Annotated in this window: 161 protein-coding genes (1 of these 161 only partly in view); 72 read left to right on the top strand and 89 right to left on the bottom strand. The window is 35.9% G+C overall.

Annotation, left to right across the window (positions count from 1 at the left end; genetic code table 11):
* The 5 genes from EYY60_RS16650 to rpsF form a co-directional block, all read right to left on the bottom strand.
* Window positions 1–6,352: immunoglobulin domain-containing protein (locus tag EYY60_RS16650; RefSeq protein WP_449404172.1), on the bottom strand; the 6,352-nt coding region annotated here is incomplete at its 3' end.
* A 1,343-nt stretch (window positions 6,353–7,695) separates the two neighbouring features.
* Complete coding sequence (locus tag EYY60_RS16645) at window positions 7,696–8,169, bottom strand: DUF6495 family protein (protein ID WP_132990433.1); 474 nt, start codon at window positions 8,167–8,169, stop codon at window positions 7,696–7,698.
* A 145-nt stretch (window positions 8,170–8,314) separates the two neighbouring features.
* Complete coding sequence (gene rplI / locus EYY60_RS16640; RefSeq protein WP_132990432.1) at window positions 8,315–8,755, bottom strand: 50S ribosomal protein L9; 441 nt, start codon at window positions 8,753–8,755, stop codon at window positions 8,315–8,317.
* A 66-nt stretch (window positions 8,756–8,821) separates the two neighbouring features.
* Window positions 8,822–9,118: a 30S ribosomal protein S18 gene (gene rpsR / locus EYY60_RS16635; RefSeq protein WP_002987043.1), complete on the bottom strand. Its 297-nt coding sequence runs from the start codon at window positions 9,116–9,118 to the stop codon at window positions 8,822–8,824.
* Window positions 9,119–9,123: 5 nt separating this feature from the next.
* Window positions 9,124–9,465 carry a 30S ribosomal protein S6 gene (rpsF, locus tag EYY60_RS16630; RefSeq protein WP_068842999.1) on the bottom strand — a complete coding sequence of 114 codons (342 nt, stop codon included), beginning with the start codon at window positions 9,463–9,465 and terminating at the stop codon, window positions 9,124–9,126.
* 177 nt (window positions 9,466–9,642) lie between these two features.
* Between rpsF and EYY60_RS16625 the strand changes: the two genes are divergently transcribed.
* Window positions 9,643–10,341, top strand: a complete 699-nt coding sequence (locus EYY60_RS16625; RefSeq protein WP_026729423.1) for a LytR/AlgR family response regulator transcription factor — start codon at window positions 9,643–9,645, stop codon at window positions 10,339–10,341.
* On the opposite strand, the gene priA is transcribed toward EYY60_RS16625, so the two are convergent.
* The 6 genes from priA to nadC all read right to left on the bottom strand — a co-directional run bounded on the left by priA (window position 10,338) and on the right by nadC (window position 16,292).
* Window positions 10,338–12,788, bottom strand: a complete 2,451-nt coding sequence (gene priA / locus EYY60_RS16620; RefSeq protein WP_132990431.1) for a replication restart helicase PriA — start codon at window positions 12,786–12,788, stop codon at window positions 10,338–10,340. The two genes, EYY60_RS16625 and priA, sit on opposite strands and share 4 nt — an antisense overlap.
* A 35-nt stretch (window positions 12,789–12,823) precedes the next feature.
* A complete protein-coding gene (locus EYY60_RS16615; protein ID WP_132990430.1) occupies window positions 12,824–13,213 on the bottom strand; it encodes a hypothetical protein in 390 nt (129 codons plus the stop codon).
* Between the two features lie 18 nt (window positions 13,214–13,231).
* The gene (gene bla-B1-FLAV, locus EYY60_RS16610; RefSeq protein WP_132990429.1) at window positions 13,232–13,978 is read right to left on the bottom strand and encodes a subclass B1 metallo-beta-lactamase; all 747 of its coding nucleotides are present in this window, start codon (window positions 13,976–13,978) and stop codon (window positions 13,232–13,234) included.
* Between the two features lie 14 nt (window positions 13,979–13,992).
* Window positions 13,993–14,418 (bottom strand): DUF2147 domain-containing protein, encoded by a 426-nt coding sequence (locus EYY60_RS16605; RefSeq protein WP_132990428.1) that lies wholly within the window; start codon window positions 14,416–14,418, stop codon window positions 13,993–13,995.
* Between the two features lies 1 nt (window position 14,419).
* Window positions 14,420–15,343, bottom strand: coding sequence for a YihY/virulence factor BrkB family protein (locus tag EYY60_RS16600; RefSeq protein WP_132990427.1), 924 nt, complete (start codon window positions 15,341–15,343; stop codon window positions 14,420–14,422).
* A 91-nt stretch (window positions 15,344–15,434) separates the two neighbouring features.
* Window positions 15,435–16,292, bottom strand: coding sequence for a carboxylating nicotinate-nucleotide diphosphorylase (gene nadC, locus EYY60_RS16595; protein WP_132990426.1), 858 nt, complete (start codon window positions 16,290–16,292; stop codon window positions 15,435–15,437).
* A gap of 205 nt (window positions 16,293–16,497) precedes the next feature.
* Between nadC and EYY60_RS16590 the strand changes: the two genes are divergently transcribed.
* From EYY60_RS16590 to rlmH, 7 genes are all read left to right on the top strand, one after another.
* Entirely contained in the window at window positions 16,498–17,598 is a 1,101-nt protein-coding gene (locus EYY60_RS16590) for a DNA alkylation repair protein (RefSeq protein WP_132990425.1), read from the top strand.
* A 315-nt stretch (window positions 17,599–17,913) separates the two neighbouring features.
* Entirely contained in the window at window positions 17,914–18,795 is an 882-nt protein-coding gene (locus EYY60_RS16585) for a pirin family protein (RefSeq protein ID WP_132990424.1), read from the top strand.
* 2 nt (window positions 18,796–18,797) lie between these two features.
* Entirely contained in the window at window positions 18,798–19,193 is a 396-nt protein-coding gene (locus EYY60_RS16580) for an OsmC family protein (protein ID WP_132990423.1), read from the top strand.
* A 5-nt stretch (window positions 19,194–19,198) separates the two neighbouring features.
* Window positions 19,199–19,483, top strand: coding sequence for a GNAT family N-acetyltransferase (locus EYY60_RS16575; RefSeq protein WP_132990422.1), 285 nt, complete (start codon window positions 19,199–19,201; stop codon window positions 19,481–19,483).
* Between the two features lie 190 nt (window positions 19,484–19,673).
* Window positions 19,674–21,089 carry an amidohydrolase family protein gene (locus EYY60_RS16570; protein ID WP_132990421.1) on the top strand — a complete coding sequence of 472 codons (1,416 nt, stop codon included), beginning with the start codon at window positions 19,674–19,676 and terminating at the stop codon, window positions 21,087–21,089.
* A gap of 115 nt (window positions 21,090–21,204) precedes the next feature.
* The gene (locus EYY60_RS16565; RefSeq protein WP_132990420.1) at window positions 21,205–21,507 is read left to right on the top strand and encodes an antibiotic biosynthesis monooxygenase family protein; all 303 of its coding nucleotides are present in this window, start codon (window positions 21,205–21,207) and stop codon (window positions 21,505–21,507) included.
* A 94-nt stretch (window positions 21,508–21,601) separates the two neighbouring features.
* Entirely contained in the window at window positions 21,602–22,075 is a 474-nt protein-coding gene (gene rlmH / locus EYY60_RS16560) for a 23S rRNA (pseudouridine(1915)-N(3))-methyltransferase RlmH (RefSeq protein WP_132990419.1), read from the top strand.
* Window positions 22,076–22,117: 42 nt separating this feature from the next.
* On the opposite strand, the gene EYY60_RS16555 is transcribed toward rlmH, so the two are convergent.
* Together EYY60_RS16555 and folP are read right to left on the bottom strand one after the other, a co-directional pair.
* Window positions 22,118–23,449: a hypothetical protein gene (locus tag EYY60_RS16555; RefSeq protein ID WP_162847901.1), complete on the bottom strand. Its 1,332-nt coding sequence runs from the start codon at window positions 23,447–23,449 to the stop codon at window positions 22,118–22,120.
* A gap of 126 nt (window positions 23,450–23,575) precedes the next feature.
* A complete protein-coding gene (folP, locus tag EYY60_RS16550) occupies window positions 23,576–24,400 on the bottom strand; it encodes a dihydropteroate synthase (RefSeq protein WP_132990417.1) in 825 nt (274 codons plus the stop codon).
* Between the two features lie 244 nt (window positions 24,401–24,644).
* Between folP and EYY60_RS16545 the strand changes: the two genes are divergently transcribed.
* The 16 genes from EYY60_RS16545 to EYY60_RS16470 all read left to right on the top strand — a co-directional run bounded on the left by EYY60_RS16545 (window position 24,645) and on the right by EYY60_RS16470 (window position 39,262).
* Entirely contained in the window at window positions 24,645–25,184 is a 540-nt protein-coding gene (locus EYY60_RS16545; RefSeq protein WP_132990416.1) for a DUF1599 domain-containing protein, read from the top strand.
* 89 nt (window positions 25,185–25,273) lie between these two features.
* Entirely contained in the window at window positions 25,274–26,395 is a 1,122-nt protein-coding gene (locus EYY60_RS16540) for a BT_3928 family protein (RefSeq protein WP_132990415.1), read from the top strand.
* Window positions 26,396–26,485: 90 nt separating this feature from the next.
* Window positions 26,486–27,508: a hypothetical protein gene (locus EYY60_RS16535; protein ID WP_132990414.1), complete on the top strand. Its 1,023-nt coding sequence runs from the start codon at window positions 26,486–26,488 to the stop codon at window positions 27,506–27,508.
* Window positions 27,509–27,679: 171 nt separating this feature from the next.
* Window positions 27,680–28,336: an alpha/beta hydrolase gene (locus tag EYY60_RS16530; protein ID WP_132990413.1), complete on the top strand. Its 657-nt coding sequence runs from the start codon at window positions 27,680–27,682 to the stop codon at window positions 28,334–28,336.
* A gap of 76 nt (window positions 28,337–28,412) precedes the next feature.
* A complete protein-coding gene (locus EYY60_RS16525) occupies window positions 28,413–28,868 on the top strand; it encodes a hypothetical protein (RefSeq protein WP_132990412.1) in 456 nt (151 codons plus the stop codon).
* Window positions 28,869–29,185: 317 nt separating this feature from the next.
* Entirely contained in the window at window positions 29,186–29,686 is a 501-nt protein-coding gene (locus tag EYY60_RS16520; RefSeq protein WP_132990411.1) for a TlpA family protein disulfide reductase, read from the top strand.
* A 48-nt stretch (window positions 29,687–29,734) separates the two neighbouring features.
* Complete coding sequence (tpiA, locus tag EYY60_RS16515) at window positions 29,735–30,487, top strand: triose-phosphate isomerase (protein ID WP_132990410.1); 753 nt, start codon at window positions 29,735–29,737, stop codon at window positions 30,485–30,487.
* 220 nt (window positions 30,488–30,707) lie between these two features.
* Window positions 30,708–31,541 (top strand): 50S ribosomal protein L11 methyltransferase, encoded by an 834-nt coding sequence (gene prmA / locus EYY60_RS16510; RefSeq protein ID WP_132990409.1) that lies wholly within the window; start codon window positions 30,708–30,710, stop codon window positions 31,539–31,541.
* A gap of 36 nt (window positions 31,542–31,577) precedes the next feature.
* Entirely contained in the window at window positions 31,578–31,853 is a 276-nt protein-coding gene (locus EYY60_RS16505) for an ATP-dependent Clp protease adaptor ClpS (RefSeq protein WP_095927736.1), read from the top strand.
* Between the two features lie 64 nt (window positions 31,854–31,917).
* On the top strand, window positions 31,918–33,201 hold the full coding sequence (locus tag EYY60_RS16500; RefSeq protein ID WP_132990408.1) for a sterol desaturase family protein: 1,284 nt from the start codon (window positions 31,918–31,920) through the stop codon (window positions 33,199–33,201).
* Complete coding sequence (locus EYY60_RS16495) at window positions 33,198–33,875, top strand: lysoplasmalogenase (protein ID WP_132990407.1); 678 nt, start codon at window positions 33,198–33,200, stop codon at window positions 33,873–33,875. The genes EYY60_RS16500 and EYY60_RS16495 overlap by 4 nt, the downstream gene beginning before the upstream one ends.
* Window positions 33,876–33,974: 99 nt before the next feature.
* A complete protein-coding gene (locus tag EYY60_RS16490; RefSeq protein ID WP_132990406.1) occupies window positions 33,975–34,427 on the top strand; it encodes a 2-dehydro-3-deoxyphosphooctonate aldolase in 453 nt (150 codons plus the stop codon).
* Window positions 34,428–34,451: 24 nt separating this feature from the next.
* The gene (locus EYY60_RS16485) at window positions 34,452–36,350 is read left to right on the top strand and encodes a hypothetical protein (protein ID WP_132990405.1); all 1,899 of its coding nucleotides are present in this window, start codon (window positions 34,452–34,454) and stop codon (window positions 36,348–36,350) included.
* Between the two features lie 367 nt (window positions 36,351–36,717).
* Window positions 36,718–37,536, top strand: a complete 819-nt coding sequence (gene kdsA, locus EYY60_RS16480) for a 3-deoxy-8-phosphooctulonate synthase (RefSeq protein ID WP_132990404.1) — start codon at window positions 36,718–36,720, stop codon at window positions 37,534–37,536.
* Window positions 37,537–37,556: 20 nt separating this feature from the next.
* Window positions 37,557–38,465 (top strand): hypothetical protein, encoded by a 909-nt coding sequence (locus EYY60_RS16475; RefSeq protein WP_132990403.1) that lies wholly within the window; start codon window positions 37,557–37,559, stop codon window positions 38,463–38,465.
* Between the two features lie 122 nt (window positions 38,466–38,587).
* Window positions 38,588–39,262 (top strand): YiiX family permuted papain-like enzyme, encoded by a 675-nt coding sequence (locus EYY60_RS16470; RefSeq protein ID WP_132990402.1) that lies wholly within the window; start codon window positions 38,588–38,590, stop codon window positions 39,260–39,262.
* Window positions 39,263–39,552: 290 nt separating this feature from the next.
* Here EYY60_RS16470 and EYY60_RS16465 read toward each other — a convergent pair whose 3' ends face one another.
* From EYY60_RS16465 to corA, 13 genes are all read right to left on the bottom strand, one after another.
* Window positions 39,553–40,944 (bottom strand): M20/M25/M40 family metallo-hydrolase, encoded by a 1,392-nt coding sequence (locus tag EYY60_RS16465; RefSeq protein ID WP_132990401.1) that lies wholly within the window; start codon window positions 40,942–40,944, stop codon window positions 39,553–39,555.
* Window positions 40,945–41,092: 148 nt separating this feature from the next.
* Complete coding sequence (locus tag EYY60_RS16460; RefSeq protein ID WP_132990400.1) at window positions 41,093–43,009, bottom strand: discoidin domain-containing protein; 1,917 nt, start codon at window positions 43,007–43,009, stop codon at window positions 41,093–41,095.
* A 33-nt stretch (window positions 43,010–43,042) separates the two neighbouring features.
* Complete coding sequence (locus tag EYY60_RS16455; RefSeq protein WP_235832346.1) at window positions 43,043–43,825, bottom strand: glycerophosphodiester phosphodiesterase family protein; 783 nt, start codon at window positions 43,823–43,825, stop codon at window positions 43,043–43,045.
* An 81-nt stretch (window positions 43,826–43,906) separates the two neighbouring features.
* Window positions 43,907–46,207 carry a beta-glucosidase BglX gene (bglX, locus tag EYY60_RS16450; RefSeq protein ID WP_132990399.1) on the bottom strand — a complete coding sequence of 767 codons (2,301 nt, stop codon included), beginning with the start codon at window positions 46,205–46,207 and terminating at the stop codon, window positions 43,907–43,909.
* Between the two features lie 10 nt (window positions 46,208–46,217).
* Window positions 46,218–46,931, bottom strand: a complete 714-nt coding sequence (locus EYY60_RS16445) for a carboxylesterase family protein (RefSeq protein WP_132990398.1) — start codon at window positions 46,929–46,931, stop codon at window positions 46,218–46,220.
* Between the two features lie 12 nt (window positions 46,932–46,943).
* Window positions 46,944–48,332, bottom strand: coding sequence for a glucoamylase family protein (locus EYY60_RS16440; RefSeq protein WP_132990397.1), 1,389 nt, complete (start codon window positions 48,330–48,332; stop codon window positions 46,944–46,946).
* Window positions 48,333–48,402: 70 nt separating this feature from the next.
* Window positions 48,403–49,302 carry a LamG domain-containing protein gene (locus EYY60_RS16435; RefSeq protein ID WP_132990396.1) on the bottom strand — a complete coding sequence of 300 codons (900 nt, stop codon included), beginning with the start codon at window positions 49,300–49,302 and terminating at the stop codon, window positions 48,403–48,405.
* Between the two features lie 19 nt (window positions 49,303–49,321).
* On the bottom strand, window positions 49,322–50,776 hold the full coding sequence (locus tag EYY60_RS16430; protein WP_132990395.1) for a RagB/SusD family nutrient uptake outer membrane protein: 1,455 nt from the start codon (window positions 50,774–50,776) through the stop codon (window positions 49,322–49,324).
* 4 nt (window positions 50,777–50,780) lie between these two features.
* On the bottom strand, window positions 50,781–53,819 hold the full coding sequence (locus EYY60_RS16425) for a SusC/RagA family TonB-linked outer membrane protein (RefSeq protein ID WP_132990394.1): 3,039 nt from the start codon (window positions 53,817–53,819) through the stop codon (window positions 50,781–50,783).
* Between the two features lie 244 nt (window positions 53,820–54,063).
* Window positions 54,064–56,826, bottom strand: a complete 2,763-nt coding sequence (locus tag EYY60_RS16420) for a helix-turn-helix and ligand-binding sensor domain-containing protein (protein WP_235832345.1) — start codon at window positions 56,824–56,826, stop codon at window positions 54,064–54,066.
* Window positions 56,827–56,897: 71 nt separating this feature from the next.
* Complete coding sequence (locus EYY60_RS16415; RefSeq protein WP_132990393.1) at window positions 56,898–58,082, bottom strand: acetate/propionate family kinase; 1,185 nt, start codon at window positions 58,080–58,082, stop codon at window positions 56,898–56,900.
* A 305-nt stretch (window positions 58,083–58,387) separates the two neighbouring features.
* Entirely contained in the window at window positions 58,388–60,481 is a 2,094-nt protein-coding gene (gene pta, locus EYY60_RS16410; protein WP_132990392.1) for a phosphate acetyltransferase, read from the bottom strand.
* 47 nt (window positions 60,482–60,528) lie between these two features.
* The gene (corA, locus tag EYY60_RS16405) at window positions 60,529–61,602 is read right to left on the bottom strand and encodes a magnesium/cobalt transporter CorA (protein WP_132990391.1); all 1,074 of its coding nucleotides are present in this window, start codon (window positions 61,600–61,602) and stop codon (window positions 60,529–60,531) included.
* A gap of 157 nt (window positions 61,603–61,759) precedes the next feature.
* Between corA and EYY60_RS16400 the strand changes: the two genes are divergently transcribed.
* Window positions 61,760–62,419, top strand: coding sequence for a carboxypeptidase-like regulatory domain-containing protein (locus tag EYY60_RS16400; RefSeq protein WP_132990390.1), 660 nt, complete (start codon window positions 61,760–61,762; stop codon window positions 62,417–62,419).
* 349 nt (window positions 62,420–62,768) lie between these two features.
* Here the strand turns inward: EYY60_RS16400 and EYY60_RS16395 are convergent, their stop codons facing one another.
* From EYY60_RS16395 to EYY60_RS16370, 6 genes are all read right to left on the bottom strand, one after another.
* Window positions 62,769–65,261 (bottom strand): S8 family peptidase, encoded by a 2,493-nt coding sequence (locus EYY60_RS16395; protein WP_132990389.1) that lies wholly within the window; start codon window positions 65,259–65,261, stop codon window positions 62,769–62,771.
* Between the two features lie 5 nt (window positions 65,262–65,266).
* The gene (locus EYY60_RS16390) at window positions 65,267–66,220 is read right to left on the bottom strand and encodes an AAA family ATPase (RefSeq protein WP_132990388.1); all 954 of its coding nucleotides are present in this window, start codon (window positions 66,218–66,220) and stop codon (window positions 65,267–65,269) included.
* A gap of 208 nt (window positions 66,221–66,428) precedes the next feature.
* Window positions 66,429–68,081, bottom strand: a complete 1,653-nt coding sequence (locus tag EYY60_RS16385; RefSeq protein ID WP_132990387.1) for a UvrD-helicase domain-containing protein — start codon at window positions 68,079–68,081, stop codon at window positions 66,429–66,431.
* Window positions 68,078–69,835 (bottom strand): ATP-dependent nuclease, encoded by a 1,758-nt coding sequence (locus tag EYY60_RS16380; RefSeq protein WP_132990386.1) that lies wholly within the window; start codon window positions 69,833–69,835, stop codon window positions 68,078–68,080. The genes EYY60_RS16385 and EYY60_RS16380 overlap by 4 nt, the downstream gene beginning before the upstream one ends.
* 41 nt (window positions 69,836–69,876) lie before the next feature.
* Entirely contained in the window at window positions 69,877–70,665 is a 789-nt protein-coding gene (locus EYY60_RS16375; protein ID WP_132990385.1) for a DUF5677 domain-containing protein, read from the bottom strand.
* Window positions 70,666–70,991: 326 nt separating this feature from the next.
* Window positions 70,992–73,376: an nSTAND3 domain-containing NTPase gene (locus EYY60_RS16370; RefSeq protein ID WP_132990384.1), complete on the bottom strand. Its 2,385-nt coding sequence runs from the start codon at window positions 73,374–73,376 to the stop codon at window positions 70,992–70,994.
* A 480-nt stretch (window positions 73,377–73,856) separates the two neighbouring features.
* Between EYY60_RS16370 and EYY60_RS16365 the strand changes: the two genes are divergently transcribed.
* Genes EYY60_RS16365 through EYY60_RS16355 form a run of 3 tightly spaced genes read left to right on the top strand, consistent with a single transcriptional unit; the run spans window position 73,857 to window position 79,825 of the window.
* The gene (locus tag EYY60_RS16365; RefSeq protein ID WP_132990383.1) at window positions 73,857–75,935 is read left to right on the top strand and encodes a hypothetical protein; all 2,079 of its coding nucleotides are present in this window, start codon (window positions 73,857–73,859) and stop codon (window positions 75,933–75,935) included.
* 51 nt (window positions 75,936–75,986) lie between these two features.
* Window positions 75,987–78,857, top strand: a complete 2,871-nt coding sequence (locus EYY60_RS16360; protein WP_132990382.1) for a tetratricopeptide repeat protein — start codon at window positions 75,987–75,989, stop codon at window positions 78,855–78,857.
* Between the two features lie 47 nt (window positions 78,858–78,904).
* Window positions 78,905–79,825, top strand: coding sequence for a hypothetical protein (locus tag EYY60_RS16355; RefSeq protein WP_132990381.1), 921 nt, complete (start codon window positions 78,905–78,907; stop codon window positions 79,823–79,825).
* Window positions 79,826–79,849: 24 nt separating this feature from the next.
* On the opposite strand, the gene EYY60_RS16350 is transcribed toward EYY60_RS16355, so the two are convergent.
* The 5 genes from EYY60_RS16350 to EYY60_RS16330 form a co-directional block, all read right to left on the bottom strand.
* Entirely contained in the window at window positions 79,850–80,320 is a 471-nt protein-coding gene (locus EYY60_RS16350; protein WP_132990380.1) for a JAB domain-containing protein, read from the bottom strand.
* A 223-nt stretch (window positions 80,321–80,543) separates the two neighbouring features.
* Window positions 80,544–81,860, bottom strand: a complete 1,317-nt coding sequence (locus EYY60_RS16345; RefSeq protein ID WP_132990379.1) for a PcfJ domain-containing protein — start codon at window positions 81,858–81,860, stop codon at window positions 80,544–80,546.
* Window positions 81,857–82,237: a PcfK-like family protein gene (locus EYY60_RS16340; RefSeq protein WP_132990378.1), complete on the bottom strand. Its 381-nt coding sequence runs from the start codon at window positions 82,235–82,237 to the stop codon at window positions 81,857–81,859. Before EYY60_RS16340 ends, EYY60_RS16345 begins: the two co-directional genes overlap by 4 nt.
* Before the next feature lie 29 nt (window positions 82,238–82,266).
* Window positions 82,267–82,626, bottom strand: a complete 360-nt coding sequence (locus EYY60_RS16335) for a DUF7222 domain-containing protein (RefSeq protein WP_132990377.1) — start codon at window positions 82,624–82,626, stop codon at window positions 82,267–82,269.
* Between the two features lie 35 nt (window positions 82,627–82,661).
* Entirely contained in the window at window positions 82,662–83,051 is a 390-nt protein-coding gene (locus EYY60_RS16330) for a single-stranded DNA-binding protein (protein ID WP_132990376.1), read from the bottom strand.
* A 321-nt stretch (window positions 83,052–83,372) separates the two neighbouring features.
* Between EYY60_RS16330 and EYY60_RS16325 the strand changes: the two genes are divergently transcribed.
* Window positions 83,373–87,641, top strand: a complete 4,269-nt coding sequence (locus EYY60_RS16325; protein ID WP_132990375.1) for an NACHT domain-containing protein — start codon at window positions 83,373–83,375, stop codon at window positions 87,639–87,641.
* A gap of 352 nt (window positions 87,642–87,993) precedes the next feature.
* Here EYY60_RS16325 and EYY60_RS16320 read toward each other — a convergent pair whose 3' ends face one another.
* From EYY60_RS16320 to EYY60_RS16305, 4 genes are all read right to left on the bottom strand, one after another.
* On the bottom strand, window positions 87,994–89,289 hold the full coding sequence (locus EYY60_RS16320) for a competence protein CoiA (protein WP_132990374.1): 1,296 nt from the start codon (window positions 89,287–89,289) through the stop codon (window positions 87,994–87,996).
* Between the two features lie 122 nt (window positions 89,290–89,411).
* The gene (gene mobC / locus EYY60_RS16315; RefSeq protein ID WP_132990373.1) at window positions 89,412–91,388 is read right to left on the bottom strand and encodes a conjugal transfer protein MobC; all 1,977 of its coding nucleotides are present in this window, start codon (window positions 91,386–91,388) and stop codon (window positions 89,412–89,414) included.
* 17 nt (window positions 91,389–91,405) lie between these two features.
* Complete coding sequence (locus EYY60_RS16310) at window positions 91,406–92,716, bottom strand: relaxase/mobilization nuclease domain-containing protein (RefSeq protein ID WP_132990372.1); 1,311 nt, start codon at window positions 92,714–92,716, stop codon at window positions 91,406–91,408.
* On the bottom strand, window positions 92,704–93,093 hold the full coding sequence (locus tag EYY60_RS16305; protein WP_317128870.1) for a plasmid mobilization protein: 390 nt from the start codon (window positions 93,091–93,093) through the stop codon (window positions 92,704–92,706). Before EYY60_RS16305 ends, EYY60_RS16310 begins: the two co-directional genes overlap by 13 nt.
* Before the next feature lie 308 nt (window positions 93,094–93,401).
* On the opposite strand from EYY60_RS16305, the gene EYY60_RS16300 reads away from it, so the two are divergent.
* From EYY60_RS16300 to EYY60_RS16290, 3 genes are all read left to right on the top strand, one after another.
* Window positions 93,402–93,692, top strand: coding sequence for a hypothetical protein (locus EYY60_RS16300; protein WP_132990370.1), 291 nt, complete (start codon window positions 93,402–93,404; stop codon window positions 93,690–93,692).
* Between the two features lie 185 nt (window positions 93,693–93,877).
* Complete coding sequence (locus tag EYY60_RS16295) at window positions 93,878–95,413, top strand: MauE/DoxX family redox-associated membrane protein (protein WP_132990369.1); 1,536 nt, start codon at window positions 93,878–93,880, stop codon at window positions 95,411–95,413.
* Between the two features lie 63 nt (window positions 95,414–95,476).
* Window positions 95,477–95,737, top strand: a complete 261-nt coding sequence (locus EYY60_RS16290; RefSeq protein WP_132990368.1) for a DUF6520 family protein — start codon at window positions 95,477–95,479, stop codon at window positions 95,735–95,737.
* Between the two features lie 61 nt (window positions 95,738–95,798).
* On the opposite strand, the gene EYY60_RS16285 is transcribed toward EYY60_RS16290, so the two are convergent.
* The 3 genes from EYY60_RS16285 to EYY60_RS16275 are packed head-to-tail and all read right to left on the bottom strand — an operon-like array spanning window position 95,799 to window position 102,844.
* Window positions 95,799–98,417 carry a S9 family peptidase gene (locus tag EYY60_RS16285; RefSeq protein WP_132990367.1) on the bottom strand — a complete coding sequence of 873 codons (2,619 nt, stop codon included), beginning with the start codon at window positions 98,415–98,417 and terminating at the stop codon, window positions 95,799–95,801.
* Window positions 98,404–99,795, bottom strand: a complete 1,392-nt coding sequence (locus EYY60_RS16280; RefSeq protein WP_132990366.1) for a RagB/SusD family nutrient uptake outer membrane protein — start codon at window positions 99,793–99,795, stop codon at window positions 98,404–98,406. The genes EYY60_RS16285 and EYY60_RS16280 overlap by 14 nt, the downstream gene beginning before the upstream one ends.
* A gap of 16 nt (window positions 99,796–99,811) precedes the next feature.
* The gene (locus EYY60_RS16275; RefSeq protein ID WP_132990365.1) at window positions 99,812–102,844 is read right to left on the bottom strand and encodes a SusC/RagA family TonB-linked outer membrane protein; all 3,033 of its coding nucleotides are present in this window, start codon (window positions 102,842–102,844) and stop codon (window positions 99,812–99,814) included.
* 515 nt (window positions 102,845–103,359) lie between these two features.
* Between EYY60_RS16275 and EYY60_RS16270 the strand changes: the two genes are divergently transcribed.
* Window positions 103,360–103,689, top strand: coding sequence for a hypothetical protein (locus tag EYY60_RS16270; RefSeq protein WP_132990364.1), 330 nt, complete (start codon window positions 103,360–103,362; stop codon window positions 103,687–103,689).
* Between the two features lie 21 nt (window positions 103,690–103,710).
* Here EYY60_RS16270 and EYY60_RS16265 read toward each other — a convergent pair whose 3' ends face one another.
* Complete coding sequence (locus EYY60_RS16265) at window positions 103,711–103,887, bottom strand: histone H1 (protein WP_131424719.1); 177 nt, start codon at window positions 103,885–103,887, stop codon at window positions 103,711–103,713.
* A 292-nt stretch (window positions 103,888–104,179) separates the two neighbouring features.
* Between EYY60_RS16265 and EYY60_RS16260 the strand changes: the two genes are divergently transcribed.
* The 3 genes from EYY60_RS16260 to EYY60_RS16250 are packed head-to-tail and all read left to right on the top strand — an operon-like array spanning window position 104,180 to window position 105,939.
* Entirely contained in the window at window positions 104,180–104,605 is a 426-nt protein-coding gene (locus EYY60_RS16260) for a hypothetical protein (protein ID WP_235832344.1), read from the top strand.
* Window positions 104,606–104,632: 27 nt separating this feature from the next.
* Window positions 104,633–105,655, top strand: coding sequence for a hypothetical protein (locus tag EYY60_RS16255; RefSeq protein WP_132990363.1), 1,023 nt, complete (start codon window positions 104,633–104,635; stop codon window positions 105,653–105,655).
* On the top strand, window positions 105,655–105,939 hold the full coding sequence (locus EYY60_RS16250) for a hypothetical protein (protein WP_132990362.1): 285 nt from the start codon (window positions 105,655–105,657) through the stop codon (window positions 105,937–105,939). Before EYY60_RS16255 ends, EYY60_RS16250 begins: the two co-directional genes overlap by 1 nt.
* Window positions 105,940–106,645: 706 nt before the next feature.
* Here the strand turns inward: EYY60_RS16250 and EYY60_RS16245 are convergent.
* From EYY60_RS16245 to EYY60_RS16205, 10 genes are all read right to left on the bottom strand, one after another.
* Window positions 106,646–107,545 (bottom strand): AraC family transcriptional regulator, encoded by a 900-nt coding sequence (locus EYY60_RS16245; RefSeq protein WP_132990361.1) that lies wholly within the window; start codon window positions 107,543–107,545, stop codon window positions 106,646–106,648.
* Window positions 107,546–107,600: 55 nt separating this feature from the next.
* Window positions 107,601–108,611: an NADP-dependent oxidoreductase gene (locus tag EYY60_RS16240; RefSeq protein WP_132990360.1), complete on the bottom strand. Its 1,011-nt coding sequence runs from the start codon at window positions 108,609–108,611 to the stop codon at window positions 107,601–107,603.
* A gap of 2 nt (window positions 108,612–108,613) precedes the next feature.
* Entirely contained in the window at window positions 108,614–109,381 is a 768-nt protein-coding gene (locus EYY60_RS16235; protein ID WP_132990359.1) for an SDR family oxidoreductase, read from the bottom strand.
* A gap of 63 nt (window positions 109,382–109,444) precedes the next feature.
* Entirely contained in the window at window positions 109,445–110,035 is a 591-nt protein-coding gene (locus EYY60_RS16230) for a TetR/AcrR family transcriptional regulator (RefSeq protein WP_132990358.1), read from the bottom strand.
* A 354-nt stretch (window positions 110,036–110,389) separates the two neighbouring features.
* Window positions 110,390–110,560 (bottom strand): hypothetical protein, encoded by a 171-nt coding sequence (locus EYY60_RS22325; RefSeq protein WP_162847900.1) that lies wholly within the window; start codon window positions 110,558–110,560, stop codon window positions 110,390–110,392.
* A 290-nt stretch (window positions 110,561–110,850) separates the two neighbouring features.
* The gene (locus EYY60_RS16225; RefSeq protein ID WP_132990357.1) at window positions 110,851–113,901 is read right to left on the bottom strand and encodes an efflux RND transporter permease subunit; all 3,051 of its coding nucleotides are present in this window, start codon (window positions 113,899–113,901) and stop codon (window positions 110,851–110,853) included.
* 8 nt (window positions 113,902–113,909) lie between these two features.
* Entirely contained in the window at window positions 113,910–114,995 is a 1,086-nt protein-coding gene (locus tag EYY60_RS16220) for an efflux RND transporter periplasmic adaptor subunit (protein WP_132990356.1), read from the bottom strand.
* Between the two features lie 11 nt (window positions 114,996–115,006).
* Window positions 115,007–116,338 carry a TolC family protein gene (locus EYY60_RS16215; RefSeq protein WP_132990355.1) on the bottom strand — a complete coding sequence of 444 codons (1,332 nt, stop codon included), beginning with the start codon at window positions 116,336–116,338 and terminating at the stop codon, window positions 115,007–115,009.
* A gap of 54 nt (window positions 116,339–116,392) precedes the next feature.
* Window positions 116,393–117,010: a TetR/AcrR family transcriptional regulator gene (locus tag EYY60_RS16210; protein WP_132990354.1), complete on the bottom strand. Its 618-nt coding sequence runs from the start codon at window positions 117,008–117,010 to the stop codon at window positions 116,393–116,395.
* A gap of 99 nt (window positions 117,011–117,109) precedes the next feature.
* On the bottom strand, window positions 117,110–117,877 hold the full coding sequence (locus EYY60_RS16205; protein ID WP_132990353.1) for an SDR family oxidoreductase: 768 nt from the start codon (window positions 117,875–117,877) through the stop codon (window positions 117,110–117,112).
* A 102-nt stretch (window positions 117,878–117,979) separates the two neighbouring features.
* On the opposite strand from EYY60_RS16205, the gene EYY60_RS16200 reads away from it, so the two are divergent.
* Window positions 117,980–118,393 carry a winged helix-turn-helix transcriptional regulator gene (locus EYY60_RS16200; protein WP_132990352.1) on the top strand — a complete coding sequence of 138 codons (414 nt, stop codon included), beginning with the start codon at window positions 117,980–117,982 and terminating at the stop codon, window positions 118,391–118,393.
* On the opposite strand, the gene EYY60_RS16195 is transcribed toward EYY60_RS16200, so the two are convergent.
* Together EYY60_RS16195 and EYY60_RS16190 are read right to left on the bottom strand one after the other, a co-directional pair.
* Window positions 118,368–118,802, bottom strand: a complete 435-nt coding sequence (locus EYY60_RS16195; RefSeq protein ID WP_132990351.1) for a hypothetical protein — start codon at window positions 118,800–118,802, stop codon at window positions 118,368–118,370. The two genes, EYY60_RS16200 and EYY60_RS16195, sit on opposite strands and share 26 nt — an antisense overlap.
* A 1,034-nt stretch (window positions 118,803–119,836) precedes the next feature.
* Window positions 119,837–120,085: an NAD-dependent epimerase/dehydratase family protein gene (locus EYY60_RS16190; protein ID WP_132990350.1), complete on the bottom strand. Its 249-nt coding sequence runs from the start codon at window positions 120,083–120,085 to the stop codon at window positions 119,837–119,839.
* A 574-nt stretch (window positions 120,086–120,659) separates the two neighbouring features.
* Here EYY60_RS16190 and EYY60_RS16185 point away from each other — a divergent pair.
* Complete coding sequence (locus EYY60_RS16185; protein ID WP_162847899.1) at window positions 120,660–121,178, top strand: NAD(P)-binding domain-containing protein; 519 nt, start codon at window positions 120,660–120,662, stop codon at window positions 121,176–121,178.
* A gap of 926 nt (window positions 121,179–122,104) precedes the next feature.
* Here EYY60_RS16185 and EYY60_RS16180 read toward each other — a convergent pair.
* The 5 genes from EYY60_RS16180 to EYY60_RS16165 form a co-directional block, all read right to left on the bottom strand.
* Window positions 122,105–122,440 (bottom strand): hypothetical protein, encoded by a 336-nt coding sequence (locus tag EYY60_RS16180; RefSeq protein WP_132990348.1) that lies wholly within the window; start codon window positions 122,438–122,440, stop codon window positions 122,105–122,107.
* 124 nt (window positions 122,441–122,564) lie between these two features.
* Entirely contained in the window at window positions 122,565–123,308 is a 744-nt protein-coding gene (locus tag EYY60_RS16175; protein WP_132990347.1) for an HD domain-containing protein, read from the bottom strand.
* 162 nt (window positions 123,309–123,470) lie between these two features.
* Complete coding sequence (locus EYY60_RS22515; RefSeq protein WP_262711218.1) at window positions 123,471–123,602, bottom strand: hypothetical protein; 132 nt, start codon at window positions 123,600–123,602, stop codon at window positions 123,471–123,473.
* A gap of 228 nt (window positions 123,603–123,830) precedes the next feature.
* Window positions 123,831–124,559 (bottom strand): YoaK family protein, encoded by a 729-nt coding sequence (locus tag EYY60_RS16170; protein ID WP_132990346.1) that lies wholly within the window; start codon window positions 124,557–124,559, stop codon window positions 123,831–123,833.
* A gap of 176 nt (window positions 124,560–124,735) precedes the next feature.
* The gene (locus EYY60_RS16165; protein WP_235832343.1) at window positions 124,736–125,431 is read right to left on the bottom strand and encodes a Crp/Fnr family transcriptional regulator; all 696 of its coding nucleotides are present in this window, start codon (window positions 125,429–125,431) and stop codon (window positions 124,736–124,738) included.
* 136 nt (window positions 125,432–125,567) lie between these two features.
* Here EYY60_RS16165 and pckA point away from each other — a divergent pair, with 136 nt between their 5' ends.
* From pckA to EYY60_RS16135, 6 genes are all read left to right on the top strand, one after another.
* Window positions 125,568–127,199 (top strand): phosphoenolpyruvate carboxykinase (ATP), encoded by a 1,632-nt coding sequence (pckA, locus tag EYY60_RS16160; RefSeq protein ID WP_132990345.1) that lies wholly within the window; start codon window positions 125,568–125,570, stop codon window positions 127,197–127,199.
* A 179-nt stretch (window positions 127,200–127,378) separates the two neighbouring features.
* The gene (gene gcvH, locus EYY60_RS16155; RefSeq protein ID WP_132990344.1) at window positions 127,379–127,759 is read left to right on the top strand and encodes a glycine cleavage system protein GcvH; all 381 of its coding nucleotides are present in this window, start codon (window positions 127,379–127,381) and stop codon (window positions 127,757–127,759) included.
* A 22-nt stretch (window positions 127,760–127,781) separates the two neighbouring features.
* Window positions 127,782–128,870, top strand: coding sequence for a glycine cleavage system aminomethyltransferase GcvT (gcvT, locus tag EYY60_RS16150; protein ID WP_162847903.1), 1,089 nt, complete (start codon window positions 127,782–127,784; stop codon window positions 128,868–128,870).
* Between the two features lie 11 nt (window positions 128,871–128,881).
* On the top strand, window positions 128,882–129,253 hold the full coding sequence (locus EYY60_RS16145; protein ID WP_132990342.1) for a glycine cleavage system protein H: 372 nt from the start codon (window positions 128,882–128,884) through the stop codon (window positions 129,251–129,253).
* Entirely contained in the window at window positions 129,250–129,903 is a 654-nt protein-coding gene (locus EYY60_RS16140) for a methyltransferase domain-containing protein (protein ID WP_235832342.1), read from the top strand. Before EYY60_RS16145 ends, EYY60_RS16140 begins: the two co-directional genes overlap by 4 nt.
* Before the next feature lie 81 nt (window positions 129,904–129,984).
* Window positions 129,985–131,235, top strand: coding sequence for an aminotransferase class I/II-fold pyridoxal phosphate-dependent enzyme (locus tag EYY60_RS16135; protein WP_132990341.1), 1,251 nt, complete (start codon window positions 129,985–129,987; stop codon window positions 131,233–131,235).
* A 495-nt stretch (window positions 131,236–131,730) separates the two neighbouring features.
* On the opposite strand, the gene EYY60_RS16130 is transcribed toward EYY60_RS16135, so the two are convergent.
* The 4 genes from EYY60_RS16130 to EYY60_RS16115 all read right to left on the bottom strand — a co-directional run bounded on the left by EYY60_RS16130 (window position 131,731) and on the right by EYY60_RS16115 (window position 134,187).
* Complete coding sequence (locus tag EYY60_RS16130) at window positions 131,731–132,117, bottom strand: DUF983 domain-containing protein (RefSeq protein WP_132990340.1); 387 nt, start codon at window positions 132,115–132,117, stop codon at window positions 131,731–131,733.
* 302 nt (window positions 132,118–132,419) lie between these two features.
* On the bottom strand, window positions 132,420–132,716 hold the full coding sequence (locus EYY60_RS16125; RefSeq protein ID WP_262711220.1) for a DUF983 domain-containing protein: 297 nt from the start codon (window positions 132,714–132,716) through the stop codon (window positions 132,420–132,422).
* Between the two features lie 173 nt (window positions 132,717–132,889).
* A complete protein-coding gene (locus tag EYY60_RS16120) occupies window positions 132,890–133,468 on the bottom strand; it encodes a PhnA domain-containing protein (protein ID WP_132990442.1) in 579 nt (192 codons plus the stop codon).
* 122 nt (window positions 133,469–133,590) lie between these two features.
* Window positions 133,591–134,187, bottom strand: a complete 597-nt coding sequence (locus EYY60_RS16115) for a class I SAM-dependent methyltransferase (RefSeq protein WP_132990338.1) — start codon at window positions 134,185–134,187, stop codon at window positions 133,591–133,593.
* Between the two features lie 357 nt (window positions 134,188–134,544).
* Here EYY60_RS16115 and EYY60_RS22320 point away from each other — a divergent pair, with 357 nt between their 5' ends.
* From EYY60_RS22320 to EYY60_RS16105, 3 genes are all read left to right on the top strand, one after another.
* Window positions 134,545–134,694 carry a hypothetical protein gene (locus EYY60_RS22320; RefSeq protein ID WP_162847898.1) on the top strand — a complete coding sequence of 50 codons (150 nt, stop codon included), beginning with the start codon at window positions 134,545–134,547 and terminating at the stop codon, window positions 134,692–134,694.
* Window positions 134,695–135,212: 518 nt separating this feature from the next.
* Window positions 135,213–135,596, top strand: a complete 384-nt coding sequence (locus EYY60_RS16110) for a glycine cleavage system protein H (RefSeq protein WP_132990337.1) — start codon at window positions 135,213–135,215, stop codon at window positions 135,594–135,596.
* Window positions 135,586–136,179 (top strand): methyltransferase domain-containing protein, encoded by a 594-nt coding sequence (locus EYY60_RS16105; protein ID WP_132990336.1) that lies wholly within the window; start codon window positions 135,586–135,588, stop codon window positions 136,177–136,179. Before EYY60_RS16110 ends, EYY60_RS16105 begins: the two co-directional genes overlap by 11 nt.
* Before the next feature lie 122 nt (window positions 136,180–136,301).
* On the opposite strand, the gene EYY60_RS16100 is transcribed toward EYY60_RS16105, so the two are convergent.
* Window positions 136,302–136,889 (bottom strand): DUF502 domain-containing protein, encoded by a 588-nt coding sequence (locus EYY60_RS16100; RefSeq protein ID WP_132990335.1) that lies wholly within the window; start codon window positions 136,887–136,889, stop codon window positions 136,302–136,304.
* Window positions 136,890–137,213: 324 nt separating this feature from the next.
* Window positions 137,214–137,399 carry a DUF6515 family protein gene (locus tag EYY60_RS16095; protein WP_132990334.1) on the bottom strand — a complete coding sequence of 62 codons (186 nt, stop codon included), beginning with the start codon at window positions 137,397–137,399 and terminating at the stop codon, window positions 137,214–137,216.
* Between the two features lie 121 nt (window positions 137,400–137,520).
* Between EYY60_RS16095 and EYY60_RS16090 the strand changes: the two genes are divergently transcribed.
* On the top strand, window positions 137,521–137,907 hold the full coding sequence (locus EYY60_RS16090) for a hypothetical protein (RefSeq protein WP_132990333.1): 387 nt from the start codon (window positions 137,521–137,523) through the stop codon (window positions 137,905–137,907).
* A gap of 201 nt (window positions 137,908–138,108) precedes the next feature.
* Here the strand turns inward: EYY60_RS16090 and EYY60_RS16085 are convergent, their stop codons facing one another.
* The 9 genes from EYY60_RS16085 to EYY60_RS16045 form a co-directional block, all read right to left on the bottom strand.
* Window positions 138,109–139,287, bottom strand: a complete 1,179-nt coding sequence (locus EYY60_RS16085) for a helix-turn-helix domain-containing protein (protein WP_132990332.1) — start codon at window positions 139,285–139,287, stop codon at window positions 138,109–138,111.
* A 207-nt stretch (window positions 139,288–139,494) separates the two neighbouring features.
* The gene (locus EYY60_RS16080) at window positions 139,495–140,178 is read right to left on the bottom strand and encodes a Crp/Fnr family transcriptional regulator (RefSeq protein ID WP_132990331.1); all 684 of its coding nucleotides are present in this window, start codon (window positions 140,176–140,178) and stop codon (window positions 139,495–139,497) included.
* 232 nt (window positions 140,179–140,410) lie between these two features.
* Window positions 140,411–141,217, bottom strand: a complete 807-nt coding sequence (locus tag EYY60_RS16075) for a DUF2490 domain-containing protein (RefSeq protein ID WP_132990330.1) — start codon at window positions 141,215–141,217, stop codon at window positions 140,411–140,413.
* A gap of 44 nt (window positions 141,218–141,261) precedes the next feature.
* Complete coding sequence (locus tag EYY60_RS16070; protein ID WP_132990329.1) at window positions 141,262–142,179, bottom strand: hypothetical protein; 918 nt, start codon at window positions 142,177–142,179, stop codon at window positions 141,262–141,264.
* Window positions 142,180–142,329: 150 nt separating this feature from the next.
* Window positions 142,330–142,668 carry a hypothetical protein gene (locus tag EYY60_RS16065; RefSeq protein ID WP_132990328.1) on the bottom strand — a complete coding sequence of 113 codons (339 nt, stop codon included), beginning with the start codon at window positions 142,666–142,668 and terminating at the stop codon, window positions 142,330–142,332.
* A 152-nt stretch (window positions 142,669–142,820) separates the two neighbouring features.
* Complete coding sequence (locus EYY60_RS16060) at window positions 142,821–143,624, bottom strand: hypothetical protein (protein WP_132990327.1); 804 nt, start codon at window positions 143,622–143,624, stop codon at window positions 142,821–142,823.
* Between the two features lie 89 nt (window positions 143,625–143,713).
* Window positions 143,714–144,547, bottom strand: a complete 834-nt coding sequence (locus EYY60_RS16055) for a hypothetical protein (protein ID WP_235832340.1) — start codon at window positions 144,545–144,547, stop codon at window positions 143,714–143,716.
* Window positions 144,548–144,606: 59 nt separating this feature from the next.
* Window positions 144,607–146,175: a DUF1254 domain-containing protein gene (locus tag EYY60_RS16050; protein WP_208749484.1), complete on the bottom strand. Its 1,569-nt coding sequence runs from the start codon at window positions 146,173–146,175 to the stop codon at window positions 144,607–144,609.
* A gap of 21 nt (window positions 146,176–146,196) precedes the next feature.
* A complete protein-coding gene (locus EYY60_RS16045) occupies window positions 146,197–147,669 on the bottom strand; it encodes a DUF1254 domain-containing protein (protein ID WP_132990326.1) in 1,473 nt (490 codons plus the stop codon).
* 881 nt (window positions 147,670–148,550) lie between these two features.
* Here EYY60_RS16045 and EYY60_RS16040 point away from each other — a divergent pair.
* A complete protein-coding gene (locus tag EYY60_RS16040; protein WP_132990325.1) occupies window positions 148,551–148,979 on the top strand; it encodes an isochorismatase family protein in 429 nt (142 codons plus the stop codon).
* An 82-nt stretch (window positions 148,980–149,061) separates the two neighbouring features.
* On the opposite strand, the gene EYY60_RS16035 is transcribed toward EYY60_RS16040, so the two are convergent.
* The 7 genes from EYY60_RS16035 to dnaK all read right to left on the bottom strand — a co-directional run bounded on the left by EYY60_RS16035 (window position 149,062) and on the right by dnaK (window position 159,078).
* Window positions 149,062–150,696, bottom strand: a complete 1,635-nt coding sequence (locus EYY60_RS16035) for a patatin-like phospholipase family protein (protein WP_132990324.1) — start codon at window positions 150,694–150,696, stop codon at window positions 149,062–149,064.
* An 874-nt stretch (window positions 150,697–151,570) separates the two neighbouring features.
* Window positions 151,571–153,106: a DUF1254 domain-containing protein gene (locus tag EYY60_RS16030; protein WP_132990323.1), complete on the bottom strand. Its 1,536-nt coding sequence runs from the start codon at window positions 153,104–153,106 to the stop codon at window positions 151,571–151,573.
* Window positions 153,107–153,917: 811 nt separating this feature from the next.
* The gene (locus EYY60_RS16025; RefSeq protein ID WP_235832339.1) at window positions 153,918–154,331 is read right to left on the bottom strand and encodes a helix-turn-helix domain-containing protein; all 414 of its coding nucleotides are present in this window, start codon (window positions 154,329–154,331) and stop codon (window positions 153,918–153,920) included.
* A gap of 107 nt (window positions 154,332–154,438) precedes the next feature.
* Entirely contained in the window at window positions 154,439–155,185 is a 747-nt protein-coding gene (locus EYY60_RS16020; RefSeq protein ID WP_132990322.1) for a hypothetical protein, read from the bottom strand.
* The gene (locus tag EYY60_RS16015; RefSeq protein ID WP_132990321.1) at window positions 155,185–156,441 is read right to left on the bottom strand and encodes a site-specific integrase; all 1,257 of its coding nucleotides are present in this window, start codon (window positions 156,439–156,441) and stop codon (window positions 155,185–155,187) included. Before EYY60_RS16015 ends, EYY60_RS16020 begins: the two co-directional genes overlap by 1 nt.
* On the bottom strand, window positions 156,438–156,992 hold the full coding sequence (locus EYY60_RS16010) for a helix-turn-helix domain-containing protein (protein ID WP_132990320.1): 555 nt from the start codon (window positions 156,990–156,992) through the stop codon (window positions 156,438–156,440). Before EYY60_RS16010 ends, EYY60_RS16015 begins: the two co-directional genes overlap by 4 nt.
* A 205-nt stretch (window positions 156,993–157,197) precedes the next feature.
* Window positions 157,198–159,078 carry a molecular chaperone DnaK gene (dnaK, locus tag EYY60_RS16005; RefSeq protein WP_132990319.1) on the bottom strand — a complete coding sequence of 627 codons (1,881 nt, stop codon included), beginning with the start codon at window positions 159,076–159,078 and terminating at the stop codon, window positions 157,198–157,200.
* 518 nt (window positions 159,079–159,596) lie between these two features.
* Here dnaK and EYY60_RS15995 point away from each other — a divergent pair.
* From EYY60_RS15995 to EYY60_RS15950, 10 genes are all read left to right on the top strand, one after another.
* Window positions 159,597–160,544, top strand: coding sequence for a hypothetical protein (locus EYY60_RS15995; RefSeq protein WP_132990318.1), 948 nt, complete (start codon window positions 159,597–159,599; stop codon window positions 160,542–160,544).
* Between the two features lie 187 nt (window positions 160,545–160,731).
* Window positions 160,732–161,337 (top strand): toxin-antitoxin system YwqK family antitoxin, encoded by a 606-nt coding sequence (locus EYY60_RS15990; protein ID WP_132990317.1) that lies wholly within the window; start codon window positions 160,732–160,734, stop codon window positions 161,335–161,337.
* Between the two features lie 216 nt (window positions 161,338–161,553).
* Window positions 161,554–161,979 carry a hypothetical protein gene (locus tag EYY60_RS15985; RefSeq protein WP_132990316.1) on the top strand — a complete coding sequence of 142 codons (426 nt, stop codon included), beginning with the start codon at window positions 161,554–161,556 and terminating at the stop codon, window positions 161,977–161,979.
* A gap of 194 nt (window positions 161,980–162,173) precedes the next feature.
* Complete coding sequence (locus tag EYY60_RS15980; RefSeq protein ID WP_132990315.1) at window positions 162,174–163,436, top strand: Na+/H+ antiporter; 1,263 nt, start codon at window positions 162,174–162,176, stop codon at window positions 163,434–163,436.
* A gap of 130 nt (window positions 163,437–163,566) precedes the next feature.
* A complete protein-coding gene (locus EYY60_RS15975) occupies window positions 163,567–164,034 on the top strand; it encodes a hypothetical protein (RefSeq protein ID WP_132990314.1) in 468 nt (155 codons plus the stop codon).
* A 31-nt stretch (window positions 164,035–164,065) separates the two neighbouring features.
* On the top strand, window positions 164,066–164,527 hold the full coding sequence (locus EYY60_RS15970; RefSeq protein ID WP_132990313.1) for an SRPBCC family protein: 462 nt from the start codon (window positions 164,066–164,068) through the stop codon (window positions 164,525–164,527).
* A 45-nt stretch (window positions 164,528–164,572) separates the two neighbouring features.
* Window positions 164,573–165,676, top strand: a complete 1,104-nt coding sequence (locus tag EYY60_RS15965; protein ID WP_132990312.1) for a nuclease-related domain-containing protein — start codon at window positions 164,573–164,575, stop codon at window positions 165,674–165,676.
* 91 nt (window positions 165,677–165,767) lie between these two features.
* Complete coding sequence (locus EYY60_RS15960) at window positions 165,768–166,538, top strand: peroxiredoxin family protein (protein ID WP_132990311.1); 771 nt, start codon at window positions 165,768–165,770, stop codon at window positions 166,536–166,538.
* Window positions 166,539–166,657: 119 nt separating this feature from the next.
* Window positions 166,658–167,095 carry an acyl-CoA thioesterase gene (locus EYY60_RS15955; protein ID WP_132990310.1) on the top strand — a complete coding sequence of 146 codons (438 nt, stop codon included), beginning with the start codon at window positions 166,658–166,660 and terminating at the stop codon, window positions 167,093–167,095.
* Window positions 167,096–167,187: 92 nt separating this feature from the next.
* Window positions 167,188–168,024, top strand: a complete 837-nt coding sequence (locus EYY60_RS15950) for a mechanosensitive ion channel family protein (protein WP_132990309.1) — start codon at window positions 167,188–167,190, stop codon at window positions 168,022–168,024.
* A 169-nt stretch (window positions 168,025–168,193) separates the two neighbouring features.
* Here the strand turns inward: EYY60_RS15950 and EYY60_RS15945 are convergent, their stop codons facing one another.
* Window positions 168,194–168,886, bottom strand: a complete 693-nt coding sequence (locus EYY60_RS15945) for a hypothetical protein (RefSeq protein WP_132990308.1) — start codon at window positions 168,884–168,886, stop codon at window positions 168,194–168,196.
* A 281-nt stretch (window positions 168,887–169,167) separates the two neighbouring features.
* Here EYY60_RS15945 and EYY60_RS15940 point away from each other — a divergent pair, with 281 nt between their 5' ends.
* The 5 genes from EYY60_RS15940 to EYY60_RS15920 are packed head-to-tail and all read left to right on the top strand — an operon-like array spanning window position 169,168 to window position 173,537.
* Window positions 169,168–170,160 (top strand): alpha/beta fold hydrolase, encoded by a 993-nt coding sequence (locus EYY60_RS15940; protein ID WP_132990307.1) that lies wholly within the window; start codon window positions 169,168–169,170, stop codon window positions 170,158–170,160.
* A gap of 19 nt (window positions 170,161–170,179) precedes the next feature.
* Window positions 170,180–170,569 (top strand): DUF1398 domain-containing protein, encoded by a 390-nt coding sequence (locus EYY60_RS15935; RefSeq protein ID WP_026729369.1) that lies wholly within the window; start codon window positions 170,180–170,182, stop codon window positions 170,567–170,569.
* Between the two features lie 12 nt (window positions 170,570–170,581).
* Entirely contained in the window at window positions 170,582–171,433 is an 852-nt protein-coding gene (locus EYY60_RS15930; RefSeq protein WP_132990306.1) for a ThuA domain-containing protein, read from the top strand.
* A gap of 11 nt (window positions 171,434–171,444) precedes the next feature.
* Entirely contained in the window at window positions 171,445–172,290 is an 846-nt protein-coding gene (locus EYY60_RS15925; protein WP_132990305.1) for a sulfurtransferase, read from the top strand.
* A 23-nt stretch (window positions 172,291–172,313) separates the two neighbouring features.
* The gene (locus tag EYY60_RS15920) at window positions 172,314–173,537 is read left to right on the top strand and encodes an ATP-binding cassette domain-containing protein (protein WP_132990304.1); all 1,224 of its coding nucleotides are present in this window, start codon (window positions 172,314–172,316) and stop codon (window positions 173,535–173,537) included.
* Window positions 173,538–173,794: 257 nt separating this feature from the next.
* On the opposite strand, the gene EYY60_RS15915 is transcribed toward EYY60_RS15920, so the two are convergent.
* Together EYY60_RS15915 and EYY60_RS15910 are read right to left on the bottom strand one after the other, a co-directional pair.
* Window positions 173,795–174,838 carry an RluA family pseudouridine synthase gene (locus EYY60_RS15915; RefSeq protein WP_132990303.1) on the bottom strand — a complete coding sequence of 348 codons (1,044 nt, stop codon included), beginning with the start codon at window positions 174,836–174,838 and terminating at the stop codon, window positions 173,795–173,797.
* Window positions 174,828–175,448: a PASTA domain-containing protein gene (locus tag EYY60_RS15910; protein WP_132990302.1), complete on the bottom strand. Its 621-nt coding sequence runs from the start codon at window positions 175,446–175,448 to the stop codon at window positions 174,828–174,830. Before EYY60_RS15910 ends, EYY60_RS15915 begins: the two co-directional genes overlap by 11 nt.
* Window positions 175,449–175,769: 321 nt before the next feature.
* Between EYY60_RS15910 and EYY60_RS15905 the strand changes: the two genes are divergently transcribed.
* The 4 genes from EYY60_RS15905 to EYY60_RS15890 all read left to right on the top strand — a co-directional run bounded on the left by EYY60_RS15905 (window position 175,770) and on the right by EYY60_RS15890 (window position 178,683).
* Window positions 175,770–176,741: a D-alanine--D-alanine ligase gene (locus EYY60_RS15905; protein WP_132990301.1), complete on the top strand. Its 972-nt coding sequence runs from the start codon at window positions 175,770–175,772 to the stop codon at window positions 176,739–176,741.
* A gap of 147 nt (window positions 176,742–176,888) precedes the next feature.
* Window positions 176,889–177,347 carry a pantetheine-phosphate adenylyltransferase gene (gene coaD / locus EYY60_RS15900; RefSeq protein ID WP_132990300.1) on the top strand — a complete coding sequence of 153 codons (459 nt, stop codon included), beginning with the start codon at window positions 176,889–176,891 and terminating at the stop codon, window positions 177,345–177,347.
* Between the two features lie 82 nt (window positions 177,348–177,429).
* A complete protein-coding gene (locus EYY60_RS15895; protein ID WP_132990299.1) occupies window positions 177,430–178,032 on the top strand; it encodes a zinc-ribbon domain-containing protein in 603 nt (200 codons plus the stop codon).
* 72 nt (window positions 178,033–178,104) lie between these two features.
* The gene (locus EYY60_RS15890; RefSeq protein ID WP_132990298.1) at window positions 178,105–178,683 is read left to right on the top strand and encodes a PhnA domain-containing protein; all 579 of its coding nucleotides are present in this window, start codon (window positions 178,105–178,107) and stop codon (window positions 178,681–178,683) included.
* A 215-nt stretch (window positions 178,684–178,898) separates the two neighbouring features.
* Here the strand turns inward: EYY60_RS15890 and EYY60_RS15885 are convergent, their stop codons facing one another.
* Window positions 178,899–179,345 carry a hypothetical protein gene (locus tag EYY60_RS15885; RefSeq protein WP_132990297.1) on the bottom strand — a complete coding sequence of 149 codons (447 nt, stop codon included), beginning with the start codon at window positions 179,343–179,345 and terminating at the stop codon, window positions 178,899–178,901.
* A gap of 177 nt (window positions 179,346–179,522) precedes the next feature.
* A complete protein-coding gene (locus tag EYY60_RS15880) occupies window positions 179,523–180,884 on the bottom strand; it encodes a DEAD/DEAH box helicase (RefSeq protein WP_132990296.1) in 1,362 nt (453 codons plus the stop codon).
* Window positions 180,885–181,097: 213 nt separating this feature from the next.
* Here EYY60_RS15880 and EYY60_RS15875 point away from each other — a divergent pair, with 213 nt between their 5' ends.
* The 4 genes from EYY60_RS15875 to EYY60_RS15850 form a co-directional block, all read left to right on the top strand.
* A complete protein-coding gene (locus EYY60_RS15875; RefSeq protein WP_132990295.1) occupies window positions 181,098–182,825 on the top strand; it encodes a M14 family metallopeptidase in 1,728 nt (575 codons plus the stop codon).
* Between the two features lie 107 nt (window positions 182,826–182,932).
* Entirely contained in the window at window positions 182,933–183,982 is a 1,050-nt protein-coding gene (locus tag EYY60_RS15870) for a RelA/SpoT domain-containing protein (RefSeq protein ID WP_132990294.1), read from the top strand.
* 581 nt (window positions 183,983–184,563) lie between these two features.
* Complete coding sequence (locus tag EYY60_RS15860; RefSeq protein WP_132990292.1) at window positions 184,564–185,037, top strand: hypothetical protein; 474 nt, start codon at window positions 184,564–184,566, stop codon at window positions 185,035–185,037.
* 504 nt (window positions 185,038–185,541) lie between these two features.
* Window positions 185,542–185,866, top strand: the 5' portion of a protein-coding gene (locus tag EYY60_RS15850) for a hypothetical protein (RefSeq protein ID WP_132990290.1). The gene runs 668 nt beyond the window's last position; 325 of the gene's 993 nt are visible here — the first part of the coding sequence; its start codon is at window positions 185,542–185,544; its stop codon lies off the right edge, out of view.

Here is a 185,866-nt window from a genome sequence, read left to right as displayed (position 1 = left end):
AGTTTTGAGTCCCTGCGTTTACCAATGTCGGAGTGCCAGGATCGTTTACGTTTATCGTTACACTCAGTCTTGTCGCGCTCTCGCATCCTGTTGCAGGATCGCTGATTGCAGCGTAATAAGTGCCATTTGCCAAAGCTTGAGTTGATGGAATCAAGTTTCCTCCTGTTATAGCATCGTACCAAACAATATTTGTTTCGTTGAACTGAACGCTTGCAAATGTCGGAGCATTTACCAAACAGAAGTTTTGTATGCCTGCATTTACCAATGTCGGCGTGCCAGGATCGTTTACATTGATTACAACTGCCAATCGAACACTACTTTCGCAATTTGTAATTGGATCTTTTGCTGTAGCATAATAAGTTCCATTCACCAAAGCATCAGTAGATAATAAAGGAGTTGTTGATGTATCGCTATTGTACCAAACTACATTAGATTCATTTACTTGAATATTAGCAACTGTTGGATTATTGATCAAACAGAAATTCTGAGTAGAATTTGTTGTCGTTGGTGTATTTGGATCACTAATAATAATTACAGCATCTTGCAACGTTCCTGTTAAGTTTTCACAAGTTCCATCGCTAGAAACCGCAACATAATAAGTTATTGGACTCACAGCGCGTGTTAAACCTGTAACAGTTAAAACTCCCGTAGTGCTTACTGAATAAGTTACTCCCGCAGGCGTATTGTTTACAAGAGGAGTTTTATTGTTGTCAGCGTACCAGGTGAAAACAGGATTTGTCAATGTTGGTGCAGTCGGCGTCAATGACGCTGCAACTCCATTACACACTGTTAAATCGTCTACTTGGATATCTGTTGCAACTGAAGGAGGCAAAATAGTAAATGTTATTTGTTTTCTATCTGCTTCGGCAGTTTCGCAATATTCATCTGAACTCACACCAACAAAATAAGTATAGGTTCCTGGAACTAGACTATTAACAGTTAATGATGGCCCTGTTGCTCCAGCAATTGGCTGGCTCATCGTTCCGTCAAATTTGTACCAATGATATACCGGATTTGTAAATGTTCCAACCAAATTTGTAGCCAAAGTTACAGTTCCTGAAGGTGCACAAATTGAAGTTGTTGATCCACCATTCAAAGTAATATCAGCTAAGATATTTTCTGGACTTGTCGCTCTAACCTCAACTGTAACTTCGCCTCTTGTCATTGCTTCACATCCGTAACGAACTGGCTGAATATAATATTTATATGTTCCCGCAGCTAATGTAGCTGGAACTGTATAGGTAATACCATTAGCAACGATTGCGCCACCTGTAGGCGAATCATACCAAACATAGGTCGAGCAGGCTTCTTGTGGTATTTGAAGCGTGACTGTATCTCCCGGACAAACCGTAACTTTATTAGTTGGATCTCCTCCTATAACCGAGGTATTTGCAACACGCTCAACTGTATGAACTCGTAAAAATTCCAAAACTCCTGCAACACCACCAAAACGGATTCTAACTCTGTCATATGATTCTGTAGGTGAAGAAACCAAAACCATAGCCATTGTATTTGCAGATAATAATTTCAAACTTAACAATGTACTATTGTTTTGAATTGGAGCTCCAACTGCAACATTTCCTAAATAACGCTGAATGCTAAAGCCTGTCAATAAATTAACATTCAAAATTGTACCTGGTTTTGAAATCACAATTCTTAATGTATCGCTTACTACAGATGGTGTTTTAAACTGAACTGTCATGTCTGCCGAAGCAAGAACTCCTGCTCCACTATACATGGTTGCAAAAGTTGTAATATCGTTATCTGCTACGTTCCAAGCATCGCTTACTCCAACCGTTGAAGTCAGTGCTCCAACAGGAAGTCCTAAATCAGTGGTTCCATAAAAGATATCTTGAATATCTCCAGGTGTACATGTAACTGCAGTAACCGATTTATTGTAATAAGCTTCATAAACTTTAGTATTTTGAGCAACACTCAAAACAGCTCCTGATACAATTCTGATTCCGTCATAATCTTGAGGACCAGCTGCATTTGAAGGAACAAAAGTAAATTCATAAGCATTATCTCCAGGAAGCACATTCAATAATGCTCCCGAAACAGATTGCATTACACCAATATCAACTCCACCTTTTCTTCCAATAACAGAAAGTCCTTGCGCAACGCCTAATGCACTATATTCAGAACCAAGCTTAACGGTTACTGGTGTTCCTTTAGCAATCGTTGAAGGCCAAGTTAAATCTTGCCAAGTTGTACCAATTCCTAACAGCCCAACTCCTGTCGTGATAGTTGAGAATGTCTGTGGATTTCCATCAACTGCATTAGCTTCGTTAGAAACACCACCTGTAACAATTGAACTCCAACTTTGTCCTGTTGCATATACTCTTTCAGTTAATGATTGGCAATTGTCTGGATCTTTAACATTGATCGATAGTGTTCCTGTTACTGAACATGATCCTAATGTTGCAACAACTGTATAGGTATAAATTCCTGGAACATTTAATGCTCCTGTGGTAAACGGAGGGCCTGCCAATGCATTTCCTTGTGGATCATACCATGCCAGTGTTCCATTCGAAGTTGCATTCAAAGTTACATTTGTACCTTGAGCAACTGATTGAGCGGGATCGACAATCAAGCTTGGCAGCGGATTAACTGTTACATTTACTGCTTGTTTTGCAGATGGACAATCAACTCCGCTTGCTTGAGCCTGAACCGAGTAAACACCACTAATTGTTATGTTCATTGCCGCTTCATCTGTCATAGCTACGTCTGAAGGGTCAAAGAAAGTATATGTTGTATTTCCACTTGTATCAAGTGCCGTAATAGCATTTTTCAAGTTAGCACTTCCACACGCAACTAATGGAGATGTTACTGTCAAAGTTGTAGTAGTTGCTGGAAAATTAACAACTACTGGTTGCAGTGTATTTACATCATTCTCACATGTTACAGTATTTCCAACAGAAACAAAATATGTATAAGATGTTCCAGAAGTAAAACCATTAATGGTAAGTGCTCCAGTAGATGGGTCTTTAGAAAAAGTAATTCCTGGTTGTGCCACTACTGTTGAACCAGTTATAATTTCTTGTGTTTTGGCTTGATCAGTATAATATTTAAATTGTGCTCCTGTTAAGTTGGAAGTTGGGGACAACACTGCAATTCCCGCACAAGATGAAACTACCGGACTAGCAATTGTAATATTTGATGCATCTGCTAATGGCAGAACGGTTACCGTTACAGGCTGACGAACACTGTTTATACATGTACCTCCACGAACCGCTTCTATATAATATGTTTTTGAACTTGTTAGAGGCCCTGTACTATACGGAGTAGTAGTTACATCTGTCGCCAAAGCTACTCCGCCACTTGCAACATCAAATAAATTAAGCGTATCTCCAGCTGTTGTCGAAGCACTTATCGTTGCAGAACCTCCTGCGCAAATTGGAGAAGATACTCCAGATACTGTGGCTTCTTTATATCTAAATGAAGCTCCATAGATATCTAAATTTGTTAACAATGTTGCTATTCCCCCTAAACGAACTTCAACTGCTGTAAAATCTCCGGACGTTACAAAACTTGCTTTAAAACGTTCACCTCCTAATAATTGAACGCTTACTAACGATCCAATATCAACTTGATCACCGTTTGGTGTTCCTCCATTATAACTTCTTAAGCTTATATAGGAAAGAGCACTTACATCGGCAATTCCTCCCGGAATTCCTAATTCAACATCTATAATATCACCAGCTTTACCTGAAGTAGAAAAAGTAAGCGTTTGCTGAATATAATCTCCAACTAAACCAAGCGGAACCGTAAGTCTTGTAGCTGTCGCATCATTTCCATCAATCGAATCAGGATCATTAGCAGATGAACATGTAAGACATACTGTTAATCCTCCTCGTGAAACTACTTGTGAATTTGCCTGTAGACATGACGTAATTGGTGTCGGTGGCGTAACTACAACATTAATAGCTGTTCTTGAAGCACTAACACAATTTGCAGCATTTCTTGCTTCTATATAATATGTTTTATTTGCTGTTAAAGCTGGACTTGGAGTATAACTAGGATTAGTCACTAAAGCAGTTCCCCCTGTAGGAACGTCATACCAATCATAAACTACTCCTCCCACAGGATTTGAAACCTGTAAAGTAACAACTTGTCCTGATGGAATTATTACTGTCGAAGAAGCAACAGTTGGGTCTGCTGGCAACGGATTAACAGTAATCGATGCTTGTGTACGCGTTGAACTTGTACAACTTCCAATTACTGATTCAACGTAATAATTTGTCGAAGATGCCAAAACTGGCGTTGTAAAAGTAGTTCCCGTGAATACTAAATTCCCAGCGGTTGCTGCATCATACCAATTATAAGTCGTTCCCGCTACTGGAGACTGAACGCTAATTGTAGCCGTTTGTCCTTGACAAATACTTGCAGAGCCTCCGGTTAGAGTTGCCACCACAGGATCATTAACCGTAATTGGAACTGCAAAGCGTACACTGTTTACACAACCATTTCTAGTTATTTCTGCCCAGTAAGTTGTATCAGCAGTCAAATTTGGTGTTGTAAAAACTGCAGTACTTGCCAATGAAGCACCGCCAGTGGCTGCAGAATACCAGTTAACGGTTTCTCCAACAGCAAGGCCTGCAGTTAATGTAGTACTTTGTCCACTACAAATAATTTTATTTCCAGTAACATTTGGATCTGCATATCTATAACTTGCTTGATAAATATCTAAACTTGTTAAAGCTGCTACCAAACCACCTAAACGAACTTCTACACGGTCAAAATTTGCACCGGCAGTAATGCTAGCTCTAAAGCGATTCCCTCCTAATAATTGAACGTTCAATAAATTATTTATCGAAACTCTATCATTATTAAAAGTTGTTCCATTATAGGTTGCCAAATTAATATAGTTTAATACACTTAAATCAAGAACACCACCAGGTAATTCTAATTCAACATCTATAATATCTCCCGCTTTACCAGGATTGTTAAATTGTAATGTTTGTTGAATCCATCCATTTACTAAACCAACAGGCACTGTTAAACGTGCTGCAGTATTAATATCTCCATCAACAGAATTGTCCGGACTTGTACTGCTACACAATAAACAAAGACCATTTAAACTCGTTTGCTGACTGTTTGCTAATAAACATCCACCTGCTGGAGTATTTACAACATTTACCGTAATAGCTGTTCTTGAAGCGCTAACACAACCGCCAGTTGCACTCTGAGTTTCTACATAATAAGTTTTTGTAGCAGTTAAAATCGGAGTGGTAAAAGTTGATGTATTAGTTGCAATTGCTGTTCCTCCTGTTGGAACATCATACCAATTTAAAGTTACTCCAGCTTCAGATGTTGTTGCACTCAATGTCGCATTTTGCCCTGATTGAATAGTTACACTTTGAGTCAATGCTGTTGCCGCAGCGGGAACTGGGTTAGATATTACGTCAACTTGAGCTCGAGTCGGACTTATACAACTTCCGATAACAGCTTCTACATAAAAACTAGTTGTTCCAAGAGGAACTGTTGGCGAATAAGAATTTCCTGTTGCTAATATTGTTCCTCCTGATGATACAGAATACCAATTATAAGTTGTTCCCGGAATTGGATTTATCAAAGACAATGTCGTTTGTTGTGTTGTACCACTTGAACAAACTGCTGTCCCCGAAGAACTAATTGCAGGTGCTACCGGGTTAGAGACATTAATAACAACTGGTACTCGATTATTTCCTTCACATCCACCTGCTCGAGCTACTCCAATATAATAAGTAGTGTTTGCAGTTAAATTTGGAGTTGTGTAAGTGCTTCCAGTTGCTAAAGCTGTTGTAGATGATAAAGAATCATACCATGCTAAAGTTGTTCCTGCCACAGGTGTAGCAGTCAAATTAGTCGATGTTCCAGAACAAATGGTCTGATTGAGACCTCCCGTAACCGAAGGTTTGGCAAAATCCAAACGAACATCATAAACTCTTAAATTAACCAGAAGACTTAAAAGTCCTCCAACTTGAATTTGCACTTGATTGGCATCACCCGGAACAGTGTATCTCACCTCTCCAATGGCATTGCCAGATAACAAACTTAGGTTCAAAACTGGGCTGTTAAGCGCCACTCTTGGACCTACATCTGTGCCGGAAAGTTTAGTTTGAATTGATACGTTAGACAGTAGTCCAACATCAAGCAAACCATTGCCCGTACCAAAATAAAGTACAATTTCATCGCCTGCTTTTACAGTCTGATTCAATGTCATGGTTTCCTCGACCGCACAAAGAAGTCCGACTGCATTTTGCAGTGTTGCAAATGTCGTTAGGCCTGGATCATTGTCATAGGCCAATGTGGGATTGCTTACATCCAAACCTACACATAGCAAACCTGCCTGACTGTTTGTTTGTGACACTGGTCTACAAACTGTCTGAGAAAAAGCATTACTACATAATAGGAATAAAAATAATAGCCCCACTAATCTCTTCTTAAAGATGAGATCGCAAAAAGTAAAATTTCTTTTCATAATTTGGAAGATTAGAAAATGGACAATAAATAACCTGCTGCGATAAACACGTATGCTTATGCAATTATAAAAAACACTAATAATCAACACTTTAAAATATACTTTAGAGTATTTGGGGTTTACCTAAAAGTTACATTTCAATTAAAAAAACATTTGGATTACACATAACTATGTATACCATAGAGCAATCTTATTCATCCTGAATAATAAGTTCCTCAAAACTTTTAGGAAATACTGATCTAGACCATTCTTCCTAATGAAGTGATTTGTTTGAAGCTTAATTTTCATAAAAGAAAAATTAAATTACTATGTGAGGGGGAATTTTTTTATTAATATTCTAGGTTCAATGTCATTAGAAGTTGATTATGCTTCCTTAAGATTTTCTGTTTAAGGAAAATCTTAAACATTGAAACTTTTAATGCAATAAATAGTAGTGATCGTAATTATTTAAAAAAAACAAACACGACACAACATTATTTATTAAGCAAGCCACCGACTGGGGCTTGAAAACAAATAAATAATCTTATGAATAGATTTTTGGAATAAATCCAAAGTTGAATACGATAAAACCTTGTGGGCAAATTTTAAAGCTAAAACTAAGCTTAATAAAGTAAAAATGATTTGAACACCTAATGCAAACTTGATAATGAGAGTAATTGTCAATTCCATACGCATATTAATTAAGTTACTTAAAAAATAATACTGATAAACACTTTTAGTTCAAAATTCAAAACATTAAACAAAACATTTCTAAAACAGTAACATTTTACAAAACCGCATTATTTTGTTTAACCTTTACATATCAAAAATAAAAAAAATAAAATCAAAAACCAATCTAATTTTTTTATTTTTTTTCAGAACCAGAATTGTAAAAAGCTCTAAAAAGCACGAATATATAAGAAAAAACACCGTTTTTACTAGGAAAAACAAACTTTACGAAGTGTATTAAAAACACGTTTAATTAACGTTAATTTTTAATTATAAAAGAAAAAACTTACAAAAACACAGTCTAAACGTTGTAAAATTAACAACAAACTTAATAACACATAAGGATTTTACATTTTTAATACCAAACTCTTAAAATATTGAGAAATCCGAAATAAACACGTAAAACTACCTGCTCAAAAAAAAATTAAAGATTAAACAAATGTTAAAAAAATAAAAAAGATCAAACAATCCAAATATGAACTGTTTAATCTTTTTATAATTTAAAAAACTTAAAAATCGTCTAATTAAGACTCAATAATTGAATTAATTTGTCTAAACAATTGCCCGTCACTTAGAAAAGCTCCTTGTTGAATCAATTCAAAAATTGAAGAATTTCGATCCTCAGTGAAGATTTTTTTTCCAACTTTCATTTCTATTGTTTCAGTAAACATATTATCACTCAACCACTGCAAGCCTTCCTGAGTTAAAAAATCAGTTTCAGGCACTAGCGATTTCAAAACAATAGACTGAACATAAGTATCAAAACATTGAAATAAGAAAATATGATTTTTAGAAAAATGTTCCAAAAATTCAGCCCTTCCTAACACTCCTTCCCAGATCAAATCTGAAAAAACATCCAATTCCTGCTCAGCCACTTCAGGCTTGTTTACCTTAAGGGAATCCCATTCTGCTTTATCAATTGCTTGAGTTGCTAAAAAGCTTGCAAACTCTGCGTGCAATTCGTCAAATTGTTCTTTTGTTAATCTTGCGTATTTCATTTCTTTTTGGCTTTATGCTTTACGCTGTAAGCTTCAAGCAATATACCGAAAGCCGTCAAACATAAATCTAATTATTAATAATCGATTATATATCTAAAAAAAAATCCCGATTTTCATCGGGATTTCTATATAGATTTTAAAACTATTACTTTTCAGCAACAATTTCGTAAGCTAATTCAACGATTACATCTCTGTGTAAACGAACTGTAGCATTGTATTTTCCTAAACGTTTTACAACACCGCTAGTGATGAATTTTCTATCGATAGCATTACCAGATTTCTCTAAAGCTTCAGCGATATCGATGTTAGTGATAGAACCAAAAAGTTTCTCTCCACCAGCTTTTGCACTAAGTTTAATTTCAAGAGCTTTCAAAGTTTCAGCTAATGCTTTAGCATCAGCAACAATTTTAGCTTCTTTGTGTGCTCTTTGTTTTAGATTTTCAGCTAAAACTTTTTTAGCAGAAGGAGTTGCTAAAGTAGCAAAACCTTGAGGAATTAAAAAGTTACGACCGTAACCAGGTTTTACAGATACTACATCATCTTTAAATCCTAAGTTTTGTACGTCTTGTTTTAAAATAAGTTCCATGTTGTTGTCCTTATATTTTAGAAGTTAGGTTCTGAGGTAACAGAAACCAGCGACTAGAGTTTTTAATTATTTTAATAAATCGGCCACGTATGGCATTAAAGCTAAGTGACGAGCTCTTTTTACAGCTACAGAAACTTTTCTTTGGTATTTTAATGAAGTACCTGTTAAACGACGAGGAAGAATTTTTCCTTGCTCATTAACGAATTTCAATAAGAAATCAGCATCTTTATAGTCGATGTATTTGATTCCTGATTTTTTGAAACGGCAATACTTTTTAGTTTTGTTAGTTTCAATGTTTAAAGGCGTTAAATATCTGATATCTCCGTCTTTTTTTCCTTTTGCAGATTGTTCGATTGTAGACATAATAATTACGCTTTAGTAGATTTTAATTTTGCTCTTCTTCTCTCAGCCCATGAAATAGCATGTTTATCTAAACTTACAGTTAAGAAACGCATAACTCTTTCATCACGTCTGAATTCAGTTTCAAAAGCTAAAAGAACTTCTCCAGCTACTTTGAATTCGAATAAATGGTAAAAACCACTTTTTTTGTTTTGGATTTCGTAAGCCATTTTTTTAAGACCCCAATCCTCTTTCGATACCATTTCAGCTCCTCTACTAGTAAGAAATTCTTCAAATTTCGTTACTGTTTCCTTCACCTGAACCTCAGATAAAACGGGATTTAAAATGAAAACAGTTTCATAATGATTCATAAATAAAATATTTATTTGTTAAAATTGGGTGCAAAAGTAAGCATTATTTTTATATATCCAACCTTTTTTTGCTTTTATTCGTCATACAGCAAAAAATACTCGCTCAGTTTAGTTTATTTTCCAAAAAAATAATACATTTACTACTGCTATCCTGAATTTATTCTAAATTTAAATGTTATGAAACTAAACTGTGTTGTTGTAGATGATAGTTCTATACAAAGGACGATTATTGCAAAATTAGTTAATAATCACCCAGGTTTGCACTTAATCGGGGACTTTTCTAATGCAATAGAAGCGAAAAGCTGTATCTCTTTAAATAATATCGATTTAATATTTCTTGATATCGAAATGCCTGTCATCAATGGTTTTGACTTCCTCGACGGACTTAAATCGAAGCCACAAATTATATTTATCACTTCTAAAGCCGAATACGCTTTAAAAGCTTTTGATTATGACGCTACTGATTATCTGCAAAAACCAATTGCAGTGGATCGATTCAACGCCTCTGTCAAAAGGGCAATCGATATGCACTTGCTTAAAAAAGAAGTCAAAGAGGAAGAAGGCGAACATATTTTCATCAAAAGTAATCTTAAAAAACTTAAAATCTTTACCGCTAAAATCAAATGGATTGAAGCTTTTGGAGATTATGTAAGAGTAGTTACGGAAGATGACAGCAATTTGGTGCTTTCTACAATGAAGTCTTTTGAAAATGATTTATCCAAAGATAAATTTATCCGAGTACATAAATCTTATATCATCAATATTGATAAGGTAGAGCGCTTCAACAGCAAGTTTGCCGAAATCGGAATTACAAAAATCCCATTAAGCCGAAACAAAAAAGAAGATCTAGTAAAAGCATTGTCAACGTCGTCTTAATAGAAATCGACATTAACAATAACTTTTATTGATCTATACTGCGCTACAGCTTCAAAACTATTCAACATTTTCTGAATAGTCTTTTTCGTGTTTCCTAAATGAAGGTTTTGCGGAATCTTAATTAATATCGTTCTGATATATTCATTTCTGATTCTGCTTATCGCCGGCTCCTCTGGCCCCAAAACCGGCATATTCAAATTTTGGCTCAAAACTTGGTACAACCACATTGACCCTTCTTTCAATCGATCAAAGTCGCGGTGTTTCAAAGTCAGTTTTATGATACGGAAATAAGGAGGATATCTATAAATTTGCCTATCATACAACTGCTCCTTATACATACCTATATAATTATGGTTTGTAACCTGCTGAATCGTATTATGATTTGGATTGTAAGTTTGTATAACCGCTTTTCCCTGTTTTTCTGATCTTCCTGCTCTTCCAGCGACCTGAGTCATCATTTGAAAACTACGTTCAAAAGCTCTGAAATCAGGATGATGAAGCATATTATCTGCATTCATGATTCCAACCAAACTTACATTCTCAAAATCCAGACCTTTGGCCAACATTTGGGTTCCTACTAAAATATCAACTTCACGGTTCTTGAAATTATCAATAATTTTTTCAAAACCAAATTTACCCCTTGTAGTATCCTGATCCATTCTGGCAGTCTTTGCTTTTGGAAAAAGAGATGCCAACTCCTGCTCTATTTGTTCTGTTCCAAAACCTTTTGTTGTTAAATCTATACTCGAACAATTGTGACAATTGGTAGGTTTTGCAATAGAATAACCACAATAATGACATCGCAGCTGATTCTTATTTTTATGATACGTCAAACTCACATCGCATTGTTGGCAATGTGGCACATGGCCGCAACGCAAACATTCCATAATAGGAGAATATCCTCTTCTGTTTTGAAACAGAATAACTTGTTCGCCTAAAGACATCGCTTCTGCAATTTCATCAATAAGAACATCGCTAAAGTGCCCTGTCATTCTTTTTCTAAAATGCTTGTCTTTTAAATCAACCAATACTACTTCTGGCAAACGAACATTTTTATAACGTTCGTTCAGAGTTACCAATCCGTACTTATCATTTTGTGTATTAAAATACGTTTCAATACTTGGTGTTGCAGAACCTAATATTACTTTTGCTTTATGAAAATTGGCCAAAACAATTGCCGCGTCTCTTGCGTGAAATCTTGGCGCAGGATCAGTCTGCTTAAAAGTTTGTTCATGTTCTTCGTCGACAATCAACAAGCCTAAATCATTAAAAGGCAAAAACAATGCTGATCTTGCTCCGATTACAATTTGAGCTTTTTCTGAATTCTCAAGTGTTTGCCTCCAAACCTCAACTCTTTCATTATTGTTATATTTCGAATGAAAAACAGCAACTTTATCTCCAAAATGAAAACGCAATCGAGAAACCAATTGTGTTGTCACAGCAATTTCAGGAAGCAAATACAATACTTGCCTTCCTGTTTGCAAGTACTCCTCGATTAACTTGATATAAATTTCTGTTTTTCCGCTTGAAGTAACACCGTGAAGCAAGCAAACTTCTTTCTCAACAAAACTTGCTTTTATTGCTCTAAAAGCATTCTCCTGCGCTTCACTTAACTGAAGTGCATTTTCCGATTTTTCTCCACTAAAAGTAATTCTGTCCTGTTGCAAAAAATATTCTTCGAAAATTTCTTTTTCAACCAAAGCTTTTACAACTGCAGAAGAGACATTAGAAAACTCGGTCAGTTTCTTTACAGTAATTGGCTTTTTCTCAGAAGCGCTAAGCTGGAAAAATGCCATAACAATTTCTTTTTGTTTATTGGCGCTTTTTAAAACTTCCAGCAATTCTGCCAAACCATTATCTGATTCATATTTAGAATGCAATTTCACATATCGAATCAATTTTGGCTTATAGCTTTCTTTTATTTCTTCTTCTAAAACAATAATATCTTTACTTATTAATTTTTGAAGAACAGGAAGTATGTTTTTCTTATTTAAAATCGAAGCAATTTCTTGAACCTTCAACGAACTTTGATGCTGCAAGGCTTCATAAACCAAAAATTCATCATCGGATAGTTCGCTGTCATTTACGATAACTTCAGGTTTATGAGAAACAATTGTTTCACTTTCCAATAATAATCCGCTTGGAAAGGCTCCGCGATACACATCGCCAATTCCGCACATATAATAGTTTGCAACCCAAAGCCAATGCTTAATCTGAATTTCTGTTGCGATTGGTTTTTCATCTAAAATTTGATGAATTTCTTTGGCTTCATATAATGTTGGGGCATTTTCATGAATATCTAAAACTAGCGCCGTGTATATTTTGTTTTTACCAAAAGGTACCGCAACTCGCATTCCTTTTTTAATGAAATGATATTCGGCCTCAGAAATTCGATAAGTAAACGTTTTTGCTAAGGAAAGCGGTAAAATAACTTCGATAAAAAACATTGATTTTTTGTATATTTTCGAATAACCACAAAGATCTAATTATTCTTTTCAATTTTAATTTTTCTATAATAAATAAAAGACCCTAATCCGACAAACAAATGCACCAATTCAACAGGGGCAATTCCTGAAAAAGATAAAACTCCATTTAAAAGTCCCCAAATATCAGCCGTAATTCCAAAAAAATGACCAACCATATTTGCAATTAAAACCTTTTTTAAAACTGCAGAATCGTGTTCGTTTTTTACTAAAAAATTCAAAACACCGGAACCTATAATTAACCCTGCCAGACCTTTATACAAACTTGAAGTTTCAGGGCTTGATTTCATTCCAAAAATAGCAGAAATAAATTCCGGAAATAAGTACATAACAATTCCAAAACCCAGAGATCCAACTCCGGCAATTGCAAAAAACAATGAACGCTTCATAGTATTGGAATTTACAAATTATTCTTTCACATTTGATTTTTGAGCCAAATACTCATCAACCAGCTTCAAAGTGTGATTTAAAGATTCAGTATTTTTCCAATCTTCATGGCCTGGAACAATATACTTTGGCCCCTTAAACTTTAACTTCACTTTTTCAATTGATTTCTTCCATTCTTTCACATCAGCATCACCTAAATAACCAAGATTCTCAGCATCGGCACTTTTTACAAAACAGCCTCCATAAAGTACTTTTTCTTTATCAAACCAAACCACAATATTGTCTGGTGCATGTCCTTTTCCTGGGTAATAAACCTCAAAAGTATGCTGGCCAACTTTAAAAGTTTTGTCATTCGGAATTATGAATTCAGCTCTAGGTTCATTTTTCTTTTTCAGAATATCGTCAGTCAGTTTAATTGAATAAGTTTTGATTCCTTTTTTTCTAAAAAAATCAAAACCTCCCGCACGATCATCATGCGAGTGTGTTGCAAAAAGCATTATCACATCTTTATTATGTCTCGCCTTTATTGTATCTAACAATGGCTGAAATTGTGTTTTATCCCAAGGAGCATCAAACAGAACAACACCTTTATCTGTCACAAGATACATGGCATTAGCAGAAATCATCGTTCCGTTATAATCATGAAACGTTTTATAAACATAAAAGTCACCCGTAAGATGACTTATTTGTAATGGCGAATTCTTAGATTGTCCAACGCTATTTGCTGTTAAAACTAAGAATAAAACTATCGAAGCTAATTTTCGCATTTATTTTGAATTAATTATTTCACACGTGTCCAATATTGCGTTCTTCCCATTAATGAAATTCCAACATAACCGCGAAGTTTTAATTTGTCAGCAGATTCTAATGTGATATAGCATTTGTATTTTTTACCGTTTGTTGGGTCTAAAATTGTTCCGTCGTTATATTCATTTCCGTCTTTTTTAAGACCATTAATAATCACCATTCCTAAAATCGGTTTGTTTTTTTCAGCTCCATCACATTTGTTGCAAACATCTTTTTTATGATTTTCACGAAGTATTTCTACTACTTTACCATAAATTTTACCTGATTTTTCGTAAACCTCTACGATTGATTTTGCTTCTCCAGTTTCATCATCAATTGTTTTCCATTTTCCAATAACACTTTGAGCCTGAACACTCATTGCAAAGAAAAAAACACCAATTGCTAACATCCAATTTTTCATACTATTTATTTTTTTTTTGTTTTAATTTTCTGATAGTAGCATTCAATTCGAATCCTAAAAGCAGAATCATACAGTTTATCCAAATGTAGAACATTAGAATCAATAATGTTCCAATTGAGCCATAAAGTTCGTTATATTTTGAGAATTTTATAACCCAAATCCCAAAAAAGAACGAAGATATAACAATTAAGATGGTCGTAAAAACAGATCCGATGCTAATAAAGGGCACTTTATTATACTGCTTTGTACCATAACGCAGTAATATTGAAGATGTTATCAAGATCATTAAAACAACAAACAAATATCGCCCTAAAATAATCAATGGAATGCGGTCACTAAGCACATCTTGAATGATTGTTTTTTGAATAAATACCTCAAAAACGACAATTGTTGCGACAGTAACAAACAAAATAACAGTCATCACAAGTGAAATAGCCAACGCAACTAAATATTGATGCAAAAATCCACGTTTGTCAAAAACATGTTTTGAAGATTCAAAACCGCTTAAAATACCATTAATACCATTTGCCATTAAAAATATTGACAGGAAAAAACCCGTTGATAATAAGCCTGAATGACTATTATTTAAAATATCGCTGATAATTTTACTTATAGCGTCGAATGTGTTAGGAGGAACGCTCTGTTGCACAAACTGAAGAAAATCATCCTGAAAATTATCAATTGGAATAAACGGAATCAAGTTCAAAATAAACAGCGCAAAAGGGAATAAAGCCATAAAAAAGCTAAAAGAAACCGCACTTGCATGATACGAAAATGCCCCATCGATAATACCGATGGTATACATTTCGAGCAAATCATACAAAGAAAATCCCTCTAACCAAGGGAATTTTATTCTTTTAAAAAGTCGTGCCAGATTGCGTATAACAGGTAGTTTCTCAATCCGAGCTTCTATCTCTTGCGACATATTTACTTTGATTTTAGATTTTAGTCCCGATAACTATCGGGAGAGTTTAGATTCAAAAAAATTAACTCAAAACTTACAACTCAAAACTTCTTTAAAAAGCTTTCAAGCTCAAATCCATATTGTAAACTGAATGCGTCAAAGCTCCAGACGATATATAATTCACACCGCAAAGACCATACTCACGGATTGTTTTTTCATTAATGTTTCCTGAAGATTCTGTTTGGCATTTTTTGCCAATTAATTCAACAGCGGTTTTGGTATCTTCATAATTAAAGTTATCAATCAGGATTCTGTGAACACCATCACTCAATAAAATCTCTCTAATTTCATCTAGATTACGAGCTTCAACAATAATTTTCAAGTCCAAATTATTCTCCTTTAAATATTCTTTTGTTTTAGAAATCGCGCGTGTAATGCCCCCAGCAAAATCAATATGATTGTCTTTTAGCATAATCATATCGTACAAAGCGTAACGGTGATTTTCACCTCCTCCAATTTTTACAGCCCATTTTTCAGCGACTCTAAAATTTGGAGTTGTTTTGCGGGTATCTAAAATCTTTGCGCCAGTTCCTTCCAAAAGTTGCATTAAATGACTGGTTTTTGTTGCAATTGCCGACATACGTTGCATCGTATTCAAGACCACTCTTTCAGCTTTTAAAATAGACTGCGAGCTTCCTGAAACTTCAAAAACAACTTCACCATACTCCACATGAGTTCCGTCTTCTATATAAGTTTTCACTTTTAGTTTTGGATCTACATGTTCAAATATCATTTTAGCCAATTCAACGCCAGCAATTATCCCTTGATCTTTTACCAATAACTTGGCCTGACCGTGTGCTGTATCAGGAATGCATGCCAACGAGCTATAATCACCAGGGCCAACATCTTCTCTAATGGCATTTGTAATCAAAAGTTGTAATTCTGCTTGAAATTGCGCTTCACTTATCATTTTTCTATTTTTAATAATATGCTAAATTAGGATATATTTTATGGATTTAAAAATTCCAATAACACGAAAAGTTATATAAAGTATTAAATATCTCTTTTTTAACTATTAAAATATTCAGAAAAATAAAGTTACAATTCTTAACAAAACTTACTCCCATAATAAGCGTTCAATTAAATACCTTTGAGGTTCAATCAAGCAAAAAATTATGGGATTAATTAAAGATATTTACTCTGTTTCTTTTTACGAAAAATTTGGTCAGGCTGTGGCCGAAGTGCATCCTTCATTCAATAAAAAGAAATTCATTGATGCGATTTACGAAGGTGATTTTGCAAATAAAGAATGGAAAGACAGAATGAAGCATACAACAGTTGTTTTGCATCAATTTATGCCTCAAAATTTCGTAGAAGCAACTTCTTTAATTGACAAAATCATCGAAAACTTAAAGAAAAACAGTTTTACTGATGGAAATCTAGCGTTTATTTTCTTTGCCGATTATATCGAAATATATGGCTTAGACAATTTTGAAACTTCGACGAAAGCCTTTGTTTCCATAACACAATTTATAAGCTGTGAATTTGCCGTTCGTCCTTTTATTTTAAAATATAAAGAAAAAATGATTGATGAAATGATCAAATGGTCGCTTCATGAAAATCACCACGTACGCCGTTTGGCGAGCGAAGGTTCGCGTCCGAGATTACCGTGGGCAATGGCGATTCCGTTCTTGAAAAAAGACCCTACTTCTATTCTTCCAATTTTGGAAAATCTAAAAAATGATCCTTCAGAATATGTCCGCAGAAGCGTTGCCAATAATTTAAATGATATTGCAAAAGATAATCCGCAGATTGTTCTTGAAATAGCCTCGAAATGGAAAGGCCATAGCAAAGAAACCGACGGAATCATAAAACACGGAAGCCGAACTTTACTAAAACAAGGTCATCCTGAAATCTTGAGTCATTATGGTTTAGAAAGCACCAATATTGAACTTTCGTCTTTTGAAATTAAAACCCCGAAAGTAAAAATTGGCGATTACCTGCAATTTCAATTTCATTTAAACAATAAAAATGAAGAACCAAAAACCATTCGTTTGGAATATGCTGTTCATTACAAAAAAGCAAAAGGACATTTGGCTAAAAAAGTCTTTAAAATAAGCGAGAAGATTTATCATCCAAATCAATTAACTAAGATTGAAAGAAATCAGTCTTTTAAGTTAATTACAACGAGAGTTTTTCATACTGGAATTCATCAATTGTCTATTATTATTAATGGAACTGAAAGTGAATCCCTAAGTTTCGACCTAATTGAATAATGTCCTATTTTAATGCTCCAGCGGAGCAGAATATTTATAGATAATATTATCGTATTCCACAAAAAAGCTCCAGCGGAGCGACATATTTATTTCACCCCGCTAGGGTTTTGTTGTTGTGGCAACCTTTTTTCTACAAATATTTCGTCCCTCTGGGACTTTTTGAAACTAAATTTAATCATCAACTAAAAACTTAACCAACGTTTTTCCTTATTTTTATAATTCAAAAAAAACAAAAACAATTTTTCTTAATCTAAATTAAGTTACAGCTTTCTATTACAACTGTAACTTTGTTTTCAAATCAAATCAAAATACCAAATGTCAAATATCAGTTTAATTATCGAAGAACGTGCTGCCAATATTGGCAATTTTATGGTAGGTCGTTTATTGCCTTTCCGTGAAAAAAGAGCTGTCGGACCATTTGTTTTTGTCGATCATATGGGACCTGCACATTTAAGTGATCATGAAAATATGGATGTTCCTCCGCATCCGCATATCGGACTTTCAACATTGACTTTTTTGTTTGAGGGAAGCATTATGCACCGCGATAGTTTGGGAACAGAATTAGAAATAAAACCTGGTGCTGTAAACTGGATGACGGCTGGAAAAGGAATCGTTCACTCTGAAAGAACGCCAGAATATTTAAGACATTCAGACAAAATGCTTCACGGATTGCAGATTTGGGTAGCGCTTCCGAAGGAATTGGAACAAATGGACCCGAATTTCACACACGTTGAAGCAGATGATATTCCGGCTTGGGAAGAAGACGGAGTTTCATACAAATTAATTGCCGGCGAAGCTTTTGGCAAAAAATCTCCAGTTCCGGTTTATAGTCCTTTATATTTTATCGAAATTAAAAGTAAAGAGGCTAAGAAAATCAATATTGGACATCATTTATTTGGCGAAAGCGGTTTATATATTTTAGACGGAAGCATCAAAAATGGCGAACATACTTACGATCCAAGACAAATTTTAATTACAACCGAAGCTTCTCTTTGTGAGTTTGAAATTTCTGAAAACTCAACTGTTTATATCTTCGGCGGACAGCCATTTCCTGAAGAACATTTTATCTTTTGGAACTTCGTTTCTTCCGATAAAGAATTAATCGAAAAAGCAAAAAAAGACTGGACAGAACAAACTTTCCCAAAAGTTCCAGGAGAAACCGAATTTGTACCATTACCTGAACCAAGAATCAAATAATTATGGATACAATTTCAGCTAAAATAGATACGCGTTTATATCGCACCGAAATTACTTCTGCAAGCGGAAATGTTTTAATTTCTGATGAACCGCAACAACTAGGAGGGAAAAATTTAGGTTTAAATCCAACCGAACTTTTGGCTTCTTCCCTAGCTTCTTGCACATTGATCACTTTACGAATGTACATTAATCGCAAACAATGGAATGTCGAGGAAATCAATATCAAGATTGATTTTGAAAGAGATTCAGAGCGAAATTGTACCTCATTTACGCGAAAAATTGAAGTGATTGGCGATGTTGACCAAGAACAAAGACAAAGATTAGAAACGATTGCAAACAGCTGTCCAATTCACAAAACACTGACACATTCAATCGAAATCAAAACGACATTAATATAATTACAATGGAAATTCAACAAATAAACGATACAAGAAGAGGCTATTTTGAAGCAATCGAAGACGGAAAAGAAGCGGGAAAAATGACTTATACTTGGGCTGGCGATTCAAAATTCATTATCGATCATACAGAAGTTAGTCCAGATTTTAACGGAAAAGGTGTTGGTAAAAAATTAGTTATGGCTTCTGTAGAATATGCAAGAGCTAATAATTTGAAAATCATCCCGCTTTGTCCTTTTGCAAAAAGTGTTTTTGATAAGGTTCCTGAAATACATGATGTGCTTTTTTCTTGAGTTACAAAGGTTCAAAGTGACAAAGGTTCAGAGGTTTTAGTATAGAGACGCACAACAGTGCGTCTTTTTTTATTTGATTATTTCTTTAAAAACTTTGTCCCTTTGAACCTTTGAGCCTTTGTCCCTTAAAAACAAAATTTTCAAAATTCTCCGAAAACTCGTATATTTGCGCGTAATTTAAACTTAGAGTATGACAAGGATAATTACGCTTTTCTGTATTTTTATAACGCAAATCGGCTTTTCTCAATCGGCTGAGAGTTATTTAGAAAAAATCAGAAATAACGAAGCTCTCTTAACAGCTTTCTTTCAACAAATGCCTAAAGGAGGCGATTTACACCACCATTTTTCAGGATCAGTTTATGCAGAACCACTTTTAGAAAGAGCTATTGCTGAAGACTTTTATTTGAATCTGGAAACTATGGCGGTTTCAAAAACAAAGCCTGAAAAAGGAAACTGGGAAAACTTCTCCTCTCTTGCAAATAAAGGAAAATTAGATTACTACGAACAGCAAATTATGCAGACTTGGTCGATCAAAGATTACAATGGATCTGTACCGTCTGACGATCAGTTTTTTGATTCGTTTATGAAATTCGAACCAACTATTCAAGGTCATTTTGCTGAAGGAATGCTCGAATTAAAAAAGCGTGCCATTGCCGAAAATGTAAGTTATATCGAAACACAATTATCTACAATTCCGTGTGATATGAATGTTTCAGATTTATCAGATTTTAATTCAAAATTGCGTCAGGCATCTTCTCAAAAAGATGAAAAAGCAGTTTTAAAACTTTTGGATGAATTGTATAAATCACTTCAGAAAAAAGATGCTAAAAAATATGCTGAGGATTTCAATACTAATTTCTTAACAAAACTTCACAAAGACTTAAAAATTGACGACGAAAAATTCACGATGCGTTATCAAAACTTTGTATTGCGTTTTATGGAACCGGTAGATTTATTCAAAAATCTGGTTATCGCATTTATTTCGTCAAGCGAAAGCAAATTGACTGCGGGTGTAAACATCGTTTCTCCTGAGCACGGACAAACTTCCATGAAGGATTATTGGCTTCATATGGTCATGTTTAAATACTGCCACGATAAATTTCCGAATGTAAAATACACGCTACACGCGGGCGAATTGACTTTAGGTTTGGTTCAGCCAGAAGAATTGACCTGGCATATTAACGATGCGATTTATGTTGCAGGAGCAAACAGAATAGGTCATGGCGTTGATATTGCTTACGAAGCAAATTCGTATGATTTATTGAAATATATGTCTAAAAACAATATCCCGATTGAGATCAATTTGGCTAGCAATGAATTTATTTTGAAAGTAAAAGAAAATAGACATCCGTTTACGCTTTACAAAGAATTCAATGTGCCAATTGTAATCAGTACAGACGATGCAGGAATTTTAAGAAGCAATATGACGGAGCAATATGTTTTATTGGCTAAAAGATATCAGGATGTTTCGTATGCTACTATAAAAAAATATGTTTACAACAGCATCAATTATAGTTTTATTCAGGACGAATCGATTAAAAAACAATTAATTAAAGATTTAGATAATCGTTTTAAAACTTTTGAAGCGAAATTTTCTAAAAACTAATCTTTGCGAAAATTGCACGCAGATTTAAACAGATTTAAGCTGATAAACACAGATTTTATTAATAAAATATCAAAATAACATCTGTTTAAATCTGTGTGAAAAAACATTTACAATTATGATTCTAGAAGCTGTTTATCTTTATATAAAACCAGAATTAGCATCAACATTTGAAGCTGATTTTGCTAAAGCAAGCCAATACATTTCATCAATTGATGGCTATTTAGGACATCGTTTAGAAAAATGTCTTGAAGTCGAAAACAAATATCTTTTATTGGTAGACTGGAATACACTTGAAGATCATACGGTAGGTTTCAGAACTTCTGAAGCGTATTTGGAATGGAAAAAGATTTTGCATCATTATTACGAACCGTTTCCTATCGTAGAGCATTTTGAAACGGTTTTTGAGAATAAAAAATAGAGATTAAATCGCCCACAGATTCCACGGATTAAACTGATTGACACTGATTAAATTTGTAAAAATTTGCGAAATTTGTGGTGAAAAAATATTTCAAATGAACATCAAACTTATCGCAATAGGAAAAACAGACAATAAATCGCTTCAAACTCTGATTGACGATTATACCAAACGTTTGTCGTTTTACATCAAATTTGATTTAGAGATTATTCCAGACATCAAAAACGTAAAAAACTTATCTGAAAGCCAGCAAAAAGAAAAAGAAGGCGAATTGATTCTTTCAAAACTTTCAGCAACAGATCAATTAATTTTATTGGATGAAAACGGGAAAAACTTCTCTAGTGTTGGTTTTTCTGAAGAATTGCAAAAGAAAATGAATTCTGGAGTAAAAACTTTGGTTTACGTAATTGGTGGTCCTTACGGATTTTCTGAAGCCGTTTATAAAAAAGCACAAGGAAAAGTTTCGCTTTCGCTAATGACGTTTTCGCACCAAATGGTTCGTTTGTTTTTTATCGAACAATTGTATCGTGGGTTTACAATTTTACGAAATGAACCTTATCATCATCAGTAAGGTTTAATCGTTGATTTGTTTAATTGTTTAATCGTAATTTGACTAGAATATAAATTCTTTATCTGTTAAGTTTATTTCTGGAAAAGGAAATTTTAAAGTACCGATGAAAATTTTATTTTCAATGTAACTTCCATAACCCAAATCCTTATCAAAAGAAAACATATACTTTAGAGGTTTATCATGAAACATGTGGTTTAAATAATTCTGCAACTCTTCTCTTTTAACTAAATTTCCCTCTACTAAAATCGAATTGTCTTTCTTAAAATAGACTTCTACTCCAAACTTTGGTTTCTCCATTTTATAATACACTTTTGTGAAAGGCAAAAAGGCTAAATTCTTTCCAATAGAATCAGCGTAGGAATAATAATTTTCGGCTTTTTCGTTTTTGTGGGCACTGTCACCACGTTTTTTTTCTTGCAATTTCATTACTTCCGGAATTACCAATTTCAAAGGCAAACGTTTGTCAATATTGAAAATCCAATTGGTTGAAATAATGCTGTTTTTTCTGTTTACATCGGCAATTGTATCTTTTCCTTCTACTTTAAAAAAGATGTAAATTGGTGAATGATCTTGAACGTCTTTTACAATTGTAACGTTTGATTTTGGAAGTAAAACGTCTTTTTTTTCTCCGCAGGAAAACAGAAGACAAGCAACCAAAACTAAACCCAGAAACTTTGGCTTAAATAATTTCAAAATAAAAACCGTTATAAAAAGAAGGGCGGTCCCAAACACAAGCATTCCTAAGAAAAAATCAATTAAATAACTGAAGACTTCTCCAAAAGTATAATATTTAAAAATCAAAGCTGGAATCTTCCAAAATGCTAAAATCGCAGGAAAAATCATTAAAGCAATAGTGAAACCATTTTTTATTTTTGACTCTGAAGCGTTTAATCTTAGATAATTCATAAAGTTATCAAATACAGCACAAAAAAGTAAAAAGCATGAAAATATAAAATAACTGAATAGCACAATATTATTTTCGCTCGCGTACTTTTTAGTTAGAATTTTAAAGGCTAATACATCTTTATGATTACCAAACATTGTCTTAAAAACCTCATTTAAGTATGTCAAAATATAATCTAAACTCCATAAAGCATTTTGAGATTTTAGCAACATAAATGAACACAAAACACCAACTGAAAAATACATAATTGTAGGAGTAAATACGATTATTATCTGTTGATATATTTTTTTTGTAAAAAAAGCGAAAGGCAAATCATGTTCTGGAATAGCGCGTCGTTCCTCAATATCTGGAGTTTTTCCAAATATTTCAAGAGAAGAGCCAATCGGAATCCATCCTAAAACAAAATCAGTATTTCCAATTTTTCTATCATAAAGAGAGAATCTCGGACTGAAAAACATTGAAAATTTCAAAACTCTGATTCCAAACAGAAACGAGAAAAATAGATATAATAAATTACAGAAAAACAAGAAAAAAGCAATCAAAAAACCCAGTATTACTAATTTGGTATTAAACATATTTATAAAGTATATCTTTTATTAGGAATTAAGTTTATTAAACAAAGTAATGCATTCCACAGCTTCTTTTACATCGTGCACACGAAGAATTTTTGCGCCTTTCATTAAAGCAATAGTATTCAGAAATGTTGTTCCATTAAGAGCTTCTTGAGGCGTAATATCAAGTGTTTTATAGATCATCGATTTTCTTGAAATACCTGCTAAAACTGGCAATTCCAATAAATTAAAAAGTTCCATTTTTTGCATGACTTCATAATTCTGATCAATTGTTTTGGCAAAACCAAAACCTGGATCTAAAATCAAATCGTTAATTCCTAAACTTCTTGCCTTTTTTACCTTTTCTGAAAAATAAAAAAGCATTTCTTTTACAATATCCTCATAATGCGTCAAACTTTGCATTGTCTGCGGATTACCGCGCATATGCATCATAATGTACGGAACATTATATTGCGCAATAACATCAAACATTTTTTCGTCTAATTCTCCCGCTGCAATATCGTTTATAATCACTGCGCCACTTTCAATACTTGCTTTTGCAACTTCGGCTCTAAAAGTGTCAATTGACAATAACGTTTTTGGGAAATGCTTTAAAATCAATTCAATTGCCGGAACAATTCTATCAATTTCTTCTTGTTCACTAACAAATTCGGCACTTGGTTTACTTGAGTAAGCGCCAATATCGATAAAAGTCGCGCCTTCTGAAAGCATTTTATCTACTTGTGAAATAATCTCTTCTTCGTTTTTATACTTCCCTCCGTCAAAGAAAGAATTTGGCGTAACATTCAAAATTCCCATTACTTTAGGAATCGATAAATCTATAAGGGTGCCTTTGCAGTTTATTGTCATTGTTTTATTTTGTTTGCTTCGCCAGTTCGACTTTCAGTCTCGAGTCAGGTTTCAAGTTTCAAGTTGACACAGATTACGCAAGTTTCAAAACGTGAAACTTGAAACTTGAAACATTTTCCAGCTTCAAGTTATCCCATTAACACTTTGTTTAGAAAAAACTTGAAACAAAGAAAACCTGAAACTTGAAACTCTAAAAAAATTATCCTTATTTTTGAAAAAATTTAAGCAAATATACAGCATATAAATGAAGAATACTTCCCAAGAGTTTGATAATGTAATTACGATCTGTCGTACTTTGTTTATCAATAAAATGAAAGATTACGGCAGTGCGTGGAGAATTTTAAGACTTCCGTCATTGACTGACCAAATTTTCATAAAAGCACAACGAATCAGAAGTTTACAAGAAAACGATGTTCGTAAAGTTGATGAAGATGAAAAAGGAGAATTCATCGGAATTATCAATTATTCGATTATGGCTTTGATTCAGTTAGAGCTTGGTGTTGTGGATCAGCCTGATCTTGACGTTGAAAAAGCAACCGAATTATATGATGCTAAAGTAAAGCTTACCAAAGACTTAATGGAAGCAAAAAATCACGATTACGGTGAGGCTTGGCGTGATATGCGCGTAAGCTCTTTGACCGATTTGATTTTGCAGAAACTTCTTCGCGTTAAGCAAATTGAAGACAATAAAGGAAAAACAATCGTTTCTGAAGGAATTGATGCCAATTATCAGGATATGATTAATTATTCTGTTTTTGCACTGATTTTAAATCCTATAAAATAAATAGTTCGCCACGGACTGCACGAATTTTCACAAATTAATTCGTGGAAATTCGTGCAATTCGTGGCGAAAAAAATCCCAAATATATTCCCATGAAAAACATCATTACCCAATTTTCCCGATTATTTGTCGGTGTATTATTTATCATTTCTGGATTAATCAAATTGAATGATCCTGTTGGTTTCTCTTATAAATTAGCTGAATACTTTAGCGAACCCGTTTTTAATATGCCATTTTTAGAACCTTTGGCATTAGGTTTGGCAATCTTTTTAGTGATTTTAGAAGTAGTCTTGGGTGTAATGCTTTTGGTTGGATATAAATCTAAATTGACTATTTGGGCTTTATTATTATTGATCGTTTTCTTTACATTCCTTACTTTCTACTCGGCTTATTTTGACGTAGTAAAAGATTGTGGTTGTTTTGGAGATGCTTTACATTTAACGCCTTGGCAATCATTTACAAAAGATGTTGTTTTACTTTTCTTCATTCTGATTTTATTCATTAATAAAAAATTGGTAAAACCATTGTTTCCAAAAATGGTTACCAATATCATCGTATTAATCAGCATCATTCTTTGTGTATTTATGGCCGTTTGGGTTTTAAACCACAATCCGATAAAAGATTTCCGTCCATATAAAGTGGGAACTAATATTGAAAAAGGAATGGAAATTCCGGAAGGCGCACCAAAATCTGTGGTTGAAATGATTTTCATCTACAAAGTAAACGGAGTTGATAAAGAATTTACAGAAAAAGATTTAATGAACATTCCGCAAGGCGCCACTTTTGTTGATCGTAAAGACAAAGTAATTACAGAAGGATATATTCCGCCAATTCACGATTTCACGATGACAAAAGACGATTCTGACTACAAAGCAGAATTACTGCAAGAGCCTAAATTAGTAATTTTTGTAACTTATGATTTGGCTTTATCAAATCCTGAAGGAATGAAAAAATTAGAAAAAGTAAATCAGGATGCAAAAGCAAAAGGTTATAAAGTAATTGGAATGACGGCTTCTGGACCAGAAGAAATTGCAAAAGCAAAAAAACAATATGGATTAAATGTTGATTTTTATTTCTGTGATGCAACAGCTTTAAAAACCGTTGAAAGAGCAAACCCGAGTATTGTTGTTTTACATAAAGGAACTATTGTTCAAAAAGTACACTACAATGATGTTGATGATTTGAAATTATCTGATGTTGCTTACGGTATTTAAGAACCTAAATAAATAATTTTACTAAACGCCAATATTCTTTTTTAGATTTATTGGCGTTTTTTTTGAATAAACAATTAACCAATAAGAAATATGATTTTAAGGCCAAAAAATGAATCAACTACCGAGTTTTCTAAAATTCTTTACTTTTTTTTATTTATACTCTTTGTGATTCTTTATGTCATTTGTGATTCTAATTTTTACGAAACTGATGGTGTGCATTTGATTCCTCTTCACATCCTGGCACTAATCTCAGGTATTATTTTCGAAAGCAAAAGAATCACAAAAGCATGGACAACAGCTGCTGTAATAGCTATTATTTCTTTTATTTCTACTTTTGGCTTAGGTCTTTATTTATATCACATCTCACCTAATTCAAAATTTGATTTGACACAAATTTTAAATCTAAGTATTTTAGCTTGGCCTATTGTTTTCTTTATTTTATATGTTGTTTTTTCACTACTATTTAATAAGAGAAGAATTGCTCCTCAATTGACAGAAGGCATAACCTTAATACTTTCGATATCCATGATTTATTGGGTTATAGATAATGGTTTGGTAAGATTTGATAATATCATTTTACGAACATTTATGATTATTGTAATTTCACTTTCCTTATTTTCTTTATATAATGCTTTTAGTAAAGCTTATTTATCTGATACTAAAAAACTAATCTTAAGTATCTGGAGCTCCATAATTATGTTTTTTTTCGCTATCGATAATTTACATGGATTTTTTTATTATGGAAGCGTTGTAAGCACTAATGAATTAATACAAGGAACTTACATTGCAATTCAATATTTTCTTTTAGGTGTTTCAAGTATTTACATGATTCAGAATTTTATGATGCTTATTGGTTTTCTGCTAAGTTGGAAAATATTCTTCTATACAAAATATTCTGATGCGATAAGTGGACTCAAAAATGAACATATCGATAGATATTCAGATATACAAGTAAGCAAATCAGACTCTAAGTTTTGTCTTCTTTTTGTTAGTACTATTTTCTTTTTAAATTATTATTTTGAAATCGTTCCCAGACAATTTATAATCTGGTTAACTTTTGTGACATTCCCATTTCTCTTAATGGCATATAATTATTTTTTTAAAGATAATTAACAACCTTATTTTCTTTTTTTTGCAATGCAAGAGCTTGAACAAACAATTTTACTAAACGCCAATATTCCTTAAAAAGAATATTGGCGTTTTTATTTCGTAAGAAAAATAATAAAACCACTAATTGTTTGTTTATATTTGGTATATAAACCATTCCAAAAACCAATGTAAATTATGACCCGATTCTTAAGAGTTGCTATTCTTCTATTTATTACTTTTTTTAACATTCAAATTTCTGCTCAAACCAACAAAGACCAGCGTTACATCTTCTTTTTGCACAATGCTTATATAGAGCAAAATCCGTTAAATGTTCCACATCCTGAATATGGAAAAGCTGAATACAATGAAATTTTGGCTTCCTTCAGAAAAGATAATTTTATTGTTTACAGCGAAATCAGAAAGAAAAATACTGATGCGAAAAAATATGCCGAAAAGATTGTTAAACAAATTAAAACTCTACTTAAAAAAGGCATTTCACCAGATAAAATAACTGTAATCGGGACTTCAAAAGGTGGTTATATCGCACAATTTGTTTCTACTTATTTAGCCAATCCGAATGTAAATTTTGTTTTTATTGGCTGTTTCAGAGATGTAGATATTCAAGAATTTCCAGAAATTAATTTCTGCGGAAATATATTAACCATTTATGAGAAATCAGATGTTTATGGAGTTTCGGCAATCAAACGAAAAGAAACTTCTAAATGCAAAATAGAGCATTTTAAAGAAATTGAACTTAATACTGGCCTAAAACATGGATTTTTATACAAAGCTGCCGACAATTGGATTGCTCCAAGCAAAAAATGGGCAAATGGGGATTATGAATTGAATTAAAATTCATAATCAAAACTTAATATACAAATCGGAATATTATTCTTACATTTGAGAATACCTTAACCAACCGTTTGCTATGAAAACCATATCGAAGTTTATTTTTATTTTCTTGCTTGTTCTTAATTATGGATGCAGCAATGATAGTATTGCTTGCTTTACACCTCCAGAAGACTTCTCTTTTGAACTTATAGATAAAACAACTGGAGAGAACTTATTCACTTATGGCACATACAAAAGCAGTGACATTACTATAAAAGACTTAAACGATTCTAGTAAAAACATCGAATACAATTTTATATCCGAGAACAATTACAATGTAATTAGAATTGGAAGTATTGGCTGGAAAACCGAAACCATAAATTATTCAGTAAATATTGCTAGAAAAAGTATTTTTGAATTTCATGTACAAGCAAATAGAATCAGTGGCAAGTGTTCATATACAGAATTTAAAGACTTTCAAATTAAAAATGCAACCTTTCAATTAGATCAAACTCGAGGAGTTTATAAAATTTTAGTTGATACAAAGATTTAAATATTATCAAAAAGGAACTTAATTATAAGTTCCTTTTTTGTTTCGAAAAAAAGCAAAATCTCGACGTTTTTTCTCCACAAAAACGACTTCAAAAAATAAAAATTCAGTCCTTTTTTCATCTTCTCTAAAAAAGATCGAAATAATCTCTGCTTTTTTTCGTCAACTATTACGATTTCATTTTGCTTTTTGTAACCTAAATTTCACATTTTGTTACAAAATAAACGTTTCTTCAAATTTTGTTAATGAACAATTGGCATTCAATTTGTTTGTTTAACTTTGTGAATTCAGTACTTAATAAAAAATAATTAAAATATAATATGAAACAATTAGCCCTAGTCGTTATTGCGTTTATTACTTTTTCATGCACTCAGGCTCAGAAAAAAGAATTTTCAAAAGAAGCCTTGTCTGAAAAATTATTAGCTTCAAATGAAAAACAAGTTGCCTTCGAAAAGATTTTAAAAAAATACAAAGGAAAAACTTTAGTTATCGAAGTTTGGGCTTCATGGTGTGGTGACTGCGTAAAAGCAATGCCGAAAGTAAAAGAATTACAAGCCAATAATCCAGATGTATCTTATTTATTCATTTCAGCTGATAAAACAGCCGATAAATGGAAAGCTGGAATCGAAAAGCACGAGTTAAAAGGCGATCATTACATGATGAACGATGGTATGAAAGGCTTATTCGGAAAAGCGATCGACTTAGATTGGATTCCACGTTACATCATTGTTGACAAAACAGGAAAAATTGTGCTTTATCGCGCTATCGAAACTGATTTTGACAAAATCAACGAAGCTTTAAAAAGTTTAAAACAGGCTTAAGAATTACTTTAAAAACAAAAAATTAAAAGAATAATAAAAACTACCAAAATGAGAAAATCGATTGTTGCAGGAAACTGGAAAATGCATAAAAATGCTGCACAGACTGAAGAATTATTGAACGAATTAATTGCTAAAATTCCAGCAAAAACCAATGCACAAGTAATTGTAGCTCCAACTTTTGTTAACTTACAAGCGGCAGCGACAAAATTAAAAAATACAACTATCGGAGTTTCTGCTCAAAACGTTCACCAAGCTGAAGGCGGAGCTTTTACAGGAGAAATTTCTGCAGATATGTTGACAAGCATTGGCGTTAATACAGTAATTTTAGGTCACTCTGAGCGCAGAGCTATTTTCCACGAAACCGATGCATTAATCGCAAACAAAGTTGATACAGCTTTGAAACATGATATGACAGTAATTTTCTGTTTTGGAGAAGAATTAAAAGACCGTCAGTCTGGAAATCACTTCAACATCGTTGAAAACCAATTGCGTGACGGAGTTTTCCATATTGCAAAAGAATCTTGGTCAAAAATTGTTTTGGCTTATGAGCCAGTTTGGGCTATTGGAACTGGAGAAACTGCTTCGCCAGAGCAAGCACAAGAAATGCACGAATTCATTAGAGAAGTTATCCGCAAAGCTTTTGGAGCTGAAATCGCTGATGAAGTTTCTATTTTATATGGTGGTTCTGTTAAACCAGAAAATGCTAAAGAAATTTTCTCTAAACCAGACGTTGACGGCGGTTTAATTGGAGGTGCTGCTTTAAAAGCTGACGATTTCTTAGCAATTGTTACTGCAATCTAAAATATTTTTTTGCCACAGATTAAAAAGATTAATTGGATTTTTTAAACTAGTTTGAAGAAAAATCTGTGCGAATCCTTTTAATCTGTGGCTAAAAAACAGGAAGCGATGCTTAATGCATCGCTTTTTTTATGCTTTAAATTATTCTTAAATTTTAAATCTTCTCATAGATAAATAGGCAACTTCTGCTTTCTATTCTTACCTTTGCAAAAATTTTTTATTTATGTCGAATATATATTTAGGATATCATTTTACGATTGAGCCAAAAGAATTGGGTTCTGAAATTTTAGTGGCTGAATTGGGCGAAAAAGCGTTTGAAAGTTTTACAGAAACAGAAAACGGAATTTCAGCTTTTGTGAAGAAGGATTTATGGGATGAGAATATTCTGGATGATATTTATATTCTGCAATCTGAAGAATTTAAAATTGAATATACGATTGAAGAAATCGACCAAGTAAACTGGAACGAAGAATGGGAAAAAAACTTCGAACCTATTGATGTTGACGGGAAATGCCATGTTCGCGCACCATTTCACGAAAAAACTGATGCTCAGTTTGACATTGTTATTGAACCTAAAATGAGTTTTGGAACTGGTCATCACGAGACAACTCACATGATGATTCAGCATTTATTAGAAATGGATGTTAAAGGTTTGAAAACTCTCGATATGGGTTGCGGTACTGCAATTTTAGCAATTTTAGCAGAAATGAAAGGTGCTGAACCAATTGACGCTATTGATATCGACAACTGGTGTTATTTAAATTCGATTGAAAATGCTGAACGCAATAATTGCAAACACATCAGCGTTTATGAAGGCGACGCAGCTTTATTGGCTGGTAAAAAATACGATTTGATTATTGCCAATATCAATAGAAATATTTTATTGAACGATATGCAAGCTTATGTTGATGCTTTGAATCCAAAAGGGATTATTCTTTTTAGCGGTTTTTATGAAGAAGACATTCCGTTTATTGATGCTTCATGTGTTGAAAAAGGATTGACTTATGTTAAAAAGCTTCAGCGAAACAATTGGGTATCTTTAAAATACGTAAATTAGATTACTGATAATCAATTCAGTACAAAACATAAAACTATGAGTACTAAAGAAAAAGTAAGAGAAAGAGTTCGCGAAAAGGAAGCCATTGCTTTCAACAACGAGATCATTGTTTACAATGATGATGTAAATACTTTTGATCACGTAATTGATACTCTTATGCGTGTTTGCGACCACACTGCTGAACAAGCAGAGCAATGTTCTTTGATTGTACATTACAACGGAAAATGTACTGTAAAAACAGGTCCGATTGAAAAACTTAAACCTCAATGCACACAACTTTTGGAAGCTGGCCTTAGCGCCGAAATTGTTTAGTTGCAAATTTTTTAGAAAGCATTCTATTTTATTCTATATTTGAATAAAATAGAATGCTTTTTTTATGGAAGAATACGGAAAAATATTAATCATTGCGATGCCCGTTTTTTTGGCCTTAATCATTTTTGAAAAAATCTACGGCATTTACAAAAAAAACGACACTGCACCTTTAATTGACAGTGTATCGAGCATCAGTTCCGGAATTACAAATTCTATTAAAGATGTTTTAGGACTTAGCGTTACTTTTCTTTCGTATGAATGGCTGGTTTCTAAAATTGCATTACAGCATTTAGAACCAAGCGTACTCTCCTATTTTATAGCTTTTTTTGTTATTGATTTTTACGGTTATTGGAGCCATAGATTGGCGCATCAAATCAATTTTCTTTGGAACAAACATGCCATTCATCACAGCAGCGAAGAGTTTAATCTGGCCTGTGTCTTGCGTCAGCCTATTGCAAGTTTGGTAAATCTGTTTACTTTTTTGCTTATTCCTGCAGCACTTTTAGGAGTTCCGGCTTCTGTAATTGCCATTACGCTTCCGCTTCATTTGTTTTTACAATTTTGGTACCATACCAAACATATCAACAAAATGGGATTTTTGGAACATATTACCGTGACACCTTCGCATCATCGAGTGCATCATGCCATAAATCCTGAATATTTAGACAAAAACCACTCGCAGATTTTTATTTTTTGGGACAAATTGTTCGGTACTTTTCAAGCCGAATTAGATGATGTTCCGCCCGTTTTTGGAATCACAAGACCTGCAAATACTTGGAATCCAATAAAAATCAACTTTCAGCATTTAACCCTTCTTATCAAAGATGCATGGCGTGCCGAAAACTGGAAAGACAAATTCACTATCTGGTTTAAGCCAACCGGCTGGAGACCAGAAAATTTTGAAGAAAAATATCCCGTAAACAAAATTGAGAACGTATTTAACTTTGAAAAATATGGCACACAAAACTCTCAGAAACTGATTTATTGGTCGGTAACTCAAGTTTTAATAACATTATTGTTCGTTAGTTATTTGTTTGATAATATTGCTAAAATTGGTCTGCCAAATATTTTTGTCTACGGATTTTTTATTTTTATCACAATCTATAGCTACAGCGAGTTAATGGACAAGAGCAAATATGCCATTTTTTGGGAAGGATTCCGTTTTAGCATTGCAATCGGAATTATCGTTTTCAACGGTGATTGGTTTGGACTTAATACCATTTTTTCTTTTGCCAATTCTATTATTTTAATCTATTTAGCTTTATCTTTTTTAGCTACAATTTATTTTGTGACTGTCGATTTCAAAAACAACCAACCCCAAACTATAAACCCCATGAATGCCTTATGAGAAATGCCACATATTTTAAAATCTACCTCGCTTTCTGCCTAATTTATCTAATTGTTTTACTGCTAGGATATGAAAACCTTGATTTATATTTAAAGCCAATTTTAATTCCGCTGTTAAGTTTTAGCGTCTATTTTTGTCGATCATTTCCAACAAAAAATATTTTATTGCTTGCTTTGCTCTTTTCATGGATTGGCGATGTGATTCTGCTTTTTGCAGATTTAGGCGAAATTTATTTCATTCTCGGATTAGTTTCTTTTCTTATTTCCCATATCATTTATTGCGTTTTGTTCAACAGACAAATCAAACAGAAAATCTCCAGAAATTTAATTGTTTTTGGAATTGGAAGCGTAACAATTGCTTTGTACTTAATTGGAATGCTCGCAGTATTATTGCCTACTTTAGGCGATTTGCAAATTCCGGTAATCGTGTATGCAAGCGTGATTTCGATTATGCTATTATTTGCTTTTAATGGTTATTTGATGTGGCAAAAGCCAGGAAATATTTATGTTTTTTTAGGCGCAATTGCTTTTGTTCTTTCTGACAGTATTTTGGCTATTAATAAATTTTATGCGCCATTTGAGAAAAGTGCATTTTTTATTATGCTTACTTATCTTGTGGCACAATATCTGATTGCAGTTGGTATATTGAAAGTAAATCCAAAAAAGGCTGATTAAGGCAAAACTTGGATTTGATTTAAAACCAAAAAAGATTTTCAAAATCATTTTTTGTGAATGAAAAGCCGATACATTTGTATGACCAAAACTCTTAAAACCATGAAAAGAATATTCTTTTTTTTAATTTTATTATTTTCTGCAGTTTCTTGCATGAGCACAAAATCGACTTTAAAGAATGTTGATGACAATGCTCCCGATTTAATTTTGAAAAAAGACAATACTTTTGCCATAACGCTTTTTGCAAAAGACAAAAAATACGGTTACGACCCTGATTATCCAGTGAATATTTTCTACCGAAATACCAAAGATGAAACATTAAACGAAACGCGTTTTTTAAATGCTCTTGCGGGACCAAAAGGAGAAAAAATCACCTATAAACGCATGGAGACTTGTTGTCCTTTTCCAACAAAAAGAAGCGATATGGGAGCTGGATTTTTGAATGTTTATGAATTGACTTGGGAAGGTCAAAAAAAGCCAATTATCCTTTATTTAAATGTTTATGAAAAAGGAATTTTAATGGTTCCGATGGGATTGAGTTTAAAGCAGAACTAATACTTAATTGGATTTATAGCACTTATGGATAATATTGATATTCGAATTGATTTTTGGATTGATTTATGGGAAGATTTAATTTCTAATTTTCTTAAAAAATCCTATGGTCTCTCATTATATAATCCGCATATATTAATTGAAGATATTATTACAGAAATTGAGGAAAATTCTTTTCAAAATTCAGATAATAAAAAATACTTTTTTAACAAAATCTCATTTTATTTAAATAATGACACAGTAATTAAAGAAAAATTTAGCTCGCAGTTTAAAATATTGCTATCAATATTTAATAGCGGTAGAAACAATTATATTCTGGAAATTTCGAAAAATCTAAAAAAAGAATTTCTTGATGGAGTTTATTTTAATTCATGTGTCGAATTATTAAATCACGAATTACAAAAGCCTGAAGAAATAACAATAAGTTTTGTGAACTCCATAACATACTTAAGTCAAAATATAATTGTTGAATATATAAAAAAAGGATATGTTTTAGATGATATTAAAAAATTTGCTTTAAATATTTTTTCTAGTTATAAAATAACCCAAAATGTGATTTCAACAAAATATCCGCATAGTTTAGATACTAAAAATTATATATTTAAAAATGGTCGTTTTAATCATAAAAAATATAATCTTGAAGTATCTAACTTAATAGATAATTTGACGATTGCAGATCGAATAAATTCATTACTTTTTTATTACTATAAAGAAAAAAAGACAGTTAATTATATATTTATTGTAACAGGATTAAAAGGATCTATAGATATACAAATAGGAGAAACTACTTTATACACATTAGACAAGAAAAGATTTATCACAAATCCTGACTATTTTAAATATGAAGATTTACATAATAAAGAGCAAGATGAAAAGTTTATTCAAGCTTCTGTACAAATTGACAACTATTTGTTACCCAAATCATCCCTAATAAATGCCTTAACAAAACTTGAAAACACACTCGATTTAGTAAGTTGTTATTTTAAAAAAAATACTGAAATAGAAATTATTGCCACAGATTATTTAATCGTTGAAAAAGGAGAATATATTTATTCATCATGGGGGTTAAATAAAAAAGATAACCATATTAAGTATAGAGACTCATTAGATCTAAATGATTTTGAAAATGATATAAAAAGTCTAAATGATTTTTCATTCTTATGGGACAATGAAAATTTTAATGAAAAAGGAAAATCAAAGCTTCTAAATGCGATTCATTGGTATAGTAAAGCTGAACAATCAGTAAAACAGGAAGATAAAATGCTAAATTACTGGATAGCAATTGAAAATTTATTTAACCTAGAATATAATATCAAAAAAGATATTTTAAACGATGAGAAAAAAGGAAAAATTCATTTAATACAAGAAATTATTTCATCTGCTCAAATTTTTAAATATGCATATGATTATGGCTGGGAAGTATATCGTCATTATGAATCACAAGTTAAATCTTTTAATAAAAAAATTCATTTTCCTCAAGAACTGATAATAAAAGCAAACTTGAACCAAAATTTTGGTGAAAATATTTATTTAGAAAAATTCATTATTTGTTTACCTGAAATAAAAACTTATGAGAAAGACTTATTTATGCTGCAAAAAATAGAAAACACAATTAGTTTTTATAGTGATTCAAAATTAACAAAAAAGAATATTGAGGAAAACATCAAGCTCATTAAAGAAGATGTTTTAATGATTTATAGATTCAGGAATTTAATTGTTCATAATGCTCATTTTGATAATGCATTACTTCCATATTTCGTTTGGAAAGTTAGAGATTATTCCGGAAACTTGATACGTCAATTAATTAAAGTCTTAAGTGAAAATGATATTGAATTAGCAAATACTATGATTAATTTCTTTCTACGTAAAGAGTGTTTTTTACATGATTTAGATACTGGAAAACTTAATTTATTTGATAACATTTAAATAGATAATTCTATTAATCAGTTTTATATAAAAAACAACAGAGTATCATAAAACATGATAAATATCATTTACCAATTTCTTTTGATATCCTAATATTGTTGCCAAATAAGCTACAATGATTTTAGATCAATTTTCGTAATTCCACTAAACTCTAGCCCTGATAGCAGTGGAAATCATTTCACTCTTAAACTTATTTTTTCCTGACTGGGCAGAGCGACCGGAGGAAGCTCCTGAACAGACTTTGGAAAAAAAAGTTTAAGAGTGAAATATTGAAACGAATAGCAGGATTAGCTTCTTAAAATAATCTTAAATCTTCATCTCAAACTCATAAATCATAACTACCTTTGCAGTGCAAAAAAATAATTTTATGAACTTACAACATATTCCACAAATTAAGCATACTGACAGCGGGAATTTCTTTTTATTGGCGGGGCCTTGTGCTATCGAAGGAGAAGAAATGGCGCTAAGAATTGCTGAAAAATTAGTTGGTATTACCGACAATCTTCAGATCCCTTATGTGTTTAAAGGATCTTTTAAAAAAGCAAACCGTTCTAGAATCGACAGTTTCTCTGGAATTGGCGACGAAAAAGCTTTAAAAATCTTAAGAAAAGTATCCGAAACTTTTCATGTTCCAACTGTAACAGATATTCATACGAATGAAGATGCTGATATGGCAGCACAATACGTTGATGTTTTGCAAATCCCAGCATTTTTGGTTCGTCAAACTGATTTAGTTGTTGCGGCTGCAAATACTGGAAAAACAGTAAACTTGAAAAAAGGACAATTTATGAGTCCAGAAAGCATGAAACACGCCGTTCAAAAAGTTTTAGACTGTAATAACGAGAATGTTATGGTTACAGATCGCGGTACTATGTTTGGCTACCAAGACATGATTGTTGATTTTAGAGGAATTCCTACTATGCAACAATATGCATCGACAGTTCTTGATGTTACACACTCTTTACAACAGCCAAATCAGACTGCAGGTGTGACTGGCGGAAGACCTGACATGATCGAAACGGTTGCAAAAGCGGGTATTGCCGTTGGTGTTGATGGTATTTTTATCGAAACGCATTTTGATCCTGCAAATGCAAAAAGTGACGGCGCAAATATGCTTCATTTAGACTATTTTGAAGGTTTAATGAACAAATTAGTTGCCATCAGAAAGACAGTTAACTCATTCTAATTTTATAATACTTAAGTTCTTTGAAAACAAAAATTTTATTTTTCTTTCTGGCTTGTGTTTCACTAAACACTTTTGCTCAGAACGAAATTTCGGTTCAAGAAAAATATACTGCTCATAATAAAGGGAAATTCTTTGTAATGTGGGGAGGAAATAGAGAAAGTTACACTAAATCTGATGTAAATTTTAGAGGAAAAGATTACAACTTTACAGTTGCAGACATGTCTGCGCATGATAAACCAAAAGGATATCATGTTGATTATATAAATCCTGCAAACATGACAATTCCTCAGACAAACTTGAGATTGGGTTATTTTTTTAGTGATCACTACAGTGTAACAATTGGGGTTGACCATATGAAATATGTGATGACACAAAATCAGATTGCAAATGTTACTGGAAACATCAATTTACCTGCTGATCAGCCTGGGTCTTATTACAACGGAGTATATAATAATACTCCTGTAGATATGTCTCAAAATGGTGCTATTGAAGGTGGATACCCTAAAGGTGAAGCACAAGGATTTCCTCCTGCTTTTTTAATGTACGAACACACAGATGGTTTGAACTACATTAATACTGAGGTTTCTAGATTTGATGATATTTCAAAGTGGTTTGGTTTGCCAAATATTGATAAAGTTCAGATTAACTTGACTGAAGGTTTAGGAGCTGGGGTTTTATATCCAAAAACAAATACAAGTTTGTTGGGAATGGAACGCCATGACGATTTTCATGTTTCTGGATTTGGTGTATCTGCAAAAGCAGGTTTAAACTTCACTTTCTTTAAACATTTTTACCTTCAAGGTGAGTTAAAAGGAGGTTACATTGACATGAAAGATATCAGAACAACAATGAGCAATGACGATAAAGCTACCCAACATTTTATGTTTTTTCAGCGAATTGTTGCCGTAGGAGGAATTTTTAGAATCTAAAAAATTCATTCACAATATTAAAAGCAGAATTTCATTCATTTGAAATTCTGCTTTTTTGCATCTGTTAATTAAGAATGAAAACTGAAGAATAAATTATACTTTTAATTTTTTAAAATTTAAATATGAAAAGACCAAAATCCCTTTTTCTTATTATTACTTTTTTGCTCAGTTTTGGGTGTGCGCTGTTTGTTGCAATGAAAGTTTTTCCGAATAATCCATTTTCAGGAAAAAAAGCACAAAATACTGCTTTCGATAAAATTCAGGATGGTGATATTATTTTTCAGACTTCGCAATCTCCTCAATGTGAAGCGGTACGAATTGCCACAAATTCCAAATTTTCACATTGTGGTATCATTTATAAAATGAATGGCGATTTATTTGTTTTTGAAGCCGTTCAACCTGTAAAACTAACTCCTTTAGAAGATTGGATCCAACATGGAAAAGACAATAAATATGTAATCAAAAGATTAAAAAACAACAATGTTTTGAAACCTGAAATTCTTCAAAAAATGAAAGATTACAGTCATCAATTTAACGGTAAAGAATATGATGCTTATTTTGAATGGACAGACAATCGAATATATTGCTCTGAATTGGTTTGGAAAATATACAAAAACGCGGCCGCCATCGAATTATCAAAACTAAGAAAACTGAAAGATTTTAATTTAACTGACGAAAGAGTCGAAAAAATTCTGAAAGAGAGATATGGCAATGATATTCCGTTAGACGAAAATGTTGTCGCGCCCTCTGACCTCGCCGATTCTAATTTATTGAAAACAGTGATTGATACGTATTAACCTGAACTTGATTATTATCAATATGAAAAGTCCCAGAAGGGACGATATATTTATAGCATTTATTATTTAGCAACCAGTTAAAACCTCGTAGAGGTGTCATAATAATTTGATGATCTTGAAAAAAAAATCGCTCCGATGGAGCTTTCTTAAATCAATGCTACCAAATTTAACTATAAATATTACGCTCCGCCGGAGCTTGTAACAATCGAGCTCAGGTTTTAGAAACATTATAAAAGCAAAAAAGCTATGAGCAAAACTCATAGCTTTTTTGTTTTATGATTTATCAAAAATTAATTTGAAGCAGGAAGAACAATTCCGTTTTGATCAACTAAATAGATTAAAGATGTCATTGTAGCTGCGCCAAGTTCTAATTCCCTTTTATTGATTGCGTCAAATTTATCGTTTGCTGCATGGTGATAATCAAAATAACGTTGTGAATCTGGCTGTAAACCTGCTTTTACAATCGTTTTTGAAGTTAAATGCTCAATATCTGATCCTGCGTGTCCTTTTGTGAAATTATGAATCAAATAAGGCTCAAAAAGGTTTTTATATTCTTGCAGTTTTTTGAAGTTAGCATCATCAGCTTCAATTGAAAATCCTCTTGGCGTAAATCCACCTGAATCACTTTCTAAAGCAAAAATATGATTCTCGTTCTTTTGTTTTGCAACTTCTTCATATTTTGCACCACCTTTTCCTCCGTTTTCTTCATTCATAAACAATACCACACGAATTGTATTTTTAGGTTTGTAGTTTAAGTTTTTCAAAATACGAACCACTTCCATACTTTGCACTACTCCTGCTCCATCATCGTGTGAACCGTCAGCTAAATCCCAAGAATCAAGATGTCCACCAACAACCATAACATTTTCTGGTGTTACTGTTCCAGTCAATTCTCCAATAACATTATAAGACAAAGCATCTGGCAACGTCTCGCAAGATTGTTTGAAATAGAATTTTAAAGTTGGATTTGCTTTCAATGTTTTGCTCAATAATTCAGCTCCATTAGTACTAATTGCCGCAGCCGGAATATATTGCTCTTTTGGCAAATCGCCATAACTTTGTGCTCCTGCATGAGGAAAATCGTCTAAACGTAAGTTTAACGAACGTACAATTGCACCAACTGCACCAAGTTTAGCTGCTTCTTTTGCACCGCTTCTTCTTTGGTCTCCTGCTCCTGAATAAGAATCAAAAGTTCCTATGTTTTCAGGATTCATTGGTCTGTTAAAAAATACAATTTTTCCTTTTACTTTGTCACCAAGGCTTTTTAATTCGTCAAGGCTTTGCACTTCGATCACTTCTGCTGTAATTCCTGTTTTTGGAGTTGCAACAGAACCTCCTAAAGCACAAATTGGCACTGTAGTTTTTACCTTTCCATCTAGAATGAAAGCTGTTTCTTTCTCACCGCGAACCCAGTGAGGAACCATAACTTCTTGTAAATAAACCTTGTCAAGACCAAGGCTTTCTAATTGTCTTTTCGTATATTCTACAGCTTCTGCAGCGCCTTTAGATCCAGATAAACGGCTTCCGATATCATTTGAAAGATATTCTAACCAAGAATAACATTTAGCTTCGGTCAAGGCTTTTTTATAAAATAATTTAATGTTTTTTTCATCATTTGACTGAGCAAAAGATGCGGTCAATCCATTTAAAACTAAAGCAGTTAAAAGAATCGTTTTTTTCATTGTTTTATAGCATTTTTGGGTTGTTTCGCAAAGGAACAAAATTCTTTAGACCTGTCAGAATTTTTTTCGTAGTCTTTTCTCAAAAAAAAGCTCTGATTGTAATTTTTTAACTTTACAATCAGAGCTTTTAAATTTTATCACATCAAAACTACTTCACTTCAATAAGTTTATTTCTTGTACCAATTCCGTTTTCATTAAAAGGTTCAATGGTGAAATAATATTTTGTGCCTTTATCTAAACCTCTAAAATCGTATGAATTGTCGCCGTAAACCATAATACTGTTGTATAATTTATCAGGAGTAATTCCGTAATAAATATTGTAGCCAACGGCATCATTTTGTTTTTTCCAAGATATCATAGCATTTCGTGAATCTGCTTTATTTCTATCTACTTTGAAAGAAGAAACTGCTTTTGGTTTTTCTGCCAAACCATTTCCAAAAACCCTGAAATCAGAAATAGCAAACAAACCTGATGCGTTATGAATGTTTTCCATTTTGATATAACGCGCTTTGATTGATTTTGTAAGCTCTACATAATCATGTGGCACATCTTTATCATTTTTAGATTTATCTACAACCAAAGTCCAATTTTTAGCATCATCAGACATGAATATTTTATATTGATAATAAATATCCATTGCTTTATTGTATTGCGTTGCTTTATGATCAGCATAATTAATCTGAAGCGCTTTAATTTCCATTTGTCTGCCTAAATCCATTTGAAGCCATTCGCCAGGATTACTAGTTTTTGCCGACCAATACGTTTGGATATTTTCATCTGTTAAATTTTCTGCTCCGTAGCAAAATTTCTCATAGACTTTTTTTCCTCCATTATCCATTCTGTGAGTTTCAACCTCCATACATTCTTCAGAAGATGAAACCGTTACCGGCTTTTTGTACGAAAGCAACATCCAGCCCGATGAAGCGCCTTTTGTTTGATCGCGCTCGCCAGTTGGAAGCACAATCGGGAAATCTCCATAAGCTGTAATAGAATACATTACGTCATCTTTATCAAATCCTGCTGGAAACATATCAATGCGACGCTCGAAACGATCTTTTATAGAAATTTTACAGGTTCCTGTGTTCCAATAATTCCCGTAAATATCTGCAAAAGTATTTCCGTGTCCAGCTCCAATTACAAATCCGCCCGGTTTATATGACATTGGATTGTGTTTTTGATACGTAAAAGGTCCTAACGGATTATCGCCAACATGAACGCCATTTGCATAGCCTTTAAATTCAGTTGCCGGCGCGCCATATTGCATATAGTATTTTCCGTTGTGTTTAGTCATCCAAGCACCTTCAATGAAATTCCCCCAAGGTGCGGGTTCCATATCATTATTTGGTCCAAAACGTTCCCAACCATGCGCTGAAGGATCTAAAATCGCAACTTCTTTGATTTGTCCATACGGGCGCTGAATATCTTCTACTTCGGTTGCTTTATACAATTGCGCATAATCTGCTTGATTCCCTTTTGGAAGCCAAGTATTATAATCAACTTCAGTACCAACAAGAGGCAATTTTCCGCTTGAACCGTAGTACATATATACTTTTTTGTCATCATCTTGAAAAATTGCAGGATCCCAAGTTGGTAACATTGCTTTATCAACGTGACGCGTCCATCTTCCTGATTTTGGATCAGCAGTTTTCCAAATTGGATGGTCTCTTTTCCAAGTTGATCCAACATAGAATAATGTATCGTTTACAACCCAAGCTGCAGGTGCGCATTGATCATCATCGCCAGGTTGTCTTTGAAAACTTCCGTAAACAAATTTCCAATCAGACATGTCTTTACTCCAGAAGAAACCTGCTTGATTCGTCGCAAATAAATAATATTCTCCTTTGTAGGTAATAATTACAGGATCGGCGCTTGAGCGTCTAGATTCAGGAATCCCGTTGTGATTATGTGTCGTAAAATTGTAGCCAATATTTATTGGATTACAATATGTTGTTGCCGGTTTTGCAGGATCAAACCATTCTGTTTTACCAGAATTTTGTGCCAAAAGACTGCTTCCGAAAAGCATCGAAAACAAAATTGGCATAAATTGCTTATATATCTTTTTCATGATTAAATTTCTTTAGTAAAGCTTTCAAAAAGATTAATTTTTAATCTCTTTTCTTTCCTTTAAAAGTTCGGGTTCATTTGTTGTGATGTAATTGAATTTCTGAGCTATAATCCAATCCATGTCTTTTGCATCATTAACAGTCCAAGCGTTTAGAATAATTTTATTATCCTTAGCTTCCTGTATCCATTCTGGGTGTTTTTGAAAAACGGAATAATGGTAATCAACTCCGTTAATTTTATCAGCTTTAACTTCAATCGGAGATTTATTGCCTTCCAAATATTGAAGAGAAGTTTTTGAATCGATAGCTCTAATTTGTTTCAGAATATCGTAGTCAAAACTTATATAACATGTTTTTTTGTCGGCTTTCAATTTTTTGATGACTTCAACCGCCATTACTGCTGTTTTTTGTCCACGTTCTTTGCTTATTTCCGAAGGTTTGATTTCGCAAACTAAAAGTGTGTGTTTATTGTTTTTTATTCCTTCTGAAATATATTCGTAAAGCGTTGGAAGCTTTTCACCATTTGATAATTTAAACTTGATCAAATCGGCATAATTTGTTTGTTCAATCAATAGTTTATTAAAATGAGCATCGTGATTAATTACCAATGAATCATCGGCAGTGCGCCAAACGTCAAATTCTGAACCTGGCAATTTTAAATCAATTGCATGTCTTAAAGAAGCAATTGAATTTTCAGGTAAATTATTCTTTTTCCAAGCACCGCGATGGGCTACAATTGCATTTTTTTGCGCATTGCAAGAAGCAAAAATTACAAAGAACATTATTGTAAAGGTGCGAGATATTTTAAATGTATTCATAGGTAAAAAATTAAAAAGAGAATCTTTATTTTAGAAAAAAAGCCCTCCATATGAAGGGCTCTTAACTAACCAATAAACCAACTATTTAGTTAACTCGAAACTAACTTTCTTGTCGGCAGTTGAATTTCCTCCAACGAAAACATCAAACTGTCCAGGTTCTGCTGCGAATTGCAAATCAGAATTATAAAATTTTAAATCTTCAACAGTAATGTCAAAACTTACTGTTTGTTTTTCACCTTTTTTAAGTGCTATTTTTTGGAAACCTTTCAATTCTCTAACTGGTCTTGTTACTGAACCAACTAAATCTCTAATGTATAATTGAACTGTTTCTTTTCCGTCAAAATTTCCTGTATTCGTTACGTCAACTGTTACTTTTAATTTTCCGCTGAAATTCATTTTATCAGAAGAAATTTTCAAGTTTGAATAATCAAAAGTCGTGTAGCTTAAACCGTATCCGAAAGGGAATAATGGCTCATTTCTTTCGTCAATATAGTTTGATCTGAATTTCTCAAATTTACCTTCTGTGTTAGAAAGCGGTCTTCCTGTATTTTTATGTGCATAATAAATTGGTAATTGACCAACGCTTCTTGGGAAAGTTGCTGTTAATTTTCCAGAAGGATTTACATCTCCAAATAAAACATCAGCAATAGCATAACCCGCTTCAGTACCCGCGAACCAAGCATTTAAAATTGCTGGAACTGTTTTTTCTTCGTCAGTAATTACTAACGGACGTCCGTCAAATAAAACTACCACTACTGGTTTTCCTGTTTTTAGTAAAGCGTTTAATAAATCTTTTTGCGCTTGTGGAATTTGCAAATTGGTACGGCTGCTTGATTCACCGCTCATTTCAGCTGATTCTCCAAGTGCAGCAACAATTACATCAGATTGTTCAGCTACTTTTAAAGCTTCAGCTAATAATTCTTCTTTTGAACGGCCATCACGGTGTAATGTTTTTCCAAACATTGTAGCATTAGTCTCAAAAGTTTCATCATAATCTAAATTGCTTCCTTTTGCATATAAAACTTTAGTTCCTGCTCCGGCAACTTCTTTGATTCCAGCTAATAATGAAACTGCGTTTTCCATTTTAGTAGCCACACTCCAAGTTCCTGGCATATTTTCTTTAGCATCAGCCAATGGTCCGATCAAACCAATAGTTCCAGATTTTTTAAGAGGCAATAATTGGTTTTGGTTTTTCAGTAAAACCAATGATTGAGCAGCAATTTGACGCGCTTCTTTTCTGCTATCCATTGTGAAGATTTCAGTTTTAGCTCTTTTTTCATCACAGTATTTATATGGATCTTGGAACAATCCTAAATCGTATTTTGCTTCTAAAATAAGTTTTACAGCATTGTCGATTGTTTCCATTGAAACTCTTTTTTCATCCAAAGATTTTTTCAAAGTTCCTAGGAAACCTTCTCCAACCATATCCATTTCAACACCAGCATTTAAAGCTAAAGCCGAAACATCTTGAAGATTCCCCATTCCGTGTTCGATCATTTCAGGAATTCCCGTAAAATCGGTTACTACGAAACCTTTGAAACCCCATTGTTTTCTTAAAACATCTGTCATTAACCATTTGTTTCCAGTTGCTGGAATTCCATCAATTTCATTGAAAGATGCCATAACTGAACCTACACCAGCATCAACTGCTGCTTTGTAAGGTGGAAAATAATCATTAAACATTCTGATATGACTCATATCAACTGTATTATAATCACGTCCAGCTTCTGGAGCGCCATATAATGCGAAGTGTTTAACACAAGCTAAAATGGAATTGTTTTTTGAAAGGTCGTGTTGCTGATATCCGTTAACCATTGCTTTTGCAATTTGGCTTCCCAAATATGGATCTTCTCCAGAACCTTCAGAAACTCTTCCCCAACGTGGATCACGAGAAATATCAACCATTGGAGAGAATGTCCAGTTGATTCCGTCAGCACTTGCTTCTTTTGCGGCAATTTGAGCACTTCTTTCAATTAAAGCCATGTCCCAAGTACAAGACAATCCTAACGGAATTGGAAATGTTGTTTCATAACCGTGAATCACGTCCATACCAAAAAGCAACGGAATTTTTAAACGGCTTTTTTCAACAGCAATTTTTTGTACTTCTTTAATTTTTTGTACTGATTTAATATTGAACAAACCGCCAACTTTACCTTCAGCAATATTTTTTGCAACATTTGAACTATTTGCCTGACCAGTTGTAATATCACCAGATGTTGGTAAATTCAACTGCCCTAATTTTTCTTCTAATGTCATTTTTGACATTAACTCTGCCACAAACTCTGACTTAGGTTTAATTTTCACTGTACTTTTTGTGCTCTTTTTTTGAGCGTAACCCAAAACAGCACATCCTAAAAAAAGTAAGACTAATTTGTTTTTCATTATGTATTATTTATTTGTTTGTATTCGTTTTTTTCTGTTGCAACATCCAGTCATAAATCGCCGCGTTATCATAAACTCTTGTCCAGCTGTTGTGTCCTGCGTCATCAAAAATGGTCAGCTGAACATCTTTAGCATTACATTTTTTTAATTCCTTGTAAATCGTAATCGCATAATCAACATTTACAACATCATCTAACAAGCCGTGGAAAATTCTGGTTGGAATGTTAGCAATTTTGCAAGCGCCTTCTAACGGAATCAAATCCACAAAACCAGCAATAGGCACAACCGCAGCAAACATGTCTGGATAAGAAAGTGCTAAATTCCAAGTTGCCCATCCGCCAGAACTTAAGCCAGTAACGTATATTCTATCTGAGTCAATTTTGTTCTCCTTCTGAATTTTTAAAATCAATTCATAAATTGATTCAATACTCCAATTTTCATCTTCCTTGCATTGCGGAGCCAAAACATAAGCATCTAACTGATGTGTTTTTAAATAATTTAAAGGACCGTGAATTTTCACTTTTGAAATATCAGTTCCTTTTTCTCCATCTCCTGAAATAAAAACTATTAAAGGCTTCTTTTCTTTAGTATTTGCTGGCTTGTACAAGGCATAACCGAGCTCGTACTTCTCCATTATTACGGTATTAATTTTACCTGTAGTTTCGGTTTGAGAAAAACCAAATGCCGAAAATAATACGATTAGAAGCGTTACTTTAAATTTCATTTAGATGTATAATTAAATTCCGTATTTACCTGATGTAAATCCAAGTTTTTTTAGACCTTGTTTTGTATCTGATGCATTCATGAACAATTTCCACAATAAACCACTTCTGTAGTTTTCAACCATAGGAGCAATAGTTCCTTGATCGATTGCCAAATAACGAGCGGTTACCCAATTGTACTGAGGAGAAAAAGCATCGTAAGGCCCAGCAATCCCAACAAGTTTTGCTTTATTATCGTCATATAAATAATGTAAAAACTTCATAGACTCTACTGGTGTATATGGAAACGATGATAAAGCTGCTGTTGGCGAAATAACTCCATTGTCATTGTTTGGCTGATGTGCTGTATATCCAGTTGTTCCGTCAGGATTACGTGTATAACTTGCTGTTAATCCCCAACATTTATCAGAGTAATCTTTAAAACCTTTTGGATTAGCAACACTATACTGAACCATGATTTTTGCATGATTTTGTGTCAGCGCCCAATAATCCGCATATTTATCTTTTAACATATTTGGATCTAAACCTAAATATGAATAATGTGACCAAAACATTGGCCCAACATTTCCAACAGCTCCGTTATAACTTAAAACAACTGGAATACCATATTGAGAACCTCCATTTACTATAGCGCCATTTCTTGCCCAAGCTTGGTGGTAAGCTTCCGCCGAGATTGGGTGCGTTGGAGAAGAAGCGGCCATAACATAAGTAATCAAACATTCGTTGTAACCTTCAAGCTTAAAGTTCATTTCCCAACCATAATTTGGTGACCAGTGCCAATATAAAGCGTTTTCACCTTTTGTGTACCAATCCCATTCAACACCTTTCCAAAGTTCATCTGCTTTTGCTGCTAATGCTTTTTCAGAAGTGCTTCCATTTTTAAAATATTCGCGAATCGTAATTAAAGCTTGACAAACAAAAGAAGTTTCAACCAAATCTCCACCATTATCTTTTGTTCCAAATGGTATAACTTTACCAGTTTTGTTGTCCATCCAGTGCGACCATGCACCGTGAAAACGGTCTGCGTTTTCAAGAAAGGTTAATGCTGTTGTAAGTCTAGAAACAGCTTCGGCTCTTGGCAAAAAACCTCTTTCTACACCTACAATAATGCTCATTAATCCAAATGCAGAACCTCCTGTTGTTATAATATTAGACTCAAAACTCGGATCTTCTGTCAAGTATCTTTCTCTTGCCAATTTTGAATTTGAATCAGCATAATCCCAAAAATATTTTATTGCATCTTTTTGAACTTGATCCATTGCCTCAGCATCTGTCAAAGGTTTTGCTGGCGTAGTTGGATTTGTTGGTAATGGAGTTCCGCCACTATTACCAGCTTCTGGTGTAGACGAAGAACAAGAACTCACAGCGCTCAAAAACATTATAATATATAAACCTAACTTCATTTTATCAATTTCTTATTATTAATTACTAAAAAATACACCTGGATTTTCTCCAGGTGCATTTCTGAAAAATTTATCGTTTATCTTTTTCTAATTTATAAAGAGCTGAAACCTCATTATCTGTAAGTGCAACATCATAAATTCTAAACTCGTCCATTAAACCAGTGTAGTTCAACATCCATCCATCAGGAGCACTCCAAGGCGCACCTAAATGTTGCTGATAACCTCCAATAATAAATTTTGAAACCTCTGAACTAGCTAATTCTCCAAAAGGACCGCCGCCAGTTGCAGGATCGCTTGCATATCTTTTTGAAATAGATGCAGGTATGTCTAATTTTTGTCCATCAACATAAATACTGTATGTAGAACTTGTACCATTGTAACTCCATACAACATGTTTCCATGCTCCAAACATATTTTTCAAAACATTATCACCACCATGCTCTATAAATTGTCCAGCCCAAGGAATACTTGGCGTAACATCTCTTTGAATATGATTTTTCATCAACATTGTTGTTGCTGGTCCAGTTCCTTCGATAAGCGTAAAAATATTACCCCAGAAATCTGTCTTTTTAGGCAACATGAATAATGACTGAGCTCCTCCCGTATGCGGATCAGTTTTAATCCACATTGAAATACTTATACTTTTTAGATTTACAATTGAATTTGAAACAGTATTATAAGCTATAAAAGAACTTGGAGAACCTTGATATGCTTCCCCTTTTATACCTGTACCGTAATTTACATTAGTTCCTGTCCCACCTGTAATTCCACTTTTTGAATCTGCGATATTACCATCAAAACTAAGTTTAGATACTAAGTGCGCTGCAGCAACATCATCAGAATTTTCATAACCTCCAATCGATTCGTAAGGGATTGGGCTGTTTACTTTATCAATACTATCCTCACAGCCAGCAAATAATGCTGAACCTAAAGCAAAAGAAAGTAATAAAATAGATTTATTTTTTTTCATTTTAATTAATATTTAAGGATTAGTAACCAGGATTTTGAGATGACAAACCTTTTGCTTGATTAAGGAATGATGCCGGAATTGGGAATAATTCATTTTTACCTTCTGTAAAAGTTTTTCCATCGATTGCAAAAGCTGCTTTTGCTTGACCAGTACGCACTAAATCAAAAAATCTGTCGTGCTCAAAAGCCATTTCTACTCTTCTTTCTTTCCAGATTGCTGTTCTAACATCAGCTTGAGAACTTGCTGCAGTATTTCCTAATCCAGCTCTGTTTCTGATTTGATTCAATAACGGAATTGCTGCAGAAGTCTGGCCTAATTCATTTGATGCTTCTGCTTTCATTAATAAAACTTCAGCATATCTTAAATATTTAATATCAACATCTGTTTCCCATGCATCTGTGTAAGCAGAAGAATATGCTTTGTAGTTGTATCTTTCGTTTTCAACTGTGTTTGGCACTACTCTACCATCATATAAAGTTTGTCCTCTAAAAATGATAGTTGCCGCTTTTCTAACATCTCCTGGTTCATATGCGTTTACTAAACTTTGAGATGGCGTATTGAAGCCCCAGCCCCATCCACCGGTACCACGAGCACCTTGTGTGTTAGAGTATCCTTCGATTCCTTTTGCTGGTACTGCACCTTGAGCATAAATTTCAAAAATAGATTCTGAGTCAAATTTCCCAGTTGCTTTGTACATTGATGCATAATCACTTACAAGAGAATAACCCGTAACTTTATTACAGTTATCAATTACTTGTTGCCATTTCTTTTGGTACAAACTTACTTTAGCTAATAAAGCATAAGCAGCACCTTTTGAAACTCTTGATCTTTCATTAGCAGAATAAGCTGTTTTTTCAGGTAATGTTGCAATCGCATCATTCAAATCTTTCTCAATAAAAGCATAAACATCAGCAGCTGTTTTACGAGTTAATTGCATTACTCTGTCTGATTCTGAACTAGGAGATGGTATATGGTCTACAATTGGTACTCCACCATAACATTTTACCAAAGTAAAATACATAAAAGCTCTTAAAAACTTTGCCTCACCAGCAAGTCTGCCTCTAAGATTTGCATCTGCTTTGTCCAATTTTGGAAGAATAGCCAAAGCCTGATTACATCTGTTGATTCCATCATAATTAGCAATAAAAGTACTTTCTGCTGAAGGATTAGAAGCATTGTATGTCAAAGCATCCAATACATCTTTATCTGTTCCAGTATCTCCAGGCGAAGATCCTTTATCAGCATCATCTGATGTAATACTTGATAATCCGATCCAGCCAAAAGAAGTCATATCCCAATTTAAGAACTTGTTGTAAATTGCAGTTACAAACTGTGATGCTCCTGCGTCATTATTATATAGTTCAGTATCATTTGTCGAAATAGTTTCTGTTTGCTGAACATCTAAATAATCGTCTGCACATCCTGTAAAAAAGAATGCCGAAAGCACAAACGTTGTAATATATATCTTTTTCATCTTGTTAAAATTTTAAATTAGCACCAATTACAAATGATCTCAATGTTGGATAAGCGTCAAGCTCAACTCCTTGAGTACCGTATGGATTTCCGTCTCCATTTAATTCTGGAGAGAATCCTGAGAATTTTTGTGTAATAAACGGATTAATAGCATTTACATAAATTCTGCAAGCGCTTATAAAATTATTTTCTTGTAGCGGCAATTTGTAGCCTACTGTAATGTTGTTGATTCTGAAGAAATCACCTGACTCTAAATAGTATGTAGAAGCAACTGGTACCTGATTAAAAGGTGCAGGATTTGAAGCTGTTAAATTATTTGGTGTCCAGAAATCAGTAGCAATTGAATCTTCGATATTTTCTCCTGCAAAACGCTGTGCTTTTTTACCATTATACACTTTAGCTCCACCTGTTCCGTATCCGTCAACAGAAAAATCAAAGTTTTTATAGTTGAATCCTAAAGTAACACCATAGTTAGTTTTTGGCAAACTTGATCCAACATATTTTCTATCTGTATTAGCATTTAAAGCATCTTGAGTAACTTTATCTCCTGCTGCGTTATAGTACAACATTTTTCCGTTTGTAGCATCAAAACCAGCATAATCGTAAATATAGAAACTTCCTAAAGGCTGTCCAATTGTAGTATTGTCTAACAATTTAGTAGTTTGTCCGTTCCCTAAACTTCCTCCAACAACTGGAGATAAAATAGCATCTTTTAAACCAGTAAGTTCATTTTTATTATTTGAGAAGTTACCTCCAATCCAATAGCTGAAATTGTCACCAATTTTATCATCCCAACGTAATGAAATTTCATAACCTTTGTTTGAAACTTCTCCCACGTGCGATGGCGACTGATCTGTAAGACCAGATGTCATATAAGGTTTTGTATATAAAATTACATTTGAAGTATTTTTATCGTACAAATCAAAAGTACCTTTTAATCTGTTATTCAAGATTTCGAAATCTAAACCTACAGAAGATTCTTCTGTAATTTCCCAAGATAAAGTAGGATCAATTTGAGAACTTATTGTTGTCCCTTCGTTTAAAATAGAGCCTCCTAAATAAGCATTTTTTCCAGAAGCGTAAGATTGATTGTTAAGAGGTACATTTTGATTACCTAATTTACCCCAACCTCCTCTTAATTTCAACAAGTTGATTGCTGTAACATCAGACATAAAACTTTCTTTTGTTATCACCCATCCTAAACCGAAAGCAGGAAAAGTTCCCCAACGGTAATCTTTACCAAAATTTGACGATCCATCACGTCTTAGAGTTCCAGTAACTAAATATCTGTCCATTAATTTATATTGGAAACGCCCAAAATAAGAAGCCAATTTAGTTTGATTAAATACAATATTATATAAGCTAGTTACAGACGCTGCATATTCAACTCCATGTCCAGCATTAGGATCATTCAATGCCCAATAATTAGAATCTGGGTTAACATTTTTTCTCGCAATAGTAAGCGTTTCTCTTGGTCCTTTTACAGAAGTTTCAATACCAGCCGTTACCTCTACATCATGAATATTTGCAAACAACTTATTATATGTCAAATAATTAGACAAATTCCAATTAAAATAATCTTCTCTTCCTTTTGTTAATAAATTGATATTTGCATTAGGAAATTCTTTAGCATAATCACTATCCACTTTATTAGGATTTGCTGCTAACCAAATATTCTTTGTATCGTTAAAATTATATTGTTTCCAAGTATAATACTCACCATTAAATTGTGAAGTAAATTTTAATCCTTTTAGAATTTCATAATCTAATTTCAAACCACCTTGAAGTGTAACACTTTTTTGCTGCTCGTCATAAAAATTTAATTGAGCTACAGGATTTCCAACGTTGTTGAATGAAGAACCTGTTTCACTTGCAAAACCATTATCACCTACACGAGATACGCCGTATTTACCATCAGGAAAATAAACAGGCACTATAGGAGACTGTTTGTAAGCATTTGTAAATGCACTTAATGGTTTTGGAGAAGAATTAGCTGATGTAAAGCTAAAAGTTTGATTTAAAGTCAGTTTTTTAGAAATTTTGTATTCATTATTATTTCTAAATGTAGTTCTTCCATAATCAAGTCCATTTAAAACAGCTTTCTCTTCATAGTTTCCTAAACTGAAAAAGTACTTGATATGCTCTGACGAACCTGAAATCGATACGTTATTTTGGGTGTAACTTCCAGTTCTTGTAATTTCATCAAACCAATCTGTATTTACAGGTTGATCCTGAGAGAATGTTGTAGACTGCAAAGCTGCATTTGAGTAATAAGAGTATTTATTACTTCCTGCCATCTTAACTTTTTTAAGTGGTTGTCTTACACCTCCAAAGCTTTCAATCTCTACAGTAACTTTATCTCCTGTACCTTTTTTAGTTGTAATAATAATAACTCCGTTTGCAGCACGAGTTCCATAAATTGCTAATGCAGAAGCATCTTTTAAGATTTCATAAGAAGTGATATCATTTGCATTAATATTGTTGATATTCTCTGTCTGCATACCATCGACAATATATAGAGGGTTTCTTCCTCCTAATGCAGTTCCTAAACCTCTAATAACAACAGAAGGAGTACTTCCTGGCAAATCAGATGAAATTACCTGAACACCAGCCGCTTTACCTTGAATAGCTTGTGAGGCATTTATTACTTTCGTTTTAGTAATTTCCTCCGCTTTTATAGATGAAATCGCGGTAGTGTTGTCTACTTTCTTTCTTGTTCCATAACCAATAACCACAACTTCTTTTAAAGCAGTATCACCTGCTTCTTTTAGAGTAATTGACATTGCTCCTGCAGTTGCTGGTACAGAAACAGAATCAAAACCAAGCATAGAGATTTTTAGAGTTTCTCCAACTTTAGCATTAATGGTAAAATTACCATCGAAGTCAGCATCAGCAGATGTTCTGGATTCTGGTGCACTAATTATAGCACCAGGAACTCCCATTCCATTACTGTCTACTACTTTCCCTTTAATTGCTTGAGCCTGCCCCATCATATATGTAGGCAGCAACAAGAGCGCTAAAAAGCTAAAAATAAAATTTTTCATACAGTACGTAATCGTTTAAGTTAGTAGAGCCAAATTAAGCAATTACAACGTTGTAGTACATCAATTCACACTACTACATAGCTACATCATTATGTTAAAACCCTTTCATATACTACTAAAAATCAACACTATAAATGTTAATTTATTTTCTTTAACATAACCTTATGATGTAGTAATGATGTATTGGAATTCTATAAAAAAAGAACTGAAAAAATAGAATATTTTTAAAATTTAAATGCTAATCTTACAGAGTTAATAAAAACTTTGACAGGTTTTCTTCCTGATTTAGATTAAGTTTCTTTCTTAAGCGATATCTGTGCAATTCTACACCTCTAAAAGAGATGTTCATCATAGGCGCAATTTCCTTAGAAGAAAGGTTCATTTTAAGATAAACACACAACTTTATATCTTTTGGAGTAAGGTTTGGAAACTTTTTAGAAAGATTTATAATAAACTCATTATGGATCTGATTCAGATTTGTTTCAAAAATTTCCCATTCGTGTTTATTCACTTCATTAATTTTAATCGCTTTTTTGATTTCGCTTTTCAGCTTATTAAAGTCTTTCTCCGAATCTAAAATATTCTGAATCTTATCAATCATTTCACTTTGCTTTGCAATAGATAACGATTTTCCGGCAACTTCAGAGGATTTAGTTTGCAATTCTAATTCAAGAATGTGTTTTTCATATTCCTGAATATTCAATTCATTTTCTTTTTTCAATTCCATTTCCAGGATTTCGCGCTGATGCTTCAGCTCCTCTGCCTGAAGTTTTAATTTTTGCGTATAACGTAGCTTATTCCATTTGTAGTAAAAGAATAATACAGCGCCAACAATAAGCAAATAAAGAAGAATCATCCAGAAAGAAAAATACCAAGGCTGCGCAACTTTAAACTCGAAAGTCGAAACTTCATCGTAATTGGCGCCATCATGCTTAAAAACAACTATTGAATGAAAGCCACTATTCAAATTATTTAAAACGATTGTCCCATTTGAAATCGGAAAATAGTTTTTCCCTCCATTTATTTTATAAAACAAATTGGGCTTGCTGGCACCATAAATTCCCGAAATTACATTTATTCGGAGTTCTGTGTTGTGTTTAATTTTGCCTTCATTTTCTAATAAAACATTATCATTGTAAGCTTCAACTTTTACGGCTTCATTTTGCTTGTTTTCATATGAAAGTTGAAGTGATATAAATCCGTCGTCAAGATTCATTAAATAATGATTTTTGCTTTTGAAGATGCGCAAATTCTCATTGATCAATTTTCCTTTATAATATTTCTCCTGAATCATATTCCAGACAAATTTGTTGCCTGTTGCATAAATATGATATAAAATACCATCTTGAAGTACTATAAAATGATGCTCGTCTATTGCGACGACATCTGAAACATTCTTGAAATTGGCATTAAACAAGTCGTTTTTCTCTAATTTATTTGAAATCGAATTGAAAGTGTACCAAACATTATTAATTAAAAAGAGTATTTCTTCACGAAACTCAAAAATCTTTACACCAAAGTCATTTTCTATTTTGCTCTGTTGCGTAATATTTTCAACTTTTTTTGTTTTAAAATTATCATCAAAAAGTACTCTATATAGTCCTCGATAATTGTCTGCAGCCCAAATTTCATTTTTTTTGTTTTGAGCGACATATTTTATTGGTTTCGTAAAATCATTAATTACTTTGCTTTGTTTTAAGTTTGAAACATCATTATAAACCAAAATTCCGCTGTAAGTAGATTGAAAATACGTTTCATTGATGATGCTTTTTGATAAATTCCATCCACCACTGACATTATTGACTTTAGCCAATGCCCCATTTTCATAGCAAAATGTTCCATCGTTGTGGCCAATTACATATTTATTTCCAATTTTAGTAATATTCCAGCCTTGGCCTTGTGTATTCGGAAGCATTTTAAAATTTCCCGAATCAAATTCAAAAATACCGTGATTTGAAGCAATCAAATAGCCTTTGTCAATTGTAGCAACTGAGTAAACCGATCCTAAAATACCTGAGTTATCATAAAAAAATGAAATCGGAGAATTAACTTCAACATGTGCAATTCCGTTATCCAAGCCAAGCCACAAATCTTGTTCTTTATCAAAGCCAATGCACAAAACCGAATTATTCATCAAAACATTGTTTCGATCAATGTTTTTATAGGTTTGCGAAGCAAGATCATAAATAAAAACCCCTTTATTTCCAGTTCCAATTACAAGTTTATCGTTTTTAATAAATTTGGCAACATTGATTCCCGTTCCTTTTAAAGTTTCATTTAATGGACTTTTCCATACACTCAAGCCATTTTTATCAACAACAAAAACTCCTTTTTTGTGTGTAAAAATATAGGTCTTTCCACGAAATTTTTCGACCGCATGAACAACAGTGCTTTTCAAAATATTCCACCCTTTTGGGCTTGCAATTTTAGAACCTTGCATTCTAAAAATACCTTTATCAACAGAAGCCACATAAAGATTTTGATCGACAACAAAACAATAAGAAATTAAGAATGGAAATTTGATTTTTTTAATTTGTTTTCCATTGTAAATAAAAACATCATTAAACGACTGAAAGTATAGTGAACCATTAAATCTGAAAATTTTCCAGATTTCTTCATTGTCTTTTTCATCAAACAAACGCAGATTTTTTGTAATCGAAACATAATGCATTTTACCATCTTTCCTTTGCCAATAACCAAATTCTTTATAAGATCCCGAATAAATTCGGTCTCCTTCAATTAATATTGAACGAATAATTGTTTTATTCGGCAAAGAATATTTTTCCCAAACAACGCCATCATATCGCAACAAATAATGGTTGTTGGCAAAATACATGGCTTTGTCATTTCCTTGGGAGATGTTCCATATTTGATTATCGCCCTGATAATCTGATTTATTATAATTTTCGACGAAAGGAAGTAATTCTTGTGCTTGAATTTGAAAAGCAATGAAAAAGAAGAAAAGTGATTTTAAAAGTATCGATTTCAAGATATTCAGTTTTATCATCAAAGATACAATTTTAAGAAGTAAAAAAGCTTCTCAAAGGAGAAGCTTTAGAAGTTTAGAATGGTTCAATTTTAGTTTTTTAACAACTGAAAAACCTGATTTGCAATTTCATATTCCTCATCTGTTGGAACTACCAAGACTTTTACAATTGAATTTTCCTTGTTAATTTCTCTGATTTCCTTTGAGCGAACTTGATTCTTTGACACATCAATTTCAATTCCAAAATAATCCATATCTGTACAAACCAAATTTCGCATATACGATGAATTTTCGCCAATTCCTGCTGTAAACACAATTGCGTTTAAGCCATTTAAAGCTGCCACATAAGCCCCAATCGTTTTCTTGATTCTATAGGCATTCATTAATAAAGCTAATTGGCATTCTCTATTTCCTTTTTCGGCTTCAGCTTCAATATCTCTTAAATCACTATAGCCCGTAAGGCCAAGCATGCCGCTTTGTTTCAGCAAAACTGCATTTACCTCGTCTGGAGTATAGCCTAAATTTTTGATCATATAAAAAATAACAGACTGGTCAATATCGCCTGCACGCGTTCCCATAATCAAACCGTTTGATGGCGAAAAACCCATTGTGGTATCAATACATTTTCCGTCTTTAATTGCTGCCATACTACAACCATTTCCTAAATGAATGGTAATTATTTTCGAATGATTTTCTAGAAATTTAATTGCTTTTTCAGAAACATATTTGTGACTTGTTCCGTGAAAACCATAAACACGCACTTTGTTTTCTGTCAATAGATAATTCGGAATTGCATATTTATAGGCTACTTCAGGCATTGTTTGGTGAAAAGCCGTATCAAAAACGGCAATTTGCTCTGCAGAGCTGAAAATCTCTTCAGCAACATTAATTCCCTCTAAATTTGCAGGATTATGTAGTGGCGCAAGCTCAAAAAGTTGCTTGATTTTTGCTTTTACTTTTTCGTCGATTTTTACCGTATCGCTAAAATCGCTTCCGCCATGCACGACGCGATGCCCAACTGCTGCAATTTCTGAAGTCGATTTAATTACACCTTTTTCGGCATCCAAAAGCATATTGGCTACTTTTTGCAAACCAACTTTATGATTTGGAATAGGAAGTGATTCCTCAATTACGTTTGAAGATGTTTTAAAAGTTACATTTGAAGCCTCCAAACCAATTCTGTCAATCATACCGGAACAAATTACTTCATTTTCTGGCATGACCATTAATTGATATTTGATTGAAGAACTTCCTGAGTTTATAATTAGTATTTTCATTTTTTAAGTTGCTAAGGTACTGAGTCTCTAAGATGCTAAGTTTTCTTAAAAAGACATAAATCTTTATTTTTCTCTGTTTAAATTAGTACGCGAATGATGCAAATTTACTTCGTAAAGACGTGAATTAAAACGTTTTTTTATTCAATCAAAAATAAAATCCGTACAAATCTGCGTTTCGCGATGGCAAATCAGTCTCAACTGCGTTCTATTTTTTTAATTTTTAATTCTCAATTTTTAATTGAAATAAAAGCAATTTTTAAGGCAATGTCATAATTCACAATTTACCATTAACAATTCACAATTATCTACATTCCTTGCGCCTGAATCGCTGTAATGACAACAGTATTAATAATATCATCAACTGTACAGCCTCGGCTTAAATCGTTTACAGGCTTGTTTAAACCTTGAAGCATTGGCCCAATAGCCAAAGCTCCAGTTTCTCTTTGAACGGCTTTATATGTATTGTTTCCGGTATTTAAATCAGGAAAAATTAAGACGCTTGCTTGCCCTGCTACTTCAGAATCTGGCATTTTGCTTTTCCCTACTGCTCGGTCAACAGCTGCGTCATATTGAATTGGTCCTTCTATTTTTAAATCAGGGCGTTTTTGTTTTACAATTTCTGTTGCAGTCCTAACTTTATCCACTTCATCACCTTTTCCAGAAGCTCCAGAAGAATACGAAAGCATGGCGATTTTTGGCTCAATTCCGAAAGCTGCGCTAGATTCGGCAGATGAAATCGCAATTTCTGCCAATTGTTCAGCAGTTGGATTTGGATTAATCGCACAATCTCCAAAAACAGAAACTCGATCTTCTAGACACATAAAAAATACGGAAGAAACTACAGATGAATTTGGTTTTGTTTTAATGAATTGTAAAGCAGGCAAAATGGTGTGTTGTGTAGTATGCGCCGCTCCAGAAACCATTCCGTCAGCATGACCTTTATAGACCATCATGGTTCCAAAATACGAAACATCTTCCATTAAATCTCTTGCCATTGTGATGCTTATATTTTTAGCTTTTCTAAGCTCATAATAGGTATTGGCATAATCCTCAAAAAGTTCCGATTCTTTTGGATTGATGATATTTACTTTTGAGAAATCCAAAGTAACACCAAGTTCTGCAACTTTACTTTCGATTTGTTTTTTTTCTCCAATGATTGAAATATCAACCACGTCCATATCCATCAATCTTGAAGCAGCCAAAATTATTCTGTCATCATTTCCTTCTGGCAATACGATATGTTTTCGATGTTGTTTCGCCCTTTTCACCATGTTGTATTGAAACATTTTTGGCGTCATACCTTCTGGAACAAATGTAATTACTCTTTCAGACAGTGCTTCAATTTCAACATATTTCTCAAATGTATTGATTGAGGTTTCTATCTTATGTGTGTTATTGGCATAAATTTCAGATTTGATTGATCCAATTTTATTGGTAATATGATAGGTTCCGCCATCGACTGCTATAATTGGCACTACTGCCGAAAGTCCTTCGATCAGTTTTAAAATACTATCTTCAGGCACGATATTTCCGGTTAGAATAATTCCTGAAATAGTAGGGTAATTTGCTGATTCATTGGCCTGCAAAGCTCCTAAAATAATATCTGAACGATCGCCTGGTGTAATAACTAATGCATTATTATTCAGGTGAACCAAATAATTATGCAATTGCATTGCTCCTACACTGTAATGCCCGATTTCATTGTTCAGATAATTTTCTCCAAACAAAACTTTGGCATTAAGCGCATTTACAATTTCTTGCATTGTCGGATTGTTCAAACTAGAAATAAGCGGAATTGTATTGACCAAAACACTTGAAGGCAAACTTTTTTGAAGGCTTTTGGTTACCAATTTAATGTTCTCAGGTTGTACTTTATTTGCAAAAACTGACAAAACCTCAACCTCTTTGACTTTGAATGAATCGTAAACTAAATATAAGCTGTCAACTAATTCTTCTAATGTCTTTCCAACTCCTGAGCCAATAATTATAGTTGGGATTCCGAGATTTTTAGCAATTAAAACATTCAAATCTAATTCAATCGAAGTTCCTTCGCCGGTAAAGCTTGTTCCTTCGACTAAGACAAAATCAAAACGGTCTTCAAGTTTTTTATATTTTTCAATGATTAAATCTAAAACCTCTCCTATTTTGCCTTTATTTTTTTTCTTGATCAGTTTGCTTTTCGTAATTGCATAAGCATCTTCAAACTTTATATCAAGGTTAAAATAAGACAAAACGGTTTCAATATGATTGTCCTTCTCTCCATCTACAAAATCTTCAATTATGGGTCTAAAATATCCCACTTTAGCCGTTTTGCCAATCAAAATACTCATCACTCCCAGCGTAATAATCGATTTTCCGCTATTGTGATCACTTGTGGCTATATATATCGCTTTACTCATAATTTATGTTTTGAAACTATTCTTATCCCTTTTAAAATTAGAAAACGCTAAAACCAGCGTCTTTTTTTGAAATATATTATCAGAGCGATCACCAGTAAAAACATTACGCCCATAACTATAAAATAGCCGTTTTCAGTTTTGAGTTCAGGCATATTTTCAAAGTTCATTCCATACACTCCTACAATAAAAGTCAACGGAATAAATATTGCTGAAATAATGGTCAAAGTCTTCATAATTTCATTCATTTTTCGGCTTTGTTCCGAGAAATAAAAGTTCGATGCGCTTTCCAATGCGCTCATATCTGATTCGATCTGCTCTAAAAGCTCTAAACTCTTTTGATGAAGTCTAATAAAGAAATTAAACGTTTCTTTCTGAATCAGTCCGTTTTCATCTTCATCATCTTTGATGGTTTTTAAATAATACAGAGAATCCCTTAATGGTACAATGGAACGTTTTAAGAAGTTTAAATTATCGCGGTGATTTTCAATTTTTTCAAGAATAATTGGTTTTGCGTCTTTTTTGGTCAAATTGATCAATTCTTCCACTTTATCTTCTTCATCTTCTAGCGTTATATAGAAATTTTCCATTACGGCATCCAATAATAAATACAGAAGATAATCGACCTTTTTAGTTCTAACAATTCCTGCATGGGTACGAAGACGTTCACGGATGTGTGTGAAGAAATCACTTCTTTTTTCTTGAAACGAAATCAGTATCCCGTCTTTCAAAATAAAACTAAGTTGCTCAACACTAATATTATCTGAATATTCAGAAGGCAAAAGGGATTTTATATTGAAAAATAAAACATCTGGTTGTTCTTCTAATTTGGTTCTTTTGGTTGTATTTAAAATATCGGCAAGTAAAAAATCATCCAATTTAAAATGCGCTCCAATTATTTTAAGCAGACTTATATCATTTAAGCCATGAACATTTAGCCAGTTGTTTTTAGTATAATCAAAACAAGAATTTAAAGCTAGGACTGTAAATTCATCATATTCAATAACATCTGCATCATTATAAACAAAAAGCTGCATTTCAGTTTCATTTTCTTTATGCGTGCCTGTATACTCTAATGTAATATGCTGCAGCTTGCGCCCTTTCTTGTATTTAATCTTTCTCATTCATGAAAATTTACAATAGTAATATTACGAAAAAGAATCGGAATAGGAAATGACAATTGTCATTTTCATTAGATGATATTGCCTGATGATTCAAAATAATAATTACATTTATAAACAGCAATTTGTTTTAAAACACATTTAAACGGAACAAAATTAAATGACAAACAAAATTAAAATCTCAATCCCAGAATCTTGTCATGAAAATTGGTTAGAAATGTCAAAGACAGAAAAGGGAAAATTCTGCAGTGCATGTCAAAAAAATGTAATTGATTTTACAAAATCGTCAGATCGAGAAATTATTTTAGCTTACAAAAAAGAAGAAAAACTCTGCGGCCGATTTAGAATATCGCAATTGGACCGTGAAATGGTTATTCCAAAAGAAAAAAAATCGATCTGGATTATTGCAGCGGCTTCACTAATTGCATTTTTAGGATTAGGAAACCAAACAGCAAAGGCACAAGGCAAAATAAGAATAGAGCAAACGGATAAGAAACAACTTAGTGATTTAGTAAAGGTTAGAACTAATGGCAAAAACAAATATTCAGGAGTTATTTTGGATGAAAAGAATAATCCGTTACCAGGTGCAACGGTACTAATTAAAAATACATTAAATGGTGTTCAAACAGATGTTGATGGAAAATTTTCACTAGAAGCCAAAAAAGGTGACATATTAAAAGTTCTATTTATAGGCTATAAAGAAATCGAATTTAAATTGAAGAAAGATTTAGAACTAACAATCAAAATGAAATTTGAGGAAATAGAATTACAAGGTTTCACCATTATAAGAAATCCAGAAGATGAATATATTGAGTTTTAGTTAAAACATATAAAAAAAACCGAGCCATTTCTGACTCGGTTTTCTATCTTAATACTTTGTACTAATTACTTAGTACTAAAGAATTATTTTACTTCTTCAAAAGTAACACTCCTTATAAATCAATACTTTACAATGTAATGATACAAATATGGTACAAATAAAATGAGTAAAAATGATCAAAAAAAAGTAGAAACAATAAAGTTCAAAAAACAAAAACCGCTGAAAAACTACGTTTTCAGCGGTTTAGCACTTATTAGTAACTAATATTAATCAGTACTTAATGACTATTGCAAAACGATACTATCATATTCTCCGAAATGCAACTTTAGGTTTCAGCATCGCGTATACACTAACTAAGATCTAATATAATTTGAACTTCGTTCTGAACGGCCACTTGTGCAGCTACAGTTGTATATATGTCAGCCACGTTCTCCGGTGTTTCAATAGATACAATTAAAGAATAACGCAGTTCTGAATTGTATTTTTCCTGTTTTTTAAGTTCTTTCCACCATCCAGAGGCCATCGGAAATACAGCCAATTTGTTACAAGAAGCAATTTCGGCCGCAGAACCTTTCCAATAATTGCTGTGTACAGATCCCTTAAAAACAGTATCTGCCCCAAGAGCCCATCTGCTGGAACCTGTAGCTTTTTCAATCAACCCATCTTCTAATCTATCAACTCCCAGATTTTCTTTTAAAATATCTTGATTGACTTTGTTAGTCCTTAATTTAAAATTATCAAAATCTTCTCCAGGATTTATTAGCCCAAACTTCAATGCGGTTGATTGATACGCATACTTTGTAGTATAACCTCTATCCCCCGGATTGGGTTCAACAAAATAAGACAACGTTACTTTTAAAGTTACATCTGTGGCGCCTAAATTCTCTAAAATCTCTTTAGGCCAGGGAAACTCGTAATAGTGTATCTGATTAGTTTTTACTTTTCCGTCTTCGAGCTTATATGGCGTTATTTTTTCTTCAGATATGAAGGTGAGATAATTACTCTGGCACTCTATTGCTTTTTGAAGATTAGGAACACCGTATCCTACAGTTCTAAGAAGTCTTAAAACGTCACTTACTTTATTAACATCAATATTAAATTGATCAATCATTTCCTGAGTCCATGAAGAAGAATGTATCATTAATGCTCTAAGGGTTTCTTCCCAAGCTTCAGGATATACGTCCCTTATTTTAGCCAAAAAGTTTGCTGCCAAAGCGGTAGCCGCGCTTGTGGCGTTCATTGTCGTAAAATAATTTCTGACATCGCTTCTTGTAACAGTCAAGATATCTAGATCGTCATGACCTTCAACATCTCCATTATCAAGCAGTATCAAGTTACCTGCTTCGAAAACAACTTCAGGCTTAATTGGCCAGTTTGCATCCCAGGAACAGGATGTTCTGCTGTATGGGGAAAGTTCAAATTTTTTGGCAACTGTAACATTATCCGGCAGGGTCTTCTCCGTATAACCTCCAACGCTAATTGCATTCCATGCCTGAGCCGGGCTTTCGACCGAAAGATTTAGATTGCTTTCAGGGTAATTTCTCCAGTTAAATTCTTCTCTTACATTACCTGCACTAACCAGAAATATTTTTTTATCATTCGAATCTTCACCAAAAATTATTCTGTCCAAAACAGAGGAATATGCTGAAGGCTTGCCGAATTCAACCTGAAAGTCCGTTGTAACGGCCATGCAGAATATTCGTTTATTCTCAGGATTATTTACTATCGCACGATTTACCGCGTCAAGAGTGATCAGTGGAAATTTATTGCGCTCATTCGGATAGTCCGGATCCAAAATTTTTATTGATTCCAGCTGATGATGGATGGATAATGCGCTATTATTCTCAAGAATTGCATTTAGATTTCCGTAAAGAGCGACTCCGGCCATATTTGTGCCATGCCCTAAACTGTCATTGACTCCCCAGTTTGGATCAACGGTCAATCTGTTTGCATCATTCAGCGCAGGCGCAATTAAATGAGGACCATTGTTTACGCCTGAGTCCATTATCGAAATAAAATTATTGGTTCTTGTAAAATTAGTCAAACGCAACGCTTCTTGTATCCATGCATTATTTTCAGTCATATTCTGGTTAAGCCAGAAACTATTCAACTCTTCGGTTTTACGAATCTCAGCAATTAGGCCAAATGACGCAACCAGTTCATATAACTGTGCATAATCGGCTTTTACAATTACAATGCATCGCTGGGGAAAACTTAAAATTTCATCAAGGATCTCTATTCCAAAGAACTCGCATATCTGTTTTAATTCGGGAACGGACGTCTCTATATCTACACTCTCAACAGCTAGCCATAACTCACACCATACCGGTGCTTCGCGCGGCAGAGTTTCAATAGGGCTGCTCCATAGATTTTCAATTGAAGATCTGGTAACCACCTCTATTTTATCTACTAATGGCTGATTAACGGGTTTACCGTTTTTTTCTAACGCAATATAATCCTCAACTTTTTTGGTAAGCTTCCCTTTTTGGTTTTCTGGAATATAGAGAGTTGCAGTCTGCTGATTCGTTTCTTTTTCTATAGATACGTTTAATAATACAGCTCCGCTGGAGTCCAAAGATTCGATTTTTAAGCTGTCATTAGCAGCACTCTTAAAAGTAAGGTACTCTCCATCTTTGACAGGTATTCCCTGGTCTGTTCTGATTCTTACATCTTCTGCATGTGAGTGCCAGATATCGCTTAAAGAATGTAATAATGAATTGCCATGCGCATTTCTTTGTCTTGGGGGAAGTTCATCTCCACTTCCTCCGCTCGGAGGCGTTGTATAAGTTTGAGCTGTATGCACATCACTCACAAAAAGATGCGGTTTAGAAACTTCACTCATTATTATTATAAATTATAATTGACTTTTCTGTCTTTCATCATTTGAACTAATAATTTTTGAGTAACCAGATTTTTATCCATTAAAATTATCTCTTTCAGAGCATCATTGCAAGCATTAGTAATCTCTGCGTGAGATAACCCTTCTGCCGCCGCAACTGTAGATTTTAAGCTAAAATCTCCAAGAAACTTATGGAGTTTTAGTTTAATCAGCTCCTCAATCTCATTTTTATTTGGTAAGGTGTAGCTGATAATATCATCAAAACGTCTAAACAGCGCCGAATCTAATATCTTTATATTATTTGTAGCACCAAAAATGATGCTCTCTGATGAATCCTGTTCGATGAACTGCAAAAATGAATTCAAAACTCTCCGCATTTCCCCAACTTCATTATCCCTTGCCCTTTCTGCTCCAATTGCATCAAATTCATCAAAAAGATAGACGCCCCTGTTGGAAACCATCATATCGAAAATCTGTCGCAACTTCGAGGCAGTTTCACCCATGTATTTGGTCATTAATTTATCCATCATAACAACATACAATGGAAGCTTTAATTCGCCAGAAATAGCAGAAGCAGTTGCTGTTTTACCTGTTCCTGGAAGACCTGAAAGCAATACTTTCCTGCGGTTATGCAGACCGTGTTTTAGAATTTTATCGCGCTGTTTATACTCCCTGATAATCCTTGCTAGCTTATTGGAAACATCACTGGAAAGTATCAATTCATTTAATCTGTTCTCAGGATAATACACCAGAACTAAATCGCTTAAATCTGGATTGATGCGGATCACTTTAAAACCATCGGTCTTTGATCGGTCAACTAAATCTTGTATTTCCTTTGCAATAGACATATGTCCTTGTCTTGCTTCATGTGCAGCCACCTGAAGTGCAATAGAAGTGAATCTCTCATTATCATTCTTATAATGGGACTGTAATAAAGATTTTAATTGTTCTGCTGTTGCCATATCGCAAAAGTAATGAAAAAAGTCTTCAAATAAATTTAATTATTTGTAGGTAATTTTACAACTTATAGATCCTTATTATAAGGTAATTACATAAACCTAATATTCCCAGTGAATCCTAAATTTTGTAATAGCGTTCCTCGTTCCATATGTCTGCAAATATATCCTGGGCAATATCCAGCTTCTTATCCTTACCCCGAAAAAAGGAAATTCAATTTTTACATCTTAAATCCTTTATATCATTGAGCCAGATAAAAACGGAATCCTCTGCCTCTTTAACTTCTCCCTTATCATTGGTTCTCTGGGTGCTTGAAACCAGCACACAGGCTTTTCTTGCCCTTGTGACTCCCACATAATGGAGATTAAGATCCTGCTGATAGCTAAGATACTCAGGGTTTTTCCAGTCTTTACCGTCTTTAGGCCCCATAGCCGGAAAAACCCATTTGTGTAGATCCAGATGAATGACAACATCATATTCAAGCCCTTTCGATTTGTGAAGGGTTAGAATATTAATCTCATCGTCAGCTGCCGGTTCATATGACTTTAAATATGCAGAACTGTCCAGCACTTCCCTTAGCAGGATAATTGATTCGCCACTGTATAAATCAGGAGCGATAACCCGTGCAATTTCTATGAATATTTTTTCTAATACCGGAGCGCTCAGTCTTTTTTTATCGGCAACGGCAGTTTTCAGGTCTTTCTTTAATACGCTTAATTTTTTCAGATCCGAATCTTTAAGACGGTCATAACCTGTAAAAATTTCCACCACTTCCACAAATGTGTGGGAAGGATCAAAAATAAAATACAGAAGACCAGTAAAAATGGAAGACCAGATATTAAGATTGGTATCCAGATCAGTGCTAACTGACAGCTTATGGGGTGCCTTTAAGGCAGCAGACACCAAACTACCGGTCCTGTTTCCTCTCGTGAGCACTGCTATCTTACTGGGAGTTTCCACTTTAAATTCTTTCATCAAGACGGGCAACACACTATTAATCCATGCGGCAATCTCTGACTCTTTGCCTTTTACTCTTGTAAAAAAAACAAAATTCTTTCCGTCATTAACCTCCAGCAGATCTGTACCGGGATCGAGAAGATAATTGCTGTAATTGATAATGGATGGATCACAGCGGTGATTTTTGTTGAGCTTAAAATTCTTAAACGCTTTACTCTGGGTAAGTTCATTGAGAAATTTTGAGTCCTTGCCTGAAAAGCCGTATATTGACTGGTTCAAATCTCCCACTGCGATTGCTTTTATACCCAAAGAGCCAATTTTCAAAAAAATTTCGTGCTGCTGCAGACCCGAGTCCTGATACTCGTCAATATAGATATATTTATATTTAGCGGTGATATATTTGCGGCACGCCAGACTTTTGGTAAAAATGTAATTCGCAAAAACCCCTATGGTCTCAATGAATATTATCCCCTGCACGAAATAAGATGCCAGCTGCTTCACCGCTTCCCTGTCTAGGTCGTCCAAACTCGTATGGCGATCAAACCAGTCCAGAGGATTGCCCTTAGGGGTGTCAATAAAGCTTTTTTTTCGAACGGCTATGGGAGCGGAAGGAAGGCCGAATAGCTGTTTTCCAAAAGGAACAATAATTTCCGAAAGATTGAACTTATCTATAGTTCCAAAAAAAGAGCTTTTAGGATTTTCACCGTTTGAAAGGCTTCTTCTTTTGAGTTCATTGCTGGCTTTATTGGTATAGGAAATTGCAATTACTCCCTGATGCTCTAGAAGCCCCTTGAAGTTGTTTTTTATTTTCTGGGAAATCACAAATGTTTTCCCACTGCCCGGAGCGGCGATCACTACGCATGAATCATCATAACCTATAATTGCTTCCTGCTGTCTGGTAGGCTTCATTTATGAATTTCCTGTGCTAATTTAACTGATACGTGAAGTGGTGCCGCAAGCGGGCTGTCCTTTAATTTCGGTAGCGCCGCTTTGTTTTTCTTGATGAACCTGTACATAAAAATCGCCTTGTTTTTTGTCATTGCTTTGAGAATTTCTTCCTTATCGTCCAAATCGAAAAAGGTTTCAAGCTCTTTTTTAAGCTTTGAATTATAGATATCGTTTTCCAGATCCACTTCTGATAAAAAGATATTAAATGGTTCGAGCGCTTTTCTAATTTCGGCCGCTGATTTGATATTGACTGGATCTGGCATGCTCTTTGGGAATTCCCTTATATTAACTTCATGCGCTTTTAGTATCTTTTCCATTTGCGGGTCAGCCTGATAGTAATTACGGTAAGCGTTAATTCCTCTTCTGATTCCGGCAAAAGTGTAAAGATCTTTTTTCGGCAGCTTAAAAATATCATTATCAGTGCGCATCACCCATTCTATTTTAAGCGCTTCTAAAATTTTTGCAAAAACGTTAAACCCGATTCCGTCGACCATCAGGATGCTGATATTATAATGATCCAAGTCTATACCGAGCTGAGTGGCCAATGTTTTATAAAAGAGCTGTTCCGAAGGCCCTTCCACTAGAAATACCACATCGGCAAAAAATGCCTCAGCGGGAATGATGCTCATGCGGTATCCAAAATCTTCAAATGCTTCTCCAATAACAGCCGAGCATCCGTCAGAGGCCGCTTTTGCCGCACCATCGGTTTTATGCAATCTTACAATTGAATTCGGACTAAACTCGGAAGCTATCTGCGGGGAATGGGATGAAATCAGCACCTGCCCTGCAATGGACACATTGAGATAATCTGCAAGTTTTCGCTGCTGATGTGGATGCAGATGCGCCTCAGGCTCTTCAATGCAGAATATGGTCACTTCTCTTAAGTTATCCTCTGTCAGCTGGTTTCTGGATGCCCACAGCGCCAGATAAATCTGATTAAGTCTTCCGTCTCCCCCGATCAATATGCTTTTGCCGTCGGTATGCGATGATATGGAAACATTATTGATAAAGGCATCAACATTTGAAGTGGACGCATCAAAATTAATTTCCTGTTTTCCATGATGCAGGGAGAGTTTTTTCAGCTCTTCATTAATAGTGGATGTTGCCGACGATATAAAATGAAGATCGGGAATTTTTTTGTCTATCTGCTGCAATTCTCCTCTTATGTCTTCATACAGCAGATCGTCCTGCGTAATCTGTTCAGGGTTCCTGTTTGCTTTAGCAGTTTCCAGCAGATGATTTTTTTCGCGGCTGATGTACGCGTGAAAATCCCTTCTGCTACTTATATACTTTACATTTAAAACCTTCCTGTAGAACCTGTCCTCTATTTCTTCGAGTTTCGCAAGCGATGGCCCTGCCCACAATTTGTAATGTTTGGCTTTCGTATCAGGATCCCTGAAGGCCTGATAACGGAGCATAAATTTATCATTGTCGCTTATTCTGCCTTTAAGCTTTGCAACAACACAATCCTCGGTAACATTTTCAAAATAGAGCGATATCGTGTACTCATTCACCTCCTCGTAGACATAAAAATCGGAATCCTTCGGCTCGAGGTCATAATCAGAGAAACCTCTGTCCAGAAGAATCCTCAAGGCATGAAAAAAATTGGTTTTGCCAATGTCATTTGATCCTATGATTAGTGACTTCTGATTGAGTCTTATTGTCGCATCCTTAAAATTGCGAAAACCTCTTATCTTAACTTTGGTAAGTTCCATACAAATTTCATATTAATTGACAGCTTATACTGTTCCAGTTTTTAATGCCCGGCACCTTTGTAGTATTCGGCCAGGTTATCGTCATCGGCTGCCGCAAGACCATATTTACTCTGAAAATGCTTCATGCAGTCGATAATTATGCAATAGGAATAATAAATAATTTCTGCGAATTCAGTATATGTATGGTCCTTTTCGGGGTCAATTATCAGAACTTCTTCATGGGAAAAACTAGAATAATGCACGTGGTCTGATAATTTGCGCCAGATAAAATAGGCCCTTCTCAGAGAATGCGAATAGCCGCTGTCCTGAAGATCCCTTATCAGATTTCCGGTCGACTTGAAGGTTTTGAACCTGAAGTTATCCTTATCAATAAAATACTCCTGTCTCTTTGGCGCCTGTTTTATTTTTTCTTTTAAGTCTTCCATAGAAGCGTATGTGGGATATTCGGGATAATTCCCTCCTAGTTTTTCTTCATTGAGTGTGGCCAGTTCGGCAAGCTTGCTAAAATTCTTGTTTATCGCGTCCGCATTAAACCTGATTACCTCATCCTCCACATTCTGCTGACTTACCAGAAACCTGATGTGGATAAAATCATCGGCAATGCATCGGAATAAAATCATTTCCGAAGTCAGATACCCCCCTTTTTTGAATTCAAAGAGTATTTTGATATCACTCAGAATGGCATACTGGCGTACAATCATACCTGAAAAAAAATTATCGAGCTCGTCATCGGTGTCTATTCCTGCCTCTGTAATCCCTTTGAGATTCCGTTCTGAAAAACTGATTATCCTTTGGAGAAGCGTAATTATGTGTTCTTTCTTAAAATGCATACTGCGTCTGGATTTAGGTTTATGTTTTGGTTCTTTGGCGCAGTTATAAAAAACACCAAACAACTGCTAAAAAAAACTGCAATACAAATCTATCTTAATCTGATAATTTACGCATCAGTAAAAACACCTAATTATTGATGCGGCCTACAAATTAAATCATTCCCATTTTCTAGCGGCATGCATTCCAATTTTTGGAAACCGCCGTAACCATGCTCCCTTAAAGTGTCTCTGCACCGAAATTTCAGCGCATAAAAAAAACAAAAATTAAATTTCGGCTTTGGCAGTTTTTTATTGTTCATATTCACCTTATACAACTTTCATTGTATTTAAAAAGGAAGATCATCAGGTTCAATTTCCCATTCCTGAATCTCAATCGCCGTTTGCCGAACAGAAACTCTCTCCTTTTCAAAATCATAATCGTATTGATCTTCATCTTCGTAATAGCCCACATACGGATAGTTGCCATCGAAATCCTCTTCTATTTCAATTACTCTGCCGATGGCGAGCTGATCAAGATAATTTTGTTCTGCCACTACATTCCAGTCTTGAATATACAAATGATCATAAACCACCTCAATATCCTCACTTATAAGATCTCTAACAAATTTAAAATAATCATTTAGTTGCTCTAATAAGTCTACATGCCCATCCTGATTGATATTTTTATATAGCTTTTGGTATTTATCTTCCACTTCATGCTCTAGTAGTCTAGCGCACAGCATACGTACTTCAATTACCAATTCCTTATGTTTTCCATAATAATTTGAATTTCGATCAAATTTTTGAATAAAAATCAAATCAAAATGGTTTTTGAATAAATGAACAAGCTCGTATATCTCTTCTAAGCCACCGCAGCCAAGCAAAAGATTTAAAAAAAACTCTTTATTAAGTTTTGTGACAGTGTATAGCATTACTTTGTTTTTAATGCACTCTTTTAAAAACGGAATGGAATAAGCACTTAGAAAACCATCTTGACCAATTAATTCCCAGTTTTTAATCTTTTTCAAAACTCTGCTGATCTGCAGGTAGTTTTTTTTCTGAAGAGAGATTAGAAAAATAGCACTTTTAAATAAATCAATATCACTACAGTCTTCTTTAGTATGCAGAAGATTAAACTGCTCAAGCAAATTGTTCTCTATTATATTGTTCTCAAATGGTTTAAAAAAAACAAACCATTGAGATATGTAAACTGACGAAAGCAAAATACGTTCACGCTCATCTTTATTATTTTCAACAAAATACTTAAGAAAGTCTTCCAATGAAGGATTAATAAACGAAAATCCTGTAGCACCCCCAAAATTAAAACTAACTATAAACCCATCGTTAAGAGTTCTAATACTATTGTTGAACGGATCAATAGGCTTGAAATAATTATTTGTTTTTACTTCGTAATTTAATCTGACTGAAAAAGCACGCTGCAGCATTTCTTGAGAAGCATCAGAACCAAGAGAGTAGAGCGTATTCAACAAAAACCTTTCCATATCCGTTATTTGATTGAGATAGGCATGTTCCCATATTTTTTTCGGATTTGATAAATTATCAATCACAAATGTTTTAAAATTAGGAGCACTAAATTCACCTACAAGCCTTTTATCAGTGTAAAACTCTAAATGACGGGGAGAGAAGTTTCGATGATCACAGATAAAAAAAGAAAGGCTTCTCAGCACTTCAATATGCTCAATACTTAATTCTGATTCTGCAATATGATTATCAAGCATGCGTCTCTTTGCTCCGTAGGAATAAGAAACCAATTCTATTTTATTTTCACTTCGTAAAGGGTTAAAATTTCTAAATCGCTCAGACTCATCCAAAAAAGTATTTAATATAAATTTTCTGGTATTTAAAATAAGATATTTATTTTCAGACTTTTCAAATCTTGATAGTATTTTTAACAATGATGTCTCCGCTGCTTTTGATTTTAATATCTCAGCTTGGGTATGCCCTAAAAAATCATCAAAATAAAAAATCTGCTTACTGTCATCATCCCTTAGAATTCCTTCTATCTCTTTTATGTCATCATAAATAACTGACAGTTGATAATCTAAAGAAAGATATTTATAAATAATAATTTCCGAGAGTGTTGTTTTTCCAACTCCGGGTTCTCCGGTAATGACCAAGAAGCTATTTTGGTGAAGCAGTCCAACTGCTCGTCTTAACTCCTTCGTGCTCACGAAAAGCCTGAGCTTTCTTTTCATTCCATCTTCTGAAAATTCATTGTTTCGTCCGGCAAACTTGTATTGGTTTAATTTTTCAATAGCTAATGAACTTGAAAACCATAATTTGAAGTGTTTTTCTTCAACTTGTTTTTTTATTCTAAGAATATCATTAAGATCATCCCTACCCAAAACATCCTCTAGACTCACTACATAAGGAGCAAATATATCTTTGATTTCCTGTTTGTTATGCAAACTCAAATCCAGAGAAGTAACTAAAATATACTTTTTGGGCTCTAGTTTCTCTACTTTTATAATTTCTGCTTTTAATTCTCTTTTTAACGATGCAAATGAACTTTTACGAAAATGCTTAATTTGAACTACCGCTTCAAAATCATTCTCCGGAGTTGACAGCAGCAGATCTACACCCGCATCTTTTCCCTCTTTAAAGCTTCTGAACATGGAGCCTGATTTAGATTTAACACTGGCATTGAGCAGATCACAAACTAATTTTTCAAAATCAATCGGGTTTAAAGTAGAGAAATCGTAATTTGACATTTTACTATGTTTTTCGCTGTATGTTTTTTAAAGATCTTGAAATAAAAGCAATCACAGTATTTTAAAAATAAAAATTCAGCATCTACTTTTCTCAATTAAATTGAAGACTTTCAAAGATATTCAATTTAGTAAATCCTTTTGAAATTATTACTCTGAAAAAAAAAAACATTCAATAAAAGAATAAGATAAATCCAAGGCTATATCTTTTTAAAATCTATGCATTTTATCTTTCCATTTCATTAAAGCTGTCGGTAATGACCAACTGAAAAAGGTTCACAAAAAAACAGGTATATTCACCTGTTTTTTTGCTTCATCGTTTCAAGAGGTATTTTTATGCTCTCTTTTAAGTAATTTAGATTTATATTTCAATCAATCTTTGAACACTTTAAAGTTCTTTTTAAAAGGGATAATTTAACAATTAATTCCATAAATATTTAAAATAAACTTATCTAAATAGAGAGTAGTTATAAATTAAAAAATATGCATAAATCACTTTTAGTACTAAATAGTGACCAGTTAAATAAGCATGGTAGTTGTTTTGCTATTACAGCTATGGAAGATATTGTATGGAACAAATCCACGGAAGGTATCCCAATGCATGTTGGCCACGATATGCATAGACCCGTTGGCTGCATAGTTCCCTTTGCATTATACTTTGAGCCAAAATTAGTCCGTAATCTAGGGATATCCCTACTGCCGGAAAATGAAATTGAAACTCAAGAAATTTTAGATTTTAAAACAGCATCAAATAATTCGCACATTAAAGCAGACCTTCAAGAAAATGATGGAAGGCTATTAGAACTGGTGAAGGATCATTTGACTTCAGACTTCAAATATTTAGGTCCTTCTACCCTCGCAATATTAGACATAAATATAGTAGGGAAAATATTTCCAGAACTTGTACAATTTAAAGTAAAAAATGATCTCATTCCAATAAAAGATTTATTAAAAAATTTTGATTACAAATTTCAAGGAATTTTTGTTCATAAAACGATTCCGCTATGTATATATGCAGATAGCTTTTTTCGAAGATCATTGTCAAGACATAATAATTTTCATTATCAATTTTTGGATGATTTTATGGCTTTTAAGGATAATGAAAATGTAGTTTTAAAAATATCCATAGATTGGGACTTAATTGGTTATGCCCCAACTTTACATCCGACAATGGAACTTGACTATTGGTTTGGGCCTAAATATAACGATGAAATTGAAAAAATTACTCCAGGTTTAACCAAACATGTTGCCAATAAATTTGAAATAGATTACTATCAATTATCCTCGACTGAATTTCACTGGAAAATAAACAAATCATTAAGGGAGTTCGAACTTGAGGAATTAAAAGAAAGTACGGCACCAACATTAGATGACTTTTATGGATGCAGGTATGTACACTCCATTTACGATACAGATGAAAAAACATTTGTGCACTTTGACGGTGCGGTGCGAGGATACAGCTCAGAGCTTTATTTTGAAAGAATTGACCAAAAAATGACAGAATTTGGTAGACGTAGCGAGTATAAAAAATTATTTAGAATTGATGGCAAAATAGATTTGAAAGACTGGAAAAATCTAATCACAAGATATATGCAGAGCAATCCGTTGATATATGAATATTTTGATGTCGAAAAGCCAAAATCCCAGTTTGAAAAAGAAATAGAATCTAAAACGTTACTGCAGGAATTAGTGCCACACTCCATTGAATCAGGCGATGGAATTAAATTAATGCTGTCTTACCATAATAAAAACAAGAACTTCAAGGAATACTCTCACGCAGTTTCAATTTATGATGTTGTCAGTTTGGGAAGTAAGGATGTCAACGCTGTTGAGGAGGATATTATCGAAGTGAAAAAAGCATTATCAAGATTAGGCGTAGATTTATTTATTAAAAACGATGTTTTATACGGAAACTTCAAAGATGAGTACTGGAATATCCCATGTATTTTTCACAGCGCCGAAAAGCCAGAAGACGATATAAAAACTACCATTGAAGCATTAAGAAATATCTTTAAAAAATTAATTTCTAGAAAATTAAATTCTGTAATTTCATTTACCCTTTCGTGGAATGTGGATGAGAAAGAAGCAAGGCTAGGCTGTTTTGGCCATGTAAATGACCTCATGAAATGGATGAGTTCATTTGAATTTATTCCAACCAATAGATTGGATTTTAAGTCATGGCTTGAAAGACAGCGTTCTTTTCTAAATTCAAATTACGACTATAGTTTCAGACCGTCAATTGTAGATATATGCCAGTACGACGGCGTCATTTATTTAAAAAGAAAGGTTGTCGACGATAAATTTCAATTAAGACCATATACTGATGAACAAGGTTTAAAATGCGAATTCAAGCTTCCTGAAGACAATAGAGATTACTCCGATATTATTAATAATAAGATTGTTCCGGTAATGACATATTTCATCGTAAAAGCTACCTGCAGCAAAACAGGCCACAGTTATTATGAAAGTCCATATTCAAAGTTTTTGGATGATGACACTCATGTAATTATTGAAGAACTGGAAGGGCTTACTTTTTATTGGTCTGACAAGCCTGTTCGTTAGATAAACAAAACGATCAGTTTAATTTTTAAAACTTTATGTAAACACTTTATAATGCTTGAACATATACTAAAAAATTTCGATGTAAATACCGACGCTATTTCAACAAATAAGGGCTTTTATTATCAATATCTTACCATTTTAAAAAAATGGCTGGCTAACTTTATAGCAAAAAATGATGTCACAACTTTTACAGAAGTGGATCAGGATATTAAGGAAGTTGGAGAACATATATTGTTTACGCAAGTTAAATGCTATACATCAAACTTCAGCTTAAATTCTGAAGCAATAAAAAATACAATTTTTGATTTCTTCCTGCTTTATCTTAAAAATAAAGATCTGGTTGAAAATCCGAAGTTTTGTTTTGCCACAAATACAGCGATAGCTGCGAGAGAAAAACTTTTAGTAAAATGGATAAATGACGAACATTTGCAAGACGCGCACTTACTACTATCGTGTAAAAGCAAGATAAATGAAATTTTGATAAAAGAAATTAAGTCAAAGAAAAACAAAAAACTTAATCATAACATTTCTGATGAAAAGCGTCAATCAATAAAAACAGCAGTTAATGATTTTATTAAAATAGTCGATCAGGAATGTGAGAATTTCACAAAATCCGTACGGTGGCAATTTGAAAATCTATCCCCAGATGAAGCAATAACAGAAATAAAAAATGATATAGATATTCTGCTACAGGATAAGGCTTTTGGCAATAAGCCCACTACTCTTCTGTTTGGAGTATTAATGTCTGAAATTTACAAACGTTCTCAAAGCAAAATTGAAAAGGAAAGAAGCTTGACAAAACAAGTCATCATCGACCTGTTGGCCCATTCCGATACCGAGCTTGAAAAATACCTGAACATTAAATTTTTCAAACTACTAAACATTGAATTTGAAATATTAAAAGGCAGCATTCAAAAAATCCAGGCAGAAATTGACAATCATGAGCAAAAGATTAATCTGCTTGAAAAAAAATCAAATTCTATATCTGCATACACAATCCCAAAAGAAATAAATCTCCTCCCTGACTATAAATTTTCTTCGGTCTACGATTGGGATGCCTTTCTGAATACTGTCAATCTGGAATTGCAGAAGAAGAACGTATTATCCATTTATAGTGAAGGAGGAATGGGCAAAACCTCTTTTGCAAAAAAATATTTAAAAGCCTTTCCTAGCTATGATCACCTAATCTGGATAACCGTTGACAAAACAATTTCATATTCATTGGTGATTGATGATTTACTAATCAAAAACCTAAATATTGAATTCTCCCCAAATGATGAGATTGACCATCGCTTCAAAATAATTTTAAACCGATTAAATACTATTGAGGGAACTAATCTAATAATAATTGACATTCAGGAACTGGAAAAAGATCTTACATCCTTAAAACAATTGACAAGCCTTAGCAATTGGCAAAAATTAATCCTGACCAGAAACAATATTAGGACAGTACCTTCTATTAAGCTCCCAAAAATAAATATCGAAAGCGCGAAAAGCATTTTTAATTCCCATTATACAAAAGAGCCAGTTGACAATGTAATTCTTAGCCAGTTTATTGAATTTATTGATTTTAACATTTTGGTCATAGAACTAGTTGCTAAAACAATAGAATACAGCTTCGATTTGACACTGGAAAAGCTCTTAGAATCTTTAAAGGAACAGAATTTAGATGATGACGAATTTAAAGTAGATATCGATGTAATGGAAAATAACAGCACAATAAACATTTTCAATTACCTTTTAAAAAAATTCAGTCTAACCGATTTAGAATCATGGGATAGCAGTTATTTGCAGTTCCTTTCGCTTCTTCCAAGCAGAGATATAATAATCGAGGACGTAATTCTATTAAATGGGGCTGCCTACTACGAAGAAAATAAGACACATATAACAAATACCTTAATCTCTCTTGAGCGTAAAGGCCTAGTTGAATTTACCCGTGACAGAAAAAGGATTAATATTCACAAAATAATAAAGGAAGTAATATTGTACAATGGCAGGGAAACGCTCAATCCATTTGTAGATAATGTCATTTTTATCACATGGCTTACTGCCAGAATTAAGGAAGGGCAAAACAATCCGTCTATAGCATTCAGATATTTAAAATATGCTCAATCCATACTTGATAACATAAAAGAACAATACAGAAGAAGCGTTTATCAGCCTTTAATAATATTAGAAAGCGAACTTTTATATCTAAGCCGATACTATGTTAATTCTGAGAATGACTTGGATCGATTGATTGATTTAGCGGCTAGAGCTGAAAAATATCCAATGCTTGACGGTTTGAATCTTGGTGTAATTTACAATAATTTGGGTCTGGCTTATGCATATACAGATTATGAAAAAGCAGTAGAGCAATTTGAAAAAGCTGTTGCACTGTTTGAGCAAAATGAAATAAAGTTCAGACATGAAATCATTACCACGCGAAATAATATTTCTAATCTTTACCTTAAATCTAAAGACGTAGTAAAAGCTTTGGAAAATTTCAAAAAAATTCAGAATTTTAGAATGAAGCATAACATTTATAATGATCAGCAAGTTGTTGTGGAATATAGGATAATTGCAGAAAGTTATAAAATTTGCGGTGATTTGAAGACTGCAATTAAATCCATGAGTGATGGAATAAAATACCACAACACTTTAGATGCTGAAAAAAGAAATGATTTTTTAGTGGCTGCTTGCTATAATTATTTGTCACAATTATATTTATCTGATGGCAATCTTGATCTGGCCATCCTGCATCAAGAGAATGCCATTAAAATTATCGAGGATATGAAATTGAAAAATAGTGAATATTTACTTCTTATGTATCAAATACTAAAGCCACTATATCATCATAAAGGCCTCGCAGAAAAAGAAAATGAAATTACTACAAAAATTTCATTATTTATACCTGTTGAACATTTAGGCAAAAAGTCGTAAACAATTCCAGAATTGCACCGATATTAAATTAATTTACAAACTATATTATGAAAAAATTTCTACTAATTATTTCAGTTTTTATTGTTATTGGACCGTCTTGGGGACAAGAATCCTTCAAAAAAAAATATTTTGCTCCCAAACAGATTCAGATGAAAGGGGGACAAACCATTATTCTCAAAAAAGACACCTTAACCAAATACAAGGATTTGAGCCAAATTGAGCAGCAGGCTCTTAAAGATAAATACACAGGCGTAAAAAACATTTCGATAACCAAAGAAGAAATAGTTGATGGCAAAAAGGTGACTGTTACGCAAAATGTTGATGTCAATGACGATTTTTACAAAAGCCTGACTAAAAACAAGACAGAAAATGCTGCTGTTGATTTTGATAAGGCGTTCGTGAAATTTACCGAAGATAAGGTTATTGTCAACCCTTACTTAAAAATGGACGAAAATGGAAATTACAAGCGAGAAGGCATTTATTATTATCAGCTTGCAAACAGACAAGCAATCAGACTTAATTTTACGGAATGGACCGTTTCTGCTGTTACTATTCCCATAAAATACAGATTCAAAGGCAAAGGAGGACTGCAGGAAGAATTCTCAACGGCTTTTAACGGAAATATTATTATTGGACATTCTTGGGGCTCGACGAGCTTTTTGTATCAGGATAAAGTCGACAATAAAAGCAACACATGGAAGTTTACACTTAGCGCCCTTTTTGGAGCATCTACAGTGACATTGAACAGCAGCAACACTTCAAAAGCACTTATTCCCATAGAAGAAGATAAGGAAATCATTAAAGGTTTAGGGACTCTTGGCGCTGGAGGTGCGTTCATTTATAATAAAATAAATATAGGTGTTTTTTATGGTTATGATTATGCAATCGGATCTGATGCCAGCAAATGGAATTACAACAAGAAACCATGGCTAGGACTAGCAATCGGGTATTCTCTATTAAATTTTTAAGCGACAGGCAATTATAAAACGGAGCTATAAAGCTCCGTCGTCAATAAAAGAATAATAAGTTTCAGGAGTGATAATCAGATGATCCAGCAATGTGATATCCATAATCCTGCCTGCCTCTTTTACTTTGTTGGTTATCTGTTTATCCGCATCGGAAGGCTTAACCTGACCTGACGGATGATTGTGGATCATAATCAGCGATACAGCATTGGCCTTGATTGCTGCAGCAAAAATCAACCTGAGGTCTACTGAAGTACCGGCGATTCCTCCAGAGGACACTTCATACATACCTAATACTTTATTGGACTGGTTCAAAAGCAGAATTTTGAACTGCTCGAAAAATTCAATCGTATCGGGATTCCAGAACTGGAGTGCCAGCTGGTAAACTGTTTTGGAGGAACTGATATAAGGTCTGTCTGATGCTTTCACTTTTGTTTTGTAGATCAACTGTATTTCTGCTACCTGATTCCAATTCTGAAGTGTTTTTGAAGTTTCCATGATTTCAAAGTTTTAAGATTAATAATGGAACCTCAGCCGGGAATGAGAAAGCGAGCGAAAAAAGCAACGCAATAAAGCAGGTTTTTCCGCCTGCATTTATGGGGGAATTTTTTTCGGCGAACCGCCTTTCCTTCCCGAACTTTGTTTCGGAATTAAGCCTGAACCCTGAAACAATTTTCCCTTCAAGTGTCTGCGCCGCCGAATTCCACAAAAAAGCCGAAAACTAATTTTCGGCTCTCTCTTCTTTTTTGTTTTTAAGACACTTTTTGATCTGATAGAGGTTCTGATGCAGAAGCTTTAAAATCTGCTTATGATGTGGGGAAACCTTGTTTTTGTCTCCCCTGCACTGCAGGACTTCAAGCGAGGGAAGTGCCACCTCTATGGTCTCCACAGGCTTGTTCTCAAATTTGGCCGAAAGGATAAGGGAGTTTCTCTTTTTGTAGTATTCATTGGCAAATACGCAGTGGCGTAGCATATCGCCCTGTTCGAGAAAATCATGCACGCTTTCCATAACGCAGATGGAAAGATTCTCACGAGTGAACTCCAATCCAAAAAACTGTTTTTTCTGCTCTTCATAGCCAATCTGCGCCTGCTGTATTTGGGCTCTTAGTTCCTTTATATGCAGACGTCTTTGGATTATGCGTTTTTTCTCTACTAGCCTGTCGTGCACCTCTTCCAAATTCTCAGGGCATACCAAATCGGCATTATTCAAATCCTTTTTGAACCATCTGAGCAGGCTGATGTAATCTTCCCAAAGTGAAAAGTCCTTTAGCTTATAATTATTTTTAATGCAGGTTTTGACTGCCTGCCAGTTCTCCCTGATGTGCTGTGAGTGCGAGGTCAGATAATGACAAAGAAAATCGGTCTGCCCTGTCTTGAGAAGCGTCTCTGCATAGGAATCTTTCAAAAGAGCCGTAAAAAGCACCTGCGGAGCAATGCCATGGAAACTGCCTTTGAAACCGTTTCTTTTCAGGATGGAAATCGCCTTTAAAGACGAATGAACCTTATAAGGATTGATGCGGAATTTGGGAGAACTCTCAAAACTTTTCGGGCGGATTTCAAGGGAAGTATAATATTTCCATGCATCATAGGCTTGCGAGAAAACATTGGTGCCGAGAGAAAGCGTGCGCACCTCCCCTTTTACATGAATCCAATGCTGCATCACTTCCTTATGGAAGTATGCCGGCATGCAGTTCTTTTTCATGTCCTTGTGCGAACAGATGATACGCACCACCTGAAATCCCCCGCACACATCCAAAACAGCGAAATATTCAATTTCTTTGAAATGCACCTGATTATATTGTTGCATTTTCAGCTTGCCCCTGCATGAAGTGCAGTTGATGTACTTTTGGCAGGATGCTTTCTGGGCATCAGGCTTCCAGGAGTGGGCGCAGTCAAGGCAGTGGAATTTTCCTCGTGAAAGCACGCCCCATTTGATGAAAATATTTTTTTCTGCCCAAATCTGCATCTTCTGCGATACAGGCGAAAGTGTCTCACTAAGGGACACAATCTGCTTTTCGATAATGGTTTTCGGTATCATAGGTCAAAGAGTGTCAAAGTTTTTGATTCGGGTTTGGCAGTAAGGACTTCCGTTTTTACAACAACAGTACTCTGCGGAACTTCTACAACTGAAGTAAACAAATCAGCCACTGCAGGCTCTTTCACTACAACTTTGCAATTAACGGGCTGAGGCTGTCCGATGCTGTCATCGGTGTAGTATCTGACCGCCATGTCAAATATTTCCTGATTGTCAAAGGCGCACAGTCCTGTTTTTTTCACCTCGCCGAAAATGTAATTGCAGCAGCTTTCTAAGTTTTTGGATTCCTTGGCGAACTCCTGCGCAAAAACGACATCGGCAAGAGCGGTCTGATTAAGATAGTTTTCTATGGCGGTCTTGAAATTTTCTGAAGCTTTCATAAGGGAAGATTTAAGATGTAACAAAAAGATTATTCAAAAGAGGTTCTGTAGATGTCTGAGCAGTACTCTTCAAAACAGAGCCAGCACATAAAGGTGCAGTGAGGCAGACCATAGCTGTCTTTTACCGCTTCCCCAAGGGAATCTTCCATTTCTTTTCTGATGTCTTCCAAATCGTCAAGATGCTCGATGTAGAATTTCTTACAGTCGGCGTGATAGATAAACTGGGATATCATACCGCTGATGCATCCGCTTCTCTGCATATCCTCAAGGAATGCTTTAAGCTGCTGTTTTTTTGTTCCGTCATAAGACTGCATTTCCAAAAGGATTATCTTTTGGAATGCGTCGTTCACGTCATACTCGGCATATACTGATTTTTTCAAGGCTTTCATAACTCATTTCTTTAGGCTTATACATTTGAATAGGATTAGAAAGGCAGGTCGTCAGGCTGTTCTTTCCCGTTCTTTTTTGCAGGAGCTGACTGCCCCTGCAAGGCTTGCCCATCGGAGACAAACACCAGTATCTTGATATTGCTTGTGTGAAAAGTGAGGCTTGCCACGGCTTTGCCCTCCGAATTGAGATAGGCATTCACTCCCACACGTCCGAAAAGTTCCACCATGGCACCTTTTTTCAGCCACTGCGCAACACCAGAGCTGAGCCAATAGGAACAGTCAATGTAGGTTACTATCTTTACCGCTTCGGTGCTTCCTTTGGCTTTGTAGCTGTCGTTTACTGCAATTGAAAAATTTACCACCTCTTTGTTGTTGGCTGTTTTGGCAACAACCGCATCCCTTGTCAAGCGTCCTGTGATTTCCATGATTTCTAAATTTTAAGTGATTACTGTTTTAAAATCCTTTTCCCCTGCCTTTCCCAAAAAAATGTTTTCAAAAGAAAAAACGGAAAAAAAGAAAGCGGCAAAAAAGCGGGCATCAAGGATACGGAGGGCTATAAGTCCCGAAGGGCGGCAGGGCCGTTATGCGCCTGCAGGATCCGGCGCACGCTAACTTGGCTGCCTTTTTATCCGTTTCGAATGAAAACCACTAAGACTATCCTATCTCCTGCAGCCAGGATTCAAAATGCACAGCGAAGATTGGCTGGATATAATCTATATTTGTGATACATTTAAAATTTGTTTTCCATGTCAAAAAAAGGAGGAGATTTAGAAATCCTTGCACTGGAGTTCCTTGACAAGATCTTCAAGGAACTAAAATTTACGGTTGTCCGCAAAAGGATCCAATTATCAGGCACGCAGAACGGCTACGACAATGCAGTTGAAATCGTGAATGAGAAATATATAAGCAGATTGATATACAGCGAATGCAAGGACTATACAACGGAACTGAATTACACCGACGCAATGATCAAACTGCCCCAGCTTGCATCAGCTCATGAAAAGATCGATCTGGCGCTTTTCATCTCGCCGAGAAAAGATTTTACCAATATTTTTGAGGAAACCAAAAACAATCCTTTTTTGGAAAACCTTGCCAACAGGCATTTCCGTGTCGCATTTTTAACTCCGGAAACAGATGTGGAGAAATATTTTTCCCTTTATCCTGAAATCTACAGCAAGGCATATGACGAAGAGCCGCCAGTTCTCTCGGAAGCCGTAAGAGAAGAAATCCTAAATCAATTTGACAAATACATCTTCTCAAGCAGAAATCTGCAGAAGATCGTACTAGATGAATCCGACAAACAGCAGTATATTCAGGGCATTGAGACAGCCCCTTTTCATATCGAAAGAACCTTAAGGAAAAACCAGCAGAAGCAATACGACTATTACGGCGCTTCTTCCAACAGCAAAACGCTGCTTTCCGAGGTCCAGGAAAATAAAAAAGGAATAATTCTGCTGGGCAATCCCGGCTACGGAAAAACGTCGGAACTCCGTCAGCTGGCAGCCCGTCTTTGGAGTACGCGGGAGGACACGGGTATAATTCCGGTATTCAGATCATTAAAGAATTTTACGACGCTGTGCAGGATTGAAGATTTTCTGCCGTCGGATTTCAGGCGCATCCCAAAGCTGGCAGTCATTTTCGATGGCGTTGATGAAATCGAAAGTATCATTGACTTCAGCAGCAAGCTTAGGGAATTTATTGTCCAGAACGATGAATCATCTGAAAATGGAAGCATCCAATTCATCATAAGCTGCAGAACCAATATCTACAGGAAATACATCAAGGACATCAAAGGCCTTGACATCTACTTTCTAAACGAAGTAGGCATTTCCAGCGCCCTTGGTTTCCTTGCAGCAAAATACGGGCTGGATCTTCGGGAGCACAATACATTCGACATCTACAAAAACAGGGAAATCCTCGAAAATCCTTTTTATCTGGATCTGATCGGCATCTATTACAAGACCCATAAAAAGATCCTTACCAGCAAAGCGATGCTGATAAGGGAATTTGTCAATTCACGGCTGGATCAAGACAAGGCTGATAAATTTCAAAACGACATCAGCTTTGACCGTGAACGCATCATAAGCTGCACCCAGAAAAGCGCTTTTGCGCTGGAAGCGATGCAGAAGCCATTCCTAACCGCTGCAGAAATTAAACGGGTAGCGAAGATTGATGAGATAGGGCTTGCCAAAAACTCCTTTTTAGAAGAAAACATGACAGGAAGCTGGAGTTTTGTGCTTAAAAACATCCAGGAATATTTTGTAGCCAGCATTCTCTCGGAACTCGGCTTTGAAGAAATCATACAAATAATAAAAATTGACGCGGCTACTGACAAGGTTCATCCTACCTGGCACAACGTGGTAACGTTCCTATTGAACCTTATAACGGATGAAAGCCTTTACGATGCGCTGATCGGATGGCTGCTTGATAATGATTTCGAACTTCTTTTCAATGCCGATTCAGACCGCATTGCCGATAAAACAAAAAGCAGGGCGCTCGAAGACTATTTCGTCAAGAACTGCGTTGAGGACAACCTCTGGATTGCGGATCTTAAAAGCACAGCATTATTCAGCCAATGCGATGCCAACATAGAATATCTAATGCGCCAGGCGGCAGACACAGCCATCCACAGAAGAGCCAGAATGTCCGCCTTAAAGCTTTTGTCAAACATGAGCATTTCCTCCTCTTATCTTGAACCGATAAAAGCACTGGTCACAGCAATCATAAAAGAGAACGATTCCGCGGAAGACGATTATGTCTATCTGGTGCAGGATGCCATAATGCTTACCAAAAGCCTGAAAATTAATGAGGATCCCGTTTTTTTCAGCCAGATCATAACAATGCTTAAAAACAGGGATGAAAAGGAAATCGTATATTCGATAATCTCCAGTGCTCCTGCCGCATCTGCGGTTGAGAACATCGACTATTTTCTGGAAATACTTGACAAGGCCATCGGCACCAAACCATGGAATTCAAAAGCTAAATATCGATCCCTTGTTTCAACCAAGGACACTATCCTGAGCCTGTTCGCCAGAATAGACAACGGTCCGGTACTGGTTAAAATCTATGCCTTCTCAATTGAGAAACTCAACAGCCACCAGTTCAAGGACAGTCTGGAAAAAGAGTTTTGGCCATATGCCAATTCCTTTTTCAAATCCAACAAGCAGTTCAACTCAGATCTGATCAAGATCATTTCAAATGCGGTAATACACAACCCGTCAAATCGTTATGATGATGATCTGCTTCTTGAAACAGCTGAATCGTGCGGCATCCAGACCCCATTATTTGATCTGGTGCTCGACTCTGTGGATGGAAACTCCGGCGACAGGCATTTCCTGGCTGAAGTAATCAGCGAGGATGATTTTGAAAAAGTGCTTCAAAAATACCGCTCAGGATCCGTGAATGAGGAATTCCTGCATCAGTTCAGAAATGTGCTCAGCCACAGGGATTTCGATCTGAGCAAGAAACTTGAAGATTATATAGAGTCGCGCAGCGAGTATATCTTCAAAGACAAATGCACCCACGAACAGCTTAATGAAAATAGTGAATACTGGCGCACAAAAGACCAAAGAGATTTTAATATTCTTTTTGACAATGCAGAAATTGAAAGGCAGATTTTCATTCTCTATGAGTATATGGGCAAAACAGCATTAAATTATAAGGATATTGACAAGTTCTACCACCGCTACTATAAGGATTTTGAACTGCAGAAAAAAGTCACCGGCAATGCCAAACAGCTTTTGTATGAAATCCTGAGAGACAATTACTCCGGAAAGGCAAAACTAAGCAAGGCCGGCGTAAACAGAGAAATACAGAAGGCTAGACCAAACCTTATGCAGGATATACTAAACAGCCTTCCAGAAGAGAAAAAAAACAACAAAATCGAAATTTCAGAGAATCAAAAGCTGTACATCAAAAATTGGTGTACAGAAAATACGCCTTCAACCAAAGAATATTACTCGAAGCATCTGATCAAGGGAACTGCAGATAACAATTACAGGTACAGCCACGATTACGCTGTCTTTGAAGCCATTCATAAATTTCAAAAGTTTTTCCGTTTTCATCTGGACGAAGAACTCCTGTTGGATATGCTCTGGATCCATTCCCATGAAAAAGGCATCCAGACCGGCTTTCTGGATGGAATTGTTCCAATCGAAAAAGTCCATGACCGCATCCTGCACAACCTTTCAAATGCAGTGCTTTCAGCATCAAACTTCTGCCAGCACTTGAAATACTGCCAGCTGAACGGTATTGAAATTGATGTATCCTCACTAGGTTTAAAATCAAAGATCTATAGTTTTCTTGACAACGACCACTACTATTATGCAAGGGAGATCCTTGAGGATTATTTCAGCGGCGATCTGGATACCCTGAAAGAATTTTTGGAATATAATGTGGAGAACAAAAGGGAAACCAATCGCTCTCTGTACGACTGCATCATATCAATCCTAAAAAAGACGGGGCATGATGATACTGCCCGCGATTTTCTTATCGAAAACTATTCACGTCTTCTGGCACAGGATATCTTTACGGAAAAAGAACTGATAAGAAAGCTGATCAGACTGAACTACAAGTTTGGCTTTACCAGATATTATGAACTTTTAAAAGACCAGACCGACCGGAATGCAAAAGGGGAATTTGCTTTCCATAAAGACGAATGGCAGAATTTCAGCAATCCCGAGGCACTGGAAATGCTGGCTGCAGTTTTTGAACTCTGCCTTTCATCGCCCGCTGCAGGAGATCTTTTTGGCGACCATTATTCCCCTTTAAGAATATCTCTGGAGACTATTGTCAATATCTGCAAAGCCAATGATGAAAAAACCTGCATAAAGGCACTGGAACTCCTGGACGGCATAAATGTACAGTCGCTGAAGGAACAAAACATTGATTTGTTTCATCTGAACAGGCTTAGGAATGAAATCAAGGATGTACATTACAGCCATAAATCAAAGCCCTACCAGATTTCACAGGTGTTAAAGATAATTGACCAGAACAGAATTTTATTTTTTGATTAATGCTTCACAGCATCTTTACAATGAATCGTGCCGCTTTCAAAATTCACCATAAAAACTTAAGGCAGTTTTAAGAACATTCGGACAGATTTTAAGCTTGATTACTTACAATAAGGCATTAATTTAAAAAAATCAACACTGCATAAACCTGTGCAAAGAGAAAATCACGGAAAAAATTTCATAAAAAAGAGGTGAACTGAATAGTTCGCCTTTTCTTTATAGCTGCCGTACAGGATGGAAAGGGCTGGCATTAACAAATGGCTGTCTACAAAACACAGCCCTGAATCAGGCAGATTCCGTTGAGAAAGCAATAAGAACCTTATGGGCCTTTATTGATTTATTATTATCGGCAAGACTATCTTTCAGAAGGGTGATATTTGCTTATAAAATCACAAACCTTTATTATGCGGGCTTTATTGTCTTGACATCTATAGATCAAATCACCATCCCCGATGTCAAAAAAAATCGGTGCTGCAGCTGAACTCCAGCTTTTCCTTTCGTGTTTCCAAGACAAGGTAAGTTGGTCTTTGTCTTTAAGAATTTTGTTTTTTTCTTCTTCATAATCAGCTTCCAGCTTTTTCAAATTTGTTTTGATATAATTGTCGATTGAGATTTTTAACTCTTCTAATTCCTTACCATTTTCAGTGTTCTCCCATTGCAAAAAAGAAATTTCTCTTTTGAGCTGGACAATTTCCTCTTCCAGATTTAAATACTTTGCGGCAACGGATTTCAATTCTTCCTTCAGGGCTGGTTTCAGATTTTCAAGTTCAATCAGAATCTCATTACGTTCCTTATAAAGCTGCTCAATTTCTGCACTGTTTTCTTTAGCTGTACCCAAAAAGTGCTTATTGCGTTTCAGGTCACCCAGCAGCCTAAAAAATATCTTTTTAGTAGGAACTGCATCGCCACTGATAAACTGTATCAGAGATGGATCAACAAATAAGTTTTCACTCTGCCATGTAATTATAATCTGATCTGCAAATGTTTCTGCATTTTTATTGTACCTGCTAAAAAGAGCAGTCAAAGATTCCAACCCCCCTAATATATCTTCCCTTGACTGGATTTCAGAGGTTAAAACGTTCTGTTTTTTCTTGATATTCTGCAGTTCAATGGAGTTGTGTTTACTTAACAAATTTCGCTGCTTGAAATAGCGGCGTTCGATTTCCTCCAGCAGCTGCTCTGATATGTTTTCGGTGATCAGATTATTTTTAAACGCCTGCGCGTTTATAACCCAAATCATTTTTTCATAAAACCTTTCCCGCTCGGCAATTGTCGATGCAGAAATCGCGGAATTTTGAAATTCAATTACGATCCCTTCTGCCGTAAAAATGTCTGCGATGTGTTTTTCGCCATTTTTTTCCAAAACCATTTCCTGCCACTCGAAAGGAAATTTGTTTTTCCACTGCCGATGCCAGTCAGTCTCACCCTCCTTCCATAAGTCGCAATCTGCGTTATGGACATGCTGCCAATGCCAGATATAAATTTTGCCGCATTTTCCGCGCACTTTCTCTCCGCAGAAACCGCAAACAGCATTTTGGCCTGAATAAGCGGGGCTAATTTTTTTTCCCTCAATGTCTATAGCGTGCTGCATAATTGGAATAATGATAGCTAAATTTATTTGTATTATATAATCGCATAGTACTATGTTCAAATATACCGATTTTTGCTAATAAAAAATGCGACATTCCAAGACGATCAGTCCTCTTCGAGGCGTCATCAGATTTTTACCTGAGCTTACATGAGATTATTTTGTTTATTAGTTTGATTCTTCAGCTATTTTTTCAATATCAAATAAGTTAGAGCTGGATCGTTCACTAGGCGTTCCATTTCAGAATGGCAGATATCCTGAACATCCTGCTTAATCTGAAGGTAATTACGCTGGATCATTGCATTGTCCAGTTTTCGAACAGGAGGTATTTCCTTGTAATTATCCATCTCTTTTCGGAGCGCTTCATGGTCGTTTATAATTTCATTGTGAAAAGTTTTGAACTCAATTTTGCAATCTGGATCGTCGGCAACCATACCTACAAATTCACCAGAACTCAGCGATGAGATTTTCGATGGAGGCACTGCGGATTCCAATTGTTTTGAGCGGCTTATCGACGTGTCTGAACTATTGATCGACAGGCTTTCACGGTCCTGAAGAATTTTGCCAAAGCGCTCGGACAATTGTTTGGAAGTGTCTCCTGTAACCTGTCCGCTGATAATATTTCCCACAATATTCATAATAACATCCGCCTGCTCCCGCCCATAGTCCTTACGGAGCTGGCTGAAGTCCTGGATCCCAAGACACGTTGCCACCTTATTGCTTCTTGCAGTGGCAATCAGGCTGTCCATATTATTAAGATATATCGTCGGAAATTCGTCAAAAATCAGGCTGGATTTCATTTTCCCTTTTTTGTTTACCAGCTTCACTAGCCTGTTGACATACAAAGATAATACAGCTCCGTAAATCTGTATTTTCTGCGGGTTGTTTCCCATGCAGACTATTTTTGGATCTTCGGGATTGTTGATATCCAAAGTGAAATCATTTCCTGACAAAACATAGTATAGCTGGGGAGAAGAAAGTCTTGCCATGGCAATTTTTGCAGTAGCAATTTGTCCCTCAAGCTGGTCAGTCGCCTGGTTAAGGTACGCATTAATAAAAGGGTTTATCAGGACCTCGATTTCTTTCTCTGTCCGAAGCAGCGTAAAAAGATCATCGTAGTCCATCTGCATGAGCTCAATTACGTGAGGCAGCGTACAGAATTCACCATCATTGTACTTTCTCAGATACCAGATAACGGCCGACAGAAAATTGATCGGCGACTCTACGAAAAAGTCCCCCTGCCTTTTGATCCACTCCCTGTTGAGCCCCATCAGAATAGTCCTTGCCGATTCAGAGGCGTCCGTTATATCTTCCATGCTCTGCGGGTCCAGCGGATTGCACCGGTGCATGATGTTATCGAAATTTATGAAGTAGCATTTAGGCAATACTTTATAGGCTTTTTTGTTGTTTTCAAATGTATTGTAGACAATTTTTGAAAGGTCATCGTATTTGAAATCATACACAAACATGCTGAAGCCTTTTTTTATATGCTGGGTTATAACGTGACGGATAACGAAATACGATTTTCCAGATCCCGGTGTGCCGAGAACCATCAGTGCCCTGAAGGGATTTATAATATTTATCCAGCTGCTGCGCTGTTTATTTTTCAAGTAATATTTTGCTGGAAGATTGATGGAAAATTCATTTTCCAAAAGCCGTTCTTCCTGGGGAAAAGTTTCATTTTCCCTATTAAAAATATCTTTTTGATTCAGTCTCTTTATGATGATGCGCGAGAATAGGGTTCCTCCTGACAATATCAGAAGCCAGCCAGCTGATGTGAGGATGAAGTACAGTAATGTCTTTCCAATATCATCCAAAAATAGATAAAGCGAGCCGATGCTTAAAAAATACAACAGCAGGCCTATTCCCATATAAATAAGGGCTGTGCTGTAATTGAGTTTTTCATCTTTCCTTCCTTTGGCTCCAATAAGAGAAATAGCCAACAAAAACAATGAAAAAAGCTTTGATTTATGAAAGCTACCCAGCAGTCCGGTCCGGAAAATGCCATCCAGTAATCTGTCGGAAAATCCACTTACAAGCTTCCATTCCCGAAAAGCTTCATAAAAAAAATAATAAAAATGCAATCCTAAAATAATGATGCTGATCAACCTTGTCATATCCAGTATTTTTCTCAGCGCCTGTTCATTCTCTCCTGTCTGCATAGCCATTTTCTTTAGATTTATAAATTATTAAAACGTCTTCTTACTCTTTTCTTTTTTGATGCTTTTTTAAGCTGATTTGGAACATAAAAACTATCATTTTCTATTCTTGTCAGCACCTCTATTATTTTTTGAACAGCGGATTTGAAATCAAGGGATTTCAAATCCTGCTGCAGGTCTTTGAAAAAAGCTTCTTTATCGGTTTCGGTTTGAAAGCCTTCGTTAGATTTAGATGTTTCAGATAAAATGGGAACTCTATTTTGTACTCCCTTTTCAAAAGACAAACCGCAGCGTTCTTCTATCTGTTTGGCACTGTATTGTTTTCCCAAATCACTCCCGTTTAAAACACATTTTGAAAGGTGATCCACATAAGTAATCCCATAAAGCTGTCCCAACTCACTTTTTCTAAAAACCATGTCTATTCCTTCCTTTCTCAGCTTCAATTCCAAATCAGAAAGTGAAACGTTTCTGCCTAAAAGTATAAGGTCAACAGCATTAGTAATTCTCTTCTTTTGGTATAAAGTCTTATTATTTTCCTGAAACTTATCCTGCAGAAATTTTAACGTCGGTTTATTATAAAACTCACTTGCTTTGAGCGGAACTCCTATCGGTCTTCCATTTTCGTCCAGTGTCCTGTACAACAAACCATTCGTCTTAAATATCCTGGAATTTTCCTCTCCCCTGTCTGCCCTAACATTATACAGCCCCAGAACTGCATTCAGTTCGGAGAGGCTTTTATATTTATAAATCGAGAGCACATGATCAAGAACCGACTGAACTGCTCTTTTTGATTCTGTCTTCCCATATTTAATCTTTGAAAGCACTATAGGTTTAATAAACTTATCGATGCTCTTTTTCTTTAACTGTGCCTGGACCAGACCAAAAGTTTTTTCTATCTCTCTGCGTGCAGCTTCTGACTGATTTCTTCCTATGTTCTGCATATCAATCCTGCTTCCGTCTTCTCTCACTTTTATGGACATCAGATGCATGTGCGGGTGTCCCGCATCATAATGTCTGTATACCAGATAAGGCTGACTGCCAAAACCTATTTTCTGCATGTAATGCTCTGCTATTTTAAGCATCTTTTCATTTGATAATGCGGATTCGGAAGGATCAAAATTCAATGAAATATGCACGCTGTTCCGCTTTACATTTTCATTAAGTTCATTCTGTTTCAGAAGCCTGTTAAGCTTCATCGCACCAGTTAATTTTGCAGCTTCCAGAGGATAATTCCCCTCTCCAATACACTCTGCAATTCCCTCTTTAACTTTATTTTCATTGTAGTTAAAGATATTATGCACAGAAGATCCTGTTTTGATTACAGCAACCATTTTTCAGTGATTTCCTGGAAGTGGATTTTAATTTCTTCTACCTTGTCAAAAAGCATTTTCCGTTCAAAGTCCGAGTTCAAAATCCATGATTTAAACTCCGGAATATGCCGCAGGGTATGCAGTTTTTTTACGGACTGATTGAAGTTATTTCCAAGGGCGTTAAGTTCGCTTTTCAGCTTTATAACCTCAGCCATAAATTCATCAAGAGACTCGCTTCGATACTTCACTGTAATGGGCTTATTGAATAAATGCATACGGATGTAATCACTGAGTTTTCTGCATGTGCTGGCTTTCCATTTCCGTTCTATTTTCTGATACTCTTCAGGGGTAAAACGGAGTCCCACAATCCGTGTTCTTTTTGAAGTTTCTTTTTCCATCATTTAGCTTTTTCATTATTTCTTCACACATTTTTAAACTTGAAATTTCACTGCCCACGAGTTCCGAGTAAAGGGCAGCAAGATTCGGTTGTTTAACAAACGGACATCTTGCCGATTGCAGGAACGTGGCAATCTTTCAGATATTCAAACATTTTTCAGATCTGTTTTCAATGTTTTTTTAATTCTTATGCTAAATTAAAGAACTCATTTCGATGCAGCCCATCATGGTTATATTATGTCCATGACTATCAGCACAGCAGTTTCTATCTTTACCTCAACTATTTTATTAATTTAATTATGCTGAAATTATGATTACAAAAAATGATGTTGCCAAAGTTTTGGATACTGTATTAAGCAGTCCTGGCATGAATGAAACTGTGAAGATTGATTTGAAAATTTCACGCAAAAATGTACTGCTGCTCAGTCATTTTATTGATCAGGGACTGCTGCTGGAAAAAGATGACTCCAATCTGATGGGAAGCATTTCCGATGACGCTTTATCCGACCTCAAAAACATTTCTGCGGAATGTCTTCAAAAAGCAGGATTGGTGGAACTCAAAGAAAAGCTCGCTGCACTCAGCAATGCCCCAAAAGTTTAAAAAAGTATGGAACCATAAATTGAATGCTTAATGGATACTGATTATCTGTTAAGCATTTTTTGTATGAAAAAATGCCTGATTTGGAAAAACTTTGGCTTGATTTGGATAAGTGTCTAGTAAAATCAGCTCTCTAAATTTGCTTTGAATCTGCAATCAAAGTAAGCTGAATTAAATAGTTTGATATTATGAATCTAAAATGGAAAAATATCATAGTTGAAGCAGTAAGCCTTCTATATGTGCTATTGTTTGTATATGCTTCTACAAGCAAGCTGTTAGATTTTCAGCATTTCAAAATAGAGCTTGGGCAGTCGCCTCTGCTAAGTGCATTTGCGGATTGGTTTTCTATTTTAGTCCCCGTAATTGAATACCTTATCTGTTTGCTGCTCGTTATTCCCAAACTCAGACTTATTGGACTTTTTTCGGCCTATGGATTAATGTTGATGTTCAGCGTTTATATTTTTATTATTCTTCATTATACCTCTTTCGTGCCTTGTTCTTGTGGTGGTGTGCTAGAAAAATTAAAGTGGGGCGACCATCTTATTTTCAACCTCGTTTTTGTAGGTTTGGCTGTAATGGCAATTCTATTTTATTTCCAGACTTCTATAAACAAAAATAAAAGACTAAAGCGAAAATCTTTGTTTGGGATTTTTTTCATTATTACTTTTTGCAGCATAGCAATTGTGACTTCCTTATTTCTGCTTTCTGAAAATTTGGTTCATTATCACAATAAACTGACCCGAAGATTTCCCCAGGCACCGATTCATCAAACCGCAATTACGGATTTAAAGCTGAATTCTTTTTATTTTGCCGGTGCTGACAGCACTAATGTCTATTTGGGAAACAGCACTGCTCCACTGGTGATCACCACCTTTGACTCTAAACTTTTGCAGACGCAGAAAAAAATGATTGACTTAGATCATAAAGAACTTCCGTTTCGAGGAGTTAAAGTCATGGTTGAACCTCCGTATTTTTTTGTTGTGGACGGGACAGTCCCTTGCATTTTTAGGGGAAAGGCAAAGGATTGGAAAGCCAAATTGACCCATCAAAATGGGGAATATTTTACAACAGCCAAGGCTATTGATTCCAATGCAATTGCTGCCGTATCCAATAGTAAAATCACTGGTGATAATGTACTTGCTGTTATCCAATTGCAAAGTAACGGACAAACTATTTTAAACCCCGACATACTGCAAAAACAGACGGATGGTGTTTTTGATACTGACGGGATGCTATTATACAGCAAAGCAATGGAAAAAATAATTTATCTCTATGCTTATCGCAATGAATTTACCCTTGCGGACAACCGTTTAAAAATTGCGTACAGAGGCAATACGATTGATACCATTTCAAAGGCACAATTACAGATTACAGAAGATAAAAACCATCATCAAAGGCAATTTTCCAAACCGCCATTGTTTGTCAATAAAAACAGTGCCGTTTTTAAGAATTTACTCTTTGTCCATTCCGCTATCCCCGGGCGTTTTGAAGAGGATCGAATGTGGAAGGATTCCAGCATCATTGATCTTTATGATCTAAGCAAAAAAAGTTATGTATTGAGTTTTTGCATTAACGATCTCAATGGAAAAAAGATGAACTATTTCACTGTAGTAAATAATAAGCTATACGTACTCATTGGAACGCATATTATTCAATATGCAATGGATTCAAAAATTACATCCCATTACAATAAAACCAGTCCAGAAAATCTATTGGCCAAGTAGCAGGAATCTGATCGAAAACCTGTAAAAAAGAGTAGATCATTAACCATATAAATTACTTTTATTATGAAATCAAATGTTTTAAAAATCGTTTTGCCACTCGCAGTAGCTGTAGTGGGATTGACAAGTGCAGCAGGCACTTCAGCATTGAACGGAAGTTCAAAATCTGCAGCTCAATTGGGCTACAGACATATTGCAAATCCAGAGAGCTGTACACAAGTGCAGATTTGCAATGAAAATGGAAACTTCAATTGTAAAGCGTCAAATGGCGATCAGCTTTATGATGCAAGCTGTGTGACACCTCTGAAAAGAAGTACAGTAAATTAAATTGTTGAAATGTGCCGTCGCCAATAAAAAGCGACGGCATTTTTAGTATCACTGGCCAATCCTAACGGTTAAAATCAGATTGCATCCAATCTTTTTTCTCACCATTTTTCAGGTAATAATTAAACCACTGCATTACACGCAAATTCAGATCAAGTGCATTTTCTTTTTTATCTATAGTATGCTCTTCGCCCGGATAAATAAGTAATGTATGCTCCTTGTTAGCCCGTCGCAAAGCCAGATAAAATTCCATTGTCTGAGAGGCATTAACATGCCGGTCTTCTTTTCCTGTCCAAGCTAATAACGGAGTTTTAACTGCATCAGCGAGGAGTACGGGAGAATTTTTCAGGTAACTTGGCATATCTTCATATAATGATTTTCCAATTCGAAGCTGATGATTTTCAGTCCGAAAAAAATCAGGCCTGTAAAATGACGGTCCAATATATAGATAGGCACTTACTAAATCAGTCCACGCCGAGCCTGCAACCGCGGCCGCAAAACGATCAGTCTGTGTAATTATAAGATCGACCTCATATGCTCCGAAGGAATGTCCAATAAGTCCGATTTTGCCTGGATCTATATCGCCTTTCGCAACAGCTGCATCAACCGCAGCAAGCACGCTGTTGGTAACAGATTCTCTTAGGTTGCCAAACTCATAATTAATATCGGGATACAACACAAAATACCCCTGATTGGTAAAATTAGTTACGCTAAAACCATCACCTTCCAGCATGGAAGGATTTGCATAATCATTGAAACTGGAAAACTGCCGTTCATAAATTCGCACGACCATCGGATATTTTAAACCTGCCTTGTAATTTGCTGGATAAAATAAAATTCCTTTTGTTTTTATCCCCTTTACAGTATAGTCAATACGTTCATTTTTGCTCCAGTAAAATTGGTGCTGCTGGGGATTGCTCTGCATTATTTCTTTCGCACTGCCGTCCCAGATCATAATTCTAGGAGGACTAGCAAAATCCTGATCTTCATACATATAAAGATTCTTTTTCCCGGCTTTGTTAACCTCCGATATTTTCTTTTTTTCCCAGACAAGTTCTTTAACTCCTGATTTAAGATTCCAGGTGCTGAAGCCAGACTCTCTGGTTTCCTTATTTATTACCGTCAAAAACAGTCCTTCTTTAAGATCAACAGACAGCGGTGCAGTTTCTGAAAAGCCATACAGAAGTTCTTCATTAAAGTTTTTGATACGAAAAGTTTTTTGTATTTCCCTTCCTTTAGTGAGCCTCTTTTTTTCTTTTCCATCCAGTGAAATTTTCCAAAGATCAAATCTGTCATACAGGATTATTTCTCCACATGGTGTCCATCCGGCAATTCCGTACGGCTCAGGTTCGCCAGGAACATTGCTGTCTTCTTCAAAAAAGGAGTTTGGCATTCCCAAAGTAATACAGGTATGACGCTTTTTATCAAGGTCGTAAATCCACCAATTGCCGTCTTTGACATAACATAAATATTTCCCGTCTGGAGAACCCAGTGGTTTCTCACTAAAAGTATAGCGCTTCAAAATAAGCTCGCGGTTACCGCTCTGCAGATTCACAATATATAAATCGTAAGCGCCATGCTGCTGGCTTTGCGGTTCATAAGCGGCAGGATCAAAAATAAAAGCATGCTTATGATCAGCACTAAGAAATGCGCTCGGTAAATCCTTATCTGCTATCTGCAGCACCTTGTTCTCTTTTATATCCCATACTGCCAGTTTATCAGCCCATTTGTAATAAGGCAGGAACTTTTTGAAATCATATAAAAGTTTGTCTTTCGAATTCCAGATTTCCACCGTCGAGGAATCGATATTTTCAGTTTTAGCAGAAGGCTCTTTCATCCAAAAAAATAGCTTCGTATTATCTTTTGAATATATTGGAATCTTGTTTTTAACATTAGAAATTCGCATGTTAGAGGGAAAACCTATAGCATTTTTTGATTCCAAAGCACTTAGTTTGTCCTGTGTAATGCTATAAGAATAAAGTACAGGCTCCTGCGCATTATTTTCAATAAAAGCTATTGCATTTCCTTTCCAGATCACATTTTGAAATGGCGCTTTATGATTGGAAGCAACAATTTTTTTTTCGACCGAATTTTTAAAGAAAATCATTTCAATACCATAAAGATTATCGTTTGCTGTACTGTAGACAACGCCATTTTTTAAAGAATCAAAACAATATGAAGTTATGCCGGCAGTTTGCTCAACGAGATTGCCTTTCTGGTTTCTAATCTCAAGAGTGAATTTGTTGTCATTCTGCTTTAAAAAAATTGCTATAAATTTATTATTTGCCGAAAATTCAAAACTAAAAGCATCAGGCCTTTTATAATTTTTATCTGTTTTGAGATTCTGAACCACTAATGTATCATTGGCAATACAGGCAAATTCTGATTCCCCATTGAATTTCCCTTCCCATCCTTTAGGAAAAACATATTTTGTGTTCCCTTTGGTCTGCTGAGCTATTAGTGTATCTGCACCACTATATTCATATTTTAGACTGTAGCTTACCCAATTGCCATCACTGGATATTTTTTCGGGCAGAAGCTGGCTCCACAAATGATATTCCTTTGCAGAAAGCATTCGTTTTTGTTCAGCCTGTCCCCAAATAAAGGGACAGGTTACTAAAACAAAAATAAAGCAGGCTGCCCTGGTAAAAAAACGATAATATTTTAAATTAATAGCCTGCATTTTGAGGACGTAGATTGGGGTTTAAAACTAATTCAGATTGCGGCAACGGCAACAATCGATCTGTTGTCTGCCATTGTGATTTGGCAGCTGTCAGAATCTGGTCTAATTTGCCAGTCCTTTTAAGATCGAAAAAACGATGCCCGTACTCGGTAAAAAATTCCAAGCGACGTTCTACCTGTACAGCATCAAGTATTTGCTCTGCTGTTATTGCAGCAGTGTTTCCAAGACCTGCAAGATTCCTGATTTTATTCAAATCTTCCTTGGCTCCTATAAGATCTCCGCTGTGCGCGCGTGCTTCCGCTCTGATAAGGTACTGCTCGGCCATGCGGAGGACAATTGCATATTCCATTGAAGTGGGGGTATTGGATTTTTCTTTGTACTTAAAGGGATGATACCAGGTTGTTGCACCAGTGGTGACGGCTTTCAGCCAATTGTCTTTTCGGAGATCTCCCGCAGTAAAGGCATTGACCAAATCATCTGTTAAGGCTACAGAAGGCGGAGGTCCCTGAACAAAAATAAATGCGTTACCCTGATCGGTATTTTTTCCTTCCAGCGAAGACATGAGCTGCCATATGGTTGCAGTGCTTTCTTTTTTAAATTCCGAATTCAGAGAAACTGGCCAAACATATAAATCCGTTTGATTTAATACCGCCGATGCCGCATTGGACGCCTCTTCCCACTGCCCAGTGTATAGACAGACTCTGGCAAGCAGTGCCTGGGCAGCGCCCTTATTTGGGCGAACTCTGTAGTTTCCGTTATACTGCGCAGGCAACAAAGTAATGGACTGTTCTAAATCACTTTTAATAAGATTATATACTTCCGTTTCGGGCATTCTGCTCACGGCACCGTTTCTTTTGTAATCAGTTGTGGCTACATAAGGGATTGGACCAAAGCTGTTGACCAGATAAAAATGTATCAGTGCCCGAACAAACAGTGCCTCACCTGTTAACTGCTGCTTGTCCTCTAATGGCAGGGCTGAAGCTTTTGCCACGCCTTCCAGTACGGCATTAGCAGAATAAATCTGACTGTAGCTGCTGTTCCATAATTCTGCCATTGAAGGATCTGCGGCTAAAAGCGTATTGTTGTAAAAGTTTGCTTCTGTCGTTCCTGAAATACCATAAAATTGAAACTCGTCTGCATATAAACCCAACTGGGAGCAAATTCCCGATGGGGATCCTGTGAGCAATCCGCTATCCCTGATTTTAGAGTAAATATCTACCATTGCAGCATTGGCTGTTGCTTTCTCTTCAAATACGGCTGCTGATGTCAACTGGGAAGAAGGAAGATCTACCTCAGTAAAATCAGCACAGGCATGCAAAAGCATTAACGAGGCAATTGGAAGGGCGAACAGGTATATCTTAAAATAGAATGTTTTCATGTGGAAAGAATTAAAATTAAAAAGTTAACTGAATGCTCGTTGTGAATACGCGCAATGGAGGGAGATACCCCGAATATTTAAACTCAGGATCAATTCCTTTGTATTTGGTAATAGTGAGAACATTTTGACCTTGTATGCCAATTTTGCAATTGAACTTTTTAGTCCAGTTTTGCGGCAACTGATAGGTCAAAGAAATGTTCTTTAGACGTATGTAAGAGGCGTCGCTTATGGCAGCATCACTTTGAGAATATTGGTAATTGGCCAAACTTCTATTCTCATTACTGTCACTATACCCTTGATAAGGTCCCATGTCGCCTGGGTTTTGCCAGTGTGATAAAACACCTGTCGGCTGATTTACCATCGTGCCCGGCATAGGATTGTAAAAATTCTCATTGAGGTTTTCCTGTTTGACAAATTGAAATAAAAAGTTCAGATCCACATTGCGGTAATGAAACTGGTTTTGAAGTCCCCCATAATATTTCGGGTTTAGATTTTTTATAGTCTTTTGATCATCTCCGAAATTTATGGCGCCATCACCGTTTGCATCCTCAAACTGATAAATGCCTGTCGCAGGATCAAGTCCTGTATAATGGAATACTTTTATGATATTTAAAGGCTGTCCTATTACATACTGTTCACTGTAGGTCGAAGTTTCCAATCCTGGAAATGAGATCAGTTCGTTTTTAATACTGGAAATATTAAAACTAGTACTCCAGCTAAATGCCTCGTTTTTTATGTTTACGGTTCTTAGGCTAAATTCAAGCCCGCTGTTTTGAACTACCGCGTCCAAATTAGCCTGCATGGAAGAAAATCCTGTAGTCCCTGCAAGGGGCAATCCCACAAGCTGATCGGAAGAGCGGTTTTGAAACCATGCAATTGTCGAAAATATTCTGTCATTCAAAAATCCTGTTTCAAGTGCCACCTCCATTTTTTTGTTTGTTTCCCATCCAAAGTCAGGGTTGAAGAGCCTGCTTGGCTGCAGTCCTGATATGCCCTGATATTTGGCGGGTGATGTGCTATAGGTATCTAAATACTGATAATCCCCTATTTGATCATTCCCCGTGGTTCCATAACTGGCACGAAGTTTACCAAAACTGAAAAATGGCATTTTCTCCTTTATCCATTGCTCCTCGCTAAATGCCCAAGCTGCTCCTACGGCTCCAAAATTGGCAAATTGTTTACCCGGTCCAAAGCGGCTGGATCCATCACGTCTGCCGGTGAGGTTTACAATGTATTTACTGGCCCAATTAAAATTTATCCTTGCATAGAAAGCTTCATATCTGTAAAGATTCTCATCACTGCTCAAAACAACAGTTCTTGCTGCTGAGGCAGGGTTTTCCATTAGGCTGTTATTGGCAAATCCAAGTCCGTAATTAACGAGTTTATCTCCTTTCTGCTGCTGGAAAGTAGTTCCCACTAAGGCATCTAATGTAGTCTTGCCCATTTTATGAATCCAATTGAGCTGCGGCTCAATAATCCAGGAACTGCGATTTAAGGAATTGGTGAAAACAATTGATCTTTCACTCCCTGATCCGTAAGCAGGATTGACAACGGTGTTTGGCTGCAAATTCAGCTGCTTCTGGTTCAGATTGGTATAACCAAAACTGCTTTTGGCTGTAAGTCCTGCACCGATGTCATACGACAAAAGAGCATTGGCCAGCAAATCATATGTTTCTCCATTAATTTTGCCTTGCAATGGAGCCATTGGGTTATCAAATGTGTTGTTTTCCCAATTCAGATTACCAGCATCATCGTACAATGCAGGTGCATTGGGTACAAGCATAGCCGCTGTAGAAGTAAGATCTATAGCTGGCAGACTGTTGAACTGTGCGGTATAGGCAGAAGAAAAATTAAGCCTGAACCTTTTATCTTGAGATTCATGATTTATAGCCGCATGCCCGCCTGCCTTGACATAGTCAAAATTACCTGGAAAAACTGTTGTTTCTCTGCTGTAATTTCCACTAAGAAGGAACTGCGTCTGTTCTGATCCTCCTGTGAGTGATGCCTGCAGGTTACTATAAGTGGCTGTTCCGCCAATGAGTTCTTTCTGCCAGTTGGTATTTCGGTTCTGATCCCAGGTGCCATTGATATCATAAGCATACTCTGGGTACTCGGCAATTCCATCGTTGGCAAATGCTTCCCTGCGCATTGCCAAATACTGCGGTGTTTGCAAAACGTCCTTAAAATGGGCGACCTGCCCTATTCCATTGGAATATGTCGCAGAAAAAGCAGTTTTTCCTGCTTTGCCTTTTTTGGTCGTGATCAGTACAACGCCGTTTGCGCCCCGAGAGCCGTAAATAGCCGTAGCATCGGCATCTTTAAGAACTTCAATGGAAGTTACATCATTGGGGTTGATGCTGTTTAGGGGGCTATTCTCCGCAGGCATGTTTCCTGAGGTCATATTGCTTCCGATGCTTTGAGAAGAATAAGGCACGCCATCTATAATATATAATGGATTATTTCCATTAAACCGCAAACTGTTCTGTCCGCGGATTTCAATCTCAAATCCGCTTCCGGGCAGACCTGTATTCTGTATAATATTTACACCAGCCATACGCCCCTGCATCGTTGCCAATACATTGGTTACGGGTTGTGTTTCGATATCTTTGGATGTTATTCTTGCTATGCTTCCGGTACGTTCCTTTTCCTTCACAGAATAATATCCTGCATTTACTTTGACTTCCTGTAATGTGGTGGTATCATAGTGCAAAGAAATATCGATTACAGAACGACCGGCAATGGCAACCTTTAGGGTTTTGAACCCAATGAATGATACAATAAGTGTATCAGAAGATGCAGCAGTTATAGAATAATGTCCAGTGTAATCTGTGATTGCTGACGTATCTGCCCTTCCCTTTACGGAAATTGTAACACCTGGCAGAGGAGCAGAACCGTCAGTAATGGTTCCTTGCACCTGACGCTGTTGTACTGTTGATGAAAAATACCGGGAAGAATTTCCGGCATACGACGATGAAAAAGAGAGCAAAACTGCCGTAAAAATTAGGCAATAAAGAGCTTTTCCATCCTTGTAAAATGAAAAATAATTCATAATATTGGGATTGGTTAGTTAAATATGGATTTGATTAGCTAAGGTCCTCTGCTCTAGTTTGGTCGCTGCAGCTGAGGGCCATTTTTTTTATGCATTAAGTAAACGACTTAATAGCATAAATAATTTTTCGCACTTTTTTACAGATAGTAATGGTTTTAAATTAAACTTTTAGTTTAATGCGAGCCTTGTAAAAAAGCGAATGCTAAGAAAAGTTGAGAAAATTATTTGACTCCTAAAAAGGAGGCGTGGGTTTAAACTCAGCTTATCGCTCTCTAGGTACTGGTATACCTCACGCGCAATAAGTGAGCCCACGCCGTTTGGCGTGAGCATTTACACTTATCTTCCTGCGCGTATTAAAATTACCAGTTTTAGAGAGCAGGTTCAAAGCGAACGCTTCATATTATATTATTTGAAGTATCGCAAATATATGTATTTGATAACAAATATAGAATATTATTTTGAATTGCACACTATAGTGTGCAGAAAAAATATAATTATTCAATTCTTTTGTCTTGATGGCTTTAAAAAATGAAAATAATAAGCATTTAGTAAAACCCCAGAAAACCAAAGTTTTTCTGGTAGACAAACATGTTTGTAATTTCATAAAAGAAGAATGGATGGTTGGTATTGATTCATTTAGAGAATGGGCCCGACAGCATAACGTTCACGAATCAATAGCTAGAAAAATCAATCAAAGTGAAGGTTATAAAATTCCATTATCTACATTAAAAATTATTTGTTTTTATAGACAAATTTCTTTGGCAGATTTTTTTACTCTTGTTGAAAATAAATACGGAGATGCTGAAGATAATTTTTATTATATGGAAAAAAAGAAAGACATTTAAAAATGTCTTTCTTTTTCTATTTTATTTTTTTGATTCCTCAATAGAAACTTTTCTAAACTCCTTTAAAAGTTTCTCAATTTCCAAAGAAGACTTTCGAGCTCTTGCTCCTGCCGCTTTAACCCCTTTTTCTGACAGCGATTCAGATTCTGTTTTGAATGTTTCGATTTCAGCATTTATTTTTGCTATAAGATCTTTCATAATAATTGTTTTTTTAAATTACTTGGCAAAAGTAAAATTTTAAACTTCAAATAAAATAATCACGGACAAAGATTCTCTACAAATCCTCTTTTTGAATTTCTTCTATAAAAAATGTCGTAGGCATGCCGGTCTTTGCCTTAAAGACATTTACAAAAAGCTGTGTGCTGCTGAATCCGGCTTCCTCCGCCAGTGCCTTGTTTTTAAATTTGCGGACTTTTTTATCATTTCTCAATAATTCTATTATATGGTCTATCTTAAGATCATTAATATACTCTGTAAAGGCTGGCTGAAAATGGACTTTAAACACGCCGATAATTCCGGGAATTTCAAGATCAGCCACTACCATCAGAATTACGGGTATGATCTGGAAGCCAGCCTAGAGAAGCATTCCATAAAAGAGCTCAATACGCCCCAGTATAAGGAAGACCTTTTGAATTCCCTTAAAAAAGGAAATCTTCAGTCTGTGACTTTTGTCGTCAGCGGCGTGGAAAGCAAAATGTTTGTGGAGGCAAATCCCCAGTTCAAGACCCTTAATGTATATGATGCAAACCTGCAGCGCATCAATCATCGAGAAAGCAAAGAAGAGAAAAAATCTGAAGGAGAAAAAACTTCAGAAAAGCAATCTGACAAACGACAGTCCGACACCGCTGAGGAGAACAGCGAAACCTCTTCGGCGAACAGACAAAAAAAAAGAAAGCAGCAGTCTAATTCGGTTTAGATATTTCAAATAATTAAAGATTAGATCATGAACCCGCAGTTTCCCGTAAATAGAGTAGAAATGGAATTCAGCCGATGGAAAGCAAGAGAGGAGCGTTTGGGTACGCTCTTTTCAATTACTCCGGCTCAAAACAGATCTTTATTGGCCGAGAAACTGCGCCAGTTCAATAGAATCAGAACGAAATACAGATCTTCAAAAAATATTGAGGAGCAGCATACGCTCCGAATCCTTAAAACGGAAATCCATAGGATGTCAAAACAATTGTATCCAAATCTCATTTCACGCATCCTAAGGAAAATAATCACCTCCACACAAAATCAGCTTTCACTTCGCAGTGATGCAAAAAAAGACGAGATAAACTTCAATTCGCTTAACGAGAAAGTACAGAGTATCGGCTTTCCTGATTTATCTGAAAAACTTAAAAATCTTATCGGCAAAGAACAGGAAAATTTCATCGTTCTTCTATCCTACTACATTAATGAAAAAGAAAAGATCAGTCACGCTCTTTCCTTTTCAAAAAATGCTGAAGGCTATTTTGAACTCGATGGATTTAAAAGCAGCCTGCAAAATAATTCTTCACCGGAAGACCGCAGGGAATATTACTTTAAAAATGGGCTGGAAAACAATTTTAAGCTGAATGAAGTTTATAATTTATTGTCAGGCCGCTCAGTTGAGCATAACCAATCATGGTTTCAGCTCGACTTTAATGATAGAGACGCTTCGGGCAGTTATCACTTAAAAGAATTTCGAAATGAATATGCTTATGATTTAGAAAAGACTTTAAAGGCCATTCCTTTAAAAGAGATATCCAGCCAATATGAAATGGAGAAGCTAAAAAATGCTTTAAGACAAGGTGACAGCGTATCTGCTGTGCTGGTTAAAAATGGACGAGAAAATCAGATTTATATAGAGGCCAATCCGCAGTTTAGATCATTGAATATCTATGACCGGCATTTTCGTAAAATCCAGAAAGCTTCATCAAAAAACCAGGCAGCAATATTCCCGAAACAATCTGTCCAAAAAGGAATAAAATCTAAAATGCAGCAGTGATGGAACAATTAAACCCTTTAACTGAATTCTTTAGATCGATAGAAAAAGACCAGCGCATCAGCATTACCCATATTGGAATTTTTGCGGCACTGCTTCAATTCAGAACAAATGAAGGCAACATCAATCCTATCAAAGCCTATAGGCATGAAATTATGAAAATAGCCAAAATAACAGGTCCAGTCACGTATCACAGGTGCATAAAGGATTTAAATGAATACGGTTATATAAACTATATCCCCAAAAGAAACAGAAACCAGAAAAGCGTCATTTATTTTCCTGTTTAAAAGGCAGGTCCTGGCATAGTCTTAAAATCAAGCCTAAAGATCGAATTTATCGCAATAATGCAATTTAGAGCTTTAATAAAAATATCATTAAAACCCTATCACTGCAGGCGGTCCGCATCCCAAACTAGTTATTGAATCATCGCCAGCCGAGAGAATATAATCTGATTTAGGAGAAAAAGCGCTTTCTAAAAGACCCGGCTGTACGGCTGCAAAGCAAACCAGCTCCAAATTGATTTAAAATTCCAAAATATTTGAATTTCCTGTTCTTTTTTTTAAAATATAATTGCTAGATCGACTGAAGCAAAAAAATGGTGTATTTCCGTTTTAAGAAGCTCCTAATATTTCGTTTATTTTTTTGTGCTTTAGTATTCGACTGCTATTATCATCGCCAATAAGCAAGGTAATGCAGATCTTTTTTTATCAATAATTTCATAGGCTTTTATTTCCGACTACTGGAGCTGCCTTCAATTTTGCCACAAAAAACTAAGGCGTTTTTTTTAGATAATTCAAGGCAAATTTTTATGGCTAAATCATGTTACATTTGATTTTAGAGCCGCCTTTTAATTTACCATAAAAGCCAGGCCGTCTATAGTATCTTTTCACAAGTGTAAGTTTTGAAGCAAAGTCATGGCAGACAGCCCTTTTAAAACCAGAAAACCAGCACAATAAAACTATAAGAAACCCATGTTCAAATATTGTATTGATATTAAATGTTCAACCTCCTGAAGTCTAAAGGAGATCTGCCAGTGTGCTTTTTAAAGTATTTCACAAAATAGGAGTCATCATTAAAACCAAGTTTAAGCCCAATCTTACTGATAGTGTAATTATTGTCCATAAGCATTCTTTGCGCTTCTGCAATAATCCTTTGGTTAATAATCTCAGAAGGGCTTTTATCTAATAATTTGCTGGTAAGACCTGATAATGTTCTGGATGACAACTGCATAAGCCTGGCATAATCAGAAACCTTAAGTTCTTTTTTATAATTTTCTTCTACCAGCTCAACAAACTTCACTAATTGCGTCTGTCTTTTATTATCAGGTAAAATCTGATATCCATAAATTGCAGTTGATTTTTCCCATCTGTACAGAACCTGAGCGATAAATACTCTGAGGTAACACCTTAAAATTTCTATATGGCTAGTTTCATTTTTATATGTTAACTCATTTTTGATCAGGTTTAGATATTCATCTAAAAAAAAGACATCATCTATCTTAAGAGAACAAATCGACTGCAGCTGGCTTTCCAAAACCCTCTGTTTGAAAAAAAAGTCATTGTCATTATTCTGAATTAGAAACTCTTCATTAAACTGAATTAAAACTCCTTTATAATGGGTATTCCTGTCAAAATAATGAAGATCATTTTTGGTCAAAAAGAAAAGAGTATTTTCGTCAATATCATATGCTTTTAAATTAACAAAATACCTGCCGCTTCCTTTTTTAAACCAAATGATCTGGTAATGGTTTTCGGCATGAGCTTTCCTTCTTTTTTTATCATATTTTTTTAAATAATTATCAATTTCATGCACAGAAAACCTTGGCACGTTATGCTGATATTGATTCAGATGATATTCAGCAGCATAAGTGGGAATGTCATTACTTTTTTGCATTTGATGCTATTAATAAATTTATAATTGAATGATGAAGAAAGTCTCAGAAGCATAATTAATGGTTCTCACTCTTTACTTGTATTACAACTTTACCTTTTGCACGACCGCTTTCTACATATTCCAGCGCATCATTTGTTTGTCCAAAAGCAAATACTTTATCTACTACAGGTTTAACAACATCAGCTTCAATCAGATTGGTAAGTTCCTGCAGCTGGCTTCCTTCGGCTCTCATAAATAGAAAACTAAACTCAACCTGCTTTTTTTTTGCCTTTCTTCTTGTGCCATAACTAAGCAGTGCTACAATCATTTTAATGTACCATGGCAATCCCGCCTCTTTGGCAAACTCAGACGTTGGGGGCCCTGAAATAGAGATGATTTTACCACCTGGTTTTAAAACGTTTAATGATTTTTCAAGTGTTTTTTGATCCTGACTGTTTACTACAACATCATAATCTCTAAGCGCATCTTCAAAATCATGCGTTTTGTAGTCGACCAGTACATCAGCGCCCAAGTTTTTAAGCAATTCAAAGCTTTTATTGCTGGATGTTGTGGCAACCTCTGCTCCAAGATGTTTTGCCAACTGTATCGCTATAGTTCCCACACCGCCCGAACCTGCCTGTATAAACACTTTATTTCCCTTTTTTAAATGGGCACGCTCAACCAATGCCTGCCATGCTGTTAATGCTACCAGCGGGATGGAGGCTGCTTCGTTCATCGAAATGTTTTTGGGCTTAAATGCCACATCTTTTTCATTTACGGCAATATATTGGGCAAAGGTTCCTACGTGGTAATCCGCGGGGCGCGAATATACCTGGTCTCCAACTTTAAATTTCCTGACATTTTTGCCCACTGCGGTAACGATGCCGGCCACATCATGACCAAGGATCATAGGCAGTTTATAAGGAAGCATCAATTTAAATTCTCCTTTTTTAATTTTTGAATCCAGAGCATTAACGCCCGCTGAATAGATCTCAATCAAAACATCGTTGTTGCCCACAACAGGGTTTGGAACATCTGCAAGCTGAAGAGCTCCTTTGGTATATTTATTTATGATAAATGCTTTCATTTTTAGCTTTTTAAAAGTTGATGGCTTTTCTTAGGGTTAATTAATTTAAAGGCCATTTTCGGGAAAAACCTGTTGATTACGTTAAATAGTTTTGCATCGCCAACTCGTATTGTATAATGTTCTTTCTGAAGCCCGGCGATAAGGCCTTTTACCATTTCTTCAACAGATATTTTTTTATCTTTCCGGTCTGCAGTCATTTCTGTAGCAACAAGGGGCGGAATCAGTTCAAATATTTTTACGTTACTGCCAATGATCTTCAAATGTTCACGAAGCGATATCGTGTAAAAAGCCAGGGCTGTTTTAGAAGAAGAATAAGTAGCTTCTAGGATCGACGGACTCAGACTAAGTATTGATGTAGTATTTATTATCGCTGCTTCTTTTCGTGATTTCAGCATGTCCATAAAAATATTATTCAGTCTTACTACTCCCAGATAATTCACTTCCATTTCGTAGGCGGCACCATCCGTATGTATGTCATTGGCAATACCTAAATTTGAAGGAGGTACAAGTACAGCGGCATTATTATATAAAATATCTATACCGCCCAATTCTTTTACTTTACTGAAAAGAAATTTCGCATCTTCTTTATTGGCTATATCACTTTGGATTGCTATAATAGCAGGATTTGTTGTTTTAGCAGCATCAAGTTTGGCCTGATTCCTTCCGGTGATGATTACTTTCGCACCAATTGCTAAAAACTGTTTAGCGGCTTCAAGCCCAATGCCGGATGCTCCGCCGGTTATTAATATTGTTTTGCCTTGTATGTTCATTATGATTTATTTAAAGAGTTATTTATTTTAGACTTTTTAGTCTATTTTTAAATCAAAAAAAAATTATATGATGTATTGCTCTAATTCAGATTTTAAACTTTTGATAAGTCCCAGCATTGGTTTTGCTGTCCCCATAACTCTGCACATTACAATACCGCCTTCAACTGATGCTACTAATTTAAAAGCAAAGACAGCAGGATCAAGTTTAGCGGAAAACTCCCCAATATTAATCCCTTCCTGAAGTACCCCCGCTAACTCCTGTTGACCACTTTTAAATACTTTGGCTACTTTCTTTTTTATAATGGGATAATTATCATCTGCTTCCACACCAGCATTAAGAATGGGACAACCGCCGGAAATATACGTTTCGATTGGGTCTTTATAAAAATCTAAAAATGCAAACACTTTACCTTTAGCTGTTTTTGCCTGATAAACTGCTGCTCTGATTCGGTCTGAAACCATTTTCAACGACAAATCAATAACCTGCTCTGATAAATCTTCTTTATTTTCAAAATGACCGTAAAGGCAGCCCTTTGTAAGTTTTGTAGCTTCGAGAATATCATCAATATTCACCCCCGAAATGCCTTTTTCATTATAAAGAGGCACCGCAGTTTCCAGTATAAATTGTTTTGTTCTTTCAGCCTTACTTAGCATTGTTCATTAATTAGACTGCAAATATACCAAAAAGTATATTTTAAAACAAAAATTAAAAATAAGTTTTGCTTTCCTTAATTCATTTTTAATTTTCAAAAACCTCGATATACTAGAATCAAAATGATATATTTTGGATAACAATGACCTTTCGCATTCATTTTTGGATGGGTTTAAAATTATAAAGATAAAGTTATTCCCAAATGCGGCAGAGGCAATAACTTTTCCCATTCCCATAGCGCCAAATCCTCTCATCAATTTCTTGCCTGTTTGATTTTAAAATTAACCTTACCGGTATGTATATACGTTGAAAAAATAAAGGTCAGAATTATAATTAACCAAAATTGTATCAATAATTTATATTTTTAAACTGTTGTTGAATTTACTCATTTCTTTTAGGAAACAGCGCTTTACAAATGAGATATTGATAAAATAAATTTCAAGATTATCCCATCTTTTTTCCTGAGCAAACTGCACTTTAGGTCCCACTGGAACAATAGCGCCTTCTCTAACATAGAGCGGTATCATGTCAAGAGTTGTTTTTTTGGCAATTTCCTGACCGCTGTTCTATAAACACAGCCCCTTATGCTGTAAAAAAAACGCCCCTGTCCGCTCTGCATCTGATAAAGGACAGCACGCCAGGACCGCCCCTGTCGGATTTTCTGCGGCACTGCTTCAATTCAGAGCAAATGAAGGCAATATCAGCCTGCCAGAGCCCTATAGGCATGAAATTTTTTCAAGAAAAAAAGCCAGCAGTCTAAACACACGCTGCCGGCTTTAAAATTATCTTAATTTCAAAAAAAATCTTTTCTCTCTTCTTACATCTTTTCAATACTGGGAGGTATCAATTTATACATCACGGGCGTTACAATCCGTGATAATATTGTAGAACTGATCAATCCGCCAATTAACACAATTGCCAATGGTGCTATCAAAGGATTTGAGTTTAATGCAATCGGAATCAAACCGCAGATTGCAGTAATTGAAGTCAGCACTACAGGCAGAAAACGCGTTTCTCCTGCAATTGAAATAGCTTCATCGATCGAATGTCCTTCCTGTCTTAGCTGATTGGTAAAATCCACCAGCAGCAAAGAGTTCTTTACCTGAATTCCCGAGAGACCTATAAAACCGATTATAGCAACCAAAGACATCGGGCTTCCATTGAGAAGCAATAATAGCACGCCGCCTAAAATCCCCAGCGGTATGATAGATAATACAATAATAATTCCTTTGAAAGTCTTAAACTGCAGCAGCAATACCGCCACAAACAAAAAGGTGCTCAAAATAATTACTGCCAGAAAGTTACCGCCCAGCGCATCCCCTTCGGATTCTTTTTCACCTGATAATTTATAGTAATATCCTTTTGGCATTTTCAATTGATCCAGCTTCGGAATAATTTGCGTCAATAAATCATTGGCATAGTGCCCTTTTGCTGATAAAGCGGTTACTTTTGAAAAGCGTGATTTATTAAAATGATTAATCGCCGTTGGAGAAGTTTCAAACGAAATTTCAGCAATCTGGTTCAGGGCAATCGGAGTTCCCTGAAGGTTATTTACGTACAGGTTTTTCAAAGCATCAAGGTTTGAAAATTTATCCCGGGGCAGTGTCAGTGTAACATTTCTGGCATCTCCCCTGTCATCTATATAATCGCCGACCGTTAATCCTGCTACCGAAAGACGGATTACCTTATCCACATCGCTTGTCAGTACTCCCAATGTTCTGGCTTTTTCTTTATTGATTTTAACTTTAAGATCTGTTTTATACGTATTCAGCTCATTGTTGATATACACGGTTCCTTGCTGATTTCTAAGAATAGTCTCCACCTGTGAAGAAAGCCTGCGCAGCACCTGCTGATCCTCGCCAAATAATCGCACCACAATATTGGCTTCTAATGGTGTTCCCTGTTCAAAATCTTTTACCTCCACTTTTGCATAAGGCATCGTTTTGAATTTATTTCGAAGCTCTTCAATCAAAGCTGTTTTTTCTGATGGTTTTGCTTCATCTTCGAGCTGGACAAAAATCTGCGCAAAATCGGGTTTTCTGTCCTGGGGATGCACATTGTAATAGATCTGCGGATTTCCCTTGCCAACGTTCGAAGTGTAATACACAATTTCCTTATGATTTTCAAGCTCTGCTTCTACAATTTTGGCCACACGGTCACTTTCTGAAATATTGGCCTGAAGCGGCATTTTTATATTGATAAGAAACATCGGTTTTTCTGAAGTTGGAAATAATTTAAAACCCGTCACTTTAAACAATCCAAAAGCAGTGATGCTTAAAACTATAGAAATAGCAATAGTGGTTCTCGGATATTTTAAGGCTTTAGGCATAATATCACGATACGCCCTGGTCAGGAATTTTTGCAGATGCTGTAGAAAAATATTCCCTGCTGCATGATCGTGCGTTTTTAAAAATCGGCTTCCTAAAAACGGCACCAAAGTCAAAGCGACAATCATCGACGCCAGTACACTGGTAATAACTGCCATTGGAAGACTTCTGATAAATTCTCCCGAAACATCCGGCAGGAAAGCCAGAGGTAAGAAAGCAATGATAAGTGTTGCGGTACATCCTACTACTGCAATTCCGATTTGTCTGGTGCCTTTAAGGACTGCATCCATTTTAGAATGTCCTTCCCGCAGCCATCGCTCTATGTTTTCGACTACCACAATACTGTCATCCACCAATAATCCCAACGCTACTACCAGACCCACGATACTTAACTGATTTAAAGAAAAGCCAAAAGCATTCATAGCAATTAATCCTAATGCGAGGGATAATGGAATAGAAATCATCACAATTCCCGAAGCTCTTAAACCCAGTGGAAGCAAGGTAACAATTACCAAAACGATGGCAAGGGTAAAATCAAAACCTAAATGTCCCAAACGCTGCGATACCATATTGGCCTGATCGAAGTTTTTTACTAATTTGATGTTTGACGGCAATTCTTTAGAAAATTCATCTACAATCGGCAGGAATTCTTTCTGCACATCTGTAATGTTTACATTGTCTTTCATACCAGCTGTAACCAGTACGCATCGGTGTCCGTTGATGCGGGTAATATGATCGACAACCTGCGACTTGTAGCCTACTTCGGCTACATCTTTCATGTAGATTATTTTACCGTTGGCATTGTAGATTACCGTATTGGCTACATCATCCGCATTTTTGAATTTACCGCTGGTTTTTACATTAAATACCTTGCTGCCTAAATCAATGCTTCCACCCGGAATATCGGCCGCTTCGCTCTGCAGGCTTCCCATGACCACGTTTAAAGGAATTTTTAATTGGGCCAGCTTTTCAAGCTGCAGATCAATACGGATTTCCTGCTCGGGAATTCCGGCATATTTTACATCTTTCAGATTGGTGATTTTCTCAATCTTAGATTTAAGTTTATCCGCTTCATCGCGAAGTTTTTTGTCTGATGCATTTTCTGAAACCAACGCTATCTGAAGGATTTTCACATCAGAAGAAGCAATTTTTTCTGTTTTTATCTGATAAATATCTTTTGGAAGCTCGCTGTTTTTAAGCGCATTCATTTCCGTGGAAATCTCCTGATATTTATTGTCAACATCTACTCCGTATTTAAATTTTACCTGAAAAGCGGCAACACCGTCTTCTACTGTGGTTAATATTTTTTCGATGTTTTCGAGTCCGTAAATTTTATTCTCGATTGGTTTTACAACCTGCTCCTCCATATCCTTAGGACTTGTCCCGGGATAAATTACCGTAATTAAATATTGCGGCGGATGTGTTGAAGGATCTTCCGCCCTGGGCATGGTAAACAGCGTAAGATACCCTACCACAGCAACCAGCAGAAAGATAATCAGCGTAAACTGATAATTTTTAACAGCAAAGTTTGTTATTTTCATGATACTGATTATTTAATGATCTTGATAGTTGATTGTTCGTTGAGATAAGCACTGTTGGAGATCACGATCTGATCTGTTTTCTGAAGACCTTCTTTTATGAATACTTTATTGTTCTCGAATTTATTAATGGTCACCGGCTGGCGTTTTACTTTGCTGTTTTCCACAATAAAAACAAACGCTTTGTTTCCGTCAGCTTCAATAAGCGAATTGTACGGAATGATGATGAAATCTTCTGAGTGCTCTGCCTTTATTTCGGCTTTTCCAAACATCCCCACCGCTGGTCTGCTTTTTTTAAGGCTCAGTTTTAATTCGACCTGAAAAGAACCTAGTGCCGCATCTGCCGCCTGCGATTTTCTAAAAATAAAGGCATCGAATTTTTCATCAGGATAACCGTCAAGCGTTACAGTGGCCTTCTGCCCTGCTTTTACCGCGGCCCATTCTTTGTCTGTCAAGCCAACTTTCAGCAGATAATTATTGTTTTGGCTGGTTTCATTTATAGCCAGAATTGGACTTCCTGCGCCAACTACTTCTCCTTCGCTGGCTATTTTTTTGGAAACAAAACCATCTGCAGCAGCATAAATTTTAGAATAACGTGCATTAAAAGCCACTGCATCTTTCTGCTTTTTAGCAATGTCAAGACCCGTTTTGGTATTCTGAAGCTGTTCTAATGTATACACACTGTCTTTGTACAAATTGCTTGCTCGTTTATAATCACGCTCGTACTTTTTGAGATTCAGATCGGTTTGGTTCAATCCTGCATTAATCTCTGTTTCGTCCAATGATGCCAGAAGCTGCCCTTTCTTAAAAAACTGGCCTTCTTCAACATAAATACGACTGATGATCCCTCCTATTTTAAATCCGTAATTGGCCTGATTTTCTGTTGTTACCAACCCTGATGCGCTAATCGTATTGTCAAGAGCAAAAGATTCGACCGGAGCTGTTTTAATCGGAATGACATCTGCGCTTTCAAAGGGCGAATTTTCCTTTTTTTCTTCTTTACACGCGTAAAAAAGCGTTAAAGCAAGCAATATACCCAACCCTTTTTTGGAGGCTGCAATATGTTTTTTTAGATATTTGTGAATCGTTGATTTCATGTTTTTTGTTTTTAGTTAAAAGTAAAAGTGGCGTTGGCTCTCTCTAATTCTGCAAAAGCAATCCAGGAGTTATAAAGCGAAATATTAGTGTTAAGCTGCGCATTTACCCATTGGTTCTGTGCATCCAGCAGTTCTATATATATTGCCTGGCCTTCCTTGTACAATTTGGTAATGTCGTCATTGTATTTTTTGGCCGACTGTTTTTGATTTTTATCAGCATAGAACTGCTCTAAAGCCGATTTTAAATTGTTCTGTGAAACCTGAAACTGAAGCTGCAGCTGCTGTTTTACATTATCAGTTTGCGAGATGATTTTTTTACTGTCTTCTTCAACCTGTTTCAGCTTCCATTTGTTTTTGTTTCCCGAAAAGATATTCCACTCCAGCCCCACTCCGGCAAAATAATAGCGTGAGTTTTTATCTGCCTGAAAATCAAAATCCTGAATTCCGAAATCGGCAAAGCCACTTACTTTTGGCAGCCAGTACGAGTTGGTCAGCCTGCTTACATTTTCGTTTATTTCTTTTGCCTGGGTGAGCTTTTGCAGCTCTTCTCTATTTTGGGTATTTTCTGAAAGTACTTCTATTGGCGGTGCTTCACTCTGATCAGTTTCTATTGCGGTGTCAAGCTTTTGATTCAATAAAAAATTAAAATACGATCTGGCATTATTACTGGTTTGACGGGCGGTTTCTAAATTGGCCTGAATGCGGATCACCTCATTATCGCTTCTTAAAACCGCAGTCCGGTTTATTTTTTCATTTTTAAATAAAGCCTGATTTACCCTTTGGTTTTCTTTTACCAAAGCCAGGGCATCTTCATAAATCTTAATTCCTTCAACCGACTGCAGGTATTTGTAATAGGCAATTTTAATTTCCTTTACCAGCTCCCTTTGATAGATTTCGAGTTCTATTTTTTGAAGCGTCGTCTGCTGGGTTTTTATTCTTTTATTGTAAATAATTTCAAAATTCAGAAGTGGCATCGTGGTATGAATTTTAGCATCATAAAAATTATCCGGATTTATCAAGACCGACTGATTTTCCATCATTGGAAAAGCCTTAGAATTGGTAATCTGATTTAAAGTGCTATACACCGGATTCAGCATATCTCCTATGGGAATATCGATTGTCCTTCCGCCTTCTGCTTTGGTGTAACTTCCATTTAAGGAAACCGTCGGATAAAAAAGGGATTTAGCCTCTTTTAAAGCATACATGCTTTTGTTAATATCAAAATTATGCTGCTTTATCACTTCATTGTTCTTTAGCCCAGCTTGTATATAGCTGTCTAAGATGCTTTGCGAATATCCCAGATATCCAAAAAACAGAATTGTAAAATTTAAAAGTATTTTCATTTTGTACATTGTTTATAATTTGAACGTTGTTCAATTTTTATAGTAAAAAAAACTTTACAGTTTTTCTATTATTTTTAAAAACTCATTATATCCATCAAATAATATGGTATCTGGATTAGTAAATTTTACCCCCTTGGTCCGCTGCCTGATTTCCAGACAGCACATTCCATGAACCAGGCTCCATACCATAAAAGAGAGCGGTTCTGCTTTATGTCCTGCAAAATGGCCTTCAGCGATGCATTCTTCAACAGTTTTCTTGACATAACTGAAAGTCACCGCACCTTCGTCCCAATTGTCATTATCAGAATTTTCCAGAAATTCCATTGGCGCCTTTAAGTTAAACATCAGATCATACATTTCTGCGTTTTCTAAGGCGAATTTTATATAGGAATTCCCCATTTTTTTTAACCGCTCTTTTGGATCTGCAATTGTAAGCAAATCCTGAAAATAACTGCCCAGCTCCTGAAAACCTATTGAATGCAGATCATGCAGAATGGCATTTTTATCTTTAAAATAGACATATACCGTACCTACGCTGTAATCAATTTCATCTGCGATGTTCCTTATGGTGGTCTGCTCAATTCCCCTCTCTACGAAAAGCTTTTTAGCAGCCTTAAGTATCAGCGCCCTTAAGGCCTCTTTCTCTCGTGCTTTTCTTTCGGCTGTACTCATATATCTATTAATTTTATCCTTAGTAAACTAAATGCAAAAGCAAAGATATAAAATTAAATGAACAGCGTTCATTTTTTATACACCACCAATTAAAGGTGATTAAGACTGCAGTTTAAGACTTACCCCCTTAGGATTTATTAATTTATGTGCCACCTTTGGCAAAAAGCGATTCAGAAGATAAATGGCTTTTGTATCACCAACACGAATCGTGTAGGCATCATTTTTCAATCCCTTAATTAAACCGGTTATCAGAACATCAGGGGTTATCGATTTTCCATCCATGCCTTCTGACATATTTGTTTTTACAAGAGGCGGCAGCAGTTCGAATACTTTTACATTGCTTCTGATAGCACGCAAATGGTCTCTCAACGCTTCTGTGTAAAAACGAACCGCAGCTTTGGAAGCGGAATAAGTCGGCACAAGAATAGACGGCGTATAACTTAAGATTGATGAAGTATTGATAATGGCTGCTTCTTTTCTGGATTTCAGCATGTCCATAAATAGATTATTTAAAAATACGATCCCTAAATAATTGGTGTTGATCTCCACTGCCGCTTTTTCAAAATGTTTTGCGCTGCTTATGCCCAGATTGTCCATGCCATTCATAATTCCCGCGTTGTTGTACAAAATGTCAATGCCTCCCAATTGTTCGATTTCTCTGTATAATGCTTCGCCAGCTTCCTTATTTGAAGCGTCGCTTTTGATTGCTGTAAGTGACGGATACATTTTTTTAGCCAGATCAAGCTTTTTCTGGTCCCTGCCTGTTATAATTACCCTAGCGCCTTCTGCAATGAATTGTTTTGCAGCCTCTAATCCGATTCCGGCAGAGCCGCCTGTAATCAAAATTGCCTTACCTTGTAATTCCATGATTTTACTATTTAATTTATTATTCCTATATTTGCTTGCGAAATGCAAGTACAAATATAAACACATTTACTTGCGAAAAGCAAGTGATTTTAAATTTATTTTATGAAAATTCAAAAAAAAAGATCAGACTGCCCGGTAAGTTTTTCACTTGAAGCCTTTGGCGACAAGTGGTCACTGTTGATTGTTAGGGATTTGATGCTTAAAAAAAAATGTACCTATGGCGAATTGGCAAAGTCTGATGAGAAAATAGCAACTAACATTTTGGCTGCCAGACTGCTTTCATTGGAAGAAAACGGAATTATTCAGAAACTGGAACATCCTGACAGTAAAGCCAAAGTATTGTATCAATTGACACAGAAAGGAATGGATTTAATTCCGATAATTGTTGAAATTAATCTTTGGGCGGAAAAGTATACTGACATTCCTGAAGGAAGAAAGGAATTGCTGGCACAGATGAATGCTGATAAGGAAGGATTTATTAAAAAAGCTTTTAAAGAACTTGAATTAAATCTATAGTATATATTACATAGCTGCTACTTTTTTGCCACAATAAATTGGGGCTGGAATTCACATCACGCAACACGCCGCGCAGGTGTAGAACTGCCTTCAATTTTGTCACACAAGCTAAGGCGGTTTTAATAAAAGAGGTCAGCGATTTGTTTTTTGAAGCTGCATTTTCCTTCAATCCCCAGCGGACATCCAAACCAAATTCATAAAGCCACTGAAAGACAGACAACTTCATATAATAAGCCAATTTCTTCAAATCATCCAAAAAAATGTTGAAATTTGTCCCGTCGGGGTCACACAGCCAGATGGCGCCAATTGAAGACAATTGATGCCATTTTTTATTTAAGCTCAATAAATATACTAACTTTGAATCATTTTTGCTTTTATTTTTATTCTTTAAAATAATAGTAAATTGCATCAGTGTATATACTTATGTAAAAAAATACTCAAATAGCTGATTCAGCATTCGATAACTCAACAGGATTAGAACACCCAGAATGAAGTGAAATTATGACTTTATTATATCCTAGTTTTTTCTAATTACTGTCCAATTTCATAGAATGAAATCTCATTTTAAAATGGTCTAATATTTCAAAATTATTTGAATTTCCTGCCCTTATTCTTTTTAATATAATTGCTGCCCGGCTGAGTCAAAAAATTGGTTTATTTCTAACGGGCGTCAGCATTTTTCTAGCCCCGATTGCTTCGCCAGTTCGCTTCGCTCGTGTGAAGCGGAAATCCTTCTGCGCCGGGGTTCGGCGAAGAAGATTGAAACGGATAGCGGGAAAAAGCTCCTAAAAAAAAAAATAAACTTAGAGAATAATACCAATTACAATAGACAATGCCGGCCGCTCCAAATTAATCTACAGCGGCAGCTCTTAACACCCGATTGCCTTTATACCCGATTATTTCTGCCCCTGCCTTTGGCAGGACTACAGAGCATCTTTATCCCTTATCAATATGCTGCAGCATTATTAAAGTTTAAAAAATAGGGTTTATAACATTTTTTACCACTTTTAAAATCCCCTCCTGACCACCTGGCCGCTGTCCTGTAAACACAGCCCCTTATGCCGTAAAAAAACCGCCCCTGTCCGCTCTGCACCTGATAAAGGGCAGCCCGCCGGGACCACTCCTTGTCGGCATTTCTGCGGCACTTTTTCAATTCAGAGAAAATGAGGGCATTATCAACCCCATCAAGGCATATAGGCATGAAATTATGAGAACAGCCTGATAACCGGCCCTGCCGCGCATCACAGGCGTATAAAGGATTTAAATCAATACGGCTGTTTAAGCTGCGAACCTGATTTAGGAGAAAAAGCGCTTTCCAAAAGGCACGGCTACACGGCTGCAAAGCAAACCAGATATAAAATGATTTAAAAATTTCATAATATTTGAATTTCCTGCCCTTATTTTTTTAATATACCTGCTGCCCCGCAGAAGCAGAATATTGGCTTATCTCCCTTTTAGCATTGCCGCTTTAAGGGTTGTCTCCAAGGCAGAAAAAGCAACATCTCCCATAATAAGTTCTCTGTAAGCATCAAGATGCACAAAGTTAACAACATGTTCTGTAAGTTTGGGATGTGCTCTGCTTGTCGTCTTTCTCACAAAAATCACAACACTTCTGTAAGCAGCATCCTCTAAGAGCTCATCCACAAGAAACTTCCCTGTTGAACCCGCCGCGCCAATAACTAATGCCTTCATAATAAGGTTTTATAGATTGTGGCTGTCCTATTTTCCCTCACAAGGCCTGCACTGGAATTCCACTACAAGGTAACGAAAAAAAAAAAGAAGTTTCAAAAAAAACGGCGTAAAAGGGCAGCCAAGATAGACCCTGCATATGCTCTGCGTGCATAAAAGCGCCGCTTTCGCCTCTCCGACCTTGGGACTTATTGCACTTGCGTCCTATAGATCGGCCACTAGACAAATCCATTCCCACTTCCTTATGATGGGGTGGAAGTAAATTTTGTTGGCACATAAAAATCCCCATAAAGATACTATTGGAAATACCTGGATATAAATATTTCAGCACCAAAAAAAACAGATCATAAAAAACAATAGGAATGTTAAAATTTAATGGCTAAAAAATACTGCCAATCCTATTGATACAGAAACGCAATAAACTCATCAAAAAAAAATTAAACTAAACCTGACATAAAAAAGTTTTTTTTCTTATATTAGAACCTCATTACAATTGGCTTATAATTCTTTAATTAGTTTTTAATGTTTCTTATCATGCATGCCCTTTCATATGATAAGGATTAAAAAATTGCACGATATGAAAATAGGAATAATAGGCATTGGAAATATTACTTTGGAATTGGCTCTTAGGTCAGCCCGCTCAGGACACGAGGTACTCCTAAGCAATCCACGCGGCACCAGTTCTTTTAGAGATCTGGTGCGCCAGATGCACGGTAACATTAAATTGGCGAGCACAAATCAAGCAGCTGCAGCTGAACTTATAATACTCTTTCTTAATCGGGATGACCTGGAAAAGGAACTGCAAATGCTACCATGTATGAAAGGAAAAATTATACTGCACACCAATAATCACATTTTTAATTTAGATACCTTTTTGCCTATCTCTTCAGGTCAGTCATCAAGTGATATGGTTGCCTCATTATTGCCCTATTCACATATTGTAAGGCTTTTTAATCCATTACACGGCCTTACAATTTCTGAGGATAGCAACAAGGACAAAATAAAAATATTCTTTGCAACGGAAAATCAGAAAATAAAAAACAATGTCGAAATCTATTTGGATAGCCTGAATTTTGCAGGAATTAATCTTTGTTAAAATCTGGCAAGATTCGATGAGCTTTATTTTTACGTTATTGTTCCGGATTTTGATATATAACGGGCATAGATTAATTTAAGCAATAATTTTACTTATTTGCAGATCATTACGCTATAGATTTTATTACATTTATCCGGCTTTATTATTCACGGCTCCAAGTTAGAGATTACTTGAATAAAAATAAGCCTTTATAAAACATTTTAACCTTTTTTTACTGCCATAAAATCTTATCTTGGTTCTATAAAAATTCAATTGTCATAAAGGATAAAAAAGCTGCTATAATCAAACCAACTTCCATTTAGATTAATATCTATGACAATTATTTAAGAGTCCTCCTAAAAGGGGGCTTTTTTTTTCTTATAAATCTGTTGTTCTCATGACGGCAAAAATTGGTTTATTTCTAGTAGCCATCTGCAATAATGTTCTATTTTTGCAGTTTAGAATTCTCAAGTAAAAACTAAAGCAAAGCACCAATCCTGCCTAAACCATCAAAGCTGCCCGGGAGATCATGAAAAATGAAGAAATTTAAGATTGAAAATATAGACCAGAACAAATGGCTGGTATCCCATAACGAGCACCCCAGGTTCACCTGCGTATTTGAAGATAAAAAATTCAATTACCAGAGGACCATCACAGGACTATCTGATCCATCAGGGAACCTGAGTGAAATCCGCTTGCTTGAGAAAATGGAAAAATGGCTCTCGCGCTACCATAAGGAAAAAATAAACGGCTGACACTGCGGATAGCCCTTGAGAATCTCTTTGGGGTATATTCTCCCCACAAACAAAAAAAGATTTTTTAGCGGATCCATTAAGGCTTTTCTGCAGTGCAGAAGAAACACTTTCTTTAGGATCAGCATAAAACCTGCAAAAGAACCCGGTCTCTGCCTAAACGGCATTATTTTGAGTAGCAACCTGCTTTTTGATTTATTTAGAAAAAAAAATATTAAAAATTACATCTTTTTCAATGGCTATACAAGGATCGATCAAGGAATAAAACCCTGCCAGATCATGATTTGTCTTCAGTACTGTTTTTATCCCCTCATCATTGCTGACTATTATTTCTCCGTAATTTTTAAGAAAATCCAGCATCCCCTTTGTTTTCCCAATTACCAGTCCTTGGCCTGAAGCTGTCTGAAAGGCATCGGCAATCTTGAGCATCTCATCATAGGCGATAATATTCTCCTTCCTTAATTTCTTTAAAATCCCTATCTGATGTTCCATCATAATTATACTTTTTTTTGCTTTTGCGGCTTGACGCATCTGTTCCGGGTTTCACTGGACTTGCAATGCGCTTGCGTCATCGCTTCTTTAGGCTTCTGCCCTTCCTATGGTTTGGCATCCAACCTCTCATATCAGCCTCCGAAGTTCTCATGGAACTGGTCTGTTATAATTTCATTTTGCCAATCAGGCTATTGAGATAATCCAGCAGGGCCAGCCCTTCTTTTTCAGTAATCCTGTTGGCTAGGTATTGGTTCAAATCATCATTTTCATCAATATAAAGCTTGATTTTTTCCTGATTATTGTCAATGATGCTGAATTCCAGATTTGCAATCCTATCAGCGAGTTTTATGATGATCGCATTCTGGTTCAGGACTATTTTTTCATACATTGCCTGTTTCTTTTCTTTTCTGTCTTCCCCCTTGCCATCGCTCAAAGACCACACGATTTCAAAAATATGGATCCCAAACCTATCAATTATTTCATCCCGGGCTGTATCGGTATCCTCCAGGACATCATGCAGCCAGGCGCTGCTCCATAAATCGATATTCATTTCAGTATCAGGTAGGATATCATTGCGCAGCAATACATTGATTACATTTATCAAGTGCACCTCATACGGGTATCTGCCATACTTCTGGTTTCCATGCTTTTCAGCTGCAAAACTTCTGGCTTCATCTATTTTTTTTCTTAATGCTCCTATGGCTGTCTTATAATCCATAGCATCGTCTTCATCAAGCCACCCGCTGGCATATCTGTTCATAAAAGATTTTATAGGGTTCAGATCGCTGCTCCACCCTCCGTTTTGGAAAGATTCCAAAGTGCCTGCAGAATCCCTAATTCTGCCTTCCTGGATCCTGTACAATGTTTCTATGCCGTTATAGCTGCTGATATAATATTTATATTCCATTTTGGTAAGATTTAATTGAGCTTATATTTATATTGGATTAGATGGCATCCATTCTCCCCATATTTTCTGCTGTTCGCTTTCTTGAGCTTCATAGACATGATCATATCCACGGCGTCCATACTCGTTAAAATGAATCTGCGTTTGCGGCAGAGTCCTGGTTCTTTAAAGCCCATTTTTCAATAAAGACTCAACAGAAAGCTTAAGGGCTCTATAAGTACAGAATGCAGAAGCTTCAAAAGCGCTTTCCATATCGCCAAACGAAACGTCTTTATTTGCCTTATTTTTTAATTCCATATCATCCCTTTGTCCAGCAGTTCCCGGTCATAATCAGCCTGCAAAACATAAATGCCATTACTTTTCAAAACCTGCAGCCTGTCCCCATATGCCTGGCATATAAATCATTTTTTATGCCCTTTCTCTGCTTTTGCTTTATATTGCCAATAGGGCCCGGCCGGGTCCTGCCGCATCTGTCAGAATCAAATATAAGAATTAAGGCGATTTAAAAGTTAGCCAGCCAATTTGCTATTGTTTTCTTTTTAATTTCCGTTTCAATAAAATTAAGTTTAGTTTTATATTATCATAAATCAGCCCCCCTAGCAGCACAAGACCACCAAGAAACAAAACCTGCAGCCCTCTTCTTGAATAAAATATGCCTCCTATGATGCCTCCAATGAAAAAAAAGCTGATAATTGTAATCCGCAGCTTAATTGAAGAAAAAAGTTCGGCTTTCTTATTTTGTTCCCTGTAAAAGAAAAGCTGGGACAATTCAATGCCCAAATCAGTAAACAAGCCCGTCAAGTGGGTAGTCCGAACAATAGAATTTGAGATCCTTGTAACAAATGAATTCTGCATTCCCATTGCATAAAGCAATGTAAAAGAAATCAGATTGGGAAAACTGGCAATCAGATCATCTCCAAAGGCGGCAATAGAAAACAAAATTGCAATCTCAATGGAAGCAGGAATGAGATGCACAATATTTTCTCTTCGGCGTACTACCAATTCCATAAGAAAGCTTGATGTGAAAGACCCCAAAAAAAAGAAAAATATATACCCAAAGCAGATAAATGCTGTGAAGAAATCGAGTTTGAAAATTTCATCTATAAAAAATGCAAAATGTCCCGTGACATTTGTCGTGAGGGTCTGGACTGAAAAAAAACCAGCGACGTTTACCATTCCCGCAACAAATGATAGAAGAGAAGCAATTTTTAGATTATGTTTTAAGTTTCTTTTTTTTCCGTGGTGCTTGAACATTTTAATAATCCTTTTTTAAGTTTGGCCGCCCCTAACAGTCAAACATTATGCCCTAAATGCCTTTCTCCTATGATTTATGTGCTCTTAATTTATTTTGCAAACAAAGCGACTGGCTGGATTTCAAATATTCTTTTGCGAGTCAGATTCCCTGACTTTTAAAATATAAAATATTATCATCAATAAAAATTGGCTATGTGTATTAATTGCCGAAAATTCATCAATTGAATCTTGCGCCCCTCCATCCAGATAAGGTTTTCATTCTTAAAATCATGCAGCACCCTTGCCAGGGTTTCATTTACAGTACCTACCATATTGGCCAGATCCTTCCTTGAAAGGGTAATAAAAACATCTTTTTGGTCATCATTTATTTTGTATTTATCATGCAGGATCAATAGACTAAGGGCAACACGCTCCCGCACAGTCCGCTGCGATAAGACAGCCATCAAATTTGCCACTACACTAAACTCGTGGCTGAGGCATTTTAAAAGCAATCGTGAAAATACTGCAGAATTATTAAGGACATTAAAAAAGTCGCCTTTGGGTATAAATGAAATAACTGAATTTTCAATAACCACTGCGGTATCTCCATATGCCTGCTCGCTTAGTATGGCCGTATAGCCAAAAAACTCTCCTGAATTGTAGATATAAATGATTTGCTCCCTTCCCTCATTATCAACCTTATACTTTTTGACTTTGCCGGCTTGAATATAAAAAATGCCCGTAGGCAATGTACCTTCAGTAAATATTGTCTGATTTTTGGCATATTTCTTACTCTGCATTACCTTTTCAAGCAGATCCTTGTCAAACTGCGGCAACTCGTTTAAAATATACTGATTATTGAAGATAAATTTTGAAATCATAGCTGATTCCAAAATTACGATATTTTTCCCATGCCTTTTTAAGATTTGATTTAAATCAAGTTTTATGTACCGCTTTAGTCGCCTAATCTGATTTCCAATCTGTCTACTTTTGCACTATTGAAAATAAAATTTTATCGCGATGATAATCATGAAACACATAGAACAGCTGAAAGGCATTGGCATTAATGCCTCCAAAACAATCCATTGGAATCTGTCTGAACTTATATTGGTGACACAAACCGTAAACAGGCAGCAGGGAGTCATAACCAGTTCAGGTGCATTAGCCTGTGACACTGGGGAGTTTACAGGCCGTTCACCTAAAGACAAATATATCGTAAAAGATGAAAAAACGACAGACTCTATCTGGTGGGGGGATGCAAATCATCCTTTCGCCCCCCAGGATTTTGATAATCTGTACAATCGTGTTACAGATTTTCTTTCAAATGAAGAACTGTATGTAAAGGATGTATATGCCTGTGCTAAGAAAGAATATCAATTAAAAGCCAGAGTAATTACCCAAAACCCATGGCAGAGCCTGTTTGCCCATAATCTTTTTTTAAGGCCATCCGAAAAAGAGCTTGAAACTTTTGAGCATGAATGGCTTGTACTTGTTGCTCCTGAATTTAAGGCTGATCCCATAATTGATAAAACGCGCCAGCATAATTTCACTATAATAAACTTTACCAAAAAAGTAATCCTTATCGGCGGCAGTGCTTATACCGGTGAAATAAAAAAGGGGATTTTTACAGTCCTGAATTATATGCTTCCCCACGAAAAAAAGGTGCTTTCGATGCACTGCTCAGCCAATATTGGCAAGCAAGGAGACACCGCAGTATTTTTTGGCTTGTCGGGAACGGGAAAAACTACGCTCTCTGCAGATCCGTCCCGTGGATTAATCGGTGATGACGAGCATGGCTGGGACAATGAAAATGTATTCAATTTTGAAGGCGGATGTTATGCCAAATGCGTGAACCTCAGCCAGGAAAAAGAGCCTCAAATCTTTTCTGCAGTACGATTCGGAACCCTGCTTGAAAATGTAAGGTTCTTGGAAGGAACTGATATCGTAGACTATGATAATGTATCGGTAACCGAAAACACCAGAGCTGCTTATCCAATTGATTTTATTGACAACGCTGCAAATCCTTCCATTGGAGGCATTCCAAAAAATATTTTCTTCCTCACTTGTGACGCTTTTGGGGTTCTGCCCCCTATTTCCAAACTTACAGTGGGCCAGGCGATGTATCATTTTATTTCGGGATATACAGCGAAAGTGGCTGGCACCGAAGCGGGGATAACTGAACCGCAAACCACTTTTTCGGCCTGCTTTGGCAAACCCTTTTTGCCGCTGCATCCGGCAAAATATGCAGAGTTGCTGGGAAGCAAACTAAAAGAAAACAATGTAAAGGTCTGGCTGGTCAACACTGGCTGGTCCGGCGGAGCATATGGGGTTGGGGAGCGCATAAAGCTTTCTTACACCAGAGCAATGATTACAGCTGTATTGGAAAATAAGCTCAAGAACACAGATTTTACGGGGCACCCTGTATTTGGAGTGCAGATGCCGGTTTCGTGCCCCGGTGTTCCTTCTGAAATCTTAAATCCAAAAAATACCTGGAAAGATAAACCGGCTTATGATGCAATGGCACAGAGCCTTGCAGACCAGTTCGCCGCAAATTTTAAAACTTTTGAAGATCTGGCCAATGAAGAAATCTGCAGCGGTGCGCCCAATGCCATCAAGCCAGACCCCAATCTGTTTTATTTCAGCAAATTGCGATACATCTAAACAGTGCAGGACTGAATATTAAGGAGTGGATACCACTCAAAAGCAAAGCGGCAAGCAGCAGACGCGTATTCTGCGAAGCGGTTTTTGAAATAGCCGAACCGAACTAATGCTGCCTTTATCGCACTTACGGCAATATGCCTTGTCCCGAGAAGCAAAACAAAATTTAAAAACAATAAAAAATGGAAATGCCTAAAAACCTTTTATACACACAGGACCACGAATGGGTAAAAATTGAAAATGATGCAGCCTATATCGGAATCACTGATTTTGCACAGCACGAATTAGGAGATATTGTCTATGTTGAAATAGAAACCCTTGGAGAGAAACTAAACCGCCACGACGTATTTGGCACTGTTGAAGCCGTAAAAACTGTATCTGACCTTTTCCTTCCGCTGACAGGGGAAATCCTTGAATTGAACCCCAAACTGGAAACCAATCCTGAATTGGTCAATTCCGACCCTTATGGCGAGGGCTGGATGATTAAAATAAAAATTGAAAACAATGCGGAGATCGAGACACTGCTAAAATCTGATGCATATGCATCATTAATAGGTTTATGATATGGACACTCAATACGTAAATATCAAAAAAACAGCACTTGATGCAGTTCATCATGCCCTTGGCGGAAAAATGGCCCCATTTGCAGGCTATGAAATGCCCATACAGTACTCAGGGGTAAACCATGAGCATGAAACCGTTAGAAATGCCGTAGGCGTTTTTGATGTTTCCCACATGGGGGAGATCCTCATACAGGGAAAAGATGCCCTGGCATTAATCCAGAAAATAAGTTCAAACGATGCCTCAAAGCTTTTCCCAGGAAAAGTGCAGTACAGCTGCATGCCAAATAAAACCGGCGGCATTGTAGACGATCTACTGATATATATGATGAGCGAAAAGGATTATCTACTGGTGGTAAATGCTTCGAATATCCAAAAAGACTTGGATTGGATCAATAATATGGCCCTTGATTATTTAGATCTTGCCGTAACAAACCTCTCCGATATGATTTCCCTGCTTGCGGTCCAGGGCCCCTTGGCTGCAGAATCCCTGCAAAAATTGACCCGTATCAATTTGGCCGAGATGAAATATTATACGTTTGAAATAGGCGAATTTGCAGGCATCCCAAACGCTATAGTATCTGCCACCGGATATACCGGGGCAGGCGGATTTGAAATATATGTGCAGAATAAGTATGCTGAACTATTATGGAATGCCATCTTCGAGGCAGGAAAAGAGAATAGCATTGAGCCTATCGGGCTCGCGGCCAGAGATACCCTGCGGTTGGAAATGGGATACTGTTTGTATGGCAATGACATCAATGACACGACTTCGCCATTGGAAGCCGGGCTGGAATGGATTACAAAATTTACTAAAGAATTTATTCAGAGCGATACTCTCAAAATTCAAAAAGAAAATGGAGTAGCAAGGAAATTGGTAGGATTTGAAATGATCGGCAAAGGCATTCCCCGCCATGATTATGAAATCTGGGATGAAAAAAATCAAATTATAGGCACCGTTACCTCGGGTACCATGTCGCCTACTTTAAAAAAGGCTATAGGAATGGGGTATGTTGCTGCTGGGAAATCAAATATTGGCAGTGAGATTTTTATCAATATCAGAAACAAACCAATTAAGGCAGTCGTTGTTCAGACTCCTTTTGTTCAAATCTAAATCTTCGAGATATGTTTATTCCCAAAGCACTGTATTATACTGAAAATCACTTGTGGCTAAGACAAGTTGGATTATACGATTATTTTGTCGGCATCACTGATTTTGCCCAAAAGGAAATAGGCGAAATCAGTTTAATTGAACTGGAATTAAACTGCGAACACATGAAAAAAGAAATCCTATGGGGAAGCATCTACGGCACTAACCAAACTTTTTCTCTCCTTGCCCCTATTGATTGCAAGGTTATGGCCACAAACGCCATTATGGATGCCAACCCTTCAAGCATCAATCGAGATCCGTACAAACATTGGCTATTAAGAGTTTCAACAGTTGTGGGCAATTATGGATTATTAGCCCATGAAGAATATGTAGCACTTATCCGATGATATTTAAATTCCTCAAATTAAACATAACTGTTGAGGATGCGGCCTTCAATGAGCTGTATCCAAGAAGAATAAAAAGGCTCGCAGCCCGCCATTGGACCCCGGTTGCTGTAGCCAAATTTGCATCTGAGTATTTGGTGGACAGACCCAATAAAAGAGTATTGGATATCGGTTCGGGAGCGGGAAAATTCTGCCTGGTAGGAGCAGCTTCCACAACAGGCAGGTTTTATGGCGTGGAGCAAAGGGCATCGCTTGTTAAGTTATCAAAAAAAATTGCCGAGAGGCACTATGTAACCAATGTAGAATTTATTCATTCCAACATTAATAAAATTAATTTCTCTGACTATGAGGCCTTCTATTTTTATAATTCCTTTTATGAAAATATTGATTCTTCGTGCTCAATTGATAAAACAATAGCTCCGGAGAGGGAATTATTCTATTCCTACTCCAAATATGTAAAAGAACAGCTTGAAAAAACACCGGTCGGCACCCGGTTAGTTGCCTATTGGAGCAATTGGGAAGAAATCCCAGATAGTTTCAAACTGGAATATGCCGGTTGCGGGGGGGGTATTGACTTTTTGGCAGAAGACATCTTAGCTGATAGCCAAATAAACCTGCTGGCATTAAAAAAGCAGTGCAGTATCGTCCTATAGACTGCCAAAGATAAGAAGTTGCAAGACCGCAAGATCTTTTGCCTTTAAAATGAAAATATAACAATTTAACCTAAAAAACATATGACTATAATGGATAAAATAAGCACTCGCCTTGGCCCATTAGGCGATCATGCTCATTATGCGCATGGATATTATGCCTACCCGAGATTAGAAGGGGAGATTAGCAATACAATGCTTTTTAATGGTGAGAAAAAATTGGTATGGAGCCTGAATAACTATTTGGGATTAGCCAACCATCCTGAAGTCAGGCAGGCTGATAATGAAGGAACCAGATTATATGGCCTTGCCTATCCGATGGGAGCACGAATGATGAGCGGGAATAGCAAACTGCACGAAGAGTTTGAACAGAAAATTGCAGACTATGTTCAAAAAGAAGATGCCTTTTTATTAAACTATGGCTATCAGGGAATGGTCTCTATCATTGACAGCCTGGCAGATCGAAAAGATGTTATCGTCTATGATGCGGAATCTCATGCCTGCATCATAGATGGAATGCGATTGCATATGGGCAAACGTTTTGTTTTCAAGCACAATGATATTGATGATTGTGAAAAACAGCTGCAGCGTGCTCAAAAGATAGCGGAAGAAACTAAAGGCGCAATACTAGTCATAACAGAAGGTGTTTTTGGCATGCGCGGCGATCAGGGCAGATTAAAAGAAATTGTAGCCCTAAAAGAGAAGTATAATTTTTCACTCCTTGTTGATGATGCGCACGGGATTGGCTGTATGGGCAAAACCGGTGCTGGAACCGGTGAAGAACAAGGCATTCAGGATGGTATCGATTTTTATTTTGGAACATTCGCAAAATCTTTTGCAGGAATTGGCGCCTTTGTTGCCAGCACTAAAAAGGCAATATTGTTTCTAAAATATAATATGCGCTCACAAATCTATGCTAAGGCATTGCCAATGCCAATGGTTTTTGGTGCTTTAAAGCGATTGGAATTAATGCGCACCAGACCCGAATTAAGGGAAAAGCTTTGGGAAATTACCCGCAGCCTGCAAAATGGCCTTACCGATGCAGGTTTTGATATCGGCAATACCGATTCTCCAGTCACCCCTGTCTACCTCAACGGCACCTTGGGTGAAGCAACCGCCTTGGTGAGTGACCTGCGGGAAAACCACCAGATTTTCTGCTCAGTGGTAGTATATCCTGTTGTGCCAAAAGGTATGATCATTCTGCGATTGATCCCTACTGCAGTGCACACCTTGGAGGATGTTCAAAGGACCATAACCGTCTTTAAGGAAATCAGGTCTAATCTGAATTCAGGACAGTACAAAAAAGAAGAAGAACAAGAAGAGCTGGCAATCTAAATCTTAAAATATGAAAACAGAGCAATTTATAACGCGTCACAGCGGTGTTAGCAAAAAAGGTTCAAAAGAAATGTTGGATATCATAGGCGCTTCTTCGCTCGAAGCATAAATTGACAAAATAGCTCCATCTGATATTCGTTTGGCAGGACCATTAAATATCGCAGAAGGGGGTTCTGAATACGAATACAAAAAAAATTTAAGAAGCATCGCAGGCAAAAAGCGGCATTCCCTTTAAAATGGGGTAAGCACAATAAATTCTGGCCTTGTGCAAGCAAAATTGATAATGCTTATGGCGACAGGAATCTGATCTGTTCCCGCTTCCCGGCCCAGGAGTGGATGGCAATGGAAAACTTGGATTATTTTATAACCTGTCATTTTAGCGGTGCTCAAAATAAGGCGAATTCAGAATATCCGCCAATGTTCTGATGACTAATTTTTAAAAGGGAAGAGCAATCAAAGACTCTCTCCCTTTTAAAAATTAGGTGTTTTTTTGGGCTAATTCTCTTTTGGAGCTGCTTTCGGATCATAGGAGACAAACATATTGATATAAATATTTCTGGATAATCTCAGCAATATTGGAAACAAAATAATCAGCACTGCAGTAATTGCAATAAATGATGTTTTTATGCTGGAATCAAAAATAAGATATGAGATGATGAAAGCAGCAATCCCAGCACCAACATTCAGCCCATAACTTACGTACATTGCGCCAAAAAAGAAAGAAGGCTCTATTTGATATCTTAGCCCGCAATGGCTGCACTTCTCGTGCATTTTTAAAACAGAACTCAAATGCAGGGGATTTTTATCCAGATACATGTTCTCATTCTGACATTTAGGACAGCTTCCCGTTAAAATACTATTTAATTTACTTCCTTTCTTCATATGCGAACATTTCATTTAAAGCTCTAAATCCATGAGCCATAGTTTAATTTTAAATTTATAGATGTCCAAGTAAACCTCAGGGCTTATCTCTTTACAAGGCGGAGGAATTTTAAGAAGAACCATAGAATCCTGCGTCTTAATTTAACCGGCCAATATTTTCCCGACATAATTATGCTATTGCTTTTAAATGCGCTGATTCTTTCAGCCCATCATTCTCCCAAGCAAAAAAGAGGCTTTCATTTCTGAATAATCTTTTGAATTATTTTCACCAATCATATGCGGTCTGCGCTTTTTAAGCAAAGTTATTTCTTTTCGCGCCCTTCAAAATACTTAAAAGCCAAATGAAGCAAAACGGCCCTGGATATCCGCATTATTGGAATTTGCAATACAAAATATAAAAACAGGAAAATCGGCGGCACTATGCTTAAAGAAATTCCATAAATTTCATTTAAATACAGTCCAAGAACCAGCAGAGGTGCAAAAACGCCCGGCACGATTGAAAAACCAATCCACAAAGAAGACCAATAAAAATAAGGTTCCATTCTAAAGTCCTGGCTGCAATTTTTGCACTTTTCGTGCATTTTAAGAAATCTCGCCATGACAAACAGCCCCGGATTAACAAATAAGTTCCCCTTATGGCATCTTGGACATTTAAGTTTAAGCATATATTACAACTGCATTAGGGTTCATCTGCATTTTATTTATGCTCCCCGGGCCAAATTCAGGGCATTCAGGCAAAATCTGCTTGCAGCCAGACAACTCTGACTGAAATTTATTTCTTTACAAATTTGGTTAAAATCACTATTGCCTGCCCCTCTATTCTCCCCTCGATCTGCTCATGGTTATCATGGACCAAGCGGATGTTTCGAACTGCCGTGCCGACTTTCGCATTTAAAGACGAACCTTTTACATCCAAATCTTTGGTAAGGGTGACCGTATCGCCATTTTGCAGGATATTGCCATTGCTGTCTTTGTGGAAATTAACTGCCCCGTCACCGGTATGGTCTCCGGTTGCTTTTGCCCACTGCAGATTTTCATCATCCAAATACATCATATCCAGCGCATCGGCGGCCCAGCTTTCATTGCGAAACCGGTTAAGCATGCGCCATGATACCACCTGCACGGCCGGCACTTCGCTCCACATTGATATTGGCAGAAAATTTTTCCAGAAAACATCATCCAATTCCTCTTTTTTTTCAATTTGGTTAAGGCATTTCTCATTGATCAAAATCCAACCGTCTGCCCCTTTGTTTTGGGCCGGCGGAACTTCATAAGCAATTAGATCTTTATTGATGTCGCTTAATTCGCATACATTTCCGCTTCTCTTTTTTAATAATTCCTCTAATTTCATTTTATTTTGTTTGGAAATAAAGTTTAAAGACTTCTCAGAACATATTCTAACATCCATATATTCTTCACCGTCCATGTCTTAATTGATTCTATTCAGTAGGTTTGTAGGTTTCATGCTCCAATTTAGGCCGTTTTTCTCCAGAAGCTTAATACCCCGCCGTGCGAAACGGATTCTAAGCTGAAGCTTTTTGGAACCTCCCTGCAGTTGCTCCAGTAGGTAACCAGTTTTGTGCCAATGGGAGTTTTCTCCAACTGGTCTTTAAGATAGCCGGTATATAGATGGTATAGTTCCTCACTTGGATCAATTGATTTGTCAATACGGGCCGTCAGATCTATATTTTCCTGAAATGAATTGAAAAAATAGAAAGCGTCATAATCCAAAAAAGATATCTCCGTAATATTTGAGTGTATGAATTCTACATTATCAATCTTATATTTTTCGGCAATTTTTCGCGATAATTTTATAAGCGGTTCTCTTTGCTCCACGCCATAAAACCTGCCTGTTGTGGAAGCTGCTCCTACCAGGCAGAATTTTCCAGCCCCCGATCCTATATCCAATACTCTTTTATTGGGTCTGTCCACCAAAAAACCGGCTGCTTTTCTGGCTATTTTTACGGGGGTCCAGTGGCGGGCCGCCAGCTTCTTTATCCTAATGGGGTACACTTCGTTAAACTCGGTATCATCAATAGATTTATTTCGCTTGAGTTGTTCAAAAATCATTTTATAAATACTTTTGCATTTGCTGCAGTTGGCTTAATTTTCCTTGCTAAATGGAATAATCCAGCAAGTGGCAAAAGTATAGAGTGTCCCAATATATTTGACCGATTAATATCTTTCTAAAATTTGATTTAAATCAAAAAAAGTGGACGAAAAATGTAATTTTAATAGATAATCATAGCATACTGCTTCAAAAGGGCAGACGTGCCGCCTGCCAGTTTATAAGAAAAATACTGGCATGTTTTCCGTTGCCAGGATGTCCCTGATTTTTCAGGTGAATCCTAATGGCCAAAGCACAAAAACACATCGGAATTGCCTGCCAAAATCTATCCTTAAGTTTGCATATCAAAATCAGATGCTATGGGCGCCGAATATCATCCATCAGGAATTAATAAATACCCCATTGGCATAAAAGGGGGGCTGAATCTTTTTAGAAACCCGCCCTTACCCCTTAAAGGCGGAAAAGTGCCATTTGCTTTCCAGCAGCGCTTCCCCAAAAAGCTTTTCTAATTAAAGCAAAAGCAACAAACAGCTTTTTGGGGGATGCCGCAGGGTCCAAAAATAGCTGGCTATTGTTAAAAATGAATTAATAGTAAGATCCCTTGCAAAAAAAACCAGAGACTAAAGAAGCTAATCTCTGGCGGCAATAATAACAAAAAAGCCCGATTTTCAGGTGTCAGAAATTCTCCTAAAAACCGCACTTATTCCCATGAACTTGTGAAGCAAAAATAACATAAATTTTCGGACAGGATTCTTGATTAAAATCAAATTTAATTGATACCTAAGCCCTTCGAATCTATCGCTAATTGATGTATTTTTGTCATAAAACAGGATCATGGCCGTTTGGATATTGGGCAGAAACACCCCTTTCCCTATATTCGCCATTACGCTCAGGAAGGTTTATAGCCACCCTTGAGAAGTGCCTGGCATTTTAACGGAAAAGCACCAGCATGGAGGCCCCAGAGCCTTCAAATTAGCAGATCCCTATATTTTACAGCACTTTAATTACACAACCTAAATCACAGATCATGTTCATTCCAAAGGCATTGCATTATTCCAAAAATCATTTATGGCTCAGACCTGTAGGTCTTTATGAATATTTTATAGGCGTGACAGATTACGCCCAAAAGCAGATAGGGCTGATCAGTTCCGTCAATCTCCAGCAGTGTGGCAATATTGCAGAAACAAACACGCTGTTTGGCCATATATCCGGCCCAAACAAAACCTTTCCCCTGATTGCTCCGATAGACGGCTGGATCATAGCCATAAACAGCATTTTAAGCCATTCCCCCTTCAACATTAACGAAGCCCCCTATACATACTGGATTCTAAGGATTATCACTGACAGGCATATTTCCATTTCCAGCCTCTTAAACAGCCAGGAATACCAAGAACTGATTAATGATTTTTAAGGCCCTGAGATCAAGAAAGACTGTCGATGACAGCGTTTTTGACGCAATATACCCGGAGTGGATACAAAAACTGGCTGACCGCCATTGGACTCCGGTCGAAATCGCCAGAATAGCGGCCGACTATCTTGCCGACGAGCCCAACAAAAAAATACTGGATATCGGCTCCGGTGCGGGGAAATTCTGCCTGGTCGGCGCCTGTTCGACCCAGGGCCGCTTTTATGGTGTCGAGCAAAGGGAACCACTGATAAAATTATCCAAAGAAATAGCGCAGAAAAACAATATAGGCAATGTGGAATTTATCCACTCCAACATCGATGAAGTTTCATTTGCCTCTTACCAGGCATTTTATTTCTATAATTCCTTTTTTGAAAATCTGGACAGATCCTGCCCGATCGACAAAACAGTACATCTCGGAAGCGAGCTTTATTACGCCTATTCCTCTTATGTCAGGGAACAGCTGGAATTGACCCCTGCCGGGACCAAGCTGGCTACATTTTGGAGCAATCGGGATGAAATTCCGGACAGTTTCGATCTGGAGATCTCCTTCGGCAATGTGCTGCATTTTTGGAAAAAGAGACGATAGGCACGCGAGCAGCAAAGCTTGACCTGTAAACCTATGTCCGATAATTTAAAGGGCAAGGCACATGCTGGGATGCCCGCCCTGGTGATCATTCAGCTGCTCAGCAGATGCAAAAAACAAGGAGTCTACTTGAATTTCAGGATTCCTTTTCCGAACGATTTTACTGATTCGTCAAAACTGCCCAGCGAGGTTCCAGGCAGCCGCCTGATCAAGGCAGTGCTGACAATATAAATCTGTCCGTGGTCCTTGGAAGGGGCATTCGGCACAAAAACGACGGCATCCCCGTCTGCCGTCTCCTCAATAAGATGGGCAGGCTGCCAATACTCTCCAAATTTCAACAGTACCGGCAGGTCAGTGCTTGTTTTCTTTACTCTCGCTTTTAATTTCTCCTCTGCCATTTTTTTGTTCTTCTCATAGCCCGGCAGAAAAATCATCAATTTGTCATCAACCCAATCGGTAAATTTCTTAAGATAGGCGAGCCGCATCAGATAGCCGCTGAAATAAAGCAGCAGGACCAGAAATGCGCCTCCTATGAAATCTCTCGCATAGGTGCCGAAAACAGCGTCAAGGCCAAATAGATGGGCCGTCTTCTCTCCATACTTCTGAAAAAAGTGCCAGACTTTGCCAAGTATCACAAAAAAAACAATCAAAGGCAGCAGAAGCAGTGCGCCAGAAATACAGTTTCGTTCAACTTTTTTAAAAAACTCTTTCATAAAAACGGAATTTTAAGTTAAAATTAAAATAGATTTGTCAGTTACTCCCATTGCCGCACAGCCAGTCCTAATAGTGCCGCTGGAGCCTTTCCCGGAAATATAAGCTAAGCCTCCAGCCTATCGGCTCTTTATGCATCTGAAGCCAAGATGGCTCTCTGTTGGCCCGGCCTCCCCCTTGTCCTTTCCCCAGACCATATCTCTGATGCAGTACAGGTCGGTGCATAAAAAGAGCCGCTTCGGCGCACCCTTTTGGTCTGGCCTGGGCAGATCAAAGCCCCAGGACTGCTTTATTGCCGATCCGATTCCATCAAAAGGCCGCCATGGCTATTTCTTCTCCAGCTGGATCACTTCATATCTGTCCTTGCCGTCAATCTGCAGCGGCTGGCAATAGTTTTCCCTGAATTTCACAAATTTCGCATCGACTATGATGACTTCTTCACCGCCCTCAGGCAGGTTCTCCACTATGGTCCCGGCGGCCGTAGCCAGTACGGCATATTTCCCGGCATCCATCTTGCAATGGGTACCCGCAGTAATAATTGTTTGCCGGCAGGCTTAACACCTCCCGGTCCTGCCCTGAGAAACGAACCTGTGTTTTATGGAAAGGGCCAGCTCGTAGCGCGCTTTGAATCCAATGCTTTCCCGTACCACTGTTTTATTGGCCGCCAGCACAAGCGGAAGCGGTCCCGCTGCGGCCTCAAAAATCACCTTATTGCGCATTACTGTATTATTTATGGCTGACGAATCCCCAAACGGGCTTTTCCTGATCCCTAAAGGGATAAAGCTTTTATATGAAAAGCACTTCCGGTCAAAAGCCCTGCACCTCCTGCAGCATTTCCCCAAAAGGCGGCGGCCTTGGAAGGCCGCATGCTTTTGGGGCTTCTGCATTGAGTTAAAAAAAGATAGTTATGATAAAATGAATCAATACCCTGCTCCGAAAAGCAAAACTGGACAAAAGCCGGAGACCAAACAGCCGGCCTCCGGCACTGATGACAAAAAAATGACAGCTACTCCCCAGTAATTGCTTGTTACACCACAAAATCCTGCCAACTAAATTAACAATTTAATTTCTAAATGAAACTTGATTTAAGTCAAGTATCACGACCGCAGAAAAAGCTTAAACTTATTGGCCCTCGATGGCCGCAGCGCGCTTTTCTGGGCCTTTTGTTTTATGTCCGCCGCGGAAGCTGTGATCCTGGAAGAACAAAAGTCAGAACTGCTCTTAATCCCCAGTCGGGCCTGACGGGCGAAGGTCCGGCAGCTGGCGTATGGATCTCTCCGAAGCCTTCGCCTTTTTATTCCGTAAATATTCTGAAGGGGGCATCCCCTCGTATTTCACGAACGTCCTGAAAAATGTAGTCCTCGACGCAAATCCCGAGGCATCAGCCATTTCCTGCAGTGTAAGCTTCCTCCAGCCTGCGGAATCTACATTCTCTTTAAAATAGCTGATTCTGAGACGGTTGACAAACACCTGAAATTCCATTTGGTACTCTAAGTGGATAATCATTGAAATATATATGCCCCTTATTGCGGTCTGCTCCGATACGTCGCGAATGCACAAGCCAGGCTTCAGGAACAGCTTCTCTTCCTCGAATGCTTTTTTCAGGCACGATGTGTAGTAATCCTTTAGCCCTGATTTGAGCAGATATCGCTCCGCTTTTATCTTTTCTTTGGCCAGAATCCTTCTTTTTTTATCATGCCGGGCAACTGTCTCGCATGGGGCGTGCAGATAATCAGGCTTGAAATAGAGCCATCCGGCAATCAGCATCAGGGTCAGGGAAATAAGAAAAGGGCCATGGAGATCTTTTGGCCCATCTTTTGAAATAAAGAAATTCACAAAAAAACCGGAAAACAAAAAAAGCGTAAAAAGATTGAATATCCTTACCCAGCTCAAAATCTCGCTTTTATCCATTTCCCTGTCTTTTCCCCTGAACTGAAAGTTCAAGATCATCATGGTCTGGCAAAGGCCGTAGAGCACGCAGACCATCACACAGAGTACTGGCAATAATCCCTCAAGCACTGCAATATCATAATGAAAAGGGCTGTCTCTTCCAATAAGGCCTATACATGCAAATGCCGAGTATATTCCGAAAGGCATAAAATGGACCCAGCAATCTTTTCTCAAAAGCCTTTCTGGGAACAGAATCGATCTCACATACAGGTATGCGCATGGAGCTGTGAGGAAAATCAGTGATTTTACCAATATTGACCTCACAAGATTATGATGCTCAGAATTTGCCACCCAATAAAAATTAAAAAAGCTTACAATGGCAAGGCTGCATAAAAATATGCTTAAGAAAATGTTCGGCTTTTCCCTTTTGTGAAAGGTCAGGATAAATGTGGCCATAGATCCCAAAAGACCCGAAATCATAAAAAAGTTTGGAAGCAATAAATCAGCCATACTGTTGTTTTCTTTATTATCCCCTTAAAAAAATCTTTCACGGCCGGCTGGCTGGAAATAATTGGCCTTGTCCAGAAATGGCCGCATGAAAATTTCTTTCTCTACGTGCAGCCATCTTTTTTTAGGAGGCCGGCTGCCGGAAAAAACTGCTTTTCAGTCCTTTTCCATATCAGCAAATGGCCGGCCTCTGGCCTTTCTCTTCCCCATTTAAATATTTACTGCATGCATCAGCAGCTGCGTGTTGACTAGTCGGATTCTGCGGCCTTCCATCCAAATGAGCTTCTCTTCCTTAAAATCATGCAGCACCCTTGCCAAAGTTTCATTAGCTGTGCCAGCCATATTTGCCAAATCTCTCCGAGAAAGCGTGATATATACCTTTTCATTTTCATTAGCGGCAATCCTATACTTATTATCCAGAATCACCAGGCACAGGGCCACCCTCTCTCTGACGGTTCGCTGCGAGAGGACCGCCAGCAGGTTTGCCATCACAATAAATTCATGGCTCAGGCACTTTAGAAGCAAACGCGAAAAAACATCGGATTGGGAAAGTATCCTTAAAAAATCCTCTTTCTCGATAAATGAAATAATGCTTGGCTCAATAGCCACAGTAGTATCGCCATAAGGCTCTTCGCCCAAAACGGCCGAGTAGCCGAAAAACTCGCCCGAATTATATATGTAGATAATCTGCTCCCTTCCGAAATTATCGGCCTTGTACTTTTTTATTTTGCCTGTCTGCACAAAAAAAATGCCTGCCGCAAGAGTCCCTTCCGTAAAAATGGCCTCGCTTTTGCGGTATTTTTTAATCTGCATGACTTCCTTGAGGCTTTTTTTATCCTGCTCAGGGAGGTCATTCCAAAGAAAGTGGTTATTAAAGATAAATTTGGAAATCATAGTTAAAAACGAATTTACGGTAATTTCTTCCCTGTTTTTTTAAATTTGATTTAAATCAAATTATACAATGATTATCATCATTTTTAACACAATTCCATACAGCCTGTTTTTTCGTAGGGAAAAATCAGGCCACAGCATTCCTGCAAGAAGCTGCGCATGGTGCATCTTCCCGTTCTTTCGCAAATCATTCTGCTCCTAATTATGCAAACACCTTTATATAATGCATAATGCCTTATCCTCCACCTCCACTGGGCGCCCCATCGTCTACAGAAGCTTTTTTTCGCATAAAAGGCTTAATTGCATTAGATACAAGATTATTGAACGTAACATTGACCTGCAGTGCATTATAGACCTTATCAACGGCAGCTCGGGGCAAATATTCATTGGCATATGATATTTCAATCTGAAAATCCTTAGTTGCCCTGTAGCCAAGTCCAAGGGTAATCCTGTTGCGATCAAAAAACTCATCTCCGCTTATTTCACTCTGTGTCTTGAAATACAGCTCGTCTGAAAAAAAAGCATATACTTCATTTTTGTCCTTTCTCTGCCCATTGAGAAAATAAACAGCTCTGCCCTGAAACCTGAAACGCTCCACTGCTTCAAAAATCCCTGATTCATTTTCAATATTCCGATCCTCTATCCTTCCCCTTAAGTTAACGCTGAGCCTGCCATGCTTTAATAAATTATACGTTGCCTGAAGAGCAAACCTGTATTCGGGCGCTTCATTCTGATTAAGTTCAGGCACATTCACATTAAAGTAGTAGGCGCCGAAAAAAGAAAGCTTCCAGCGGTCGGCCGGATAATAATGCACCCAGGCGCGCAGATTAAACTGGGTGAATCCATAAAAAATAGTATTATGCTGCGGAACGCCGCTTGAAGTCAGGCCCGCATCAGCTTCAATTGCCCATTTTTGATTTAAGTCATGGACAAATGCATATTCATTCCAAAACTGCTGAAGCTTTTCTGTCTGTCCAAAAAGGGGAAACTGCGCTAGAATCCCCATCATTCCAGCTAGAAAACACTTTGACAAGCTATTCATATTTTTATAACCTTAATCATATACCGCCGTAGTTAACATCCAGATTAGCGCTTATGAAGCCTTACATGGCTGCCGAATGAATATGCAGCGGCAATAGAGGGCCCATTATAGCCCCATTTAAAGAATCCGTTAAGTCTTTGCTTTTCAGCATCAACTCTGATATTCAAGCCAGTATATCCGGCTGTCAGGCTGAAATTCTTGTAGACGTTGTACAAAACAGATAAATTGTAGCTCAAAAGGCGCCCGTCGATATCATTTATCTTTACAGCTAAATAGTTAAAATTAGCATAAAGCCCCACTTTTTTGCCCAGTACAAATTCCCCCCATACCCCTATATCCGGCAGCGGCGCGGTTACGCCAAAATCATCATGATATTCGAGCCCCTGCGTTTGGCCTTCCAGACGCATGCCGACATCTATCAGCATGACATGCGCACCAACAATCGCACCAACCTCATAAGTCGGTTTGGATACAAATGCATAGCCGTAATAGATCCTTATGATCTGATTGTCGAAAAATGCAGAAACAGCTGCATCTACCGGATAGGTATGATCGCCAAATTCGATATCTTTCTGAAGGGTTTTTCTTGAGGATCTCTTCAAATAAAAATATTCAGAACCAAGTCTGGACCTTCTTGAAATCCTCCATTCAAATGAAGCGGCAAAAGACTGCGTATTTTTCCTAAAACCTAAATCCTTCTCAAAATCAATTAAATTCCCAAAATTCCCATTATTGCTTCCAACCTCGACTTGGGTATTGTTAACCGGAAAAAATGCGCCTGCCGAAATTTTAAAACGTCTGGCATGCCAGGGCAAATCCTCGGCGTCATAATCCTGAAAGCCCTCAGAGCTGTTTTGTGCGGCTGACAAGGCGGTCTCCGGTGAAATCCCTGCTGCAGTTTGGGTTTGCGCTTGTGCCGAAAGCCAAAAGGCGGCTACTATTATACAAAAAATTTTTTTCATTGCAGTGGTAAGGTTTTATTGATAAATTCTGATGCTTAAAGCGAATAAAAATCATTTATTTTATTTTTATGATTCTGCTCTTCCAATATTCAGAAAAATATACTTTTGATTAAATCAGTTGAAATGTCATTATAGCAGGGCCGCACAGCATCAGAAGCTCATCCTTCCTGTTATCTTATGCTGCATATCATAGGAATGCCAGACCCCAGCAAGCATAATACTGGCACTATGATGAACCGGCATTCGGAAAAAACACAGGCCTTTCCTGAGCGTTAATTCTTCATTACAGCCAAAATAGGCTCCAAAAATACCGGCTTTTCGCTCTATTGGCGAAATATGGCCGTTGGCATCGGATCTTAGCTTCAAAAACAGGGCATCCAAAGTTCCCATTAGGGCATCAAAAAATATAGCCTTGAAACTTCCATGATGAAAAGCAGAACCTTTTAGCATAATATCCTGCCAAAAAGTCTCCATTATATAAATCTGCATTCAAAGTTTAATAACTGACCGCCATCCCATAAACAGGAAAGCCATACTGCCTTCTTCAATAGGTGCCCGCAATATCCTTGAACAAATCGAGCATTATGCTCTATTTAGAATTTGCAGAACAATCAGACAAAGCCCATATTTTCTTAAACTAATCAAAAAATAACCTGAAACTGAAAAATGGCCTGCCAGTCCCCAACATATTCGGGTTTCTCTACATTATAGAAAGCCTGTGTGGCTGCCGAATAGAACAGCTTGCTTTTATCACCAATCTTAAATGTTTTCCCAGGCCCCCCGCCAAGAGGAATCAGCCAGCGATCATTGCTTGAAGCCAGCCAGTTTGCTATGATTGTTGCATTGCTTTCTACAAACCAGCCTGCAGAAAAATTGTAATAGGCTATATACTGCAGGCTTCCTGAATTTACTCTGTTGTCCCCTTCTCCACCCAATGACCAGTAATTCTGAACAACTATGCCTGCAGAAATCTTATCCCCTGCATAATACAATAAGGCAGTTGGCCCCATGCTCAGACAGCTGCTTCCCAAAGCCGAATTGGTTCTTGTCGGTATCTGCAAAGCTGGGCCCAATCCCCAGCTTAATTTTCCTTTTTTGGCAATGCTGGAAAAATAGCCGTTGAACAGAATATTTCCCATTCCTCCCTCGTGCGTGCCATCTGGCGTAATGGGAGGCAAGCTCTGGAACGGAATGATGGTATAGGTAATCAATTTAAGATTGCTCCCAAGTTTGAAAGGATATACAGGCTGGACCGAAAATGAACTTGCTGTACCATCTCCCACGGGAAGCAATAGTTCCTGCAGAAAAACGCTGCGCAGGCCGCTTACAGGATCCTGCCTCTTTTTACTCATTTCTTCTACAGATGCTGATTCAGACTGAGCCAATGTAGCATTGCCCATTAAGCATAGCAAAAAAATACTATGCACGATACCCCTCTTAAACATTTTTGACATAATCCTTAATATGTTTTTTTCATTCTCTTATTTTGCAGATAATTGAGAACGCTGATCCCAAAAAGACAAAAAAAAGAGTTTTACTTATTCATGAACTGAAAGTTTATTCCTGAGAATACCTGAAACTGAGGTTGCACTCCATCAATGAGCATAGAATATTGAGGTTCGATGAAAATGTTCACCATAGTGCCGCCCAATTTAATCACCTTTCCAATGCCTAGACCCAACGGAACAGAGTATGCGTTCTTTTTAAAATCAAAGGCCCATATGGGAGCTCCTCTCAAATAGGTGCCTTTGCCGAGCTGAAAGAAATAAAATGGCTGTATGGCGCCAACACTGGTATCCTCCCGGTCGCCGTCACCCGCAAAAGAAGCCTGCCAGGTTACCAGACCGCCGAATTGAAAAACAGGGGATTTGGCAATAAAGGCCACAAAAGCAAAACCGCCCTGCCATTTGCCGCTTCCAATTTCATCATGAGAAGCGGTCGGAGCCGTAACCATCGGCCCCAAGCCAACTGTTGTTGTGGCATCAGAGACCAAGGCATACGAAACAAAAGCATTCAGGTCTCCCAACCCATTGATAGTTTTTACCGAGCCTGAGCCATCAGGCATCGCCAAGGTGCTCAGAGGCAAAGAAGCCCTAAGCAAGAACTTTCCATTTGCAAAAGGCTTAGCAAATCGAATCCAAGCTGTGTTCATGTAGGCGTCAGAAGGAGCATTGCTCAACTTGGGCATATAATAATCATGAAAGTTAAGCGCAGTCATATTGGCCAATGGGTTGTTGGCTTGCGCTGCAGCAGCAGCGTCATTCTCCTGCGCCTGAACGGATTTAATTCCCATGAGGCAGAAAAGCATCAGGGCTATATTTTTTTTTCCCATCTTCCTTGTGTGTTTTTTTTCGGGAAAATTTTTCATTGTCAAAAATTCTCCCGAAAGTAAATGGTATTTTTTTATAAGGCTTGGTTTTCAATATGCTATTTTACTTCCTCAAAATCACTAGGAATCCAGGAATTGTCAATCGCTTTTTCAGTAGGACCATACAGGCGCAATATCGCAAAATAGCCTTTTCCCGGGATGGTCTTTAGCCAATTACCCGTTTTGCCTGCAGGTGCCTTTGGCCCAATATACAAATCGGTAGAGCCGTCTGCATTTTGAGCGGGCTTATCTCTTGAGCCTAGGGAAGGAAACGGCTGGCCATTGGCATAGCCTGAAGCGTTTTCAGCTTCATACAAGGTAAGCGACCAGAAATTGGCGGCCGGAACATTAGCCGGAAGAGCTACTTTATAGGTTGCTGAAGGGTTCAGATACTTGCCTTCCTTGTCTCGGAAAGCAATTACATATTTCGCCCCTTTGCCAGATGTTTGAGATATCATCCCCGGGCTTATAGAATAATAATCAGTAAAGAACCAGGTGCGAAGATCAATATCCGTGAAACCGCCGTCTTTGCGCTTCCATCCCAGATCCGCAAAAGGGCCTCCGATATTATCGGGAGTCGCTCCCGCCAATGGATTGATCCACTGATGATTTGGATATACAATAAATGAGCGTCCGCTCGCAGAATTTTTAAACCCAATCACACGGCTGATTTTATAGGCTGATTTAGCCGCTTTATCCAGTATATCCTTTGTATGGGCATCAGGATTGAAAGGCTTTCCCTTAATAATGCCCAATGAGGCAAACATCCCCAGCCAGTCAGGACTTCCGATATTCTCTGTCGCTTCTGTCTCCAACAGTCGCTTCAATTGCTCAAAAGCACTGAAATTTCTTGCCGGAAGCATATCTGCCGCAATGCCTGAAGCATCCGGATATTTCATCGGCAATGCTGTAGTTTCTTTTCCTAGCGGATATATTTTCGATTTTTCCATTAGCGAAACCGCTGGTGTCAAATCAGAAGGAGTCTGGTAAAACGCTCTGAGAAAGATAAAAACATTGTTGGTCCCTGAGCGATAAACAAAATAGCCCGAAGGCACTTTGCCTTTATACCCTGGAGGCAATATCAAGAATTTGCCTCCTTTACCTGCATCAGGGCCAAAAAAACCGACATCTCCAAAATATTTGCCCCCGTCTACAGGAATTGGACGCTGCCAGAAATCCAGCAGGATTCCCTGCAGCATAGAGGGCGCTTCGAAAACCATTGGTCCTTCTTTTCCAAGATCCACGTAACTCATCGCGTAGATGACATCTGAGTTGGGGGTGGTTACGAGCGTTTTAGCATCCAGCCTTTTCTTCCAAATCGGCAATATGTTATAGCCTGCGCCAAAAGTCTTCTCCGAACCCTCTTTCATCCCTAATGTATTGATCAGGGGCAGTGCCCATAAATAAGTCTGGCTAGCACGCTGGAACAATAATTCGTCAGCCAATATTTTTGACTGCTCGTCTGTCGGACGGTTTTCTGCAAAAGCCATATTGGCCAACTCGTCAAAACGGGAATTCGAAGTTGCCGCTGATGCGCTTCCTGATGTCTCTCCCTCTCCTCTTTTTTTATCCTGATTACAGGCTGCCGCTAGCAGGACAGTCATTAGAAAAATCAATTTCATTTTCATAACTAAACTGTTTTTTTTTGATTATTTTATTTCTTCAAAATCATTAAGCGCCCAAGATTTGTTAAAGAAAGCTTCCGTTGGCCCATAAAATCTAAAATAGGCAAACCATCCCTTATCTGGATTAGTCTGTATCCAGTTGGATTCCTTTCCTGCAGGCGCCTCAGGGCCAAAATATACATCTATTGAACCATCACTGTTTTTTTGAATGCCTTCTTTTCGCGATGAAAGATCTGGTCGTCCCTGTTTGGTTACCTGCATTTGTCTGGTGCCTTCATCATAAGCTGTAACCGACCAGAATTGCGTTACAGGCGGGTTTGCAGGGACATGAAGCTTATAGGTTTTGCTGCCGTTGAGCCAGTTTTTGTTTTTATCGCTGTATGAGGCAATATATCTTTGGCCAACACCAGGAGTCTGCGTAAGCATGCCTTTAGAAATCACTACCGCTTCATAAAACCAGGCCGCACGTTCATCCAACTGATCAAAATTTGTTGCTTTCTGGTCCACCGACACTACCAAAGCATGCTTCCATTGCGTATTAGGCCAAAAAGGCGGTTCAACTCGTTTGTCAGAAGTATTTGCCTTTGCCATGGCTTCACCGATTAAAGCTCCTTGCTCCAATATTTTCTTTTGGCGTGCATCGGGTTTAAATGGTTTTCCTTTTTCGATGCCAAGAAAACGAAGCTGTGCCAAAATCAATCGGTCACGTTCATCTACGGGTTCATTCTGAACAACTTCATTGAGTGATTCCCAATATGCCATGCCTCTCGGCGGCATCTGGCTCCATTTTACATCCCCGGCACGGCGAACAGAAACTTTAGCCCCTATGCCATTTGGTGACCATGAATAAGTTTTAATCAAGGGAACAAGTTTTTTTATCTCCTTTTCCTTATCTGCGCCAAGAAGCCTCACTCCAGCAAGTATGGTACGACCAGGTGATGCGACAACAAAATATCCCTTAGGTGAGACTTTTTTATAGCCCGGAGGAAGTATCAGATATTTGCCTCCCTTTCCTTTATCTGGGCCAACTACCCCCAAATCTGCCAGTACGCGCTGCCATATATCCAAAATCATCCCAGCCATCAGGCCTTCAGGAATTTCCACCACCATTGGACCGCTCTTCTCCAGATCGATAAATGTTGCAATATAGGGAGTAGTGTAATTTGGCGTAAGTATTCCCAGTTTTTCCTGAAAATCCAGATACGACAGCATTTCTCCATTCTTGCCTTTCATGTCATTCTGATGCCCCTTGGCCCATTCATGAAGACCGACAGCTGGAATCCCCCAGATATACGCCTGACATGCCCGCTGGAAATCCATGTCATCATATAACTTCTGCACCGTTTCTCTCGAAGGGTATCCGCTTTCAAATGTAAGCTTTCCGATCGGTGTCTCAATGGAACCGTTCTCAGGAAGTTCAAAAACTGATTTGTCTTGCGCAGTAATCGGCTGATAGGCGGCTAAAAAAAGTAAACCTAACACAATTTTTCTTTTCATAATCTTAAGTTTAAAATAGTTTTTATATTGGTTATTTTGCTTAAATAAAATAATTCAAAAACATATTCCTACGGAAGAATTAAACATTTTCAGGCAATGAAAATCCTTTACGATTAAGCTTTATCAATTTGATAAAATCAGCATCAAAAACATACTGCAAATCATTCTGTGGCATGTTTACTATCAATCAATGAACAAGTCAAGCCAAAATTGGCCCTGAATTTTTTCGTTTTATAATTCCATTTTTAATAGTAAGTCTCCAATTACCACATCAAATAAAATTTATTGGTCCTTTTTGATTCTGCACAAAATTTAAAAACCAAAAAATTTCACTAAATGCTTTAAAAAAAATTCCTCATTACGGCAACATTTCAATTTTCTTTTCATCACTGGCGACATAACATATATCCCGAGTGTATAAGGCGTAGTTTTCATAAAAAGCTTCATATCAAAAACTTAAAACTAATTTACAATATTTTTCCTTCATTTTATTGATGTTGATTTAAATCATTTTTTTTTCAGATTTAAATCATCAAATGGAATTCGTTTTTTAATGTCAGTTCCGAAATGCAATTATTTTGGATGTCTTGTTTTAAACACATTCAAAGCATCACAAAGACTGGATTTATATCCTCGAGACAGCGCAAGCATGGATGTCATCTTTATTTTTCTGCATATCTGGCATCTCGAAGTAAAAAATACAGAATGTGAAAGAAAAAAAAATTGATTAAAATCAATTTTATTATACCGTTTACATCATTTAAATCTCACTATTAAATAGGTAATTTAATCGACCGATAATTTTGATTTTAAAGCCTTAAAATAAGGCCGATCACTAATATCAAATTCTTATAATATTAATGAACTAAGAAAGAATTGCAATGTCTGTAGAAAATAACGAAACTGATCCTAACGCAAGATTGGCCCCAGACAACTGTGTCCTAATACTAATTGATCATCAGCCATTTCAGCATGAGTGTGTTTCTGACTGGATAAGGGCAACTGGCAAAAAGAAAATTGTAATAGCGGCGCTATGGACTGAAATATGCAATGCAATGCCTGTGATTCCAGCATTGGGAGAAGGATACGAATTTTATTTTATCACTGATGAAACCCTCGGAATAAGTCTTGAAGCACACGAAATGGCAGTGATGAGGATGCTTAACGAAGGTGCAATCCCCATTACATGGGCTGTTTTTGGTTCGGAATTTCAGGGAGAATACTCAAGTTCAGAATCTCTTCCACAATTGAGTGAAATATTAATGAACTATATGGAAAATATAGGAACATGCCTAACATGGAATTTCTAGTATGGCTATTGGTCTCCCTCTATGGATTAATACCTTAATCAGATGTATTCAAGCGTAAAACAAAAACAAATCAAGGGCAAAACTAAGGCAAGCCGTCGAATGGATTTTGACAAAATTGTTTCCAATCATTTTCAAGATCAGCTTTTAGCATCTGCAACCCAGGATTCAACGCACCAAGTTTTTCTATTTTCTCAAGATATAATAAAAGATTGTAGCAAGTGGTAAACTGGCCTGTAGCAATTATTGAACGCCTCATGTCTTCGGACTCATGCTTTTTGTCGAACCACAATGTAGTACCCATCCTTCTAGACTTTTCTGCAACCGCAACAAGAGCAACCGAAGGGCTATGCTTATGTCTAGCTATTGTCGCCTGACTTAAGTCATAAATTGTGTTCTGAATGACTTGATCTTCATATTTGTCATTACTAAAAAGAGATTCATAATACATACGCCGAATCTGTTTTAGATAAACGTCATTTGTCAAAATAAAGACAGATTTTAATCTTGATGCGATCATTTGCCTTACAAACCCTAACGATAGTTTGGCAAAATCCCATCGAAACTTTTTAAACATTTTGCCCCATGAACTTTCAGGTTTAGATTTCATAAAAAATCCTTTAATTTTTACAAACAGGTATATGCCAAGCAGAGATCCAAAAATCCCCGATAAAGTTCCTGTTATATATTCCCATGGCGCCCAAACTCCTTTATCCATAATTAAAAGTATTGGCAGCCATAATGCAGCTACCAATAATATTAACAGCACGAATCTGATTGAAAATATATCGTACCATTTATTCTCATGGACAGGCAAGGTATAACCATCCATAAATGGGCTTGTGACATCACAACTAATAAACAGATCAAATGCAGGCAAATTATTTCCAACACGGCGAGCATCCGCCTTGAGGAACGCATCAATGGCCTGATTGTCATCAACTCCGCCATCCATGAGTCCAAACTGACGTTTTTTTTCATAATCTTTATTGCTTAATATGCTGAGGTGGTTGTATTTGTCAATTGTGTAGCTGTTTGCTTTATAAGAAATCGAAGCGCCTAATTGGTCCTCTGATACGTTACTATTGGCATAATCTTTTGGGAAGATCATCGGTTCAAAACCCGATGGGAAGCAAGAAGATGCCGCCAGTATATCCGCTAACTTAATCTTTTGCGATTCCGAAATTCCATTTTCTGTAAAATGAATATAGTTGTTGCCTATTTTCCCTTTGGGAAACCAGTTATCGGCATGCTGTGATTGAAACCGGAAAGGAAGACCATTTGTAAATTCAGTCGCATTGACACAAATCTCCTCGAGATGCGGTTCATTATTCCTGCTGTTAAATATACCAAAATCCTGCCCATTAAATATCCTATCATAAGCCATACTGAAAGCGTTGATCAAGTTGCGGCTTTTTACATCCCGACTTTTCCACTTTGACGGTGTATTAAGAATTTGCAGGGCTTCTTCCAGTAATTTGTCCTCCTGCATCTCCTTATTAAGAACTGTATAGGCATTATCAAGGTTGCCTCCATTAAAAATACAAGAACTGTAAACAAGATTGGTGATGCTGCCTCCAGAGGCTGAAGAAATATATTTGACATTTTCGAGCAAAGGCGAGCCATCAATTTTAACTCTACCCAGATATTTCAAGCATCCCAAACTGTAGGCAGCTGCACGAAAACCGCCACCAGAAAATGCGAGCGCTATGTTTTTCATAGTTGTATTTTTGGTTGTATTTAGTTCAATTCTAAAGAAATCTGTTTAATTAAATAAAGTTAAATGAAGAGAAATAAATCAATTTTTAACTTCGGTTGAACGACATTTACTGAGTTAATATTTGCATTGAAAATTAGCAAATATGATGATCATTTTGATCTCAATAACCTCTATTAATTTTGGTAAAACTGATCTAAATTCTTCATTTAAATACCAAGTTAGATAATCGGTTTTAACTATAGTAATTATATCAATAATAAATTAAAATCACATTCTTTAACATTTTTTAAGCACTAAACCCTTGCGATACGTACAAACCGCTCTGTGATCAAAAATTAAAATAATTATCTTATAAAACAACTTGAAGATAAGCCAATTTCTTTAAATTTTGCATAAAATTATTTTGAAATTGCGTCGTAGAGGGGCACACAGCCAAATTGCGCCAATTGAAGACAATTGACGCAATTTCTTTTACCACTTCTACTAAATTGAATCATTCTTGCTTTTATTTTCTTTTTTTTAATAATAGTAAAGCAAAGAGTCAGCCGCATCAGTGTATATATTTTACAAGAAAAATAATATAAATAATTGATTTATCATTCGAACACTTAACAGGATTCGAACATCAAGAATGAAGAGAAACGATGAGTTATAATATCTTATTTTTTTCTAGTTACTGTTCAATTTCAAAAAATGAAATCTTATTTTAAAATGGCTTAATATTTCATAACTTTTTCAATTTCCCGTTCTCATTTTTTAAAATATAATTGTTGCTCGACTGAAGCAAGAAATTGGTTTATTTCTTTTTGAATTTACAAAAAAACTGCAAATAAATAACTTGCAGTTTTTTCCTTTTATATAAAAGCTAAAAAAATTAAATCTTTGTAATAGCCGGTGGCGTCCATGTACCTTTGGTGACTCCTTCTTTCCCCCAATACGCGCGAATGTATAAAGAAAATGTCCCATCTGGTGATGGAAGCCAATTACTTTCCTTATCGGCTCCAGGAGATGTCGAGCTTACGTAAATCGTCAGAGATCCATCTTTGTTCTTTTTTAGGCCTTTATTTTTTGTACCCAATGAATATCTGTTTATTTTATTTTTAGAAAATAAATGGTGCTCATTATATAAAGTCAGAGACCAAAATCCCTGCACAGGAGGTTCTTCTCCCTTTACAAAAGTTACGGTATAATTATTCTTGCCGTCTAACTGCGTTTTATCTGAGGCATTATCTGTGTAGTAATACTGTGTTTCATTTGGTCTGTTATCAAACATGTTAGATTTAGCAGTTGCAGCTCTGTTGTAGTAATCATAACTTCCTGAACCTTCCCAGTCTGCACTGTAAAAGGAACGATTCCACCCGTTTCCTGCCGCTACTCCGTTATTTTTCCAAAGAAAAAAGCTATGTATAATATTTTCTTCTGTTTTTTGAGCTGTTTTGACAAGTGCTTCTTTTATTGCCGGATCTGATTTAGCGGCTGCTATTAATTCTTTTAGCTGTGCATACAATTCTTCCTCACCTTTAAGCGGAGGCAAAATCTCCAATACTTTGCCCAGCTCATTTTCGTCAAAAAACTTTTCAGGAACAACCCATTTTGTTTCTTTACCGTCAGAAGCAGGGCCTTTTATAGCTGGTAGATTTTTATATACAACGGTTTTCTTTTTTCCGTCAAACGCCGCAACAGGATAAGCGACAATCTGATTTATTGCAGCCTGAATGGCTTGCTTGTCTTCTTTAGTGTCATTTTGGAACACTCTCGGGATAATATTCGCTAATGTTGTTGGACATTTAACAACATCTGTAATTCCTTTAGGTGTTTCGCCTTTCCAATTAGGTCCAGTCAACAGATAAAATCCAGGTTTAGTGCCATATGGTTTGCCCAATTGCCCAAATTGATTTGTTCTATGATCGTACATTGCATATACCCAAAAACGATCTCCAAAATCTGGAACCTGAAGCACTACGGGCTGTGAATCTAAATCGAAAAATCCAAGACCATAGACCACATCTTGATTGGGACATGTAACAAACGTTTCATCAGGAGTGATATAATCGTTAAGCATCGCTAATTGTCCCTGAGGAGCCACTGGCAGAACGCCGTTTAAATATGCCGGTTTAGGTGCTTGGGTTATTGCGGTTCGTCGATTTAGCATATTTACCAGAGGCCACGCCCAAACGTATGCAAACTCTCCCAGTTTCTGTGCATATTCTGGACTCATTTTTTCCTTTTTTGGAAGCACTAGAGAAAAATCGCTGCCTGCTTCTGTATTCTTTATTTCTAAAGTAGTAAATGCAACCGGCGCTGCTTCTTCTGGTTTACTTGTCTCTTCCTCTGCCTTTTTTTTACAGGAAATCGTTATTCCTATTGCAATTAAAAATAAAACGGCTACTTGCAATGATTTCTTTTTCATGTTAAATTTGATTAAATTGTCATTAAATACTTTACTGCTTCTTTTTATTTTTTTTGATTTTTTATAGTATCAGGCGTTCCTTTCTCTAAAATGGCCGACATGTAAATATGGTTTATTTTGGCTTACATTTTGTCTCTCCATAATCAAAAGATATTTTAAGTATAAATTTACAAAAGAATGTATTACAATCTCAATTAAAGTGGTTGCATATTAAAATGTGAAACATTAAAATGTTTGAAGTTGATACAATTTTTCCGATAAAAAGTTAAGGTTATTTATAGCCTGCAGAGATCAATCATCATAAATTCTGATATGAATTGGGACCACTTTCCTACTTCATAAAATTTAAATCAATATTAATTGGGATTTTTAAAAGCTTGGTTGGAGTTGATATCTTTTTGCGACTAAAATTTAAGATTATGTCCTGCAAAATCAATTTTCAATAAATTTTGATATGAATCGAAACTGCTTATTGCTTCATAAAATTTAAATCAATACTATATGGAGGATTTTTAAAAGCTTGATTAAATGAATATAGAATCCAGTAATTTTATTATGTTTGAAATACACAAAAAAAAAGAATAATACTACTGTCTGTTAATTTGTTAGCAATTTAAATTTTGTGAATGATAATATTGATTTAGTAAAAAATTGAATTTGGGTGCAGAATCGGTGCATACAGTTTCAAGACACAGATAAAACTGGCATAAAAAGCGGTTTCAAGCCTAAAGTTCGAATCCTGCTCCCTTTGAAACGGTTGAAATCGCGTCAAATCAATAAATTTGAAAGAAAGCTGTACTTGTCAGACAAATTATCTCTTTATATTAAATGTTTTTTGAGGATGTAATGGAGCGGTATAAGTATTTCTGCTGGCTATTATCCCTCTATTTTTTGGATTATAATTATACTTCAATACCTCTGATTCGATTTCCTGTATTGTTTTCTTTTTCCCTTTAGAAATCCACTCTAAAAGTTCTTCTTCAAAAAAATACAGCTTTTTACCATATTTATAGCACGGAATTTTTCTTTGCCTAACAAGAGCGTAAATTGTAGGCTTTGCTTTTCCTATCAGCCGGCTTGCTTCTTCAATGCCAATAGGAATACTTTTTTCTTTAGATTCATATACCTGTACATTCTGAATCATAAGTTTAATCTCGGCAACTTCTTTCACTAGGTGTGCTACTGCCTTGGGCAGGTTCTCAAAAGAGATTTCGTTTGTATCCATAGCTATCGTCTTTAACAGTTATGGTGCAAATAAAAAAAGTGTTTTTGCTGTGTCATTCTCCACAGCAAAAACACTTGAAAAACACAGTGCTTTATAAATATTAGCAATTAAAAATCTGTAAAATCTTCTATAATCTTTATAAGCCCTTTTTGTTCATCATCTTTGAGATGCGTTTTAATGCTTTTCTCTTCAACATCTTTTAAAGCGTCAGCAAAAGTCAGTTTTAAAAATTGTGCGGCCCTGTCCTGTCTGCTGACTTTAAAACAATTCCAGATATTCCAGCCAAAATGATACAGATCCAGACTGGACAGCTCTTTTACTTTTACCGGTTTAATCTTTTCAAAATTTATGCCTTCAGCATATATGATAATATTCTTACCCAATTGCTTCAAGTCATCATCGGACGCATACAGCGCGAACTCCTGTTGCGTATAACGGATGGCAGCATCAATTCTGTCCTGTTTCTGATTTCTGGCTGCATTTTGCCGCTCCTCCCTTATCTGTTCAATATCTCTGGCAGAATTTTTATTTTCAGACAATTCGGACTTAACGAAAGCATCCTGCCTCTCTTCTATTTTTACAAGTTTCTCCCTTGGAATCCTACTTTCAGACGATTCATTTTTTTCTGCCTTCAAAAAACGATTCAGTAATCTCTCGGCCAAATCGTTAAGAAATAAGTTTAAAATTGCAAACATTAATATTCCAAATCCAATTCCGATCCAGAAAAATACGCCAGCCGTATAATCATCAGCACCCATTTCTATCAGCACAAATCTTGTGATTGCACCTATAAAAATACAGACTAAAAGTACAGAGAGGTAAACTGCGATATATTCAAAGTATTTTGTTTTCATTACAGCTTATTCTTTAAAGATTCCAATTGTATTGCCTGCGAAGCTTTGTTTTTCTTCTCATCTATTACTTTTGCATAGATTTGAGTAGTTTTTACGTTGGTATGCCCCAGCATTTTACTGACCGTATAAATGTCTGTCCCGCTCGACAGCTGCAATGTTGCAAATGTATGACGAAAGCAGTGGAAGGTAATATTCTTTTTAATGCCCGCCGATTCAATCCATTTTTTTAAAGGGCGTGAAATCCACGACGGATCCGGCAGATCCTCAAAAACAAGCTGTCCGGGTAGCCGAGGCTCTCCGCAGAGCTGGAAAGCCTGCTGGGAAATAGGCATATATTCGATACCCCTTGTCTTTTTCTGCGTGAAATGCAGTTTGGCCATGCCGTCTTCAAGGCTTATCTCTTTCCAGCGGAGCTTCTGGATGTCGGAATGCCTCAGGCCGGTAAGCGCTGAGAAAAGCGCGGCTCTTTTAAGGACATCTTTTTCGCAAGGCGTTTCAGCCAACACGTTCAATTCTTTAATGGTAAGATATTCGCGCCTTGATTCCTGCTCAGGTATACCTTTTATTTTTGAAGACAAATCAACGGTTAGATATCCGTCGATAAAGGCCTGTTTTAAAGCCGCTTTAAAAATGGAAAAATACCTTGCTGCAGTGTTGCGGGAAAGTATTCCTTTTTTGCCTCCTCCGAGCGGCGCAGCCAGCAGAAACAGCTTAAAATCTTCCGCCATTCTGATGTTAATCTGAGAAAACATCAGACTGCCTGCAGAGTAGCTTTTTAAAAATTCTTTGGTCCGCTCCCAATTGATCTGAATGGATTTTGAACTTCGGGCGTGTCTTTTAGCTGCTACAGAAGCAATGTATCTGATAAAATCCTCTTTTCCTCTTTCCATCTGTTCAATCAATAGGTTCTCAGAGTCACTGAATAGATCTATATTATCGTATTCTTTCTGACGGATTTTACGTACCCCGTCAGCATAAAGCATTGTCTCGCGGTCGCTTTCGCTTCTGCAGATTATTATTCCGTTATCGCTGCGTCTGGGTTTGTAGGATTTTACACCGTCTGCATCTGTCTGGGCTGCTCTTTTCTTGTCCCACTCCACTGTTGTAACGGATCTGTTTAAATACTCGCGGATTCTCTGAGGAGCTTTCTTTCCGGAAACCTCTACAGGATAGCTCTCTATGTAAACATACCATTGATTTTTGTCTTCTGCTTTTCGAAGACGCACAGTTACCTTGGTTTTTGCTAATTGCTTCATATAAAATCATTTCCGTTATACAAGTTATCAATTTCGCTTTTTGGGGCATATACATGTTTTCCAATCTGTCTGGTAGGGATTGAATATTTCCTGATATGGCTGTAGACAGAACCTTCAGATATCTGAAATCTCTGAGCTATTTCACCGATGGAATAGCAGTCCTCTTTTTCAAGGCTGTATAATTTTTTCTTCGGAGCGCTTTCAGGCTGCGGCAGGCTGCGGGCAGGGCCGAAAATCTCTTCCATGACTCTGCGGTCTATCCTTACAAGTCGGGTTCCAAGATTGACTGAAGGAATTTTTCCCTGGCCGACAAGCCTGTAAAGGGTCTTTTTGGCAACGCCAAAAAGCATGCCAGCTTCAGGAACAGAAATAAATGCTCTGTTCTCGGGTATTTTATCTACCAGAGCTTTGACTTCGCCTTCAATTTTAAGCTGCTTAATCTTCTGTTTATATGCTTTTTTGCTGCATATATGTGAGCAGTAAACAGAAGCCACGGTTTTAGGCAGAAATTCCTCCCCGCAGTTAAGACATTGTTTATTTCTTCTTTTCATCGCCTTTGTCGCCTAATTAAGGTACCATAAGGGTACATAAGGGACACTTTGTCTCCCTTTAAGTGCCGGTACAAATATGGTACAAATATATGATAAAAAACGCTTAAAAAACAGCAGAAACAAAAATGCATAAAAAAGAAAAACCGCTGTAAACTTTACGTTTACAGCGGTTTAACACTTATTGTTAACTGATATTAATCAGTACTTATTTGACTTCTTCGAATTCAACGTCTTCAACATTGTCTCCAGACTGCTCTTGTTGTGGAGCTGCTTGTTGAGCGTCACCACCTTGAGCGTACATTGCTTCTGTAGCTGTTTTCCAAGCTGCATTAACATTGTCTAATCCTTTTTGGATTGCATCAAGATCTTGAGATTGGTGAGCCATTCTCAATTCAGTTAAAGCATATTCGATAGCTGTTTTTTGATCGTCTGTCAATTTATCTCCTAACTCTTTCAATTGACTTTCAGTTTGGAAGATAGTACTGTCAGCTTCGTTCAATTTCTCAGCTCTTTCTTTTGCAATTCTGTCAGCATCAGCGTTAGCTTCAGCATCTTTTTTCATTTTTTCGATTTCTTCAGCTGTTAATCCAGAAGAAGCTTCGATACGGATATCGTGAGATTTTCCTGTTCCTTTGTCAGTTGCAGAAACTTTGATGATACCATTAGCATCGATATCGAAAGTTACTTCGATTTGAGGAACTCCTCTTGGTGCTGGTGGAATACCATCTAAGTGGAAACGACCGATAGTTTTGTTATCAGCAGCCATTGCTCTTTCTCCTTGTAATACGTGGATTTCAACAGATGGTTGAGAATCAGCAGCAGTAGAGAATACTTGAGATTTTTTAGTTGGGATAGTTGTGTTAGACTCGATTAATTTAGTCAATACACCACCCATAGTTTCGATACCTAAAGAAAGAGGAGTTACGTCAAGTAACAATACATCTTTTACATCTCCAGATAAAACTCCACCTTGAATAGCAGCTCCAATAGCAACAACCTCATCAGGGTTAACACCTTTAGAAGCTTTTTTACCGAAGAATTTTTCAACTTCGTCAGCGATTCTTGGCATACGAGTAGAACCTCCTACAAGGATTACTTCGTCGATATCAGATGTAGATAAACCTGCATCTTTTAATGCTTTAGCAACTGGCTCCATAGAACGTTTTACTAAAGAATCAGATAATTGCTCAAATTTAGCTCTAGATAATTTTTTAACTAAGTGTTTTGGTCCAGAAGCAGTAGCAGTTACGTATGGTAAGTTGATTTCTGTTTCAGCAGAAGATGATAATTCAATCTTAGCTTTCTCAGCAGCTTCTTTTAAACGCTGTAATGACATTGGATCTAAACGTAAATCAATTCCTTCTTCAGATTTGAATTCGTCAGCTAACCAGTCAATAATAACTTGGTCAAAATCATCACCACCTAAGTGAGTATCACCATTTGTAGATAATACTTCAAATACACCGTCTCCTAATTCAAGAACAGAGATATCAAAAGTACCTCCACCTAAATCGTAAACAGCAATTTTTTGATCGTTTCCTTTTTTATCTAATCCGTAAGCAAGTGCAGCAGCAGTTGGCTCGTTGATGATACGCATAACTTTAAGACCAGCGATTTCACCAGCTTCTTTTGTAGCTTGACGTTGCGCATCGTTAAAGTAAGCAGGAACTGTAATAACTGCCTCAGTTACTGTTTGACCTAAATAGTCTTCAGCAGTTTTTTTCATTTTTTGAAGTGTCATTGCAGACAATTCTTGAGCAGTGTATAAACGACCGTCAATATCCACACGTGGAGTATTGTTGTCACCTTTTACAACACTGTAAGGAACTCTTTTTGCCTCATCTTGAGTTTCAGCAAAAGTGTGTCCCATAAAACGTTTAATAGAAGCAATCGTTTTTGTAGGGTTAGTTACTGCTTGTCTTTTTGCAGGATCACCTACTTTAATTTCTCCACCTTCAACAAAAGCGATGATAGATGGTGTAGTTCTTTTTCCTTCTGCGTTAGGGATAACAACTGCTTCGTTACCTTCCATTACAGAAACACAAGAGTTCGTCGTACCTAAGTCAATTCCGATTATTTTACCCATTTTTTATATATTTAATTTTTGATTTAATTTTTAAACTCATGTGGCATAAGTCAATCTTTGTGCCATTATAAAAAACTAAATAAAATTGTCAGTTTTGCCGTCAGAACTTTTAAAATCATCTGACAACATGGCATTTTTAAAACATGACATACGTGCCACACATGTCTTAAGTATGTCATTAATAAGAAACTGGTTCCTACTCCCGAAGCTCCATGACCTTCTTTTTATTGTGATTTTTATCAGAGCTGGTGCATTCTGATTTTTAAAAATAATTGGACATTCAAGAACTTTTGGGACACAATAGCAGTAAAACCACAGAAATTTATACGCATGTAAGTACAAAGAATATACAATAAATAAAAAGTTCTTTTGATGATTTGTAGCCATTATTTTATATTTTAGCAATACAAGAAAAAGCTATTTTATAGCGCGTATCTCCCCATTACAGGGCGTATACTTGCTACACAAAGTAGGGCATATAAATAGTTTGTGACAATAAAGCAAAAAATGACGATATAATGAGTTTTCACTTTTCAATAAAGAATAAAAATAAAATTTCGTTTCATCAATTATTAGAAAATAAATACTTGCCGAAAGAAACAAAAGTATCATTTGGAGTAAATCTAAATGACATTGTAAATGGATATTCAAAATTCTATTTACCAAAACTTTCTTCTAGAGGTGTTGCATTAACAACTAATTCTGAAAAATATGATATAGAAATAAATGTTGGAGCTACTAAAGATGATTATTTATTAGCTACAAAAATTACTTTAGCCTTAGCAGAATTAAATGATTCATTAATCGATCCGGAATTTGATTCAGAATTAAACTTAACTGAATTTGAAAAAAAATATAATTCAGATTGGATTGAAAGTGTAAAACATTTAGGAATTGATTCTTTTATTCAAATGATTCACGAAGGTGAAGATGTAGTCTTAGCTTTTATGGGACCTATTAGGCATTATTATGTAGGCAAATATATAATTGATAAACTTTCTACTGATAGTGCTTCACAAGAAAAATTAAATGATCAATTAATTGAAGAAGTTCGAAAAATTCAATACTTAGAAGACTCCGAAGAAGGAATTGAATTTCCTTCTGTTAAAATAATGGATTTTCCAGAAGAAGGTGAAAAAGAATTAACTGTAATACTTCCTAATTTTAAAGTTTTACTTAACAATGTAGATTATGTAGTTTTAAATAAAGTTGGAGAAATATTAATTAAAGTTTCTTACTTAGAATTTGTCAATTATATATCACCTAAAGCCAAAAGAGTTGATGAAAAACAATATATTATTTATCCGATTAATGAAGAAGATTATTTAAAAATGATTTTACACTTTAAAGCAATCGAAAATGAAAAAACAAATACTGTAAAATTTGAAGTCAAACCTGAAGTTAAAACACAAATTATTAAAAAAGAAGATTCGAAAAAACTAAAATGGTGGCAAATTTGGAAATAAAACTTTAAGAATGGAAAAATGTAACTAAATAAAAAACTACTGCCAACCATGGTTACAAACGATTTGCGAATTTAGTAGAATTAACGGTTTTTCATCGTATTTTCGTTAAGCTGAAAATACTCAGTTTCTAAACTCGCAAACCACTTGCAACGTCAGAGCGTTGTGTGTCACATTAAACAGCACTCGAATGAAAAAAATATTGATATTCTTAATTCTTTCATCTTTGTGTTTTTCACAAACATCAAAAAAAAATATAAAAAGTGAAATTCTTTTCAGAGGGCCGCTTTATATTCAAGTTTACAGTGTCATTGATACACTAGTAAGTCAAGAGAAAAGACAGATTAAGGATAGTTTGAATTTCACTATAGTTACAGAAAAGTATAAATCAGGATATAAACATTTTGAAGTTTTAGAAGATAGACTGACCAAGCTATTTTATTGGAGACAATTCTATCCAAATGGAAAGATTAAGGAAGAAGGCACATTTACAAAAGAAGAATTGATATGCATTGGCAATTGGAAATTTTATCTTGAAAATGGAAACTTGAAAAAAACAACAAATTTTGATTCGTTATTCAATGTGCCATACACAACGGCGATCGAGATTGCAAAAAAACAAAATTACGTAATGCCCGACATTGAAATAGATTTGGTAGTAATTGAAAATAAATCCTATTGGCAAATAAGAAAATGGATAATGAAAAATGGAGATGGTATGTCTTCAACTATTTTGGTAGATACTAACGATGGGAATATTGTAAAACGGACAGAAGAAGTTGAACAACATTATTAAAATGTGAACGAACAACATCCGTTTGGCGATATTGCAAATTTAGCGGTAAAATCACGTTTACGTCTCGCAAGAAATTTTATCTTTAACAGAAAATAAGCAGTCCCGAACTTCGCAACCTTCACCAAGCACGAGAACGTTAGCAGAAATATCGCCAAACTAAATGCTAAAATTAACCTTATGAAAATTTTTCTCTTATCTATTTTATTGTCTTTTTGCATGAATAAATCAGAATGTAAATTCGATTTCAGTGAATTAAACATTAAAAAATTCGATTTGGATACTTCAGCAAAAGGTTTCAATTTTAGAGATAAATCAAAATTCAAAAAAACAATTATCTCGAATGAAGTATTTATAATAGAGTTTCATGAAAAAACTGAAGTGCTTTCATCGATAAAAACTGTGTTTTATGTTTTACGATTTGAAAATAATTTATTAGAAGGATATACTTTTAAAATCCCTGTTGATAAAAATGAAGATGGAACAGAATTTTTCTATAATATGTTGAAAAAAATAGATAAAACTAAAAACAATTTTATAGATAGTGAAGAAAAACTAGCATACATGAAAATGACTACTGATTGTAAACGTTTTTTTCGATTTACTGGTAGTGAAATATTTGGAGGAATACATAATAAACCTTAAGATAATTCTGCTAACACACGCTACAAGCAAGCTGGGCATTTGGCTGAATTTAAAGATGGTTTTGTTCTTGGAAAATTGTACACAATGGAAAAAAATCATGCAGAAATTTATATTTGAAATAAGGAAAATTTCATTTTTAAGAATTATGCAACCAAAAAGACAAATGAATAACAAATATTAACATATCTGCACTAATGGAAAACTACACCATAATCATTTTCATATTAGCCATTGTGATTGGTCTTTCAGCATTTGCCGAAAAATCAAAACTGCCCTATCCTATTCTTTTGGTTATTGTTGGAGTTGCCATTGGTTTTATTCCGACAATGAACGAAATCGAAATCAATCCAGAAATTATTTTTTTGATATTTCTGCCTCCATTATTGTATGACGCTTCGTTTAATATTTCGCCAAAACATTTTAAAACAAATCTCAGCACGATAAGTACATTAGCCATTCCGTTAGTTTTCCTGACTACTTTTTGGATTGCTGTAGCTTCACATTATATGATTCCCGGAATGAGCTGGCCTTTGTCTTTTGTTCTTGGCGCCATACTTTCTGCTACAGATGCAGTTGCAGCAGTAAATATTACAAAAGGGCTCGATATTCCAGAAAAAACGTTGACCATACTCGAAGGCGAAAGCCTGATCAACGATGCATCAGCATTGGTTGCTTATCGTTTTGCTGTAGCTGCGGTTATGGGTTCTGCATTTATAATCTGGAAAGCGACATTCGAATTTGTTTTCTTGCTTGGTGGCGGATTCTTAGTTGGTTTTGTAATGGGCAAAATTTTAGCTTTAATCCTGAAAAAAGTTCGAGACAACATCAACGTCACAGTGAGTTTTATGCTTTTAATGCCTTTTGTGACTTATTTAGTAGCAGAACATTTGCATGTTTCAGGCGTAATTGCGGTTGTTATTTTAGGTTTGGCAATGGCACGTTTCAGCAACAAAATTTTGCCCGAAAATTTAAAAAACAATGCTAGAAGTCTTTGGGATGTTATTATTTTTCTGCTCAACGGGTTGATTTTTATCCTCATTGGGCTCAATTTTCGATACATTTTGAAAGATATTGATAACGGCATGATTTTGCCTTATATTGGTTATGCTCTAATAATCACCATCATTGCATTATTAACGAGAATGACAAGGGTCTTTTTCCAAAAGAAGAATCTGCAGAAGGCTTTTCAAAAGAACAAAAAAAGAAAGCGAAAAGTCAGTGAGCATGCGTTGCTTGATTTTGGAAATAGCTTAATTATAAGCTGGTCTGGAATGCGCGGCATTGTTTCGCTCGCAATTGCTTTGGGTTTGCCCAAGTTTTTAGAAGATGGAACTCCTTTTCCGGAACGAAATGCCATTATTTTTATTTCTGTAGCAGTTGTATTGATAACTATTATTGGGCAAGGACTTACATTGCCTTGGATTGTTAAAAAAATAAATTCTTTGAAAGAAAAATAAGGAATGCGTCAGAAACCATCATTTTAATTTTTAACCAAATACTCCTACTGATTTTAATATTTTACGTAATTTCGGTAAATCATTTATACTGAATAAAAATACCATTTACTAACGACCAAAAAACAAAAGAATGAGTGAAGAATTACAAAGCAAATTTGACGAATTTGACAAACCCGAAATCATCCGAAGAAGTTTACTCCCTTGGTGGATTAAAACATTTTGTTGGATTTTTATGATTTTGGCCGTTTGCGGATTGGGCACACTTATAGGAAATGCCTTTACGCCAAATGTTCACTTATCGCTATATGGCTTTGAAACCAATACTTCCTATTCTGTTACTGGGATTTTTATCATTTCAATAATGGTATTAAAAGGATTTGCTAGCTACTCACTTTGGTTTGAAAAACCTAATGCAATTTCAATTGCAAAATTTGACGCTATTATAGGATTTGTAATTTGCGTTGCTTCTATGTTTGTGATTCCATTTACTCATGGAAATGGACATATCGAATTGCGATTAGAACTTTTGCTTTTAATTCCATATTACCTCAAAATAAACAAAATAGAATACGAATGGGATAATTTAGAAAAACCCTAAATCCATATTTTTAATTAAATAAGAATATAAAATGAGATCAGAAATCATCATAACCACGCCAGAATCAGAAATCGTGACAACCCGAGTTCTGAATTTTCCCCAAGAACTGGTTTTCAAAGCTTGGAGTGATCCTGATCATTTGAAAAATTGGTGGGGACCAAAAGGCTTTACCAATACTTTCAGCGAATTTAATTTTTGCGAAGGCGGAAAATGGAGCTTTATCATGCATGGGCCTGAAGCTGGAAATTATGCCAATGAATGCGAATTCATAAAAATTGACAGACCCAATCTTATTGCTTGGAAACGTTATTCAAAACCATTGTTCCAAATTCTGACAACATTTGAAACGATCGACAAAAACAAGACAAAAGTCATTTTTAAAATGCTTTTTGAAACCGTCGAAGAATGCCAAAAACTGAAACCTTACGTTGTCGATAAAAATGAAGAAAACTTTGATAAACTTGAAGTTGAATTATCGAAAATGAGCCTATAAACATCTCAATAAATTATATCGCATGGTAATTAATGAAGAGAGAAAATGTGCAGAGTTTATAATACCATTGGATGTCTAAATACTTTACAAATTGATTTAGTCAGATATAACATTGACCATTTTCATTCGTTAAACGAATTGATTAATTTTCGGAAAAATCATAAAATCAACGAAGAGCAAATCATTTCCAATCATACTTTATTTATTGAAGAAGAAAAATCAGCGCTCGAAAAAGATCTTTCTGAATTAAACACTTTCATTCCGCAAAAGAAAATGCTTCTCGAACTGCAATTAAGACAGCAACTCGACAATTTTAATGACGAAATTGAAAACCTTCCGGAAACTCATTCTAGAATTATTCCAACAATAAAAGATTATTGGCTCAACCTTGTTATCTGCACAAAATTTTGGTCGGCACAACTTAAATATCATTACGAAATCTTCCTATTTAATTATGAGGTAAAGAAACAGCTTCTTCGAAAAAATAAACGGTTCGAGTATATTGCTACCAATTTTCAAAATGTTGTAAACGAAAGCAGTTTTTACGATTTGCAAGCTTTTGAGAAGAAAAAAGAAATAATAGAAACGCTAAGCAATACTATTTACGGCGCAGTTGGCGAGCAAAAAGTTGAAAGCATGCTCAAAAAATTAACCGACGATTACATTTTGATAAATGATTTTTGCTGCACTTTCAATCCATCAATCTATAATAAAAACAATCACGACCACATTCATTCGATTCAAATCGATCATCTTTTAATATCTCCCGCTGGAATTTTTCTGATCGAAACGAAAAACTGGAGCGAAGATTCTATAAGTAATCTCGATTTGCGCTCTCCTGTTGAACAAGTCCTTAGAACCAATTATGCTTTGTTCAGACTATTCAACAATCAAATAAGCAAACTAAACCATGATTTTTCTCGGCAATATTGGGGAAACAGAAAAGTGCCAATCAAAAACATCATTGTTTTTACCAATAAAAAGCCTATTGAGGAATTTCAATTTGTAAAAATCCTCACGGTTGATGAATTGCTTCCTTACATCAAATACTTCGACGCAAGCTTTCTTATCGAAGAAACCGAAATAATCGCTGATTTCCTTCTTAAATTCTCCGAACAAAAACAAGTTCACTCAAAATTAACCAATTAACAACAACCTAGATTTTAAACAATCGATAAATAATTAAAATTTCTCTTATAAAAAAGTTCTATATTTATCAAAAAACTATAAAATCTAACCCATGAAAAAATTAATTTGTTTTACTCTTTTGTTAATTACACCATTCTTTTACGCACAAACTAAAGTCGCCAAAAAACCCGAAAGAGTAATCATAGCTAACAATGAAATTATCACCATGCAACAACTTGAAGAATATGGCAAAGAAGGGCGTATAAAATCAATGTCAAATGGTGTTTCGGAAGAAAAAAGAAATGAATTTGCAAAAAAATTTGGAGATAAAATTGGAGATACAGAGTTTATAAGCTTGGTCGAGATTTATGACGTTGCAAAACCAGAAAATAGTAGTTCAACTCCTGAAAAAATAGCCAAAAAAGAAAATCCCGAATATCTTCTGAATGTAAACGATAAAGCCAAAGATTTTACCTTGAAACTTGTTGATGGCAAAGAAATAAAACTTTCCGATTTAAAAGGAAAAGTGGTTCTTGTCAATTTTTGGGCAACTTGGTGCGCGCCTTGCCTTCAAGAATTTTATGATGTTCCGGAAAAAATTCTAGAGCCATTCAAAAACGACAATTTTATGTTTTTAGCCATTTCAAGTGGAGAAGCTGAAAAAATAGTAGCAAAAAAAGTTGTTAAACTTAAAGGTGACGGACTGAATTTTAATTACGGAATCGATGCCGACCGAAAAATTTGGAACGATTATGCCACAAATTCAATTCCTAAAAACTTCGTGATTGATCAAAATGGAGTTGTAAAATTTACGGCGACAGGAAATGCTGAAGGAAATCTAGATAACATTGCCACTGAAATCAAAAAACTGCTTGCAAAATAGATTATTCTGCCAAATATTGCAAAATTGGCAAATAATAAAAATATGCATGCATAGTAATTTTATGTTATTCGTCTATTTTTTATTTGTAATTTCGGTTTCTCATTAATTACAAATACAAAATGGCTTCATTTATTAAAGAAATTTCTTTTCGCTGGTCCGATTTAGACCCGAATTTTCACGTTCGCCACAGTGCTTATTATGATTTTGGTGCACAGCATCGAATTGAAATCCTTGAAGAACTTGGTTTGACTTTGAAAGTAATGCAAACACAGGGTTTTGGACCGGTTTTATTTAGAGAAGAATGCGTTTTCAGAAAAGAATTAAAACTTTCAGACAAAATATTCATTCATACCAAAACATCAAAAATGAAAGCCGATGCTTCTCGCTGGTCTATCATTCACGAATTCAGAAGAGAAGATGATACACTTTGCGCAACCATTACTGTTGATGGCGCGTGGATGGACACAAAACTTAGAAAACTAGCTTCTCCAACGCCAGAAATTGCGATCGAAGCGTTGAGCATTTTCCCAAAAAGCGACGATTTTGTTGGACTATAAAATCGAACAAATATTTGTCTTAACTTTATAAAATCCAAAAAGCAATATTCAAAAATTGTTTTTTGGATTTTTTTTCTAAAAAATGACAGTATATGATTGATTATTTAAAAGACTTTAGAATCTTATTTTTTATTGTTATTATTGCCGTTGTTACAATAGTCTTGGGCGCTTTAACAGATAAAATTCTTCGTTATTTTTTGTACCGAAAATTAAACGACAAAGAATATGACGCAACCGGTTTTAAGTTCTTAAAACACTTAATAATAACTGTAATTTACATTCTCGGATTTGCTTTTGCCCTAATTCAAATTCCTGAATTTAAAATCATCGGGCATTCCTTTTTAGCTGGCGCCGGGGTTATTTCTCTCGTTGCCGGTTTAGCTTCACAACAAGCTTTAAGCAATATTGTCAGCGGCATCTTTTTGGTGATTTTTAAACCTTTTAAAATCAACGATAAAATCACAATCAACAATTTTGTCGGAACAGTGGAAGATATCAATTTAAGACAAGTAGTTCTTAAAGATGCTGAAAACAACCGAATCATTATTCCTAATTCTGTAATCAGCGCTCAAATTATTGTAAACACCAATATGCACGACACAAAATGCTGTAAAATAATAGAAATCGGAATTGGTTATGAATCAAATATCGAAGAGGCATTAAAAATCATGCAAGATGAAATTGCCAAACATCCATTTTTTATTGACACCAGAACTGCCGAAGCCAAAAAGCAAAACACACCCCTGGTTGTCGCTCGCGTTGTTGCATTGGCAGATTCTAGCGTAAATTTAAAAGCGTGGGCATGGGCAAAAAACTCTACAGATGGTTTTGTAATGTATTGTGATTTGCTTCAAAGCATTAAAAAACGTTTTGATGATGCCAAAATCGATATTCCGTATCCACAAAGAGTAGTGACAATTAAGCAGTAATCCAAAAATTATTTTAACACATCGAGATATAGCCCTACTATCTTAAAATAAGACGTTTCACTAATTTAAATGCACATAGCAACTATGTGATAAGAAACGCGTTTCTTTTTAGCACTCTTTTTAAACATAAAATCTATGTTTCTATGTGTTAGAAAATATGGAGAATATTTTATTCAAACTTAAGTCCAAAATTTACTTTCTCAAAAGTTGTACTGCAGGAAAAGGCAAATCGACCAACATTAACAGTTCCGAAGATGCCTCCTACTGAATGTCCAGAATAAAATCCGCCAGCAGAAAATCGGCGAACTTGATATTTCAAGGCAATATCATTCACTCTTGAACTCAATTGTCCAAAAGCAATCACATGTGGGATAATTTCATAACTTCCAAAAACTTTCGGAACCAATTTTTTATAATAATCAAAACTTTCATCGGTTTCGTAATCCACACTTGTTGAATGTAGATTTTCCAGATTTCCGCCTATATATGTATTTTCAGAAAAATGCCATGAAACGCTGAAACCTGTAAAAGTTCCATCATAACCGCTCCTCGACTCGAGATATCCAACACCAATCGTGGCTCTGAATTTTCCGCAAATTTTTCCGATGTAGCCAATATAAGTCCGATCAATTTCCGACTTGTCAATTCCAGCGCCAAAAATAATATCGTCGTCACACATACTAAAGGCGTACTGAAAATAAGCCGAATATTGATCTTCATTGGCCGCGACAACGCTCCGGCCTTTATCAAGATCGATATTTGCAGAAATTAAGGTTGAATTTATAACGGCGAAATCAAATGTATTGAGTTCTTGGGCAAATGTGGGGACTGTGAGCAGGAATAAAAGTATCGTTTTTTTCATAATACTATTTTTTTTAGCTTACAACTTTCTGATACTAAATTACATACTTTTTTCCTGTTAATAAAAGAAGTCCTCTGAAGTGTAACATTACTCGTCAAAATGCATTATTTTCAAAATCAGAGTCATTTAATCGATAAAATTTCAATAAATCATCGATTATTGGCAATAAAAATCAGCAAACCATTTTGAAAACTTTTTTTCTGATAACTTTAAGACCCTATTCTTTGCATTTCAAATTGGTTAACGGTAATTTTATGCTTCCAACATATAATCAGCTCAAAATGAAAATTGCAAAGCTCTTATTGTTCTTATTCCCATTTTTGGCTTCTTCGCAAGATGCCAACATTAAACACTTAGATATTAATTTGACCAATTATGAATATCCATTTCCGGTCCAATTTTTAGAATTAAACAATCAACGTCAATACATGCAAATGTTTTATATGGACGTTGTTCCGGAAAACTATAACAACAAAAATATTGTACTGCTTCACGGAAAAAATTTTAACGGAGCTTATTGGGAAACTACTATAAAAGCATTAAATGCAGCAGGTTACCGCGTAATTGTTCCGGATCAAATTGGTTTCGGAAAATCATCAAAACCAGATAATTTTCAATATACTTTTCAGCAATTGGCAGAAAACACTAAAAAATTATTGGATCATCTTGGAATTGGAAAAGCTACTATTCTTGGTCATTCGATGGGTGGCATGTTGGCAACACGATTTGCTTTGATGTATCCGGAAATGACTGAAAAATTAGTTCTCGAAAACCCAATTGGTTTGGAGGACTGGAAATTAGTCGTTCCATACAAACCCGTTGATTGGTGGTACGAGTCGGAGCAAAAACAAAATTTTCAGTCGATTAAAAATTACCAAATGGCCAATTATTACAACGGAAAATGGAATGCCGATTATCAAAAATGGGCCGAACTCAGCGCAGGTTGGACAACCGATCCTGAATATGATAAAGTAGCTTGGAATTCGGCACTTTTATATGAAATGATTTTTACACAACCTGTTCTATATGAGTTCAAAAACATTCAGGTTCCTACACTTTTAATTATTGGAACAAGAGACAAAACGGCTTTAGGAAAACCTTTAGTTTCTCAAGATATTCAAGCAACAATGGGAAATTACGCCGAATTAGGAAAACGAACTCAAAAAGCAATTCCGAATTCAAAACTCGTTGAAATTCCAAATACGGGACATTTGCCACATATTGAATCTTTTGACCAATTTATAAAACCATTAATCGTATTTTTGAAAGAATAATTAATTAAAACCACAAATTATGTTTACAATTGAACAAATAAAAGATGCACATGCTAAAGTAAAAAGCGGGGCTGATTTCCCAAATTATATACAAGATTTAATCATTCTAGGTGTAAAAGGATATGACACTTACGTGAATGACGGACATGCAGAATATTTTGGCGTGAACAATTATTCTGTTTCTTCAGATGAAAAATACAGCACTATTTCAGTCGCTTCATCTGTTAATAAAGAACTTTTTATCGAATTTTTAGTAAAACACCAGCACGGAGAAACTGATTATCTGACTTTCTGCAATCATTGTGGACAATGCGGTATAGCAAAATGGCGCGTTGATATTATCGAAATGACATGCACCTATTTTGACAGTGCGGAAAACGAAATTTTAATCGAAAAAATTCCAAGTTAATTTTAAATAGATATGAAGATTTTCAAGAGAATAAATTCAGTTTTCAAAACAAATATTTTAATTACCCTTTTGTTGGTTTGCTTTACAGCCTTTTCACAACATAAAAAAGAAAAAACTAAGTTTAAAATAATTGCTTTTTACACGGCCAAAAACGACCAAGCACATATTAGTTTTGTGCACGAAGCCAATAAATGGTTTCCAAAAGTTGCAGAAGAAAATCATTTTGAATACGATTCTACAAGCAATTGGGACAATTTGAATGCAAAATTTTTAGCAAAATATCAAGTCGTTTTGTTTTTAGACACTCGACCAGAAACTCCAGCGCAACGCGAAGCTTTCCAAAAATATATGGAAAATGGAGGCGGTTTTATTGGATTTCACTTTTCGGCTTTTGCATTAAATAATTCCTCTTATCCACAAAACTGGGATTGGTATCACAATACTTTTTTAGGTTCTGGCGAATACGGAAGCAATACTTGGCGACCAACATCGGCCATTTTGAGAGTTGAAAATCAAGATCCAATAACTAAAAATATTCCGAAAACCTTTAAATCACAACCAAATGAATGGTATAGATGGAGCAATGATTTGACAAAAAATCCAGACATCAAAATCCTTTTGGCGATCGATGAAAGCAGTTTTCCTTTAGGAACTGGCCCAAAAGCTCATGAAATCTGGCATAGTGGGTATTATCCAGTGGTTTGGACAAACAAAAAATACAAGATGATGTATGTAAATATGGGTCATAATGATATTGATTATGAAGGCAAAACTAACAAAACCCTTTCCTATACATTTGAAAATGAAACGCAAAACAAAGTGATTTTGAATGCTTTGCAGTTATTTGGAAAATCAAAAAAATAAACATCTTTAAAATGTCTAAACTGTCATCTCTTATCAATCCCGAAGAATTACTTGAATTACAAAATCTTTCTGAACTTGTTTTAATCGACGCAAGAGCAGGATTAAATGCCGAAGAAAATTATAAAAACGAACATTTAAAAAATGCACGTTACGTTGATTTGAACAAAGATTTGGCAACAATCGACTGCAATCCGAAAAATGGCGGAAGGCATCCGCTTCCTTCTTTAGAAAAATTTTCAGAAGTACTTTCGAAAACAGGAATTTCACCAGAAAGTCATGTTGTTGTTTATGACGACAAAAACGGCTCAAATGCCGCTTCGAGATTCTGGTGGATGCTGAAATCAATTGGGCATGAAAAAATTCAGGTTTTAAATGGTGGTTTGCAAGAAGCAATAAAAGCTGGTTTTCCAATAAATTCTGGAATCGAACAATTTGAAAAAAGCGATTATCCGATTTCAAATTGGAAATTGGCTGTCGCCGATATTGAAGAAGTCGAAAAAGCGCGTAAAAACGATCAAAACATCGTAATTGATGTTAGAGATAAAAATCGCTTTGATGGCCTCACAGAACCGCTAGATTTAATTGCAGGGCATATTTCGGGCGCAATAAATATTCCGTTTAGCGAAAATTTAGATGAAAACGGATTTTACAAATCACGAGAGGATTTAAATGAAAAATATACGGCCATTTTAGGCAATATCAATCCAGAAAATGTAATTGTGCACTGTGGCTCGGGTGTAACGGCTTGCCACACCTTACTGGCAATGGATTACGCAGGAATTCCGATTCCGAAACTTTACGTTGGTTCATGGAGCGAATGGTCAAGAAATGATCGCGAAATGGCAACAAAAAAATAGAATAATTATTTTAAGAATTTATAATGCAACACTGGGATATACTTTTATCAAATCAGGTAAATAAAAAAAAACTAATCGACAACATATTAAATGGCGAAGCAACTGGAGAATTAGCTGTTTTTAATACTCAAAAAGGAATACTGTTTTCTGATATCGCGATCGAAAAATTCATTGAAAAAGAGTTTCAATATGACAGCGTAGAAGCTTCACCAGAATCGCACAGACAACTTCGAACTTTCTCGTCTGGCGAACGCAAAAAAGAGTTTTTAAAATACTGCATCAATCAAAAGCCAGATTTTATCATTTTCGACAATCCTTTTGATCATTTAGATCAGGCTTCGAGAGTGCTTTTAGCTGATTCCTTAAAAGATCTCACAAATAACATTGCAATCATCCAGCTCTTAAATCGTACTGTTGATGTACTTGAATTTGTTCCAAACAAAGCTCAAATCAAAGACAATACTTTTGAACTGCATCCATATGTAAAAAACGAAAATCATTTCAAAACCTTAAATACAACTGCAATTCCAAAAGCAACAGAAGTTCATACTTTTCCTGAAAATGAATTAATACGACTGGAAGATGTTTCTGTAAGCTATGACGAGAGAAAGATTCTCAATAACATTTCGTGGACAATAAAACAAGGCGAATTTTGGCAACTAATCGGGCCAAACGGTTCGGGAAAAAGCACCATTTTATCTTTAATTACGGGCGATAATCCAAAAGGTTTTGGACAAGATTTATTTTTATTCGGAAGAAAAAAAGGAACTGGAGAAAGCGTTTGGGACATCAAAAAACAAATCGGTATTTACACCACCGCAATGATGGATTTGTTTCAAAAAGGTCATACTTTGGAGCAAATGATTCTATCAGGTTTCTTTGACCAGATTGGGCTGTATACAGAACCCACAACACATCAAAAAAATATCGTAACACAATGGCTAGAAGTGATTGAAATGACGCATCTAAGAAAAAAGCGTTTCATAGATCTTTCTATCGGACAGCAACGCGTCGCGCTAATTGTTCGTGCCGTTTTAAAACATCCACCCTTATTAATTCTAGATGAGCCAGTAGAAGGTTTAGATGATGAAAATGTAGATTTGGTAATTCAGTTAATCAATACCATAAAACAAGAAACAAACGTTGCAATTTTGTACGTTTCACACCGAATTGAAGCCGGCCTCGCTCCTACTTCTGTTTTTGAGCTTCTGCCATCAGCAACAGGTTCAACAGGACAAATAAAATAATTTGGCAATTAGAAAATTAGATAATTTGGCAATTCGATAATATCGCAATTATAACACAAAGCACATCTGTAGAGGCGCACTGCAGTGCGCCTACGCAACGAATATCCACAATATGTTAGACGCACTGCGGTGCGTCTCTACGGAATATCAAATTGATTATAAAAATATCTTAAAAAAAAACAAAAAGCTCCATCAGGAGCTTTTTGTTTTTTCATTAAAAGAAATTATCTAATTTTCTAATTGCCAAATTATCTAATTTAGTTCTCCTCCTCAGTATTATGCGATTTCACATAATTTTGCCATTTCTCGATACAATCCTTAAAATCTTGTGGCAGTTCAGTATCAAAACGCATCATTTCACCAGTGTTTGGATGAACAAAACCAAGGGTTTTAGCATGCAGCGCCTGACGAGGCAATGCTTTAAAACAATTCTCAATAAACTGTTTGTATTTTGTAAAAGTCGTTCCTTTCAAGATCAAATGTCCGCCATAACGCTCGTCATTGAACAACGGATGACCAATATGCTTCATATGCGCACGAATCTGGTGTGTTCTTCCTGTTTCTAGCTTACAAGAAACCAAAGTCACATAACCAAAACGCTCCAAAACTTTATAATGCGTAATGGCAGGTTTTCCAATTTCTGGATCATCAAAAACGGCCATTTGCATGCGGTCTTTTAAATGTCTTGCCAAGTTTCCTTCAATTGTTCCGCTGTCTGCGGTAACATTTCCCCAAACTAGAGCAATATATTCACGTTCTGTTGTTTTAGCTTCAAATTGTTTTGCTAAATGCGTCATCGCTGCTTCGGTTTTGGCCACAACCAAAAGTCCAGAAGTATCTTTGTCTATTCTGTGAACCAAGCCTGGACGTTCGCTACTGTTCATTGGCAAATTTTCAAAATGAAATGCCAACGCATTCACCAAAGTTCCGGTATAATTACCATGTCCTGGGTGAACTACCAATCCGGGAGGTTTATTGATCAACAAAAGCGCATCATCTTCGTAAACAATGTCCAGCGGAATATCTTCCGGATCTACTCTATTTTCAAATGGCGGATGCGACAACATTACTGTTATCACATCAAAAGGTTTTACTTTATAATTTGATTTTACTGGAATATCATTCACAAAAATATTCCCATTTGTTGCCGCGTTCTGAATTTTATTTCGCGTGGCATTCGGAATCAAATACATTAAATATTTGTCAATACGCAAAAACGCCTGACCTTTAGACACTTCAAATCTGTAATGTTCGAATAATTCGTCTTCCAGATCTAAGTTTTCTTCAATATTATTGCTCATCTTTTGGGGTTTCTACAGGCTCAGTTGCAGTACTGTCTGCCTGACTATCATCTACATAACTCGCTTTTCCATCTCCTAAAACCAAATCAATTTTAGACGCTTTCAAAACGCGGTCTCCTACTTTTAAATTTCTTCCTTTGTAACGCATTTCAAGCACCATATCTTTTCCAAGATTCGGGATATACGTGATCGTTCCTGGCTCAAGTCCTAAAGCTTTCAAGGTTGGAACTGCTTCACGATATGTTTTTTCGATTAAATCAGGAATCTTAACAGATGAAAATCCCGATGCATTAATTTTGATGTATATTTTTCTACCTACTTTAACCATCGTTCCTGGCAACGGATCTTGCTCAACAACGCTGAATTTCGGATATTCACTTCGGTAATCAACACTATCCAAAAGCACATAATCTAAGTCCAGTTCGTCAAGTTTATCCTCAACTTGCTCTTCTGTCAATTTAGATAAATTCGGAACCGCAATTTCATGTCCGTGATCAGTTGTAAAAGTCAGCCAATGCATAAACAAATAACCCAAAACTGCAATGATAGCTGCCGCACCTAACAATTGTAAAAAAAACACGCGGCTAGTTAAATACTTACGTAAACTCATAAATTAATTTTTAGATGAACGCAAAGATAAAGTATTTCATTTCAAAAAAAATGATAATTTTGTTTAAAACAAAAATGCTCTGCGATTGTTATTTCTATTAAAAACTAAAATCTTCGGAATTTGGTATTTTAGAATTTAAAATTTCAATTTTTAGGAGCTGTTTCCTGCTGTCCGCTGTATTCCCGATAAACAAAAACTACGGCTAAAAAGCCTTGTTTTTCTAAATCGGGAGATGCCGCTCCCATCAGGGCTAGGACACTCGGTTTCAAAAGAACATTTCGATTAAACAAATTAACGATTAAACAAATAAACAGAAAGTCAATGAAAAACATTGCCATCATCATGGGCGGATATTCAAGCGAATACAAAATTTCGCTTATCAGCGGAAACGTTGTTTACCAATATCTTGACAAAACAAAATACAACGGATTCCGAATTCATATTTTCAAAGAAAAATGGGTTTATGTAGATGCCAACGACGCCGAATTTCCAATTGACAGAAATGATTTCTCAGTAACTGTAAATGGTGAAAAAATCACTTTTGATTGTGTTTTCAACGCCATCCACGGAACTCCAGGCGAAGATGGATTAATGCAAGCTTATTTTGAATTAATTGGCCTGCCACAATCATCTTGCGATTATTATCAATCGGCTTTGACTTTCAACAAAAGAGATTTATTATCGGTTTTAAAACCATACGGAATCAAAACGGCAATTTCTTATTATTTAAACAAAGGTGACGAAATCAATACAGCCGAAATTGTTAAAAAAGTTGGATTGCCATGTTTCGTAAAACCAAACAAAGCAGGTTCTAGTTTCGGAATCTCAAAAGTAAAAACTGAAGCAGAACTTCCAATTGCGATTGAAGTGGCTTACAAAGAAGACAACGAAATTATCATAGAAAGTTTCCTTGACGGAACTGAGGTTTCAGTTGGCGTAATCAATTACAAAGGAGAAATAAAAGTTTTGCCAATTACAGAAATTGTATCAGACAATGATTTCTTCGATTATGAAGCCAAATACGAAGGAAAATCTCAGGAAATCACTCCAGCGAGAATCTCTGACGAACTAACACAAAAAGTGGGAGAAACAGCAAAACGTGCTTACGAAGTTTTAAAAATGAAAGGTTTCTCAAGAAGCGAATTCATTATTGTAAACAACGAACCATATATGCTGGAAATGAATACTATTCCAGGTTTGACAACAGAAAGTTTGATTCCGCAACAAGCAAAAGCAGCCGGAATTTCTCTTGAAGATTTATTCACAAATGCGATAGAGCTAGCTTTAGCCTAGTCACTAAGATACTAAGGTGCTGAGATACTAAGATTTCAGCACCTTATTTTTTAAACACATATTGTCAGGCTGAGCGAAGTCGAAGCCATTCAAAAAAACTTTGTGCCTTTGCGCCTTTGTAGCTTTGAACCTCTAAAAAGAAAAAAAATGCGAAAAGCCATATTCCCAGGATCATTTGACCCAATTACACTCGGACACGAAGACATCATCAAAAGAGGAGTTCCTTTATTTGATGAAATCGTAATTGCCATTGGTGTAAATGCCGAAAAAAAATACATGTTTTCATTGGAAGAAAGAAAACGTTTCATTGAAGAAACCTTCAAAGACGAACCAAAAATTTCGGTAATAACTTATGAAGGACTTACTATAGATTTAGCTAAAAAAGAAAAAGCCAATTTCATTTTAAGAGGTTTGCGCAACCCAGCCGATTTTGAATTCGAAAAAGCCATTGCACATACCAACCGAAAACTTTCAAAAATTGAAACGGTATTTTTATTGACCGCTGCAAAAACTTCTTTCATTAGTTCAAGTATCGTACGTGATGTTTTGCGCAATGGTGGCGAATATGAAATGCTGGTTCCAGATGCAGTAAGGGTTAAGAAATAACTGAATAAATCATTTATTCACTTTACTTGCATAGGTAAGATAAATCATTATTTTTGTTGCTATAACCTATAAAACTTAACTAATGATTTTTTACGGAACCAAATCAAAACACATTAAAAACGACCGCATTAACAATGTAGATTGTCCAGATTGTAACACTACTGTTTCCATGAACTACAGTTTATATGAAAAGTATGCACACATTTACTGGATACCCTTTTTTCCAATTAAAAAATTGACTTTCGCCGAATGCAACTCATGCAAAAAGACATTTGAACAAAAAGAATTTTCAGCACCTATTAAACAAAAAATCCAGCATTCTATTGGGAGAATCAGTAGCCCGCTTTGGATGTATTCCGGAATTTTTATTATAGCTGGTCTTTTTCTATTTGGCATGTATAGTACGGTACAAAAAGGAAAAGATAATATCTCGTATATCGAAAGTCCAAAAATTGGAGATGTGTACAGCATTGACAATTCAAACGGTTTTTATTCGACGATGAAATTGACTGAAATTTCAAAAGACAGTTTGACTTTGTTATTGAATGATATGGAAGTCGATAAGAAAACAGGAATTGATAAAATTGACCTGGAAAAAAATTACAGAGATAAAAAGATTATTGCCAAAAAAGATTTGCAAAAACTTTTTAAAGAAAATAAAATTTATGAAGTGGTGAGACATTAATACTTCTAACCACAAATTTGTAAGCGAAGCAAATTATAAGTAATTTCGCATTTTTAAAACAAACAAGAAATAATGAGCATTGAAAGAGAATTAAGCAAACGAAGCGGATCTAAATGTGAACTTTGTGGCGCTGAAGAAAATCTAAAAGTATATCAAGTATTACCAACTAAAAAAGGCGGAATTGATGAAGCAATATTTGCCTGCAACACCTGTATTGACCAAATCGAGAATCCTGACAATGTTGATTTAAATCACTGGAGATGCTTAAATGACAGCATGTGGAATGAAAACATTCCGGTTCAAGTGGTGGCATGGAGAATGTTAAGCAGAATGCGTTCTGCTGGATGGCCTCAGGAACTACTTGACATGATGTATTTAGACGAAGACACGCTAGAATGGGCAAAAGTAACTGGCGAAGGCGAAGACGACGAAAACAAACTCGTTCACCGCGACAGCAATGGCGTTGTTTTGCAACATGGAGATTCGGTTGTTTTAATTAAAGATCTTAAGGTAAAAGGCTCAAGCATGGTTGCCAAACAAGGAACTGCGGTTAGAAACATTCGTTTAGACCACGAAAACGCTGAATACATCGAAGGAAAAGTCGATGGTCAGCAAATTGTTATTATCACACAATATGTCAAAAAAATATAGTTTTTTTGAAGGGACAAAGGTTTAAAGCAACAAAGGTTCAAAGCAACAAAGCAACAAAGTGACAAAGGTTTTTAATCTGGAACTTAAAATCAAAATAACCTGAAAATAAAAAAAGCTGTTCTAATGAACAGCTTTTTTTATTTTTATGATGCAAGGGACAAAGGTTTAAAAAACTTTGTCCCTTTGTCCCTTTGAGACTTTGAACCTTTAAAAAATTATTTCTGGAATAATTTATTGATTTGATCTTTTACAAATGGCTCAGAAACACTGCTTGTTGCAGAAGTAGCTTCTTTGCTAGAAACCATAAATTGAACAGTTGCTTTATCTGGAACAACACTTCCTGTGTAATGCAACCAGATATAGTTGTTTGGCAATTCTAATTTAATATCGTATAAAGGGCTTGCTGTGAAACCATTCATGATAATAGTGTAAAGATTTGAGTAATCGTTATTCACATTTTTGAATGAAAATTTTCTTAAAGGTGAAGAATCGTCATCGTTTTGAATACTAGTGTAATACACTGTATACTCGTCTCCAATTTTTTGAATGTAATTGTTATTTACTTTTCCTAATTTCTCAACAGGAACTGTTTCAAGAACTTTAATTTGTGCAAATGAAACGAAACTTAAAAACAAAGCAGCAACGGTAATAATGTTTTTCATAACAGATTTGGGGTTTACAATTTTACTGTAGCAAAAAAACATAGAAATAATGAAAAAATCGCTATCAAATCATTATTTTTTTAACACAAAATTGCAAAACTTAATTTGAATTTTACAAAACACTGACAAACAATACAATAGACCAATTTTTACTCACCTATCCTTTTTTTCCTCAATCTAATATTTTTTGCTTTTATCTTCTTCTTTCTTCACGACATTGCGGGCAACTTCAATCTTAAACTTTTTGCCTTTCATTTTTTCATCTTTAATATGCTTCAAAAGATCTTTTACTTTGTTGAATTTTACCGCTGCAAACGAAACAAAATCTTTTACCTCAATCAACCCTAAATCATCTTTTTCCAATTTTCCTTTTTGAGAAAAGAAACCTACGATGTCAAATTTATTCAGTTTTGTTTTCTTTCCGCCACTGATATATATAGTTTGAAATTGTGGTGGTTTTGGCAACGAAACTTTTCCTTCAACGTCCAAAATTTCCATTTCGTAATCAATGTAATCCAATTGTTTTTCACTTTCGTGGATAATTACGTAAGCCGTTCCTGTTGCCTGCATACGAGCCGTACGTCCGTTTCTATGTGTGAATTCATCTTCTTTTAACGGCAAGTGATAATGAATAACGTGTTTCATTTCTGGAATATCCAATCCTCTTGCAGCCAAGTCTGTCGTGACCAAATAACTGATGCTTCCATTTCTGAACTGAATCAAAGCGCGCTCACGCTCATCCTGATCCATTCCGCCATGATAATAAACCGAATAGATTCCTTTTTCGTTCAAAGTGTCGCTAATTCGCTCTGCAGCATCTCTGTGATTACAAAAAATAATAGCCGATTCTGATTTTAGCGAACAAATCAAATTGAACAAACTCTGCAGTTTATCTTTTGCTGGCGAAATCACCATTTTCATCGAAAGATTTGTTTTTTCCTCTTCTTCTGGAATAAAATCCAAAACAACTGGATTTACAACTTTCGTATATTTCGGAATTTCAATATCTGAAGTTGCTGATACCAAAACTCTTTTATTGATTTTCGGCAATCTTGCAATAATAAAAGACATTTGCTCATGAAAGCCAAGTTGCAACGATTTGTCGAATTCATCTAAAACAAGCGTCTGAATTTTATCGGTTCTGAAAGTTTCTCTGTCAATATGATCTGCAATTCTTCCTGGAGTTCCAATCAAAACCGCCGGCGGATTTCTCAAATTCTTGATTTCAGTATCAATCGAATGTCCGCCATAACAAATGTTCACCTTGTACTTCGTTCCCATTTTTTTCCAAACTTGTTCAATCTGCAATCCAAGTTCGCGCGACGGAACCAAAATCAAACATTGCACTGATAAAATCTCAGGTTGAAGCAATTCCAAAATTGGAAGCAAAAAAGCTAAAGTTTTTCCAGATCCAGTTGGAGAAAGTAACAATGTATTATTTTCGTTTAAAATAGCATCATGTGCCATTTCCTGCATTTCATTTAGGCTATCAATCCCTAAATTCGAAAGTATATCGTTGGAATGGTGTCTTTTGTTCATTTTGCAAAAGTAGGGAAAGTTTTTTAACCGCAAAGCACGCAAAGGTTTACGCAAAGTTCGCTAAGTTTATATTCAAAGCTTTGTGAACTTTGCGTTTTTTTAAAGCCTTATACATAAAAAACTTTGCGTGCTTTGCGGTTAAACGATCCTGCATATCAAACCTGAAACTTGAAACAAAAAAACTTATATTTGATTTCTATTAAAAACAAACTCATGAAACTTTTTACCCTTCTCATTTCACTATTAACAATCACCTCTTTCGCTCAAAATAATAAAAAATACGATACTTTTTTTGAGAAAGGAAACGGAAATCAATCGGCTTCTTATCAAGAAACTATAGCTTATTTTAAAATGCTTGCCGCTGATTTTCCAACTATTCAAATGAAAGAAATGGGATTGACCGATTCTGGCGAACCATTACACATGATAACTTTTAATCCGGACAAAGAATTTGATTTTGATAAAATTCAGAAAACAAAAGCTGTTCTTTTTGTAAACAATGGAATCCATGCCGGAGAACCGGACGGAATCGATGCAACCATGCAGTTTTACAGAGATTTGGCAACCGGAAAAATGAAAGCACCAAAAAATACGGTTTTGGTTACCATTCCGGTTTATAATATCGGCGGTGCTTTAAATAGAAATTCGACAACGCGTGCCAATCAAGACGGACCTGAAGTTTACGGTTTTAGAGGAAATGCCCGAAACTATGATTTGAATCGTGATTTAATGAAATCGGATACTCGAAATACAAAGAGTTTTGTAGAGATTTTCCAAAAAATAAATGCCGATGTTTTTATTGATAATCACGTGAGCAACGGTTCTGATTACCAATACAAGCTGACGTATATCATGACGCAACACAACAAACTTGGAAAAGTTTTGGGTGATTTTATGAATGACGAAATGATGCCGGCTTTGGTAAAAGATCTTCAGAAAAAGAAAATCGAAACTACGCCATATGTAGATTCTTTTAAAGACACGCCTGATAAAGGTTTTGGACAATTTGTTGACAGTCCGCGATATACTACAGGTTATACGTCTTTGTTTAACACAATTGGTTTTGTGGTTGAAACGCACATGCTGAAAAAATATGCTGAACGCGTAAAAATGACGTATGAATACATGAAATCAACTTTGGATTTTACCGATGCCAATTATCAAAAAATCAAAGATTTAAGAGTACAGAATTTAGAACAATATCAGCCTAAAAAATCCTATACGCTTCAATGGGAAATGGACAGCACAAAAGCCACAAAATTTACTTTTTTAGGCTACGAAGCGGGTTATAAAAAAAGCGACGCTACAACAGGCGACCGTTTGTATTATGACAGAAGCAAACCGTATAAAAAAGATGTTCCGTATATAAAAGAATTCAAATCGGCTAAGGAAATTGTGATTCCTACGGCGTATATAGTTCCGCGAGGTTATTGGAATATTATTGATCTTTTGAAAAACAACAATATTTCATTTCGCCAGTTTAAAAACGATACTATTATTGAAGTAGAAAGCTATAAAATTGCCGATTTTAAAACGGTTCCATCTGCTTACGAAGGACATTATACGCATAGAAACACAACGGTAACTTCTAAAATGGTCAAAATGGCTTTCGCGAAAGGTGATTATTACGTTCCAACAAACCAAAAAGGCGTTAAATATTTAATCGAAGCTTTTGAACCAGAAGGTGTTGATTCATTTTTTAACTGGAATTTCTTTGACCCAATTTTACAACAAAAAGAGCATTATTCAGAGTATATTTTTGAAGATACTGCCGGACAACTTTTAAAAGATAATCCTGCCCTAAAAGCAGAATTAGAAACCAAAAAACAAAACGACCGCGAATTTGCTAAAAGTGCTGAAGCACAATTGGATTGGATTTATAAGCATTCCGTTTATTATGAGAAGGCGCATTTGCAATATCCTGTGTATAGAGTACTTTAATAAAAAATGATATTTTCGATTTTACGTTTTACATCATATTTTATTATTCAGAATAATTATTTTTGATAATACTTTTCTTTATTACTTCTAATGGATAATCATCAATTATGAAATATTCTAAAAAAGAAATTACTAGAGCTGGAAATACTATTTTAGTTTCAAAATCTCAAGAAGAAATTAATTCTGCTCTTCTTAAGATAAATGACTGGAGAACTAGCCATCTTCAACCCCTAAAAGTTATGAAGAGAAGCTTGATGAAAATTCTAGCGAAAAAGAACATTGAACCATATTTAGTTTCACAACGCCTTAAGCGATTAACTTCTATTGTATATAAACTTGACTTAAACCCTAATATGGGATTGGGAGGAATGCAAGATATAGGAGGCTACAGAGCTGTTGTCAAAGATACTAAAGATTTAAAAAAAGCAAAAAGGGCATTAGAATCGGTATCATCAAACCACAAATTGGAAAAAATAAATGATTATATAGAAAATCCTAAAATATCCGGTTATAGAAGTATACATTACATATATAAATATTACTCTAAAACAGAAAAATACAATTCATTAAAAGTCGAATTACAGTTAAGAACTAAACTGCAACATTATTGGGCAACCGCTGTAGAAACTGCAGGGATTATCACAAAAACATCTCTTAAATCAAGTCAAGGTCCTGATGAATGGTTAGAATTTTTTAAAATCGTAAGTTCATTATTCGCAATAAAAGAGAATCTTCCTGTCCTAGAAATACATAAAAAAAATACCATGCAGGAACTCATGGTGGAATGTTATAATTATTGTGAAAAATTAAAAGTGATTGATACTTTGAAAGCTTTAAGAGTTACTACAGAGCATTTAGAGAAACAAAAATTTCCAGGAGATTACTATTTAATACATATCGACATTGAAAAACAAATAGTCTCTTTAAATGTTTTTAATAAATCTAGATACAATATTGCAACTAGAACATATCTTAATTTAGAAAAAGAAATAGATGATACAAAAAATGCTGTTGTATTAGTATCTGCCACTTCATTTAAATCATTAAAACAAGCATATCCAAGTTATTTCCTTGATACATCAGAATTTTTAAATGCGTTGGAAAGAATAAATGCAAATTGTATAAACAGAGGGTATCTGAAAACAATAAATAAATAAATAAATAAATAAATAAATAAATAAATAAATAAATAAATAAAACCTTAATCAACAAATCATTATAAACTTAAACCCGATAGCGCGGATTTGTAATCCGTGCCCGCAAACAAAAGAAATATCTAAAACTTAAAAACGATATACTTTGCATGCCCCATGCTAGCATGAGCGTCCCGCTCGTGAACACTCCCTAAATTACAAAAATCTAAAAAAGGTCACGAGCGGGACGCTCGCGCCAGCAAAAAAAATAAAGAAATACGGCTTCCCGTAACGTTATTCAATTTCAACATTCTATATTTGGTTTTAGAATTTATTACCCAATTCTAACCTTAACCAAAAACTATGAATAACCAAACCGGCGACACTATTGTTGAGGGAATATTTTACGGACTAAATTATTTTGGAGCCCTATTCCATTGGTCCGTTTTCTTCGGCAGAAAATCTTTTCAAAAAGTGCTTCAAAGCAGTTTTATAAATTCCGTTATCGGAATTCTTGTCCTTGTTTTGATCGTTATATTCTTCAAAAATGAAGTTTTACATTTAATCGTTTACCTAATCAAAAACCACCTAAATCAAAACTAAAAATGAATCCACAACCTTCAAGAAATTCATCTTCAGGAAACTCATCATCAGGAAACCCAAAAGTCTTTTCAATAATAGGTTTAGTATTTGCTATAATCGCTTTTCTTTTTTCAATCATTCCATGTATCGGGTTTTATGCCATCGGGCCAAGTATATTTGCAATTGCGTTCAGCGGTATTTCATATCTCGGCTTAAAAGAAAGAAATGAAAGCACAGGAACTTCTCTTGCTGGATTAATTGTTGGAGTTGCCGCAATCTCAATAGGCGCTTTTCAATATTACCAATATCAAACTGTTTTCGAAACCAAAGCCGAAATCGAAAAATCGATTAATGAAACTGAAGAACATGTAATGGACACGCTTCAAAAAAAGGTTTTGGAAAAAGTGGGAGAAAAATTGGAAGAAGAATTGGAAAAAGATTCGATACAAAAAGCCAAAAATGATTCGATCCAAAAAGATTCTATTTCAAAAAAATAAGGAATATCATTTTTTCAATCTTTTGATATTTATGACGATCGTGTTTTTAATTTTTTATTTGAAAACAGATCTCATACATATTAAATGCCCTTATGCTGAAATTGGAGTGAAATGCAAAACCTGCGGACTGACAACCTCTTTTAAAAGGATTTTAAATGGTAATTTTTCTGATTTAAACTTTGGTTTTTTATTGCTATTTATTGCTTTTTTATCGCAATTGATTATTCGGCCATTGGCTAGTTTTATTTTGCTTTTTTCGGAAAAAACCGTTTTAATTAGAAATATTGATTTTGTTCTTTCTGTATTTTTATTTGGATTTGCTTATGCTGAATTTATGTAACATTTTATAAAATTATTTCTTTTAACAAACTGACATCATGAAGTTTAAACCCGCATTAATAATCGTATTTGTTGCCGGAATTTCTTCATGCAAAAATGAAGCAAAAGAGAATAATCTTAAATCTAATCCAGATGCTTCGGGTTTCAAAAATCAATAATTCAACTATGATAAAAAAATACAATGCTCTTCTTATTTTTGGAATTATAGAAACGATTCTGTTGCTAATAACTTTTTATTTTACTTCAAAAGACAGCGCTCTTTCGTTTTCAGTTTTAACAGCACTTTTTCTAATTGTTGCACCTGTTGTGTACTATTTTTTGAGTCGAAAAGAAAAAACAGAATTCACCTTTTGGTTTGTTTTCTATTTGGCTTTCAAAATAACACCTTTTTTATTCCCAATGGAAGGCAACTTTTTCAAAGTTCTTTTTGATTGGAAAATTTATTTCAACATTGCATTTCTTTTGTTTTTAATGTGGACAGCCATTCAAT

Source organism: Flavobacterium zhairuonense (genome assembly GCF_004352915.1).
In the GTDB taxonomy this organism is placed as follows: domain Bacteria; phylum Bacteroidota; class Bacteroidia; order Flavobacteriales; family Flavobacteriaceae; genus Flavobacterium; species Flavobacterium zhairuonense.
This window is presented reverse-complemented; position numbering and strand designations above follow the sequence as displayed.

What these genes read in the sequence shown, in the direction of transcription:
- EYY60_RS16265 (WP_131424719.1), bottom strand. Translation starts at nt 103,887, where the DNA reads ATGAAAGATCTTATAGCAAAAATAAATGCTGAAATCGAAACATTCAAA.
- rpsF (WP_068842999.1), bottom strand. Translation starts at nt 9,465, where the DNA reads ATGAATCATTATGAAACTGTTTTCATTTTAAATCCCGTTTTATCTGAG.
- EYY60_RS16570 (WP_132990421.1), top strand. Translation starts at nt 19,674, where the DNA reads ATGACAAGGATAATTACGCTTTTCTGTATTTTTATAACGCAAATCGGC.
- EYY60_RS16600 (WP_132990427.1), bottom strand. Translation starts at nt 15,343, where the DNA reads ATGTCGCAAGAGATAGAAGCTCGGATTGAGAAACTACCTGTTATACGC.
- EYY60_RS16485 (WP_132990405.1), top strand. Translation starts at nt 34,452, where the DNA reads ATGGATAATATTGATATTCGAATTGATTTTTGGATTGATTTATGGGAA.
- EYY60_RS16645 (WP_132990433.1), bottom strand. Translation starts at nt 8,169, where the DNA reads ATGAAATACGCAAGATTAACAAAAGAACAATTTGACGAATTGCACGCA.
- EYY60_RS15935 (WP_026729369.1), top strand. Translation starts at nt 170,180, where the DNA reads ATGTTTACAATTGAACAAATAAAAGATGCACATGCTAAAGTAAAAAGC.
- EYY60_RS15940 (WP_132990307.1), top strand. Translation starts at nt 169,168, where the DNA reads ATGAAAATTGCAAAGCTCTTATTGTTCTTATTCCCATTTTTGGCTTCT.
- EYY60_RS15870 (WP_132990294.1), top strand. Translation starts at nt 182,933, where the DNA reads ATGAAATATTCTAAAAAAGAAATTACTAGAGCTGGAAATACTATTTTA.
- EYY60_RS16080 (WP_132990331.1), bottom strand. Translation starts at nt 140,178, where the DNA reads ATGATTTCCAAATTTATCTTTAATAACCACTTTCTTTGGAATGACCTC.
- EYY60_RS16350 (WP_132990380.1), bottom strand. Translation starts at nt 80,320, where the DNA reads ATGGAAACTTCAAAAACACTTCAGAATTGGAATCAGGTAGCAGAAATA.
- EYY60_RS16425 (WP_132990394.1), bottom strand. Translation starts at nt 53,819, where the DNA reads ATGAAAAATTTTATTTTTAGCTTTTTAGCGCTCTTGTTGCTGCCTACA.
- EYY60_RS15930 (WP_132990306.1), top strand. Translation starts at nt 170,582, where the DNA reads ATGAAGATTTTCAAGAGAATAAATTCAGTTTTCAAAACAAATATTTTA.
- EYY60_RS16365 (WP_132990383.1), top strand. Translation starts at nt 73,857, where the DNA reads ATGCATAAATCACTTTTAGTACTAAATAGTGACCAGTTAAATAAGCAT.
- EYY60_RS15905 (WP_132990301.1), top strand. Translation starts at nt 175,770, where the DNA reads ATGAAAAACATTGCCATCATCATGGGCGGATATTCAAGCGAATACAAA.
- EYY60_RS16540 (WP_132990415.1), top strand. Translation starts at nt 25,274, where the DNA reads ATGAAAAACATCATTACCCAATTTTCCCGATTATTTGTCGGTGTATTA.
- EYY60_RS16045 (WP_132990326.1), bottom strand. Translation starts at nt 147,669, where the DNA reads ATGAAAAGAAAAATTGTGTTAGGTTTACTTTTTTTAGCCGCCTATCAG.
- EYY60_RS16435 (WP_132990396.1), bottom strand. Translation starts at nt 49,302, where the DNA reads ATGAAAAAAAATAAATCTATTTTATTACTTTCTTTTGCTTTAGGTTCA.
- EYY60_RS16055 (WP_235832340.1), bottom strand. Translation starts at nt 144,547, where the DNA reads ATGAAAAATTTTCCCGAAAAAAAACACACAAGGAAGATGGGAAAAAAA.
- EYY60_RS16575 (WP_132990422.1), top strand. Translation starts at nt 19,199, where the DNA reads ATGGAAATTCAACAAATAAACGATACAAGAAGAGGCTATTTTGAAGCA.
- EYY60_RS16245 (WP_132990361.1), bottom strand. Translation starts at nt 107,545, where the DNA reads ATGCAAAAAAGTAATGACATTCCCACTTATGCTGCTGAATATCATCTG.
- kdsA (WP_132990404.1), top strand. Translation starts at nt 36,718, where the DNA reads ATGAACTTACAACATATTCCACAAATTAAGCATACTGACAGCGGGAAT.
- EYY60_RS16300 (WP_132990370.1), top strand. Translation starts at nt 93,402, where the DNA reads ATGATTACAAAAAATGATGTTGCCAAAGTTTTGGATACTGTATTAAGC.
- EYY60_RS22325 (WP_162847900.1), bottom strand. Translation starts at nt 110,560, where the DNA reads ATGATACCGCTCTATGTTAGAGAAGGCGCTATTGTTCCAGTGGGACCT.
- EYY60_RS16095 (WP_132990334.1), bottom strand. Translation starts at nt 137,399, where the DNA reads ATGGATGCCGGGAAATATGCCGTACTGGCTACGGCCGCCGGGACCATA.
- EYY60_RS16545 (WP_132990416.1), top strand. Translation starts at nt 24,645, where the DNA reads ATGAAGAATACTTCCCAAGAGTTTGATAATGTAATTACGATCTGTCGT.
- rpsR (WP_002987043.1), bottom strand. Translation starts at nt 9,118, where the DNA reads ATGTCTACAATCGAACAATCTGCAAAAGGAAAAAAAGACGGAGATATC.
- EYY60_RS16355 (WP_132990381.1), top strand. Translation starts at nt 78,905, where the DNA reads ATGAAAAAATTTCTACTAATTATTTCAGTTTTTATTGTTATTGGACCG.
- EYY60_RS16060 (WP_132990327.1), bottom strand. Translation starts at nt 143,624, where the DNA reads ATGTTTAAGAGGGGTATCGTGCATAGTATTTTTTTGCTATGCTTAATG.
- EYY60_RS16295 (WP_132990369.1), top strand. Translation starts at nt 93,878, where the DNA reads ATGAATCTAAAATGGAAAAATATCATAGTTGAAGCAGTAAGCCTTCTA.
- EYY60_RS16375 (WP_132990385.1), bottom strand. Translation starts at nt 70,665, where the DNA reads ATGCATTTTAAGAAAGAACACATAATTACGCTTCTCCAAAGGATAATC.
- bla-B1-FLAV (WP_132990429.1), bottom strand. Translation starts at nt 13,978, where the DNA reads ATGCGAAAATTAGCTTCGATAGTTTTATTCTTAGTTTTAACAGCAAAT.
- EYY60_RS16120 (WP_132990442.1), bottom strand. Translation starts at nt 133,468, where the DNA reads ATGAAATTAGAGGAATTATTAAAAAAGAGAAGCGGAAATGTATGCGAA.
- EYY60_RS16525 (WP_132990412.1), top strand. Translation starts at nt 28,413, where the DNA reads ATGAAAACCATATCGAAGTTTATTTTTATTTTCTTGCTTGTTCTTAAT.
- rlmH (WP_132990419.1), top strand. Translation starts at nt 21,602, where the DNA reads ATGAACATCAAACTTATCGCAATAGGAAAAACAGACAATAAATCGCTT.
- EYY60_RS15950 (WP_132990309.1), top strand. Translation starts at nt 167,188, where the DNA reads ATGATTGATTATTTAAAAGACTTTAGAATCTTATTTTTTATTGTTATT.
- EYY60_RS16470 (WP_132990402.1), top strand. Translation starts at nt 38,588, where the DNA reads ATGAAAAGACCAAAATCCCTTTTTCTTATTATTACTTTTTTGCTCAGT.
- corA (WP_132990391.1), bottom strand. Translation starts at nt 61,602, where the DNA reads ATGAGAAAGATTAAATACAAGAAAGGGCGCAAGCTGCAGCATATTACA.
- bglX (WP_132990399.1), bottom strand. Translation starts at nt 46,207, where the DNA reads ATGAAAAACAAATTAGTCTTACTTTTTTTAGGATGTGCTGTTTTGGGT.
- tpiA (WP_132990410.1), top strand. Translation starts at nt 29,735, where the DNA reads ATGAGAAAATCGATTGTTGCAGGAAACTGGAAAATGCATAAAAATGCT.
- EYY60_RS16270 (WP_132990364.1), top strand. Translation starts at nt 103,360, where the DNA reads ATGGCTTTAAAAAATGAAAATAATAAGCATTTAGTAAAACCCCAGAAA.
- EYY60_RS15875 (WP_132990295.1), top strand. Translation starts at nt 181,098, where the DNA reads ATGAAACTTTTTACCCTTCTCATTTCACTATTAACAATCACCTCTTTC.
- EYY60_RS15965 (WP_132990312.1), top strand. Translation starts at nt 164,573, where the DNA reads ATGTGCAGAGTTTATAATACCATTGGATGTCTAAATACTTTACAAATT.
- EYY60_RS16590 (WP_132990425.1), top strand. Translation starts at nt 16,498, where the DNA reads ATGGGATTAATTAAAGATATTTACTCTGTTTCTTTTTACGAAAAATTT.
- pta (WP_132990392.1), bottom strand. Translation starts at nt 60,481, where the DNA reads ATGAGTAAAGCGATATATATAGCCACAAGTGATCACAATAGCGGAAAA.
- EYY60_RS16330 (WP_132990376.1), bottom strand. Translation starts at nt 83,051, where the DNA reads ATGGAAATCACAGGACGCTTGACAAGGGATGCGGTTGTTGCCAAAACA.
- EYY60_RS16395 (WP_132990389.1), bottom strand. Translation starts at nt 65,261, where the DNA reads ATGAGTGAAGTTTCTAAACCGCATCTTTTTGTGAGTGATGTGCATACA.
- EYY60_RS16460 (WP_132990400.1), bottom strand. Translation starts at nt 43,009, where the DNA reads ATGAAAAAGATATATAAGCAATTTATGCCAATTTTGTTTTCGATGCTT.
- EYY60_RS16100 (WP_132990335.1), bottom strand. Translation starts at nt 136,889, where the DNA reads ATGAAAGAGTTTTTTAAAAAAGTTGAACGAAACTGTATTTCTGGCGCA.
- EYY60_RS22515 (WP_262711218.1), bottom strand. Translation starts at nt 123,602, where the DNA reads ATGGAATTAAAAAATAAGGCAAATAAAGACGTTTCGTTTGGCGATATG.
- EYY60_RS16290 (WP_132990368.1), top strand. Translation starts at nt 95,477, where the DNA reads ATGAAATCAAATGTTTTAAAAATCGTTTTGCCACTCGCAGTAGCTGTA.
- EYY60_RS16465 (WP_132990401.1), bottom strand. Translation starts at nt 40,944, where the DNA reads ATGAAAAAAACGATTCTTTTAACTGCTTTAGTTTTAAATGGATTGACC.
- EYY60_RS15915 (WP_132990303.1), bottom strand. Translation starts at nt 174,838, where the DNA reads ATGAGCAATAATATTGAAGAAAACTTAGATCTGGAAGACGAATTATTC.
- EYY60_RS16585 (WP_132990424.1), top strand. Translation starts at nt 17,914, where the DNA reads ATGTCAAATATCAGTTTAATTATCGAAGAACGTGCTGCCAATATTGGC.
- EYY60_RS16285 (WP_132990367.1), bottom strand. Translation starts at nt 98,417, where the DNA reads ATGCAGGCTATTAATTTAAAATATTATCGTTTTTTTACCAGGGCAGCC.
- EYY60_RS16390 (WP_132990388.1), bottom strand. Translation starts at nt 66,220, where the DNA reads ATGGCAACAGCAGAACAATTAAAATCTTTATTACAGTCCCATTATAAG.
- EYY60_RS16130 (WP_132990340.1), bottom strand. Translation starts at nt 132,117, where the DNA reads ATGAAGAAAGGAAGTAAATTAAATAGTATTTTAACGGGAAGCTGTCCT.
- EYY60_RS16110 (WP_132990337.1), top strand. Translation starts at nt 135,213, where the DNA reads ATGTTCATTCCAAAGGCATTGCATTATTCCAAAAATCATTTATGGCTC.
- EYY60_RS16015 (WP_132990321.1), bottom strand. Translation starts at nt 156,441, where the DNA reads ATGAAGCAATTAGCAAAAACCAAGGTAACTGTGCGTCTTCGAAAAGCA.
- EYY60_RS16065 (WP_132990328.1), bottom strand. Translation starts at nt 142,668, where the DNA reads ATGCAGATTTATATAATGGAGACTTTTTGGCAGGATATTATGCTAAAA.
- EYY60_RS22320 (WP_162847898.1), top strand. Translation starts at nt 134,545, where the DNA reads ATGGGCGCCGAATATCATCCATCAGGAATTAATAAATACCCCATTGGC.
- EYY60_RS15955 (WP_132990310.1), top strand. Translation starts at nt 166,658, where the DNA reads ATGGCTTCATTTATTAAAGAAATTTCTTTTCGCTGGTCCGATTTAGAC.
- EYY60_RS16170 (WP_132990346.1), bottom strand. Translation starts at nt 124,559, where the DNA reads ATGTTCAAGCACCACGGAAAAAAAAGAAACTTAAAACATAATCTAAAA.
- EYY60_RS16445 (WP_132990398.1), bottom strand. Translation starts at nt 46,931, where the DNA reads ATGAAATTTAAAGTAACGCTTCTAATCGTATTATTTTCGGCATTTGGT.
- EYY60_RS16490 (WP_132990406.1), top strand. Translation starts at nt 33,975, where the DNA reads ATGAAAAGAATATTCTTTTTTTTAATTTTATTATTTTCTGCAGTTTCT.
- EYY60_RS16275 (WP_132990365.1), bottom strand. Translation starts at nt 102,844, where the DNA reads ATGAATTATTTTTCATTTTACAAGGATGGAAAAGCTCTTTATTGCCTA.
- EYY60_RS16430 (WP_132990395.1), bottom strand. Translation starts at nt 50,776, where the DNA reads ATGAAAAAGATATATATTACAACGTTTGTGCTTTCGGCATTCTTTTTT.
- EYY60_RS16250 (WP_132990362.1), top strand. Translation starts at nt 105,655, where the DNA reads ATGGAACAATTAAACCCTTTAACTGAATTCTTTAGATCGATAGAAAAA.
- EYY60_RS16370 (WP_132990384.1), bottom strand. Translation starts at nt 73,376, where the DNA reads ATGTCAAATTACGATTTCTCTACTTTAAACCCGATTGATTTTGAAAAA.
- EYY60_RS15985 (WP_132990316.1), top strand. Translation starts at nt 161,554, where the DNA reads ATGAATAAATCAGAATGTAAATTCGATTTCAGTGAATTAAACATTAAA.
- pckA (WP_132990345.1), top strand. Translation starts at nt 125,568, where the DNA reads ATGAAACACATAGAACAGCTGAAAGGCATTGGCATTAATGCCTCCAAA.
- EYY60_RS15990 (WP_132990317.1), top strand. Translation starts at nt 160,732, where the DNA reads ATGAAAAAAATATTGATATTCTTAATTCTTTCATCTTTGTGTTTTTCA.
- EYY60_RS16615 (WP_132990430.1), bottom strand. Translation starts at nt 13,213, where the DNA reads ATGAAGCGTTCATTGTTTTTTGCAATTGCCGGAGTTGGATCTCTGGGT.
- EYY60_RS16010 (WP_132990320.1), bottom strand. Translation starts at nt 156,992, where the DNA reads ATGAAAAGAAGAAATAAACAATGTCTTAACTGCGGGGAGGAATTTCTG.
- EYY60_RS16605 (WP_132990428.1), bottom strand. Translation starts at nt 14,418, where the DNA reads ATGAAAAATTGGATGTTAGCAATTGGTGTTTTTTTCTTTGCAATGAGT.
- EYY60_RS16195 (WP_132990351.1), bottom strand. Translation starts at nt 118,802, where the DNA reads ATGCAATTTACTATTATTTTAAAGAATAAAAATAAAAGCAAAAATGAT.
- EYY60_RS16105 (WP_132990336.1), top strand. Translation starts at nt 135,586, where the DNA reads ATGATTTTTAAGGCCCTGAGATCAAGAAAGACTGTCGATGACAGCGTT.
- EYY60_RS16340 (WP_132990378.1), bottom strand. Translation starts at nt 82,237, where the DNA reads ATGAAAGCTTCAGAAAATTTCAAGACCGCCATAGAAAACTATCTTAAT.
- EYY60_RS16140 (WP_235832342.1), top strand. Translation starts at nt 129,250, where the DNA reads ATGATATTTAAATTCCTCAAATTAAACATAACTGTTGAGGATGCGGCC.
- EYY60_RS16500 (WP_132990408.1), top strand. Translation starts at nt 31,918, where the DNA reads ATGGAAGAATACGGAAAAATATTAATCATTGCGATGCCCGTTTTTTTG.
- EYY60_RS16025 (WP_235832339.1), bottom strand. Translation starts at nt 154,331, where the DNA reads ATGGATACAAACGAAATCTCTTTTGAGAACCTGCCCAAGGCAGTAGCA.
- EYY60_RS16030 (WP_132990323.1), bottom strand. Translation starts at nt 153,106, where the DNA reads ATGAAAAAGAAATCATTGCAAGTAGCCGTTTTATTTTTAATTGCAATA.
- EYY60_RS16280 (WP_132990366.1), bottom strand. Translation starts at nt 99,795, where the DNA reads ATGAAAACATTCTATTTTAAGATATACCTGTTCGCCCTTCCAATTGCC.
- coaD (WP_132990300.1), top strand. Translation starts at nt 176,889, where the DNA reads ATGCGAAAAGCCATATTCCCAGGATCATTTGACCCAATTACACTCGGA.
- EYY60_RS16455 (WP_235832346.1), bottom strand. Translation starts at nt 43,825, where the DNA reads ATGAATACATTTAAAATATCTCGCACCTTTACAATAATGTTCTTTGTA.
- EYY60_RS16325 (WP_132990375.1), top strand. Translation starts at nt 83,373, where the DNA reads ATGTCAAAAAAAGGAGGAGATTTAGAAATCCTTGCACTGGAGTTCCTT.
- EYY60_RS16440 (WP_132990397.1), bottom strand. Translation starts at nt 48,332, where the DNA reads ATGAAGTTAGGTTTATATATTATAATGTTTTTGAGCGCTGTGAGTTCT.
- EYY60_RS15860 (WP_132990292.1), top strand. Translation starts at nt 184,564, where the DNA reads ATGAATCCACAACCTTCAAGAAATTCATCTTCAGGAAACTCATCATCA.
- EYY60_RS16200 (WP_132990352.1), top strand. Translation starts at nt 117,980, where the DNA reads ATGAAAATTCAAAAAAAAAGATCAGACTGCCCGGTAAGTTTTTCACTT.
- EYY60_RS16385 (WP_132990387.1), bottom strand. Translation starts at nt 68,081, where the DNA reads ATGAAGCCTACCAGACAGCAGGAAGCAATTATAGGTTATGATGATTCA.
- rplI (WP_132990432.1), bottom strand. Translation starts at nt 8,755, where the DNA reads ATGGAACTTATTTTAAAACAAGACGTACAAAACTTAGGATTTAAAGAT.
- EYY60_RS16020 (WP_132990322.1), bottom strand. Translation starts at nt 155,185, where the DNA reads ATGAAAACAAAATACTTTGAATATATCGCAGTTTACCTCTCTGTACTT.
- priA (WP_132990431.1), bottom strand. Translation starts at nt 12,788, where the DNA reads ATGTTTTTTATCGAAGTTATTTTACCGCTTTCCTTAGCAAAAACGTTT.
- EYY60_RS16360 (WP_132990382.1), top strand. Translation starts at nt 75,987, where the DNA reads ATGCTTGAACATATACTAAAAAATTTCGATGTAAATACCGACGCTATT.
- EYY60_RS15890 (WP_132990298.1), top strand. Translation starts at nt 178,105, where the DNA reads ATGAGCATTGAAAGAGAATTAAGCAAACGAAGCGGATCTAAATGTGAA.
- EYY60_RS16145 (WP_132990342.1), top strand. Translation starts at nt 128,882, where the DNA reads ATGTTTATTCCCAAAGCACTGTATTATACTGAAAATCACTTGTGGCTA.
- EYY60_RS16175 (WP_132990347.1), bottom strand. Translation starts at nt 123,308, where the DNA reads ATGGAATATAAATATTATATCAGCAGCTATAACGGCATAGAAACATTG.
- EYY60_RS16380 (WP_132990386.1), bottom strand. Translation starts at nt 69,835, where the DNA reads ATGGAACTTACCAAAGTTAAGATAAGAGGTTTTCGCAATTTTAAGGAT.
- EYY60_RS16050 (WP_208749484.1), bottom strand. Translation starts at nt 146,175, where the DNA reads ATGAAAATGAAATTGATTTTTCTAATGACTGTCCTGCTAGCGGCAGCC.
- EYY60_RS16255 (WP_132990363.1), top strand. Translation starts at nt 104,633, where the DNA reads ATGAACCCGCAGTTTCCCGTAAATAGAGTAGAAATGGAATTCAGCCGA.
- EYY60_RS16565 (WP_132990420.1), top strand. Translation starts at nt 21,205, where the DNA reads ATGATTCTAGAAGCTGTTTATCTTTATATAAAACCAGAATTAGCATCA.
- EYY60_RS15925 (WP_132990305.1), top strand. Translation starts at nt 171,445, where the DNA reads ATGTCTAAACTGTCATCTCTTATCAATCCCGAAGAATTACTTGAATTA.
- EYY60_RS15980 (WP_132990315.1), top strand. Translation starts at nt 162,174, where the DNA reads ATGGAAAACTACACCATAATCATTTTCATATTAGCCATTGTGATTGGT.
- EYY60_RS16070 (WP_132990329.1), bottom strand. Translation starts at nt 142,179, where the DNA reads ATGAAAAAAATTTTTTGTATAATAGTAGCCGCCTTTTGGCTTTCGGCA.
- nadC (WP_132990426.1), bottom strand. Translation starts at nt 16,292, where the DNA reads ATGATAAGTGAAGCGCAATTTCAAGCAGAATTACAACTTTTGATTACA.
- EYY60_RS16220 (WP_132990356.1), bottom strand. Translation starts at nt 114,995, where the DNA reads ATGAAATCAACGATTCACAAATATCTAAAAAAACATATTGCAGCCTCC.
- EYY60_RS16035 (WP_132990324.1), bottom strand. Translation starts at nt 150,696, where the DNA reads ATGAAAAACATAGCGCTCGCATTTTCTGGTGGCGGTTTTCGTGCAGCT.
- EYY60_RS16125 (WP_262711220.1), bottom strand. Translation starts at nt 132,716, where the DNA reads ATGGCGAGATTTCTTAAAATGCACGAAAAGTGCAAAAATTGCAGCCAG.
- folP (WP_132990417.1), bottom strand. Translation starts at nt 24,400, where the DNA reads ATGACAATAAACTGCAAAGGCACCCTTATAGATTTATCGATTCCTAAA.
- EYY60_RS16580 (WP_132990423.1), top strand. Translation starts at nt 18,798, where the DNA reads ATGGATACAATTTCAGCTAAAATAGATACGCGTTTATATCGCACCGAA.
- EYY60_RS16230 (WP_132990358.1), bottom strand. Translation starts at nt 110,035, where the DNA reads ATGCTAAGTAAGGCTGAAAGAACAAAACAATTTATACTGGAAACTGCG.
- EYY60_RS16335 (WP_132990377.1), bottom strand. Translation starts at nt 82,626, where the DNA reads ATGAAAGCCTTGAAAAAATCAGTATATGCCGAGTATGACGTGAACGAC.
- EYY60_RS16205 (WP_132990353.1), bottom strand. Translation starts at nt 117,877, where the DNA reads ATGGAATTACAAGGTAAGGCAATTTTGATTACAGGCGGCTCTGCCGGA.
- EYY60_RS15970 (WP_132990313.1), top strand. Translation starts at nt 164,066, where the DNA reads ATGAGATCAGAAATCATCATAACCACGCCAGAATCAGAAATCGTGACA.
- EYY60_RS16420 (WP_235832345.1), bottom strand. Translation starts at nt 56,826, where the DNA reads ATGATAAAACTGAATATCTTGAAATCGATACTTTTAAAATCACTTTTC.
- EYY60_RS16180 (WP_132990348.1), bottom strand. Translation starts at nt 122,440, where the DNA reads ATGCGTCAAGCCGCAAAAGCAAAAAAAAGTATAATTATGATGGAACAT.
- EYY60_RS16185 (WP_162847899.1), top strand. Translation starts at nt 120,660, where the DNA reads ATGAAAATAGGAATAATAGGCATTGGAAATATTACTTTGGAATTGGCT.
- EYY60_RS16075 (WP_132990330.1), bottom strand. Translation starts at nt 141,217, where the DNA reads ATGAATAGCTTGTCAAAGTGTTTTCTAGCTGGAATGATGGGGATTCTA.
- EYY60_RS15920 (WP_132990304.1), top strand. Translation starts at nt 172,314, where the DNA reads ATGCAACACTGGGATATACTTTTATCAAATCAGGTAAATAAAAAAAAA.
- EYY60_RS16040 (WP_132990325.1), top strand. Translation starts at nt 148,551, where the DNA reads ATGTCTGTAGAAAATAACGAAACTGATCCTAACGCAAGATTGGCCCCA.
- EYY60_RS16225 (WP_132990357.1), bottom strand. Translation starts at nt 113,901, where the DNA reads ATGAAAATAACAAACTTTGCTGTTAAAAATTATCAGTTTACGCTGATT.
- EYY60_RS16400 (WP_132990390.1), top strand. Translation starts at nt 61,760, where the DNA reads ATGACAAACAAAATTAAAATCTCAATCCCAGAATCTTGTCATGAAAAT.
- EYY60_RS16235 (WP_132990359.1), bottom strand. Translation starts at nt 109,381, where the DNA reads ATGAACATACAAGGCAAAACAATATTAATAACCGGCGGAGCATCCGGC.
- gcvH (WP_132990344.1), top strand. Translation starts at nt 127,379, where the DNA reads ATGGAAATGCCTAAAAACCTTTTATACACACAGGACCACGAATGGGTA.
- EYY60_RS15945 (WP_132990308.1), bottom strand. Translation starts at nt 168,886, where the DNA reads ATGAAAAAAACGATACTTTTATTCCTGCTCACAGTCCCCACATTTGCC.
- EYY60_RS16260 (WP_235832344.1), top strand. Translation starts at nt 104,180, where the DNA reads ATGGACTTTAAACACGCCGATAATTCCGGGAATTTCAAGATCAGCCAC.
- dnaK (WP_132990319.1), bottom strand. Translation starts at nt 159,078, where the DNA reads ATGGGTAAAATAATCGGAATTGACTTAGGTACGACGAACTCTTGTGTT.
- EYY60_RS15895 (WP_132990299.1), top strand. Translation starts at nt 177,430, where the DNA reads ATGATTTTTTACGGAACCAAATCAAAACACATTAAAAACGACCGCATT.
- EYY60_RS16495 (WP_132990407.1), top strand. Translation starts at nt 33,198, where the DNA reads ATGAGAAATGCCACATATTTTAAAATCTACCTCGCTTTCTGCCTAATT.
- EYY60_RS16305 (WP_317128870.1), bottom strand. Translation starts at nt 93,093, where the DNA reads ATGGAAAAAGAAACTTCAAAAAGAACACGGATTGTGGGACTCCGTTTT.
- EYY60_RS16215 (WP_132990355.1), bottom strand. Translation starts at nt 116,338, where the DNA reads ATGAAAATACTTTTAAATTTTACAATTCTGTTTTTTGGATATCTGGGA.
- EYY60_RS16530 (WP_132990413.1), top strand. Translation starts at nt 27,680, where the DNA reads ATGACCCGATTCTTAAGAGTTGCTATTCTTCTATTTATTACTTTTTTT.
- EYY60_RS15910 (WP_132990302.1), bottom strand. Translation starts at nt 175,448, where the DNA reads ATGAGTTTACGTAAGTATTTAACTAGCCGCGTGTTTTTTTTACAATTG.
- EYY60_RS15995 (WP_132990318.1), top strand. Translation starts at nt 159,597, where the DNA reads ATGAGTTTTCACTTTTCAATAAAGAATAAAAATAAAATTTCGTTTCAT.
- EYY60_RS15880 (WP_132990296.1), bottom strand. Translation starts at nt 180,884, where the DNA reads ATGAACAAAAGACACCATTCCAACGATATACTTTCGAATTTAGGGATT.
- EYY60_RS16115 (WP_132990338.1), bottom strand. Translation starts at nt 134,187, where the DNA reads ATGATTTTTGAACAACTCAAGCGAAATAAATCTATTGATGATACCGAG.
- EYY60_RS15975 (WP_132990314.1), top strand. Translation starts at nt 163,567, where the DNA reads ATGAGTGAAGAATTACAAAGCAAATTTGACGAATTTGACAAACCCGAA.
- EYY60_RS16415 (WP_132990393.1), bottom strand. Translation starts at nt 58,082, where the DNA reads ATGAAAATACTAATTATAAACTCAGGAAGTTCTTCAATCAAATATCAA.
- EYY60_RS16520 (WP_132990411.1), top strand. Translation starts at nt 29,186, where the DNA reads ATGAAACAATTAGCCCTAGTCGTTATTGCGTTTATTACTTTTTCATGC.
- EYY60_RS16625 (WP_026729423.1), top strand. Translation starts at nt 9,643, where the DNA reads ATGAAACTAAACTGTGTTGTTGTAGATGATAGTTCTATACAAAGGACG.
- EYY60_RS16135 (WP_132990341.1), top strand. Translation starts at nt 129,985, where the DNA reads ATGACTATAATGGATAAAATAAGCACTCGCCTTGGCCCATTAGGCGAT.
- EYY60_RS16210 (WP_132990354.1), bottom strand. Translation starts at nt 117,010, where the DNA reads ATGAGTACAGCCGAAAGAAAAGCACGAGAGAAAGAGGCCTTAAGGGCG.
- EYY60_RS16345 (WP_132990379.1), bottom strand. Translation starts at nt 81,860, where the DNA reads ATGATACCGAAAACCATTATCGAAAAGCAGATTGTGTCCCTTAGTGAG.
- mobC (WP_132990373.1), bottom strand. Translation starts at nt 91,388, where the DNA reads ATGCAGACAGGAGAGAATGAACAGGCGCTGAGAAAAATACTGGATATG.
- EYY60_RS16505 (WP_095927736.1), top strand. Translation starts at nt 31,578, where the DNA reads ATGAGTACTAAAGAAAAAGTAAGAGAAAGAGTTCGCGAAAAGGAAGCC.
- EYY60_RS16240 (WP_132990360.1), bottom strand. Translation starts at nt 108,611, where the DNA reads ATGAAAGCATTTATCATAAATAAATATACCAAAGGAGCTCTTCAGCTT.
- EYY60_RS16085 (WP_132990332.1), bottom strand. Translation starts at nt 139,287, where the DNA reads ATGGCTGATTTATTGCTTCCAAACTTTTTTATGATTTCGGGTCTTTTG.
- EYY60_RS15960 (WP_132990311.1), top strand. Translation starts at nt 165,768, where the DNA reads ATGAAAAAATTAATTTGTTTTACTCTTTTGTTAATTACACCATTCTTT.
- EYY60_RS16535 (WP_132990414.1), top strand. Translation starts at nt 26,486, where the DNA reads ATGATTTTAAGGCCAAAAAATGAATCAACTACCGAGTTTTCTAAAATT.
- EYY60_RS16310 (WP_132990372.1), bottom strand. Translation starts at nt 92,716, where the DNA reads ATGGTTGCTGTAATCAAAACAGGATCTTCTGTGCATAATATCTTTAAC.
- prmA (WP_132990409.1), top strand. Translation starts at nt 30,708, where the DNA reads ATGTCGAATATATATTTAGGATATCATTTTACGATTGAGCCAAAAGAA.
- EYY60_RS15885 (WP_132990297.1), bottom strand. Translation starts at nt 179,345, where the DNA reads ATGAAAAACATTATTACCGTTGCTGCTTTGTTTTTAAGTTTCGTTTCA.
- EYY60_RS16090 (WP_132990333.1), top strand. Translation starts at nt 137,521, where the DNA reads ATGCTTTCCCGTACCACTGTTTTATTGGCCGCCAGCACAAGCGGAAGC.
- EYY60_RS16190 (WP_132990350.1), bottom strand. Translation starts at nt 120,085, where the DNA reads ATGAAGGCATTAGTTATTGGCGCGGCGGGTTCAACAGGGAAGTTTCTT.